General features: G+C 37.8%; 226 protein-coding genes, 2 other RNA genes, 2 pseudogenes, 1 riboswitch and 1 other annotated feature (1 of these 232 running past the window's edge). Of the genes and pseudogenes, 186 read left to right on the forward strand and 44 right to left on the reverse strand.

What is annotated here, in order from left to right; all coding sequences use genetic code 11:
* Positions 1 to 554: the end of a hypothetical protein gene (locus tag SFC47_RS05625; protein WP_411253258.1), read on the forward strand. The gene continues 895 nt to the left of window position 1, outside the view; 554 of the gene's 1,449 nt are visible here — the last part of the coding sequence; the start codon falls outside the window, past its left edge; it ends in the stop codon at positions 552 to 554.
* A 100-nt stretch (positions 555 to 654) separates the two neighbouring features.
* Positions 655 to 1,341 (forward strand): Rossmann-fold NAD(P)-binding domain-containing protein, encoded by a 687-nt coding sequence (locus SFC47_RS05630; protein WP_411253259.1) that lies wholly within the window; start codon positions 655 to 657, stop codon positions 1,339 to 1,341.
* Positions 1,342 to 1,393: 52 nt separating this feature from the next.
* Here SFC47_RS05630 and SFC47_RS05635 read toward each other — a convergent pair whose 3' ends face one another.
* Both SFC47_RS05635 and SFC47_RS05640 read right to left on the reverse strand, forming a co-directional pair.
* Entirely contained in the window at positions 1,394 to 2,776 is a 1,383-nt protein-coding gene (locus tag SFC47_RS05635) for a hypothetical protein (RefSeq protein WP_411253260.1), read from the reverse strand.
* 436 nt (positions 2,777 to 3,212) lie between these two features.
* Positions 3,213 to 3,554, reverse strand: coding sequence for a hypothetical protein (locus SFC47_RS05640; protein WP_411253261.1), 342 nt, complete (start codon positions 3,552 to 3,554; stop codon positions 3,213 to 3,215).
* 262 nt (positions 3,555 to 3,816) lie between these two features.
* Between SFC47_RS05640 and SFC47_RS05645 the strand changes: the two genes are divergently transcribed.
* The 10 genes from SFC47_RS05645 (at position 3,817) to SFC47_RS05690 (ending at position 11,268) form a co-directional block, all read left to right on the forward strand.
* On the forward strand, positions 3,817 to 4,146 hold the full coding sequence (locus SFC47_RS05645; RefSeq protein WP_411253262.1) for a 2Fe-2S iron-sulfur cluster-binding protein: 330 nt from the start codon (positions 3,817 to 3,819) through the stop codon (positions 4,144 to 4,146).
* A gap of 94 nt (positions 4,147 to 4,240) precedes the next feature.
* The gene (locus SFC47_RS05650; RefSeq protein ID WP_411253263.1) at positions 4,241 to 4,987 is read left to right on the forward strand and encodes a creatininase family protein; all 747 of its coding nucleotides are present in this window, start codon (positions 4,241 to 4,243) and stop codon (positions 4,985 to 4,987) included.
* Between the two features lie 228 nt (positions 4,988 to 5,215).
* The gene (locus SFC47_RS05655) at positions 5,216 to 5,947 is read left to right on the forward strand and encodes an iron-containing redox enzyme family protein (RefSeq protein WP_402620757.1); all 732 of its coding nucleotides are present in this window, start codon (positions 5,216 to 5,218) and stop codon (positions 5,945 to 5,947) included.
* Positions 5,948 to 6,109: 162 nt separating this feature from the next.
* Complete coding sequence (locus SFC47_RS05660) at positions 6,110 to 7,558, forward strand: aldehyde dehydrogenase family protein (RefSeq protein WP_411253264.1); 1,449 nt, start codon at positions 6,110 to 6,112, stop codon at positions 7,556 to 7,558.
* A 25-nt stretch (positions 7,559 to 7,583) separates the two neighbouring features.
* Positions 7,584 to 8,063, forward strand: coding sequence for a GlcG/HbpS family heme-binding protein (locus SFC47_RS05665; RefSeq protein WP_411253265.1), 480 nt, complete (start codon positions 7,584 to 7,586; stop codon positions 8,061 to 8,063).
* A gap of 90 nt (positions 8,064 to 8,153) precedes the next feature.
* Positions 8,154 to 8,756: a chromate transporter gene (locus tag SFC47_RS05670; protein WP_411253629.1), complete on the forward strand. Its 603-nt coding sequence runs from the start codon at positions 8,154 to 8,156 to the stop codon at positions 8,754 to 8,756.
* Positions 8,753 to 9,283 (forward strand): chromate transporter, encoded by a 531-nt coding sequence (locus SFC47_RS05675; RefSeq protein WP_411253266.1) that lies wholly within the window; start codon positions 8,753 to 8,755, stop codon positions 9,281 to 9,283. Before SFC47_RS05670 ends, SFC47_RS05675 begins: the two co-directional genes overlap by 4 nt.
* Before the next feature lie 39 nt (positions 9,284 to 9,322).
* On the forward strand, positions 9,323 to 10,012 hold the full coding sequence (locus tag SFC47_RS05680; protein ID WP_411253267.1) for a GntR family transcriptional regulator: 690 nt from the start codon (positions 9,323 to 9,325) through the stop codon (positions 10,010 to 10,012).
* 159 nt (positions 10,013 to 10,171) lie between these two features.
* The gene (locus SFC47_RS05685) at positions 10,172 to 10,522 is read left to right on the forward strand and encodes a 2Fe-2S iron-sulfur cluster-binding protein (protein ID WP_411253268.1); all 351 of its coding nucleotides are present in this window, start codon (positions 10,172 to 10,174) and stop codon (positions 10,520 to 10,522) included.
* A gap of 461 nt (positions 10,523 to 10,983) precedes the next feature.
* Complete coding sequence (locus tag SFC47_RS05690; RefSeq protein ID WP_411253269.1) at positions 10,984 to 11,268, forward strand: putative quinol monooxygenase; 285 nt, start codon at positions 10,984 to 10,986, stop codon at positions 11,266 to 11,268.
* Between the two features lie 54 nt (positions 11,269 to 11,322).
* Here the strand turns inward: SFC47_RS05690 and SFC47_RS05695 are convergent, their stop codons facing one another.
* Positions 11,323 to 11,985 (reverse strand): sulfite exporter TauE/SafE family protein, encoded by a 663-nt coding sequence (locus SFC47_RS05695; RefSeq protein WP_411253270.1) that lies wholly within the window; start codon positions 11,983 to 11,985, stop codon positions 11,323 to 11,325.
* Here SFC47_RS05695 and SFC47_RS05700 point away from each other — a divergent pair.
* From SFC47_RS05700 to SFC47_RS05710, 3 genes are all read left to right on the forward strand, one after another.
* The gene (locus SFC47_RS05700) at positions 11,930 to 12,055 is read left to right on the forward strand and encodes a hypothetical protein (protein ID WP_411253640.1); all 126 of its coding nucleotides are present in this window, start codon (positions 11,930 to 11,932) and stop codon (positions 12,053 to 12,055) included. The two genes, SFC47_RS05695 and SFC47_RS05700, sit on opposite strands and share 56 nt — an antisense overlap.
* 207 nt (positions 12,056 to 12,262) lie before the next feature.
* Positions 12,263 to 12,817 carry a GNAT family N-acetyltransferase gene (locus SFC47_RS05705; protein WP_411253271.1) on the forward strand — a complete coding sequence of 185 codons (555 nt, stop codon included), beginning with the start codon at positions 12,263 to 12,265 and terminating at the stop codon, positions 12,815 to 12,817.
* A 10-nt stretch (positions 12,818 to 12,827) separates the two neighbouring features.
* Positions 12,828 to 13,037: a hypothetical protein gene (locus tag SFC47_RS05710; RefSeq protein ID WP_411253272.1), complete on the forward strand. Its 210-nt coding sequence runs from the start codon at positions 12,828 to 12,830 to the stop codon at positions 13,035 to 13,037.
* A gap of 70 nt (positions 13,038 to 13,107) precedes the next feature.
* Here the strand turns inward: SFC47_RS05710 and acpP are convergent, their stop codons facing one another.
* Positions 13,108 to 13,338 (reverse strand): acyl carrier protein, encoded by a 231-nt coding sequence (gene acpP / locus SFC47_RS05715; RefSeq protein ID WP_411253273.1) that lies wholly within the window; start codon positions 13,336 to 13,338, stop codon positions 13,108 to 13,110.
* Between the two features lie 190 nt (positions 13,339 to 13,528).
* On the opposite strand from acpP, the gene SFC47_RS05720 reads away from it, so the two are divergent.
* Both SFC47_RS05720 and SFC47_RS05725 read left to right on the forward strand, forming a co-directional pair.
* The gene (locus tag SFC47_RS05720) at positions 13,529 to 13,828 is read left to right on the forward strand and encodes a hypothetical protein (RefSeq protein WP_411253274.1); all 300 of its coding nucleotides are present in this window, start codon (positions 13,529 to 13,531) and stop codon (positions 13,826 to 13,828) included.
* A gap of 216 nt (positions 13,829 to 14,044) precedes the next feature.
* Positions 14,045 to 14,581 (forward strand): hypothetical protein, encoded by a 537-nt coding sequence (locus SFC47_RS05725; RefSeq protein WP_411253275.1) that lies wholly within the window; start codon positions 14,045 to 14,047, stop codon positions 14,579 to 14,581.
* 83 nt (positions 14,582 to 14,664) lie between these two features.
* On the opposite strand, the gene SFC47_RS05730 is transcribed toward SFC47_RS05725, so the two are convergent.
* Positions 14,665 to 15,492, reverse strand: coding sequence for an EcsC family protein (locus tag SFC47_RS05730; protein WP_411253630.1), 828 nt, complete (start codon positions 15,490 to 15,492; stop codon positions 14,665 to 14,667).
* A gap of 208 nt (positions 15,493 to 15,700) precedes the next feature.
* On the opposite strand from SFC47_RS05730, the gene SFC47_RS05735 reads away from it, so the two are divergent.
* From SFC47_RS05735 to helD, 8 genes are all read left to right on the forward strand, one after another.
* Complete coding sequence (locus SFC47_RS05735) at positions 15,701 to 16,357, forward strand: GAF domain-containing protein (RefSeq protein WP_411253276.1); 657 nt, start codon at positions 15,701 to 15,703, stop codon at positions 16,355 to 16,357.
* Between the two features lie 18 nt (positions 16,358 to 16,375).
* Positions 16,376 to 16,726, forward strand: coding sequence for a helix-turn-helix domain-containing protein (locus tag SFC47_RS05740; protein WP_411253277.1), 351 nt, complete (start codon positions 16,376 to 16,378; stop codon positions 16,724 to 16,726).
* 113 nt (positions 16,727 to 16,839) lie between these two features.
* Complete coding sequence (locus tag SFC47_RS05745) at positions 16,840 to 18,456, forward strand: spore germination protein (RefSeq protein ID WP_411253278.1); 1,617 nt, start codon at positions 16,840 to 16,842, stop codon at positions 18,454 to 18,456.
* Positions 18,453 to 19,574 (forward strand): GerAB/ArcD/ProY family transporter, encoded by a 1,122-nt coding sequence (locus SFC47_RS05750; RefSeq protein WP_411253279.1) that lies wholly within the window; start codon positions 18,453 to 18,455, stop codon positions 19,572 to 19,574. Before SFC47_RS05745 ends, SFC47_RS05750 begins: the two co-directional genes overlap by 4 nt.
* Entirely contained in the window at positions 19,561 to 20,772 is a 1,212-nt protein-coding gene (locus SFC47_RS05755) for a Ger(x)C family spore germination protein (RefSeq protein WP_411253280.1), read from the forward strand. The genes SFC47_RS05750 and SFC47_RS05755 overlap by 14 nt, the downstream gene beginning before the upstream one ends.
* A 79-nt stretch (positions 20,773 to 20,851) precedes the next feature.
* Positions 20,852 to 21,787, forward strand: coding sequence for an HD-GYP domain-containing protein (locus SFC47_RS05760; RefSeq protein WP_411253281.1), 936 nt, complete (start codon positions 20,852 to 20,854; stop codon positions 21,785 to 21,787).
* A 116-nt stretch (positions 21,788 to 21,903) separates the two neighbouring features.
* Positions 21,904 to 22,089 (forward strand): hypothetical protein, encoded by a 186-nt coding sequence (locus SFC47_RS05765; protein ID WP_411253282.1) that lies wholly within the window; start codon positions 21,904 to 21,906, stop codon positions 22,087 to 22,089.
* A gap of 174 nt (positions 22,090 to 22,263) precedes the next feature.
* Complete coding sequence (gene helD, locus SFC47_RS05770; RefSeq protein WP_411253283.1) at positions 22,264 to 24,573, forward strand: RNA polymerase recycling motor HelD; 2,310 nt, start codon at positions 22,264 to 22,266, stop codon at positions 24,571 to 24,573.
* A 106-nt stretch (positions 24,574 to 24,679) separates the two neighbouring features.
* On the opposite strand, the gene ffs is transcribed toward helD, so the two are convergent.
* Positions 24,680 to 24,945: signal recognition particle sRNA large type (gene ffs, locus SFC47_RS05775), an RNA gene on the reverse strand.
* Between the two features lie 57 nt (positions 24,946 to 25,002).
* An RNA gene (gene rnpB, locus SFC47_RS05780) (RNase P RNA component class B) lies at positions 25,003 to 25,383 on the reverse strand.
* Between the two features lie 189 nt (positions 25,384 to 25,572).
* Between rnpB and SFC47_RS05785 the strand changes: the two genes are divergently transcribed.
* The 3 genes from SFC47_RS05785 to SFC47_RS05795 all read left to right on the forward strand — a co-directional run bounded on the left by SFC47_RS05785 (position 25,573) and on the right by SFC47_RS05795 (position 27,728).
* Positions 25,573 to 25,947 (forward strand): DoxX family protein, encoded by a 375-nt coding sequence (locus SFC47_RS05785; RefSeq protein ID WP_411253284.1) that lies wholly within the window; start codon positions 25,573 to 25,575, stop codon positions 25,945 to 25,947.
* A gap of 272 nt (positions 25,948 to 26,219) precedes the next feature.
* Positions 26,220 to 26,924 (forward strand): YwaF family protein, encoded by a 705-nt coding sequence (locus SFC47_RS05790; protein WP_411253285.1) that lies wholly within the window; start codon positions 26,220 to 26,222, stop codon positions 26,922 to 26,924.
* A 141-nt stretch (positions 26,925 to 27,065) separates the two neighbouring features.
* Complete coding sequence (locus SFC47_RS05795; RefSeq protein WP_411253286.1) at positions 27,066 to 27,728, forward strand: HAD family hydrolase; 663 nt, start codon at positions 27,066 to 27,068, stop codon at positions 27,726 to 27,728.
* A 348-nt stretch (positions 27,729 to 28,076) separates the two neighbouring features.
* Here the strand turns inward: SFC47_RS05795 and SFC47_RS05800 are convergent, their stop codons facing one another.
* Together SFC47_RS05800 and SFC47_RS05805 are read right to left on the reverse strand one after the other, a co-directional pair.
* The gene (locus SFC47_RS05800) at positions 28,077 to 29,168 is read right to left on the reverse strand and encodes a DUF1648 domain-containing protein (RefSeq protein WP_411253287.1); all 1,092 of its coding nucleotides are present in this window, start codon (positions 29,166 to 29,168) and stop codon (positions 28,077 to 28,079) included.
* Between the two features lie 13 nt (positions 29,169 to 29,181).
* On the reverse strand, positions 29,182 to 29,565 hold the full coding sequence (locus SFC47_RS05805; RefSeq protein WP_411253288.1) for a GntR family transcriptional regulator: 384 nt from the start codon (positions 29,563 to 29,565) through the stop codon (positions 29,182 to 29,184).
* 340 nt (positions 29,566 to 29,905) lie between these two features.
* Between SFC47_RS05805 and SFC47_RS05810 the strand changes: the two genes are divergently transcribed.
* The 7 genes from SFC47_RS05810 to SFC47_RS05840 all read left to right on the forward strand — a co-directional run bounded on the left by SFC47_RS05810 (position 29,906) and on the right by SFC47_RS05840 (position 38,867).
* Positions 29,906 to 30,619, forward strand: a complete 714-nt coding sequence (locus tag SFC47_RS05810) for a FadR/GntR family transcriptional regulator (RefSeq protein WP_411253289.1) — start codon at positions 29,906 to 29,908, stop codon at positions 30,617 to 30,619.
* A gap of 48 nt (positions 30,620 to 30,667) precedes the next feature.
* Positions 30,668 to 31,645, forward strand: a complete 978-nt coding sequence (locus tag SFC47_RS05815; protein WP_411253290.1) for a fumarylacetoacetate hydrolase family protein — start codon at positions 30,668 to 30,670, stop codon at positions 31,643 to 31,645.
* A 172-nt stretch (positions 31,646 to 31,817) separates the two neighbouring features.
* Entirely contained in the window at positions 31,818 to 33,410 is a 1,593-nt protein-coding gene (gene mhpA / locus SFC47_RS05820) for a bifunctional 3-(3-hydroxy-phenyl)propionate/3-hydroxycinnamic acid hydroxylase MhpA (protein WP_411253291.1), read from the forward strand.
* 50 nt (positions 33,411 to 33,460) lie between these two features.
* Complete coding sequence (locus SFC47_RS05825) at positions 33,461 to 34,345, forward strand: VOC family protein (RefSeq protein ID WP_411253292.1); 885 nt, start codon at positions 33,461 to 33,463, stop codon at positions 34,343 to 34,345.
* A gap of 209 nt (positions 34,346 to 34,554) precedes the next feature.
* Positions 34,555 to 35,733, forward strand: a complete 1,179-nt coding sequence (locus tag SFC47_RS05830) for an acetyl-CoA C-acetyltransferase (RefSeq protein ID WP_411253293.1) — start codon at positions 34,555 to 34,557, stop codon at positions 35,731 to 35,733.
* Between the two features lie 302 nt (positions 35,734 to 36,035).
* Positions 36,036 to 36,839 carry an enoyl-CoA hydratase/isomerase family protein gene (locus SFC47_RS05835; RefSeq protein ID WP_411253294.1) on the forward strand — a complete coding sequence of 268 codons (804 nt, stop codon included), beginning with the start codon at positions 36,036 to 36,038 and terminating at the stop codon, positions 36,837 to 36,839.
* A gap of 30 nt (positions 36,840 to 36,869) precedes the next feature.
* Entirely contained in the window at positions 36,870 to 38,867 is a 1,998-nt protein-coding gene (locus tag SFC47_RS05840) for an acetoacetate--CoA ligase (protein WP_411253295.1), read from the forward strand.
* Between the two features lie 107 nt (positions 38,868 to 38,974).
* Here SFC47_RS05840 and SFC47_RS05845 read toward each other — a convergent pair whose 3' ends face one another.
* Positions 38,975 to 39,079: a YjcZ family sporulation protein gene (locus SFC47_RS05845; protein WP_411253296.1), complete on the reverse strand. Its 105-nt coding sequence runs from the start codon at positions 39,077 to 39,079 to the stop codon at positions 38,975 to 38,977.
* Positions 39,080 to 39,296: 217 nt separating this feature from the next.
* On the opposite strand from SFC47_RS05845, the gene SFC47_RS05850 reads away from it, so the two are divergent.
* The 7 genes from SFC47_RS05850 to SFC47_RS05880 all read left to right on the forward strand — a co-directional run bounded on the left by SFC47_RS05850 (position 39,297) and on the right by SFC47_RS05880 (position 45,257).
* A complete protein-coding gene (locus tag SFC47_RS05850; RefSeq protein WP_411253297.1) occupies positions 39,297 to 39,797 on the forward strand; it encodes an adenylyltransferase/cytidyltransferase family protein in 501 nt (166 codons plus the stop codon).
* Between the two features lie 209 nt (positions 39,798 to 40,006).
* Positions 40,007 to 40,981 carry an NAD(P)H-dependent flavin oxidoreductase gene (locus SFC47_RS05855; RefSeq protein ID WP_411253298.1) on the forward strand — a complete coding sequence of 325 codons (975 nt, stop codon included), beginning with the start codon at positions 40,007 to 40,009 and terminating at the stop codon, positions 40,979 to 40,981.
* Positions 40,982 to 41,055: 74 nt separating this feature from the next.
* The gene (locus tag SFC47_RS05860; RefSeq protein WP_411253299.1) at positions 41,056 to 41,394 is read left to right on the forward strand and encodes a hypothetical protein; all 339 of its coding nucleotides are present in this window, start codon (positions 41,056 to 41,058) and stop codon (positions 41,392 to 41,394) included.
* 34 nt (positions 41,395 to 41,428) lie between these two features.
* Positions 41,429 to 42,463 carry an ABC transporter permease gene (locus SFC47_RS05865; RefSeq protein WP_411253300.1) on the forward strand — a complete coding sequence of 345 codons (1,035 nt, stop codon included), beginning with the start codon at positions 41,429 to 41,431 and terminating at the stop codon, positions 42,461 to 42,463.
* A 1-nt stretch (position 42,464) separates the two neighbouring features.
* Positions 42,465 to 43,157 carry an ABC transporter ATP-binding protein gene (locus SFC47_RS05870; RefSeq protein WP_411253301.1) on the forward strand — a complete coding sequence of 231 codons (693 nt, stop codon included), beginning with the start codon at positions 42,465 to 42,467 and terminating at the stop codon, positions 43,155 to 43,157.
* 43 nt (positions 43,158 to 43,200) lie between these two features.
* A complete protein-coding gene (locus SFC47_RS05875; RefSeq protein WP_411253302.1) occupies positions 43,201 to 43,881 on the forward strand; it encodes a response regulator transcription factor in 681 nt (226 codons plus the stop codon).
* Positions 43,878 to 45,257 (forward strand): sensor histidine kinase, encoded by a 1,380-nt coding sequence (locus SFC47_RS05880; RefSeq protein ID WP_411253303.1) that lies wholly within the window; start codon positions 43,878 to 43,880, stop codon positions 45,255 to 45,257. Before SFC47_RS05875 ends, SFC47_RS05880 begins: the two co-directional genes overlap by 4 nt.
* Positions 45,258 to 45,314: 57 nt before the next feature.
* Here SFC47_RS05880 and SFC47_RS05885 read toward each other — a convergent pair whose 3' ends face one another.
* Positions 45,315 to 46,532: an amidohydrolase family protein gene (locus SFC47_RS05885; RefSeq protein ID WP_411253304.1), complete on the reverse strand. Its 1,218-nt coding sequence runs from the start codon at positions 46,530 to 46,532 to the stop codon at positions 45,315 to 45,317.
* A 3-nt stretch (positions 46,533 to 46,535) separates the two neighbouring features.
* The gene (locus SFC47_RS05890; protein WP_411253305.1) at positions 46,536 to 47,624 is read right to left on the reverse strand and encodes a hypothetical protein; all 1,089 of its coding nucleotides are present in this window, start codon (positions 47,622 to 47,624) and stop codon (positions 46,536 to 46,538) included.
* 118 nt (positions 47,625 to 47,742) lie between these two features.
* Here SFC47_RS05890 and SFC47_RS05895 point away from each other — a divergent pair, with 118 nt between their 5' ends.
* The 3 genes from SFC47_RS05895 (at position 47,743) to SFC47_RS05905 (ending at position 51,087) form a co-directional block, all read left to right on the forward strand.
* Entirely contained in the window at positions 47,743 to 48,564 is an 822-nt protein-coding gene (locus SFC47_RS05895; RefSeq protein ID WP_411253306.1) for an MBL fold metallo-hydrolase, read from the forward strand.
* Positions 48,565 to 48,653: 89 nt separating this feature from the next.
* Positions 48,654 to 49,955, forward strand: a complete 1,302-nt coding sequence (gene melA / locus SFC47_RS05900; RefSeq protein WP_411253307.1) for an alpha-glucosidase/alpha-galactosidase — start codon at positions 48,654 to 48,656, stop codon at positions 49,953 to 49,955.
* A gap of 166 nt (positions 49,956 to 50,121) precedes the next feature.
* Positions 50,122 to 51,087: an SGNH/GDSL hydrolase family protein gene (locus SFC47_RS05905; protein ID WP_411253308.1), complete on the forward strand. Its 966-nt coding sequence runs from the start codon at positions 50,122 to 50,124 to the stop codon at positions 51,085 to 51,087.
* Between the two features lie 90 nt (positions 51,088 to 51,177).
* Here SFC47_RS05905 and SFC47_RS05910 read toward each other — a convergent pair whose 3' ends face one another.
* Positions 51,178 to 52,197 carry a phosphotransferase gene (locus tag SFC47_RS05910; RefSeq protein ID WP_411253309.1) on the reverse strand — a complete coding sequence of 340 codons (1,020 nt, stop codon included), beginning with the start codon at positions 52,195 to 52,197 and terminating at the stop codon, positions 51,178 to 51,180.
* Between the two features lie 156 nt (positions 52,198 to 52,353).
* On the opposite strand from SFC47_RS05910, the gene SFC47_RS05915 reads away from it, so the two are divergent.
* The 11 genes from SFC47_RS05915 to SFC47_RS05965 all read left to right on the forward strand — a co-directional run bounded on the left by SFC47_RS05915 (position 52,354) and on the right by SFC47_RS05965 (position 67,469).
* The gene (locus SFC47_RS05915) at positions 52,354 to 53,568 is read left to right on the forward strand and encodes a YecA family protein (RefSeq protein WP_411253310.1); all 1,215 of its coding nucleotides are present in this window, start codon (positions 52,354 to 52,356) and stop codon (positions 53,566 to 53,568) included.
* 346 nt (positions 53,569 to 53,914) lie between these two features.
* Entirely contained in the window at positions 53,915 to 54,451 is a 537-nt protein-coding gene (locus tag SFC47_RS05920; protein WP_411253311.1) for a TetR/AcrR family transcriptional regulator, read from the forward strand.
* A gap of 335 nt (positions 54,452 to 54,786) precedes the next feature.
* Positions 54,787 to 56,007 (forward strand): epoxide hydrolase family protein, encoded by a 1,221-nt coding sequence (locus tag SFC47_RS05925; protein WP_411253312.1) that lies wholly within the window; start codon positions 54,787 to 54,789, stop codon positions 56,005 to 56,007.
* Between the two features lie 195 nt (positions 56,008 to 56,202).
* On the forward strand, positions 56,203 to 56,751 hold the full coding sequence (locus tag SFC47_RS05930; RefSeq protein ID WP_411253313.1) for a pyridoxamine 5'-phosphate oxidase family protein: 549 nt from the start codon (positions 56,203 to 56,205) through the stop codon (positions 56,749 to 56,751).
* Between the two features lie 170 nt (positions 56,752 to 56,921).
* Positions 56,922 to 57,200 carry a hypothetical protein gene (locus SFC47_RS05935; protein ID WP_411253314.1) on the forward strand — a complete coding sequence of 93 codons (279 nt, stop codon included), beginning with the start codon at positions 56,922 to 56,924 and terminating at the stop codon, positions 57,198 to 57,200.
* Between the two features lie 176 nt (positions 57,201 to 57,376).
* Entirely contained in the window at positions 57,377 to 58,894 is a 1,518-nt protein-coding gene (locus SFC47_RS05940; protein WP_411253315.1) for a spore germination protein, read from the forward strand.
* Positions 58,895 to 58,904: 10 nt separating this feature from the next.
* Positions 58,905 to 59,987 (forward strand): GerAB/ArcD/ProY family transporter, encoded by a 1,083-nt coding sequence (locus tag SFC47_RS05945; protein ID WP_411253316.1) that lies wholly within the window; start codon positions 58,905 to 58,907, stop codon positions 59,985 to 59,987.
* Entirely contained in the window at positions 59,977 to 61,083 is a 1,107-nt protein-coding gene (locus tag SFC47_RS05950) for a Ger(x)C family spore germination protein (protein ID WP_411253317.1), read from the forward strand. The genes SFC47_RS05945 and SFC47_RS05950 overlap by 11 nt, the downstream gene beginning before the upstream one ends.
* A gap of 228 nt (positions 61,084 to 61,311) precedes the next feature.
* The gene (locus SFC47_RS05955) at positions 61,312 to 62,496 is read left to right on the forward strand and encodes an MFS transporter (protein ID WP_411253318.1); all 1,185 of its coding nucleotides are present in this window, start codon (positions 61,312 to 61,314) and stop codon (positions 62,494 to 62,496) included.
* A gap of 256 nt (positions 62,497 to 62,752) precedes the next feature.
* Positions 62,753 to 66,262: a S8 family serine peptidase gene (locus SFC47_RS05960; protein WP_411253319.1), complete on the forward strand. Its 3,510-nt coding sequence runs from the start codon at positions 62,753 to 62,755 to the stop codon at positions 66,260 to 66,262.
* Positions 66,263 to 66,542: 280 nt separating this feature from the next.
* Positions 66,543 to 67,469: a LysR family transcriptional regulator gene (locus SFC47_RS05965; protein ID WP_411253320.1), complete on the forward strand. Its 927-nt coding sequence runs from the start codon at positions 66,543 to 66,545 to the stop codon at positions 67,467 to 67,469.
* A 135-nt stretch (positions 67,470 to 67,604) separates the two neighbouring features.
* Here the strand turns inward: SFC47_RS05965 and SFC47_RS05970 are convergent, their stop codons facing one another.
* From SFC47_RS05970 to SFC47_RS05985, 4 genes are all read right to left on the reverse strand, one after another.
* Complete coding sequence (locus SFC47_RS05970; RefSeq protein WP_411253321.1) at positions 67,605 to 68,708, reverse strand: GerAB/ArcD/ProY family transporter; 1,104 nt, start codon at positions 68,706 to 68,708, stop codon at positions 67,605 to 67,607.
* Positions 68,708 to 69,787 carry a Ger(x)C family spore germination protein gene (locus SFC47_RS05975; protein WP_411253322.1) on the reverse strand — a complete coding sequence of 360 codons (1,080 nt, stop codon included), beginning with the start codon at positions 69,785 to 69,787 and terminating at the stop codon, positions 68,708 to 68,710. The genes SFC47_RS05970 and SFC47_RS05975 overlap by 1 nt, the downstream gene beginning before the upstream one ends.
* Entirely contained in the window at positions 69,777 to 71,285 is a 1,509-nt protein-coding gene (locus SFC47_RS05980) for a spore germination protein (RefSeq protein ID WP_411253323.1), read from the reverse strand. Before SFC47_RS05980 ends, SFC47_RS05975 begins: the two co-directional genes overlap by 11 nt.
* A gap of 142 nt (positions 71,286 to 71,427) precedes the next feature.
* Positions 71,428 to 71,919 (reverse strand): RrF2 family transcriptional regulator, encoded by a 492-nt coding sequence (locus SFC47_RS05985; protein WP_411253324.1) that lies wholly within the window; start codon positions 71,917 to 71,919, stop codon positions 71,428 to 71,430.
* Positions 71,920 to 72,113: 194 nt separating this feature from the next.
* Between SFC47_RS05985 and SFC47_RS05990 the strand changes: the two genes are divergently transcribed.
* The 3 genes from SFC47_RS05990 (at position 72,114) to SFC47_RS06000 (ending at position 73,581) form a co-directional block, all read left to right on the forward strand.
* A complete protein-coding gene (locus tag SFC47_RS05990; RefSeq protein WP_411253325.1) occupies positions 72,114 to 72,551 on the forward strand; it encodes a carboxymuconolactone decarboxylase family protein in 438 nt (145 codons plus the stop codon).
* Positions 72,552 to 72,602: 51 nt separating this feature from the next.
* On the forward strand, positions 72,603 to 73,079 hold the full coding sequence (locus SFC47_RS05995) for a DinB family protein (RefSeq protein WP_411253326.1): 477 nt from the start codon (positions 72,603 to 72,605) through the stop codon (positions 73,077 to 73,079).
* Positions 73,080 to 73,380: 301 nt separating this feature from the next.
* Positions 73,381 to 73,581 carry a hypothetical protein gene (locus tag SFC47_RS06000; RefSeq protein ID WP_411253327.1) on the forward strand — a complete coding sequence of 67 codons (201 nt, stop codon included), beginning with the start codon at positions 73,381 to 73,383 and terminating at the stop codon, positions 73,579 to 73,581.
* 293 nt (positions 73,582 to 73,874) lie between these two features.
* Here the strand turns inward: SFC47_RS06000 and SFC47_RS06005 are convergent, their stop codons facing one another.
* Entirely contained in the window at positions 73,875 to 74,894 is a 1,020-nt protein-coding gene (locus tag SFC47_RS06005; RefSeq protein WP_411253328.1) for a phosphotransferase, read from the reverse strand.
* Positions 74,895 to 75,050: 156 nt separating this feature from the next.
* Between SFC47_RS06005 and SFC47_RS06010 the strand changes: the two genes are divergently transcribed.
* A complete protein-coding gene (locus SFC47_RS06010; RefSeq protein WP_411253329.1) occupies positions 75,051 to 76,265 on the forward strand; it encodes an SEC-C metal-binding domain-containing protein in 1,215 nt (404 codons plus the stop codon).
* A gap of 75 nt (positions 76,266 to 76,340) precedes the next feature.
* Here the strand turns inward: SFC47_RS06010 and SFC47_RS06015 are convergent, their stop codons facing one another.
* The gene (locus SFC47_RS06015) at positions 76,341 to 77,111 is read right to left on the reverse strand and encodes an arylamine N-acetyltransferase family protein (protein WP_411253330.1); all 771 of its coding nucleotides are present in this window, start codon (positions 77,109 to 77,111) and stop codon (positions 76,341 to 76,343) included.
* Positions 77,112 to 77,358: 247 nt separating this feature from the next.
* Between SFC47_RS06015 and SFC47_RS06020 the strand changes: the two genes are divergently transcribed.
* Together SFC47_RS06020 and SFC47_RS06025 are read left to right on the forward strand one after the other, a co-directional pair.
* The gene (locus tag SFC47_RS06020; RefSeq protein WP_411253331.1) at positions 77,359 to 78,288 is read left to right on the forward strand and encodes a hypothetical protein; all 930 of its coding nucleotides are present in this window, start codon (positions 77,359 to 77,361) and stop codon (positions 78,286 to 78,288) included.
* A 171-nt stretch (positions 78,289 to 78,459) separates the two neighbouring features.
* On the forward strand, positions 78,460 to 79,101 hold the full coding sequence (locus tag SFC47_RS06025) for a nucleotidyltransferase family protein (protein WP_411253332.1): 642 nt from the start codon (positions 78,460 to 78,462) through the stop codon (positions 79,099 to 79,101).
* A gap of 42 nt (positions 79,102 to 79,143) precedes the next feature.
* Here SFC47_RS06025 and SFC47_RS06030 read toward each other — a convergent pair whose 3' ends face one another.
* On the reverse strand, positions 79,144 to 79,650 hold the full coding sequence (locus SFC47_RS06030; protein WP_411253333.1) for an SdpI family protein: 507 nt from the start codon (positions 79,648 to 79,650) through the stop codon (positions 79,144 to 79,146).
* 241 nt (positions 79,651 to 79,891) lie between these two features.
* Between SFC47_RS06030 and SFC47_RS06035 the strand changes: the two genes are divergently transcribed.
* The 13 genes from SFC47_RS06035 to SFC47_RS06095 all read left to right on the forward strand — a co-directional run bounded on the left by SFC47_RS06035 (position 79,892) and on the right by SFC47_RS06095 (position 94,574).
* Entirely contained in the window at positions 79,892 to 82,054 is a 2,163-nt protein-coding gene (locus SFC47_RS06035; protein WP_411253334.1) for a xanthine dehydrogenase family protein molybdopterin-binding subunit, read from the forward strand.
* Positions 82,051 to 82,527: a (2Fe-2S)-binding protein gene (locus SFC47_RS06040; RefSeq protein WP_411253335.1), complete on the forward strand. Its 477-nt coding sequence runs from the start codon at positions 82,051 to 82,053 to the stop codon at positions 82,525 to 82,527. The genes SFC47_RS06035 and SFC47_RS06040 overlap by 4 nt, the downstream gene beginning before the upstream one ends.
* Positions 82,512 to 83,381: an FAD binding domain-containing protein gene (locus tag SFC47_RS06045; protein ID WP_411253336.1), complete on the forward strand. Its 870-nt coding sequence runs from the start codon at positions 82,512 to 82,514 to the stop codon at positions 83,379 to 83,381. Before SFC47_RS06040 ends, SFC47_RS06045 begins: the two co-directional genes overlap by 16 nt.
* A gap of 24 nt (positions 83,382 to 83,405) precedes the next feature.
* Positions 83,406 to 84,203, forward strand: a complete 798-nt coding sequence (locus SFC47_RS06050) for an XdhC family protein (protein ID WP_411253337.1) — start codon at positions 83,406 to 83,408, stop codon at positions 84,201 to 84,203.
* 147 nt (positions 84,204 to 84,350) lie between these two features.
* A riboswitch (cyclic di-AMP (ydaO/yuaA leader) is annotated at positions 84,351 to 84,505 on the forward strand.
* Positions 84,506 to 84,620: 115 nt separating this feature from the next.
* Positions 84,621 to 85,883 carry a cation:dicarboxylate symporter family transporter gene (locus SFC47_RS06055; RefSeq protein ID WP_411253338.1) on the forward strand — a complete coding sequence of 421 codons (1,263 nt, stop codon included), beginning with the start codon at positions 84,621 to 84,623 and terminating at the stop codon, positions 85,881 to 85,883.
* 185 nt (positions 85,884 to 86,068) lie between these two features.
* On the forward strand, positions 86,069 to 87,049 hold the full coding sequence (locus tag SFC47_RS06060; protein ID WP_411253339.1) for an alpha/beta hydrolase family protein: 981 nt from the start codon (positions 86,069 to 86,071) through the stop codon (positions 87,047 to 87,049).
* Between the two features lie 94 nt (positions 87,050 to 87,143).
* Entirely contained in the window at positions 87,144 to 87,512 is a 369-nt protein-coding gene (locus tag SFC47_RS06065) for a hypothetical protein (protein WP_411253340.1), read from the forward strand.
* Positions 87,513 to 87,634: 122 nt separating this feature from the next.
* Entirely contained in the window at positions 87,635 to 88,354 is a 720-nt protein-coding gene (locus SFC47_RS06070) for a DUF6241 domain-containing protein (protein ID WP_411253341.1), read from the forward strand.
* 153 nt (positions 88,355 to 88,507) lie between these two features.
* The gene (locus tag SFC47_RS06075) at positions 88,508 to 90,388 is read left to right on the forward strand and encodes a XylR N-terminal domain-containing protein (protein ID WP_411253342.1); all 1,881 of its coding nucleotides are present in this window, start codon (positions 88,508 to 88,510) and stop codon (positions 90,386 to 90,388) included.
* Between the two features lie 256 nt (positions 90,389 to 90,644).
* Positions 90,645 to 92,156 carry a 4-hydroxyphenylacetate 3-hydroxylase family protein gene (locus tag SFC47_RS06080; RefSeq protein WP_411253631.1) on the forward strand — a complete coding sequence of 504 codons (1,512 nt, stop codon included), beginning with the start codon at positions 90,645 to 90,647 and terminating at the stop codon, positions 92,154 to 92,156.
* A 19-nt stretch (positions 92,157 to 92,175) separates the two neighbouring features.
* Positions 92,176 to 92,658: a flavin reductase family protein gene (locus SFC47_RS06085; protein ID WP_411253343.1), complete on the forward strand. Its 483-nt coding sequence runs from the start codon at positions 92,176 to 92,178 to the stop codon at positions 92,656 to 92,658.
* A gap of 36 nt (positions 92,659 to 92,694) precedes the next feature.
* Positions 92,695 to 93,681 carry a catechol 2,3-dioxygenase gene (locus SFC47_RS06090; protein WP_411253344.1) on the forward strand — a complete coding sequence of 329 codons (987 nt, stop codon included), beginning with the start codon at positions 92,695 to 92,697 and terminating at the stop codon, positions 93,679 to 93,681.
* Between the two features lie 29 nt (positions 93,682 to 93,710).
* On the forward strand, positions 93,711 to 94,574 hold the full coding sequence (locus SFC47_RS06095) for an adenylyltransferase/cytidyltransferase family protein (RefSeq protein ID WP_411253345.1): 864 nt from the start codon (positions 93,711 to 93,713) through the stop codon (positions 94,572 to 94,574).
* 5 nt (positions 94,575 to 94,579) lie between these two features.
* Here SFC47_RS06095 and SFC47_RS06100 read toward each other — a convergent pair whose 3' ends face one another.
* Entirely contained in the window at positions 94,580 to 95,353 is a 774-nt protein-coding gene (locus SFC47_RS06100; RefSeq protein WP_411253346.1) for an IclR family transcriptional regulator, read from the reverse strand.
* Between the two features lie 246 nt (positions 95,354 to 95,599).
* Here SFC47_RS06100 and SFC47_RS06105 point away from each other — a divergent pair, with 246 nt between their 5' ends.
* The 9 genes from SFC47_RS06105 to SFC47_RS06145 all read left to right on the forward strand — a co-directional run bounded on the left by SFC47_RS06105 (position 95,600) and on the right by SFC47_RS06145 (position 105,633).
* The gene (locus SFC47_RS06105) at positions 95,600 to 96,595 is read left to right on the forward strand and encodes a catechol 2,3-dioxygenase (RefSeq protein WP_411253347.1); all 996 of its coding nucleotides are present in this window, start codon (positions 95,600 to 95,602) and stop codon (positions 96,593 to 96,595) included.
* Between the two features lie 33 nt (positions 96,596 to 96,628).
* Positions 96,629 to 97,540, forward strand: a complete 912-nt coding sequence (locus SFC47_RS06110; RefSeq protein ID WP_411253348.1) for an acetaldehyde dehydrogenase (acetylating) — start codon at positions 96,629 to 96,631, stop codon at positions 97,538 to 97,540.
* Positions 97,537 to 98,550 carry a 4-hydroxy-2-oxovalerate aldolase gene (dmpG, locus tag SFC47_RS06115; protein ID WP_411253349.1) on the forward strand — a complete coding sequence of 338 codons (1,014 nt, stop codon included), beginning with the start codon at positions 97,537 to 97,539 and terminating at the stop codon, positions 98,548 to 98,550. The genes SFC47_RS06110 and dmpG overlap by 4 nt, the downstream gene beginning before the upstream one ends.
* Positions 98,551 to 98,574: 24 nt before the next feature.
* Positions 98,575 to 99,354 (forward strand): 2-keto-4-pentenoate hydratase, encoded by a 780-nt coding sequence (locus tag SFC47_RS06120; RefSeq protein ID WP_411253350.1) that lies wholly within the window; start codon positions 98,575 to 98,577, stop codon positions 99,352 to 99,354.
* Between the two features lie 73 nt (positions 99,355 to 99,427).
* Complete coding sequence (locus SFC47_RS06125; protein WP_411253351.1) at positions 99,428 to 100,219, forward strand: 2-keto-4-pentenoate hydratase; 792 nt, start codon at positions 99,428 to 99,430, stop codon at positions 100,217 to 100,219.
* Positions 100,220 to 100,244: 25 nt separating this feature from the next.
* On the forward strand, positions 100,245 to 100,445 hold the full coding sequence (locus SFC47_RS06130) for a 2-hydroxymuconate tautomerase (protein ID WP_411253352.1): 201 nt from the start codon (positions 100,245 to 100,247) through the stop codon (positions 100,443 to 100,445).
* Positions 100,442 to 101,914: an aldehyde dehydrogenase gene (locus tag SFC47_RS06135; RefSeq protein ID WP_411253353.1), complete on the forward strand. Its 1,473-nt coding sequence runs from the start codon at positions 100,442 to 100,444 to the stop codon at positions 101,912 to 101,914. The genes SFC47_RS06130 and SFC47_RS06135 overlap by 4 nt, the downstream gene beginning before the upstream one ends.
* 61 nt (positions 101,915 to 101,975) lie before the next feature.
* A complete protein-coding gene (locus SFC47_RS06140) occupies positions 101,976 to 104,297 on the forward strand; it encodes an arylsulfatase (protein WP_411253354.1) in 2,322 nt (773 codons plus the stop codon).
* Between the two features lie 79 nt (positions 104,298 to 104,376).
* On the forward strand, positions 104,377 to 105,633 hold the full coding sequence (locus SFC47_RS06145) for an anaerobic sulfatase maturase (RefSeq protein WP_411253355.1): 1,257 nt from the start codon (positions 104,377 to 104,379) through the stop codon (positions 105,631 to 105,633).
* Positions 105,634 to 105,699: 66 nt separating this feature from the next.
* Here the strand turns inward: SFC47_RS06145 and SFC47_RS06150 are convergent, their stop codons facing one another.
* Positions 105,700 to 108,732: an efflux RND transporter permease subunit gene (locus SFC47_RS06150; protein ID WP_411253356.1), complete on the reverse strand. Its 3,033-nt coding sequence runs from the start codon at positions 108,730 to 108,732 to the stop codon at positions 105,700 to 105,702.
* Between the two features lie 301 nt (positions 108,733 to 109,033).
* Here SFC47_RS06150 and SFC47_RS06155 point away from each other — a divergent pair.
* A pseudogene (locus SFC47_RS06155) lies at positions 109,034 to 109,162 on the forward strand (NAD(P)/FAD-dependent oxidoreductase); the annotation flags it as partial.
* Positions 109,163 to 109,239: 77 nt separating this feature from the next.
* Here SFC47_RS06155 and SFC47_RS06160 read toward each other — a convergent pair.
* The 5 genes from SFC47_RS06160 to SFC47_RS06180 all read right to left on the reverse strand — a co-directional run bounded on the left by SFC47_RS06160 (position 109,240) and on the right by SFC47_RS06180 (position 115,217).
* The gene (locus SFC47_RS06160; RefSeq protein WP_411253357.1) at positions 109,240 to 110,007 is read right to left on the reverse strand and encodes a nucleotidyltransferase domain-containing protein; all 768 of its coding nucleotides are present in this window, start codon (positions 110,005 to 110,007) and stop codon (positions 109,240 to 109,242) included.
* 136 nt (positions 110,008 to 110,143) lie between these two features.
* On the reverse strand, positions 110,144 to 112,720 hold the full coding sequence (locus tag SFC47_RS06165) for an FtsX-like permease family protein (protein ID WP_411253358.1): 2,577 nt from the start codon (positions 112,718 to 112,720) through the stop codon (positions 110,144 to 110,146).
* Positions 112,717 to 113,400, reverse strand: a complete 684-nt coding sequence (locus SFC47_RS06170; RefSeq protein ID WP_411253359.1) for an ABC transporter ATP-binding protein — start codon at positions 113,398 to 113,400, stop codon at positions 112,717 to 112,719. Before SFC47_RS06170 ends, SFC47_RS06165 begins: the two co-directional genes overlap by 4 nt.
* 127 nt (positions 113,401 to 113,527) lie before the next feature.
* A complete protein-coding gene (locus SFC47_RS06175) occupies positions 113,528 to 114,532 on the reverse strand; it encodes a sensor histidine kinase (protein WP_411253360.1) in 1,005 nt (334 codons plus the stop codon).
* 1 nt (position 114,533) lies between these two features.
* Positions 114,534 to 115,217, reverse strand: coding sequence for a response regulator transcription factor (locus SFC47_RS06180; protein WP_411253361.1), 684 nt, complete (start codon positions 115,215 to 115,217; stop codon positions 114,534 to 114,536).
* Positions 115,218 to 115,519: 302 nt separating this feature from the next.
* On the opposite strand from SFC47_RS06180, the gene SFC47_RS06185 reads away from it, so the two are divergent.
* The 9 genes from SFC47_RS06185 to SFC47_RS06225 all read left to right on the forward strand — a co-directional run bounded on the left by SFC47_RS06185 (position 115,520) and on the right by SFC47_RS06225 (position 123,878).
* The gene (locus tag SFC47_RS06185) at positions 115,520 to 116,110 is read left to right on the forward strand and encodes a hypothetical protein (RefSeq protein ID WP_411253362.1); all 591 of its coding nucleotides are present in this window, start codon (positions 115,520 to 115,522) and stop codon (positions 116,108 to 116,110) included.
* 35 nt (positions 116,111 to 116,145) lie between these two features.
* Positions 116,146 to 116,310 carry a hypothetical protein gene (locus SFC47_RS06190; RefSeq protein WP_411253363.1) on the forward strand — a complete coding sequence of 55 codons (165 nt, stop codon included), beginning with the start codon at positions 116,146 to 116,148 and terminating at the stop codon, positions 116,308 to 116,310.
* Between the two features lie 111 nt (positions 116,311 to 116,421).
* A complete protein-coding gene (locus SFC47_RS06195; RefSeq protein WP_411253364.1) occupies positions 116,422 to 117,039 on the forward strand; it encodes a class I SAM-dependent methyltransferase in 618 nt (205 codons plus the stop codon).
* 93 nt (positions 117,040 to 117,132) lie between these two features.
* Positions 117,133 to 118,026, forward strand: a complete 894-nt coding sequence (locus SFC47_RS06200) for a glycine-rich domain-containing protein (protein WP_411253365.1) — start codon at positions 117,133 to 117,135, stop codon at positions 118,024 to 118,026.
* 247 nt (positions 118,027 to 118,273) lie between these two features.
* Entirely contained in the window at positions 118,274 to 119,821 is a 1,548-nt protein-coding gene (locus SFC47_RS06205) for a spore germination protein (RefSeq protein WP_411253632.1), read from the forward strand.
* Positions 119,814 to 120,935 (forward strand): GerAB/ArcD/ProY family transporter, encoded by a 1,122-nt coding sequence (locus SFC47_RS06210; protein WP_411253366.1) that lies wholly within the window; start codon positions 119,814 to 119,816, stop codon positions 120,933 to 120,935. Before SFC47_RS06205 ends, SFC47_RS06210 begins: the two co-directional genes overlap by 8 nt.
* Positions 120,932 to 122,107 carry a Ger(x)C family spore germination protein gene (locus tag SFC47_RS06215; protein ID WP_411253367.1) on the forward strand — a complete coding sequence of 392 codons (1,176 nt, stop codon included), beginning with the start codon at positions 120,932 to 120,934 and terminating at the stop codon, positions 122,105 to 122,107. Before SFC47_RS06210 ends, SFC47_RS06215 begins: the two co-directional genes overlap by 4 nt.
* A 321-nt stretch (positions 122,108 to 122,428) precedes the next feature.
* Positions 122,429 to 122,587, forward strand: a complete 159-nt coding sequence (locus SFC47_RS06220) for a hypothetical protein (RefSeq protein ID WP_411253368.1) — start codon at positions 122,429 to 122,431, stop codon at positions 122,585 to 122,587.
* A 583-nt stretch (positions 122,588 to 123,170) separates the two neighbouring features.
* Positions 123,171 to 123,878, forward strand: coding sequence for an MOSC domain-containing protein (locus SFC47_RS06225; protein WP_411253369.1), 708 nt, complete (start codon positions 123,171 to 123,173; stop codon positions 123,876 to 123,878).
* A 133-nt stretch (positions 123,879 to 124,011) separates the two neighbouring features.
* Here SFC47_RS06225 and SFC47_RS06230 read toward each other — a convergent pair whose 3' ends face one another.
* Entirely contained in the window at positions 124,012 to 124,884 is an 873-nt protein-coding gene (locus tag SFC47_RS06230) for a YitT family protein (protein ID WP_411253370.1), read from the reverse strand.
* A gap of 126 nt (positions 124,885 to 125,010) precedes the next feature.
* Entirely contained in the window at positions 125,011 to 125,199 is a 189-nt protein-coding gene (locus tag SFC47_RS06235; protein WP_411253371.1) for a hypothetical protein, read from the reverse strand.
* 184 nt (positions 125,200 to 125,383) lie between these two features.
* Here SFC47_RS06235 and SFC47_RS06240 point away from each other — a divergent pair, with 184 nt between their 5' ends.
* The 4 genes from SFC47_RS06240 (at position 125,384) to SFC47_RS06255 (ending at position 128,992) form a co-directional block, all read left to right on the forward strand.
* Positions 125,384 to 125,863, forward strand: coding sequence for a GNAT family N-acetyltransferase (locus SFC47_RS06240; RefSeq protein WP_411253372.1), 480 nt, complete (start codon positions 125,384 to 125,386; stop codon positions 125,861 to 125,863).
* Positions 125,864 to 125,948: 85 nt separating this feature from the next.
* Positions 125,949 to 126,731 (forward strand): class I SAM-dependent methyltransferase, encoded by a 783-nt coding sequence (locus SFC47_RS06245; protein ID WP_411253373.1) that lies wholly within the window; start codon positions 125,949 to 125,951, stop codon positions 126,729 to 126,731.
* A gap of 243 nt (positions 126,732 to 126,974) precedes the next feature.
* Positions 126,975 to 128,459, forward strand: a complete 1,485-nt coding sequence (locus SFC47_RS06250) for an FAD-binding oxidoreductase (RefSeq protein ID WP_411253374.1) — start codon at positions 126,975 to 126,977, stop codon at positions 128,457 to 128,459.
* Positions 128,460 to 128,470: 11 nt separating this feature from the next.
* Positions 128,471 to 128,992 carry a hypothetical protein gene (locus SFC47_RS06255; RefSeq protein ID WP_411253375.1) on the forward strand — a complete coding sequence of 174 codons (522 nt, stop codon included), beginning with the start codon at positions 128,471 to 128,473 and terminating at the stop codon, positions 128,990 to 128,992.
* Positions 128,993 to 129,140: 148 nt separating this feature from the next.
* Here the strand turns inward: SFC47_RS06255 and SFC47_RS06260 are convergent, their stop codons facing one another.
* Complete coding sequence (locus SFC47_RS06260) at positions 129,141 to 129,275, reverse strand: hypothetical protein (protein ID WP_411253376.1); 135 nt, start codon at positions 129,273 to 129,275, stop codon at positions 129,141 to 129,143.
* A 265-nt stretch (positions 129,276 to 129,540) separates the two neighbouring features.
* Here SFC47_RS06260 and SFC47_RS06265 point away from each other — a divergent pair, with 265 nt between their 5' ends.
* From SFC47_RS06265 to SFC47_RS06275, 3 genes are all read left to right on the forward strand, one after another.
* Positions 129,541 to 131,775 carry a metallophosphoesterase gene (locus SFC47_RS06265; RefSeq protein WP_411253377.1) on the forward strand — a complete coding sequence of 745 codons (2,235 nt, stop codon included), beginning with the start codon at positions 129,541 to 129,543 and terminating at the stop codon, positions 131,773 to 131,775.
* A 654-nt stretch (positions 131,776 to 132,429) separates the two neighbouring features.
* Positions 132,430 to 132,837 carry a GNAT family N-acetyltransferase gene (locus SFC47_RS06270; protein WP_411253378.1) on the forward strand — a complete coding sequence of 136 codons (408 nt, stop codon included), beginning with the start codon at positions 132,430 to 132,432 and terminating at the stop codon, positions 132,835 to 132,837.
* 86 nt (positions 132,838 to 132,923) lie between these two features.
* Positions 132,924 to 133,361, forward strand: a complete 438-nt coding sequence (locus SFC47_RS06275; protein WP_411253379.1) for a hypothetical protein — start codon at positions 132,924 to 132,926, stop codon at positions 133,359 to 133,361.
* A gap of 128 nt (positions 133,362 to 133,489) precedes the next feature.
* On the opposite strand, the gene SFC47_RS06280 is transcribed toward SFC47_RS06275, so the two are convergent.
* Entirely contained in the window at positions 133,490 to 134,536 is a 1,047-nt protein-coding gene (locus SFC47_RS06280; RefSeq protein WP_411253380.1) for a two-component system sensor histidine kinase NtrB, read from the reverse strand.
* A gap of 310 nt (positions 134,537 to 134,846) precedes the next feature.
* On the opposite strand from SFC47_RS06280, the gene SFC47_RS06285 reads away from it, so the two are divergent.
* The 7 genes from SFC47_RS06285 (at position 134,847) to SFC47_RS06315 (ending at position 138,628) form a co-directional block, all read left to right on the forward strand.
* Complete coding sequence (locus SFC47_RS06285) at positions 134,847 to 135,218, forward strand: DUF2089 domain-containing protein (RefSeq protein WP_411253381.1); 372 nt, start codon at positions 134,847 to 134,849, stop codon at positions 135,216 to 135,218.
* On the forward strand, positions 135,218 to 135,607 hold the full coding sequence (locus SFC47_RS06290; RefSeq protein ID WP_411253633.1) for an SHOCT-like domain-containing protein: 390 nt from the start codon (positions 135,218 to 135,220) through the stop codon (positions 135,605 to 135,607). The genes SFC47_RS06285 and SFC47_RS06290 overlap by 1 nt, the downstream gene beginning before the upstream one ends.
* A gap of 3 nt (positions 135,608 to 135,610) precedes the next feature.
* Entirely contained in the window at positions 135,611 to 135,880 is a 270-nt protein-coding gene (locus SFC47_RS06295; protein ID WP_411253382.1) for a hypothetical protein, read from the forward strand.
* A 181-nt stretch (positions 135,881 to 136,061) separates the two neighbouring features.
* Positions 136,062 to 136,532, forward strand: a complete 471-nt coding sequence (locus SFC47_RS06300; protein WP_411253383.1) for a hypothetical protein — start codon at positions 136,062 to 136,064, stop codon at positions 136,530 to 136,532.
* Between the two features lie 181 nt (positions 136,533 to 136,713).
* Positions 136,714 to 137,475, forward strand: a complete 762-nt coding sequence (locus tag SFC47_RS06305) for a GNAT family N-acetyltransferase (protein ID WP_411253384.1) — start codon at positions 136,714 to 136,716, stop codon at positions 137,473 to 137,475.
* Between the two features lie 48 nt (positions 137,476 to 137,523).
* On the forward strand, positions 137,524 to 138,072 hold the full coding sequence (locus SFC47_RS06310) for a hypothetical protein (protein ID WP_411253385.1): 549 nt from the start codon (positions 137,524 to 137,526) through the stop codon (positions 138,070 to 138,072).
* A 67-nt stretch (positions 138,073 to 138,139) separates the two neighbouring features.
* On the forward strand, positions 138,140 to 138,628 hold the full coding sequence (locus SFC47_RS06315) for a GNAT family N-acetyltransferase (RefSeq protein ID WP_411253386.1): 489 nt from the start codon (positions 138,140 to 138,142) through the stop codon (positions 138,626 to 138,628).
* Between the two features lie 36 nt (positions 138,629 to 138,664).
* Here the strand turns inward: SFC47_RS06315 and SFC47_RS06320 are convergent, their stop codons facing one another.
* Together SFC47_RS06320 and SFC47_RS06325 are read right to left on the reverse strand one after the other, a co-directional pair.
* Positions 138,665 to 140,068, reverse strand: coding sequence for a purine-cytosine permease family protein (locus SFC47_RS06320; RefSeq protein ID WP_411253387.1), 1,404 nt, complete (start codon positions 140,066 to 140,068; stop codon positions 138,665 to 138,667).
* A 357-nt stretch (positions 140,069 to 140,425) separates the two neighbouring features.
* Positions 140,426 to 141,442 carry a DUF3231 family protein gene (locus SFC47_RS06325; RefSeq protein ID WP_411253388.1) on the reverse strand — a complete coding sequence of 339 codons (1,017 nt, stop codon included), beginning with the start codon at positions 141,440 to 141,442 and terminating at the stop codon, positions 140,426 to 140,428.
* Positions 141,443 to 141,608: 166 nt separating this feature from the next.
* Between SFC47_RS06325 and SFC47_RS06330 the strand changes: the two genes are divergently transcribed.
* Positions 141,609 to 142,544 carry a 50S ribosomal protein L11 methyltransferase gene (locus SFC47_RS06330; protein ID WP_411253389.1) on the forward strand — a complete coding sequence of 312 codons (936 nt, stop codon included), beginning with the start codon at positions 141,609 to 141,611 and terminating at the stop codon, positions 142,542 to 142,544.
* Positions 142,545 to 142,769: 225 nt separating this feature from the next.
* Here the strand turns inward: SFC47_RS06330 and SFC47_RS06335 are convergent.
* Positions 142,770 to 143,997 (reverse strand): annotated as a pseudogene (locus SFC47_RS06335) (IS110 family RNA-guided transposase).
* A gap of 481 nt (positions 143,998 to 144,478) precedes the next feature.
* On the opposite strand from SFC47_RS06335, the gene SFC47_RS06340 reads away from it, so the two are divergent.
* Positions 144,479 to 145,417, forward strand: a complete 939-nt coding sequence (locus SFC47_RS06340) for a DMT family transporter (RefSeq protein WP_411253390.1) — start codon at positions 144,479 to 144,481, stop codon at positions 145,415 to 145,417.
* Between the two features lie 448 nt (positions 145,418 to 145,865).
* Positions 145,866 to 146,333, forward strand: a complete 468-nt coding sequence (locus SFC47_RS06345) for a DUF3291 domain-containing protein (protein ID WP_411253391.1) — start codon at positions 145,866 to 145,868, stop codon at positions 146,331 to 146,333.
* Between the two features lie 180 nt (positions 146,334 to 146,513).
* Here SFC47_RS06345 and SFC47_RS06350 read toward each other — a convergent pair whose 3' ends face one another.
* Positions 146,514 to 147,386, reverse strand: coding sequence for a LysM peptidoglycan-binding domain-containing protein (locus SFC47_RS06350; RefSeq protein ID WP_411253392.1), 873 nt, complete (start codon positions 147,384 to 147,386; stop codon positions 146,514 to 146,516).
* A 228-nt stretch (positions 147,387 to 147,614) separates the two neighbouring features.
* Here SFC47_RS06350 and SFC47_RS06355 point away from each other — a divergent pair, with 228 nt between their 5' ends.
* The 11 genes from SFC47_RS06355 to SFC47_RS06405 all read left to right on the forward strand — a co-directional run bounded on the left by SFC47_RS06355 (position 147,615) and on the right by SFC47_RS06405 (position 169,665).
* A complete protein-coding gene (locus SFC47_RS06355) occupies positions 147,615 to 150,071 on the forward strand; it encodes a family 43 glycosylhydrolase (protein WP_411253393.1) in 2,457 nt (818 codons plus the stop codon).
* Positions 150,072 to 150,248: 177 nt separating this feature from the next.
* Positions 150,249 to 151,259 carry an ABC transporter substrate-binding protein gene (locus SFC47_RS06360; protein ID WP_411253394.1) on the forward strand — a complete coding sequence of 337 codons (1,011 nt, stop codon included), beginning with the start codon at positions 150,249 to 150,251 and terminating at the stop codon, positions 151,257 to 151,259.
* Positions 151,260 to 151,404: 145 nt separating this feature from the next.
* Complete coding sequence (locus SFC47_RS06365; protein WP_411253395.1) at positions 151,405 to 153,153, forward strand: sensor histidine kinase; 1,749 nt, start codon at positions 151,405 to 151,407, stop codon at positions 153,151 to 153,153.
* Positions 153,154 to 153,195: 42 nt separating this feature from the next.
* Complete coding sequence (locus SFC47_RS06370; RefSeq protein ID WP_411253396.1) at positions 153,196 to 154,395, forward strand: response regulator transcription factor; 1,200 nt, start codon at positions 153,196 to 153,198, stop codon at positions 154,393 to 154,395.
* Positions 154,388 to 156,268, forward strand: coding sequence for a substrate-binding domain-containing protein (locus SFC47_RS06375; protein WP_411253397.1), 1,881 nt, complete (start codon positions 154,388 to 154,390; stop codon positions 156,266 to 156,268). The genes SFC47_RS06370 and SFC47_RS06375 overlap by 8 nt, the downstream gene beginning before the upstream one ends.
* A 241-nt stretch (positions 156,269 to 156,509) precedes the next feature.
* Complete coding sequence (locus SFC47_RS06380) at positions 156,510 to 157,967, forward strand: sugar ABC transporter ATP-binding protein (protein ID WP_411253398.1); 1,458 nt, start codon at positions 156,510 to 156,512, stop codon at positions 157,965 to 157,967.
* Positions 157,957 to 158,961 (forward strand): ABC transporter permease, encoded by a 1,005-nt coding sequence (locus tag SFC47_RS06385; RefSeq protein ID WP_411253399.1) that lies wholly within the window; start codon positions 157,957 to 157,959, stop codon positions 158,959 to 158,961. The genes SFC47_RS06380 and SFC47_RS06385 overlap by 11 nt, the downstream gene beginning before the upstream one ends.
* Positions 158,958 to 160,004 (forward strand): galactofuranose ABC transporter, permease protein YjfF, encoded by a 1,047-nt coding sequence (gene yjfF / locus SFC47_RS06390; RefSeq protein WP_411253400.1) that lies wholly within the window; start codon positions 158,958 to 158,960, stop codon positions 160,002 to 160,004. Before SFC47_RS06385 ends, yjfF begins: the two co-directional genes overlap by 4 nt.
* A gap of 69 nt (positions 160,005 to 160,073) precedes the next feature.
* Positions 160,074 to 164,708: a family 43 glycosylhydrolase gene (locus SFC47_RS06395; RefSeq protein ID WP_411253401.1), complete on the forward strand. Its 4,635-nt coding sequence runs from the start codon at positions 160,074 to 160,076 to the stop codon at positions 164,706 to 164,708.
* Positions 164,709 to 164,778: 70 nt separating this feature from the next.
* Complete coding sequence (locus tag SFC47_RS06400; protein ID WP_411253402.1) at positions 164,779 to 166,068, forward strand: AGE family epimerase/isomerase; 1,290 nt, start codon at positions 164,779 to 164,781, stop codon at positions 166,066 to 166,068.
* A 204-nt stretch (positions 166,069 to 166,272) separates the two neighbouring features.
* Positions 166,273 to 169,665, forward strand: a complete 3,393-nt coding sequence (locus tag SFC47_RS06405) for a PA14 domain-containing protein (protein WP_411253403.1) — start codon at positions 166,273 to 166,275, stop codon at positions 169,663 to 169,665.
* Between the two features lie 90 nt (positions 169,666 to 169,755).
* On the opposite strand, the gene SFC47_RS06410 is transcribed toward SFC47_RS06405, so the two are convergent.
* On the reverse strand, positions 169,756 to 170,247 hold the full coding sequence (locus SFC47_RS06410) for a hypothetical protein (RefSeq protein WP_411253404.1): 492 nt from the start codon (positions 170,245 to 170,247) through the stop codon (positions 169,756 to 169,758).
* A 174-nt stretch (positions 170,248 to 170,421) separates the two neighbouring features.
* Between SFC47_RS06410 and SFC47_RS06415 the strand changes: the two genes are divergently transcribed.
* The 11 genes from SFC47_RS06415 to SFC47_RS06465 all read left to right on the forward strand — a co-directional run bounded on the left by SFC47_RS06415 (position 170,422) and on the right by SFC47_RS06465 (position 182,643).
* On the forward strand, positions 170,422 to 171,132 hold the full coding sequence (locus SFC47_RS06415; RefSeq protein WP_411253405.1) for a VCBS repeat-containing protein: 711 nt from the start codon (positions 170,422 to 170,424) through the stop codon (positions 171,130 to 171,132).
* A gap of 1,022 nt (positions 171,133 to 172,154) precedes the next feature.
* On the forward strand, positions 172,155 to 172,592 hold the full coding sequence (locus tag SFC47_RS06420) for a GyrI-like domain-containing protein (RefSeq protein WP_411253406.1): 438 nt from the start codon (positions 172,155 to 172,157) through the stop codon (positions 172,590 to 172,592).
* Positions 172,593 to 172,623: 31 nt separating this feature from the next.
* Positions 172,624 to 173,133 (forward strand): GNAT family N-acetyltransferase, encoded by a 510-nt coding sequence (locus SFC47_RS06425; RefSeq protein WP_411253407.1) that lies wholly within the window; start codon positions 172,624 to 172,626, stop codon positions 173,131 to 173,133.
* A gap of 28 nt (positions 173,134 to 173,161) precedes the next feature.
* Positions 173,162 to 173,584 (forward strand): VOC family protein, encoded by a 423-nt coding sequence (locus SFC47_RS06430; RefSeq protein WP_411253408.1) that lies wholly within the window; start codon positions 173,162 to 173,164, stop codon positions 173,582 to 173,584.
* A 60-nt stretch (positions 173,585 to 173,644) separates the two neighbouring features.
* Entirely contained in the window at positions 173,645 to 174,100 is a 456-nt protein-coding gene (locus SFC47_RS06435; RefSeq protein WP_411253409.1) for a GNAT family N-acetyltransferase, read from the forward strand.
* 79 nt (positions 174,101 to 174,179) lie between these two features.
* Complete coding sequence (locus SFC47_RS06440) at positions 174,180 to 174,713, forward strand: AAA family ATPase (RefSeq protein ID WP_411253410.1); 534 nt, start codon at positions 174,180 to 174,182, stop codon at positions 174,711 to 174,713.
* 307 nt (positions 174,714 to 175,020) lie between these two features.
* Positions 175,021 to 177,774 (forward strand): response regulator, encoded by a 2,754-nt coding sequence (locus SFC47_RS06445; RefSeq protein ID WP_411253411.1) that lies wholly within the window; start codon positions 175,021 to 175,023, stop codon positions 177,772 to 177,774.
* Positions 177,775 to 177,777: 3 nt separating this feature from the next.
* Positions 177,778 to 178,638 (forward strand): CheR family methyltransferase, encoded by an 861-nt coding sequence (locus SFC47_RS06450; protein ID WP_411253634.1) that lies wholly within the window; start codon positions 177,778 to 177,780, stop codon positions 178,636 to 178,638.
* Positions 178,580 to 180,646 (forward strand): PAS domain S-box protein, encoded by a 2,067-nt coding sequence (locus SFC47_RS06455; protein ID WP_411253412.1) that lies wholly within the window; start codon positions 178,580 to 178,582, stop codon positions 180,644 to 180,646. Before SFC47_RS06450 ends, SFC47_RS06455 begins: the two co-directional genes overlap by 59 nt.
* A 37-nt stretch (positions 180,647 to 180,683) precedes the next feature.
* Entirely contained in the window at positions 180,684 to 181,625 is a 942-nt protein-coding gene (locus tag SFC47_RS06460; RefSeq protein WP_411253413.1) for a sugar ABC transporter substrate-binding protein, read from the forward strand.
* A gap of 586 nt (positions 181,626 to 182,211) precedes the next feature.
* Entirely contained in the window at positions 182,212 to 182,643 is a 432-nt protein-coding gene (locus tag SFC47_RS06465) for a YhfM domain-containing protein (RefSeq protein WP_411253414.1), read from the forward strand.
* 187 nt (positions 182,644 to 182,830) lie between these two features.
* Here SFC47_RS06465 and SFC47_RS06470 read toward each other — a convergent pair whose 3' ends face one another.
* Positions 182,831 to 183,103 (reverse strand): hypothetical protein, encoded by a 273-nt coding sequence (locus SFC47_RS06470; protein ID WP_411253415.1) that lies wholly within the window; start codon positions 183,101 to 183,103, stop codon positions 182,831 to 182,833.
* A gap of 163 nt (positions 183,104 to 183,266) precedes the next feature.
* Here SFC47_RS06470 and SFC47_RS06475 point away from each other — a divergent pair, with 163 nt between their 5' ends.
* Both SFC47_RS06475 and SFC47_RS06480 read left to right on the forward strand, forming a co-directional pair.
* Complete coding sequence (locus tag SFC47_RS06475) at positions 183,267 to 183,389, forward strand: hypothetical protein (RefSeq protein WP_411253416.1); 123 nt, start codon at positions 183,267 to 183,269, stop codon at positions 183,387 to 183,389.
* 135 nt (positions 183,390 to 183,524) lie between these two features.
* Positions 183,525 to 184,841 (forward strand): MDR family MFS transporter, encoded by a 1,317-nt coding sequence (locus SFC47_RS06480; RefSeq protein WP_411253417.1) that lies wholly within the window; start codon positions 183,525 to 183,527, stop codon positions 184,839 to 184,841.
* Between the two features lie 104 nt (positions 184,842 to 184,945).
* Here the strand turns inward: SFC47_RS06480 and SFC47_RS06485 are convergent, their stop codons facing one another.
* Positions 184,946 to 185,224 (reverse strand): hypothetical protein, encoded by a 279-nt coding sequence (locus SFC47_RS06485; RefSeq protein WP_411253418.1) that lies wholly within the window; start codon positions 185,222 to 185,224, stop codon positions 184,946 to 184,948.
* A 159-nt stretch (positions 185,225 to 185,383) separates the two neighbouring features.
* Between SFC47_RS06485 and SFC47_RS06490 the strand changes: the two genes are divergently transcribed.
* From SFC47_RS06490 to SFC47_RS06505, 4 genes are all read left to right on the forward strand, one after another.
* A complete protein-coding gene (locus tag SFC47_RS06490) occupies positions 185,384 to 186,001 on the forward strand; it encodes a class I SAM-dependent methyltransferase (protein WP_411253419.1) in 618 nt (205 codons plus the stop codon).
* Between the two features lie 24 nt (positions 186,002 to 186,025).
* Entirely contained in the window at positions 186,026 to 186,523 is a 498-nt protein-coding gene (locus SFC47_RS06495; protein ID WP_411253420.1) for a GNAT family N-acetyltransferase, read from the forward strand.
* 103 nt (positions 186,524 to 186,626) lie between these two features.
* Positions 186,627 to 187,124, forward strand: coding sequence for a DUF402 domain-containing protein (locus SFC47_RS06500; protein WP_486348372.1), 498 nt, complete (start codon positions 186,627 to 186,629; stop codon positions 187,122 to 187,124).
* Between the two features lie 156 nt (positions 187,125 to 187,280).
* Positions 187,281 to 187,478 carry a hypothetical protein gene (locus SFC47_RS06505; protein ID WP_411253422.1) on the forward strand — a complete coding sequence of 66 codons (198 nt, stop codon included), beginning with the start codon at positions 187,281 to 187,283 and terminating at the stop codon, positions 187,476 to 187,478.
* A gap of 54 nt (positions 187,479 to 187,532) precedes the next feature.
* Here the strand turns inward: SFC47_RS06505 and SFC47_RS06510 are convergent, their stop codons facing one another.
* On the reverse strand, positions 187,533 to 189,224 hold the full coding sequence (locus SFC47_RS06510) for a putative bifunctional diguanylate cyclase/phosphodiesterase (RefSeq protein WP_411253423.1): 1,692 nt from the start codon (positions 189,222 to 189,224) through the stop codon (positions 187,533 to 187,535).
* Positions 189,225 to 189,440: 216 nt separating this feature from the next.
* Here SFC47_RS06510 and SFC47_RS06515 point away from each other — a divergent pair, with 216 nt between their 5' ends.
* From SFC47_RS06515 to SFC47_RS06555, 9 genes are all read left to right on the forward strand, one after another.
* The gene (locus SFC47_RS06515; protein WP_411253424.1) at positions 189,441 to 190,286 is read left to right on the forward strand and encodes a DUF1835 domain-containing protein; all 846 of its coding nucleotides are present in this window, start codon (positions 189,441 to 189,443) and stop codon (positions 190,284 to 190,286) included.
* Between the two features lie 110 nt (positions 190,287 to 190,396).
* Positions 190,397 to 190,588 (forward strand): hypothetical protein, encoded by a 192-nt coding sequence (locus SFC47_RS06520; RefSeq protein ID WP_411253425.1) that lies wholly within the window; start codon positions 190,397 to 190,399, stop codon positions 190,586 to 190,588.
* Between the two features lie 63 nt (positions 190,589 to 190,651).
* On the forward strand, positions 190,652 to 190,987 hold the full coding sequence (locus SFC47_RS06525; RefSeq protein ID WP_411253426.1) for a YrdB family protein: 336 nt from the start codon (positions 190,652 to 190,654) through the stop codon (positions 190,985 to 190,987).
* A gap of 242 nt (positions 190,988 to 191,229) precedes the next feature.
* Positions 191,230 to 191,712, forward strand: a complete 483-nt coding sequence (locus tag SFC47_RS06530) for an SRPBCC family protein (RefSeq protein ID WP_411253427.1) — start codon at positions 191,230 to 191,232, stop codon at positions 191,710 to 191,712.
* A 147-nt stretch (positions 191,713 to 191,859) separates the two neighbouring features.
* Positions 191,860 to 192,156: a DUF2087 domain-containing protein gene (locus SFC47_RS06535; RefSeq protein WP_411253428.1), complete on the forward strand. Its 297-nt coding sequence runs from the start codon at positions 191,860 to 191,862 to the stop codon at positions 192,154 to 192,156.
* Positions 192,157 to 192,440: 284 nt separating this feature from the next.
* Complete coding sequence (locus tag SFC47_RS06540) at positions 192,441 to 192,995, forward strand: hypothetical protein (RefSeq protein ID WP_411253429.1); 555 nt, start codon at positions 192,441 to 192,443, stop codon at positions 192,993 to 192,995.
* A gap of 440 nt (positions 192,996 to 193,435) precedes the next feature.
* The gene (locus SFC47_RS06545; protein ID WP_411253430.1) at positions 193,436 to 193,990 is read left to right on the forward strand and encodes a hypothetical protein; all 555 of its coding nucleotides are present in this window, start codon (positions 193,436 to 193,438) and stop codon (positions 193,988 to 193,990) included.
* A gap of 175 nt (positions 193,991 to 194,165) precedes the next feature.
* Positions 194,166 to 194,504, forward strand: a complete 339-nt coding sequence (locus SFC47_RS06550; protein ID WP_411253431.1) for a YolD-like family protein — start codon at positions 194,166 to 194,168, stop codon at positions 194,502 to 194,504.
* 80 nt (positions 194,505 to 194,584) lie between these two features.
* Positions 194,585 to 194,917, forward strand: a complete 333-nt coding sequence (locus SFC47_RS06555; RefSeq protein ID WP_411253432.1) for a nuclear transport factor 2 family protein — start codon at positions 194,585 to 194,587, stop codon at positions 194,915 to 194,917.
* A 104-nt stretch (positions 194,918 to 195,021) separates the two neighbouring features.
* Here SFC47_RS06555 and SFC47_RS06560 read toward each other — a convergent pair whose 3' ends face one another.
* The gene (locus SFC47_RS06560; protein ID WP_411253433.1) at positions 195,022 to 195,585 is read right to left on the reverse strand and encodes a GNAT family N-acetyltransferase; all 564 of its coding nucleotides are present in this window, start codon (positions 195,583 to 195,585) and stop codon (positions 195,022 to 195,024) included.
* 319 nt (positions 195,586 to 195,904) lie between these two features.
* On the opposite strand from SFC47_RS06560, the gene SFC47_RS06565 reads away from it, so the two are divergent.
* From SFC47_RS06565 to SFC47_RS06585, 5 genes are all read left to right on the forward strand, one after another.
* The gene (locus SFC47_RS06565) at positions 195,905 to 196,327 is read left to right on the forward strand and encodes a hypothetical protein (protein WP_411253434.1); all 423 of its coding nucleotides are present in this window, start codon (positions 195,905 to 195,907) and stop codon (positions 196,325 to 196,327) included.
* 21 nt (positions 196,328 to 196,348) lie between these two features.
* On the forward strand, positions 196,349 to 196,912 hold the full coding sequence (locus tag SFC47_RS06570) for a thermonuclease family protein (protein ID WP_411253435.1): 564 nt from the start codon (positions 196,349 to 196,351) through the stop codon (positions 196,910 to 196,912).
* Positions 196,913 to 197,151: 239 nt separating this feature from the next.
* The gene (locus tag SFC47_RS06575) at positions 197,152 to 197,595 is read left to right on the forward strand and encodes an endonuclease/exonuclease/phosphatase family protein (protein ID WP_411253436.1); all 444 of its coding nucleotides are present in this window, start codon (positions 197,152 to 197,154) and stop codon (positions 197,593 to 197,595) included.
* Positions 197,596 to 197,616: 21 nt separating this feature from the next.
* Entirely contained in the window at positions 197,617 to 197,799 is a 183-nt protein-coding gene (locus SFC47_RS06580; protein WP_411253437.1) for a hypothetical protein, read from the forward strand.
* Positions 197,800 to 197,823: 24 nt separating this feature from the next.
* Positions 197,824 to 197,967 carry an endonuclease/exonuclease/phosphatase family protein gene (locus tag SFC47_RS06585; RefSeq protein ID WP_411253438.1) on the forward strand — a complete coding sequence of 48 codons (144 nt, stop codon included), beginning with the start codon at positions 197,824 to 197,826 and terminating at the stop codon, positions 197,965 to 197,967.
* A 218-nt stretch (positions 197,968 to 198,185) separates the two neighbouring features.
* On the opposite strand, the gene SFC47_RS06590 is transcribed toward SFC47_RS06585, so the two are convergent.
* Entirely contained in the window at positions 198,186 to 198,755 is a 570-nt protein-coding gene (locus SFC47_RS06590; RefSeq protein WP_411253439.1) for a nucleotidyltransferase family protein, read from the reverse strand.
* Between the two features lie 461 nt (positions 198,756 to 199,216).
* Between SFC47_RS06590 and SFC47_RS06595 the strand changes: the two genes are divergently transcribed.
* Complete coding sequence (locus SFC47_RS06595; protein ID WP_411253440.1) at positions 199,217 to 200,578, forward strand: dipeptidase; 1,362 nt, start codon at positions 199,217 to 199,219, stop codon at positions 200,576 to 200,578.
* A 281-nt stretch (positions 200,579 to 200,859) separates the two neighbouring features.
* Positions 200,860 to 201,312: a DUF6843 domain-containing protein gene (locus tag SFC47_RS06600; RefSeq protein ID WP_411253441.1), complete on the forward strand. Its 453-nt coding sequence runs from the start codon at positions 200,860 to 200,862 to the stop codon at positions 201,310 to 201,312.
* A 211-nt stretch (positions 201,313 to 201,523) separates the two neighbouring features.
* Here the strand turns inward: SFC47_RS06600 and SFC47_RS06605 are convergent, their stop codons facing one another.
* Entirely contained in the window at positions 201,524 to 201,652 is a 129-nt protein-coding gene (locus SFC47_RS06605) for a hypothetical protein (RefSeq protein WP_411253442.1), read from the reverse strand.
* Between the two features lie 1,115 nt (positions 201,653 to 202,767).
* Between SFC47_RS06605 and SFC47_RS06610 the strand changes: the two genes are divergently transcribed.
* From SFC47_RS06610 to SFC47_RS06665, 12 genes are all read left to right on the forward strand, one after another.
* Entirely contained in the window at positions 202,768 to 202,980 is a 213-nt protein-coding gene (locus tag SFC47_RS06610; protein ID WP_411253443.1) for a hypothetical protein, read from the forward strand.
* Between the two features lie 236 nt (positions 202,981 to 203,216).
* On the forward strand, positions 203,217 to 203,714 hold the full coding sequence (locus tag SFC47_RS06615; protein WP_411253444.1) for a DinB family protein: 498 nt from the start codon (positions 203,217 to 203,219) through the stop codon (positions 203,712 to 203,714).
* A 237-nt stretch (positions 203,715 to 203,951) separates the two neighbouring features.
* Positions 203,952 to 204,278, forward strand: coding sequence for an antibiotic biosynthesis monooxygenase family protein (locus tag SFC47_RS06620; RefSeq protein ID WP_411253445.1), 327 nt, complete (start codon positions 203,952 to 203,954; stop codon positions 204,276 to 204,278).
* Between the two features lie 250 nt (positions 204,279 to 204,528).
* Positions 204,529 to 204,915: a group-specific protein gene (locus SFC47_RS06625; RefSeq protein ID WP_411253446.1), complete on the forward strand. Its 387-nt coding sequence runs from the start codon at positions 204,529 to 204,531 to the stop codon at positions 204,913 to 204,915.
* A gap of 88 nt (positions 204,916 to 205,003) precedes the next feature.
* Positions 205,004 to 205,912 (forward strand): PhzF family phenazine biosynthesis isomerase, encoded by a 909-nt coding sequence (locus SFC47_RS06630; protein WP_411253447.1) that lies wholly within the window; start codon positions 205,004 to 205,006, stop codon positions 205,910 to 205,912.
* Between the two features lie 63 nt (positions 205,913 to 205,975).
* Positions 205,976 to 206,806 carry an alpha/beta hydrolase gene (locus tag SFC47_RS06635; protein WP_411253448.1) on the forward strand — a complete coding sequence of 277 codons (831 nt, stop codon included), beginning with the start codon at positions 205,976 to 205,978 and terminating at the stop codon, positions 206,804 to 206,806.
* A gap of 107 nt (positions 206,807 to 206,913) precedes the next feature.
* Positions 206,914 to 208,098: an ATP-grasp domain-containing protein gene (locus SFC47_RS06640; RefSeq protein ID WP_411253449.1), complete on the forward strand. Its 1,185-nt coding sequence runs from the start codon at positions 206,914 to 206,916 to the stop codon at positions 208,096 to 208,098.
* Positions 208,089 to 208,826, forward strand: a complete 738-nt coding sequence (locus SFC47_RS06645) for an esterase family protein (RefSeq protein ID WP_411253450.1) — start codon at positions 208,089 to 208,091, stop codon at positions 208,824 to 208,826. Before SFC47_RS06640 ends, SFC47_RS06645 begins: the two co-directional genes overlap by 10 nt.
* Positions 208,827 to 209,238: 412 nt before the next feature.
* On the forward strand, positions 209,239 to 209,901 hold the full coding sequence (locus SFC47_RS06650; protein ID WP_411253451.1) for a nitroreductase family protein: 663 nt from the start codon (positions 209,239 to 209,241) through the stop codon (positions 209,899 to 209,901).
* A gap of 224 nt (positions 209,902 to 210,125) precedes the next feature.
* Positions 210,126 to 210,317, forward strand: a complete 192-nt coding sequence (locus tag SFC47_RS06655; protein WP_411253452.1) for a hypothetical protein — start codon at positions 210,126 to 210,128, stop codon at positions 210,315 to 210,317.
* A gap of 78 nt (positions 210,318 to 210,395) precedes the next feature.
* Positions 210,396 to 211,061 carry an AraC family transcriptional regulator gene (locus tag SFC47_RS06660; protein WP_411253453.1) on the forward strand — a complete coding sequence of 222 codons (666 nt, stop codon included), beginning with the start codon at positions 210,396 to 210,398 and terminating at the stop codon, positions 211,059 to 211,061.
* A gap of 142 nt (positions 211,062 to 211,203) precedes the next feature.
* A complete protein-coding gene (locus tag SFC47_RS06665) occupies positions 211,204 to 211,872 on the forward strand; it encodes a Type 1 glutamine amidotransferase-like domain-containing protein (RefSeq protein WP_411253454.1) in 669 nt (222 codons plus the stop codon).
* 145 nt (positions 211,873 to 212,017) lie between these two features.
* Here SFC47_RS06665 and SFC47_RS06670 read toward each other — a convergent pair whose 3' ends face one another.
* On the reverse strand, positions 212,018 to 212,248 hold the full coding sequence (locus tag SFC47_RS06670; RefSeq protein ID WP_411253455.1) for a hypothetical protein: 231 nt from the start codon (positions 212,246 to 212,248) through the stop codon (positions 212,018 to 212,020).
* Between the two features lie 249 nt (positions 212,249 to 212,497).
* On the opposite strand from SFC47_RS06670, the gene SFC47_RS06675 reads away from it, so the two are divergent.
* From SFC47_RS06675 to SFC47_RS06700, 6 genes are all read left to right on the forward strand, one after another.
* Positions 212,498 to 212,965: a GNAT family N-acetyltransferase gene (locus tag SFC47_RS06675; protein WP_411253456.1), complete on the forward strand. Its 468-nt coding sequence runs from the start codon at positions 212,498 to 212,500 to the stop codon at positions 212,963 to 212,965.
* A gap of 336 nt (positions 212,966 to 213,301) precedes the next feature.
* Positions 213,302 to 213,553 (forward strand) — a binding site (T-box leader).
* Between the two features lie 84 nt (positions 213,554 to 213,637).
* On the forward strand, positions 213,638 to 215,032 hold the full coding sequence (locus SFC47_RS06680; RefSeq protein WP_411253457.1) for an amino acid permease: 1,395 nt from the start codon (positions 213,638 to 213,640) through the stop codon (positions 215,030 to 215,032).
* Positions 215,033 to 215,211: 179 nt separating this feature from the next.
* Positions 215,212 to 215,700 carry a DinB family protein gene (locus SFC47_RS06685; protein ID WP_411253458.1) on the forward strand — a complete coding sequence of 163 codons (489 nt, stop codon included), beginning with the start codon at positions 215,212 to 215,214 and terminating at the stop codon, positions 215,698 to 215,700.
* Positions 215,701 to 215,968: 268 nt separating this feature from the next.
* Complete coding sequence (locus SFC47_RS06690) at positions 215,969 to 216,124, forward strand: hypothetical protein (protein WP_411253459.1); 156 nt, start codon at positions 215,969 to 215,971, stop codon at positions 216,122 to 216,124.
* A gap of 76 nt (positions 216,125 to 216,200) precedes the next feature.
* Positions 216,201 to 216,635 (forward strand): GNAT family N-acetyltransferase, encoded by a 435-nt coding sequence (locus tag SFC47_RS06695; RefSeq protein ID WP_411253460.1) that lies wholly within the window; start codon positions 216,201 to 216,203, stop codon positions 216,633 to 216,635.
* A 248-nt stretch (positions 216,636 to 216,883) separates the two neighbouring features.
* The gene (locus SFC47_RS06700; RefSeq protein ID WP_411253461.1) at positions 216,884 to 217,237 is read left to right on the forward strand and encodes a DUF5412 family protein; all 354 of its coding nucleotides are present in this window, start codon (positions 216,884 to 216,886) and stop codon (positions 217,235 to 217,237) included.
* Positions 217,238 to 217,449: 212 nt separating this feature from the next.
* Here SFC47_RS06700 and SFC47_RS06705 read toward each other — a convergent pair whose 3' ends face one another.
* Positions 217,450 to 217,953 carry a DUF2798 domain-containing protein gene (locus SFC47_RS06705; protein WP_411253462.1) on the reverse strand — a complete coding sequence of 168 codons (504 nt, stop codon included), beginning with the start codon at positions 217,951 to 217,953 and terminating at the stop codon, positions 217,450 to 217,452.
* 351 nt (positions 217,954 to 218,304) lie between these two features.
* On the opposite strand from SFC47_RS06705, the gene SFC47_RS06710 reads away from it, so the two are divergent.
* The 13 genes from SFC47_RS06710 to SFC47_RS06770 all read left to right on the forward strand — a co-directional run bounded on the left by SFC47_RS06710 (position 218,305) and on the right by SFC47_RS06770 (position 230,647).
* Positions 218,305 to 218,823, forward strand: coding sequence for a YfiT family bacillithiol transferase (locus tag SFC47_RS06710; RefSeq protein WP_411253463.1), 519 nt, complete (start codon positions 218,305 to 218,307; stop codon positions 218,821 to 218,823).
* A gap of 23 nt (positions 218,824 to 218,846) precedes the next feature.
* Positions 218,847 to 219,230 (forward strand): VOC family protein, encoded by a 384-nt coding sequence (locus SFC47_RS06715; protein WP_411253464.1) that lies wholly within the window; start codon positions 218,847 to 218,849, stop codon positions 219,228 to 219,230.
* Between the two features lie 195 nt (positions 219,231 to 219,425).
* Positions 219,426 to 220,985, forward strand: a complete 1,560-nt coding sequence (gene istA, locus SFC47_RS06720) for an IS21 family transposase (RefSeq protein WP_411253465.1) — start codon at positions 219,426 to 219,428, stop codon at positions 220,983 to 220,985.
* The gene (gene istB / locus SFC47_RS06725) at positions 220,982 to 221,746 is read left to right on the forward strand and encodes an IS21-like element helper ATPase IstB (protein ID WP_411253466.1); all 765 of its coding nucleotides are present in this window, start codon (positions 220,982 to 220,984) and stop codon (positions 221,744 to 221,746) included. The genes istA and istB overlap by 4 nt, the downstream gene beginning before the upstream one ends.
* 71 nt (positions 221,747 to 221,817) lie before the next feature.
* Positions 221,818 to 222,483 (forward strand): HAD family hydrolase, encoded by a 666-nt coding sequence (locus tag SFC47_RS06730; RefSeq protein ID WP_411253467.1) that lies wholly within the window; start codon positions 221,818 to 221,820, stop codon positions 222,481 to 222,483.
* A 133-nt stretch (positions 222,484 to 222,616) separates the two neighbouring features.
* On the forward strand, positions 222,617 to 223,528 hold the full coding sequence (locus SFC47_RS06735; protein ID WP_411253468.1) for an MBL fold metallo-hydrolase: 912 nt from the start codon (positions 222,617 to 222,619) through the stop codon (positions 223,526 to 223,528).
* Between the two features lie 397 nt (positions 223,529 to 223,925).
* Positions 223,926 to 224,546 carry an NUDIX hydrolase gene (locus SFC47_RS06740; protein ID WP_411253469.1) on the forward strand — a complete coding sequence of 207 codons (621 nt, stop codon included), beginning with the start codon at positions 223,926 to 223,928 and terminating at the stop codon, positions 224,544 to 224,546.
* A gap of 136 nt (positions 224,547 to 224,682) precedes the next feature.
* Complete coding sequence (locus SFC47_RS06745) at positions 224,683 to 225,789, forward strand: glycosyl hydrolase family 18 protein (RefSeq protein WP_411253470.1); 1,107 nt, start codon at positions 224,683 to 224,685, stop codon at positions 225,787 to 225,789.
* A gap of 60 nt (positions 225,790 to 225,849) precedes the next feature.
* Positions 225,850 to 226,908 (forward strand): DUF4037 domain-containing protein, encoded by a 1,059-nt coding sequence (locus SFC47_RS06750; protein WP_411253471.1) that lies wholly within the window; start codon positions 225,850 to 225,852, stop codon positions 226,906 to 226,908.
* Between the two features lie 339 nt (positions 226,909 to 227,247).
* On the forward strand, positions 227,248 to 227,439 hold the full coding sequence (locus SFC47_RS06755; RefSeq protein WP_411253472.1) for a hypothetical protein: 192 nt from the start codon (positions 227,248 to 227,250) through the stop codon (positions 227,437 to 227,439).
* Between the two features lie 210 nt (positions 227,440 to 227,649).
* Positions 227,650 to 228,237: a hypothetical protein gene (locus SFC47_RS06760; RefSeq protein WP_411253473.1), complete on the forward strand. Its 588-nt coding sequence runs from the start codon at positions 227,650 to 227,652 to the stop codon at positions 228,235 to 228,237.
* A gap of 594 nt (positions 228,238 to 228,831) precedes the next feature.
* Entirely contained in the window at positions 228,832 to 230,160 is a 1,329-nt protein-coding gene (gene ltrA, locus SFC47_RS06765) for a group II intron reverse transcriptase/maturase (protein ID WP_411253474.1), read from the forward strand.
* A 175-nt stretch (positions 230,161 to 230,335) separates the two neighbouring features.
* Complete coding sequence (locus SFC47_RS06770; protein ID WP_411253475.1) at positions 230,336 to 230,647, forward strand: hypothetical protein; 312 nt, start codon at positions 230,336 to 230,338, stop codon at positions 230,645 to 230,647.
* Positions 230,648 to 230,686 lie beyond the last annotated feature (39 nt).

Here is a 230,686-nt window from a genome sequence, read left to right on the forward strand (position 1 = left end):
TAATCCTTGCAACCATTGCCTTTAACCGCATCCATGCACTTGATAAAATTAGTGATCATATTACAGAAGGTTTTGTATTTGCATTCAGAGCGATGGCTCCAGTTATTCCAATTGCAGGTTTCTTCTTCATGGGCAGTGGTGATTTCACTCCAAGTATTCTTTCCCTTGACGCAGAAGCTGCGACTCCTGCATTTTTATTTGATATGATTCAGGCAGGACAAACCTTCATTCCTCAGAACTCGTTTATTGCTGGTTTTGGGATTTTGATTGTTGGATTAATAACTGGGTTAGACGGCTCAGGGTTCTCAGGCCTTCCATTGACAGGTGCTCTGTCTGGCGCTTTAGCGAACGGAAGCAGCATTGATCCGTCCACTATGGCAGCGATTGGACAAATGGGTGCGATTTGGGGTGGAGGAACCATTGTAGCTTGGTCATCACTAGTTGCTGTGGCAGGTTTCTTGCAAATATCCCCAATTGAACTTGCTAGAAAGAACTTTATCCCAGTTATAACAGGTCTTGCCATTGCAACATTAATAGCTTTAATTATTTGGTAACAAGATCAAACAATGAAAAAAGGGGGTTATTGGCAAAGTCAATCAGACTAAGCTAATAGCCCTGTTTTTATGTTTTATATAATATGAAGAGGTGAAAAGCTTGCATAAAATAAGAGTCGGTTTAGTAGGTATTGGAAAGTTGGGAAAGGCCTTGATGGAACACTGGAAAAGAACGGACGTGTCGATAGGTGTTTATCATCCTTCAATAGCGAAAACGGAGGACTTTGTAGGGAACTATCAGAATAGTTATCTATTAACTCCCAGTAAATTTGACGAAATAGATGTATTCGTATTAGCGCTTCCAGCAAAGGAGATAATCCCATTTATTTCAGATAGGTTAATGAAATTGGCTCGTGTTTCTTCTATTAATATTGTTAATATGGCTACGGCAATAAATACAAATGATCTTAAAAATAGCTTTCCATCCTTAAATCTCATAGGTGTGAAATATATGGGTCAGTGGAGAGATTTGCTTGAGAATGGCAATGGTTTATTTATTACAGAGGCAGCATTACCGATGCCAATAGACGAATTATTTGGAACCTTAGGTCAAGTGCAAATAGACAGGGAGGATAACTTGATTAAGGTAAATCAGCTGGCTACTTACTATGCATTGAAAACAGCTGTAACGATTGAGAAGGAAATGACAAAAAATCAATACTCACCTGAGTATATGAAAAGGGCACTAACATCCCTTGCACCCGAAGTAATCCGTTCTTATAGTAACGGAACTCTCGGTCACTTTGCTAAGGAAATACTAAAAGGAATAGAGTCGGAAATAGAATAAGATGAAAAAAACCAGGAGCGAATTTAAGCGCTTCTGGTTTTTCATTGTTTATTCAGCCTGTAAATACTTGTAAAAGAATTAAGTAAATCATAACGATAATAATATAACAGCTAGTAAAGGCAATGTTCCAATTTGATACCTTATAAGAGGTATCTTTTATTAGATTTGACATAAGACCTAATGTCGCATTATAAGGACCTACTAAGAATGAAGATACCGCACCGGCTAACATCGCTACTGTTAGGATGTGGGGGTTAAGACCAAGTGCAGAGATGTCTAAGCCTCCCGTCATCAGTGCCAGTGAGACGGCAGGATGAAGTCCTAAGAAGGCAAGGGCTAAAGGCACCAAGGGAAGTAAAATGATAAAAATCTCCACACCAGCACCCTCAATAAAAGTTAAGATCCAGTCATTCAGCCATTCATTGGTACGAGAGATGGTTATGGTTGAGATAAAAAAGCCAGCGGATAAAAAAATAAAAAATTGATCTTTCATGCTGATTGAAAAGGATTTGAAGTGCTGTAACAATTGACTGCCAAATTCTGTTCCTTTTTTTAGAAAAAGAGACCAAACCAGTGCAAAAGGTATAACCAAGAAAGAGACTAGAATTAAAAAGGAAGAATGAAACAGTGATTCAGCGATAGATATGGCAATAACAAAAATAAGAATAGCCAAGAAGATTTGCAATATCCTAATGGGAGAACTCAATTGACCTTGTTCAATACTTGCTGCTGTTTCATGAGCTGACACATTTTGTACAGAAGTAAGCATCTTTTTAGCTCTTCGTGCACCAATAAACCAATCCATCCCCAAACCTAAAATGCTAAGTGGAATCACATAAGGTAATATTGATATCCAGCGAACATCTGTGACAGAAATAACGATACCTACAATAGGGGTAACCGGAGCCCACAGGAGGGGCATAGCAAAGCCTCTTGTTATAGCCCTAGTCATGAACCGTTCTTTATTTTCAACTGAAAACATATTCAATGATGGACGTATCGAATAATATGTCATGGGCAAAGTTGCGAGATTCATAAAAATACTAAAGAAATAGGAAATCCCAGAGGTTATGATATATAACTGACCAGAATTGTTTACCTTTTTTTGTATGATCGTTTGGATACCGCCGCTATATCCACCTAATTTAATTGGGATTCCTAATATGGGGACTAAGGTGAATAATGTAATCAAGTCAAGCATGGGGCCAAAGGATAATATGTACTGATGCCATTGTACACCGCTTTTCCATAAAAGCGTGATCCCTAAAAGCAGGAATGCGCCCCCTAGCAGTTGAACCGAGCGTTTGGCTAGAAAAAATGTAGACAATACAATAATCAAACAAAGAATCGATAACAGGACGCTAAAGTCTAGCTGTGGCAGCAAAGTAGATAATAAATACATAGAAATAACAAATAAAAATAAGAATCTTAACATAGCAACACCCTGCTTTTTTAGTATTTAGTCTCTGTCCTAAATCCATAAATTAAATTATTTTGGTATACCAAACGGTATATTTGTTCACTATTTATACATATTATACCTTATGTTTTTGGTATTTGGTATACAATTTAGTTGTATTTTCTTAAATACCATTATACAATAAGGGTAAGCAATAACAGTATTAAATTAAGGGGGAATAGGGATGTTTAATTTTCTTTTTGGATCAAAGAAGGCTATGGAAAAAGCTGAAAAGAAGTTAGCTCGTTTAAGAAAAACGTTAAATTTTTAAACTTCCTATCAATAATAATAGAAATGCCGTCGCATAAGGGTTTGTCAAATGCCCGTCTAGCGGCGGTTTTTTGTCATTTCTAAAACTAAAAAAACCGGAGATGAGGCAGGTCAGCTCCGGTTTTTATCTAATAATAGAATGTTAATTTTCTAAAGCTACTTCCGATACCTTTACCAGCTTAGAATGTATTGAATCTTCACTATTCCCTGATGCTTTTACAATTTCATTTAATTCTTCACGTGCAGCTTCAATTGTTTCAAACCTTTCGAAAAATTTGACAGCAATGTGGTTCACATATTCCTTACCTTCAAATTCTTCAAATAGTTGGATCTTAATACTTTCATCAATTACTTTAGCAATCGTATATTTCGCCTTAAGTTTATCAAAAAAATAAAAATTATAGGTCTCAACTGTTTCTAGCCCCGCATTGTCAAGAACGGTTTGAAAAGTATCTTTATTTGTAAGTACAATATAGTTCCCCATTATAAACACTCCCTATAAATAATTTTTTCTTCTAAATCAAAATACTCTTATAAAAGGTAAGTATGTAATGACCACTCCTTACTTTGATATTTTGTATACCAAATACCTTATCAGTAGTTTATCTTATGTTATCAAATTGTTCAATGGTATATTCTAATTTTTTAAAAAATTATAAAAATTGCTTTTCTTCTCAGGTGAATTGGTTGTATAATTCTTAAAAAGCATTAAATTCTTTGGTTTATATACTGAAAGGGGATATTTTATGCCAAAAGTAATTCTTCATGTTAATGGAACGGTAGTCGAACAACAAGTAAAGGATAAAGCGAATCTAGTAGTTTTAGCCGGCATTAGGCAATTTCCAGAATTAAAGTATGGTTGTGGAATGGGCAGATGTACAAAGTGCACATGCCGTGTGATCAGCGGCGGGGAAGCAATTGCACCGCCAAACTGGAAAGAAGTAAAAATGTTAGGTGATAAGGTGGAGGAAGGATATCGTTTAACCTGCCAATTAACAATTGAACAAGATATTGAAATTTCTCAAGAAAATATCTCTATTCAACCGCCAAAGAAGCAATCTGCTACACTTCGATAGTAGATTATTTTTTAAAGTACTGTTGGTATACAAAAGACCGAAATGAATATGATTAGTGAGGGGATTTATATTGGACTGCTATAATCTAACGAAAATGACGTGGCAAGAAGTAGAAGAATCATTAAAGACCGTCACGTTCGCCATTATTCCAATTGGAGCCCATGAGCAGCATGGTCCACATATGGCAGAAAGCTGTGACGCTGTATTGGCTGAAAAGATGGCAAACAAACTAGGACAGAAAATGTTTCCGCATGCATGGGTGACGCCTACTGTTAATATGGGGGTCTCACCACACCATATGAACTTTCCTGGAACGATTTCACTGCAGCCAGATACACTGATTGCAATCTTAAGGGATATGATATCGTCATTAAGTCACCATGGAATCAAACAATTTTTATTGTTAAATTCACATGGCGGCAACCAATCAACCTTGAGTGTTGCATCCATGACATTAAAGAAAGAATTGAATGTTGACATTTATTATGCGAAAACCACAGCTTCAGCTAAAAATACAATTGGAAATAATATCACATCACCATTGTTTGGACACAGCTGTGAGAGAGAGGTATCTGAAGCATTATATCTAGCTCCAGAACTTGTACGGCTTAATCAACTTGAGAAGGGCGATATACAAGAACATGGAAGATGGAAGCAGCTTCGACCAGGAAAAGCAATTCAAGGTTTTTATTTCTATGAAGAAATGACTCAAAATGGCTGTATAGGTGATGCGACCCAAGCAAGCTTTGAATTGGGGCAGCAGATTGTTGAAGAAGCACTGGAAAATCTCTCACAAGATCTCCACAAGTTATTAAAAATAAATGAAGATGTTTATCTTTAAACACAGGCATTCAAAAAATATTTAATTGATAGTTTAAAAAATTCTAAAAATTGTGTTTACAAATAAATAATAATAGGTTAATATTTTCATTAAGGTATACCAAATACAAAAAATAAAAATAAACAGAGAGTAAGCACTTACATTCTCTTATTTTTTACTAGTATTATGGTATACAAAATATCAAATACAAAAATGGCAACAAATGCCCAGGAAACAGGAGGAGTAAAAATGACAGAATTATTATCAAAAGACGAATTCCGCAAAGAACTAGAAGAAGCAATCAAAGGTAATCATAGCCAGAAGGCTCCATTTACAGTCGCTTGGGCTGAAGGGAAATTAGAAAGAAAACACTTTGCAAGATGGGCTGAAAATCACTATCACTATGTAGGACCTTTCGCGGACTACCTATCTTATATCTATCACAATACTCCAAGCGATCCAAAATTTGCAGCTGCGAAGGACTTCACATTACAAAATATGTATGAAGAGGAAATTGCAGCAGATCGTCATACAGATTTATTGATTCGTTTCGCAGAAGCTTGCGGCACGACTGCTGAACGAGTTATTAACCCAGATAATATGGCACCGACAACTTTAGGTTTACAAAGCTGGTGCTTTGCAGTAGCTGCACGTGAACACTTTGTTGTTGCTACCGCTGCTCTAGTAGTTGGTTTAGAATCTCAGGTACCTGATATTTATCGAAAGCAAACTCCAGCGTTACGTGCTCAATATGGATTCACAGATGAGGAAATTGAATTCTTCGATCTGCACATTGTTTCAGATGAAATTCATGGTGAACGTGGTTATAAGATTGTTCTTGACCACGCTGATACTCCAGAATTACAACAACGCTGCCTTGAAATTGTTAGAGTGGGTGCTAAGATGCGCCGTATGTACATGGATGGTTTATGGAGAGAGTATCTTGAGCAAGACTTAGGGTCTTTAGTTCAAACCAACTAAAATACTTAGTTTCATACAAATAGATGGGATTCATTAGGGACAACAACCCTAACCAGAATCTATCTTTCCTGGCCGTCATATTAATCTTGAAAAACTCGAGGTTCTAAATGACGGCCATTTTATATTAAAAATGAAAAAGGTGATACTTTGTTAACAACAAAAGTGGAAACGTTCAATAACTATATCAATGGTGAGTGGCAGGAATCTGTCAGCCAAAAACAGTTTGTTAGTGTGAATCCAGCAAACACAGAAGATATTGTCGGTGCTTTCCAAGCTTCCAATGAACAAGATGTTCTCGCCGCCATTGAGGCAGCTCAAAATGCTTTTCCTATTTGGGCAAAGACATCCCCGTCAAAACGGGCAGCGATCTTGAACAAAGCAGCAAGCATTCTGGAAGAAAATGCTGATCAATATGCAGAAGAGCTGACTAGAGAAGAAGGAAAGCATGTTACTGATGCCAAGAATGAAGTGATTCGGTCCGCACAGACTCTTCGCTTTTATGCTGTTGAAGGCCAGACAATAACAGGAGAAACGTATCCAAATGATGATCCAGATATGAAAGTAATATCTGAAAGAGAGCCACTTGGGGTAATCAGTGTTATTACACCATGGAATTTTCCGCTTTCCATTCCTGCAAGAAAAATTGCACCGGCATTAATTACAGGCAATACTGTGGTATTTAAACCATCTTCCGACACACCATTAATTGCTTTGCGTCTGGTTGAAGCATTACATCAAGCTGGCATACCAAAAGGTGTTATTAATTTTGTGACAGGAAAGGCTTCAGAAGTTGGTGATGCTTTGGTCACCCATCCTGCCATTAAGGCGATTACCTTTACAGGTTCAACTGCGGCGGGAGAAGATATTCACAAAAAATCTTCCTTTACCACTCGAACACAAATGGAGCTTGGCGGAAAAAATCCATTAATCGTCATGGATGATGCAGATATTGAGCTAGCGGCTACTTTAACGGTTAACGGTGGTTTCTCCTTAACAGGTCAGGCTTGTACAGGAACTAGCAGGGTAATTGTTTTAAAAAGTGTGAAAGAACAATTTGTCCAGAAGTTAATTGAAAAAACCAGTGCGTTAAAAATTGGCAATGGCTTTAGTGAGGGTGTGAAAATCGGACCTCTGGCGAATGAAAAGCAATTAAAAAATGTTCTGAAATACATCGAGTATGGGAAAGAAGATGGAGCATCCTTAGTGTTTGGCGGTGAACAGCTGACTGATGGTCAATATCAGCAGGGTTATTATGTGCAGCCAGCAATCTTTATTAATGTTAAACCAGACCATCGAATTGCAAAGGAAGAAATCTTCGGTCCTGTAGTGGCAGTCATTGAGGTCAATACATATGAAGAGGCCATTCAGGTTGCAAACGATGTGGAATATGGTTTATCAGCTGCGATTGTTACAGATAGTCTGAAAATCGCTTCTAGATTTACAAAAGATATTCATGCCGGAACCGTAAAGGTCAATCGAACCACCACGGGGAATTTAATGAATGCTCCTTTTGGCGGGCTAAAAAAATCAAGTACATCAACATTCCGCGAATCCGGAAGAGTTGGATTGGAATTTTTTACGCAAATAAAGACCGTGTATATCGGATATTAAATTAGAAAGATTGAGGAGAATAAAAATGAAAACCATTTTAAAATTGGAACTAGAAGAAGCAAAATTAATGATTGAAGCAGCAAAGAAGAAATCAGAAGAAATCAATGTATTTGAAACGATTGCCATTGTGGATGATGGAGGAAATTTAATCGCGCTTGAAAGAATGAATGGAGCTAGAATCACTGGTCCTGAAATTGCGATCGCAAAAGCGTACACAGCTTCTGGACATAAACGTTCTACTCATTTATTTAATAAAGAACCAAACGGTCCAGCATTACCTGGCAACGAAGCATTTGGTATCCAGCAAATGCTTCCAGGAAAATTCGCAATTTTTGTAGGCGGATTTCCAATTGTTGTGAATGGTGAAGTGGTTGGCGGAGTAGGTGTAAGCGGAGGGAACGGCGAGCAGGATATCGCTGTTGGAACAGCAGCCCTTGAAGCCTTGCAGAAGCACGTAGAAGTCCAAGGCTTAGAAGTAGTAACACAGGCGGATATTAAAATATAGGAAAATGAGGACCTCATGATCAGGAACAATTATGAGGTCCTTAAATAGTCATAACACCAAGAAAGGCTAGCTACAAAGGAAGGATGGAGAATCAAATTGAATAAATATTTGGAATTAGCCATTGGATTTGCACGCACCGGAGTGACTGGCTATGGAGGAGGACCTTCTACCATCCCTTTGATCGAATTCGAGGCTGTGAAAAAATACAAATGGATGTCAGAGGATGAATTTGGCGAGGTATTAGCACTGGCAAATACACTTCCTGGGCCGATTGCCACCAAAATGGCCGCCTATATCGGTTATAAAGTGAAAGGGAACCTAGGAGCTGTTGTAGCCATACTTACTCACGTACTGCCTTCCGTCATTGCCATGCTGGGCTTATTAGGTGTCCTTTATTCATTTAGTCATTCTCCAATCGTAGGCGGAATGGTTCAAGGCGTTACGCCGGTGATCGGGTATATGCTGGCGGAAATGGCTTATCGTTTTTTCCAAAATGGCAAAAAAGGTTTGGGTTTATCAAAGATGGTATTATTCTCAAGCATATCATTCATCCTCATCCAATTGGTCGGTCTTCATCCTGGTATCCTAATTGCCACTTTTTTAATCTCTGCCTTCTTCATTGCAAGCCGTAAAGAAAAGGCTGAAAACAATCCTTCAAAAGATGTGGTTGAACTAAAGGAGAAAAGCTCATGATCTATTTGGAAATATTTTGGTCGTTTTTTATTGCGAATCTCTTGGGATATGGAGGCGGACCCGCTACCATTCCATTAATACAAATTGAAGTTGTCAACGAACAAGACTGGATGACATTATCTGAGTTCGGCGACCTGTTAGCCATCGCCAATGCCTTACCTGGCCCAATCGCGACAAAGATGGCAGGATTTATTGGGTATGAAGTAGGTGGAGTTCTAGGTTCAATTGTGGCACTTGCTGCGACGATTCTACCATCTGCCATTGCTGTTATTTTGTTGTTTAAGTTTGTGAATTTGTTTAAGGATTCACCAAAAGTAAAGCTAATGACAAAGTCTGTACAGCCAATTATTGCAATTTTACTTGCCGTTATGGCTTATCAATTCTTTTTAACAGCCTTTGAAAATAGCGGTTTATTTCACCTACTACTTCTAGCTGTTTTAAGCTTTTTCACATTAAGCAAATTTAAGGTTCATCCTTCATTTGTAATTATAGGAGCACTTCTTTATGGAGGAATCTTTCTATCTTAAACAGAGAATTGGTACAAATCTAAACAGGGGGGTGCAGGGATGGAAGTAAAATGGGAGGAAAATAATCTATTATCAATTCGCGAACATGCCTATCTTTATATAAAAAAGTTGATTCTTGATGGCGAGTTTAAGGCTGGTGACCGGCTCATTGAGAGAGAGCTTGCAGCAAAAATGAAAATAAGCCGGACGCCAATTAGGGAGGCATTATTCAGGCTGGAGTCACAGGGATTTGTAAAAACTGTTCCAAGAAAAGGCGTCGTCCTGACTAATATTTCAGTTAATGAGGTTATTGAGGTTTTTACGATTCTTGCTTCTTTAGAGGTTCTTGCCGTTAAATTAGCATCGCAGAGAATGGATCAAGAGACAAAAAATGAATTAGATTTAAAGATCAAGGAATTAATGGAAATTGAAGAGAAGGAAGAAGAAAACTTTAATCTTGAACATATTAAAATGAACCATTTAATTAACAAGGCTTCGAAAAGTCCGAAATTACTAGAAATACTTTCTGGATTAATAGATTATATCCATATGGCAGCCAATATGGGGTATGAGACACCTGGCAGAAGAAAGGTATCTTTAAGGGAACATATTGACATTATGAAGGCATTACGTAATCAAGAAACGGAAATGGCTGAATACTTAATGAGGATCCATATTGAGAACTCTAAAAAAGCATATATTACTTATATGGAAAATCTACAAGAGAAGCTTCTAAGAAATAAAAGTTGAGGCAGGCAGCTATATTCCAAGCAGCCTGTTTTATTTTTATCAAAGATTAATAGGATTTTTTTAAAAAATAATTTGAATATTTTAAATTTACGCATTGTCTGAAAATTAAATATATGGTATATTGTATACCAAGAACAACTTTCGAGGAGGAATTCATAGATGCCAACTATTCGATTTATTAATAGTAATAAACAGTTAGAAGTTCCAGAGGATTCCAATATTTTAAGAATGTCACTTCGCTACGATGGAGAGCTTCCGAATCGATGTGGAGGAGGAATTTGCGGCACTTGCGTTTTTAAGGCGGAAGATGGAGCAGAGTTCCTGGACAATGTTAAAATTCAAGAAAGAAGAAAATTGGGAGAGGAATGGCTGGAGAAAGGGTATCGCTTAGGCTGCCAGACATTTGTTACCAACGGGGATATTGAAATATCTTGGGATGAAGAAATTACAAAACAAGTAAAAATGAGAAAACCTGATAAACTAAAGCAAGAAGTATCTGTGAACAAATAAATGGTATACAATCAACCATCAGACCTATTCAATTAAAACATTTGAGGTGATAATAATGTGGGTTTGTCACACGCATATGAAAGAAGCATTGTCAGTATTAGAAATACCCCATATACGTAAAGCTCCTTATAAAATAAAGTGTATGCTGTGTGATAACACCGCATCTGCAAAAGTTTATTATACGCATCAATCCTACAAAGCAACAAAATATCAATACATGAAGACCCGTAAAAAATCAGGCTGAAAGAAATAGTGAAGTTAAAAAGTAGACCGGCAAAAACTCAGAATCAGTGAGTTTAACCGGTCTTTCTACAGTTATTTTGGGTTCAGGTGCAGTTGAGCAGGGGGCGATATAGGACTATAATGAGTGTTAGTGAAAAAAGGCTATACATGACCATGAAGTGTGAAAAATGATGTAAGCGGTAACGAATAGCCATACTTAAAAAAGAGGTGCAAATAAAATGATTAAAGTTGTGGCAAAAGCTAAATTGAAACCAGATGTAAACGCCGAAGACTACATAGCTCAGGCTAAAGAATTAGTTGCAGAAACTAGAAAAGAACAAGGATGTATTACATATGCACTTCATCAGGATATCAATGATCCATCTATAATCACTATGCTAGAAGAATGGCTGGATGAAGAGTCATTGAATCGGCATGGTCTAACGGAGCATGTGAAAAGAATTGTACCAGGGCTAAAGGAAATGCGAGAAAGCTCCGAAATTAACATTTATAAAGAGGTATAATAAACCACCAAAAAAAGTAACCATTCTAAACGAAATGGTTACTTTTTTTAACTCCTAAACTAATATAAGCCTCAATGCACCTATGAGGGCAAATCCAAGAATAAGAGTTTGAAAGGCTTTTTGCGGAATGAGGGGCACCACTTTAATCCCGATAACTGCCCCTATAATAATAGTAGGAATCAACCAAGCATTAAATGTGATAGAATCCATTGTAATTAAGCCTAAACTGATATAGAACGGTATTTTAATCAAATTCACGAACATGAAAAACCATGCCCCTGTCCCAACAAACTCCTTCTTTGGCAAACCTTTCATTAACAAATAAATGGCCATGACGCCCCCTGCGGCATTTCCAATCATGGTTGTAAATCCTGCTAAAATCCCCATAGAGAGGGTAAACCAAATGGACTTTGGCAGTGCTTTGGTAAACTTTTCTCCTAATCTCTCACGACTGATATGCAGGATAATTAGAGATAAGACGATGACGCCAATCAATGGTTTTAATTGATCGCTATTGATTTGATTAAGAACAAAATAGCCAATAATGATTCCAATCAAGACCCAAGGAATCAGTGAAATAAGGTATTTCCACACCACACTTCTACGATAAAAAATAACCGCGAAAAGATCACCAACTACCAGCATGGGCAGGAGGATTCCTATGGATTCTTTTGCTGGGAATACGTACATTAATATTGTGGCAACCAATATACCCATACTAGATACACCGGTTTTTGTAAAACCTATAAAAACCGTACTTAATATGACGATAACCCATTCGATGTAGGATAATTCAAATATGATGTCTCACCTCAATTATGTAAATTCATTATTTTATTTTAAAGCAGAAATGGTTTTTTTTCTATGATTAGTTTTTGGAATAGTTGAATTCTCGAATTAGTATGCCGATAATGAAGAAGTCCTTTTTAAGCCAAGAAAATCAAATAAATGGTAACATTAAATAAGAAGCGTAATTTGAAAGAAGGCGAAATTAATGGTAAAAACATTTCCAATCATAGAAACCAAAAGATTAATTTTAAGAAAAGCAACAAGAGTGGATGCAAATCACATGTTTACCTATTTATCTGATAAAGATGTGATGAAACATATGGGTTTAGAACCTTTCCAAACAATAAATGATGTATTTGATGAAATTGATTGGTATCAATCAATTTATGATGAAGGTTCAGGGATTAGATGGGGAATTACCCTAAAGGATTCAGACAGGGTGATTGGCAGCTGTGGTTTTCTTAATATGAAACCCAAACACCATCGTGCTGAAGTTGGTTTTGAATTGAGCAAAGACTATTGGGGATCAGGGATTGCGAGTGAAGCGTTGGAAGCAGTTGTGAGGTATGGTTATCAGCATTTTCAGTTAGAAAGAATTGAGGCATTAATTGAACCTGAGAATATGCCTTCACAAAAACTTGTAGAAAGACAAGGGTTTATTAGGGAAGGTTTGCTCAGACATTACGAATTTACTTGTGGAAAATTCGAAGATTTATACATGTACTCTCTTCTTAAAGATGATGTAATGAATAAAGGCTAGGTAGATCATTATGAAGGTACTTATACAAATCAGTTATATTTCAAGAGATAACAATGTGATGCGGCGGGGTTCCTTTCAATTGAACGGCAGAACAAAGGAAAAAGCTGCTTTTGATTGGTGGAAGGAAATAAGAAGAGAAATGCCTTTTGGAGCGGATTTGGATCAAGTTCTGGTTGATGGCGAGGATATTACTGACTTAGTGAAGGAATTAGATCTATAAATTATAGGGAGCCCCTCTCTTAAAGAGAAGGGCTCCTATACAATCCTACGAAGAAGGCAACGTAATAATATTAACGATGCTTTTCAATATAGTTAACTACATCACCAACCGTTTGAAGTGTAGCGGCAACTTTGTCATTTATTTCAATCGCAAATTCATCTTCAATTTCCATCGTCAGGTCAACCATATCAAGGGAATCTGCATCTAAGTCATCTTTGAAGGAGCTTTGCAGGGTAATGATCTCCATTTTGACACCAAGCTGGTCTGAGATTATTGGTTTTAATTTTTCAAATATTGTCATATTGTTACCCTCCTAAGTTGTACACTACTATCATTATAACAACCAAATTGGGAACGTAAAACATAAATAATGACTATTATTTATGATGGTAACTTTGTACTAGAGGTTTTTCTAACTAATTTAGAAGTTAATGAAAGGGTTTACCGAGTAAGAATAAAGAATATTAACATTAGGTTGAAAGGAGTTCAATATGAAATTAATAGATGAGTATTTTGAAACCGCGATGGAGGACTGGAGTATGATGCAGAAGACCTCAGGAGATGAAGGGGCAGAATGGGCTGAGCGATTTGAACGCTACTTTTATGAATTTATCAATGAAATGAAGAAATGGTGGACTACACTTGACCCAAAGCCAAACAATTTAAATGAAGCCGAGGAGCTGCCAGAAATAAAAAAGTGGATGGAGCAAATTCCGGCACCAGTACAGATTAATTTCCTTACAGAGTTAGAGGACATTTTGGATGGAATAGAGACAGAGCGTTTTGATTAATGATTTAAGCTTGAAAAAAAGAGTGCTGACTTTAGTCAACACTCTCTTCCTTTCGATATTAATCGCTGTGTTATCATTTTTTTTGAATTTGTAAAGTTTTAACTTCCTTGTTGAAAATAAACAATATTTGCATTATATTTAAGTTAAGTTAAATATTAAATTAATTAAAATGTTGGTTAAATTTATTTTAACTAAATGGGAGAAGGGGTGGCTGTCATGGAAAAAGCAGCAGAATGGAAAGATTATGAAGGTAAAGAGGGAAATCTTTTCACCTATCACAAACAGTCTGGTTATGTAGGCTTCATCTGGGCGATGGTAGGTGTTATGGTGTTAGAAACAGCGGGGGTATCGTACTTATTATACAACTGGAGTCCAATACTGCACTGGATTCATTTGGTTCTATCACTTTCGGTTGTCGTCTTCATGCTCGTCGATTTAAGAGCAGTCACCAGGCATCCCATCTTAATAAAAAATAATGAACTCACTTTAAAAATCGGTATTCGGCCAGGAGTTACAATATCCTTAGAGAACATTAAGGAATTAAAGAATGGAAGTGAATATCAGGAATCTAGAAAAAATAAGGAAGTTCTTGATTTGTCATTATTCAGCTTCGATGATCCAACTTTTGAGATCGTGTTAGAACAGCAAATGGTTGATAAAGCAATGTTCGGGAAAACCAAACCTATTACTAGAATTTTCTTCAGTGTCGATGACAAAGCGGCTTTTTCAACTATGATTAAAGAGATGAGATAAGGTGGAGAAGGAACAGCTTTCCCAATAGTTAACATAAAAAAACCGGACTCGGGTGCGTTCATTTTCCCAGGTCCGGTTTTTTTTTATTTGGAAACAGATTCAGATTGTTGTAATCGCTCCAGTATTCTGCGTTTTCGGTATAACATTTTACCTGCTTCGGCAACATCTCCGATTGAAGAGCGGTTAATGAATGCTCCAAAAATCATTCCAGCTATCGGTATCATTTGGAATAGCTTTTTCCATCCAAAAGAGTCGCGATAGGTAGTAACCACCTCACGCCATCCTTGGAGCTGCGAAATCATTTGATTGTTCTGATTGCCTTGATGCAGGGAAGTAAGCTCTTCTAGTATTGCTTTTTTACCGACAATATCGGAAGAGGAAAATTGCAAACATTTAACGATAAAAATTCTTTCAGACTTTTCTTTAGGATCGTATCCATAGCATATCGCAATCTCTTGTAATACCTTAAGCGATAATCCTAAGAGAACAGGAATGTCAATGGCCAGTGTAAACAGACCGCCTATTCCTGTTGTTGCCCCTTGAACGGTCGCTATTTTTGTTCTAGAAGTGCGTATTTCTTCAGCAATTTCATCCATTTTGTTTACCGGAATTTGTTCGAGCATATCTAAACGAAGCTCGTCTTGTGATAAGGCATTAGGGGCAAACTTTTTTAAGACAGTTTCTTCTTTTACTAAATATTGTCCGCCCGTTTGAATATAATTTCCTAATTCATCAATCGCCAAACCAATCTTATCTTGGATCACTTTTGGTGTCAGCTTATCTAAAAGCATAAAAGGCAAACGGCCAATTTTTTCCCAAAACCACAAATCCTTCTGTTCTTTTTCCCAATCTTCTATTTTTTTCAGTTCTTCTGTTAGGTAATCTGCTGTTTCTATCGTCGTCAAACCCATCCACTCCACTAAAAATAATTGTTGAATGTATATACGTAAAAAGTAAAAACAAGTTTCAAATTTTCGATTATAATAATGAAACCCAGTTTCATTAGGCTCTGCAATGGCAATATAAATATTCGAATGCTCCATGTAAAATTGCTCCTCGATTTAGTCTACCGATAGTGTACTTTGGTCATACTAATTGAAAACCACTGGAGGTCTACTATTGATTTACGATAAAGATATTCCGAATTCACAAGGAATCGTAGAATATATTAAACGTTACTCATTGAATAAAAATGTGAAAGATATGTTAAGAAAAATAAATCCTCTTTTAGTGAAAAAAGAAAATAATATTCGAATACACTTAGACGCTATGGTCAATCACTTGATTACCAAAGATGAATATAAAGCGATAGAAACCAAGATTAAGCTCGGGAAACTATGTTTAGAGATTGAACAAGTGATACCAGATAGTTATGTTACTATGTTGTTTTATAGCCAAGAGGAGAACAAAATCTACCACGGTGCAGCCCCTAGTTTTCCAATCGAGTTTTTTGATTTTTTCCATGAAATCAACAATCAAAATGCATTTAATGCACAGTGTGGCTCCTGTGGATGCGCCGTGTATCAAAAAAAAGTAGTAGTTACGGATATTCGAACGAGTCCGTTATGGACACAGCTTCGGAGTGATATGGCGCGGTGGGGGTTTCAAACCTGCTGGTCGATCCCCTTTTTTAAAGAAGAAGATGTTATTGGAACATTTGCGATATACCATAAACAGCGAAAACAGGTAATTCCAAAGGAAATAGAAATGGTTCAACAAAAAATAGTGGAGTACCAAGAATCAATCTATCACCACTATTTAGCGCTTGATGCATAATGAAAGAAGTGAAAAGCAATGATTGGTAAACGGCTTAAAGAATTAAGAAAAGAAAAAGGATGGACCCTTGAACAGGCAGGGGCAAGGATTGGACTTCGAAAATCAAGTTACGCCTCCTATGAAACCAAATATCGGAGGCCGACGATGGAACGATTAAATCAGCTATCGAATTTATATGGAGTCAGCGTGGATTACCTGCTCGGATTATCTGATGAACGTATTGGCCATTCCGACCGCAATATCAGGACTGTATTTGAAAAAAAAGGACTTCACTGGGACGGTATACCTTTGGAGGAAGATGTATTAGTCAAAATATTAGACGTTTTAAAAGAAGCAAGTGTGATAGCGAAATTAGATAAAGAAGGCTAAGATACCCATTCTCGAGCAGAAAGGGTATCTTTTTTCGTATGTTTCAATTCTCAAACGGCATACTAAACCGTAAAAGTACGCTATCAGTGTACTATGGAGAGGTGGTAATAGTTGTGCCTGTAATAAAAAACTGGAGCAGCAAAAAGAGGCCAAACAAAATACCTATCCCTGAAAGTCAATTGATTGAATCCCTAAAATATGAAGAAACCAACAGCGATTTATCCACGGTCCAGAGAATAAAAGACATATTCGAAGAGGACCATGATTTTTCTATAAGGGAATTAGAGGTATGCGAAAACATAGAAGCAAGTATCGTTTATCTAAATAGTTTAATTGACAAAAATTCCATAAGTGAAGAAGTCATAAAGCCACTAACTGATTTTAATTGTGATGGAATGGAAAAGCATGTGAATTCGGAGGGATTTACACGCTTCATTTTAACAAAAGTCTTAACTCATGCTGATGTCAAAACAGAGACACGCCTGGATAAAATCATACAAGCGCTGTTACACGGATGTACCCTTTTAATAATGGAGAAGGTAGAATCAGTTGTTATCATTAATACCTTTCAATTGGAGAAGAGAGCAATTGCTCAGCCTGAAACGGAACAGGTTATAAGAGGACCGCGAGATGGTTTTATTGAAAACCTCTCTAGTAACACGGCTTTGATCCGCTCAAGACTTCCCGTTCCTGAATTTCGTGTGAAGGCGATGCAAATAGGGACTCTTACTAAATCGAGTGTTGCTTATTGTTATATAGAAGGGATTGTCAATCAGGCATTGGTGGAGGATGTGAAAAAACGCTTAGATTCCATTGATGTGGATCGAATCCTTGATGCTGGTTATATCGAACAGTTTATACAAGATAATCCGCGGTCACCTTTTCCACAAATAAAAAGTACGGAGAGACCGGATGTTGTGGTAGGGAATTTGGTGGAAGGGAGAGTCGCCATCCTTGTGGACGGTTCCCCATTTGTTCTCATTGTCCCAGCGACATTTACTCAGTTTTATCAAACAAGTGAGGATTACAACGAACGTTTTATTATGGCCAGTATGATTCGAATGATTCGATTAATTGCACTGCTTTTTTCCTTAATCATGCCTTCTTTATACGTGGCCGTTTTATCCTATCATCCAGAGCTCATTCCAACAGCCTTCGCTGTTGCGATTACAAGCGGGAGAGCAGGTGTGCCGTTTCCAGCACTTGTAGAAGTCATTCTCATGGAACTTGCAATGGAAATACTCAGGGAGGCAACTGTCCGTATGCCCAAACAGGTAGGCGGGGCATTGTCGATTGTAGGAGTGCTTGTAATTGGTCAAGCTGCAGTTTCTGCAGGATTTGTGTCACCTATAACGGTCGTCGTACTTGCTCTCACTACAGTTGGTTCGTTTGCTACACCTGCTTATAATATGGCCATTGGATTTCGGATGATGAGGTTTCCACTGCTATTTATGACGGGTATTTTTGGCTTTTACGGATTAATCCTAGGATTATTATTCTTAAACAATCATGTGTTATCTTTAAAATCTTTTGGCGTTCCTTATTTGAGTCCGATTGCTCCAATAAATTTAAACGGGTTAAAGGATACTGCCATTCGGGCACCTTTAAATTGGCTTTTAGACCGGCCTGATCATCTTTTCTCACCTAACAAAAGAAGAATTCGTCCCGATGATTCAGAGACAACCAATCCGCTGGCAATGGAAAATATGGAGAGAGGGGATCAACCATGAAAGAACCTAAGGAAATAACAGCCTTTCAAACGGCTGTCTTTATAATAAATAGCACCATTGGAATCAGCGTTTTAGCATTACCTAGAATCGCAAGCGAGAAGGCGGGCACGGGAGCATTGGTCATGACGCTCATTGCAATACTCTTATTTATGGTCATCGTTTGGGTAATAGCACAATTATCCAAGCGTTTTCCGGCAGAGTCGATTGTGGAATATAGTCAAAGGGTAATAGGAAGACCTATAGGAAAACTAGTGGGTTTTCTCCTTATTTGCTATTTTATTGTCATTACATCCCTTGTACTGAGGGAGTTTGGTGATGTCATGAGCACCACATTACTTCAGGAGACACCCATTACGGCAACCTTATTTGGCATGCTTCTGCTCGTTGCTGTCTCAACCAGGAATACGATATCTGTCATCTCGTATATGCACACCTACTATTTTCCTTTTATTGTCATTCCGATTATTCTAATGGCCATCTTCGCTCTTCAAGATGTTGAAATAAGACATATAAAACCTTTTTTCGGAAACGAGGCAACCTTCGCTAACATATTTACAGGTGGATTTTCATTAATGGGTCTGCCTTTTTTTCAAATTGGTTTTTTTGTAATAGGTGTACTTACTCCTTATATGAAAGAGCCTCAAAAAATTGGAAAGGCAAGTTTATGGGGAAGTATTCTTTCGGGAGTGATGATTTTACTTGGTGTTGGTATTACAGTAGCAGTATTTGGAGCTGAGGAAGTGAAAACTTCACTATGGCCAATGCTGGTCTTAACTCGAATGACAGAGCTGCCTGCTGCTATTTTAGAACGTATAGATGTCCTCTTCTTAGTGGTGTGGATTATTTCAGCCTTTACTACGATCCTATCCGGCTACTTAATCAGTTTAGAGCTCTCAAGTAAATTATTCTCCCTAAGGAGTCATCGGGTATTGTCGTACTTGCTTATTCCAGTTGTTCTAGGGATCTCCATATATCCGAACAATGTTTTACAGGTGTATCAGTTGATTGATGTGATTGGAAAATGGGGATTAATCATCACAGCAGGGTTTCCTTTGGCGGTGTTATTATTTTCTGTTGCCAGAGGAAAGCGGGGAATGGTGAGTAATGGTACATCGTGACATTCGTGTTTGTTTGATGCTGATTACGATTGTACTTATTCTTACAGGCTGTTGGGATCAAAAAGAGATTGAAGAACGAGCAACCATCTTAGGACTTGCTATTGATATAGCGGGTGACAAGAAACACCCGATACCGCTTACCCATCCAGAGGGTTCGGAGGTTCCAACATCTGAAATTGGTAAAGTGGAGGTAACAGCTCAATTAGCGGTTCCCGGGCAGATTCCTTTAGGTCCATCTCAAGGTTCTCAAGGTACCTCACAAGACCGAGTCTGGGTGGTAAAAGCCGTTGGTCAAACCATCGACGATGCCATTCAAGGACTCCAGCAGCAATTGGCACACAAAGTGTTTTTTGGTCAATTGCAAATCATCATCCTTTCGGAAGATGTGGCCGCCAAAGGGATTGGACATATTAATGAATTTTTGAGAAGAAGACCTGAAATCCGCCGAACGGCTTGGATGGCAGTGAATGAAAAAGACGCAGCACATACAATGCAGATTGCGCCGAAGTTAGAAAGAATTCCAGCAATCTATTTATCGACGATGTTTGAAGAAGCTGTTAAGCTGGGGAAGTTTCCTGACAATGATTTAGGGAAGTTCTGGGTACAGACCTCTAATAAAGGGTGGGATGGCTATTTACCCTATATCACTACCAAAGAAATGGAAAATATTGAAATCAGCGGCATTGCCTATTTTAGCGGCAATAAGATGGCTGGTAAGACTAAACCTTATCAAATTGCTCTTTTCAATGGTTTAACGGGACAAAACCCGGGTGGAGCATCTCTGGTTGTTAAGCTGTCCAAAGACGAATCGGTAATGGTTCAATCCACCAAAAGGAAAGTAAACTATAACGCATCACTGAAAAATGGGAAGCCGCATTTCGATATAAATGTAGAGATATGGGGAGTTATCCGTGAGAAAAACAGGCAGGAATTAAAGCTGGATAATCAGAAAATGGTAAGGAAAATCGAACAGGTGTCAGGTAAGATGCTTGAAAAAGAAATGTTGAAACTAATCAAGGAAACCCAGGTTAAGAAGGCTGACATTTTTGGATTTGGAGAGTATGTACGAGGGGACTTAGCCTCTTATTGGGACCAGGAAGTAAAGACAAGTGAAAAGTGGAAAGAAATTTATCAAAATATAGATGTCAATATCAGAGCAAAGGTTCATATTCAACGTGTAGGGATGAAAGCATCATAGTGGCACTTGTTTTTTTTCGGCAGCCCATGGACCCCCCGAGTTGATATGGTAATTATTACTTGCAGATGGAGTGTTTAATTTGGACATTGAGAGTGATATCTTACATTCCTTAGACCCAAGAGCAAAAAGGTCTAAATTTATGTTACTGGCATTCCTTGCAATTGTTTTTGGGGTACTAAATGATTTTTATTTCTTTCCGGATGAGACCATTACCATCTCCTATATTCCGATTCTCCTGATTGCGGGTTATTTTTGCCGATGGCTATTTAGCTGTATTTTTTTATCTGGTTTAATGGAAACCTTGCTTGAGGCTGCCTCTTTAGTCGAGTTTGAAGCAGAGATTTTTCTTTTGAGATGGGTAGGGTACTTTGCCATTGCCTTTGTGGTTAGAACTTTAGTAAATAACAGCTTTAAAGAAAAGTTGGATTTATTCCATTTCACTCTTACATTGGCTGAATCCATCGATGTGAGAGATAATTATACCGCTTTTCATTCAAAAAACGTTGCTTATTACTCCTATGAAATAGGGAAAGCACTAAAATTGTCTACAAAGGAATGTACACATCTCTATATTGGAGGGCTTTTACATGATATTGGCAAGATTGGTGTACCGGAAAATGTTCTCAATAAACCTTCTAGGCTGACAGGTGAGGAGTTTCAAGTAATTAAGAAGCACCCAGACTTGGGCTATAAAATGCTAAAACATGTTCCTTCATTTAGGAAGAATTCCATCTTGGATATGGTATTGTATCACCATGAAAACTATGATGGAACAGGGTATCCAATGGGATTAAAGGGAAAGGATATTCCGTTAGTGGCGAGAATTATGGCTGTTGCGGATGCTTTTGAAGCGATGACTTCCAAAAGGGTTTATCGGGAAACAAAAGATATCCAATATGCTTTAGATGAATTACTAAACGGGAAACATTCTCAATTTGATCCGGAAATAGCGGCTGTATTCTATGAATTAGTGAGGAACGAGAAAGTATTTGTTCGCGGAATAGACTCCTTATGAGTGACGAATAGGGATAGTACAAGAAGGAATATTTTCTGTGCTAAAAAAATACTTATATAAAAAGATAAGCTGGTACATTCTGTGCCCCTATAGAGCTCTAGAAGGGAGCAATTTCATTGAATCGAAATCGTAATCGAAATGTACACATGGCCATTTTAGTACTGATCGGTATTCTAGTCATCCTCATTATCCATGCCATTCTTCACATTAAAATATACATTGTTTACAGTACAGGGATGGGCTCGATTCTATTAATAGGACTGATTATTTTCCTCATCGCTTTGCTCTACTTCCAAGGATAATTAATAGGAGGGGAATTTTTCAATAATTCCAAGAGGATGATTGTATTATCTCACTGTAAATGGTAAAATATAGCTCCGTTGTTTAGGAAAGCATCTGCAAAAGGTTTGTAGATGTTTCTTTTTGTGCATGTTGGATTGAACGAAAACTAGTGAAAGAGGTGACGGTTTAAGAGAATGAGTTCAAAAAAACAAAAATCGGTAATTGAGCATAAAGATTATCAATCAGAAATTGAACGTCTCGAGTTTACAAAGGAATACATAAAGAGTGTGCTGGAACAATCAAAGGGAAATAAAGAACATTTCGTTGAGAATTTGAAAGAAGCTTTTCGTGACCTTGATACTTCTGACAGCAGTTTAAGCTATATGACTCTCTTGACGAATGCTCAGTATTTAGAATTGGCACAAAGTGAACTGGAAAGGCTAGCGAGTATTATTGGCAAACCATACTTTTCGCGAATAAATTTTACCTCGAGCGGTGACACCAAGGAGGAGATTTTGTATATTGGGAAAGCTTCTCTGTTTGACTCGGTGAATCAGATTCCGATCATCGTTGATTGGCGATCTCCGATCGCAAATGTTTACTATGACGGCCGCCTAGGCGAGGTGACCTATGATGCATATGGTGAAACACAGAGTGGTTATCTCTCTCTGAAAAGACAATATGAAATTGAAGAAGGATTATTAAAAGAAATTCGAGATATTGATCTAACCACGCATGATGAACTTCTGCAAAAATCCTTATCTGGTAAAGCGGACAATCGCTTAACCGAAATTGTCGCGACCATTCAAAATGAGCAAAATGAAGTAATTCGAGCTTCTCTTAAACACCCCATCATCGTTCAAGGAGCTGCAGGCAGTGGAAAGACCACGATCGCACTCCATCGAATATCCTACTTTCTATACTCTTCTGGATATCGTTTTCCTCCAGAGAAATTAATGATTCTTGCACCAAATCGATTGTTTATTGATTATATTTCCGCCGTTCTGCCTGAGTTAGGGGTGAACAAAATCAATCAAACCACCTATGTGGATTTCATGAAGAATTGTCTGGGGAAGAAAATCAAAATAATGGCTCCGAACTCCAAGTTAATGAAACTCCTTAAAAAGGAAGGAAAATCAAAATGGTTACAATGGGTATCGGGGTTTAAAGGTTCACTAGATTTTAAGGAATGTATTGATTCCTATTTGAAAGATATTGAATACAATCTAGCGCCATCAAAGGACTTTATCATTGAAAAATCGCTTCTCATGAGAGGGCAGAAAATTAATCGGTTATTTTTAACGGAATTTCAATATTTGCCGATTTATAGCAGGCTCGAAAAAATTAAAAATCTTTTGGCGAATGATTTACGCATAAAAAAATCAATCATTTTATCTAAAATTAATAGTAAATATGATGACGCATTAGATAAGGCACTTTATACCAGAAAGCTGAATTCAGATAAACGAAGAGAAAAAGTAGTCTCCATCATGGATATAAAAGAAAAAAGGTTAAATACCGTGGAGCAGGAATCGAAGACTGCTGTGAAAAATTATATGGCTCCCTTTGTTAAAAAAGATCCTTTTATATTATATAAGGAACTGATGACATCTCCTGAACTTTTAAAAAAGTATTCAAGTACTCTTTCTGAGATAGAATGTAAGAAATTAAGTCAATATTGTCAAAGAATTTTTGACAAAAAAGCTGTTGAGCTTGAAGATTTGGCACCGATCTTTTACATGAAAGCTAAACTTGAGGGAATCGATGAAAAATATAAAATGAAAAGTGTTTTCATAGATGAGGCACAGGATTATAGCTATTTTCAGTTTACAGCCATGAAAGAAGGCTTTGAAACAGACTTATTTACCATTGTTGGCGACCTGGCACAAGGGATTCATTCCTATCGAGGATTAGACAGCTGGGAGCCATTGGTTACCGATATCTTCCCAAGTGCGAACTATCATGCTCTTCAAAAAAGCTACCGGACAACAGTCGAGATAATGCACCTGGCCAATGACATTCTATCGATCATGGACAAAGACCTGCCAATCGTACAACCTGTTATCAGGCACGGGGACAAACCTCGTTTTACAAAAATCGACACTGCCAATCTGCAGCAGGTAAGGGAAACAATTGAACAAGATATTCAGATACTAAAAGAGGAAGAACTCAACTCAATTGCTATCATTGGAAGAAGTGACGGGGAGTGCTTACGAATATATAAGCTGCTAGAAAATAGTAATTTTCCTATTCAGCTATTAGAAGAAAAGCAGGATATGAAAAAGGGAAGCGTCGTCATTTTGCCAACGTACCTTTCAAAAGGATTAGAATTTGATGCTGTCTTGATTCTTAGCCTAGAGGAAGCATACTGTGAAGAGGAACTAGATATCAAATTGTTGTATGTAGCGATGACCAGACCGATGCATAGGTTGTATTTGTATGGGAGTGAGCAGTCGGATTTTTTGTTAAATAAAGCAGGTAGTGATCATTTTGAAACTGAATGAAAAAAAAGTGCCAGGCACCTCTCTTATTGAGAGAGTGGTGCCAGGCACTTTTAGTTTATTTTGAGATGATGACCAGGAGAACCGTCCCCATGGTCACTATGTAAAACCGTGCACCTGCCGTTGATTGGACCATTCAAGCGTTACTTGTGAAAGCTAGCTCAAACTAGGCGCTCCTCCGGCACATAGAAAGGACTACTTATGGCTGCTTCCTTCCGGACCTGACCAGATTCGTAGGTTTCCATTGCGTAGGACCCAGTTATCAACACTATTTTCACAAGGCAGACCTTACTTAATTCAACCGAAGGCAGGAATTCAACCCCGCTATGGCGAATTGCGGGTTACAGGGCACCGCCAACTCCCCGTCTAGCACGGTATGTATAGGCTAGACGCTTGCTTATGTGTATTGTTTAGAAATCCGGCGCATGAAATGGCTGTAAGCCAGGTTCTGTTCCTGCGTGCTCAAACGATGCCAATCTCGCACAACAGGTGTAATCATATGACTATCAGTCACTTCTGACCGATCCATCCGTTTGGTTCATTTCCCTCAGGATGGTGCCCCTACCATAGTTTGGGTTGCTCGCTCGCGGGGTTTACCCGTTCCATTTCTCCTGTTTCCAGAAGAACTCGTCTCTGTGGCACTTTCAGGGTACTCAGAGCATATCCATCAAGGACTTAGCATAATTTCCCCGCCGTCAGCAGAAGTCTGCTGCCCATCTTTGCAGATGGCACGAACACTCCGGGCATCTCAGCACCGGGCGAGCCTGGACTTTCCTCAACTCATGTAAACATGAGCCGCGATTACTCACCATTTCATGTTGGTGTTTCTTGACTACGAGAATAAATATAGCATGGAATGGGTCTATGGTCATTAGGAGGATAGTCCCATAGGTGGTTGATTTAGGAAATCTCGAATTAAAACTAAATAGTCGGAATATTTTAGAGTTAAAAGTATATATGTATAGAGAAAGTTACTAACCTAATGAAGGGATGATGTCTCGAATGGATTGGCTATGGCTGATTGGTCGGGCAGTATTTGGTCTTTATTTTGCATATTCTGGTCTAAATCATTTCATCCAATTTCAAGGTTTAAAGCAGTATTCTTCCTATAAGGGAGTCCCAGCACCAGGGCTTGCTGTAGTGGTAACTGGATTGATGCTGCTAGCGGGAGGATTGAGTATTCTTACAGGCTATTGGATTGAGTGGGGCTTGTATTTATTAGTACTATTCCTTGTTCTTTCAGCCTTTATTATGCATAATTTCTGGAAGGAAACCGATCAAAATACAAAAGTGGGCGAGATGAACCAGTTTCTAAAGAATATTGCTCTAGCCGCCGCTGCTTTAATGTTACTTTCAATCACCAATTGGACTTGGTAATGTGAATGATATTTTAATTTGTTAATCATAAATAGTAAGCCGACTCACCTTCTTGATTGAGGGGGAGTCGGTTTTTTTGTGTGTGAATATTCAATTACAAGAACTGCTCTAAATTAGTGATAATTTTCGGCACTGAGACAACCCCAATATTTTAGGTGTTTTGACTAAGGTAAATATAGACTAATACGACCTCTATTTGACATATATTCTTAATAGCTTGAAGTTCTAAGTTTGTAAGAAATGAATACATGCAGAAAAGGGGTGTTGTCATTATGTTTTCTGTTACAGGAATGCAGACTTTTACCTTTTTTTCTACGACCCATGTTGTAACCTTACTTCTATTTTTTCTTGCTTGCTTCCTTTTTGTGTATTTCAGAACAAAGCTTAAACTATACCAGCAATTTTTGAAATGGTCTTTATTTACCGCTTTGATACTTTGCGAGGTTTCCATGCATTTGTGGCTAATCCTTACCAAACAATGGGAGGTAGGGGATCTCCCATTACAGCTTTGTTCACTTAGTACCTTTTTATCGCTGTACTTGTTTTTGAAAAAGAATCAAAAAGTGTTTAACTTGCTCTTTTTTATTGGACTCATTCCTCCCATCCTAAGTATGGTTACTCCTGATATCGTATATCAATTTCCTCATTTTCGATTCTTAAAATATTTCCTGCATCATTCAGCGATTCCATTAGCCGTTTTGTACTTTATCCTTTTTGAGGGATACAGAGTTCCTCGAAAAGCAATATTTACGGGCTTTATTACCTTGAATATCATTGCCATACCGATATTCTTCTTAAATATTTGGTTAGACACTAATTTTTTCTTTTTAGCCAGTCCATCAGAAACAGAAACACTGCTATCATTTTTCGGAAGTGGGATTATGTATTATATAAACCTTGAAATCGTAGGACTATTAGTATTTATTATTACGTATGTACCAATGGGGATTTTGCAGAAAAGGGAAAGTAAACCTTGATCAAGGCTGCAGAAAAAATTACCTAATAAAATTGCCACACAGCATTTACATAGTGTCTGTGTGGTTTTTTTGTGTGGAATTGGTGCACTTTATATGTTATAAAATGGTAGACATGTTTTATAAAGAAAGGCTGCTGATAAAATGAAGGTTGCAATATTTGATTTCGACGGAACGTTATTTCCTAAGGAGACTTTTCCACTGCTGATGGGGCATTTAAAAAATCATCCTCTGCATTTCCAGAAGTATCGGAATTTTTTTCTTCGAATTTTACCTGTCTATCTTGCTTACAAATGTAAGCTATATCCCGAACAAAAAATGAAAGAATATTCCATGTGGTCTTATATAGCGGCTTTTGGAACTTCTCCAAAATCAGAGATTGACTCATTTTTTTCGCAAATTGGCGAGAGCATGAGTGAAAACCTAAGCGAACCGGTCTTAGATAGACTAGAGCAGCATCGAAAGGAAGGCTACTATACTATGCTTGTGTCGGGAGCCTATGAACCGCTCCTTTACTCCGTTACGAAAAATGTGAATTTTGATTGTGTCATTGGAAGCAGCATTCCTTATCAAAATGATAAATTGTCAAAGAAAGCTCCCATCCAATATATTTACGGAGAACGTAAGAGTGATTTCATCAATGCCCACCTGTCTCATACAGAAGTAGATTGGCAAAATAGCTTTGCCTACGGCGATAGTTACACCGACTTAAATGTTCTAGAATTAGTGGGGAATCCAGTTGCTGTGAACCCAGAACCGCGGCTTTTAGAGGTAGCTCATCATAAGAAATGGGAAATTATTTCGTAATACTGTACTGATTATGTGGTTTATGTGGGCAGATAAGTGTACAGGGTTTGTTCTACATTGAAGTGTACAGTTTCTACAAAAAAGCGTACAGGTTCTACAAAGAAGTGTACAGTTTCTACATAAAAGCGTACAGCTTCTACAAGAAACCGTACAGTTTCTACAAAAAAGCGTACAGGTTCTACATAGAAGCGTCGGCTTCTACAAAAAAGCGTACAGCTTCTACAAGAAACCGTACAGTTTCTACAAAAAACCATACAGCTTCTACAAATCAATCCCAAAACGACTTGCTGATAACAAAACGAGAGCGAATCCCAACTAAAGGATCCGCTCTCGTTTTATTTATCAAACCTATAAAAAGGATAAAACTAAGACCACTACTAGCGGCAGGATAAAAATAATGTATCCTAATGGGTTAGCAAAATTAAGAGTCCAGCCTACACCGAAGCGTTTTTCAACAAAAATAGAGGGATCATTTTTGTTGAAATAAAAGAGACCGCCTTTCCAGTAAGAGTCTTCATCGTAATCAGTTATCTCTTCCTCTGACACATCGACGGAGTGTTTATCTGAACGTCCGACTTTTACAGCAAATACAATGGTTGCGGCTAAGATAATCACAAGAAAAATCATAGGTGCTGCGACCATAGCAGTGCCAGCAAACAAATCTGGGTGAATCGTAGTTAATTGAAAGTAACTAAACAAAATGGTCAGCAGGAGATTCACTAAAAGCATCAGCCAGCTGGAAGATTTCCGTAAGGTTAACTGACGTTTTCTTGAAGCATTTGTACCTGTAGCACTCAATTTAATACCAGATTTAATTTTTCCAATATGGATTCCTAAAACCATCACCTGCATCGCTAATAGCGTTAGAGGCATTAAGACTGCTGACATTGGTGTTTTCTCCGTAAAGGCATCAGCTTCCCCATTTATTCCCCAATGTGTAGGAATCTGCTCAGGCAGCAGGTCATATTGGAAAATACTATATCCGATGACGCCGACGGTAACGATCATAGGAAGTAAGAACATATACCAGGGAATCATTTCATCCTGAGAACGAGCGGATAAATCGGCCACCTTAACTTGCGATAGATTTTCCATCCACTTATTTTTCCTTTTTAATTGCAGCGTTTTTCCATGAAAGAAAAAATAGAGGGAAAGACTGAAAAGAATAATGCCAAATTGGATAATTGTCCCGACAAGGACGGTTGGTTCTTCACCTGGATTCGTACTCAGTACCCAAAATACATAACCAGCTAATACCACCAGGGAAACAAGGGAAACCATTAAGGTATATCTTTTTTTGTAAGATAGAAGTTGTTCGTTTTTAAGGTGTTTTTCTGGGACGGTGATTCCAAAGATAATGGTTCGTTTTACTAAGTAAGGTATAGCCGTTTGGATTCCAAGCAGGATAATCGAGATAAATAGAAAAATGGCTAAAGTCATAGGGATTCCTCCTTCATTTATGGCTTTTGTTAAAATCTTCAATAATTAAAGAAATCAGCTCGTGAATTTGTTCAACAGACATTCCAACCACTAGGGATTCTGCAATAAGTGGTTGATAGACGGCTTTTAGGCGTTCTATGGAGTGTTCATTGAAATCTTGGGGAGAAGAGATAATCGCCCCTGACTTAGGAACAATTCGAATGATTCCTTTTTTTTCTAATTGATGGTAGCTTTTATTGACCGTATGCATGTTAATCCCGAGGTCAGAGGCGAACGCTCTCACGGAAGGGAGCGAATCTCCTGGCTGAAGGTGGCCTCTAGCAATTCCTTCAATCATTTGATTGGATATTTGCTCATAAATGGGAATGTCTGAATCGGGTTCAATTTTAATGATCATTTCCGTTTTCCTCCAATCTGTTCTATATATATTATAACAAAACTGTTCTATTTAATCTAGAACAATACTACATGTAAATAATTTGTTAGAAAATTTTAAAAAGAAGGTTGACGAAATAATAAATATTATTTATTATAATTATCAGATAAATAATATTTATTACAACAAGAGGTACCCTTCAGCTTCATAATCAAGAGGGGGTGTTTTAGACATATGACTTAAAATGGATACGCTTTCAAATTTAGTGGAATCCATTTTTAAACTTCTATCCCAAAAAGTCGGAATACCATTGGTGTTGTGGTAATGTAAGTACATAGTAAGGATAGGAGTGTCAGTACTTATGAAAAATAGAAGCGAACAATTAGTCAGCGAGCTTGGACGAAAAATAGTAACCGGTGAGTTAAAACAAGGGGAAATCCTGCCAAAGGTAGAGGATTTAGGTGAAATATATAATGTCAGTCGAACGGTAGTCCGTGAATGCCTTAAAACGTTATCCACTTTGGGGCTTGTGAGATCGAATCAAAGAGCTGGTACCATTGTACTTCCTCGGTCTGAATGGCAATGGTGGAATTTAGAACTCATCAACTGGGTACTAGAAGATGAGAATAATCGAGATTTTCTGCTGCATTTAACCGAAGTTAGAATGGGGCTGGAACCCATGGCAGCGGCTTTAGCAGCAGAAAGGGCAACACAAGAAGATCTGGAGAGCATTACAGATGCTTTCAACCGGCTTGAGCAATCCATCGGAGATGAAAAGGCATGGGCGATTGCGGACTATGATTTTCATGAAAGAATTTTATGTGCTTCTTACAATGATTTAATCATCAATACCGTTCGAACGCTCCGGAAAGCGCTTGTCTTTAGCCGGGAAAAAACACTGCATGCAGCGAAGAATTATCCAGAATCTCCATTCGATACTCCGACCACCGAAGTATTAGAAAGACACCGTTCGATCTATGAAGCCATCATGTTGCGTGATGAAAAATTGGCACATGATAAAATGATTGAATTAATCCTGAGGGTTAAAAGGATTTTGGAAAAAATATATTCTTAGTTTCTCTAAGAACTTCAAAAAATTCACAAAAATTAGGGGGAGTTATTGTTGGGTATCCAAATAGTAAGATTTGAAAAGGACCAGAAAGAACAGTGGGGAGTAGTTTCAAATAATCGTATTTTGGCATTAAAGGATAACTATTCTTCTCTAGCTCAATTTTTAGAAGAGGGTGTTGAAGAAGCTAGAACATTAAAGGAACAAGGACAAGGTGAATCTTTATCCTTAAATGAAGTGACCATCTTAAGCCCAGTTACCAAACCAGCAAGAATTGTGTGCCAAGGTGCCAATTATTCCTCTCATCGCGCAGAATCTGGAATGGAAGCAGCACGGCCGCCTTATAATATGTTTTTCAGTAAAGCAGATAGCACACTTTGTGGTCCAAATACAGAAATTATTCGACCGTCACATGTGAAGCTATTAGACTATGAAATTGAGCTCGGGCTTGTCATTGGAACAGAGATTTCTTCATCCGTTGAAGTGACAGACGAAAACCTTCATCAATATATTGCAGGGATTGTGATTATGGATGATGTTTCTGCAAGAGATGTACAACTCTCTGAGGGGCAATGGTTAAAAGGAAAGAGCTACCGTACGTTTGGACCTACTGGACCGTATTTATACTTACTTGATAAAGAAGAGGTTCCGCTTATACATGACCTCGAATTAAATCTGTGGGTGAATGGTGAATTACGTCAATCCGCAAATACGAATCAATTATTATACAAACCTGCTGAAACTCTGACAGAGCTATCAGAAATAATGGACCTTTCAAAAGGTGATTTGGTTATTACCGGTACAACTGGCGGAGTAGCCCTCACTCTTACTCCAGAAATACTAGGACAAATATCAAGTCATTTGGTTCCTTACCAGGAAAAAATAGATTTGCTTGTTGAAAGTCAATTGAAGACCGGTAAATATCTGAATGATGGCGATGTTATTCGCTGCCAGATTAAGAGTAAAGACGGAAGAATTGATCTAGGTGAGCAAGTAAATAAAGTAGTTTCTAGTAAAGTAGCAATTTCCTAAAATTAAAAATTTTTATAAATGCTGGGATTAACGTCCCAGCAGCCTCTAGTTCTTACATAAATAAATTTAACGTCCATGTAAATGAAAAATCAGTTTTTATTTTCTAAGATAATGTATGCGTTTACAAAGTGGAAATTTGATTAAATTTGAGAAAACTTGTATAGGGGTGTGGATGATGAAACAAGAAATGGTTGACGTGGCAATTGTTGGTTATGGGCCAGTAGCGAAGCTTTTGGCTGCAGTACTTGGTCAAAAGGGATGGAATGTTGGGGTATATGAAAGATTTTCTGAAGCCTATCCACTTCCCCGTGCCGTTCATTTGGATGATGAGGTTGCTAGAATGCTACAATCGATTCTTCCAAAAAGTGAAATAGAAAGAATCCTGCAGCCAGTTCCTGATTTATATGAATGGCGAAATGCAGAAAGGGAATTATTATTGGCCCTCGATTTTTCTCAAGAAGGCATTTCTGGGTGGCCGGGACATTTATTTTTCAATCAGCCAGAGCTTGAAAAAGTAATGGATGCTGCTTGCCGTAATCTGCCAGCAGTAAATGTAAATATGGGTAATGAAGCCATTGAGCTAAAGGAATATGAAGATCATGTAGAACTTACGGTAAAGGACCTTGAGGGGCAAGTTCGTACTATTCATGCAAAGTACGTTGTTGGATGTGACGGTGCGAACAGTTTTGTTCGTAAAAATATGGATACTACAATTACGGACCTTGGATTTGCTGCAGATTGGCTTGTCGTGGATATTGTTACGAAAGAAGAAAGAGAATGGAACCCGATGAATTTGCAGCTTTGTGATCCAGCACGTCCTACCACAGTTGTTTCAGGCGGTCCTGGGAAAAGACGCTGGGAATTCATGGCTCTTCCAGGGGAGACAAAAGAGGATTTGAACAATGAAGATGTCGCCTGGCGATTACTTGAACCTTGGAATATCAATCCTAGTAATGCTGTGTTAGAACGGCATGCCGTTTATACATTTAAGGCATTATGGGCGGATGAATGGCAAAAAGGACGGCTTATATTAGCAGGAGATTCAGCGCACTTAACGCCGCCGTTTATGGGGCAGGGTATGTGCTCTGGTCTCCGGGATTCTATGAATCTTGCATGGAAGCTAGATCTTATTCTAAGTGGAAAAGCTGCAGATTCTATTCTAGAAACATATACACAAGAGCGTAAACCTCATAATCGTGAAGTGGTTGAAGCAGCCTTGTTTCTAGGAACTGTCATTTGTGTAACAGATCCACAAGAAGCTAAAAAAAGGGACGAGGTATTCTTTACAGGCGGTGTCCCTGAATTTCCGGAATTCCCATTTCTTACAAGCGGCTTCCTCTATCAATCTAAGGATGGGAAAAATAATAAATACACGGGAAAACTTTCGTTTCAAGGTCAGGTAGAGTACAGAGGAAAAACAGGATTGTTTGATGATGTAGTAGGAAGAGGATGGAGCATTTTGAGTCCTGTAAATGATGCTAAGAAGGTATTAAGTCAGGAGCAGATGGAGTTTTTAGAGGTTATCGGTGCTAAATTTATTGAAATTTCAGAACCTGCAGATGGCGGCAAAGAGGGATTATCTGATATAGCAGTCGATGTGGATGGAAAATACAAACAGTATTTTAATGAAACAGGTCTTCAAGCAGTTGTGGTGCGTCCAGATTTCTATATCTTTGGAGGGGCAGAGAGCTTAACAGACTTGCCTTTACTCATTGAGGATTTATCAAACCAGTTCGAACCTTTTAAGATTCCATCATTGAGCTAATCAGATTCTATTGAAGGTTACCAAATTAAAACCAATTGGAGGAATGGGAAATGTCTACTGTAAGTGTATTCAGATTAGTGTATGTTGATTTTTATTCGAAAAATGGTGAAGCAATGGTGGATTATTATACAAATACAATGGGTTATCGTATTTCAGAAGAAGTGGACGGCGTTACGTACTTGAGTAACGCGCTAGATCATCATAATATCGTCATTACGCCTTCTGAAAAAACAGGTATCCGCAGCTATGGATATCAATTAAATGGTAATCTCAGCTTAGAAGAAGTACAGGAGAAGCTGCACAAACAAGGAATAGCTTCTACAATAAAAGTGGATGCAAAACCTGGTATTTCACGGTTGATAGAGTTACAGGATCCGGCAGGAAATAGTATTGAATTATTTACAGAGATGAAACAAACAACAGTTGGTTTTGGTTCTTCTGGGATTGTACCTCATAAATTAGGACATGTTGCGTTTTATGCGAACAATTTTAAAGAAACAATTGAATTTTACAAAGATGCTTTAGGTTTTGCGTTCACCGATAAAATTGGTGAAGGCTTTGCAAATTTCTTAACTTGTAACAATGATCACCATGTTCTCAATATTATTGCATCAGACGAGACACGCTTACATCATATCGCTTTCCAATTAAAAGATGCCAGCCATCAATATGCCAGCTCAGATTTCTTAGCGAAGCAGGGTTATCCAATTCTTTGGGGTCCTTCCCGCCATACTGCAGGACATAATATTGCAACCTATCATCATGACCCGGAGAAAAATGTGGTTGAGTTGTATACAGATATGGACCAATATATTCCGGAACTTGGTATTTTCGAACCGCGCCCATGGCATAAGGAACTGCCTATGAAGCCAAAGGTTTGGGAAGCATTAAGTTCTTGGGGAACAGAATTTGAAATGGACTTGGCTAAGATTTAAGAAAGTAAAATGTTGAGAAATAAAGAATACCATTGATAAGCTTTTGTTCATATTGGATCTGACGAATATCCTATAAAGGATAGAAATCAGGTCCTTATTATTTATTTATGTGCAAATTCTTTGTGAGATTGGACAGGGAATAGGGATGATTCATAGTTTTAGAGTCATTCATCCGTAAATCAAAATGTAATGAGTAGGGGGAAGAATAGATGGAAACGTATATCGTAGATGGAGCAAGAACGGCTTTTGGTTACTTCGGCGGGTCTTTAAAGGATGTCAGCGATATTGATCTTGGGGTCGCAGCAACTAAGGGAGCCATTAAAAGAAGTGGGATTTCAGCATCAGATATTGATGAAATTGTGTTCGGTAATGTGATTCAAACGGGAGAGGCTGCTGCTTATCTGGCAAGACATATTGGTTTGAAAAGCGGAATGCTAGAGTCATCTTCTGCATTAACCTTAAATCGTTTATGCGGTTCTGGACTTCAGTCAATCGTAACTGGTGCACAGACAATTGCATTAGGAGAAGCAAGAGTTGTTGCTGCGGGCGGAACGGAAAATATGAGCTTAGCTCCTCAACTATTAAAAGGTACCCGTTTTGGATCGCCAAATAAAGCACCTGTGGTCATTGATATGCTGTGGGAGTCACTTATTGATCAATATGTTGGCTGCGGAATGGGAATGACGGCAGAAAATCTTGCGGTGAAATATGAGATTTCTCGAGGTGAACAGGATCAATTTGCGTCTGATTCGCAGGGAAAGGCAATCAGAGCTAGGGATACTGGACGTTTTGCAGAAGAGATCGTGCCTATTGTGAAGAAAGATAGAAAAGGCAAAGAGTTAGTCATTGAGGTGGATGAATATATTCGAGACGGTGTAACACTTGAAGGCTTATCCAAGCTAAAGCCAGCTTTTAAGAAGGACGGCAGTGTCACGCCTGGAAATGCTAGTGGTATAAACGATGGCGCGGCAGCCGTTATTTTAGCATCCAAAGAGTATGTCTTTGAACATGATTTAAAGCCGCTGGCAAAAATAGTTTCCTGGGGAGTAGCAGGTGTTGACCCGAAAATAATGGGAATTGGACCAGTTCCGGCAACTTTAAAAGCACTGAAAAATGCGGGATTATCCTTAGGCGATATTGATTTGTTTGAGTTCAACGAGGCATTTGCTGCACAATCTATAGCTGTTCTGAAAGAGTTAGGCGTAGATAGGGAGAAAGTCAATGTCAATGGCGGAGCGATAGCTTTGGGACATCCGCTTGGTGCAAGCGGAACAAGAATTACATATTCATTAGCACTTGAAATGAAAAGAAGAAATGTAAAGTATGGATTAGCCTCACTTTGTATTGGCGGCGGCCAGGGTATTGCGATGATTTTGGAAAGGGTATAAAGAATTTATTAAAAACCTTTGTTAAATTTTATTGGTGATTATCGTAAGGTCGATGAAAGACAAATCAGGAGAATTCTCAGTGAGATTAGTCCTTCATAAGCATGATGAAAGACAAATCAGGAGAATTCCCATTGAGATTGGTCCTTCATAAGCGTGATGAAAGACAAATCGGGAGAATTTCCATTGAGATTAGTCCTTCATAAGCATGATGAAGGACACTTCAGGAGAATCCTCAGTGAGATTAGTCCTTCATCGGATCTTCGTGAGAAAAATCAAGCATTGAAAGGAAAGAAGGCTTAAATATGGAAAATCAATTTGTTCAGCTAACGATCCAAAATCATGTGGGAATTGTCACATTAAACCGTCCGGAAGCTGGAAATGCCCTTCATATAGAAATGGCAAAGGAACTGATGGATGTTGCAATATTTTGTTCTGAGAGCGAAGAAATTAGGGCAGTAGTGATTACAGGAGCTGGAAATAAGTTTTCAGTCGGCGGGGATTTAAGAAGCTTTGCAGAAAAAGGGGAACAAATCAGTTCTCATCTAAAAAGTGTTACCGCCTATCTGCATCAAGCAATTTCCTATTTTACTAGAATGAATAAACCTTTTATTGGAGCGGTGAATGGAGTGGCAGCAGGTGCCGGAATGAGTCTCGTTTGTGCCTGTGACCTGGCGTATGCTGCTGAACATGCTAAATTTGTCATGGCGTATAACAAGATTGGATTAACACCTGATGGTTCAGGAAGTTATTTCTTACCGCGTCTTGTCGGGATGAGGCGGGCAATTGAGTTAATGTATACAAATCGGGCATTGAATGCAAAAGAGGCAAGTGAGTGGGGTATTATCAACCATGTTATTGCCGGTGAGCAATTATTAGAGGTGGTCTTAGAGTTAGCTGAGAATCTTGCAAAAGGACCAATGAATGCATATGGAGAAACAAAAAAGCTGTTTTATCACTCGCTGCAAGAAACATTGGAGTCGCAAATGAGTAAGGAGTCTTTAGTGCTTGCTGAGAGAGCAAGCAGTATGGAGGGAAAAGAAGGGATTGCCGCTTTTTTAGAAAAACGTGAGGCTGACTTCTTAAAAGAAAAAATTACATCTAAATAAGTTAGATTGATTTTGATTGGGGGAGAAAAAATGAAGACCGCCAATGTTAGTGGAAATTTACTCTGGGAACCTTCACGTGAAATTCAAGAAAAGTCAAACGTAAAACAGTTTATGACTTGGCTGAATGAAACGCGTGGACTAAAGGTTGAACAGTACAATCAATTATGGGAATGGTCTGTTACTGACGTAAATGGATTTTGGGCTGCCATTTGGGATTATTATCAGATTATGGCCAAAAGTGATTATGATGAGGTATTGTCTGGAGGTAAAATGCCAGATGTCGAATGGTTTTCAGGGGCAACACTAAACTATGCAGAACATATATTTAGGAATGAAACGAAAGATAAAGCTGCGATTATTTATGAATCGGAAACACGTCACCAGCAGGAACTTTCATGGGCAGAACTAAAACGGAATACAGCTGCCGTTGCAGGCTATTTGAGGTCAAAAGGGGTAAAGCCGGGTGACCGGGTTGTGTCGTATGCACCGAATATTCATGAAACGGTGACAGCCTTTTTGGCATGTGCCAGTATCGGAGCGGTATGGTCAAGCTGTGCACCGGAGTTTGGCATCCAGAGTGTGATTGATCGGTTTAAACAAATAGGACCAAAAGTAATGTTTGCGTCTGATGGCTATCAATACGGAGGAAAGAAATACGACCGCCTTGAATTAATTGGTAGAATTCAAAGTGCACTCCCTACTTTGGAAGAAACTATAATAATCCCTAATCTGCAAGAGCAGCCTGATTTATCAGGTTTAAACAATTCTGTTCTTTGGTATCAGGTTATCAAAGAAAACAGCAATGTTCCATTAACCTTTGAAGCTGTTCCTTTTAATCATCCCCTATGGATATTATATTCATCCGGAACTACTGGAAAACCAAAAGGCATTGTTCAAAGTCAAGGGGGAATCCTGCTTGAACACTTAAAATTCCTCGGACTTCAAATGGATTTAAAAAGAGAAGATCGATTCTTTTGGTACACAACAACAGGCTGGATGATGTGGAACATTGGTGTTGGAAGTATGCTTACAGGTGCGACGGTCTTATTATTTGATGGAAATCCAAACTATCCGGATGATGAAACACTGTGGAGGTTTGCGGAATCTACCCAAATGACCATGATGGGCACAAGCGCAAGCTTTATCGTGGCCAACATGAAATCAAAGGTGAACCCAAAGAAGTTTAATCTTTCACATTTACGGGGCATTGGCTCAACAGGTTCACCATTGCCTGAAAGCGGGTTTGATTGGGTTTATCAAGAAGTGAAGAAAGATATTTGGCTTTATTCAACTACCGGAGGAACTGATATTTGTTCAGGTTTTCTAGGGGGAAGTTTGTTACTGCCCGTATACTCTGGAGAACTACAAGCTCGTTCCTTAGGGGTAGCGGTTACTTCCTTTAATGATCGCGGGGAAGAGGTAGTAGATGAAATTGGGGAACTTGTGGTGACAAAACCGATGCCATCAATGCCGATATATTTCTGGAATGATGAGAATGGGGCTCGTTACAAAGATAGTTATTTTGATGTTTTCCCTGATGTTTGGAGGCATGGTGATTTTATTAAAATTACTTCTAGAGGATCGGGAATCATGTACGGCCGTTCAGATGCAACGATTAATCGGGGCGGAATTCGGATGGGGACAAGTGAAATTTATAGTGCCTTAGAAAGTATTCCGGAAGTGCTCGATAGTATAATAGTGGACATACCAATTACGAGTGAGCAATCCTACATGCCATTATTTATCGTTCTACGAGAGGGTACTCCTTTTTCAGAGAAATTGAAATCACATATTAACAAAACGATAAGAAGTAACTGTTCTCCTAGGCATGTACCGAATGAAATTTTTAGTGTAAAAGAACTGCCTAAAACATTAAACGGGAAAAAAATTGAGGTGCCGATTAAGAAAATTTTAATGGGAATTCCCATCGATAAGGCTGTTAACGCTGATTCGTTACTAAATCCAGATTCATTACAATATTTCGTTGAGTTTCAGAGATATATAGAATCAGGGGACATTGTATTATAGTTATCAAATTGAACAGGAAAGCCTAGAGGATATCGCCTCTAGGCTATATTTATGTGTGTTCTATCTATTGTGCTGCCTTAATGTCTTCAGCAGCAAAGTGTGCCACGCTAGCAGCAGTCGTCATACCAAAACACTGCACCTATAATAATTAACAGGATAAACAGGATGATGATTAAAGGTAAACTTAAACCTATTCCATATTCTGAACTCATTTGTGAGAACCTCCTTTTTCTGGGAAGAATACATTCTATGACAAATGCCTATAGTTTGATACTAAAGTTTCGAGGACCGGTGGCTTTTGGGCTTTTTTTTTCAGAATTTTCTTGAGTAAAAACAAATACTGGAATATATTTTAATTAACCAGTAGCAATTTGTTCCAATATTGAGTGAATGAACTGGAATCATACATATTAATAAGAGGTGTTTTAGATGAGTGTTGGATTTATTGGAGGCAAGTTTTTGCCGCTCCATCTTGGTCATGTGCATGCCATTGTCCAGGCTGCTTCCAATGTAGATGAGCTTTATGTGATTTTGTCGCATAGTGAGAAGCGTGATAGAGAATTGTGTGTAGACACCAAAATGGAGTACGTTCCAGCATCCATCCGTATAGGCTGGCTGGCTGAGCTAACGAAGGATATGCCGCATGTACAAGTATTATCGGTTGAAGATGATCAAGGGAATGACGATTACGACTGGAAAGAAGGAGCTCGGTTAATTAAGGAAGCAATCGGAAAACCGATCGATTATGTATTTAGTTCAGAGACTGATTATAGCGCAATCTTTGAGGAGAATTATCCGGGTGCCAAGCATTACCTCATTGATCCCAGCCGCTCACATGTAACAATCTCAGCAACGGCTATTCGAACAGAAGGGGTTCATCACCATTGGTCTTACCTGCCTGATGTCGTAAAACCTTATTTTGAAGAATAACTGAATGTTGGTGGTTGATTGTCAGCCTTAGTACATGGAGAGAGGACAGATTCTATCTGATTTTTTGGTCGGAATAACGACGAAAAACAATCTATTTCTAAAAATTATATAACCATAATATTACAGTTTTTCTGTATAATAGAAATATTAATAGTTTTCTATTAATTATTAAACTGATAAAACTAGAGTCGAATGGAGGAAGGTAGTCCATGTCAAACATTCCATCAATCCTAAAATCATTGAGATTTCCCGTAATTGGTTCACCACTTTTTATTATTAGTAATCCGAAACTCGTTATTGAGCAATGTAAGGCAGGAATTGTTGGTTCTATGCCAGCATTAAATGCAAGGCCGGCCGCACAGCTTGATGAATGGCTCGCAGAAATCACAGAAGAGTTAGCCTCTTACAATGCAAAAAATCCAGAGCGACCGGCAGCGCCATTTGCTATTAATCAAATTGTCCATAAGACCAATAACCGGCTTGAACATGATATGGAATTATGTGTGAAATATAAAGTTCCTATCATTATCACTTCACTTGGAGCCCGTGAAGAAATCAATGTCGCCGCACACAGCTATGGAGGAATTGTGTTCCACGATGTAATTAATAACAAATTTGCTCACAAAGCGATTGAGAAAGGCGCAGATGGATTGATTGCAGTTGCTGCTGGTGCTGGCGGACATGCTGGCGATAAGAGTCCGTTTGCATTGATTCAGGAAATCCGCCAGTGGTTTGATGGACCGTTAGCTTTATCGGGATCGATTGCTAATGGAAATGCCATACTCGCAGCGCAGGCAATGGGAGCAGATTTCGCCTATATTGGTTCACCATTCATTGCTACTCACGAAGCAAGAGCTGCGGAAGAATATAAGCAAGCGATTGTAGAATGCACCTCCGATGATATTGTAAATAGCTCACTTTTCACAGGTATCCATGGCAATTATCTCGCACCGTCCATCCGTGCTGCGGGGTTGGATCCACATGCGCTTCCAGAAAGCGATCCATCGAAAATGAATTTTGGCGGCAGCGGACAGGCAAAGGCCTGGAAGGATATTTGGGGAAGCGGCCAGGGGATTGGCGTAATTAATGAGGTAAGGACAACGGCTGAGTATGTCGAAAAGCTTCATAAAGAGTATATTGCAGCAAGAGAGAGGGTTATCCGAACGAGCCAAGCTTTCGTATGAAAAAAAGTGCCAGGCACCACCAATTTGATTGGTGCCTGGCACTTTTTATTTTGATGATGTTTACAGTTTGGTAGGTGGAACCGTACAGGTTCTATAGGGATGTGTACAGTTTCTACGTGAAAGTGTACAGGTTCTACGTGAAAGTGTACAGGTTCTACACAAAAGGGTACAGGTTCAACGGAATAGTGTACAGATTCTACACAAAAGTGTACAGGTTCTACAGAGAAGCGTACAGGTTCTACACAAAAGTGTACAGGTTCTACAGAGAAGCGTACAGGTTCTACACAAAAGTGTACAGGTTCTACACAAAAGCCTACAGGTTCTACAAAAAACCATACAGGTTCTACAAAATAAAGGTACAACCTCCAAAAATGTATTCCATTGTTCATCAACCGTTCACAATCCAGTTATAAAATAATGCTGTAAATAGAGATTGGAGGAAGTAAGATGAACATGGCTTGGAAAGAAATGAAGAGAAATAAAGGTAGATTTTTGATTTTAGGTTCCATTGTTTTTCTCGTGAGTTTATTAACGTTTATCATATCTGGTTTGGCCAATGGATTGTCAGAGGACAATGCCGCATTAATAAAAGATTTACCGAATGGACTTTTTTTTATGGCAAAAGACAGTGATCAAACGATGAATCTTTCAAGAATCAATAATAGTGTTCAGGACCACTTATTAAAGAAGCAAAATAATGCTGTTGCATTCTCCATTCAAATGGGTTTTCTAAGAGACCATGAAGCTAAGCAGAGAAGTGTCGCATTTGTTACGTCGACTGAATCAAAATGGTTTGTAAATGTCAAAAAGGGAGAAATTGTATTAGACCGGTCTATGTCAGAAAAGGGGATAAAGATAGGAGATACCCTAACCAACAACCAGTATAGCGGTAAGTTTATTGTAAAAGGTTTTGTGGACAAAAAGAAATTCAGCCATGCTCCGGTTGCCTATATCAATCTCGAAGACTACAAAGAAATGTACCGTGTCAATGAAATGCAATTGATTTTTACACCAGGAGAAACTACATCTGAATCATCCGGAGAATTGGAATGGTTTACTAAGAAACAATTCCTTAATACAATATCCAGCTACAAAGCTGAGCAGACCTCTTTAAATATGATTATCTGGTTCTTAGTTGTAATTAGCGGAATGTTATTCGGGATCTTTTTCTATATGATGAATGTTCAAAAAATCGGACTATACGGTATTTTAAAGGCAATCGGGGTAAAAACAAGGACATTGTTTTCGATAATGTGGACCCAAATGATCATGATTACTATCATGGCATTAACTATATCGATTACACTTAGTCAGGTTTTTAACATGCTTGCACCAAAAGAGATGCCATTTAGTTTGACCATTGAAACATCCGTACAATTATCACTCATCTTCTTATTGATTGGATTTATTGGAGCAACTATTTCTGGTATACAGATTAAAAAAATCGAACCATTACAAGCTATTCAACAAGGAGAGGTTTAATATGCAACGATTTACCATCGAGAATGTTAGAAAAACTTTTCAAAATGGGGAAGTAAAGGAAGAAATACTTAGAGGTATTAATCTTTCTCTTAGAGAAGGTGAAATAACAGCCTTAGTAGGGGCTTCGGGTTCTGGTAAGAGTACACTGCTAACCATCGCAGCAGGACTACAGCCTGCTTCAGAGGGTCAGGTACTTTTCGAGGGGAAAAATATGACCACTATGAATGTAGAAGAAGTTAGGGAAATTCGGGCACGTAATTTTGGATTTATCTTTCAATCATCTCATTTGGTACCTTTCCTCACCGTAGAAGAGCAGCTTATGCTAATGCTTAAGGTATCAGAAACTAAAATAAGCATGCGAGATCAAAAGAAGGAAATGGACAACATCCTTTCTTTAGTTGGAATGAAACATCGAAAATATGCCTATCCATCAACATTATCTGGTGGAGAAAAACAGCGGGTTGCCATTGCTCGTGCGATTATCCATAAACCCAGGATTCTGTTCGCAGATGAGCCAACTGCGAGTTTGGATTCAAATAGGTCAAGAGAGGTAATGAACCTCATTCGTGATTTAACCAAAACTCTGAACCTTACGACTTTAATGGTTACACATGACGAGGAAATGCTCACCTTTGCTGATTGTATCATGAGGATGATTGATGGGCAGGTTTGTAAGAGTAACAATAGAATGTAAGATAGGATTATTTAGCAGGACTTTAGATTATGGGAGAACGTATATGACAACTATTTTATTAGTCGATGATGACATTCATATAGTAAATCTGGTCACTATTCAACTAACCAATCAAGGCTATCGTGCAGTACAAGCAAGGAATGGAGTTGAAGCGTTGGAAATACTTAAGAAGGAAGCATGTGACCTTGCAATAGTCGATGTGATGATGCCATTCATGGATGGCTTTGAACTAACACGGGAAATTCGAAAACAGTATGATATTCCTGTCCTTCTTTTAACTGCAAGGAACCAAATTGAGGATAAGGAGCAAGGATTTCTGGCGGGAACAGATGATTATTTGGTTAAGCCCTTTGAACCAATGGAATTACTTTTTCGAATAAAAGCATTGTTACGCCGGTATGATCAACGTGCAGAACAATCGGTTATACGGTTTGGAGGTACAACTCTAAATAAAAAGAACTACGAGGTACAGATTGAAAATCAAACCCTTTTATTACCCTTAAAGGAATTTGAACTTTTATCGTATCTATTTTCTAATCCAAAGCAGGTATTTTCTAGGGAACACTTAATTGAACAAATTTGGGGAATGGATTTTGAAGGGGATGAGCGAACCATAGATGTTCATATAAAAAGACTAAGGGAACGCTTTTCCAAATGCAGTGATGATTTTCAGATAAAAACAGTGCGCGGGGTTGGATATCTTTTGGAGGTCCAACGGATATGAAAACACTATATGTGAAGTTTATTGTCATAACTACAAGTATGATGCTGATCAGTTTTATCCTTGCTTTTTTAGTTTCCAATTCCTATTACCACCAAAAAGTAAAACCAGTTAATGATCAAAAAAACACAAAAATTGCTTTAAACATTGCCGCCTTTGCAAAAGAACATCCAATGACAAACTTAGGAAACTATTTAGAGAATATATCTGCAGTGGGATATCAATTATATTTAGTCGACACCCGTGGAAATGGACACTTTTTTGGAGAACGATTCAGAGATCAAATCCTTCCCCGTTCAACAATTCAGCGTGTAATAAATGGGGACATTTATCATGGTATCCTTGATTTTCCGCGGAAAACCTTTGTCACAGGATTTTTTGCCAATGAACTCCAGAACACGATAGGTGTTCCATTAGAACATAATGGGAAGAGCTATGCTCTATTTATCCGGCCGGATATCAAATTTCTATTCAAAGAAATGCATGTTTTATTTGGATGGATCCTGCTATTAGCCATTTCCTTGACCATCTTGATGGTACTGATTCTCACAAAATTTCTCATTAAACCTATCTCTACACTAACAACAGCAACCAAGTCTTTAGCAAATGGAAATTATCATGTGAATTTGGATGTTAAACGTGGCGATGAGTTAGGTCAGCTTTCTCGTAGTTTTTTGCAAATGGCCAGAAGGTTAGAGCAAATGGATGATGTAAGAAAGGAATTTATCTCAAATATCTCCCATGATATCCAATCGCCTCTTTCTAATATAAAAGGATATAGTAATCTATTGAATAATGATTCAATAAGCAAAGCCCTAAGAACTCAATACGTTTCTATAATTAATGGAGAAATTAAAAGGCTGTCCTCCCTAACCAAACAATTATTGCTGCTTGCATCATTAGATCGAAATGAGGAGGCAGTGAAGAAGAGATTGTTTAATGTTGGTGAGCAAATCAGAGGATTAATTCGAAATTACCAATGGGCAATTAGCGAAAAGGAGCTAATGCTTAGTTTCTCCATACCTGATATCGAAATCCTGGGAGACCCTGACTTATTGGAAACAGTTTGGGATAACCTTTTATCCAATGCAATCAAATATAATGTAACTAATGGAAGTATAGAGATATCGATGGAAGAAAGAGGAAAGTCAGTCATTGTGACGTTTGTTGATACAGGGATTGGAATGAACGATAGGGAAGCAGAAAGGATTTTTGAACGCTTTTACCGGGCAGATACATCCCGGACAAGAAGTGTCGAGGGGACAGGTTTGGGACTCTCGATTGTATCTAGCATTGTCAAACTGCATAACGGGACTATTACGGTAAAGAGTAAAGAAAAAGCAGGGTCTACTTTTATAATAAAACTGCCTGTATTGTAAAGTGAAAAAAGTGCCAGGCACCATCAAATTTTGTTGATAGGGTACTGGCACTTTTAATTATTTCCGATCGATCACTTTAACACCTTTATAAAAAACGTTTTTTATCTGATCAATCTCTGTAATTTCTAGTCCTGGAATTCCTTCGGCTGCTAAGAAGTTTGCATCTAATCCTGGCTCCAGCCTGCCGAAGGTATTCCCTTTTCCTAATAGCTTAGCAGGATTGTCTGTTAGTAGTGCTAGAATTTCATTTTCATCGTAGTGATGCTTTTTTAATAGCTGCATAGCTGGCTCGGCAATCAGCATTAAGACGTCTGGACCTTTTAATGCTTGGTCTTGAAAGGGAAGCCATGAAGTTTTAAGGTATGGCGGGAGATAGGAGTCTGTTGAGATGGATACAGGAATGTTTTTTTGAACGAATTTGAGAATTTCTTCAGGAGAGTTTGGCTGTAAATGTGTACCGCCCATAGGGGTTGCAACGATTGCGACTCCCTGTTTTGCTGCGATGTCTATTTGTTCATCTGTAATTCCATGTGCATGGTGCAGGACATCTATTCCCGCCTCTAAGGCGAGGTTGATCCCTTCTTCACCAGCAACATGAGCGCCTATTTGTTTTCCTGCCTGATGATAAATTTTTACAATCTTTTTTAATTCCTTAAGATTGTAGATGATTTCTCCTGCCCGCGGGACTTCTTTTACGGTAAAGTTTGCTGGTGTTGCATTGATAAAGATATTTTCTCCGGGATAGTCACTCTCATGAGCAATCATTTGAACTAAGACGGGGTCGGATAGATCGTATTGAGTAACACCGCGGGATTGTGTAATGGCAGTAAAATGGGCCAAGTTTTCGAAACCAATCGAAATACTAGTGGTGGCAAAGGAAACATCGAGAGGAAGATCGAGTACGGCTTTTTGATAATCTTCCTTTGAAAAATCACAAAGCGGGTGGCCGCAAATTTGTTCGCCCAGTGCCGTAATACCTGCTGCTAATGCTTGGAAGAGAATCGCTTTTCCTGCAGCAAAATGAGTTTCTGGCGTCACCGGATATAGTGAAGTTGGTGCAAATTCCAGTAAATGAGTGTGACAATCTACCAATGAAGGTGTAATCACATATTCAGAACAATCGATTACATCGAGATCAGGAAATTTTTCCTTTAAACTTTCAAAGCGGCCAATCTCTGCGATTTTTCCATTCTCAATCACCATAGCTCCATGTATTAAAGTCCCTAAATGACTGACTGTTACTAATTTTTTACTGCGAATTAAGTAATTCATCATTCATCACACCAAATATGGAGTTAAAAAATACCCCAATACACAAGCCGTAATAAATCTTAGAACCATGCCAATAATCGCAGCCTCTATGGTTTCTCTCTCATTTAGACTCGATGTTTCTGCCCAGGTGACAGGCACCTGGCCAAAGATAACAGATAATGGGAGCCCGGAATTGGCTAACACAAAGGAACCGACAATTAACCGCGGGTCGATGGTGCTGGAGAGTTCCGCAAGCTGAGCAACTGCCAGTGTCGGAGCAGCGAGTATGGACACAATACCGGTAGCAGGTTCAATACTTAAGAACGTAAGAATAGAGGATAAACTGGATTCTATGAAACTCCAGACACCGATAAATTTTAAGGCTCCGATAAAGAAAAAGACGGCTGCCACGGCTGGGATGATGATTAAGAAAAGCAGTTCAACACCTTCTTTGGCGGATGAGAAGATTGTTTGCAAAAATTTTGTAGTCGGTGTAAATCGCGGCAATTCTTCAAGTTCCACCTTTTTGGTATCACGATAAATGGTTCTTGATAGGAGGACCGGTACAACAATAATGGGTACAAAAATAGATAAGATGACGAGTGGAAAGGCATTAATGCTAAATGCGGATAGTGCGATGAGCCCTAGAACAAAGGTAGCAAAGGATTGCGGCGATTGAATCATCGTCGCGACTGCTATTTTTTGCTCGGCTTTGGTTGCGTTGGCTTTGACAAGGATTGGACCAGAGATCTTGCCGGCAGCATTAATGTCACCAAGGATATTGTATACGCTTGGGATGATGACCGACGGATTGATTTTGAACCACTTCATAATCGGAACAAACAATCGAATTAACCCGTCTGTAAACCCCAATCGCTCCAAAAGACGTCCAACGATAACGCTTACAATAATCGCAATTCCGACTTCACTTGTTAGAAATATATCTACCACAATCGGTTTTACTTCTTTAATAATGGTATCAAAAAGGCTGGACAAGGAATTAGGTGCAAATAAGAGCAGGAGCAAGGAACCAAAGACTAACAATATACCAATACCTTCAAAGGTCTGCCATTTCGCTCTTTGGGACTTGGTAAGCGGAGCTTGTTTATCTTCCATAGAAATGACCTCCCGACATTTTTATTTAAAGTATGTATGGGCGAAATATTTGTGCCTGTCATTCGATTTAAGGGAAAAATATGGTATATTTTGGTTTAGTAGAAAGGGGCGGAGAGTAATGTTTTTAAAGAAAAAAGCAACCTTGGGTGAAAAGAATGGAGTTTCGTATTTAAATGGGGAAGTAAAGATCCAAAATTTTTCTTTAAATGTTTACAGTTATGTTGTGGATGGTGTTTTAATTGATACGGGTTCACAGTCTTTACATAAATATTTTGAACCATTTATAGATGGTGCTGACTTTGACCAGGTCATGATGACTCATTTTCATGAGGATCATACAGGCTGTGGTGCTTATGTTGAAAAAACAAGGCAGATTCCCTTGTATCTCAATGAAAAGAGTATTGAATATTGCACACAACGGGCAGATTATCCTTTTTATCGCCAATTCTTTTGGGGGAGAAGAAAGCCCTTCCATGCTAAAGCCATTCAAGAAACTTTCACCTCAAGAAATGCTGTATGGGATGTAATCGATACCCCTGGACATGCGTTTGATCATAAAGCCTTTTTGAACCGAAAAACTGGTCAGTTATTTACAGGGGATTTGTTTGTAAATGAAATGACAAAAGTTATCTTAGCAGAAGAGAATATCCTTACTATTATCCAATCTTTAAAGAGAGTATTAACCTATGATTTTCAAGAAGTTTTCTGCAGTCACGCAGGGTTTGTAGAGGATGGACGCCGAGCCCTTGAACGAAAACGAAATTACTTAGTTTCCTTGACAGAAGAAGTTTTAATGCTCCATGAAAAAGGGGATTCACCAGAAATGATCCGTAATAGACTATTTCCTAAAAAGTACCCGATTATTAAATTTTCGGGGAGAGAATGGGATTCACTTCATATTGTAACATCCATCATAAACGAACAGCATGACGCACCCTAATTCTTCTAATAATCTTCATACAGAAGAAATAGACTAGTAGAGAGATCGAATAGAGAAGGATACGTTTTTGCCGGAAAGGATGTTACGGGATGTCAAAAATTACGTTTATGGGTGCGGGAAGTACGGTTTTTGCGAAAAATGTACTGGGTGATTGTATGTTCGTTCCAGCATTAGAAGGATTTGAATTTGCCCTTTATGATATCGACAAACAGCGGTTACAAGATTCAGAGAATATGTTGACAAATTTAAAAAATCATTACCAAAAAAACATTAAAATCAAATCGTATGATAATAGAAAGGATGCCTTAAGAGGGGCGAAGTATGTTATTAATGCGATTCAAGTCGGCGGTTACGAGCCTAGTACGGTAATTGATTTTGAAATTCCAAAGAAATATGGTCTTCGCCAGACAATTGCAGATACTGTTGGGATTGGCGGTATATTTCGTTCTCTTAGAACCATTCCTGTTATGCTCGATTTTGCCAGGGATATCGAAGAGGTTTGTCCAGATGCGCTGTTTTTGAATTATACCAATCCCATGGCTGTGCTGACTGGAGTGATGCTTCGTTATACCAATGTAAAAACCGTGGGGCTGTGTCATAGTGTTCAAATATGTACAAAGCGCTTGTTTAGGGATTTGGGCATCGATCATGAAGGAATTGAAGAGAAAATTGCGGGAATAAACCATATGGCATGGCTGTTAGAGGTGAGACGGGATGGCCAGGATTTATACCCGGAAATTAAGAGACGCGCTCGTGTTAAGCAAAAATCAAAACACCATGATATGGTTCGTTACGAATTAATGGATAAGTTTGGATACTATGTAACAGAATCCTCGGAACATAATGCAGAATATCATCCTTATTTTATTAAGAGTAGGTACCCAGAACTTATTGAAAGATATAATATTCCGCTCGATGAGTATCCCCGCCGCTGTGTGAAACAAATTGAAGGCTGGAAGTCGATGCGGCAGGAGATGGTGAATAATACTAAACTCACTCATACTCGGTCCAGGGAATATGGCTCTAGAATAATAGAAGCTATGGAAACAAATATCCCTTTTAAATTTGGCGGAAATGTACTAAACACCGGGCGGTTAATCAGTAATCTGCCAGAAAGAGCCTGTGTTGAAGTACCTTGTGTGGTGGATAGAAGCGGAATCATGCCTGTGTTTATAGGAGATATACCAGAACAGCTCGCTGCACTTAATAGGACTAATATCAATTCACAGCTTCTAACCATTGAAGCTGCCATCACCGGAAAAAGGGATGCTGTTTATCAAGCAGCGATGCTCGATCCACATACAAGTGCAGAATTGTCCATCGATGATATGATTTCATTGTGTGATGACCTTATTGAGGCACACGGAAGCTGGCTGCCTCCATTATCATAAAAATAATTGTCGGGACGGTTTACAGGGTCTTCGTTTAATAGACGGAGGCAGTCTGAAGAGCCGTCCCTTTTGATTTCTAATATTTGTTGTCTTTCGGAATGTTGCCTGTCATGATAAAATGAATAAACTATATTATAAGATTACAATTTTAATAGGTGTGGTGAATTTGCAGAGAAAAAAACGAACAGCGATGATAAGTTTGATTATGGGTATTTTATTATTAGTCAGTGTTTTTATATATATTTTCCTTCCAGAGCATGAGCAAGCAAAGGTGGAAACTGTAAAGGCCATTGCTTCGGTTAATCAAGAACAATCAGAAGATACTGTTGAAATACCCGTTGAAAAAACTCCAGAAGCAGAAGAGGTACAAACTGTACCGGAGGAAGATGAGGAAAAACCCATTACTGAAGAAATAAAGAAAAGAGTTCGGGAAGTAGTGGAAATTGCCTTAGATTTCTTCAAAAAAGATCAAAAGATTGTAGCAATCGGTGACTCTTTGACGGAAGGAATTGGGGATGAAACAGAGAATGGCGGTTACGTCGGCATCCTTAATCATACGTTTGAAGACCATAACCTAAATGTCACCGTAGAAAACTTTGGGAAAAAGGGTAACCGATCCGACCAATTACTGAAGCGGCTAAAAGAAGAAGACATTGAGAACGCCATCAAGGACGCTGATATTGTACTCATTACCATTGGTGCGAATGACATTATGAAGGTATTAAAATCCAATTTTATGAATGTAACGATGGAACCCTTCCAACAGGAAAGGTTGAAATATACTGAGCGTTTAGAAGCCATTTTTAACAAGATCAATGAGCTGAATCCAAACACTCAAATCTATTTAATCGGTTTTTATAATCCCTTCGAAAGGCATTTTGGTGAAATCAAAGAGCTCGAAATAATAATAGACAATTGGAATAGTGCCGGCGAAGCCCTTACAGGAGAATTCGAGAATGCAGCGTATATTCCAACAAAAGACCTTTTTAGTAACTCAGTAATAGACTTATTGGCAGAAGATGAATTCCACCCAAACTCAAGCGGATATAAACTCATGGCCGAGCGAGTATTAGAATATCTGAAGGAATCCAATAAAGAAACGGAAATCGACTCAGTTGAGGTGGCACAATAGGAACGCGGGGATGGTTCTATTGTCTCGCCCGTGTAACAAGAGGACGGTTTATTGGTTTAATGCAAACCAATAAACCGTCCTCTTGTTTTTTTACAAATGAGCATGACATAAAGAGAGCAATTTATCTTTATGTTCCACAATCCATTTGCATCGTATTGCAGATTTTTGGATGTATTCTTTAACAATTTCTTTAGAGCTTACCTGATCCCAATATCGACCTAAAAAATGAATAAAAACATCGAGGCTTCTGAGTTGGATGTGAACAGGAACTGCTTCAATTTCAGCTTCTGTCAATCCTAGTGATTTCCCATAACCGGTAAGAAATGCATTGATTTTTGCCCATGTAATATCTGAAACTTTGCTAGGCTGGATAAAGTCTGATAAGCAGACGGCCAGCTCCATTACCCGTAAATCATTCGTAACAAACTCAAAATCGAGGAGTGCAAAGACTTCTCCCTTTTTATTGGCCAGAATATTAGATGCGTTTAAGTCTCCATGTACAAGCTGATGCGGCAATTGCCTTAGAGAAGGAATCATTTCCATGAAAGAAGTGAGCTGCGCGTAAATTAACTGTAAGTCAGTTGTCAGTTCCGAAAATTCCTTTGGAGGATTTATGCAAAAGCTTAAAACATCCTGTAAAGAACAACGAGGATGAGTGTTGTCAATCTCATAATATGGCCTGTAGGCAGGCTCCTGATTGATTTGTACTTGGGCTAGCGAAGCCGACAAAAGTCCAGCTGTTCTTCCATAAGAGTGAATCTCGGCCATTTCATCTAGTGCAGGGTTTACTCCATCCAAATACCGAAATAAACCAGCAATCTTCCCATCCTTAGTTTTAACGATTGATTTGCCGTCACTCGTGTGCACAGGCATTGGAATAGAAAAAGGCAGGGGCAATTCCGCTAGAGCATCCAGGATTGTATGCTCATACATTACCTTCTCTATATCCTGATGGGTTTCGTAAATGCGGAGTACGTATTCCTCATCATTCATCGTGACAAATCGTGTTGTATTGTTTGCACCACTTTGCCCAACCCGTATTACCCAGCTGCCTGCTGGGAAGTATTGGGAAAGTATTTCATCTATGTATAAGTTCTTTTGTTCCATCATCTTTTAAAATCCTTTATTTTTTGTATGTCTCTGTTGAAAGTATATCATAGTGACTCACCCATGAAAGTTAGTTATAGCAAAATACTATCATGTTGTGGAGTTAAAGTATTTGGTGTATCCTCACTATATACTAGGTAAATAGAGTAGGTGTATAGTATGAGCAATAAAGTTGATAAACAATTAGAAAAAAACATGCTGATAATCTTCAATGGACTTAAAAAAATGCAAAGTGATATGGAGGAAAAGAAATACCAAAAACACTGGGACGTAAGGGTGTTTCCTTTTACACTTCTTGAAGGATTAAGTTCTTTTACAAAAGCAGACCTGGATGATATAAGAAAAAAGTTAGATATTAAAAAGGCAAGTAGTTTGAAGAAATCTGAATTGATTGCTTTGTTGGCAGAGAGGATTCCATCGAATCTAGAGAATATTGTCTCTTTATGGGATTTTGAACGATTTAATATTCTTACTACTATTGCACGTAATCGCGGTCAAATCATTGCACCGGACATAGAACCGAATGAAATTGAGTACTTTCGCGATACCGGTTTGATTTTTACGGGTAGTTTTGAAGGAAAGAAATTATTGGCTGTTCCGAATGATCTTATCGAATCCATTATAGCCTTAGATCACAATATGAATATCAAGGCGATGGTTTCTCGAAATACTGAGTGGATCAAACTTACAAACGGTCTTTTATATTATTATGGAACACTGAGTTTATCAAACCTGCTAAAGATGCTGGAAAGTCATACAAAAACAAAGATAAACGTAAGAGAATATCTTGAAGTAATATATGATGCCAATACTTATCGTAAGGAAAACTATAGTAACGAGGCTGGTTATTCTACACTAGTAGTGACAGAACCGAAGGAAGTTTTACAGGAACATCAAGCGAGACAAACAGTTTCTTACTATCCTTTTACAAAACAGCAGCTGGTAACAGCAGGTGAACCGTTTTTTGTTGAGAGGAATATAAACTATACACAATTAGTGAACTTTCTAATCCAGAAATTTGAAATAAATAAAGTGGAAGCTGACCAGATTGTACAAGAGTGTGTATATGCAACAAGAATTGGTCATGGTCCTAATGAAATTCTAAAATATCTAAGTAATCAATTTGAATTTGATAGTTTAGAAACCGTTCAAGCTTTAATGGATAAAGTTGTTCAATTAATGAATAACACGAGACAATGGTTTCTTAAAGGATACACACCAGCAGAATTGAGTGCACAAGAGAAAAAACAATTAATGCCTCTGCCAACCGCTAAACCAAACAATAGTAATAGCGATAAAGTTGTTAAAATAGGCAGGAATGTGCCATGCCCTTGCGGCAGCGGGGAGAAATATAAAAAATGCTGTGGTAGATGAACGGGTGTCCACGGGGACGGTTCTCTTGGTCCAAATGAGGTGAAACAAGACCAAAGAATGGATTGCACCCCGAAAGTTAGAGTGAAAATCTGACTTTTGGGTTCATATCGGAATCGTCCCCATGTATTCCTAAATAATTTTTTTATGTTATGATATTTAATATAGCTGATTGTAAAAGAATGGCAAAAATCAAAAGGATAATCTTTATTAGAATGCAGGTTCGAGGAACCAGATTTCCTCGTAAATAGATTGGTGTGCCAGAATCGTTGGTATCACATATTAAGGAGGTAGAAGTAAAATAGCACGGAAAAAGGAATTCGATGAAGATGCTGCTCTGCTTAAAGCCATGCGCTTATTCTGGGAGCAAGGTTATGAGAAGACATCTATGCAGGAACTAGTTTCACATATGGGGATTCATAAAGGGAGCATGTATGATACTTTTGGCGATAAACAATCCTTGTATCACAAATCATTGAAACGCTATAGTGAAATGTTGGATCAATCGGTAATGCAACTTATGGCTGATACACGTTCTGCCAAGGAGGCAATCACAGTGTTGTTTGAAACAACTATCCATCAAAAAGAAGAATTACCTAATGGGTGCTTCATAGTAAATACTGCTGTTGAGTTGGCAAAACATGATGCTGAGGCCATAGAGATGGTTCATTTGAGATGGTCCCATACTGAAAAGTTAATACATGATCTTATTGTTCGAGGCCAACAATCTGGAGAATTTTCTATGTCTCTTAATGCGGAAGGATTGTCTTATTATTTGCTTAATGCATTAATAGGACTTCGTGTTATGGTTAAGACGATATCGGACAAGGAAAAATTAAAACAAATTGTTGAAATGAACTTGTCGGTATTAGAACGTTCGGATTAATATGGAACAATATGAATACCCATATTGCATCAAAAGCGAAATCAACAATTGAATCACATTTTGCTAGTAATATAGACATTAATAAAAATCGTGAGGCGGACAGGCCTTACGATTTTTTTTTTACGATAATAAGTCAATCGGGTAATAAACATTCAAGAAAGGACGTTCAAAAATTATTCTTGACCGTTCGTTCTTGAATGTGCTAAATTTGTTTCAGAAGGAGGAATCATGGAAATATCTTGGACAGGCCGATTACTCGAAATCAATAACGAGGTACTCGGTACCCGTAACCACACATCTTAGAAATCAAATATTAGTCAAAGGGAGATAAACATATGACAACAAGGACAAAACAACAAAGTATTAAACACCCTGCAGAAAAGAACGAAATTCGTCCGTTTCATGTAAATGTACCGGAGGAAGAAATTATTGAACTAAAAAGACGCATTAACGCAACAAGGTGGCCAGAGAAGGAAACGGTCTCTGATCAATCGCAAGGTACGAAACTTGAAACGATTCAAGAACTCGCTCGTTACTGGGCGAATGAATACGACTGGCGTAAGGTCGAGTCAAGAATTAACTCCTTCCCTCAATTCCTAACCGAGATTGACGGTCTGGATATCCATTTCATTCATGTTCGTTCGAAGCATGAAAATGCAATGCCAATCCTTATTGCACACGGCTGGCCGGGTTCAATCATCGAGCAAATGAAGCTTATTGAACCGCTTACGAACCCAACTGCTTATGGCGGAAGTACTTCTGATGCATTTCATGTTGTCATTCCATCGATGCCTGGCTATGGGTTTTCGGACAAGCCGACGGCAACAGGGTGGAACCCTAAACGCATCGCACGTGCTTATGGAGAGCTGATGACTCGCCTTGGATATACGAAGTATGTGGCACAGGGCGGTGACTGGGGGTCAATCATTGTTAACTTCATGGGCGTCAAGGAACCTAAAGGATTAATCGGAATCCACACCAACATGCCTGAAGTGATTCCGCCTGAAGTTGATGCTGCGATCTGGTCCGGCAACCCGCTGCCTTCAGGGCTCACAGACGAAGAGAAAAAGGCGTGCGAGCAGATTCGCGAGAATAAATTTGCCTACGCCTTTCAAATGGGAACACGTCCGCAAACTCTGACAGGGCTCGTGGATTCACCTATCGGTTTGGCAGCTTTTATGATTGACCACGACTGGAAAAGCCATGCCTTGATCGCTAGATCTTTTGCAGGAGTCACAGAAGGCCTAACGCGTGATGACGTTCTCGATAATATTACGCTCTTCTGGTTTACGAACACAGCAATTTCTGCGTCTCGTCTTTACTGGGAGAACACCGTTGCCGGAATCTCCTTCTTCGCAGTCAAAGGCGTCAAGCTCCCGGTTGCTGTCAGCGTATTCCCAGACGAAATGTATGTAGCACCGAAGAGCTGGACAGAAAAAGCCTACCCGAATCTTATTCATTTCAACACGCTTCCTAAGGGAGGACACTTCGCAGCTTGGGAGCAGCCAGAACATATGACTTCAGAACTTCGAACGGCATTCAAGTCGCTGCGATAGTAACCCTAAGGTTTCTCAAAAGTTAATCAATATCTAAATAATAGTAAGCAATTCTTTATCTTTTATATCGCTGTATTATATGAACAAATAAGCAATGCAGCCCTTAACAAAGTTTAGGGCTGCATTTTTAATATAAAAATTAGTCCATCGTTATTCAAAGGATTACCACAAACAGGCTAAAAGGAGATGACTACGATGTTTCCAATCCGCAATCAGATACGCGAATGTACTGACACTCACAAAATTCATCACTTTCTAGAAAATGCCCAAATTGGATATCTCGGATTATCTTCAGGAGATGTTCCCTATGTCGTTCCACTCAATTTTGTTTGGCTGAATAACTCTATCTATTTTCATGGATCAGGATCAGGAAGAAAAGGAGATTACATCGAGAATAACTCTCTTGCCTGTTTCACCGTAAGCGCAAGCTATGGGACCATTACCAACCCGATACCTGCCCTAACAGATACAGCTTATATGAGTGTAATCATTGAAGGATCCTTGCTTAGTGTAACCAATATCAACGAAGCAACAGAAGCTATGCAGGCCATGCTGAACAAATATGTACCAGGGTATTATGATCGACCGCTGGGAAAGAGTCATTTGGAACGATATGTTTCCCCCTTAGGAAGTAAAACATTTATTTATAAATTACCCGCAGCATACGTTTCTGCTAAAGAGAAAGAAGTTGACCTCAATCGTATGTTCTATGAAGGCAGGACTATTCATACTGATCGCGCGTAATGGAACAAGCTCCATATTTAATAATAAAAAAACCACACGAATTTTTCTGGGGGTATTTGATATTTAATTGGGAATAAGAAATGCAAAACGGAAGGAATCTAATGGAAGAGTATCCCGAAATCTTACTTGAATGATTTTCCGAAATAGCCTGCCTTCTAAGGAGGGATATCGTGAAATATTTACCGTATGTTGTTAGATATTTGTTTATATTGTCACTAGGATTTTCATTCTTTTTAATGGGAGTAGGCTTCCTATTTAATGATACCGGAGCTAGTGCAGTTACTATATTAAAAGTATTTTGGTGGATTATTCCCATTATTTTATTCTTTGGAATAAATGAGTATTTAATGAAAAGAGGGGTACTTCGATCATTAAATAATTTACGTATATACGGAATAAGTTTATTAGGAATTGGAATTTTGATTATTACATGTTTTCTATACAATTGATATATGTCTTGCCGGGAATAAACGATTTTTTATACTAGAAAGGAGTGCCTATATAGAGATAATCTAGGCACTCTTTCTTTTTGCTGTGTTGTATTTTGAAAAGAATGTCTAAATACATATAAGTAACATTAATGGTAAACAATAGAAATGAAACTGGTTAAAAGGATGGAGCATGAATGGGTCGATTTCGAACAATAGTCAAAGAGATTTTCATACAAAAAGAAGCGGAGACTGTTAATCTACAGGATGAAAATCATTCAAATTTAAAAGTTTCTGCTGAAAATAAACTTACAGAAGCATCTTTAGAAAAGACACTCAAAGAATTAGGAAATAGTTTTGACCTTGTCCATCGTTCATTTAATCAGGATGAAATTCACATCATTTATTTAGACTCATTAGTAGATTCCAAAACATTAGAATGGGAAATACTTTCACCCATAAGAGAAATATCATTCAATAATGTTGAAAAAGCGTTTCAGCAATCGCTGTTTAAACAGGAAAGCAATCAAGAAAAAGTCATAAATGGAATTTTAGAGGGTAATGTTTCGATGTTCACTGGTGAGCATATCTATTTAATAAATGTAGCTGGATTTGAGAAGCGATCCATTTCACAATCAGAAACAGAAACTGTCATAAATGGGCCTCATGATTCCTTTAATGAGACATTAAAAACAAACGTTTCTTTGATTAGAAGAAGAGTAAGAAGTCCTCGCTTAAAAATGATTAAGTTATCTGTTGGGGAAATTTCAAAAACAAAAGTTCTTCTAATCTATATCGAGGGAATTGCAAAAATGGATGTAGTGAATCATCTAAAAGTGAGGATTCAATCAGTTAAAGTAGATTCCATATCAGATTCTAATGTTTTGATTCAAATCATTGATGATCATCAACATTCACCATTCCCCCAATTTTATACCACTGAAAGACCAGATATAGCTGTAGCAAAACTATATTCTGGAAAGGTAATCGGACTTGTCGATGAAAGTCCAAATATTTTTTGTACTCCTTCTAGTTTCTTTGATTTTTTTGAGTCACCCGATGACTATAATCAGCGTTGGATTATAGGAACAGGAGTGAGGATTCTCCGATACATGGCTTTATTTATTACATTAATACTCACAGCTTTTTATGTCTCTATATGTACATATCATTTCGAAATGATTCCACAATCCCTGCTTCAAAGTATTATGCTGTCTAGGAGTAGAGTACCTTTTCCACCAATCGTTGAAGCTATATTTTTAGAAATAGTAATTGAATTGCTTAGGGAGGCAGGTGCGAGACTGCCTACCAAAATTGGTCAAACAATTGGAATTGTTGGAGGTATTGTGATTGGCCAAGCAGCTGTTGAAGCAGGAATTACAAGTAATATCTTAATAATAGTTGTTGCTGTATCGGCCATTGCTTCATTTATAGTCCCTAGTTATATTATGTGTGCTTCCATTAGAATCGTTCGGTTTCTATTTATTTTAGTGGCAGGTTTTTTGGGGAATATTGGGATTTTTTTTGTTTTTGGAATGTTAATCATCCACTTAACAGGGTTAACAAATTTATCTTCACCTTATTTTATGCCGATTTCTCCTACCTTTTTCAAAGATTGGATGGATAGTATTGTGAGAGGGCCTTTTTCTAAAATAAAGAATGGACAACCAGTACAATCTTTGATGCAAAACAATGGTGAAAAAGAGAGGAATTAAAGGTGATAATATGAAGGAACGACTCCATCCTTTTCAGCTGTCTATACTAATCATGATGATGCAAAATGGTCTAGTCTTATATAGTTTACCTCGACTAACTGCCGAATATTTCGGGAAAAATGGCTGGTTAAGTATCATTTTCATTTTCGTTCTTGTAAATATTAATATTATGATGATTGCGATCATTTATAAGCTGGGTAAGGGCAGGTCAATTTTTGAAATCATTGAGGAATCTGTTCCCAAATGGGTAATGCTGCCTATCTATTTGTTTATCATTGGTATTTGGATTGGAATAGCAAGCATGATTACGAGTGAATATATCTTCATATATAAATTAATGTTTTTTCCAGCTTTACCATACATACTTTTTATCATATTATTTACTCTTGCTAGTTTTCAATTACTAAGAGGTGGAATCTACCAGTTCGCTAAAGCAAGTGTGGTTTTATTCTTCTTCGTTGAGCTGATGATTTTTTTAGTGTTTTACCTATTTCCAGAATTTAACTTTTCGCGTTTTACTACTTTCTTTTTTAAAGGAGAAACGGATTACTTGAAGGGGACACTTCATGTTTATTCAGCTTTTTTGGGTATTGAAGTATCCATTCTTTTTTATCCTATGGTAGAAAAAAAATGGACGAAGGCTCTTTTTATTGGAAATTTTATATCCATGATTATCTATTTAAGTATCCTCTTTTTAAGTTTTGGATTTTTTAGCTTCGACCAGATATTACATGATAAATACCCAGTGATGACATTGTTTGAATATACAGAAGTTCCTTTCCTTACACGAGCCGAAAATCTCTGCTTTTCCGTTTTTGCTTTCAAAGTACTATCAACAATTGTAATTTACTACTGGGGAGCTCAGCAAATACTTGGAAATATTAATAAAAGTGTTAAGCCTAATTTTTGGATTTTCATAATACTAGCTTGTGGTTGTATCCTTGCATTGCTCCCAGATTCCATAGTGGATGTCGAAAAGTGGGTGGAAAGGCTGAGTACTTGTGCAATTGGTATTGCCTGGGCTTTACCCATCTTTGTACTAAGCATCCTTTTTATTCAAAGTCTAAAAAGGGAGATTAATCATGCAAAATAATATTACTGTATGGATCGCGATATGTTGCTTGTTTTTAACAGGGTGTGGAACAAGTAATATTATTGAAGATTTAGGGATTATTCAATCTGTTGCTTTCGATATGTCGGAAAGTAAAGAGAATCCATTAAAAACTACTGTTCTATTTCCCACTGTTTCTAAAAAAGGAACGTTTGACAGCCATACTCTATCTGCTAATGGAAAATCAACTCATGAAACCTTCATCAAACTTCAAAATTTAACAAATTTAAAGCTAGTAAGTGGGCAGAATACGATTCTCTTCGGGGAGGAACTTTCAAAAAAAGGACTTATGAATGTGGTTGAGACGTTTACAAGAGATCCCGAACTTGGAGCTCGAGTTAAATTTGCTATCGTGGAGGGTAAAGGAGAAGAACTACTTAAAAAAAAGATACCCGCAATTGAAGATAATGCTGAGTACCTTTTTACGTTCATGGAGAAATTAGGCACTCAAAATAAAGTTTTAAATACTGATAAATATCATTTTTTAAGAGATTATTACGACGATGGTATTGATCCGGTTTTACCCGTATTATCATTTAAAGGAAAGAACGTTGAATTAAAAGGATTGGGTTCTTTCAAAGGAGATCAATATGTTGCACGTCTAACTTTAAGTGAAACACAGATTCTTAATTTTCTAAGTGGAGATATTAATAATGGCAATTTAATGATTAGTATTCATGATGAAAAGTCAGGCAAAAATGAGAATCTATTCTTAAGAAATATTAACTCTAATATTGATAAAAAAGTGAACACTGGTATAACAAAGAATATGACGGTCGAAGTAATTATAGATCTAAAAGGAAGCGTACTTGAATACACAGGTAAAATAGATTTAAGTGAAGTAAAGTATCAAAAACAATTGGAAAAACAGGTTGAAAATTATTTAATATCCCATTCCAAAAAGCTGTTAAACAGGCTGCAAAAATATAAGACAGATCCTATCGGAATAGGCACGTTGGTACGTAATCGTGTACCTTATGAAAGCTGGAACGAAATGAAATGGGACGACATCTATCCGAACATAAATTTTGACGTAAGAGTAAAAGTAAATCTGATTAATACAGGAAAATCAACTTGAACTTAGCGTTCAATAGATGATCAATATTTTCAGTATAAATGTGATAGTAAGGTTAACCAAAGAGCTGTTTTACAGCTCTTATTTTTTTGGATTTTGAGGCTATAAATGGACTTACAAAAATATTTAAGAATGATCGTTCAAGATAATTCTTGACCGAACGGTCTTAAATGTGCTAAATTTGTTTTGTTGTAAAGAATCATATCAAATTTGCGAAAGTAGGAAACCGTAATGAAAAGAATGCTGTGGGTTATTCTTATGATGTCATGCTGTGCAACGTTTATTTCATCATTATTTCCTTTATATAGTGAGTATTACCAGCTAAATAGTCTCCAAATAACCATCCTATTTGCCATCTATGCTGTTTTCTTGCTGCCTACATTGCTAATAGTAGGCGCCAAAGGGAGTGAATGGGGATTAAAAAGAGTCATTCGTTTCAGTATATGGATTTCAATAGTATCGACATTGATTTTTCTTGTGAGTTTTGATGTCTGGATGCTCTATGTGGCAAGGATTTTAGAAGGCATCGCATATGGTGCTTTTACAGGAACAGCTAGCATTTTCTTATTAAAACAAACCTCTGATGATAAAGTGAATAAAGCCATAAAGTTGTCAGGAGTAACAATAAATATTGGTTTTGGTCTCGGCCCTGCTATTTCAGGTTTGATTGTGCAATATGTGCACTTTCAGCCGCTTCATTTGCCGTATTGGTTCCTTCTCGTCATGTTATTGAGTTCATTGGTATTTCTTGAATTGTTACCGAAGGACGAGGATTCCCAAGTGCAAAAACCGGCTAAAACAAAAATTTCGCTCGATATTCCCGACGATATTAGGGCACATTTTTGGTCTTTTATCGGACTTCCAATCTTTACAGTTTTTACACTAGTCGGGATTGTGTTTTCTCTTATTCCTTCTTTCACCAAGAACGTTATTTACACTGACAATCTATCTATTTCCGGATTGTTAATATTGTTGCTATTAGGCGGGGGAGCCCTGGTGCAGTTCTTTCCTTGGCCATACAATCCCGTTATTAGGATGCGTATAGGGATTCTATTCCTTGCCATTGGGTCATGGGTGATTGTTTTTTCTGGACAGACAGCGAATTTAATTTTGCTCTGGGCCGGCATATTCATTCAAGCAATTGGCGCCGGATGGACGTTTCAAGTCACCTTAAGATTAGCTGGTGAATTACCAAAACCAAATGAGCGCCCGCGAGTGATCTCTGCCTTTTATATATGTGCCTACTCTGGTTTTATAGTCCCGATTGTTGGGGTGGGAGTTTTGACTCAATTTTTTAATTTGAACCTTTCGCTAATCGTGCTAAATTTATTTGCTGCACTTATTGTTGTCTATGTTTTAATTTATTCTATGAAATTTAAACATTCCTATTCTAAAGAAACAGCAAGTAACCATTGAATTCATGTGAATGCTTTATTCAAAGTAAGTACCAGTCAATTGTTGTGTTTGTTTACTATGTTTTATATAGACAGTTTTTTCATCTAATTTATTAATCAGTTCAATCTAAAATCTTGTATTGTTAATATTTCTGAATACTTTTACTATTATGAAGTCTTTACTAAATACAAAGGAGGTCTAATTGCGTAGTTTGATAACCATGCAATTTATAGGTTATCGGTTATACAAATAAAAAGTTGAGAGGAGTTTCACCCATTTGAAAAATAGTATTAGCAGGTTGCATTTTTCTTTAAGTCAAAGGAAAGGGTTAAAAAGGAGAAAACCAAATTTAGCAGCTTATTTGATGATTATTCTTTTACTAGTAACAATCTTCCCTGTAAGAGGCGGTGCGGTTCAAAACGAAGTATCAAATCCAAACCCAATGGAAGGAAAGGTGGATCAGGAGGTAATACAGGCATTTGAAAAAAACAAGTACAGAGATGTAATTGTTGAGTTAAAAAACCAAGCGGATGTTGGACAAATTGCTAATCAAGCTCGAGAAGAGGCTAAGAAAATGAAGGCTACAAGCTTTCAAGAGAAGCTCCGAGTGCGATCAGCAGTCCTGTCAGGACTACAAACGAATGCTGAACAATCACAGTATCATATCAAAAATTTTATCCAGCAAAAGAAAGCGGAAGGCAAACTGAAGGACGACCAATCTTATTACATCGTAAATGCGGTTTCCTTTACATCCACGAAAGAGGTTATCGAGGAAATTGCAGCTTTTCCGGAGGTAAACCATATTTACCTAAATGAAAGGCATGTTTTGCCGAAACCAAAGACATCAGAAGTCCAAAAATTAACAAATGAGCTCCCTTGGAACCTAGAAAAAATTCAAGCAAAAAAAGCATGGGAAAAAGGGTTGGATGGATCAGGTGTTGTAATTGCCACGTTTGATACAGGGGTGGACGTCAATCATCCGTCGCTGAAGAACCAATACCGAGGACTCAATGCGGATGGCACCATGACACACACATACAATTGGCTGGACTTGGTGGGAGATAGTCCTGCTCCAATCGATACGTTTGGACACGGCACACATGTGACAGGGACTATGGTCGGCTATGATCCGGAAACAGGCATGCGTACCGGAGTGGCTCCAGGGGCACGCTGGATTGCAGTAAGGGCATTATCAGAAAATGGAGCAATGGATACGGACTTGATCAAAGCAGGAGAATGGCTTCTCGCCCCATGGGATGAATCGGGAACTCCTCATCCAGAGATGGCACCGGACATTATTAATAATTCATGGGGCAGCAGTTCAACCTTGAATGAATGGTTCAGATCGGTTGTGAAGGCATGGGTGGCAGCCGACATTACACCGGTTTTTGCCGCAGGAAATCACGACGGTATGACTACACCCGTCGGACCAGGTTCTATCGTCAATCCAGCAAATTACCCGGAAACCATAGCAGTGGGCTCAACGGATTCCGTCAATCGAATCTCATCTTTTTCCTTAAGGGGACCTTCTCCATATGGCGGCCATGAGATAAAGCCGGATTTGGTCGCACCTGGGGAAGCGATTCTTTCAACTCTCCCAAATAACGAATACGGGTTGTTAAATGGGACTTCCATGGCAACACCGCATGTATCCGGCGCCATAGCTATTTTAAAGCAAATGCAGCCCAACATGCAGATAGACAAGCTGAAAGAAACGTTGTATGCCGAATTGATTCCGTTATCCGATTCAGATTATCCAACTTCTCCGAATGATGCCTATGGTAGAGGGCTGCTTGATCTAATAGGGTTGGTTAAGAGCGCTTCAAACGGGGTTGGAAATCTGGCGGGTAAAGTAGGATATAAAGCTGTCGATAAAAAGAAACCAGAAGCCATGCATGAGCCTTTACCTTATGCATATGCGAATGCTCCTTTAAAACTATCTGTACAAGCCTCTGACGATTTTGCTGTTTCTAAAGTGGAACTTCACTATCAAGTTGGAAGAGAACAAGAGCAAACAACAACTGGCACACTATATAAAGGCAACTTTAATAATGGTTCTTATGCTAGTGAACTTCCAATGGAAAAAATAAAAGGGGAAGAAATTACGTATTACTGGAAAATTACGGACTATGCTGGAAACAGTACGAAGACCGCCCCTGTTCGCCTGCCTCTGAAGGAAGGAATATCGGTCGGGTATGCAACAGATTTTGAAACAATACCTGTCGGGTGGTCCAGTACAGGTAGAAATAGCTCGTGGAATTGGGGGAAGGTCATGCCGACACATGTCGTGAAGGCGGCTTCTGGGACTAATGCGTACGCGACCTCGATCCCTGATTGGAGAGATAGCATCGAACATAACTGGAGTTATAACAATAACGAGGAATCCATGTTAACAATGCCTCCGGTCCAAGTCAAGAAAGGAGAATCGGTGTTCCTTAACTTTAAACAGACCTTTGGATTCCCGTTTTTGATTGGGGCGAATGATTACGGGCAAGTGCTCGTTTCTGAAGACATGAAGAACTGGCATGTGGCAAAAACAAACGAAGGACATTTATTCACAAAATGGGAATCTATTTCTATCGATTTGTCTTCCTTTTCAGGAAAAACGGTATATGTAGGTTACCGTTTTCATTCTGACAGTGACAAAACTAATTTAGGATGGTACCTGGATGATGTAGCCATAGAAGCCAAGCCTTCAGGAGATGTCTATCAACCCTCAGCTTCAACGACTGTATTAGAACCAATATTGGGGGCTCCAAGGCTGCAAGGCACTGATGAAAAACAAGTTCTCGTCCCAGTTAGCGCCCACATTCAAATTGTTGAAAATGGAAGGCTATTGACGAGTGATCCAACAGATGGAAGCTTCCGCGTAAATCTGCCAGCTGATGAATACCATCTACAAGCCGATGCATATGGCTTTAAGCAAAAGATTCAAACGGTAAGCGTTACGAAAGATGCCTTGACCAATGTAGCTATACAATTGTCCCCAATGGATAAAGGCATCGTCAATGGAACCGTCAAGAGCAGCGAAACAAAAAAGACAATCAAAGGAGCAACAGTGAAACTTATTGAAGATGCTGCTGTGCTCCCAGTAAGAACAAAAGCAAGCGGTAAATACTCACTGACACCTTTTGAAGGAAGCTATACCCTTGAAGTGAGTGCCCCTTATTTTCATACCTACCAGGAACGTATTGAAATTAAGGGCAATTCCAAACATTCAATCGATATACAATTAAAGCCTTTTATCGGTACAGAAGGTGAAATCAGCTATGATGATGGCTCGGCTGAAAATGTCTTTTTGGTAACTGGAGTAGACGAGGCCGCATTAAAAATGTCATTAAAGGAAGGCCAGGAACAAGCATTGCTGACTGCCGGAAAGTTTTATATCGACCCACGCAGGTTTAGTCCCGGCGGGGAGGATTTTCAGGTTGATGTATATGATGCCACTGGACCTGATGGCGGGCCGGGAAAGAAGCTAACGGAATCTATTCCTGCAAAATCGGGTGTTGTTCCAGGCTGGGTCACAGTTGATCTTAGCTCGTACTCCATTTACGTACCGAAGGAATATTTTCTTGTATTCAGCACCCAATCACCATATCCATTTGCCCCGACTCTTGGTATGGACAGCAGCAGCACATTCTCCGAGCGCTTATGGTGGAAAACATATAAACTTCCATGGCGTAAGGAATCTGGTCTATCTGGTCCTATGGATGAAGGTGGTCCTAAAGCAGCAGAAGGTGCAGGTAATCCAATGATTCGCTCCGTCGTTTCATATGAAAACAAATAAAAATCTATTAAGCTAGAAAATATCAGCTTCTATATGACTGCATTGGAATAGAATTTGAACCACTCGAACAAATCCAGGTTCGTGGATGAATTCTCGGAACCTGTCATTGAAACACCTCTGGATAATAATAGTTAAATAGATTGTAAGGTTAGTAGATAGTAGGAGTGACAGTTCACCATCCACTCAACTGTGTGAGCTGTCACTGCTCTAGCTGTTTCTTTTAATGAATAGAGAGCGATTACCGATATAAAAATTGAAATGTTCAAAGGGGTAAAAAATCTTGGAATTAAGACAATTAGAATACTTCATGGCCCTTTGTGATGAACTGCATTTTACAAAGACTGCAGAAAAACTAAGAATTGGGCAGCCTACCTTAAGCTATCAAATGAAAGCGTTAGAGGATGAAATGGGTGTTCGTTTATTTGATCGTTTAGGTAAAAAAATAGCAATCACGGAAGCGGGTGAAATCCTCCTTGAACATTGCAAAAAAGTGTTCGAAAATTTAAGAATTGCATCGGAACAAATAGAGGAGCTGCACAAGGTGAAAAGAGGTAAATTGGTGATAGGGGCACTTTCTGGTGACTTGAGTCTTATAGCCTCCAAGGTTTTATTAGAGTTTCATGCTGAATATCCTCACGTTCAGATTCAGTTCTATTCTATAGATGACCCGGTAGAAAAGGTCAAACAAAACGAAATTGATATGGCTCTTACTTTCATGCCAAGAACAGATGAAAGTTTAATCCAAATTCCATTATACGAGGATGAGTTCTATTTAGTCGTGAGAATGGATCATGCTTGGGCTGTGAGAGACGAAATTGAGTTTCATGAGATTCTAAACATTCCGTTAATACTAAATCCAATTGGTCATTGTTTTAGGAAATTATTTGAGGAGGCGTGTCTATCTGCGGGGATTGTCCTTAAGCCTATCATTGAATCAACCGATTCAAAAACGATATTGAATTTAGTCGAAGAGGGGATAGGGGCATCTATAATTACGAGTACACTCTTTTCAATGGAAAATACAGGGGCTTTAAAGGCTATCAAACTAACAAATCCAGCTTTCATCAAAGAAGTGTCTATTGTCTACCATAAACAAAAATATATAGGAGCTGCTGCAAAAGGTTTCATCGAAATATTAATGAACTTTATAAATAAGAATAAGGCATTAAAGGAGAGGCATAAAGAAACACAGTTATTCAATACTTGAAAAGGAAAGGAGGCCGAGTCCCGAGAAATTTAGCACCTTATGGTCTATACGGTCGGCCCTCTCCTTGATAAGTAAGTGAATGAAACTTCTTCAATGCTTTGCAACAGGTTTTCTATTGATACATCATAAAAAGGACTAAACACTTGTTATCTTATTCTTTAGGTAGTGATCCTTTATTTTTTTTGTAATAAAAAGTAAAGGAATGTAAATATAAATAAATACAAATCCGACGTTAGAAGCAGTATTACTTATCTTATCTACGCTTTCAATATCTTTCAAACTTATTGAAGCAATTATTGCTAAAAGAATAAGTAGGATTAAGGAAACCTTGGGGGGAACTGATAGCGTTCTCTTGACTATTCTAGTACATGCCCACATAGATATACACATTGGAGGAATGATGACTAGTAACCAAATAAAAATAAATACATATTCAAACCTTTCCAAAAAACTAAACTGTACGATTTTCAGCATCATTAGAGTTGGCCAAGGTAGTTGTTGTAATACATCTTGATCAAAATAGAGGAATGATATCAATGTTATGATTAAGTAGACAATAATCGTATATAGATTTCCATAATGGGCCCATTTAGGGATTTTGGATGAGTCTTTAATAAAAGGATAGTACAATAATATCCACTCAAAGCCAAGAAAAAGCAAAGTTGATGCTTTTGCTGACAAAAGTAAATCACTAATTGGGTGACTAAAAGCAGGTAATAAAAAGATGTAATTTGTATATTTCATGGGGAAGTAGATGAGTAAGAATAAAAAAGATGGTAAAATGACTCCCCAAAAACTGAAACCAGTTAATATACGGAACCCACTTGATACGATATAAAATAATAGAGCCCCGATTAAGATGCTAAGCTGCCAGGTCTTGATTGTAGGATAAACCCAAATTTGAATGACTTCAATATAAGTTCGAAAAACAGTAAAAGACGCAAGCCAGAAGTAAGCTAAAACAAATATGGAGAGTGCGTTTCCTATTACTTTTCCAAAACAGTGTTCATGTACAGCTACTAAATCATTATTATTTGAATCTAACATTTTAAATATAATGAATAGGATTAAATGGATGGTTATTCCGGAAATGATTAAAGAAATCCAGGCATCTTGTTTTGCATATTTCGCAATATGGGGTTGGTAATTTAAAATGCCTATACCTGTTTGTGAACCATGAATTAAAAAGAAAGTAAAAAAAGTAGAAACCTGAAATTGCTCTTTTACTCTAACGCCCACTATTTTCCAACTCCAGCTTGTCTGATGATAATCTTAGAAGTTACATTAAACCTCATTCCAGGGTAGATATTTTTATAAAAATTATCCTCAGACCAATTCGTATCGTTAGTTTTGTGGAGCCTCCCAAATCCAATAGGATCCACGTTTTGGGCTTGAAGATTTTTAAGAAGTTTTTCAGCATCTCTGGAAATTGATTTCTGTAATTCATGTTTAATGGTCTTAAAATCCTTTTCATTTTTAACTGTCATCCAGTCAGGTAAACCAGAAAGCTCTACATTCAATTCAAGATTAATTTTTGCCTCATCCTGGTTGTTTACGTTAATGATTTTAATTTTATCCTTTCCATAAAGAAATCTTACCCCTATTTCACTGCTGTGACCTTTCTTGGAAAGTTTTAAATTATATACCCCAACTTTATTTCGATCAGTCATTAATTTTAATATTAATGCTTCTTTCGTTGAAATCTTATATTTTAATTTATCCTCTTTGAATATTCCCATTCCATCTATTTTTATTTTTCCGCTGGAGTCCACTTTTAAAATTGGAAAGGACATATCAATTCCTGTTCCAAAATATTGATCATAGATGATATGTTTGTTAGATTCAGGAATGCCTCCGTTTTTCATGCTTTGGTCAATTAAATTCATCAAGTAAAGTGGACGCTCATTTAGTGTTTTTTTAAGTATTTTGCTCGGGGAATCATTTGATATCACAATCCTGACTAGGCCAACTTGAGGATCTTTGACAATGGTATCCAGGATTTGTGCTAAACCGTATTTACTTATTTTGTTTCCAAAAATGATGACCCGTAATTGTCCCATTTCTACTTTATATTGAGACTTAAAACCAAGCTCTTCACGTAAGTTGGAAGGATTTGTTGCAAGAGCCGAAATCAAAGATGATTCATTCCCTTGTTGATAATCAGGATAGACAACAAACCCTTTTAACAAGTTCTTCTCTCGATCAAACCCAATATTATGCATTAGAGAAACCTCATCAATAATATTCTGAGGAACACATCCGGATAGGAGTAAGGATAGAACGACAAATCCTATTTTTACTAATGCTTTATTCGTCATTAATATCCTCCTTTTGCTGGTATTTCTTTACATGTGAATATTTGATGGTTTCTTTCGGTTTCAAAAAACCCGGCCTTTTGCTAATTTCACTATATGGTGATCGGATAAAACTATCTTTGAAATTATTGCGCCGGAATGGATACAAAGGAACCATGTAGGGGGTCCCAAACGATTTTAGTTTAAACAAATGACATAGTAAAACAGCAAAGCCTACCATAATACCTAACCCGCCTAGCCATGAGGACATGAGGATAAAGGGAAATCTTAATAATCGAATCGTGTTGGACATCGCCATGGTTGGTGTAGTGAATGAGGCTAGAGCTGATAAAGCGACGATAATCAATAAAACATTACTTGTCAGTGCTGCAGCAACCGCTGCCTGACCGATGACAATACCTCCAACAATACCCAATGTTTGCCCTACTTTTGTAGGCAATCGAGCTCCTGCCTCTCGTAATAATTCAATGGTCATCTCTAAAAATAGTACCTCTATTAACGGTGGAAAAGGAACGTTCGCTCTGGATTTTATAAGCGGACCAAGTAAGTCCGCAGGAATAACCTCAAAGTGAAACGTCACAACCGCAACATAAATAGATGAAGAAAAGATGGAGAAGATGATTCCAAAGATTCGAATTAAACGAAAGAATGATCCAATCACCCAGTTATAATAATAATCTTCTGACGCGATAAAAAAATCGAGTATGGTAGAAGGGCCAGATATGGCTTGTGGTGAACCATCACAAAAAATTACTACCTGGCCAATTGAAAGTGTGAAAGAAATTCTATCCAGCCTCTCAGAAGACACGTAGAGTGGAAAGGGAGTGTGAGAATTATCTCGAATGATTTGATCAATTACAGAAGTATCCCAGATGATATCAAAATCGATTTCAGAGAGTCTCTTTTTTACGGTTTCTATATGTTTTTCATTTGTTATTCCATCTAAATAAACAATGGTAACCCTTGTTTTTGATAAGGTGCCTAGAACAAACTCTTCTGTCGTTAACAATGGTGATTTTAATTTACTTCGAAGTAGAAGAATATTCGTATCAAGACTCTCAACAAACCCTAACTTTGGGCCTGTGACACTAAACTCATTTTCCGTTTCATTTGTTTTTCTAACCCCTTCAGATAAATTGCTTACATTTACTAAAAGGCATTCTTCAGAGGTAGTTTCAATTGTTATCAGTACAAAGCCTTGATGAATTTTATCTTCGATTTCTTTTGCATCTTGTGTACGAATGACATCTTCAAGTGGAAAGTTATCTTTAAATTGATTCAAATCGAAAGAGTGGTCTTTCTGTTTTTCACATTCATTTATATATGGAAGAAATACTTGTTCCATCGTCTTGTGTTCGATGAGGGTAGTGAAATATAGGATATGAATTTGGACTCCTAAAACAAGTTTTATGATCTCTTTAAAATCCGAGGATTTCTTTGCTCTTTTTACTACATCAGCAGGGGTTTGATTTTTAGCAGAGTTCTGAACATTTTTTAACATAAAGAAATGGACCCCCATAATATGTTGTCACTATTATTATTTTTACTAATGTATGATTGTATTCACTTTCGCCTTTTTATCATGGGTAATTAAAAAACCTCTCGTAGGATTCTCTTTCTGTAGGAATCTCACGAGAGGTTTTTTACATATTGTTTTTTGAAAAAAACTTTCGTGTATCTTCACGTACTTGAGCAGGCAGCACACGATTTAGTTCTTCATTTAGCCAGGCAAGTGTTTTATTTTTCAAAAAATCACGCATTTTTTCTTCTGCAGAGAGCATCACTAAATTGATGGTACAAAAGGAGGGAGCGGAGCAACAGTTTTCTCTATACAGGTAACCATTGTCTTTTACATTTTTACATTGAAAAATCGGCTTAGGACCTTCAACGGCTTCTACTACATCCCAAAAAGAAATTTCTTCCGGAGATTTAGCGAGTCTATATCCACCCTTAACCCCTGGAACTGAATCGACAATGCCAGCCTTTGATAATTTAGTAAAAATCTTTGAAAGATATGTATCTGAAATTCCTTGAAAAAAGGAAAGCTCCTTTATTCCAATAGATGAATCCTCAGGAATATCAATTAAATATACTAGGCAATGAAGTGCATATTCAACGCCAACACTATACTGCATACCAACACCTTCTTCATAAAGTAATTCCTTCCATTTATCTTAGGAATGTTTTATTTCTTTGTCAAACATAGTTTTCTTTCATATATCGGTCTTTTTCGGAGGGTTGACATAATTTCAAAACCATCATATTATAGACTTAGTTAATCGCCGATTAACATTGTCGCTAATTAAAACATCAACAGGAGGTAATGACTGTGGAACAGCGTATCAATTATTATAATGCAGTACCTGAAGCATTAAAAATCATGATGGAAATGGAAAAATATACAAAAACAACCGGTTTAGACCGTAAACTACGTGAGTTGGTAAAAATTCGTGCTTCCCAAATAAATGGGTGTGCATATTGCATCAACATGCACACGGCTGATGCTAGAAAAATGGGAGAAAGTGAACAACGGTTATATTGTTTAAGTGCCTTTAGAGAGTGTACATTTTACACAGATGCAGAAAAAGCAGCCCTTGAGTTGACAGAGCATGTGACATTAATCGCGACAAAACGTGTTCCGGATGAGCTATACCAGAGAGTGCGTGAACATTATAACGAGAAACAGTATGTGGACCTTATTTTATTAATTAATCAAATTAACAGTTGGAATAGAATCTCAATTTCAATGGGAAATATAGCTGAATAGTAAAAGAGTGTAGAGCAATAAAAAAACTGATTGAAAAAGGGGACTCGCTACATGAATGAGAAAATGATTTTTGATCTATTTGAATTTGCTCGTAACAATACATTAAAGGTGGCACAAGGGATAACAGAAGAAAATGCAGACATCATTCCAAATGGATATCCCAATTCACTACGCTGGCAGTTAGGTCATATTTATGTTGCTGTTGAGGGAATTGTCTTTCATTTTTCAAACGAAATTCCCAACCTCCCTGAGGGATATATGGACTTATTCAAAACGGGTACAAAAACAACTGACTGGAACGCCACTCCACCTTCAATAGATGAGCTTATTACATTACTATCTGAACAAGTGAATCGTGTTAAAGAAACGTTTGCAGGAAGACTCGAGGAAAAAATTGCAAACCCATTTACAATGGGTACATTAAAATTAGAAACCTGTGGTGAACTTCTTTCTTACACTTCATTCCATGAAAGTGAACATATAGGCATAATTAAAAGCTTAAAAAATGCGCTTAAAGTAGAAAAATAGATAAATATATCTTCACAATTGCTTTTTTTTTTCAACCATAAAAGAACAATCGGTCTTTTATGGTTGAAATTTTTTTTGCAAGGTTTGTGAATCAGTAAACAAAATCCTCTTTCTCGTTTCCCGCCATATACTTCTCGACACAAATCCTCATACAGATAGAATTCATCTTTAAGATCTATAGAATTTAGATAACCTTTAATCATTCTTTAGAAAATCTTTAAAAATTGATTCTATAATAAAATCAACGCTTAAGTGATTGATACAGCGTTATAAAATAAGTGGAATATAGGAGGAAACAAAGATGGATATTTTGACAATAGAATCATGGTATATCTTACTTCCAGCATTCATTCTGTTTTTACTAGCGCTTTTCGTTGGAACTAGAAAAAAGAACTATCACGCGATACAATATTTTACAGTAATAACCTTAGCGATATATCTTCTAGCAGTGATTCATTTAGTATTTTTCCCGATAGAAGTTTATCCGGGTGGTCATGAATAATAAAGGTAGAAAGCTCAGCTGGGAAAACCACTTTTATTGTAACCTTCCTAAAAAAGAAGGGAGATAATAGACTGTAAAATTTTGAGTATAGATGCTGGAAACCAACCGTTAGCTACCTTTGTGGTTCCTATCACCTTTTCATCAATCAATTACTTATTCAATTCAATGCCAACTCGTTCGATAAATGAAGTGTCAGGGACGTGGGGACGGTTCTCATGGTCATTCTGTGTATATAACAAGGGGCTGGTATTATTGGTTAGACTCTGAACCAATAATACCAGCCCCTTGTTTTTTTACAAAAGATCATGACATAAAGTAAGCAATTTGATTTTATGATCCACAATCCAATTGCACCGTACCGCTGATTTTTGAATGTATTCTTTAACAATTTCTATAGAGCTTACCTGGTCCCAATATCGGCCTAAAAAATGAATAAAAACGTCGAGGCTTCTGAGTTGGATGAGAACAGGAACTGCTTCAATTTCAGCTTCTGTCAATTTTAGAGATTTCCCATAACCGGTAAGAAATGCATTGATTTTTGCCCATGTAATACCTGAAACTTTGCTAGGCTGGATGAAGTCCGATAAGCAGACGGCCAGCTCCATTACCCGCAAATCCTTCGTAACAAACTCAAAATCGAGAATTGCTGAAACTTCTTCCTTTTCATTGACCAGAATATTAGATGCGTTTAAGTCCCCGTGCACCAGTTGATGCGGCAATTGCCTCAAGTGTGGAACTTGTTCCATGAATGAAGCGAGCTGCTCGTAAATCACCTGTAGTTCAGTTGTCAGTTCCGAAAATTCTCTCGGAGGGTTTTTGCTAAAGCTCAAAACATCCTGTATAGAACAACGAGGGTGAGTGCTGTCAATCTCATAATAGGGTCTATAGGCAGGCTGCTGATTGACTTGTACATATGCAAGCGTATCAGACAAAATTCCAGCTGTTCTTCCGTAACAGTGAATTTCGGCCAACGAGTCTAAAACAGGATTTACTCCCTCCATGTAACGAAATAAACTAGCAATCTTCCCATCCTTCGTTCTTAACATTGTTTTGCCATCACGCGTCTGTACAGGCATTGGAATAGAAAAAGGCAGGGGCAATTCCGCTAGTGCAGTCAGGATCGTATGCTCATACTGTACCTTCTCTACATCTTGATGGGTTTCGTAAATGCGGAGTACAAATTTCTCAGCATCCACCGTGACAAATCGTGTCGTATTGTTTGCACCGCTTTCCCCGGCCCGTGTTACCCAGCTGCCTGCCAGGAAGTATTGGGAAAGTATTTCATCTATGTATAAGTTCGTTTGTTCCATCATCTTTTAAAATCCTTTATTTTTTGTATGTCTCTGTTGAAAGTATATCATAGTGGTTCACCCATGAAAGTTAGTTATAGCAAAATACTATCATGTTGTGGAGTTAAAGTATTTGGTGTATCCTCACTATATACTAGGTAAATAGAGTAGGTGTATAGTATGAGCAATAAAGTTGATAAACAATTAGAAAAAAGCATGCTGAAAGTTTTACATGGACTTAAAAAAATGCAAAGTGATATGGAGGAAAAGCAATACCAAAAACACTGGGGCGTAAGGGTGTTTCCTTTTACACTTCTTGAAGGATTAAGTTCTTTTACAAAAGCAGACCTGGATGATATAAGAAAAAAGTTAGATATTAAAAAGGCAAGTAGTTTGAAGAAATCTGAATTGATTGCTTTGTTGGCAGAGAGGATTCCATTGAATCTAGAGAATATTGTCTCTTTATGGGATCTTGAACGATTTAATATACTTACTACTATTGCAAGTAATCGCGGTCAGATCATTGCACCGAACATAGAACCGAATGAAATTGAGTACTTTCGCGATACCGGTTTGATTTTTACGGGCAGTTTTGAAGGAAAAAAATTATTGGTTGTTCCGAGTGATCTTATCGATTCCATTATCGCCTTAGATCAAAATATGAATATTAAGGCAACGGTTTCTCGAAATACTGAGTGGATCAAACTTACAAACGGACTTTTATATTATTATGGAACACTGAGTTTATCAAACCTGCTAAAGATGCTAGAAAGTCATACAAAAACTAAGATAAACGTAAGAGAATATCTTGAAGTAATATATGATGCCAATACGTACCGTAAGGAAAACTATAGTAACGAGGCTGGTTATTCTACACTAAGAGTGACAGAACCGAGGGAAGTTTTACAGGAACATCAAGCGAGACAAACAGTTCCTTACTTTCCTTTTACAAGACAGCAGCTGGTAACAGCAGGTGAACCGTTTTTTGTTGAGAGGAATATAAACTATACACAATTAGTGAACTTTCTAATCCAAAACTTTGAAATACAAAAAGTGGAAGCAAACCATATTGTAGAAGAGTGTGTATATGCAACTAGAAATGGTCATGGTCCTAATGAAATTTTAAAATATCTAAGTAATCAATTTGAATTTGATAGTTTAGAAACCGTTCAAGCTTTAATGGATAAAGTTGTTCATCTGATGAATAACACGAGACAATGGTTTCTTAAAGGATACACACCAGCTGAATTGAGTGCACAAGAGAAAAAACATTTAATGCCTCTGCCAACTGCTAAATCAAACAATCGTGATAGCGATAAAGTTGTTAAAATAGGCAGGAATGAGCCATGCCCATGTGGCAGCGGGGAGAAATATAAAAAATGCTGTGGTAGATGAACGGGTGTCCATTGGGATGGTTCTCTTGGTCCAAATAAGGCGAAAAAAGACCAAGAGAACCGTCCCCGCGGTCTTTTAAAAAAGTTCTTTTCTTATTTCGTTGTAGCGTTTTTCGTCTATGTTTTCCTTTTTTAATACTCCATCTACCCATTCTGTAAAGGAAGTATCCGATAAGGTAATGTTCCCTTTATCTGTTAATTTGGTGAGTAACGGTTTCTTATTAAAAGCAGATTCAGGATGCTCAACGATGGTTCTTTGAACTTCATTTAATTCAGTTATATTTTGAACCTCTACTTTAGAATTAAAAGCATACCCTTTCTTCCAGTCTTCATCTTGACGATTCAATTTCATGTACAAAATATAATCCCCGTGTGCACTGTCTACACGTTCGACTCTAAATTCTCCGTTACTAGAAGTAACAATCTCACCGCTTAACGGTACAGGCTTCAATGGTAAGAAACCCCCAAAACCAGTATCAACGATATATACCTGCCCATTATGGGGAATAAGGTTGAGCACATGGGTATTCCCAGTCGCACTCCATTGTTGATTCATTTGATTGTAAGTTACTCCCCGGACAAGGCTAGGGTTAAATCCATTCGCCTCTAAAAAAAGGTATAGGATTGTATTTAGTTCATAACAAAGGCCGCCTTCATTTTGTTCTAGTATTTTACTGGTTACATTCTCTTTTGTGATTTCCTTCGTTCTATTTTCAATGATACATAAATTCTCAAACGGAATAGTCTTTGCCGTCTTTTCCAGGACTATAGCTAATTTTTGGAATGTAATTACCTCATCTTGCGGGATCCCAATTCTCTTACGAAATAGTAAGTTTACGTCACTCATTTATATATCAATCCTCCTAAAACCTTTACTGTAAATGATATCAAAAAGTACAAGGTAACCCAAATACATAAGGCACAGTAAAAATATTTGTTTTTAAACTATAAAAGATTCTAGTTCTATGATTTTTATGACGCTATTTCTAGTAAAAATGATGAAAATAACCTGATTCAAACGTACAAGCCACTTTTGGTAGACTTGCATCTACTATTATGTAAGTAAATCTTTCATGAAAGGCAGGTGTTAATAGATGCCAACCGTTTCTATTGTCAGTATTTTTACTAGGGGATCTAGATCAAGTGATACTCCAGAACTAAGAAATGCAAGGGTGCAAGCTGATATTCGAAGAGCAAATGAAGTTTGGGGAACTGGAAACCCGCCAGGAGTGTCTTGTGGTATTAATTTTGTTTCACACAGTCTTATTTATCGTCCAGAGGTGACGATCGACGCGTCAACTGTTACAAGTTCAGCGGACCCAAGAATTATGCAGGTAATCAATGAGGCAAGAGTCACAACAAATTTCGCTACGGCAATATATGTTGTTTATTTAAGTGGTGAAACTTTTAACGGCGGACATGTTGGAAATGCAGGCCCAGTGGTCGATAGCGTTACGAACACAAATCTTTATAGTATATATGGTCGTTGCTCATTAAGTGATGGAGCCTTTGAAACATATTTGCTCGCTCATGAAGTAGGTCATATTTTATTTTATCGCATTCTGAGCTTAAATCCCGTGGTCTCTACAATTAATGACCCTTCTAACCCTGGTGACGACCATAACAATGATCCTCAAAATATCATGTTCCCGTTTGTACCTGCAATGAATCCTTATATTAATGGTGCACAATGTGCTGTGGCTAGTCAAAACAGAATCATTTTGGAAAATGCACAATTTACAGGTAATGCTGCGCAAGGTACTATACAAGGCGCTGTATTAACGGGCAGCGGCAGCGGCTTTGCAGCTCAAAATCAGTTCAATACTATGGATGAAAATGAATCATTTGATCATTTCAAGCCAGGGAAACAATGCAATTGTGATAACCCTCATCATCATCACAACAAACCAAGAATCGTCAGAAAACTAAATGAAATATTAGATTGTTGGATTGAAGATATGGGTCCTGAAAGACCTCAAATCTACCCAAGACCACCAAAAAAGAAAAAAAAGGACTATAAATGAATCACTGATAATCAAATGAATCCCTCATAAAGATGAGGCAAAAGGAGCCTGTCACTTGTTTTGTGACAGGCTTCTTATTTGCGTTCAGAATGGACGAACTCAAACATATAATGACCATAGGGGCGGTTCTTGTGGACATAGTTAAACAAAAATGGACCAATAAACGTCCCAATGGACTTAATGCTTGAGGTGATAATTATGGAAGCAATCGTCTTAGCTGCCGGCTATTCGAGCCGGGCAAATGCATTTAAAATGACTTTGCCATTGGGGCAAATGTCTGTTCTGGAGCATACGATTTCTAAATTTGAAGAAATTTGCAGCAAAATCATTGTCGTAGCGGGGTATCAAGCAGAAACTATCCAAGAGGAGATTAATAAAATCAATGATAAAAAAGCATATACATTCCAGATAAAGTTGGTTTATAACGAAGATTTTAACTTAGGAATGTTTAGTTCCATTCAAAAGGGGTGTACAGAACTAGAGGCTCCTGCCTTTTTTATTACACCTGGAGATTGTCCGCTTGTAAATAAAAAGACACTGCAGCTGCTTGCCGACCAAGATGGGAATGTAGTGATACCAAGTTTTAAATTTAAAGGGGGTCACCCCATCAAACTATCTAAACAAGTCAGTCATAAGATCCTTGCGACCAATCATGAAAGTAATTTACGTGATGTCCTCAATGGTTACGATAAATCATATTTTACTGTAGATGACCCGGGTATTTTAATGGATGTTGATACGCCGGAGGATTATCAAAAAGCCTTTTCCTACTACATCCAATATTATGGGGACAGTTCTCATGGTCCAATCTAGACGAAAAAAGACCAGGAGAACCGTCCCCACGGTCACCCGCGGTCATTCAATTTTTCTTTGCTTAATGATTTGAACGATGATTGGAAGTAACACCAATACAAACGCTAGTGGTAAGAACCAAACCCCTAATCCATTTAACCTGCCTAATGCGACCATAATGGATTCCAAGTGAATGGTTTGCAATACCAGTATGCAAATGTTCTTTTCGATATTTAACATTTTTCTGCTCAAAAGGTAAAACGCTTTTGCATTAGATTCATTAAATCGGGATGGATAATTGTGCCACTCAGGATGCCTTTCAAGAAATTGCAGCATGAGAAGCAGGAATAAACTTATTATAGGAAGCATGATTAGCTCCCATTTTGAACCCCACCTATCCACCTCGCCCAAACCATTGTAATGTCCAGGGACTTGGTCTGGCAGTATAGACCAAACAGAAATAAAAAAGATAATTGTCCCGATAAAGTAACAATATCCAATTATATCCCAGATTTTTTCACTCGCAGTTTTTGGAATATTGATTTTTGGCCGTTTCCAAGATTGATCCATAAGTCACCTCTCACTGTAATTCTCCACTATTCCTTCTATACGAATAAGGATAAAAAAGGTTCCATTTCCGAGGAAAAACACCAAAGGAAACACCACAGGGACGGTTCTCATGGTCTTTTCTAGAAAAAAAGACCATGAGAACCGTCCCCACGGTCACTCATGGTCATAAATCATCATGTTGATTTATAAGATTGTAGGAAGAGGTTTGTTATAAAAATGAGTTGAAGGGTGTTGTTGGAATGTGAAGCTGAAGGATATAAGTACCTCAGTGCCCAAAAAGGATCATAAAGGGAAGGTATCGGGCCAGCTGCCCTATATTAGTGATGTGAAAGTAGAAAATATGGTTTATGGTGTGTTGTACCGTTCGCCGATTGCTTATGGAAAAATCAAATCCATTCAATTACCAGATTTTCCAGAAGGTTATGAAGCAGTCGGAGCAGAGGATATCCCTGGACCAAATTATGTCAAAATCATTAAAGAAGACCAGCCAATTTTTGCTAATGACTGGGTCAATTATATTGGTGAGCCGATTCTCATGCTTGTGGGAAAGGAGCTAGAGACCCTCTATCATTTATTAGATGAAGTGAAGATTGAATTTGAAGAACATCAGGCTATTTATACGTTAGACGAAGCGATCAAGCAGAAATCAGCACCAGGAGTTAATATGGCGAGCTATGAATTTGGCGAAAGTTTGGAGACCATTACATCGATTGAGTTAAAGGCTCATCAAATCATCGAAGAAGATTATGCTACAGGTTACCAGGAACATGTCTATCTTGAGCCTCAAGGAATGCTAGCCATTTATAAGAATGATGAAATTGTCGTCCAGGGGTCGATGCAATGTCTATATTATATAAAAAATGCATTGGTAAACGCTTTAGCCTGTGGGGAAGATGACGTCAGAGTGGTACAAAGCCCTACTGGCGGAGGGTTTGGCGGCAAAGAAGAATTTCCTTCGATGATGGCTTGTCACGTAGCCATAGCTGCAAAAGCAGTTAAAAAATCAGTGATGCTCGTGTTTGACCGTTCTGAGGATATGGTAGTGACGACGAAAAGGCACCCAGCTAAGCTCAAATATCGAACGGCTATTGATAAGAGTGGAAATATATTGAGCATGTGTGTAGAGGTTTTTTTAGATGGCGGGGCGAATGTGGGCTTAAGCTCTGTTGTGCTGCAGCGCGCCTTACTTAACAGTGCTGGTGTATATAAAATCCCGCATTTCCATGCAAAAGGATATGTCTTAAAGACGAACACCGTTCCAAATGGTGCCTTCAGAGGCTTTGGTGCACCTCAAAGCTTTGCAGGTATTGAAAGTCATATTGGTCATCTGAGTAAGCTGGCAAACAAAGATCCATTGGATTATAAACGAAACTACCTTGTCAAACAAGGAGACCCTACGATAACCAAAGGGAATTTTCGTGATCCAATCCTAATGGAAGAAATGATTGAAGATTTGCTAAAAAGCTCCAATTACAAAAAGAAAAAACAGGAGTTTCAACAGTTTAATCAACAAAACCAGCGCTATAAGAAAGGCATTGGTACATCCTTGTTCCTCCATGGCTGTGGATTTACAGGCAGCGGAGAAAGAGATCATATTAAAGCAAAGGTGAAGCTGGTGAAATCAAAAGACGACCAGGTGTCACTTAAAATCTCAAATTCTGATATGGGACAAGGCATTTATACAACTCTTAGTAAAATTGTCGCTAAGGAACTGGACCTCCCTTTTGAAGATGTTTTGTATCCAGACCCTGATACAAAAGAAGTGCCAGACTCGGGACCGACCGTAGCATCTAGGACGACCATGATTGTCGGAAAATTACTTGAAAGGGCGGCAAAAAAACTAAAAGATAAGTGGCAATCAGGGGTGGAGCAGGAAGTAGTGGAAGACTACGTCCACCGTGAAATGATTCCTTGGAACGAAAAAACCTTTACAGGGGATGCCTACCCAGCATATTCATGGGGCGTTAACATCGTTGAAGTTGAAGTGGATACATTAACAGGAAATATAAAACTCGAAAAAGTATATGCCAATTATGAAGTCGGAAAGGTCATTGACGACCGTGTTATGAAAGGCCAGATTGACGGTGGTTTAGCCCAAGGCTTAGCGTACGGATATTTAGAAAAAATGACGTCAAAAGAGGGGAGAATTCAACAAAAAAGTATAACTGATTATGGCCCTCCGACTTCATTAGACGTTGTTTCAATCCAAAGCAAGGTGTTTGATAATCCCTATGCTGATGGTCCATATGGGGCGAAGGGTGCAGGTGAATTAACCTTAATTGGCGGCGCACCAGCAGTCCAGGCCGCGATTGAGGATGCATTACAGATTCCTTTTCAGCAAATACCGATTACACCGGAAGTCATTATAGAAAGTCTTTATGTGAAAGAAGGTGAAGAGGGTTGATTAAATTTACCCTGAATGGAAAACCAGTTGAGACAGAAGCACCTGCTACAGTAAGATTACTGGATTTTATCAGAGAGGATCATCAATTAATCGGAACAAAGGAAGGTTGCGGAGAAGGAGAATGCGGTGCCTGCAGCGTGTTTGTAAATAACCTCCTGCAAAACAGCTGTCTAATTCCAATTGGTTCCATTGAGGGAGCCGATATTGTCACGATAGAAGGAATCATGGAAAGTGAACAATTTAAAATTTTAGATGAAAGCTACAGCCAGGCTGGAGGAGTACAATGCGGTTACTGCATTCCTGGGATGGTCATGGCAAGTGCAGCGTTATTGACCCAAAACCCGAATCCGTCAGAGGATGAAATTCGTGAAGGGATATCCGGAAATCTGTGCCGGTGTACGGGCTACAATATGATTGTAGAAGCGATTAACTTCGCAGCGAAAAAAGGGGACGGCTTATGGCAGAAAAAATAAAATCGTATCGGTTCAATGTGTTAGAAGAAACCTTAAGCCAATTGAATAAAGAAGACTGTACGATTATTGCCGGTGGCACCGATGTGATGGTCATGTACAAAAGCCGAAGGGGAGTACCCCCGAAAATTTCAAAACCAATTGTGTTTATTGATCATCTTTCTGAACTCAAGCAGGTTTATCAAAATAAGAATGACCTCCACATCGGTGCCTGCTGTACCTATAGTGAATTACTTGGAAATCCGCTTATTCCCAAAGAACTTAAGAAGGCAATCAAAACAATTGCGGCACCCGCCATACGTAACAGAGGGACACTGGGAGGAAATGTTTGCAACGCTTCGCCCGCAGGCGACACACTGCCCCTTTTATATGTATACAACGCCAAACTCTTACTCCGCTCTGTAAAGGGTGAGCGCATTGTAGCCATTAGCGATTTTATTCAAGGTGTAAGGAAAGTTCAGCGGGAGCCCAATGAAATCTTAGCTGAAGTTATCTTGCCGTCCGTTCTTGAAGAAGGTGCTCATGTTGTTTTTGAAAAAGTTGGGAACCGAAACGCAGATGCGATTGCCAAAGTGGGGTTTGCTGGCTATATCAGGTTAAATGGCGATGTAATCAAGGATGTTCGCTTTGCCTTCGGGGCGGTAGGACCTACAATGGTTCGTTCCGTGGATATTGAAAAGATTCTGATAGGAAAAACCATCCCATTATCAGATGCAGACATCACTCAAGTGGTGGCGGCCTTCGAAAAAATCATCAAACCTATAGACGATCAACGCTCAACTGCTTTATACAGAAAAACCGTTGCCTTAAATCTCTTACGTTATTTTCTAAGTATGAAACAGTATCAAATAAAATAATGTTAAAAAAGGGAGGAGCTAGATATGCTGCTGATGGAAAAAGTTGCCTTGCTGAATCGTCAAAACGAAACCTTTGCACTAGCCATGATTATCGAATCAAGAGGCTCGACTCCCAGTCATGTAGGAAAAATGATTGTCTACCGGGATGGTACGATTGAAGGTACAGTCGGAGGGGGATTGGCTGAATATTATATCATCGAAGAAAGTGTAAAGGCGCTCCAAAACGGTAAATCGAAAATTGTTGAATACAAGTTGAATAAACACGCAAAAGACGGTATACAAATGAATTGCGGCGGTACTTTAAAGGTGTTCATCGAAGTCTACAAAAGCAGACCAGAGCTTGTTCTTGCAGGTGCAGGGCACCTAGCACTTGCATTATCAAAGCTTGCAGATACTCTTGAGTATCCATATTGCATTGTTGATGATCGTATCGGTTATGCCACCAAGGAGCGCTTCCCTAATGCGACTAAACTTTTTGTCAACGAGGATATTGGAGAGGCAATGCTTGCTGCCAAGTTAAATGAAAAGTCGTATGTCATCATTGTGACCAAAGACCGCGATGATATTGTCTTAAAAACAGCACTGCAATTTCCGATTGCTTATATTGGGATGGTTGCCAGCAAGAGAAAAACCATAACTATATTTGAAAAATTAAAGAGTGAGGGAATATCAGCGGAACAGCTGGAGCAAGTGCATTCCCCGATCGGTTTGGAGATAAGTGCGGAAACCACACAAGAAATTGCTATCAGTATATTAGGGGAAATCATTAAAATAAGTAAGGAACGAAAGCCTTCAAAAGTGAAACAATTAATAAATCAATAAATAGAATGATAACACCACAAATGGTTAAGTACTACACATTTGTGGTGATTTTTGTGTGTGGGTACCTATAAAGACTTATTTTTTTGACTATTTACAAAGTAATCTGGAAATATTAATTTGTTTACTAAAATAGTATTTTGATATAAAATTATTTTTGCGCTTAATCTTTATATTAAGAGCGGGGGACCCAAATTTTTATGCGGATATTTCCGCTATTGGTGAATTCTTTAAAGAGAAGGGGCTTATTGTTTCCCATAGTCCTAACCTGAAAGCTAACCTCGTCAGCGATTGAGAGGAAACAGTATGATAGACTAGTGATTAACCACTAGCCGTTTTTTTTGTGCTAAATATCATACCCATTGTTTCCCTTACCTGTGTAATTCGTTTATATATTTCAACCAGGAGGTAGGGTAATTAATGAAAAAAATTAAATCAAGTTTAGCAACTCAAATTTTCATTGGTCTTGTTTTAGGGATCATCGTCGGTGGAATCTTCTACGGAAGTGAAAGTGCACAGAGTATTTTACAGCCATTTGGTGATCTCTTTATCCGATTAATTAAAATGATTGTCGTGCCAATTGTACTTTCTAGTATTATTGTTGCAATAGCTGGCGTTGGTGATTTGAAATCTGTTGGTAAGTTAGGAGCCAAATCACTTACCTATTTTATTGGAATGACATTGGTTGCGATAGCTGTTGGACTCATATCAGCGAACATCTTCCAGCCTGGTGCGGGATTAAATATGGACAAGCTGGAGCAAAGTGATATTTCTGGCTATGTACACACATCTGAAGAACAAGAAGGAAAATCAATTACCGATACACTTCTTCATATTGTTCCTACAAATCCGATCAATGCAATGGTTGAAGGAGATATGTTAGCGATTATTTTCTTCGCAGTTGTATTTGGTCTTGGAATTGCAGCTATTGGAGAAAAAGGAAAACCGGTTTTACGTGTATTTGAAGGTGTAGCAAGTGCCATGTTTTATGTGACGAACTTATTTATGAAATATGCTCCAATCGGTGTTTTTGCCTTAATCGGTGTAACAATCTCAAAATATGGATTTGCATCGCTTCTTCCTTTAGGCAAGTTAGCATTAACTGTTTATGGAACCATGATTTTCTTTGTTGTTGTTGTGTTAGGATTAATGGGGAAAATCGTTGGGTTCAGTGTCTTTAAATTATTAAAAATGATTAAAGAAGAATTAATCTTGGCTTTTTCAACAGCAAGTTCAGAGACAGTACTTCCGAAAATTATGGACAAAATGGAACAAGCAGGAAGTCCAAAACACATTGCGACTTTCGTAATTCCAACAGGTTACTCCTTTAATTTGGATGGTTCGGTACTATATCAAGCTATTGCATCATTATTTATTGCCCAAATGTACGGGATAGAATTGAGCATTGTACAACAAATTACACTAATGCTAGTCTTGATGGTAACATCAAAAGGAATGGCAGGAGTACCTGGAGTATCTTTTGTGGTTCTATTAGCTACATTTAGTACAATCGGGTTACCTGCTGAAGGATTAGCATTTATCGCTGGTATTGACCGTATCTTAGATATGGGTCGTACGGCTGTTAACGTTGTCGGTAATTCATTAGCGGCGATTGTTGTTGCAAAATGGGAAGGCCAATTTAAGCCTGCCAAAGACGTCGAAGTTATTAAAAAAGCTTCATAAAAATCCAATGTCTCGCTAATAAAAGACTTTCAACATCCAATGTTGAAGGTCTTTTTTCTTTTATAAGATGATGCCTAAAAAATAGAAAAATAATTGAACGATGTTGCTAGGTAATACGTACTATCTAAAATGAATAAAATTAATTAGATAAGTAAGGTAAATATACAAAAAAGGTGTTGAATGTGATGAGTAACGAGGTTGAAGTGACGATACCAGGGGAATTTCCATTAGCTGCAACACTAATCATTCCAGAAGGCAGAAACGTAAAATATCCTTTAATTGTGATGGTTCATGGAAGTGGTCCAACTGATCGGGATTCCAATGCGAAAGGAATGCCGATGAATATTTTTAAAGAATTAAGTGAAGTTGCGGCGAAAGAAGGCTTTGCGAGCATTCGTTATGATAAACGAGGAGTAGGAGCGAGTAAAGGAGACTTTTATGAAACAGGTGTGCAGGATTTAATAGACGATGCAGAGGCTGCTTTAGAATTTGCGAAAAGGCATCCAAAAATAGACAAAGAGAATGTTATATTACTAGGACATAGTGAAGGCAGTATTTTAGCACCATTTGTGAATGAAAAGGTTCCAGTTGATGGGATGATTCTTCTGGCAGGAACGGCAGAACCTCTAGCAGAAACTTTGACCTGGCAGCGTGAGGCAATCATGAATGACCTTAGAGCGGTTAAAGGGTTCCAAGGCTGGCTGCTTCGTTTATTAAAAGTAGATAAAAAAATTACAAAAATAAATGATGAATTAACAAAAGCATTGCTTGCATCTGACGATCCAGTTATTAAATATAAAGGGAAAAAGATTAACGCAAAATGGAATAGAGAGCATATACACTTTGATGTTTCACAACCATTACAAAAGGTCACTTGTCCCGTATTGGCGATTACAGGTACAAAGGATGTCAACGTAAAGGTCAGTGACCTAGCAAAGATAAAAACACTTGTACAAGGTGAATGTGAAACACATATCATTCAAGATATGACCCATATGCTTCGTAAAATAGATAGTGAATATAGTATAAGCAAAATCTTAAATCATAATAAAAAGTCGCTGAAGCAACCCGTTGATGATGAACTAAAAGATAAGATTAGTAATTGGTTAAGAACCTGGAAGTGTAGAACCGTTTCTATTGATAAATCTGAAATATTGGTAAAATAAAGCCCCATCGTTCATTCGATGGGTTTTCTTCTGTATTACAGCTTTCATGTTAAAATAAATTGTATGGATGGAACTTGATAATTAGGAGATTACGATGAACATTATTATGAAACAAGAAATTGAACATCTGTTTGAAACTTTAAAGCCTGTTCTAGAAGAGTTAAATTTTATTGCGCTTGAAGAAAGAGAGTTATCCCAAGTATTTACCTATTATTTGTTTTTACAGCAATGTGGCGAAGATATTATGACCAATTCCTCCTATACATCCGAAGAGATTCTATACAGTCAATACTATTGGTTTGTTCAATTTAGAAACCTATATTTTTCTAAAATCGGATATGATAGCGGGATTGACCAACAGGCAATTCTACTCATTGAAAAAATAAGTAATGAACTGGAAGGGAATGTTGATTGGGGTTTAGTGGAAGAATTTGAACCAATTCAACTATGCAATAATAAATAATTATATTATGTAAACATAAGTAAGGGATAATGAGATTATATGCCTAACGGAAGTCATAGTTTAAAATATCAGGTATACTGGTAAAAGTATTGAATTTTTTACATAACATCGGAGGAAGCATCATGGATTTACGCAAAAAGAAGTTTGTTGTCATTTTTCTTTCAGGTTTAGTGTTTGCAGGCGGCGGAATGCTAGGTTACCAGTTTTATCAAGAAGAAAAAAAGGAAGCTGCAATTGAAACCCAGCAAAAGGCAGAAAGAGAGGAGGCCCAAGAGAAGAGTGGATTAGCTGAAACGAAGGTAATCAGTGCGGAGATGAATCCGACACAAGAGAACATATACGCAGCTGAAGAAGCGGTCATACAATTGCCTAATAGTGAAGAAAAGTTAATGCTAAAGGAAAGGGTAGCACTTGTAAACGCAGAATTTGTCAAAAGCATGAAGGCGAAGGAAGAAGCACGTTTGGCAGAATTAGCCGACGATATCCAGCAAGCAAAACTTGCATTAGGCATTGATAAATCACCAACCGAAAAAGATATAGCAGAGATTCTCCATAATATGACGCACCAAAAAGTACGTTCTGAGGAAAAATGGGGATTTGTTCAAATTACGGAGGTTAACCTTTTAGCAGTGAAAGAAGTCCTTCAGAAAAATTCAGATTTCAATAAAAATATAGATTTTCTATCTATTGTCAATGATTGGCTAAGTGCCGATTTTAGTAATATCGTAAGAGACCATAACGTAATATGGGAAAATAAAAATGGAAACGTTGGTAAGGCCTATGGGATCCTAAGTCCAAGTGAAGAGCAGGCACTGATAAGGGAACACTTTGACGAAAGCTAATAGAACTCTCTCGTAAGAGCCTTTTCATCATATATCTCCTTCAGTATAATAGAAACTATTAAACTGGAAGAAAAGCATAAGTCAATATTCATCATTCATTCACTCGCATGTAAGATTTACTCTTAATTAGCTTAGAAATAAGGGAGCAATGGAATGAAAACACTAGAACTAAATGACTTATTACATATTCGTCAGGAGAATGAATTATGGTTTGCAAACAATGAAAGAGCTGTATTTGTTTCAACCAATGCATTCGGAACTATGCAGCGGGATTTAATTGAGAATATTGGGCTTAACCGGATGAAAACCTTTTTCTTTAAGTATGGCTATCAATTGGGAATTGAAGACGCACAAGAGGTGGCAAAGAAAGACTCCTTAAGTTTACTCGAAAAAATAGAACATGGTCCGATCATCCATGCCTTAAAAGGACATGCGAAATCCCATATCACAGAAAAAGAGTTTGAAGTGGAAGGAGACAAAATTAAATCGTTTCGCTTTAAAGGAGTTTGGGCAAATTCATATGAGGCAGAACAACACCTTAAAAATTTTGGGATTAGCCAAGGGCCTGTTTGTTATACGTTAACTGGATATGCCACAGGATATGTTACGGGTGTGGTCGGAGTGGATGTATTCTTCAAAGAATTGCAATGTCAGGGAAAAGGGGACCCTTGTTGTGTTTGGGAAGGTCGTCTTGTTTCAGAATGGAAGGATGAGGCGGAGGAATTCTTTTCATATAGTACAGAACTGCCGATACTGAAAGAACTGGAGCATACAAATGAAAAGCTCATGCTGGAAAGAAATAATCTGGCACATGTATCCAAAACCTATAATGAGCTGACAAATGAACTGATCAAAGGCAATAACCTAGATTCAATTCTCGGAATTTTACATAAACAAAATCATTTGCCGATTGTCGTGGAGGATAGTCGTAAACATGTCTTAGCCTGTAAAGGCATTACTTTAAAAGACGTAGAATCTCTTACAGAGACAGTTTCTGAGATTCCAGAAAAAAAGCAATGTCATTCCAACGTGGGGATATTCTCGTTTGAATATGGAATTAGTTTAAAAACGCCTATCTACCTTTTAGGGAAGATAGTTGGGTATTGTTCTTTTATATATGAACAAGATAGAACCCCTAATTATGAGATTGACTCGATGATCCTAGATCGTTTAGCTTCCATTTGCTCGCTCCTGTTTTTAAAGGAAAAAACAGAAGTTGAATCAATGGAACAAGTGAAAGGTCATTTTCTTGAAGAAATTATTAGCGGCAAATATACCCAACAAGAAATCATGAGGAAGGCGGACTTTATCCAATTAGATCTAAATTACCACTATCATATGGCGGCTTTGACATACAAATTTATGAATACATGTGATGAAAAGGCATTTACGCTTCATAAAAAAATATTTGAAATGGTGGGTGCTTACTTTCGAGAAGAAGATCTAAATGTGCTAATCGGCCAGCAGCCTGAAAGCATCATTCTTTTGATTACCGAGAAACAAGTCCCACAGCAACAAATAGAGAAAACCATTAGGTCATTAGTAGCCTTTTTAAAGAAAGAAATAAGAAATGTTCTTTTCCTAGGAGGAATAAGTGCACAAAACAGCAATATTCTTGAAGCAGTGGTTGCAATGGAAGAAGCACGTTCAGCACTCCGGCTCTCTTCAAGAGAGGAACCGATTACGCTGTTTAGTGATTTGGGCATTCTGGGTATCTTAATCAATAATCAAAACGAACAAGCAATCAAGAAAATGATCCGAGATCAAATCGGGGTACTCTATGAAAATCTTGATAATAATAAACTAGAATTGATTGAAACACTCTATCATTTTCTTGAGCAAGGCGGCAACTTAGATCAAACCGCGGAATCCCTCTCCCTTTCTAAAAGCGGCCTTCGTTATCGGCTCAATAAACTTACCGATCTTCTTAATCGTGATTTACGAGATCCACAAATACAATTTCAGTTGATGATGGCTTTAAAAGCATTGAAAATTGTGGAGCATGAAAGAATCAATAAAATTCTAGCAGAGTAATGGGATTGATTTTATTAATACGAAAATCAAAAAGATAAAACATAAGCATATATTTATTAAAATTTGCCAGACTTCCCTCAGAATTCAATGCGGGGTGTCTGGCATTTTTTTGTGACTGACACAAAGTGGCAGTATTAACTGGTTTTTCGGTCATCTTGTGTTATTGTTACGAATTTTCAGATAAATTATGATAGTACTAGTGATGGAAAGAAAATCACACGTAAAATTGCAGGAATATAAGAATGGAGTTGAAGAAATGTTCACAGGTAAAGAATATTTGGAAAGTCTCAATGACGGCAGGGCAGTTTATTTAAACGGTGAAAAAATAAAAGATGTTACCACACATCCCGCTTATCGGAATGCTGCTCGTTCATATGCAAGAATGTACGACGCTCTCCATGATCCGGCTACACGTGATATCTTAACAACTACAAGCGAATTTGGCGACAGAACACATAAATATTTCAAAACTCCTACCAGTGCACAGGATTTATTAGAGGCTAGAGATGCTATTGCTCATTGGGCAAAGCTAAGCTATGGATTTATGGGCCGTACCCCGGATTATAAAGCTTCCTTCACTGGACACTTAAATGCGTTTGGTCATTTTTATAAAGGTTTCGAAGACAATGCGTTGGCATGGTACAAAAAATCAACAAAAGAGGTACCATTCATTAATCATACGATTATTAATCCTCAGGTAGATCGTTCAAAACCATTACATGAGAATAAAGATGTATTTGTACGTGCGGTTGCAGAGCGTGATGACGGTATTATTGTAAGCGGTGCCAAAATGGTAGGAACGGCTTCAGCCTTAACACATTATAATTTTGTTGCGAACTATGGTCCAAAAGATTTAGGCGGCGGTGATGATAGTCATGCACTGATTTTCTTCGTGCCGATGAATGCTGAAGGACTGAGTATGATTAGCCGCCAATCCTACGAATTACATGCTGCCAAAAACGGAACTCCATTTGATTATCCGTTATCGAGCCGCTTTGATGAAAATGATGCTGTGATAGTGCTCGATAACGTATTCATTCCTTGGGAAAATGTCCTGGCATATCGAAATATTGAAGTTTCAAATAACTTCGCAAAAGTAAGCGGTTTCATACCGCGCTATACATTCCATGGCTGCACACGTCTCGCTGTAAAATTAGATTTTATGACCGGTTTGTTACTGAAAGCAACGGAAGGAGCCGGAACAAAAGATTTCCGTGGGGTTCAGGCAAAGATTGGCGAAGTGGTCGCATTACGTAATATGTTCTGGGGTCTTTCTACTGCAATGGCATCAGATCCTGAAAAAGGGCCAAATGGTTTGGTGATTCCTAACTCTTATTCAAGTTCTGCTTATCGTGCTCTAGCTCCGCTGGCATGGGTGAAAGTGAAAAATATCTTTGAGCAAGTTGTAGCTGGAGGGTTAATTCAATTGCCTTCAAGTTCAAAGGATTTCCTCAATGAAGATCTAAAACCATATTTAGACACGTATTACCGCGGAACAGGCATTAGCGCGGAAGAACGAGTGAAATTATTGAAAATGGTTTGGGATACAATCGGCACGGAGTTTGGCGGGCGTCATGAACTATATGAAGTCAACTACGGCGGAAACCATGAAAATATTAATATGGAAGCATTATTCCATTTTGAGGCAACAGGTGCTGCCGATGTGCAAAAAGCATTCGTAGACTCTGCATTAAGTGATTATGACCTAAAGGGCTGGACAAATAAAACATGGGCAGAGGCAGCAGAAAAAGAAGTGGTTATCAAGTAACTTTATAGGAGGAATCAAAATGGATGATCGTCAATTTCGCCAGGCTATGGGGAAATTTGCTACGGGTGTCACGGTCATTACGACTGAAGTGGAAGGAGAGGTGCACGGCATGACGGCTAATGCCTTCATGTCGGTTTCTCTTGATCCAAAACTAGTAGTGATTTCCATCGGAGAAAGAGCGCAAATGCTCGAAAAAATCAAGAATAGTAAAAAGTTTGCTGTCAATATTTTGGCGGGAGAGCAACAAGAATACTCAATGCTCTTTGCTGGTCAGATAAAAGAAAAAAGAAACATCAACTTCGATCAACTAGAAGGACTCCCTGTATTAACAGGAGCGATTGCTCAGGTAGCCTGCGAAGTGGTAAATGAACATATTGAAGGAGATCATACCTTATTCATCGGAAAGGTCCTCGATATTAATCTTGAAGACGGAGAGCCGCTCATGTTCTTTAATGGCCAATATCGCTCTATATCACCTGAAGTGAGTCTCGCAAATAAGTAGTCTAATTCAACCAATATATCTAATAGGAGGATTACCATGACTTCTTACCAGGAACCAATTTTTGATGTAGCACAGCTTGCTCACGTAGAGCTATTATCTCCAAAGCTTGAGGAATCAGTTGAATTTTTTAAAAGATTTCTAGGAATGGAAGTAACCGCTCGCACTGAGAAATCCGTCTATCTTCGCGCTTATGAGGATTTCTATCACAATACATTAATCATTACAGAATCAATTCAAGCGGGAGTCGGGCATGTTGCTTGGCGCGCCACTTCTCCGCAGGCACTAGAACGTCGTGTAGCGAAAATTGAAAAAACAGGATTAGGCAAAGGCTGGATTGATGGAGATATCGGACATGGAAGGGCTTATCAGTTTACAAATCCAGACGGCCACTTAATGGAAATTCTTTGGGATGTTGAGTATTACCAAGTGGAAGAAGGCCAAAGATCGAAACTATTAAATCGACCGTCCAAACGTCCAGACCGTGGTGTGCCGGTTCGCCGCTTAGATCATATTAATCTTATGACTTCCAATCCAGGAGCTGATACGGATTTTATGCTCGATACACTAGGATTTCGTTTAAGAGAGCAAATCCAGAATAATGGTCAAGTGCTGGGCAGCTGGATTAGCGTTTCCAATCTGGTTCATGAAATTGCCTATATGCAAGAACCTAACGGGGTAAAAGGAAAGCTGCATCATCTTTGCTACTGGTATGGAATACCTCAAAACCTTTATGACGTGGCAGATTTACTAAAAGATCATGGTATTAAAATTGAAGTTCCACCCAATAAGCATGGAGTCAGCCAAGCGTTCTGTATGTATGTAATTGAACCAGGCGGAAACCGGATTGAATTGTTCGGCGATGCAGGGTATATCATCACGGACCCAGCATGGAAGCCGGTAGTTTGGGATATGAAGGACGTTCCTGGCAATGGCGACACTTGGATTGGAACCGAATTCCCACAAACATGGTGGACACAGGGAACACCGCTTACACCTGTTAAATCAGAGGAAGTCGTGAGATAAGTAAATTATGAACAATGGAGGGAGCTAGCTTGGAATTCATTCATGTGACAAGCAACAACCGCGAACAAACTCTTTTACAAACCAAACCTGGTGTAGTGGCTTTAGGATTTTTTGATGGAGTGCACTTAGGGCATAAACAGGTGATAAAAGAGGCAAAAAGGGCTGCGGAAGAACAAGGGCTCCCTTTGATTATCATGAGTTTTTTTCCCCATCCAAAAGAGGTTCTAACAAATGGAAAAAGTATCATCCCTTATCTTATGCCAGTAAATGAAAAACGAAGAATTTTTGAAGAACTGGGTGCCGATTATTTTTACTTAATAGAGTTTACGAAGGAATTTGCAGCGTTACCACCAAGAGAATTTGTCCGAACCTACCTTCTTGATTTTGGAGTAAAAAAGGTGGCGGCAGGATTTGATTTTACATACGGTCACCGGGGAGCAGGCAATATGGATACCATTGAATGCGATTCTAATGGGAAAATTGAGGGAATGAAAGTTGATAAAATAGAGTGGGAAGGGGAAAAAGTCAGCAGCACGCTCATTCGTAATTTGGTCTTAAGTGGTGAAATGGAAAAAATAGCTCCATACCTAGGGAATGATTATCAAATAGAAGGGAGAATTTTTTTTCGAAATAAGCAGCTTGAAATAAAGCTTGATCCTTATTATTTAATGCCAGCTTCAGGCTGCTATGAAGTCATCGTAAGCCTTCACCAGGAGACGGCCACGGATATTGCAGTCGTTTCTGATGGAAGGCTTACTTTACTTCATGGGCAAGGGTGCCCTTTTTATGAAGGAGAAAGAGTTCGACTTTCATGGAAGAGAGTGCTCCCTTATGAGTTTGTTCACGATAAAGTTTTAAGACAAGTTTTAGGCGTCTCTATACTAAGTCAATAAGGAACTTACCTTTTCCAATATCCAAGTCTCTCGGAGATTAAATTACCGGAATGGATTAATTCACTCGCAAAATATTGAATCCGTTGTTTTGATATTCTTGACCCTGGTCCAACTAGATTAATGGCTGCAATAACTTTTCCGGTATGGTCTCTAACAGGTGCCGACACAGAGGTCCGTCCGACTGTATATTCATCGACACTAACCGAATAGCCTTGCTTTAAGATTGTTTTCAACTCATCTCGGAACCGAACTGTGTCTGTAATGGTAAACGGCGTAATCGGATTAAGACCGTTTTGAATGACTAGATCGACCAAGTGGGTTCCGCTATGGGCAAGAAGAAGTTTTCCTGAACTCGTGCAGTGAGCAAAATTATGTAATCCTAAATGTGATGGTACTTTATTCGAGGTTTTACTCTCGATTTTGTCTAAATACACAACATGATTTCCATCTAAGATTGCAAGGTGGGCAGTTTCCCCGCATTTATTAGCAAGGTCGGTTAGAATCGGACGTGATTCTGTGTGCAGATCGATGTTGCCAAGGACAATGGAGCTTAATTCAACAACGGAGAGACCTAACTCAAATTTATTGGTCTCTTTATTTTTTTGTACTAAACCTTCTGATGCGAGTGTTGTAAGAATTCTTTGGACACTGCTTTTTCCTAATCCAAGTTCTTTAGCAAGCTCTCGTACCCCTTTTTGGGGTTGGTCCATTTTAAAAGCACGCAGGATTCGAATCGCATTTTTTACAGAAGAGAGCAGCTTTTCTTGTTCTTGTATCATATTTTCCTCCGAATTATAAAAATTATATAAAAATTCAGAAAGTGTCCCGTATAAAGGGACAATAACGTTGTGAGCGTCTTACCTAGCCTTTAAGATTAAATCATACATCAGGTTTTCGACAAATAAAGAACAATTTGATACCAGATATAATGAAAACGGTATCACTATTCAGTATATTTCGTCAATATAGTTGGTTCATGTTACAAAACTAAAAAAATTAAAAAGAATTATTTAGGAGGAACGGACATGACTATTTTTAAAGAACCGATTTTTGATGTTGCTCAACTTGCACACGTGGAGATTTTTTCTCCCAAACTGGAACAATCCGTTGAATTTTTTACTAGATTTCTAGGAATGGAGGTAACGGCTCGTTCTTGTGGTTCCGTGTACCTTCGTGCTTATGAAGATTTTTACCATAATACATTGAAAATCACGGAATCAACACAAGCAGGAGTTGGTCATGTTGCCTGGCGTGCAACTTCCCCGCAAGCACTTGAGCGCCGTGTAGAGGAAATTGAAAAGACGGGTTTAGGGAAAGGCTGGATTGATGGAGATATAGGTCATGGAAAAGCTTATCAATTTAAGACTCCAGATGGCCATTTAATGGAAATCCTTTGGGACGTAGAATATTACAATGTCTCAGAGGAGCAGCGCTCAAAACTATTAAACCGGCCATCCAAACGGCCAGAACGAGGTGTCCCGGTCCGCCGCTTAGATCATATTAATCTTATGACTTCCAATCCTGGTGCTGATACGAACTTTTTAATTGACCATCTTGGCTTCCGTTTAAGAGAACAAATTCAAGATAACGGGCATGTTCTTGGAAGCTGGATCAGCGTTTCCAATCTTGTTCATGAAATTGCGTATATGCAAGAGCCTAACGGTGTAAAAGGAAAGCTTCATCATCTGTGCTATTGGTACGGCATTCCGCAAAACCTTTATGATGTGGCTGATCTCCTTAAAGATCATGATTATAAAATTGAAGTTCCACCAAATAAACATGGAGTTTCCCAAGCATTCTGTATGTATGTAATTGAACCAGGAGGCAACCGCATCGAATTATTTGGAGATGCAGGCTATATCATCAGTGATCCAGCTTGGAAACCAGTGATTTGGGAAATGAAGGATGTTCCGGGCAACGGCGATACTTGGATTGGAACTGAATTCCCAGTATCCTGGTGGACGCAAGGAACACCACTTACATCTAATGAAGCTGTTGAAAAGGAAGTTGTAAAACCATAATTCATTGATTACTAGAAAGCGGGGTGCATGGTCTTGACGAAAATAAAAGCAGCAATCTTAGGTTCTGGCAATATTGGAACAGACTTGATGTATAAAATTTTGAAAAATGATGGAAACATGGAGTTAGCTTTAGTGTCTGGGATAGACCCAAATTCTGAAGGACTAGCGAGAGCGAAGGAAAAGGGAATTGCCATAAGTCATTATGGAATCCAGGCTATTCTAGAAGACCCAGAGATTAAAATTGTGTTTGATGCAACCAGTGCGAAAGCTCATAAGTTGAATGCTTCTGCCTTACGAGAACTAGGGAAATTGGCCATTGATATGACTCCAGCAGCAGTTGGACCGTTTGTTGTGCCAACCGTTAATTTGCATGATCATCTTGAAGCAATGAACGTTAATCTGATTTCATGTGGAGGACAGGCGACGACACCACTTGTTAACGCCGTTAATCGTGTGGTACCTGTTCATTATGCAGAAGTCATCGCGACAGCAGCCAGTCTATCGATAGGACCGGGAACTAGACAAAATGTTGATGAGTTTGTCCGCACAACGGCAAATGCAGTTCAACAAATTGGCGGAGCGAAGATTGCGAGGGCCATTCCTGTATTTAATCCAGCAGAACCGCCAATTAATATGACGAATTCCGTCTATGCAGTGATAAAAGAGGAATTCGATGAGGCAGCGGTTATTGAATCGGTACAATCGATTGCTGCTGAGATTTCAAGCTACGTACCAGGCTATCGATTAAAAGGTACCCCATTTATTGATTATCGTGAAACACCATGGGGCCGTTTGCCAACAGTGGTTATCATGAATGAAGTAATAGGAGCGGGAGATTTCTTCCCTACCTATGCAGGGAACTTAGATATCATGACCGCCTCAGCGTACAAAGTCGGCGATGTCTATGCAAAACATTATCTTTCTGCTAAGGAGGTAACACGATGAAGATTCCTAGACTGACAGATACTACACTACGAGATGGCGATCATGCCGTTAGCCATAGTTACACGCCTGAACAAGTCCGTGCCATCGTAAAAGATTTAGATGAAGCCGGTGTACCGGTAATTGAAGTGAGCCATGGTTCGGGTCTAAACGGCTCGACGATTCAGCAAGGGTTTTCTACTCATAATGAATATGACTTGATTAAAGCGGCAGTTGAAACAGCGAAACGAGCCAAAATTGCTTCTTTATTTGTTCCGGGAATTGGGACAAGCAAGGAGTTAAGAGAAGCGGCAGAACTTGGCATTTCTGTTATCCGGATTGCGGTTCATTGTACGGAAGCAGATGTTACCGAGCAGTACTTCCGATTAGCGAAAGAATTAGGACTAGAAACGGTTGGTTTCCTCATGATGTCTCATACTCAGCCTGCAAGTGTGCTTCGTGAGCAGGCGAAGTTAATGGAATCCTATGGTGCCGACTGTGTTTATGTTGTAGATTCTGCAGGTGCGCTAGTTCAAAGCGGCGTTCGTGAAAGAGTGTCCGCTTTAAAAGAAGCCTTGTCTATTCAAGTCGGTTTTCACGCTCATAATAACCTTGGATTGGCAATTGGTAACACTATAACAGCTTTAGAAGCGGGTGCAGACCAAATTGATGGAACATTAAGAGGATTAGGAGCGGGAGCTGGGAATGCACCAACAGAAGTTCTCGTTGCGGTCCTCAATAAAATGAATATTGAAACCGAAATCAGTTTAGCAATATTAATGGATTCGGCAGAGGAAAAGATTGCGCCGCTTATGCAATCTCCAATCGTAATTGATCGCGGTAACTTATCAAGTGGCTATGCCGGGGTTTACAACAGCTTTTTATTACATGTAAAACATGCCGCAGAAAAGTTTGGTGTTGGTGTTTCCGAAATCATGGAAGAGCTGGGGAAAAGACAGGCTGTTGCTGGCCAAGAAGACTGGATTATAGATGTTGCGGTTGAACTGGCGGAGAAAAAAGGGTTAACAGTATAGCCCAAAGGATTGGAGGGATCAGGTGTGTCAATCATTCAAGAAGCTGCCTCACGTCTTTTGGCAGCAGAGGAAACAAAGCAGGTTATCGAGCCATTAACGGTTTCTTATCCAGGAATTACTGTTGATGAAGCATACCATACACAGTTAGAGATTATCCGTAGAAAAGTTGCAAATGGAGCGATCATCGTTGGGAAAAAAATCGGCGCCACAAGTAAAGCTATTCAAAACATGTTTGGTGTCAATCAGCCTGATTACGGACATTTATTAGCAGATATGATGGTTGTTGAAGGCGAAGAAATTTCACTAGAACACTATATTCAACCGAAAGTAGAATTTGAGATTGCCTTTGTTTTAAAAAAGGATTTAAAAGGACCAAATGTTTCTATCCTTGATGTCATCGAAGCTACAGATTATATTGTTCCGGCCATTGAAGTAATTGACAGCCGGATTGACGATTGGAAAATCAAGTTTGAAGACACTGTTGCAGACAATGGTTCTTCTGCTTGTGCAATTATTGGAGGGAAACCGACAAAGCTGGATGGCTTAGATCTCACACATATCGGTATGGTCGCTTATCGTAACGGGCAAATGATAGATTCAGGAGCAGGGGCAGCTGTCCTTGGCAATCCACTTCGTTCGGTTGCATGGCTGGCGAATTCGCTAGGGAAGTATGATGTATCGTTAAAAGCAGGGGAAATCATTCTTTCAGGTGCGTTAACGAGTGCGGTTGAAATAAAGGAAAATGACACTTTTACCGCAGAATTCGCTCATATAGGTTCAGTCACGGTGTCTTTTAAAAAATAACGAATGTCTTGGTTGGTGCGGGAGGTGATCCCACACTGATTGATGGGATATCAAAAAGAAACTAGGTGAGAACATGATTAAGACAGATATAATCGATCAAATTGCTTTTGAACTCTTAAAGGCAGAAAAACAAAAAACAGCTGTAAGTAAGTTTGTTGACGCCTATCCTGAATTGGATGAAGCGTTAGCCTATCAAATACAAGAACGCTTAATCGAAATGAAATCAAAAGACGAGAGCACAAAAAGAATCGGCTGGAAACTCGGGTTAACAAGTAAAGCCAAACAAGAAATGATGGGAGTTCATGAGCCTTCTTACGGTGTCTTACTTGAAAGCATGCAGCTGTTTGAAGGGGAAAAAATTTCACTTGCACCTTTCATCCACGCTAAGCTGGAGCCAGAAATTGCATTTATTTTTAACAGAGAATTGAAGGGGCCGCATGTAACCGTCGGAGATGTACTTCATGCAACTCAGTATATTGCACCAGCTGTTGAAATCATTGACAGCCGTTTTCATGGGTTCAGCTTTACCTTAGCTGATGCGGTTGCTGATAATTCATCTTCTTCCCGCTTTTTAATCGGAGAAAGATTCTATTCACCGAAAGACTTTGATTTGAAATTAATGGGAATGGTGTTTAGACAAAATGGAGAAGTTGTTGCGACAGGTGCGGGTGCGGCGGTAATGGGGCATCCTGCGAGAGCAATTGCTTGGTTAGCCAATCGGTTGTATAAAGTCGGTCAGAGTATTCAACCAGGAGAAGTTGTATTAAGCGGCTCCTTATCCGCGGCAATAAAGATTGAACCAGGTGACCATTTCAGTGCTGGCTTTGATGGTCTTGGTTCTGTTGAGGCAGTATTCACAGAATAAATCTTGTGTGAAAGGAGAGGTACTTATGCCATTTATTCAGGTAAATATTCTTAAAGGGCGATCACCTGAAAAGAAGGAACTGTTGATTCGCGAAGTAACAAATGTCGTTTCGGAAGTACTGGAAGCTCCTGTTCAAAGTATCCGCATCATGATTAACGAATTAGAACCGGAACATTGGGGCATCGCTGGAGAATCAGTTAAAAAGAGAAATGAGGTCTCAAAATGACAAACGTTCAGACCGGAGTTAGAGAAGTAGGTCTTTATATAAACGGGGAATACGTGAAAGCAAGCGATGGTGCTACTTTTGAAGTGAAAAATCCTGCGACACAGGAGATCATTGCGAAGGTCAGTGAAGCATCGCAGGAAGATGTGGATCGAGCTTGCCGTGTAGCACGGGATGCTTTTGAAAATGGACCGTGGAGAACGATGACAGTCGCCGAACGTTGTGCGAAGCTTCGTCGGATGGCTGAAATCATTCTAGAGCGAAGAGAGGAAATTGCCCGCTTAGATGCAACCGATGTAGGAAAACCCTATCATTCTACGGTCCACCATGAAGTTCCACGTGCTGCTAACAATATCAAATTCTTTGCTGACTTCATGGAGCAGCAAGGCGGAGAAGTGTATCCAATGGGCGAAGAGTATTTAAACTATACCCGCTACGAACCTGTTGGGGTTGCTGCACTGATTACTCCTTGGAATGTTCCTTTCATGTTGACTACCTGGAAACTGGGTCCTTGTCTTGCAGCAGGAAACACAGCTGTTATTAAACCTGCTGAAATGACCCCGCTTTCTGTTTCACTTCTAGGAGAGATTGCGAAAGAAGCTGGAATTCCAGATGGCGTGGTCAATGTGGTTCATGGCTTAGGAGGAGTGGTTGGAACGGCTTTGACCACCCACCCCGAAGTTGATCTCGTTTCCTTTACAGGCTCAACGGCCACGGGGAAGCGAATCATGAAAAGCGGTGCTGACACGTTAAAGAAGGTTTCTTTTGAATTAGGCGGAAAAGCTGCAAATATTGTGTTCGAAGATGCCAACCTTGATAAAGCGATTCCTGTATCAATTCATGCAGCGTTCATGAATTCTGGTCAAGTCTGTCTTGCAGGGTCAAGAATCTTGGTACAACGCACGATTTTAAATGAGTTTCTTGAAAAATTTAAGAAAGCCGCAACGGAACTAAAGGTTGGCGACCCGCAAAATTTCGAAACTAAAATGGGACCAGTGGTGAGTGCAGAGCATTATAAGAAGGTAACCAGTTATCTTGAGATTGCCAAAGAAGAAAATGCTACGTTAATTTATGGAGGGAAACGCCCGGATTTACCGGAGTATCTCCAAGATGGCTACTATTTAGAGCCAACCGTTTATCTCCAGGAAAATTCAAAGTCTCGTATTTGCCAAGAGGAAATTTTTGGCCCAATCGTGACAATCATCCCATTTGATACCGAAGAAGAAGCCCTTCGCATTGCCAATGATACAGAATATGGATTGAATGGTGTAGTTTGGACAGAAAATCTAAAGCGGGCTCACCGGATTTCCCATTCCGTCCGTGCCGGTACGATCTGGGTAAATTGCTGGTTTGTTCGTGATCTCAGAGCTCCGTTCGGCGGCTTTAAAAAGAGCGGTGTCGGTCGTGAAGGCGGCCATCACAGCATGGAGTTTTTCACAGAAGCGAAAAATATTTGTATCGCGTTAAATTAAATTTAGATCTCTTTATAAATAAAAAAAGATAGTTGGAGTTATGGGGAGGGAGTATGGTTTTATGATGGATGGTTTCAAGTCAAAATTTCCACATCTCTTTAAAGCAACACTTTTTGGATCTGCTTTATCGATGATGGCTGGCTGCTCGGCGAACTTTGCCGGAGAAAAAGTGGTAAAGGCAGATTCGAATTCAGATAAATCTGCCAATAATAAGAAGCATGTGAAGGAAGAGGCACAAGGGGAAAATCCAAATGTCATCTACATTGTTTTGGATGACTCGGGATATTCAGATTTAGGTGCTTACGGTTCTGAAATTAAGACTCCGAACATTGACCGATTAGCTGAAAATGGACTTCGGTACAATAACTTTCATGTGACACCAGTTTGTTCGCCAACCAGGGCTTCGCTGTTAACTGGAAGAAATAGTCATGCTGTCGGAATGGGGCATGTTTCTAACTTTGACTTTGGTCCAAGTTTTCCAAATCGAAGAGGTGAATTAGTCCCTGAAGCGGGAACCGTTGCAGAAGTACTCTCTGAAAATAATTTTACGAACTACGCACTTGGGAAGTGGCATATTCTACCGACTGCAGAAGTTACGCCAGCGGGGCCGTATCATAATTGGCCTTTGGGAAAGGGGTTCCAACGCTATTTTGGGAATCTTGAAGATTCCTCGGACCAATACCGTCCAGAGTTAGTAGAGGATAATACCCATATTGAAACACCTATCAATGAAGACTTTCATTATTCAAAAGCGATAGTCGAAAAGGGCAATCAGTATATTATCGACCATGTATCTACTCAACCAGATAAGCCATTTTTTATGTATCTAGGTTTTGGGGCACAACATATGCCGCACCAGGTGCCACAAGAATACATAGACCAGTACGATGGGGTTTATGATGCAGGCTGGGAAGAAATACGGAAAGAACGCTTTGAAAAACAAAAGGAAATCGGTCTTATTCCTAAGGATGCTGAAATAGCTCCGCCAAATCCAGGTGTCCAACCTTGGGAAGAACTATCTGAGGAACAGAAGGAAGTCTATACGCGTTTCATGGAAACCTATGCTGGGTTTTTAACGCATACGGATGAACAAGTTGGAAAAATGGTGGATGTTCTAGAGAAAACTGGGGAACTAGACGATACGATGATTGTGTTAATATCAGATAACGGTGCCAGCTCAATTGGCGGTTCAAATGGTGCTACCAACCAAGCGATTGCCTACAATGCGATGCAGGAGGATTTCGAGACGGTGCAAGGTAATCTCGATGAAATCGGAGGGGAATCAACGAATGCAGATTATCCTGCAGGATGGGCTCAAGTGAGCAATACTCCATTTAAAATGGTGAAAAGTACAACCTATGCAGGTGGGATCAGGACACCGATGATTGTACATTGGCCTGCAGGGATCGAGGATGAAGAGAAAGGAAAAGTAAGATCTCAGTTTACTCATGTCAGTGATATTACGCCAACGGTTTATGATGTCCTTGGAATCAAGTCTCCTAAAACCATAAAAGGAGTCGACCAAATGCCGGTCACTGGGACAAGCTTTGCTTATACTTTCAAAGACGGCAATGCCAAATCTAAAAAGAAGACACAGTATTTTGAAATTACCGGAAATCGAACAATCTATCATGAGGGCTGGAAAGCCATTGCCTTCCATAAAAAAGGTCAGCCGTTTGAAGATGATGTCTGGGAGCTCTACCATGTGGATGAGGATTTCTCGGAATTGAACAATCTTGCAGACAAAGAACCAAAACGATTAGAAAAGCTAATAAAAATATGGGAGAAGGAAGCAAAGGCAAATAAAGTCCTGCCGCTTACCGAACATTTTCTAAATTCATTAGCCAATCTGCCGGCAGATTCACCGCGAGCAAGAAAAACATTCACGTTATATCCAGAAATGACACACTTAAGTGAATCGGCAGCACCTTTCACAATCAATCGTTCATACGAAATTACGATCCCATTTGAATATAAGCAAGGGGACCAAGGAGTTCTGTTAGCCCTTGGTAATGATAAGAGTGGATATACGTTCTATGTGAAGGACAATCATTTAATCTATGAACATAATTCTGGATTTGCCCGTTATAAAATGGTTTCTAGTAAAGAGCTAAGTGAAGGAAAGATGACACTGCGTTTCCAATTTGATAAAACAGCTGCGAATGAGGGAACCGGCACCCTGTATGTTAATGAAGAAAATGTTGGGCAGATACAAATAAAAATGCTGCCTTTCAAAGTATCCTTTGAAGGCTTAGACATTGGTGAAGACTTGCTGTACCCAGTTAGCCCAGAGTATAAAAACCAAGGGGCATTCCCTTATACAGGAAAAATCCAGAAAGCGGTTTATACATTTGAAGAAGCAGCTGTTGTAACAATTCCATAATTTATAAAGGATAATAAGGTACAAAGGCAGTGTCTTTGTACCTTATCCATTAGGGGTAAGATGAAACGGGGGAGACAAAATGAATCTATTAAAACTACGAGAAGATAATTTTCATATAATTGCAAAACCAAGTGGCCCGCTTTGTAATTTGGATTGCCATTATTGCTTTTATACAGAGAAGGAAGCCCTGTTTCCAGGACAACCTAGCTATAAGATGTCTGATACGACATTAGAAAATTTTGTCCAAAATTACATAAAATCACAAAAAGCCCCGGAAATACCTTTTGTTTGGCAAGGGGGAGAACCGACCTTAATGGGGCTTGATTTTTTTAAAAAAGTTGTTCAGTTCCAGAAAAAGTATGGTGGTAACAAAAAAATAACTAATTCCTTACAAACAAATGGTACGCTGCTAAATGATGAATGGTGTAAATTTCTAGCAGAAAATGACTTTCTTGTTGGTTTGAGCATCGATGGCCCTCCAGAGATTCATGATTATTACAGAGTGAATCGTGGGGGAAAACCGACTTCAGAACAAGTGCTGCGTGGTCTATCACTCTTGCAAACTTACAACGTAAGTTACAATGTTCTCACCTGTGTGACAAAAGAATCTGCACCACGGGCACTCGAAATCTATCGATATTTTAAAGAGTTAGGCGTTCAATATATGCAATTTATCCCTATCGTGGAACGATTGCCTGATACAAAAGCGTTGAAATTAGGGCTCCGGCATGCAACGCCGCCGTCATTAACTCAAGTTGAGGCACAGAAGGCAGTTTCTCCGTGGACGGTTGGCTCTCTGCAATATGGGGATTTTCTAATTGAGGTATTTGATGAATGGGTGACCAATGATGTTGGGAAAGTTCACGTAATGAATTTTGAATGGGCACTTGCTTCTTGGCTGGGTCTTCCTTCACCTATTTGTTTATTTTCAGGAACATGCGGAAATGCAGGAATGATCGAACACACAGGAGACGTATACTCATGTGATCATTTTATGTACCCAGAATATAAACTAGGAAATATCTCCGAAGATTCGTTAAAGAAAATGATGAGTTCACCACAGCAAAAGGACTTTGGAAACGTGAAAAGAGATTCCTTGCCAAAGCAATGTCAAAGCTGTGAAGTACGTTTTGCATGCCATGGAGAATGTCCGAAACACCGTTTCCTTCTCACAGAGGAAGGAGAGCCTGGTTTAAATTATTTATGTGCAGGCTACAAAAAATATTTCTCTCATATCCACCGCTACATGAAAGTCATTGTTCAACTACTCGAACATAATCTGCCAGCTTCTGACATCATGCAGGTAATCAAAGGGCCATTGATCGTGAAAAATTAATATTTGTAAAACCAAAACCCTGCAAGAATCATTCATTGTTGCAGGGTTTCGGCTTTTTATTGAAGATTATATTTGAATAGATTGATCAGCAGATTTTGACAATCTCTGTTTCTTTGACTTTTTAAAATACAATAATTCATATACGCATGGGATGACAATTAACGTCAAGAGTGTTGCGAGTGCCAGCCCGCCAATTACGACTACCGCTAAGCTTTGTGAAACCAAGCTTCCTGTCTGAGATTCTTTGAACAAGAGCGGTATCATTGCACATATGGTTGCGACTGCTGTCATCATGATCGGTCTCATTCTAGTAGCAGCCGCTTCAATAATTGCTTCACGAATACTCATATTCTCCTCGTTTTGTCTAACACGGTCAATTAGAACAATTGCATTTGTTACGACAATTCCAATAAGCATTAGTGCGCCAAGCAGGGCGGTAATATCGACTGAAATCCGGCTGATTAAGATTCCTAAAATCGCTCCGATAGCAGCAAGCGGAAGGGAGGTTAAGATCGCAATCGGTGCTTTAATTGACTTAAATGTGATTACCATTATCAAGAACACAATGCCGATGGAAACCAGCATCGTTAAGAACAGATCGGTGAAATCCTCCATTTGCTGGGCACTTGCTCCACCAATCAAAATTTCAACATCTTTAGGAATCTCGATTCCTTTATTTCCCTTTTGATCACCAAGCACTTCTAGGTTAATCTTTGTTGAAATCTCAGAGAGCTTGGCAGGGTCGACGGTTGCTATGACGCGGAGGTAGGTTTCTCCATCTTTATGGAATTGGCTGGTTGAGGATTCATCCACCTTTAATGTTGCAACTTCCGAAACAGGTACCATTCCACTTTGTGTCATGATCGAAATATTTTTCAAATCGTTTTCTGTTTTGATGTTTAGCAGTGGTTCGAGTACAACGGTCGTTTCCTTTTCATTAACCATGATCGATCCAAATGGCGTCTGATTTAACATGACACCAAGCTGCTGGGCAATCTCCTGTGTATTTCCTTTTGCAGGGTCCACAACTAGAGAGTAGACGGTTTTCTTTTCATCTTGATTGGTTGTTACTTTTTCAACACCGTCAATTTCCGAAACTTTTGCTTTAATATTGTTTGCTGTTGTTTCTAGTTGATTGATATCCTCACCAATCACATCAATGGTAATAGAGGTGCCAGCTCCACCCATCATAAACGAAGCTGTAGCGACTTCTAATACAGCATCCTTATAGTCGTCCTTTTTTGTTTCAATTTCTTTCAGAACCTTATCGGTATCGTCTTTATCCTTTAACATGATACTGATAACGGCTTCGGTTGGAGAGCCAATTTGGCCAAATTGAGCGGAATCAGCTGAAGAACCTACTTGGTTAAAAATATAGTCAACCTCATCCATTTCAGATATTGTATTTTCAAGCTGTATTGCCTTTTCCTTTACCTTTTCAAATGGTGTTTCATTTGGATATTTCAAGGTAGCTGTAATAAAATCTGCTGAAGAATGATCAACCGCACCCTTCGGTATAGCGAAGTACGTACCGATTGAACCGACAAACAGCAGGAAGCTAACCGTAAATACAACCCATTTATGATTCAATGACCATTTGACCATTTTCGGAAAACGTACTGCTGGTTTATGTTCTGGAAGTTTAGTGTTTTTCAACAAACCAGCACTCATTAGAGGTACCAATGTTAATGCAACCAAAAGGGAAGCAAGCAGGGAATAGGTAACTGTTAAGGCAAAGGGTAAAAGGAATTCCTGAAGGCCGCCGTTTAGTAAACTCATTGGCAGGAATACCGCAACCGTTGTTAACGTAGATGCGGTAATTGCTACTCCGACTTGTTTTGTTGCATCAATCACCATTTGAACCGAGAATTTCTCTGTTTGCATTTTGCGGTAAATATTTTCAATGACCACGATACTGTCGTCCACAAGCCGCCCAACGGCAACCGCAACACCGCCTAGTGTTAAAATGTTTAATGTTACGCCGGAACGTGACAGTAGGAACAAAGTAAAACAAAGCGATAGCGGAATGGATACAATCGTAATAAACGTTGTTCGGATATTACGTAAAAAGATCATGATCACAATCGTAGCAAATAAAGCACCCAGAAGAACTTCTTTCATCATCGTTTGAACCGATGTTTCAACCATATCCGCTGAGGCCACATAGATGGTAGACTCTTGGGAAGCGAATTTTTTGTTAATTTCTTTTGTTACTTTTTCAATTTCTTTACTGATGGTTACGGCGTTTGAATGACTGTCCTTTGTAATACTGATACTTAAAGCTTCTTTTCCGTCGAAGCGGTTAAGAAAATTGGATTGTTTTGTTTCCTCTATAGAGGAGATATCCTCAAGCGTAACATTCGCTGCGACTGGCAGTTTTTTTAGTTTTTCGAGACTTGATAAGTCGCCAATCACTTTAATATTACTTGTTTTTCCGTCAATATTCTTTTCGCCAATGGCAAGAGCGGTGTTTTGACCTTGAAGAATTCCCAGTATACTTTGGAGAGAGATTTGATTTTGTGCTAACTTTTGATTGTCAATCTTTACAGAGATAACAGGGTCAACCAGTCCATAGGTTTGAACTTGGGCAACACCGTCAATATCTTTGTACATGGGTTCAATCTTTTCTTTTACTAAATCCAGGTTTTCGGTGGTGAGGCCATCTTTAAAGGTTACAGCGATGTTGGAGATCGGAATCATAGAGGTATTTAGCTGCGAAATGATTGGCTTTGATATGTATGCTGGAAGTGCCACATGGGTTAATGCCTCTTGTACATCTAATTTTGCCTGTTTCATGTCAGAACCAGCTTCAAAGAATAAATCGACCTTTGAAAAGCCGTCTCCTGTTGAGCTGTAAACCGAATTCTTCCCCTTAATTCCGGTAACAGCCCGCTCTATGGGAGTAGTAACATCATTTTCCATTGTTTTGGAATCGGTACCCTGACCCATTGTAATAATGGTGATTTGCGGATTGTCTGCTGATGGCAGGAACTCCATCGGTAACCTAAAATAGCTGATAACTCCAATGATTAATACTAAAATCGTGATCAAAGAGACAGCGGCTTTGTTCTGAAAAGCCCATTTTGTGAAAACTGACATAGGTAATTCACCCCTTCGTTATAGATAAAAAGTCCCAGTATGATAGTAACATAGTTTTTCAGTTTCTGCCTTTATTTACCATAAATTTTCAAATAATTTACAGAACTTTCATAACATTCGAGGATAACTTTGAATAACACCTCCATTTTTGCAAAAAAAAAGAGAAATAGTTGTTTTTGGTTAAATTTTATCTCTCGCTCCTGCTACCTAAATATCCCATATTTTTCTTGCTTTGAGGAGACTGAATTTTCTCTACGACTTTAGTCTTACGGATAGAACACTCAGTTTATCGAACTTTATTGATGCTGTTAACAAGCTAATCAGCACGAACCCTGCAGTTATCGAGAAGTTTTTTGGAATCTATAACTATGCCAATGAACACAGTGATTTTGAGAGAGAGTTATTTAAGGTTATGGGTCCTGTATCATAGCGATTGGGAACAAAAAACAAAGAACAACCCATAAATTTATGGATTGTTCTTTGTTTTTTCATTCACTGCCGTTATGTTTAAAAATGAAATGAAGTAATCATTCGATCCCACAACGGTTTAATCTTTCCTGGGTTTGCTGCCTCTGTGAAGATCCAGGGAGTTTCTTTAGATAATATTTCACATATAAGGTTAACGGCTTGTTTGTGCTTTTGCGGTGTAATATTCTCATAGATTTGTTTTGTTTGTTTGACTGTCACATCGGGAAGAGAAGCTTCAATGGTTTTCAAACCCAATTGTGCCCGGTTTGGATTGTATTTATGCAGTAACACTCTTGAAAGATGGTTCATGACTTGGTGGAGCAAATTAACAGACCATATATCATTACCTCTTGCAGATGATATTTTATATTGGAACAAAAACCACGCAATATCGTCCACGGCGTCTTGAAACTCAGTTTTTGATAGTTTTAGGTTCTGATTTTGTTTGAATTTATCTAATCTATTATTTGGGTCATAAAGGACTTTTATAAAATCCTTTTCAATATATGTATGTTCTGTAACGGTAAACAAGTCAACATGCACAAAATTTTCATAGACTGCTAGGATTTGGGGTGCCACAATAAATATATCGTCATGAAATAGCAGTTTGTTATAGGACTCTAAATGTTGGACCCTGCTTTGATTGAATTCTTCTACATCTTCTTCATTTACGAGGCAATACATATCTATATCTGAATACTCATCCTGTTCACCACGTCCGATCGAACCTTTTAAAAAAATCGACTGGACCCTTTTATCCTGTTGCAGGCTATTTGAAATTGCTGCTATGGCATCCTCTAAAATCATAATCGTTCACCCTCAATAGAAATGTTTATTACGACATTTTATTATACAGACTTACATGTTGCAACAATTTTTCAAAAAATTTCAAATAAATACAACAAAACTAAACGCGATCAGCCTTGGGCTAACCGCGTTGTCATTAAATATTTTCCTGCTTTAAGCTCTCGATGATATTTTCATTTTTTATTTTTGATATGGAATAGAGCATGGCGGATCCGACGATCAGGAAAATTACGATGATGACGAAAACTATGCTCAGCCAGGGCAGCTGGAATCCATATTCAAAGGTGAAGCCAGTGGAGCGATGAATGCCAAACATGACAAGGAGACTGATGGGCAGTCCGTAGGTAAGGGCCTTCACTCCGTAAAAAATACTTTCATATTGAATCATTTTGTTAAATCCTTTAGGTGTCATGCCGACCGATCGCAGCATCGCAAACTCCCGTTTTCTTAGCGAAATACTGGTGGAAATGGTATTAAAGATATTGGCAATCGAAATAAGAGAAATCAGTGTGATGAACCCATACGAAAAGACAGACATGATCAAAATCATCTGTTCCTCTTGCTGGCGCTGCTGGTAGACATTAAAAACATGAATGTTTGTATCTTTACGGTCTTCAATGGCGGTTTGGGTTGCCATTGGGTCTGAACTATTGAGATATACATATGGAGTCACCTCAATGTCCGTTTTAGCTAACAACGAATCCATGGTCTTTTGTGAGACGATAAGGTTAACACCCCCGAGAAAAGCGGTCGTTACGCCCATCGGTACATGGTGTGTAAGGGCAGCAATTTCCACGCTGCCTGCTACTTTTCGATCTGGCTGCTCATTCTCCATATCTCCTGCAGGCATTGTCAATAAATCGATTTTCTCCCCAACCTCAGTCTGAACCGATGTTGTTTCGACTATTTTTTTCGTGCTGGCATCTTCATAGGATATTTGCTCAATTACAATAGCTTTTGGTGAGTCTGGGTTTGAGAATTCTTTTGCATCCACCCCGACTTCTTTGGCATACTCTTCAAAACTTTTTTGATCCAAACCGCTCAGAACTACGTAATATGGATACATACCATCCTCGGGGACGGCTTCTGTTTTTAGCTGCTCTGAAACGTCTTCCCACGGAATGAGCGTCTCTAAGTTTACTTCCGTAATCATGGTCGATTTGGTCACATGTTCAAGCTTTGTGTAGTCTGTTAAGTCTACCTTTTCGTCTTCAGAGCTGAAAATTTGAATATCAAACGACCAATCATCTTGTGACATTTCTAGTGACTTTTTCAGACTACCTGTAAAAAAGGTCACCGACAAGAACAAGACAATGCTTATAACCAGGGAAAACACAGTGGCCAAGTACTTTTTCTTATTCCTTTTGACATTCTTCAGCCCAATTTCGGCTTCAAGTCCAAATATTTTCCGGACAAGCTTTGACGTTTTTACGGTTTTCCCTGTCAATTTAATATCATGGGTTTGCCGGATCGCATCAATCGCGGAAACCTTAGATGCTCTTTGCGCCGGGACAAAGGTAGAGATGAAGATCGTCAAAATGGATATCCCGCAGGCAATGAGAATCGATGATGGAGTGACCACCAACTCTAGTTTTTCGGAAATCCCCAGAGCGTTTTCTAAAATAGTGTTGATAAAAGTAAAGGTGATGCCAATTCCAGCTAAGCCGGCAAGAAGTCCAATTGGAATACTGATAGCTCCAATGACAGATCCTTCAAAAAAGACAGAGTTTCGCTTTTGCTTTTTGGTGGCGCCAACGCTTGAAAGCATTCCTAAATGTCTGGTCCGCTCCGATACACTAATCGAGAAGGCATTATAAATCAAAGCCACGGAGCCGATGATGATCACGCTCATAATGATGGCCACTAAGGAATATAGAGTCTTGTGTAAAGAATCATTATTCGTAACTCCATAGTAACGAAGCAATTCACCATTATATTGAACATTATCAATTCCCTGTTCGGCAGCAAGGCTTTTTGAGTGTTTATAGAGAGAGCGGTTTATATCTGTTAGTACTACAAGTGCGTCCACTTTATCTGTTTTACTTAATATTGTTTCGTCCGTATAGCCAATCACAGTATAACCAGGTGACCATGTTGGTTCCCAGGAAGGGCGTTCGATGGTCCCAACAATGGTCACGGTTTTCGTTTCGTTAATTTTTAACTCCTCAATTATGGAATCCTCGTCTCGTTGGAGATTGTCATTCTGAGTCAACTCTTTTTCGGTGACAGTACTAACACGCTGACCGAGGTTAACGGTAAGTTGATCCCCAATTTTGTAATCGACCTTTGCATTCTTGATAATTGCTTCAGAGATGGCAACTTCGTTTTCATTGCGAGGAAGTCGACCATCAATCACATCAATGGGGAACTGTTTCATGCCAATGGTATTATAATGTTTAAAAAATAAATAAGGTTTGCTTTTATTTTCAGATTCTTCTAAAGCGGCATAGCCTTCTCTTGTGAGAATCAGGCTTTTCGTCTTACTGTCCTGTTTGATAGCCTTGATTTGGTCTGTAGTGACATCTTTGTACCGAACATGCCATTCTCCGTGGGAGGAGATATTCTGTCGTGTCAAAAGGTCTAAAAAGGAGTAACCCAGGGTGGTCACAGCTGTTATCATTGCCACCGAAATGATGACACCGATCATCGTTACAAGAGAGCGGCGTTTGTTCTCTTTTAAATGCCTGATGGTGACTTTTTGGATAATGTTCATGGACGAAGCACCTCATCCCTGGCAGCCTTCCCGTCTTCGATGGCGATGATCCGGTCAGCTTGAAGGGCGATACGTTCATCATGGGTAATCACAATCAGTGTCTGATTATATGTTTTGTTAAACATTTTAAGCAGTTCCATAATCTCCTTACTATTTTTACTATCTAGGTTTCCTGTCGGCTCATCGGCGAGCATAAGCGCGGGATTGCTGATTAATGCACGTCCAATTGAGACGCGCTGCTGCTGGCCGCCGGAAAGCTGGTTGGGCAGGTGGGAAAGCCGCTTGTCGAGACCTAAAATATTTGTCACTTTGTTAAAATGGCTGGGATCGACCTTTTGTTCATCTAAAAGCATGGGCAGTGTGATATTTTCTTCCACTGTTAGGATAGGGATTAAATTATAAAATTGATAAATCAAGCCGATTTGCCTGCGTCTAAAAATCGCAAGCTGTGTTTCATTTAAGTTATATATATCGGTTTGATCAATGAGTACCTTGCCACTTGTGGGCCGGTCGACACCGCCCAGTAAATGAAGCAATGTAGACTTTCCCGAACCGGATGGGCCGATAATACAGACGAATTCGCCTTTTTTTACCGAAAAGGATACATTATCCAGTGCCGTAACGGCTGTTTCACCTTTGCCGTACACCTTTGATAGATCTTTAACTTCTAATATATTCATACAGAAAACCTCCATCATTTCATTATCTTGAGGTTAGTATATCGAGCCAGTATGACTTTAACGTGACTCTTAAGTGACAATTTATTCACTTAGGAAGAGGAGCAGGCACTTAAAAAAAGCAGGTAATCTAAATTACCTGCTTGTAGAACTTTATTTGGAAACTAGTGCCGGCACCGGGTTGACTTTTCACTTCAATATCCCCATGCTGACTGGTGATGATGCTATACGCCATCGCGAGCCCAATACCCACGCTTTCGTCACCTGCATTTTTCCCTTTATAAAACCGCCTGAAAATATAAGGAAGATCCTCTTTTGAGATTCCTTTTCCGTTATCCGAGATGGTGATTTCTGTGAATAAGGGATTTTCGGAAAAGTGGATGGAGATTTCGCCGCCTTCTTCGGTGTGCTCTACTGCGTTTTTGATGATATTGATGAGTGCTTCTGTGGTCCATTTAAAGTCACCGATAAAGGAAGCCTGTTGATCTCCTTCAATTTTTACTGTTTGCATTTTAATATCCATCGGAACTAATAGCGGACCTGTGGCTGCTTGAATGAGGGGAGCGGCCAGTACTTGTTCTTTTTTAAAGGAAATCGTACCGGCATCGATTTTCGAAAGCTTTAATAAAGAAGAAACCAGCCATTCCATCCGTTCGAGCTGTATTTGAAGATTACGCGTGAATTCTACTCGCTTATGATCCTCTAATCGTTTGTCACGTAACAAATCGGCCATGACGATCATCGAGGTAAGAGGGGTTTTTAATTGGTGAGAGATATCAGAAATCGCATTTGTCAGTTTTACTTTATCTTCATGTAAAACAGTTCCCTGCTCAGAAAGCATTCTTGTCACTTTATAAATATCACTTTTTAACAGGCTCAATTCTCCTTCTGAATTATCGCGCACGTCCAATTGATAGTCACCGCTCGTAATTTGCTTTAAATAGACTGAGAGTTTTTGGATTTCACGGTACCGCCATTTCGTGAAAACCAGCGTGGTACTAATGAGTAAAGTGGATATTCCCAGTACCAAACCAGCAGCCGGCAACGATAAGCATAGGGCAGCCGCAGCAGATCCGATGACACTGATCGAAAGAAGGACAGTGATAAGGATTTGAATTTCTGTATTACGAAGCAAGTCAATCACCAACCTTATAGCCCATACCCCGGACAGTTTTCAATATTGTAGGTTTCCCGGGATCATCCTCAAGTTTTTCCCTCAATCGTTTAATATAGACTGTCAAAGTATTATCATTTACAAAATCACCAGCGACATCCCATATTCGGTCAAGCAGCTGTGCCCTTGTGAGTACTTGTCCAATGTGAGTGGCAAATAAAAGGAAGAGCCGATATTCTAAGGCAGTTAACAGTATTTCTTGGCCATTTTTATAGACCTTTCCTTCTAATGTATTAATCTGAATATTTTCAAGATCAATGGTGTTTTTTTGATGAGAATGGCGATGATAGCGGCGGTGGACTGTTTTAATCCTTGAGATCAACTCACGGATCCGAAAAGGCTTTGTAATATAATCATCCGCTCCCATATCAAGCCCCATCACGACATTCACTTCATCATCAAACGCGGTTAAGAAAATGACTGGGATATCACGAAGTTCTTTCGCAAGCTTACACAAGTCATAACCGCTGCCATCAGGTAAGGACAAATCTAGTAAGCATAAATCGATTTCTTCAATCCGATGCTTGATTACCTCTGTGGCCGAGGCTGCAGTATGGCAAAGCAGGATTTCATAGTTTTCTTGCTTCAAGGAATACTCCAACCCAGAAGCGATCGTCCGATCATCTTCAACCACTAAAATTTTCATTTACGTTCATCCTCACAAACCCTTTTTCTTTTATCTTATTGAAATAGAAAGCAATCGTCAAAAGATTTGAGTGCCTTAGGGACAAAGGGAGATGACCGTGGTGACCGTGGGGACGGTTCTAGTGTTCTTTTTTATAAACGCAAAACTTGTAAAATAATGTAAAAATTTATAAACTTTTATGAAACCTTTCACCCTAATAACCGTATAGTAGTTTAAATGGGAGTCTATGGAAATGTTTTTTAGAATTTATCCGCATCAAATGCTTTATAATGAAGTCTTAACCTGATAAGGAAGTGTCGATATTGAAGAAAGTATCTATTGTAGTTTCCACCACTATTTTTATGTTGTTTTTTGCCGGATGTTCCAATTCCCCTAAGACCACAACTAGTTCTCAGGACACAAATAATGAGGAGGTTTCTTCTGCTGATAACCTTGTAACGGAAGAATCCCCAGTTAATCAACCGGATGTTATTTCACCTGAAAATAGCGGAAACGAGGAAGGAAAAGAAATTCTATCTTCATACTCTAGTGAACAGATTGAATACGCTCGAATTTGGCTGCAGCTTGGACCCAATCAAGAAATTGATGAACTAAATGTTCTGCATATTCCAGCTGGTACACCTCTCAATCCCAACGATGACACCAGTGCGCTCTATCCTAAAGATGTTATCCAGTTAGCGGGTTCCCGGTTAGTAGATGGATCTGTAACGTATAGCGGTAATGGAGATGGAAGTATTCATGTATATAACGTTCCATTGCGCTGGGATGGCCAATATCCTGCTGGGGAAGAATTCTACAAAGATATAATTGAAAATACCGAATTAGTGTCTGTTCAACAAGGTGATAATAATAGAATCATTGAATTAATTAAATTAATCCATGTTCAGCCATAGATAACGATAATTTGAAATAAATGGGTGTGAAAGATATGGAAAATGATTATAAGGTGGTTCCTGAAGAATTAGCAGGGAAAATCGTGGAAGAAGTGGCAATTGCAAGTCATGCTGTTGTAATTAAATTTACAGACGGTACCTTCCTAGATATATACGCTCAAGGTCCAATAAAAACATCTACCAACAAGCTGGAAAAGTAGTAGTAGTAAACGCTCTTTTTTGTGATTATGGCCATATATTCATAACATTGTTCGAAAACCCTTAGTATGGAATATAATGTAAATGATGTAGTCTGCTAAGGAGTGATGAATTTGAATAATGTTTGGAATAAATTTATATATAAAGTTGGTTCGCCGCTGTATGATTATTTTTTTAACTCGGGTATGTTTTTAGCTGCGAGAAAACGCGTTTTTCAGGATATTGCATTTAATAAGAAACAAAAAATTCTATTCGTAGGTGTAGGAACGGGTGCTGATTTAGAGTTGATTGATTATTCCGGCCTAGATATTACGGCGGTTGATTATTCATCGGATATGCTAAGGAAAGCAAGGGCTAAGTTTCGAAATTCTACTATCACATTTTTAGAAATGGACGCTCAAAAGCTGGCGTTTAAAGATGAGTCGTTCGACTATGTAGTAGCAAGCCTGATTCTATCGGTTGTGCCTGACGAAAATGCATGTTTTAAAGAAATGGTGCGAGTCCTGCACAGGAATGGGAAAATAATCATTTTTGATAAATTTATCCCTGACAATAGGAAACTATCATTTCTGAAAAAGATGTTAAGACCCATTATTTCGGTGTTTGGAACGGATATTGGCAGAAGTTTTGAAAAAATGATTTATCACACTTCTGAAAAGATAAGGGTTGAGGAAGATATCCCGATTATGCTTAATGGGATGTACAGGAAAATCATGATTGGAAAAGCCTAATAATGTTAGTCGAAATAATTACTTAACGGTCTTAAGATTGAATTTCATTTAGGAACTTTTTTAAGCTGAAGTTTAATAGGAAGGGGAGATTTGATGGCATGGTTAATCCTGCTTGCCGTTGTAATTTGGTTTATTTTCTTTATATACAAAAAACTCTCATTTAAATATAGTCTATCTCCCGATTCCGTCGAGATAAAACCAATTAAAGGGTTGAAAAAGCTTAGTGATCACCTCGAGCAATCTTTAAGTGAAGCTTATATGAAAAACGTAGAAGAGAGGGTTAAGAGAGAAGTCAAGTTAGAAGAAAATGAGTATAACTGGCGGCTGCTAGATTTAAAACGCTACTTTATCTTGACTGCTCTGTTAAAAGAGACACCAATGTTTAGCGAAAAAGTCGATGAACTTTGGCATCAGATGCTCATGTTTACTCGTGAGTATGATGATTTTTCAAAAAAATATCTAGGGCGAATTCTTCATCACTCTCCAAATGTAAAAGAGTACCCTGATCCTGATTTACGTGGTTTTTTTGATTGGGTATATGGTGAGCTTTTTTTCATAAAAAAAGAGAATATCCATCTTTATAAGGGATTTTTCAGGCACCCTGTACATCCAATGGTCATTGATGAATTTAGAACTTTATCTGAAAACGAATTGATCGAAAAATATTTTAATCATGATACTAAATATATGGCTGCTGTATTTTCACTTATCTCCTCCATGAAAGAAACAGCCAATAGTGTAAAGGATTATGAAAAAGCCGTCATACAAGAGAAAATGAAAAAAAGTAAAACTCAAAAAAATTACAATGCAATTCTCGTTCCTTTCTTATCTGTTTCATATTTTCATTATCATGATTTTTCAAGTTACCTAAATACCAGCAGCAATTCTTCATCAAGTTGTACAAGCTGCGGGTCGGCTGACTCCTGTAATAGCTCCTCCTCGTCTTGTAGTAGTTCCTGTTCTAGCTGTGGCGGTGGTGGAGATTAAATTTTGGGGACAATTATAAAAAAAAGACGAAACACTGAACTCATTTTATTAAATAAAAGAGTCAGTGTTTTTTTTATTTGAACAAGTGTCCAGGGTGTCCAGAGGGACGGTTCTCATGCCCCTATTTTTGAAAATATGACCAGAAGAACCGTCCCAGCGTCCTCTCCCGCGTCCTCTTGCATACTTTTGAGAAAATAAGGAAATTTAATATATAGATGATGCTTTAGGAGGAAGTTGTGTGATTCGAATGAGAAGGAGTCCTATAAAGATAAGGAAAAAGGAGCAAAATGTACCACAATCATTAGCACTGGACATCCCATTATCGAAAAATCTTGAAGAAAATATACACTTTTTCTCCTCTCTATACAAGGGAAGTTCAGATGTGATTTTTCGTTCTTTCGTTGTTGGTCAGAAAGACACCAGCATTATTTATATAGAAGGTTTGAGTGATTCACAAAAGCTAGACGAACAAGTGCTGGAAACATTAATAGACCAAAATGAGTTTGATGAAAATGACTTCCTTACTTCTGTAAAAAACCGTTTACCAATTTCTAATATAAATAAGATTTCTACGTACTCTGCCTGTATTGATGCAATAGCTGAGGGGAAACCCATTTTACTATTTGATGGATTTGATAATGCTTTCTCCCTGGGTTTAGTTAAGTTTGAAAAGCGCAGCATAGAAGAGCCTCAGGCTGAGACTTCGATTCGGGGGTCGAGAGAGGGTTTCACTGAATCCCTAGGTGTTAATATATCTTTATTGCGTCGAATTATAAAGGATCCGGCATTGAAAATGAAGACCGTCCATGTGGGAAAATATACGAAAACCAAGGTTTTGATTTCTTATATTGAGGGATTAGTAGACAAATCATTAATTGAGGAAATCGAAAACCGGCTTAATCAAATCGAGATTGACGGGGTTTTAGAAAGTGGTTATATTGAACAATTTATTGAAGACAATCCATATTCTCCCTTTCCGCAATTATTATATACGGAACGCCCTGACGTTGTTTCCGCTAACTTGCTAGAGGGCAGGGCGATTCTGATGATTGAGGGGACTCCCTTTTCCTTAATAGCTCCAGTGAGTTTTTTTAGTTTGTTTCAATCACAAGAGGACTATTATGAACGTTTTTGGATAGGGACCTCTATACGGGCCCTCCGGTTTGTCTTCTTAGTTGTATCCTTATTCCTACCTTCTATCTATGTAGCGATCACCACGTTTCATCAGGAAATGGTTCCAACTGATCTGTTAGTAAGTATTGCTTCCTCTAGAGAAGGGATCCCATTCCCTGGTATTATTGAAGCGCTGCTGATGGAAATTGCCTTTGAAGCATTAAGGGAAGCTGGAATCCGTCTCCCTAAGCAGGTAGGGTCCGCTGTTAGTATTGTAGGAGCACTTGTTATTGGTCAGGCTGCTGTTCAAGCAGGGATTGTGGCGGCACCGATGATTATTGTAGTGAGTATTACAGGAATTGCTTCTTTTATGGTGCCTCGTTATTCAATTGGTCTTGCTATCCGATTGTTGCGATTTCCAATTATTATCTTAGGAGGCGCATTAGGATTAATTGGTGTCATGCTTGCGTTAATTATCCTTATTATTCACTTATCATCACTTAAATCATTTGGGCTCCCGTATTTGAGTCCAATCGCTACTGCACAGAAATATTCGTTTAAGGATACGCTCGTTCGATCTCCATTATGGAAGATGAACAATCGTCCTCGGTTGACAGGAGGAACAAATGAGATAAGACAAGGAATAAATTTAAAGCCTGGGCCAAATAAAGGCGGTGAATAACGAACTGGGTGGTGAACGTGAAATGCTGGAAAAAGGGAAGATATCTCCATTACAATTAGAATTTATGATGGTCCCAACGATTATTGCTACCGGTGTCCTTTCTATTCCCTCGATTGCTGGTAAATTTGCTCGGCATGATATGTGGATGACCCCGATAGTAGGTTCAATCATTGGGTTTATCACGGTTTTCATTGTTTGGAAGCTCCATCAATTGTTTCCGAACATGACCCCTATTGAATATAGTGAAAAAATCCTTGGAAAAGCTGTTGGCAAAATCCTTGGTCTTTTTCTTGTCTTATTTTATTTTCATGGCACTGGGTTAGTTGTTAAACAGTATGCTAATTTCATTTCCGGTAATGTAATGTTTCATACTCCCTCTGTTGTATTTACCATCGGAATCATATTTGTTAGTGCATTAGCGGTCCGAGGCGGGTTAGAAGTGATTGCTAGATCTGCGATAATTTGTACCACCATATACATAAGTACAGCGCTTACTCTCCTTCTATTACTTAGAGACGTTGAAATCGGTTTTATGCTTCCTATACTAGAAAATGGGGTGCTTCCTGTTATGAAAGGGGGATTGGTTTACAACGCATGGTTTAGTGAATTTTTTCTGCTATCATTCCTTTTTCCCTTTATTAAAGATCCAAAAAGAAGCCTAAAGACTGGAATGAAAGCATCATTTTATGTGATGCTTATTCTCACGTATGTTAACTTTTTTGTCCTTACCATTTTGGGAATCTCGTCCGTCAATCAATTTTACCCTGTATACTCCATTATCCGGGGGATTTCAGTAATGGGATTTTTTCAAAACTTTGAAGTTCTCATTACTGCTTCCTGGGTTCTTGGGAATTTTGTAAAAGTTTCTGTTTTTCTATATGTGGCAAGTTTGGGGCTGGCACAGGTATTTAAGCTTTCCAACTATCGGATTATCGTGTTTCCATTAAGTCTTCTTTTGGTCTTAATCAGCTATTGGGATATCCCTAATATTACAGTGCTCGTAGACTACTTAACAAGAATTCAGCCTTTCTACTTCATCCTTGTGCAGACGGTTTTACCGCTATTATTACTAATCATTGCACTAGCACGCCGGTTAAGAGGTGGGAGCACTTGAGAAAGTACCTTCTTATTATGGTGTGTCTTTGTTTGTTCGCGCTTTCCGGCTGCTCAGATCGGGTAGAAATGCAGGATTTATCCATTATTACAGCAGCGGCAATTGACAGATTAGAAGATGGAAAAACAAGAATCTCCGTCCAGATTTTTATTCCTCGCGCCATTACAAGTGGTGAATCGGGGGAGGATCCAAGCTTAGGTTCTACTTTTGTCCGCGAAGGAATAGGAGATAATCTTGCCAATGCTATATCAATGCTGCAAGTCAATATACCGAGAAGACTATTTTGGGGCCAATGCAAAATCTATATTTTTGGAAACGAAGTGGCTAAAAGCGGGATTCGAGATGCAGTTGATTATTTGGCACGTCATCCAAGTCCGCGGGGGAATTCCTATTTATATGTAAGTGAGGGTGAAGCAAAAGAAATTTTGACGTTAGTTCCACCTTTAGAAAGGTATTCAGGTGAAGCATTGAGAAAATTATCTGATAGTGAACAGGGAACCATCACTACATTAAGAGATGTTGATATGGGCTTGATGGGGGAAGGTGAAAGTGTACCTATACCATTAATAAAAGTACTAAAATCAAAGGAAAAAGCAAGAAAGCTACATGAGACGATCCCTGTTATTGACGGGACAGCAATCTTTAAAAAAGACCAAATGGTTGGAACATTAAACCTTAAAGAATCTCGCGGCTTTTTATGGTTAAAGGATGAGGTGAAAAAAAGCACTATATCCATTAAGCCATATGGTGAGGATGGAGAAATTACCATGACTCCGACGTTAGGTGAAATGAAATTCAGCCCCCAAATCAAAGATGGCCGATGGATCATGAATTTAAATATTGCCCTTGAAGGCGATATTGTACAAAACGAAACGCATTTAAATCTAATGAATGTAGATGTCATAGAACGAATGAATAAAGAATACGAAAAAGCCCTAAAGGAAAGAGTTATGAAAACCGTAGAAAAGCTCCAGCAGGAATTAAAAGTTGATGTCATCGATTTCGGCAGGAGATTTCATCAAAAATATCCAAAGGAATGGAAGAAGATTAAAGAACAGTGGGTTGAGAAGTTCCCAGAGGTAGAGGTGAAAATAAAGGTTAAAGCGAAGATAAGAAGGCCGGGTTATGTTGGACCGCCAGCTGCACTTCCTAGAGATGAGGTGAAGGATTAATGCGATGGGATTGGACAACCGTATTTTGGGTGCAAGTCCTAATTTGGTGCATTTACCTTTTAGAGCGGAAACAGTTGAAAAAGGCCTCAAAGGCTGACAAATTTATATTTACATCCATCCTATTATTGTCAGCCATTGCATCCTTTATGAACCTAGAATACTTACAAGGCCCCATCACATTTCTCAAATACATCTTTGGACCTTTGGGGAGATTTATGGAATAAATGTCCATAGGGACGGTTCTCATGTCCTGGTTTTTGTAATGTGACCACTAGAACCGTCCCCATGGTCCCCCCTGGAACACATGGGAGGGGATTGATTATGCAGGTAATCAAAGGAGATTCGCAGGTAAGATGGTGTTCTATGCAGGAAAGCATACAAAATCCGCAGGTAACGAACATAGATTGGCAGGTAATTAATTTTTCACTCGAAAACCTCCGAAATTTGGATATGCAAATTAGGATTCCTTTTAATTTTTAACCTAAATAATCAATAAATAGGAAATATAATGACCAAAGCCAGGCCGCAGCCTGGCTATTTTCAGCTTCGGGTGTGGGAAGGGATTGAATAGGCAGGTAAACAAAAGGGATTCGCAGGTAAGATGGTGTTCTATGCAGGAAAGCGCACAAAATCCGCAGGTAAAGAACATAGATTGGCAGGTAAGGAATTTTTCACTCGAAAACCTTCCAAAATTAGGTAATGCAAATTAAGATTCCTTCCAATTTTCAACCTAAATAATCAATAAATATGAAATATAATGACCAAAGCCAGGCCGCAGCCTGGCTATTTTCAGCTTCGGGTGTGGGAAGGGATTGAATAGGCAGGTAAACAAAGGGGATTCGCAGGTAAGATGGCTTCTATGCAGGTAAGTCAACAAAATCCGCAGGTGAAGAGCATAGATTGGCAGGTAAGAGTAATTAATTAAAATATATCTGGATTCTCCTTTAAGAATCGTGTCCTGACAGGATTTAAACCTTTTCCTGTTGAATTCTAATTATGATAATGGGAGGTTATTTTAGAAGAATGTAATAAATTCAATACAGGAAATATAGGAGGAAATACGTTGAATATAAAGGTAGGGACAGTAAAGGAAATTCGCCGGTTTCCAGGTAAATCAATATTAGGAGAATCTTTATCATCAAGTTCCATTGATGATCGAGGTCTCATAGGTGACCGCCTGTGGGCGATAAGAAACACTAATGGAAAGTTTGGCAGTGGCAAGACCACCCGACGATTTCAGCAAATGGACGGATTATTTCATTTGAAAGCAAGGTATGAGGGTCTAATTCCAATTATAACTATGCCTGATGGGAAGGAATATCGGGGTGACGGTGATACTATAAATGAGGTATTGACACAGCAACTTGGGTTAGAGGTAACCCTAGCAAAAGAAGAGTCTATCTCTCATTTTGACGAAGGTCCAGTCAGTATCATTACAACCTCTGCGTTACGGGTGTTGAGCCACGAAATAGGGGAGCCGGTAGACCTACGTCGTTTTCGGGCCAATCTTTTAATTGATACAGAAACAACGGGATACCTGGAAAATGATTGGGTGAACCGACTAATCAAGGTCGGACCAACTGTTGCTCTAAGGGTTGTGGCTCCACTCGAAAGGTGTGTAATGGTGAACAATGAACAAGAAGAGTTAAAACAGGATGCTAGGATTCTTCGAAACTTGGTTAATCAACATAATTCAATTTTTGGTGTTTGGGCCAAAGTTGAACGAAAGGGTGAGATGAATCTAGGGGATGAGGTCACCCTATTAGATTAAAGGTTTTCTTGACTTAGATAAGCTAATCGATGAGTTTGCAAATAGAAAAACAATGAAGAAAATTTTATGGACAAATAAACAAACACTGATCTCATTTAAATAATATAAAAGAGTCAGTGTTTTTAGTTTTTCCTTAATTAATATTATGTTTAATAAAATTACCGCCCTTAACTTCTGCTACGTCATAAACAGTAACAAAGGCTTTTTCATCAACTTCATGAATAATTTCCTTCAATTTGGTTTCTTCTAAACGATTGATCACACAAGTAATTTCTTTGAATTTCTCATGAGAAAATCCACCGTAAGCTTCTTTATACGTTGCACTTCGACCCAGCCGTTCCCGTATGGTCTCAACCATTAATTCAGGCTTGGTTGTAATAATTTGAAAGGTTTTAGATCCACTTAAGCCTTCCTCAACAATATGGATAACTTTTGACGCAATATAGTAAGCAATGGCTGAAAGAAAAGCCCCTTGTAAACCAAACACTGTTGAAACAAAAATAAAAACAAAAATATTTAAGAAAAGAATGAGGTCGCTTGTTCCAAATGGTAATTTCCGAGAAAGCAGTACAGCAAGCATATCAATTCCATCTAATGCACCACCATTACGCAGTGCTAATCCCATCCCAAGACCAAGTATAATTCCTCCAACCACGGTAACCAACAAAGTATCTCCTTCTATAATTGCGGGGATGTGGTGCATATTAACGGTCCCAATGGCAAGGGATGCGATTCCGATTACAGATAGTAAAGCAAAGCCCTTTCCAATTTGTTTATATCCTAACCAGATGAATGGGATGTTAAGAACTGCGATAAGAACTCCTAATGGTAAACCAAAAAGTTGTGAACCTACAATACTAATTCCAGTTACTCCTCCATCAGATACCCGGTTTGGTATCAAAACGGTTTCTAAACCATATGCTGCAATAATCCCTCCGATAATAACCATTAATGCCTGTAATACATGTTTAAATGTTAATCGTTTATGTCTTTCAGTTGAATTCATATGATCCCTCGCATAAGTATGTTGTTTATTATTAAATAAATTTTTTATTTATTATTAGATAAAAAGAACCTAGATAGGCTCTTTTAAAAACTTGTTTAATTTTACTATCTCTCTAAATTAATAAAATTATTTTATTAATTTTTCCGGGTTTTTTACTTTTATGGAAACAACTTCTCCGCACTTTAAACAAACCGTAAAGATTCTCTCAGACCCTAGCGTCATTTTCTTATCCACAGGGCGAAGATTGATAAAATCCATTGCTTGTACAAAAGAATTTCCCCCACAACTTTTACATTTCATTTCTTTGGAATTCATAATACGATTCCTCCTTCATAAACTATTGAATTTATACGTTGTAAATGAGAGAAAAGATTCATTTTTAGGAAAAAAACGTTGCAAATTAGATGGGGGAAATTGAATTTAAAGTACAAAGAGCTTGCTTTGTATTAGTAGAACAATAATATTAGTATATAGGAACTTAAATATGGGGGTAGTCACAATGAGGATACGTGAAATTGAAGAAAGAGACAACCAAGCAATCGAGAAAATTATTAAACGTTCATTGGAATCATTTGATTTAAATCTTCCAGGAACAGCCTATTTTGATCCGCAGTTGAGTGCTCTGGCACAATACTACAAAGGACAACCAAATGCAAAGTACTGGGTTGCTGTGAATGAACAAAATGAAGTTGCAGGCGGTGTGGGAATTGCACCATTTGGAGAGAAGACCGGGATTTGCGAGCTGCAAAAACTATACATTAAACCTGAAGCCCAAGGGATGGGCCTTTCAAAGGATTTAATGAAAGTAGCATTGGACTTTGCCAGCGACCATTATTCACATTGTTATTTAGAAACATTAAAGAAACTTCACATTGCAAACCTCCTATACATAAAATTAGGCTTCCAACAACTTGATAGAGCACTAGAGGGTTCAGAGCATAGTGCTATGGACGCTTGGTATATAAAAAAATTATCGTAAATATTTTTGTGCATTTTTATGAGTATTGCACTAAATAGAAAGTTAAGGAGTTTTTCGTCAAATAAATAAAGATTCATATTCAAGGATGAGTGATAAATTGAAAACGAAAAAAGCGAAATATAATACTTGGATTCGAATATACAAACTTCTTATTTTTTTGATTATTTCACTTGTTTTACTATTCGTAACGGTGTTACCAGTGCATTTATTTCTTCGAATCTTGTCAGGAATTTTAGCTGTCCCATTTATTTATATAACATTTATTCTTTCTTATTCTGTTTATCAATTTGGAGCATTTGGAGGGAACTATCAGTCCAAAATACATGATTTACTTGTTGCCAAGGTAAATGGAGATGGCAAACTGAGAATACTCGATATAGGAACCGGAAGCGGCTCACTCATTATTAAATTGGCAAAGACCTTCCCAGAGGCGAGGTTAACTGGGATTGATTATTGGGGTGAGAATTGGCAATATTCAAAAGCTCAATGTCAACAAAATGCAAAAATAGAGGGGGTCTCAGACCGGATTGATTTTCTGAAGGCACATGCTGGAGAACTCCCATTTAAAAATGAAGAATTTGATATCATATTAAGTTGTCTAACATATCATGAAGTGAAAGATAGACAGAATAAAACTGAGGTAATGAAAGAGGCATTAAGGGTGCTAAAACCTGGTGGGGAATTTGTTTTCCTAGATTTGTTTATGGATAGAAAAATATTTGGAAATGAAGAAGAGCTTTTAAGTGAGTTAAAGAAACATGTTACGGCGGTAAAAATTGATAAACTTTCAGAGGAAATGAATTTACCCAGGCTCCTATTGAATAAAAAAGTTTTAGGAAATGGATCAATTTTGAGTGGAAAGAAATGATTAATAATGTCCCTGTAAATGCAAATGGCTTAGTATAATACTAAGCCATTTACTATTGTCCATTAAGTTTTTTTGTTTTTAATAACATTTTTTTACATAATGCAGTGGTCAACATGACAATGCCCAAGATTACAATGACTAGAATACTAACCTGGATTTTACGAAAGTAATAATATAGTATTGCAGATAATTTACATTACCTGTTAGAATTAGTGTAATATTACACTAATTGGGGTTGATTGGGTGGAGACGTCTCCTAGAAGGATTAAACAGTCTATTCATAAAAGTCCATGGTTTCTTGGAACGATAGTATGTATTTTTGTTGTCATGGTGTTTGTAAACATTCCGATTGAACAAAGAAAATATGGACTTTCACAAAGCAATATGACGACAGATTATACTGGACTGCTTCCTGAAAAGATCGAAAGAATCGTTAAGGTAAGAGACCGAACACAATTACAAAAAATAGTGAAAGAAGCAAATGAAAAGCGTCAGCATATTTCCATCGCTGGTTTGCAGCATTCACAAGGCGGCCATACGTATTACAAGGATAGCATTGTATTGGATATGAAGACATTCAATAAAATAATGAAAATAGATAAACAAAATAAATTAATTAAGGTAGAAGCTGGAGCGACCTGGGAAGATGTTCAGGAAGCGATTCAACCCTATGGGCTCGCGTTAAAGGTCACACAATCACAGTCGATTTTTACCATAGGCGGATCGCTCTCCGTTAATGCTCATGGGCGGGATATTCGCTTTGGCCCAATGGCTGGAACCGTCCGGGAAATGACCATTCTGACGCCAACAGGAGATATGAAAACCGTAACTCGAAATGACTCAGAGGAATGGATGAAATATGTCTTTGGCGGCTTTGGATTATTCGGTGTCATTTTAGATGTTACGTTAGAATTAACGGAAAATGATGTTTACACCATTTATACAGAAGAACTTAAAACAAATGAGTATGAAGACTACTTTTCAAAACTAATAAGAAACGATGATACCTCCATGCATTATGCAAGGGTAAGTGTTGCACCAGATTCTTTTTTAAACGAAATGTATGTAATAGATTATAAGAATACTGGTAAAAAGGATCATGAAACGCCGCTGAAAAAAGAGCGCGGTGCACGTATTGGTAAACTGGCACTGGATATTGGCCGGTATGGCGGGGGCTTAGAGGACCTTTTCTGGGAAAATCAAAAGCTGCTAATTAAGTCACTCGATGGAGACGAGGTAACTCGAAACAATGCGATGCGCGGGAATTCTGCATTTATGGAATTTACCAAACCTGGAAGGGTAGAAGTACTTCAAGAGTTCTTCGTTCCAGTGGAGCAATATGAAGAATATATTACCGATTTAAAAAGATATCTCCCAGCAAATGATAAAAATGATGATTTTAAAATCCATAACATTACGGTTCGTTATGCTGCAAAGGATGACTACACCTATTTGAATTATGCAAAAGAAGATATGTTTGGACTCGTTATTTTAATCCAACATGGTTTAAAAGAAAATGAGATTAATAATGCGAAAGCAATCATTCAAGGTTGGACGGATTTGACACTCAAACACGGAGGGGGATATTACCTCCCATATTATCAGTATCAAACAAAAGAACAATTTAAACAGACTTATCCATCTTGGGAGATGTTTCAAGAAGAAAAATTAAAAAGAGATCCAAATGATGTTTTCCAAAACATCTTTTATGACCATTACTTTAAATGAAGGAGCCTCTGATGAAGATTTTAAGTGAACGCTCTGTCCCTTTGGTTGTATCTGTCGGCCAGGTTGTCATTTTTCCATATTATATCCTTTGGTTAAAAGAGGCCTCTCTGACATTTACCTTGTTTACCTGGCTTTTTGCCGCTTTTTCTTTTAGTGCTGCACTAGGATATCGTCTTTTCCAAAATGGAAAAAAACCTGTCAACAAGTATATACCTTATCTCTACATGGGGATGGGGTGTGTTTATTTATTCGTTGGCAATATAAGAAGTTCGTTTGAAGCGCTTCCATTTCTCGCTCTCCTATTTCAGGTGATTTTGGGTTTCTTACAAGGTTATCATCACGCTTGGCATGTGAAGCAGAAAACCTTTCGTTTACACGCCATCAATCACTATCTCCTGGTTGGGACGATTATGGTTGTACTTTCCTTTGTAAAAATTATCTCCCCGGCCATATTCATTAATGTCTTTGGAGTTATATTATTCATTTGCGGACTTGTATTTATATTCATCAAAAATATGGACAGCACAATATGAGGTTGTTTATGGTTACGCAACATGATTTCTCAAATAGAAATGTAGGATGAGTGCTAAATTGAATACAAATATAAACGCTTGGATTTTAAATCCAAGCGTTTATATTTGAGATTTAATATGCTACTCCAAATCTCAAATAAACCTACAGTTAAAGATTATCAGTATTAATTCTTGGGGTATTTGTTTGGGGAGCCGCTGCCGCCCTGGCATTTTCATTATGTCTCTCGTTTTCATATCTATCTAAATCACTGACTTGTTTGGAAGATTCCTTTTTATCAGCCACTTTACCACCTCCTAAGAATAATATGTCCAACTTTTAACTGGAAAATAATAATGTATACAACGTGTCTATACACAAAGAATTTACTCAATATTTACAAAAATCAGCCTAATTCTTAACCTTCAAATGCTATAACCATAATGAATGGAGGTGGAAGATTGAGTGATTTTTTTGCAATTAGTAACCCCGTAGTTTAATGGATATTTTTCTAATGGAAAGATAATCTCGTAATTCTAATTCCAAAATTTAATAGGAAAGGATGTAAAAAATGAAAGTAACTAAATCTTTTTTGGTTTTGATTATGATTTTCAGTTTATTCGTTACTCCTTTTTTCCAAGAATCCAACAAAGCAGAGGCTAGCTCGTCAGCTTTTAAAATTGCTGTCCTGCCTGATACCCAAAACCTAGCAAGTAACCACCCAGAAATTTTTCGGGCCCAAACACAGTGGATTGCTGACAACGCAGAGAAACAGAATATCAAGTTTGTCGTTCACGAAGGAGACATCACTAACAATAACAATACACCCCAGTGGGAGGTTGCTAATGATGCAATGCGTATATTAGATGGGGTTGTTCCTTATACGGTTTTACCGGGAAACCACGATATGGGTACGGGTGGTTCGGCAAATACACGAGATACCACTTTATATAATACCTATTTTCCGATAAGCAATTTCTCTGGAACTGAGACCTTCGGGGGTGTTTATCCAGCAGAACCTGATAAGTATGATAACAATTTTCATACCTTTAACGCTGCAGGAACGGACTGGTTAATCCTTTCGCTGGAATTTGGACCAAGAGATCCTGTATTGGATTGGGCGAACGAGGTGGTCGCTTCTCATCCCAATCACCGTGTCATTGTCGCAACACATGCCTATATGTTTTCTGATGAAACTCGACATAATGAGGGCCATGCCTGGAATCCGCATAATTATGGTGTAGCTTCAGGAACAGGCGGGGTGAATGACGGAGAAGAAATGTGGCAGAAATTCGTCAAGAAGCACCCGAATATCTCAATGGTACTTAGCGGACACGTATTGAACGATGGCCAAGGTCGTCGTGTATCGGCAGGAGAATATGGAAATAAAGTCTACCAAATGCTATCGAATTACCAGATGCAAGCAAATGGAGGAAATGGATTTATCCGACTTCTAGAAATCGACCCTCTAGCAGGGACTATTAAAGCAACCAGTTACTCTCCTTATCTAAATGAATACAAAACGGACTGGCAAAATGAATTTGTATATACAAACGTTGAGCTTGGTACACCAAATTCAGATGGAAAAAAACCTAAATATCTCTTCCGTGATGACTTTAGTGAGGAGAAGGAACGTGATGATGACGGGCTATTGAAAGACTGGACCATCGTTGATGAGGGAACAATTGACGGACCTTCCAAATGGTCGGTTATTGGAGGGGAAGTCGTACAATCTTCCAATATCTATGGTCCGAATGTTCCTGCTGTTGACAATCGTAAGGGGACCTTTGCTTATTATGACAAAGGTAATGCCTTCAAATGGGAGGATTACAGCTTTTCCGCTAAATTACGCGCAACAGATGATGATGGAATCGGTCTGATGTTCCGCTATCAGGATCCAAAAAACTACTATAAACTAGAATTGGACAACCAACGTAAATTCTCCAAGCTCTTTAAAGTGGTTGATGGAGTAGAAACGACAATGGCTCATGTGGCTGAAGCAGGGTATATCTCAGACACCCAATTTGAATTAGAAATTAAGGTAGTTGGAAATCAGGTCCAGGTTTATCGGGATGGAATCGATATATTTGATGGGCCTATTATCGATGATTCTCATTCAGCAGGTACGGTAGCTTTTTATTCTTGGGGAAATCAGAGTAACTACTTTGATGATGTGCTAGTTAAAGGTGTTAAACAATCTAGCGATCTCTTAAAGGATGATTTTAATGGTGGAAAAAAACGTAATGATGAAGGTCCTATAAAAAACTGGACGATTGTAGATGAGGGAACCATTAATGGACCTTCCAAATGGTCTGTAGTGAGAGGAGAACTCCTGCAATCTTCCAGCATCTATGGTCCGGATATTACGGCCGTTGATAAACGTGAGGGGACCTTTGCTTATTACAACAAGGGTGGTTCGTATTCTTGGAAGGATTACTCGGTATCGGCCATATTACGCCATACTGAGAATGACGGAATTGGCCTTATGTTCCGCTATAAGGATCCAGATAACTACTATAAACTAGAATTGGATAATGAGCGTAAATTCTACAAGCTCTTCAAAGTCGAAAATGGGGTAGAAACGACACTTGCCCATGTGGTTAAACCAGGATATACATCAGGTGCCAATTTTGAATTGGGAGTCAAGGTTATTGGCAGCGAGATCCAGGCATTCCAGGATGGAATCAACATATTTGGAGAATCTATCATCGATGATTCCCATTCAAAAGGTACGATTGCTTTATATGCTTGGGGAAATCCGAATAGCTACTTTGATGATGTATTAGTGAAAAGGGAACATAGATAAGTTGGGAAAACGTGGAATCTAACTACGTTATGGGTTGCTGCGGCAGTTTTTTCTAATTGTACTATTGGCAGGCCCGTTGAAGAAGGAATTTGAACATTCTTCGAGAATAAACTTTAATAGGTATATGGGGGAATCAAATTCTTGTTCTTTTTCCCCTGATTCCTTTAGAGCTAGCATATTACATTATAACGAGAATTTAGGTATGAACAGAAAAGTTCTAATAAAGGGGATTTCGAATTGTCTATTAACTAATAAAGAAGAAACATTATGGTAAAGGTTTATTATATTTGGTTTCAAGAAATACTTGTATATTTTTAATCCTTATAGGTATTGCTAGATTGTAGAGATTTTTATTTGCTTTTTATTCAATGGGGTGCGATTGTTCATAGAACAGTCGCTTTTTGTGTGTTAACTGGGTAGGATAATTGAATAAGAGTTCATCTTACAGTCCAGTGAAAGATTAAGCAATCGTCAACTAACTGAGGGTTTTCCTTTAAGTACAGGCTGTAATTACCGTAGTCTTTAATTATTGAACACAATGTTTAGTTCAATAATTAAAGAGTTAAACAGTTGTATAAAAATAATAAAAGTGGTATAAATATACATATTTGTAAATTGGATATATTAAATGAAGGACAACAAGGGGAGAATAATATGGAGATTGAATTTAATGAATTGAATCCTTCCAAGGATGACTTTATTCGATTACATCAAACAACTGGATGGAATGGTAAAGGAATATATACATATGACCAACTATATTCTGCAATTTGTAACAATTGGTATTCCATTTCTATTTATCATAATAAAAAATTAGTAGGATTTGGTCGGATAATATCAGATGGGATTTATCAAACTCTAATTTGTGATGTAATGGTTCACCCTGAATATCAAAAACAAGGTATTGGAAAAAAAGTAATGGAATCATTACTAAAAAAATGTGATGAAGCAGGAATTAAGTGGGTTCAATTATTTTGTGCAAAAGGAAAACAAGAATTTTATAAGAAACTAGGCTTTATAAGCCGAGATTCTGAAGCCCCAGGTATGTCCTTATTTTTATAAAAATTAATATTATCATACTCATTTATTACGAGACTGTTGGATAATATGATTCCTAAATGCAAAATCTATCTGTAAAAATGATAGGAGTGAGCAACCTGAAGAAACTGTTTGCTCTCATTACAATTTTATTTTTATTCTCAATAAATCACTCGGTAAATGCTAAAAAGCCTCCAGAACCAAAGGAGATTAAACCGTTTGCAGCGGACTGGTATGTGACACCGGAGGATATTATTAGAGATATTGTATTTCCAGCTATTGATAAAAGGGTGATGCAAGAGTATCCAGGCAATGATCCAGCTACTTTTGGCTGGCAGTCACAAAGGATTGTAGGTATTGTATATAACAACAATCATTCCTATGATATATCCATCAGTCTTCAAATTCCTGACGAAAGGAATGTACCTGGTAACTATGCACATGACGTGGTTAAAGTTAGAGTATCACCATCCTGCGACAGTCCCAAAATTGGATGCAGCCATGGGTTTAAAGTAGAAGTGTTAGATTATGAACATATGAATAAATAGACAGATGCGAATTTAATCGTTGAATTAGAAGGAAAATTCTTGAAATACATTGCAATAATTGAATGGTAAAACTAAAAATAGCTTGGCGCCTTGGCACCAAGCTATTCTTCTCAAAATGATCACAGTGTCTATCGGTTTTCATCAACTGGAAGTTGAATATGGAAAGTTGTCCCTTTTCCAATTTCACTTTGTACCGATATGGTTCCTCCGTGCTCATGGATGGTTGTATACACTTGGGTCAATCCTAGTCCAGTTCCGTCAGGTTTACTGGAATAAAAGGGTGTACCTAAAAGCATCAACTTATCTTCTGGTATTCCATGTCCATTGTCACTGACCATGATATGAATCCATCCACTATGATAATAGTGTTCAATTTTAAGTTTCCCACTGTAGGTAATCGCTTCAATCGCATTCTTAATCAAATTGAAAAAAGATTTTAGAAGCAAATTCTTTTTTCCGTAAAATCTCACATTGGAATCTCTAAGATCCATGGTAACTTCAATGGAATAAAGTCGTTCTTGAAATAATAGTAAAATAGAATTCAATTCTTTACATAAATCTATCAAAATAGGAGTTTCACTTTGTAAGTCTGGTTTGGAAACCTGTAATAAATTTTGCAGTGTTTCAAAGGCTTTATCTAATTCGCTTTCCATGGTAACTAAATACGGATGATCCTGTGATTCTTTTAGTAATTGTAAAAAGCCCTTTACGGATGTTAATGGGTTCTTAACTTCATGAACAATACCAGCGGCGAGTTGTCCGAGAGAAATCAATTTTTCTCTTTCTTTTAACCGTTTTTCTGTAATCCTTTTCTCGGTTATGTCTTGAATATTGACTTGAACCAATACAGTATCCTCAAAATAGCAGGGAATGGCTGTAAGTTCAACATCTGCAATTTCCCCATGATTCTTTATGATTTTTATTTCCATTCTTTCAAAAACTTTTTGATTTTCTATAACATCCATTATTCCTTGGTTACAAAAGTCATGAATATCGGGGGGGAGAAAAAGGTTGATATTTTTATTTAGAATATCATCAATAGATGGATGATTAAGTAATTGTTGGCCAGCCTTATTGCAGTACAAAATCCTTCTATCTTTCCCCACTAACCAAACTGAGTTTAGAGAATTCTCGACCAATTGATGAAAGTCAATTCTTTTTCCATTTATCTTCAAGTAAATCCCCACTTTTAATCTCTACTTTTTCCAACTAAGTTTATCAAGAAAAAAGAAAAACATAAATACCAATAATTGTATAGAAAAGTGTTTAAAACGCATTCATGAATGATGTTCACATAAATGACATCATTCAGTTGGGAATAGTCTGTTTTTTATTTATTATGGAATGACATGTGAATTGATTAATTTAACTTCAGAATTAATTTTTTTAATAAAAGTAATATCATTTATCAATATTTTTAATAATTAATTTGAAATTTTAAATAAATGATGTATGATATTAATAAATAAAAGAAAGGAGAACGGTATGGCATATCCTTTACTTACAAATTGTCCGGTATGCAGCAAGGCACTTAAGATCACGAAGCTGCAGTGTAACCATTGCCAGACAACGGTTGAAAATGAATTTGAAGTATCCAGACTGGGCGGCCTTGGACAGGAACAGCTTCATTTTATTGAGATTTTTCTTAAATGCCGAGGAAATATCAAAGAGGTTGAAAAGGAGCTCGGTATTTCCTATCCGACGGTCCGAGGAAAATTAGATGAAATTATCTCTGCTCTGGGATATTCCTCGCAAAAGAAACCGGAAGTGGATAAGAAAAAAATCGTGTCCCTACTGGAAAAAGGTGAAATTACGGCTGAGAAAGCCATTCAGTTATTAAAAGAGGAGGAAGAATGATGAAGGACGAAATTTCAAGAGTCTTAACGCTGGTTGAAGAAGGTAAGATTGATAAGGAGAAAGCAAGTGAATTAATTAATCTTTTACAAGGTAAAGTTCAGCCAGAGCTAGTGACTAGTAAAAAAGAAGTCCCATATGGAAACAAGATGTTAAAAATTCGTGTGACCTCTGCGGATGGTGATAACGTCAATGTGAATTTACCGATTAATTTGGTAAAGGCGGTATTGAAAGTAGGCAGCAATATTGCTGAAAAAATTCCTGAGGCAGAAAAATATGTAAAGGATATCAATGTTGACCTCCTTATCGAAGCAATTGAAAACGAATTGGACGGAGAGATTGTGAACATCACTTCGGCCAATGGAGATAAAGTTTATGTGGTGATTGAATAGAGTATGTTAAAGGTCAAGGTGAAGCTTAAAGATAAACGATTCTCTGTACCAGTTCCCTATGGTGTTTTAAATTTGGTTAGTTTAATTATTACATCAAAAAAAATTAATCGCATAATCAATCAAGCAATGGAAAAGAATGGCGGTAAATTCACCTTTCCGGAACTTGAAAGAAAAGACTTGAAGCCGTTGCTGCAGGGCCTTGCTGAGCACCGTGGTTTAATCCTATTCGAAACGAAGCTGAAGGATGGAACTGAAGTAGAACTGAAGCTTTAAATAAACTAACTTAATGTGCCTTAGCAATAATATTAGACGACTTATTGATTTTCTGTTCACCTATTTTTATTATTGGCGCTTTCTTAAATAAGATGCGCCTTTTCCAAATGAATTTGATTCTGGAGTAATATTATTTAATATTATTTTTGCACATCCTAAAGGATATAGGAGGTGCAATTTGGTGAGGCATTCAAGATTTTTATTAATTCTTTTGATGATTCTTCCGTGGTTTTCAGTACCGCTTTTGGGTCGCAAGGCAATAAGACGTTTTCTTCCAGCCGCTATTGTAATGAGTGTTATCGTAAAAATAAATAACATCACCGCAAAGAAACGAAATTGGTGGAGGTTTTATACGAATCTCAGTCCGCAGATTTCAGGGGATATTCCATTTATTGTGGGCCCTTACCTTTTAGCATCTTTATGGATCTTAAAATTTACTTATGGCAAATTTAAATTATTTATTTTTATCAATGCAATTGGACATATCCTGTTTGCTTTTCCTGGAATGAAATTATTAAAACGTCTAGGAATCGTTTCTTTGGAGAATATGAAGCCTATTCAATTGACCATATTACTAACGATAAGAGGATTCCTCCTTTATGGGTTCCAATATGCCATCGAGAATGTTAAACATAAATTCAGGTGGTATTAATAACTATTTTCCTCAACTGGATTAAAGTATTAGTCATTTTAAAATCGTCCCCCAAAAGAGACGGTTTTTTATTTTTGGGAAATGTACCTCACTGTGAAATTCTTACTCCAATGCAGGAAGTAAGAAGTTTATGTTGAATAAAAGCAATACGGTATTTTGGAAAGAAGGGGTGAGGGGTTTTTTGACAGATTTACAAATTGTTGAGCTGGATCCTAATATGCTCGAAGGAACGGGGAGTTATTGTCTCAGAAGTAAGAAAAAATCGCTTGGGTATATAAACAAAAATAAGTGGCTTAATGAAAGGTTTGAGGAAGGATTAAAGTATGTTCAATTAATGGAAGATAATAAGCAAGTAGGTTTCATTGAATATACTGACGCTGAGTTTTCCTCTAGGGTAGTCCACGCTAATCATTACTTGGTCATTCATTGTTTATGGGTAAGTGAAACAGGAAAAGGATACGGGACCAAACTGATAAATAAATGTCTTCGAGATGCAAAAAGACAATCCAAGCAAGGTGTAGTAGTCGTGACAAACACTCAAACCTCTTGGACACCAAGTAAGGAAATATTTATCAAGAATGGATTTAAAATGGTGGATACAGCACCATATCATTTTGAGTTACTAGTTTATCCATTTGAAAATAGCATCTCGCTGCCTTTCTTTCCTATAAATTGGGAAGAAAGAATAAATAAATTTGATGACCTTACCATTCTGCGCTCTTTTCAATGTCCATATGTAGAAATAGCAACAGAAAATATAATGGAAGGTGCGACCGCATTAGGTGTTAATGTCAACATCATTGATTATAAAACCAGAGTAGAATTATTGGAGCTATCTCCAACTCCCTATGGGATATTTTCAGTTGTTTATAAGGGAAAACTTATTTCATTTCATAGATTGACGATTCATTCTGTTATGAAACGGTTAAAGGAACTTATGTAACAATGAGATCATGAAGGATGAAACTAAAAGTTTTGACAGGGGGAGAAGATGAAAAAGGTTTACATACTAATGATCTCTTTTGTTTTGATTATAGGCGCAGTACTTGTATATTTCTTTTTGCCTCTATCGAATGAACAGGTTTTTCCAGAAATAAAAAATATACAAACAATCTACTTAGGACCTTCTAGGAATACAGATGGTGAAATTGATAATGCGAATATTTCATTAGTAGATTCTAAAACACTCAGTGGTTTTTCCCGCGTTTTTGAGGATGTGGAATATTCAAGGATCCTTAAACAAGACATAAATAATTTTTATCGTTTTTATACTTTTACGATTATTTATATGAATCAATCTGGAGAAGTAAATAATTTTGAGATTCAAATTAATGAAAATGGATACATAACAGTCCTTGACCAGGGAAGGAAACATTATAAAATTACGAAAAGTAATGGAGAGAAGGTTTTTAGAGAAATAGAACATTTGCTGATGGATTCAAACGTTGAAATTTCGAATATTTTCTCAAATGAGGCAGACGAACCAATTCCAAAAAACCTTGTAAGATTTTCTCACGTAATCAACCAATCTATTTTATAGTGTGGTAACTTAACTATAAATACTATATTAATGTGGTTTTCTTGGGAAACTAGTGGAGGGGAAGAATATGAATACTGATATTAGATTAGTAAATAGAAATGAAGCTCCAATAGTCCATAAGCTTATGTTAGAGGCGTTTGAAGAATACCGAAACCTTGAAGTGCCTTCGAGTGCATTAAATGAATCTGTAGAAACTTTACTAAATGTGTTTATAAACGGTTCAGAAGAAGCTTTACTGTGCTTTATAGATGGAGAACCATTAGGCTCTTTAAGATTTACAATCAGAGATGATTCGGTATATTTTTCAAGATTATCGGTGCCGCCGCATGCAAGAGGAAAAGGGATTGCAAAGGCTCTATTATTGTGGCTGGAGAAATATGCTATTAAAAATGGAAAAATGAAAATGGAATGTCGAGTTAGAACGTTATTATCTAAAAATATAAGTTTATACGAAGGAATGGGCTATATCATTTCTAAAGAAGAAGTTGTAACCAATCCTAACGGTCAGTCTGTCAAAACAGTGGTAATGGAAAAGCATTTGGATTTTTCACGGTAAAACCCTCTACAATCACTCAGTAGAGGGTTAATAATATTAAGCAATATACTCTTCTCTAGCAATATCCTTAGCTTCTTCTTTAATATAATATCTTCCTTTTGTAAAGATAGCCAAAATAATTGTTAAAAGCGCTGCAAGGATCGCTGCAAAAAATGCCGCCGTACTTTGCAGAAATGTTCCCATAAATCCAAGTGCAGCAACAGTACCAAGAGTGCTTGAGATTAAAAGGGAGCCAACACCGACAGGATTCCATTTATGCAAATTCTCTTGGCGGGCTTCATAATACATAGGACCGATCTTTAAGAATTTCTTTACGAAAACTGCATCGGTCACAAGAATAGCTGCCCAGGATAATAGGAAAACCCCCTGGAAAGTCAAAACGATTTCAAGGTGATTCACAATGTCACCCAGCATTAAGACGATAGCCGATACTCCCGTAACCACAACCCAAAAGCGTCTGCCTGGTTTAAATTTAAATACATTTTCGAAAAAATTGGATAGTGACAGGGAACCACTATAGATATTGGTAACATTAATTCTAATTTGAGTAATCATGGTAAATAAAGCTCCCCAACCGCCTAGGAGCAGGACGATGTAAACCCCGGGATTGGGTTCCCCTAGCCGAACTCCGAACCAAATTCCAAGACCTCCCATTACTCCAAAACAAAAGAATTGCGGGATAAAGCCGATGGCAAATATACCAATTTTCAAATCCTTCGGTTTCAGGAAACGTGCATAATCTGAAGCGAGTAGTGGTGTTAACCCCATAATTCCGTGCTGCATGCCAATACAAAGTAATAGGGCAGTTCCTCCAACCTGAACATTTTCTGGCATATACGACCAAAAGCTTCCATCATATACGGATGGATTGATGGCAGCAACAACGATGGCAGCGATTAGAAAAATGCCAAACAGCGGCAGTGACCATTTTTGTAGTTTATCTAATTGCTTAATTCCAAACCAATTTAACGGAATGACGATGATTCCAAAGAAAAGAATTAATGCCCATTTGGGGATAAGAGGGAAAAATTCGTGTACCGCCGCAACTAAGATCAAACCTTCTAGTGCACAGTACATAATAAAATTAGTGGCATAAATAACGGAGGTCAAGGAGGCGCCAATATAGCCAAACCCGCCGCCCCTTGAAAATAAATTAACGTTCATTCCTGATTTTGCCGATAAATAGGCAATAAAGGTTCCAAGGATACCTGCAACAATGATCGCATACACAGCGGAAATAATCGCATTGATGGCGCCAAATTGAAGGGCCATCACACTTCCCATTTGAAAATAAAAGATAGCCGTCGCAATTCCAAATGTAATATTGGTAATGCTTAACCAGCCCATGTTCCTTTTGTTAAGAGGTACTCGGTCCAATGAGTAATCATCACTCAACTCCTTGTTGCGATTCTGATTTGTAAGGTTATCAGATCTCAACATGATCAACTCCTTTTGTGATAGATTTCACAAGGATATTCCTTGCAAATGTAAATTGTTTATTGGGTGAACTAATGTCCTAAGCATAACAATAATCATAGGCTGTACTCAAACATGATTATTGGACATAATCTGTGATATAACACTCTTAGCGTAGGTTATCACCCAAATACTGCTTCTATCTTAGAAATTGTGCCGGATACTCCGAATAATCCAGGAGTGAACGTGTCGAATATTCGTTTTAATTTGATACGGCACTGTACTTTTTGTCATGATCAACCCAAATTTTCAGTTCTTGGCGAATGCAGCAGTGAACACATGGTGACCATGAGAACCGTCCCCATGGTCCTCCCATGGTCCTCAAGATTTTCTGTCAATGGCTTCTGGTTGTTTTTCTAACCAGCCATGTTTCACCATAATATTGTAAGACAGTACACCTGCCTCCATTGCATGGGAAAATACTCTTGAATAGTTGAGGATGATGTCTGATCTTAAACTGGAGCCTATCGAAGCACCATAATAAGTAAGAGCTGCATTTACTAAAAATCCTGCGTGAAACATGATCAATTTGTCAGAGAACGGGCTTTCAGTTGAATTGGTAATCTCTGCATCCCATTTTTCAGGAAGGGGCAAATGATCCTGTTTTAGTATAGCGTCAAAACTATCAGCATCTTTACCTGCTAATTTAACGTTTTTTAACATGAAATTTCGAACGTCTTCCAGGTCTGCCACCTGACTAAAAGCCAAACTTAAAGCCTTAATAAATCCCGTTTTTGTTGAGTTAAAAAATAGGGTGCTTATTTCCGAGCTATTTAGGGGTCTTTTGTCTCCTATTAAATTATCTATGAATCCTGGTGATTCTACCACCTTCGCCACACGTGGTGAAGGGATTGATGGGACACTTGCATATTTTGGTCGTTTTTTAGCTAATTCAATTACTTTTTGGAATAATTGCTTGGAGCTTACCGTACATTCAAAAAAATAATTTTGAAGGTCTTCACGTTCCGAATTTGTAAGGGCTAAGCTGTATGCTGTGATCCCATGTATGGTCATGATGTATGAGTAAAAAAGTAAAAATTCATCAGAAAAAAGACGAGGGGCATTAACATTCACGTCACTCTCAGTAAATCCAATTGGGATTTGGAAATTGGCATTTTTTAAGAATTGAGTGATTTTCGTAACATGGCTCTCTGCTAACTGTAGGGCGAATTCTAATATGGATTTTATCTCTTTGTCTTCAACTATGTTAAGAAAATATTTATAAATACAAATTGCCATACTATCACCCAAATATTGAAGCCAAAGTGCAGAGACTTCGGAAGCGGTCAAAGTGGTTGTTTTTTCTTTCCTAAAAATACCCAAAGGAAGTACCTCCAAATTTCGATTGTTATTCTAAGATATTTTATGGAAAAGGGTATGAAGTATACAAAAATTGGAGGAGTTTTTATATGCCCAGTCATTAGTACACATTCAATCTTTATAGACATTGAAACTTAATACTTTTTGTCATGGAGTCGTTTTCTTTCTCGTTCGGCTGGAGATAATGGTAAAAAAGTCGATGTCGGCATATGCGCATGCCGGAAGAGACCTAAAGCTAGGAGAAAAAACGATGTATGAAATAACCGTAAAACTTCCAACTAAAAAGATTGAGAGACTCATTCCCCATCTTTATCAAAAAGGGTACTATCAAACCTTTTATGAGGTTCCTTTAGATGTGGTAACAGATGCCAATGGCTATGCCTTTGTTGAAAGAAAGAATGAAAGTACAGACCTGAATATTTATATCAATGATTTTGTTGAAGCCACAGAACGGCGTAAGCTAGTAGAATTATTAGATATAGACGAGTCAAGTTTGGTTGTGAAAGAAATAAATGAGCTGAACTACCAGCAATCATTTGATGATATTATTCTTGAGAATGGCTGGGTCATCACGACACCAGATAGAATGGATACCTATGATAAAGAAAAACGGATTGTCTTGGATTCTCAAGGGAATTTCGGAACAGGCTATCATGAAACTACTAGGGATTGTTTGTACTACATATTAAATCATGATTTCAAAGGGTTAAGTGCAGCTGACATTGGAGCAGGTTCAGGGGTATTGAGTGTGGCTGCTGCACTTAAAGGAGCGAGCTTGATTGATACGTTCGATATTCAGCCTGTTGAACGGGAAGTTCTTTATCAGTGTGAATTAAATGGTGTAAAAAACGTCAAAGTGTTTCAAAGTGATTTAATCAAAAATAAGAACGTAATCCAAAAAGAATATGATTGGGTCTTTCTTAATATTGGAACTCAGGAAAATAGGGATGTCCTTACCTCCCAAAGACTTTTAGATTGCAAAAACACTACATTTATTTTGTCGGGCATGCTTGAATGGAATTTCCAACTTGTACAGTCCATGTTTAGAGAAGCAGGATTTAGGCTGGAGGATAAGAAACAAAGTAATGAATGGGTGACATGCCTATTTAAAGCGGTCTAACATTGATAAAAGTCTAGCATGAACCACCATTAGTAAAATAAGCGGAAAAATTCCTGTTAGTTGCAGAATGGAGCTCTTACCGGGGGATATAAACCAGCTAATAGTTGTCAACATTTTTCATTTAAATACCTTTTTACTTTGTGGTATTCTAAAAATAAGCATGCCAAATAACCTTCTGTTAGAATAAATTTGGAAGGTTTTAGTTTATTTAGCTATCTTTGGATTTCAAGTTATATCTTGGAAAGTTGAATTGCTTTTTAAGAGTGCAAAAATCCAATGTAAAAGCTTATTTGCACACGCAATTATGGCTATGGCTTTCCTTCCTCACGTTTCTTATCATAGAACGCCCGCATTTTCCTATTACATGGGATGGTTTCCGGTGTTGTTTTCTTTTTCCTAGAATCACGGATGGCACATTGAACAGCCATATATAAAGCGTGTCTTAGCCTGCATGAACCTCTTTTTGTAATTCGGTTCACTGTCCCTTTGAATCTTCCAGACTCAAAGATACTCGGGTCAATGCCTGCAAATGCAACAAGTTTTTTAGGGTGGTAAAACCGTTCAATCTCTCCAATTTCCGAAATGATCGTTGCAGCGATCTTTTGACCTATACCAGGGATTGATTGGATGATTTTATATTCTTCTATTTCTTTAGCCAAAGCATCTATCTCTGCTTCTAGTGTGGATAGGTGCTTTTGGTATTTCAGAAGCATTTCTATATGCATTTTCAGACTTACAATATGGCTCTGATATAAAACTTCCTTGAAGGGATTCCTACAAGCTGCCTCGATAAGCTTCCTTGCCTGTATGAGTGCCCATTGACTTGAACGGCTTTTACAAAGTTCCTTAATCCGGTTGGCTAAGGTATCTTCCTCAACTTCCAATACCTCTTTGGATGTTGGATATTCCAATAAAGTTAATAGGGAGACAGCCGAATACAAGTTGCCAAAAACATTTTCGTATTCCGGAAATACCTGATCAAGCACAGCCCGAAATTGGAGCTTTGTTTGCACATACATACCCGTCATGCTGTCGTGCTGCCGTGTAATGTTGCGAAGGTCAAAAATCCGAATTCCACGTTTTTTATAAGGTTCCAAATCCTCTTTGTAATAAAGCTCGCAAAGATGCCTGGCATCGATTATGTCCGTCTTTACCTTCCGTAAGGAAGAGCTTTTTGCCCGATAAGAAATGAGTGGGTTTACAATAATAAGCAGGTAGCCTCTTTCCTCAAAATACTGGACGACAGGTGTATGGTAATGCCCTGTAGACTCTAGAACAATGGGTGGTTTTATATCCGTAAGATCTTCAATTTCTCTAAGAAACTTATCTAACATTCCCAACCTTCTAGAGTATGAGGCACTTTAAAGCTTGTTTTATAAGGTTTTTTCTTATCTAGGAAAGCCTGTACCTGACTTTCACCTTTGGCCACATCCAGTCCAACAACAGGATTCATTTTTATATCTCCTCCAATAAAAATCTAAATTTGCCGGCAGCCCCTAGTCATTCTTGCAGTTTCATAGCTTCGCTTGTTATACGGGATCGATGTCCCAACCAGCCAAATCATGTTTAAGCAAGTAGAGGGTGAACAGTTTATATCACGGGATCTTCCTCCCAAGCGGAGAGACGTTCTACCCCGGCTACCGTAATAATAAAACCATATAAAAAAAGGTCAACCAGAAATATCTGGCTAACCTTATAATACGAAGCGGAGAATTTCCGGTTATTCTAAAAAAACCATATCTTTTACACGTTTTTGAGTCAATAGGCGGATTACCTACGCCTATTTTTGCTATTTCTGATGTTATTTTCGAAATAAGCGAAAATTTTCCGTCTATTTATCATAACTAGTGCTTAAAATGTCCATAGGGACGGTTCTCATGCCCCCAATATAAGTAGAAATAAAAGAGAGTCCACTTAGTCTGGAAGGAGAAAACATGGCATCAAAAACCTATTATTATTTTGGCTTGATTTTTGTATCCATAGTTTGGGGAAGCAATTTCGGGATATCACGTTGGGCAATGGAAGTTTTCCACGCAGAGGTATTTGTATTTCTTAGATTTGGACTGGCATTGCCGATACTATTCCTTATGTTAAAGGTGACAGAAGGCAGCGTAAAAGTGGAGAAGCGGGATTTACTAAAGCTAGCCTTTATTGGGTTAATTGGTATCACGTTGATGGAAATTATGGTCATGTATTCCATTAAGTATACAACACTTGCGAATGCATCTCTATTGAACGTCGCTCCATGGCCCATTTTTGCTGCTCTATTTGCACCGTTATTTACACGTGAGAAAATTACATCCAGAGTAGCAGTAGGGGGATTAATCGCATTAGTGGGGGTAACGATGATCATCCTTGGCGGGAAGGATGGCTTTGATTTAGGTTCTGAGTACATGATCGGGAACTACATTGCTCTAGCTATAAGTTTAATTGGTGCATTATTTAATTTAGCCACCATGCCGTTGATGGAAAAATACTCTCCACTTCGGGTGACCACTTGGTTTATTTTCTTTGGTTCTCTCTTTATATTTCCAATCTCTCTTGATAAATGGAGTGTGATCCAGTGGGAAAATCTATCGATCGCCACATGGGGAGCTGTGGCTTATAACGTCTTAATGTGTACCGTTATTGCCATTGTTGTTTGGAATGTATCAATGAAACATGTGGGTGCAGCGAAGGCGAACTTCTTCCGTTATTTTGTTCCTGCGGCAGCTACAGTGGCGGGTGCGTTTTTCTTTAATGAACCGATTTGGGCAGCTCAAATTGTAGGTGGAGTCGTCATTGTATTTGGATTAATCTGGATTGGAACAGAAAGAAAACAGCAAATTCCACCGATATACTCAAACTCCAATCGGATAGCTAAACGAAACTAATCGAGAAATTGTCGATTAGTTTTTTTTTATTTGGCTCGGTTAAAACTGAATATTGATTTCACAGTGCTTGGAAAATAAGTGGAGGTTTTCCGTTTATTTTGAAAAATACCCATATTTCCTTAATAATAAACGGAGCTTTTCCGCTTATTGTATCTAAATCATTGAATTTTGTCTTATATTAAGTAATTAACCGGAATTTCTCCGCTTATATCTGCTTCATAAGCTTTCTCTAGATACAATAGACGGAAAATCTCCGCCTAAGTATTCTTAATCCTATACCAAGATTAACAACGAATAACAACAAGCCATCTATTGATGTCTGTCACCTATGTTTCCTTTGTAATTGCCTAAAATGGGTGACAGGCACCATAAAACTGCTGTATAGAAGTTATAAGTCCAATACGCATTTGAATATATCTAGGTATAGAAAATAAATGGAGGGTTACATATGGCATTCGTTTCGATTTATACAGTGGGTAGGCTGAACCTACCATATGATCACCCCGCCTCTCGTGAGTTTTTTGATGTCGGGTACGAAGTAATGCGGCAAGCTGAGAGAACAGGCCAATTAGTAAAGGAATTTTCCCCTTTTGGAGTTCCAATCCCTGAGGAGGCAACAAGTGGAGATGGTTTTCCTGTACTAACATTAACCATATGGAAAAGCCTTCAAGGCTTATACCGTTTTACCTATTCTGGTCAGCATAAACAAGCGTTGAGAGACCGTACCAAATGGATGGAGCCTTATCCAGAAAAACACCTATCATATGTAGTGTGGTGGACAGAGAAGGTGAAGGACGTCTCGTGGCAGGAGGCTTTCGATAGATATAACTATTATCTTCAGCATGGACCTACATCGTTTGCTTTTGATTTTAAGCATGCATTTGATGAAAAAGGAGAAAAATGTGAGGTTAAGTAGTCAAAGGCATCTGCTTTAATCTTCGAATAAAACCAAATAACGATTGGGTTGACTTGATTTTCAAGGCAATATAATAAGAAAAGGACTCAGTTCGTATTACTGAATCCTTTTATAGTCTTTGATAATAGGAGAATCGAAGTATCCCAATCTGGCAAAAAGTGAACCATACAACTCGAAGTATTATTTTGCTTTCCGTAAATCTAAATACTGAACGGTTTTGCCATCTCGGTCAATCTGAATAATTAATTGGGATTTATTAAATTGGTAAATGATTTGTTCACAATTTGCGCTTTCATAGCAGCTTACGATGTTTATTTCGTTCGGGTTTCCATAAGCTTTTAAAATTTTATCTTTCTCAGTTGGAATGGAAGCTGCTTTCAGAAATTCGGGGTACACTTGCAGCTGTTCAATGGCATTATTTGCTGGATTGATGGTTACACGAACCCCAACACCTTCATCCTTATAATAAAGAGACCTGTTATTTTTATCATTTTCTGTTTTAGTTGGCTGCCCAAATTTATCAAATAATAGATTGTAATGAGTCCCTACTGTGACTCCGTTAATTTGCAGCGGCTTCTCCGTTAGGAAGAAAGCATCTTTTATTCCGTTTTTCTTTAACTTTGTGATCATTTTCTCCGCTTTCGATTTACTTGCAAAGGCCCCAGCCTGAACACGATAATAATTCTTACCATCTATCACTTTTTTCACGACAATTGCTTCAATGTCTTTCTTTTTCAAAAAAGCAACTCGTTTGTCTGCATTACTTTTTTTGCTAAAAGAACCAGCGACGGCCACATACAATGGTTTGGTTTGTTCCAGATCTGGAATGATTAATGTTTTGCCAAGCATAATCTTGTTGCTTGTTAAGTGGTTGTATTCCTTTAAAACATCAATAGGAATATTGTATTTCTTAGATATGCTATATAATGTATCACCTTTCTTTATCGTAATAGATTGATCCTCGGCAAAGGCCTTCCCATTACCGAAATAAAATAATGAACCCATCAAAACAGTGCAGAGAACAACTTGCATGAAACGCTTAATTTTTTTCATGTTATTTAATCACCTCGTTTAATTTGACGAGGTTAATTTAGTTTTGATTCGAATAAATAAGCCCATTTATTGTTGAATACAAAAAAGGGCTGTAATACAGAAGTAAAAATAAAGTTACACATACATTAGGAATCTGAAAATTACAAAATATTCTGTTTTATTATAAATACAAGCAAAATCTATCCCTGTAAACTTAAGATAGTCAAATATTTTAAGGAGGAACTAAAGATGAATAGAGTGTTAGGAATCTTTATGACCATTCTGCTTTTAGCAGGTATGATCAGCCAGCCCATCAATAGCCATGCAGCAGACCCAACAATGGATGGCCATGGCTTGATGGGTGAATTTTTTAAAGTGGAAAGCAATCCTGATAATCGTGAAGATATCAACGTATTTAATTTTGATGATTTTCGCGGAGAAAGAGCGATTGCGAATTTGAATGGTGATTCGTTTACCAGCATTTTCAATGAATTTTCTGGTACACCGGATTATAATACAGCACGTTTTACGGGGACAATTGTTCCGAAATATTCCGAAGATTATACCTTCCACATGATAGGGGATGACGGTTTTAGACTTTGGATTAATGACGAGCTCATCATTGATTTTTGGCAGCAAAAATGGGAAATACAACAAACAAGTCAGCCGATTAAGTTGGAAGCTGGAAAACATTATGATATTAAAGTGGAATATCTGCAAGGCTGGGGCGGAGCTTGGCTTAAAATGGAATGGGAAAGTGCAAGCCAACAAAGAGAAATTGTTCCAGAGTCCGCGCTATATTTTCCAATTAAACGCGTGATTGAAACGAAAAAGGCTGATTTATCTGCAGAAATTCAAAAGGCAGAATACTTGACAACGAACTTTTCTGACAAAGTAAATGGAAAAACGCTAGAAACATTAAAGGCAGCAAAATCAACTGCCGAAGAATTGCTTCGCAGTATTGATGGAAATGAAATGGAGGATCGAGACAAGGCAGAATTATTAATAAAAGAAGCGGAAAGTGTTTCTATCGCACGTTCAGAATTTATGAAAGTGATGGGAGTAACAAGTTCGTCTGTTTTTGATAAATTCAACAATCCATTATATCAAGGACAGGATCCGTTTGTGACTTATAAAGACGGCTTTTATTATTTCGTCTCATCAAGTAACTTAGATTCGAACAATAAAGTTTATGTATCAAAATCCAGGACCCTGACCGATCAAGGGGAAAAGGTAATGGTTTTTGATTCAAAAGGAACACAGACTCGTATTTTTGCTCCGGAAATCTTTTTCTTTGATGGCAAATGGTATATTTATTACTGTGCTGATCTAAAAGAGTATGGCTACAAACATATGGCAACGGTGTTGGAATCCGTAACAGATGATCCACAAGGTGAGTATGTTGATAAAGGTGCACTGTATACAGGTGAAAATGGCGAATATAAACAAGCAAACGATATTACCGTATTTGAACAGGACGGACAATTATATGCTGTATGGGGAACATTAGGTTCCGGCGAACCAGAAGGTCCGGCCATCGCTCCGATGGATAACCCTTATACCATTACGGCCGATCGTTCATTCTTACCTGGCGGCGGCGGAGAAGGTCCTCGTGTTCTGCAAAGAGATGGAAAGACCTTTATTACTGTGTCTGAAGGGGACTACCAATCTGATGCTTATCGCTTATCGTATTTTATGAACACAGACGGGGATATTTTAAATCCAAATTCATGGAGTCGTACAGAGGATGTTTTTGTAGCTACTAGCGATGTATCTGGACCTGCAAGAGCAGGTTTTGTGAAATCGGCTGATGGAACAGAAGACTGGATGATTTATCATTCGCGCGTTTACAAAGATGTTGAGCGTAATTGGTGGCGCCAGGTAAATATTAAAAAATTCACTTGGAATGAGGACGGAACTCCTAATTTCGGTGAACCGGTTTCTCCTTATGAGTGGCAAGAACTGCCTTCTGGTGATTTAGGGCAGGGAGACATGTATCAAGCAGAGGATGCCATTCTCTATGGTGAAATCACAAAAAATACTACTTTTGGAAACTATCAAGGAACTGGTTATATCAACCTGCCAAGAACAGCAGGTGCAGAAGCTAGTTTTACCGTAAATGCTGAAGAAGCGGGAGATTATATCGTGGGAGTAAGGTATGCCTATGGTGAAAAAGTGAATGGCGAATATAATCATAATCCTTCTACTCAATTGCCGGCAAGGGCAAAAGTGGAAGTCTATGTAAACGGCATTCACGCAAAAACGATTGCACCTGATAAAACAGCCATCAGTTGGGAAGAATGGTTTACGGCTTCCGAGCGATTATCCTTAAAAGCAGGGAAAAATGTAATTAGTTATCGGATTGACAAAGGTTCGATTGGGAATGTGAATTTAGACTATATCACGATGTATAAAGCAGATGTTCCAAATCCGGTTACGCCAAAAATAGACCTGGATACAATCCATCAATTGGTAAATGAGTATGAAAAGAATGGAAGTATCAAACATCCATTAGCGAGTCAATTAAACAATCTATTAGACCAAGCTAAACATCACTTAGATAAAGGCCATAAGGAACAAGCTATCAAAAAAATAAATGATAGTATAAAAGCAATAAATAATAAGGGTATGGAAAAATATATTGAAGCAGGCGTAAAAGAAAAACTAAATACCGATCTGTCAGCTTTACTAGATTCATTAAAATAGAATCATAATATAGATTCATGATGAAGGATGTTCCAAAGTAACTTTGGAGCATCTTTTTTCTTACAAAAAATTATCTCATTAAAACTGAAAATTGCAAATATTACCGTTTTATTATAAATACAATTATTCCTTTTCTTTGTATTCTAAAGAAGACAAAAACCATTGGGGGGAAAAGAAATGCGGAAAACAAAAACGCTTCTTACGTACTTATTTTCATCATTAGTATTAATTCTACTACTAGCAGCATGCAGCAGCGATTCAACAAGTACAGGCGATAAAAATGAAAGCGGTGGCAAAAAAGACGAAAAAATTGTAGTTGGCTTCTCACAAATAGGCGCAGAAAGCGGCTGGAGAACAGCAGAAACAGAATCAATCAAAGAAACATTAGGAAACGATTCAAGATTTGAATTAAAATTCTCAGATGCTCAGCAAAAACAAGAAAATCAAATTAAAGCACTTAGAAGCTTCATTGCTCAAAAGGTAGATATCATTGCGTTAGCTCCAGTTGTTGAGTCTGGCTGGGAAACAGTACTTCAAGAAGCAAAGGATGCAAAAATCCCGGTTATCTTATTAGACCGCGGCATTGATGTAAAAGATGAATCATTATATACAAGCTTTATCGGTTCAGATTTTATCCTCGAAGGTGAAAACGCTGCCAAGGAATTGATTAATCTTATGGGTAAAGATTCAAAGGTTAACATTGTAGAATTACAGGGAACAGTTGGAGCAAGTGCTGCAAATGACCGTATGGAAGGTTTTGCGAATGTCATTAAAGAAAACCCAAACTATAACATTATTAAATCTCAAAGTGGAGACTTTACCCGGGCAAAAGGGAAAGAAGTCATGGAAGCATTTTTGAAATCCGATGGAGAGAACATCGATGCGGTTTACGCACATAATGATGACATGGCATTAGGTGCCATTCAAGCCATTGAAGAATATGGATTAAAACCAGGGGAAGATATTAAAGTGGTATCAGTCGATGGAATCAAAGCAATTTTTGAAGCGGTAGCAGCAGGAAAAGCAAATATCATTGTCGAATGTAATCCACTTCTAGGACCACAGCTTGCACAAGCAGCCTTAGACTTACAAGCTGGAAAAGAAATCGAAAGATGGATTAAAACAGAAGAAACCGTTTTTGTCGGTAAAGAAGCGGCAGAAAGCGCTTTACCATCACGTAAATATTAATAGATAAGGAGAAATCGAAATTGTGGTACAGCAATTTCGATTTTCCTATTTATCCAAATATTAATAATATTTGAAATTTATTACGTTTTTGTTAATAATAAAGAAATAAGCTCCGAAAGAGAGGGTGGACCCTATTGTTTCAAAAATGATGTCGCGGTTAAGAAACGTAAGTATTCGAGTTAAGCTATTATTTTATTTTATCGTCATCATCATCTTATGTATTTCAACATTAAGTATTTTAGGCGGAAACATATACAAGAAATCGATGGAGGAAGAAGCAAACGCCTATACTGATCAGATGCTAAAGCAAGTGTGGAATACCATTGAAAGTACAATCCAAGAGAATGATAATGTTATGTACTATCTAGCAAATGAATCATCTGTAAAAGAGTTTATGGAACAGCAAACCACAACGGAAGAAATGACGAATACTGTGAAGGAACAAATTCAAGTCTATCAACAGCGTCACCCTGAGATAGCAGGTTTGGTAATCGTCAATCAACATGACCAATTTATAAGCAACGAGATGATTCGTGTTTCCAGAGATTCTCTCATTGAAGAGACCTGGTACAAAAAAGCGGTAGAATCTCCAGAAAAAATCCAATTAATAAGCAATCCAATTGGGAGAAATCTAAAAAATCAATTCAGCTATCAAGTAAATAATGTCTTATCCCTTGTAAAAGCAGTCGAAAACCCTTTAACAAAAGAAGTATCCGGAGTCATTTTAATTGATTTAAAGCTGGATTTTATCAAAAATGTGATTGAATCAATCAAGATTGGGAAAAGTGGTTTTATTTTTATAACGGACACAGATGGAAACGTTGTCTATTCTCCGGTTAACTCAACAGTGTATCATATTCATCCTTCTTGGATGGCAGAAAATACGTCACCGCCAATAGAAAGAGAGATTGATAACCATAAGTTTCAAATCATTTATAATACCATTCCCGATATCAATTGGAAAATTGCTGGTGTTTTTTCATTAGATGAAACGACGAAGGTGGTTTCGAAGGTTCAAGGCTATACCTTAATCATCGCCATTGTAACATTATTGATCGGTTCCATGATGTCTTTGTTTTTTGCGAGTACCATTACCAATCCAGTGAAGAAGTTAATGGATTTAATGGGAAAGGTGGAAGAAGGAAGATTTGACCTAAGATTTAAAGCAAAATACGAGGATGAAATTGGGCAATTGGGCAACAGCTACAATAAGATGATTCAGCAAGTAGAAAAGCTGATCGAATTGGTTTATCAAGAACAAAAAAGCAAAAGGGAAGCAGAGCTTAAGATCTTACAAGCCCAAATTAAACCTCACTTTTTGTACAATACCTTAGATACAATCCAGTGGATGGCACAGGAATATAAGGCATCGAAAATTGTAGAAATCGTGAATGCACTGACAACACTATTTCGCATTGGCTTAAATAAAGGAAATGAATTTATCACTGTAGAAGAAGAAATCGAACATGTCAAAAGTTACTTAATCATTCAAATGACACGCTATGAATCGAAGATTGAATATGAAATCGAAATGGATGAAGAAGTGAAAAAGTATCAAGTCCTAAAGCTGACCTTGCAGCCACTAGTTGAGAATGCCATTTATCATGGAATTAGAAACAGGCGTGGAAAAGGAAAAATTACCATTCGTATTACAAAGAAGAATGATGTACTTGAATTAACCGTTCATGATACGGGGATTGGCATCGAAGAAGAACATCTGAACGAATTAAATCACGCCTTAGAAACGATGAGTGATGAACGTAAAAAAGGATATGGTTTATTTAATGTAAATGAACGAATTAAGCTGACACATGGTTCACAATTTGGCATAGGTATTGAAAGTGAATATCAAAAAGGGACAACGATCATCGCATCGCTTCCTATTCAATTTTGATAGAGTATTTCAAATTGGTTGATGGGCGAGGGGGGATACTTATTGTGGAAGTTATTAATTGCCGAAGATGAAACGACGATAAGAAAAGGACTTAGGTATGCTGCCGATTGGGAGGATTATTCCGTTACAATTGTCGGGGAAGCGGAAGATGGGGAAATCGCTTTAGAAATGGCGATGGAACGGCAGCCAGACATCTTATTTGTCGATATTAATATGCCATTTTTGAATGGGTTAGAATTGATGAGAGCGTTAAGGGAGCATCTTCCAGAAGCTATTTTTATTGTAATCAGCGGATATGATGAATTTAGTTATGCACAACAAGCTCTTAAAATGGATGCATTCGACTATTTATTAAAACCAGTCAATAAAGAAGACTTGATCAAGACGGTAAAAAATGCAGTAAAGCTTCTTGAAAAGAATAATAGAAGAAGACAACTAGATTTACAGCTAGAAGATAATAAAGCATTACTTAAGGAAAAATTCTTGCAAGAATGGGCAGCGGGAATGATTGCTCAGGATGAAGTGAAAGAACAATCGCAGCTATTAAGTTTGCATTTAGAGGGACCAGTCGGAATCTCTATGTTCAAAGTTGTCAAAGAAATTGAAGAAAATGTCACCCAAGAACAATGGAATGATGGGCTGATTTCTTTTTCATTGAAAAATATTATTAAAGATTATTTGAAAGCGTATTCATCCTCTGAGGTATTCGAAGATTCATTGGGACATATCATCCTTCTTTTGCCCAATGCTGAAGGCGAAGTATTGATGCGTTTGAATAAGGAAATTAAAGAATACGCAGAAGGCTTTTTAGGAAAAGTGATCATCTGTATGGAGAAATTAATGATGACACATTTAGAGCTTCCTGACCATTACAGGATGTTAAAAGAGGAGATTGCAGCTTACCACAGTCTTTCTCCGATGGTGATTCTTGCTAAGGACTATATCGATCATCACTATTTTGAACCTAGCATCTCTTTAAATGAAGTGGCGGAAATGGTTCAAGTCAGTCCGACCTATTTAAGTAAAAGGATTAAAACAGAGCTAGGTGCTTCTTTTATTACCTATCTTACAAAAGTCCGTATAAAAAAAGCCCTTTTGTTAATGAAAGATCCTCATTTAAAGATTTATGAAATTGCTGATATGGTTGGGTATAGCACGCAGCATTATTTTTGTAATGCTTTTAAAAAGGTAACAGGCATTTCTCCAACTGTGTATAGGGGCGGCGCTAAAAGCTATGAATAAAAAAATAATCTTTGGAAGTATGCTGCTTGGGACGAGTGTGTGTCTTTTCCTCCTATATCTGTTTGGACAGACAGAAGCAAATGGCAGTACCTCGGAGTTTCAAGAAGTGGATTATGTAATTGGAGTATCACAGCCTAATTTACTAGAACCATGGCAGGTTCTCATGAATGAGGAATTAAAGAATGAAGTGGCTAAGCATGATAATATTCGGGTGATTTATACGGATGCAGCTCAAAGTACAGAACAGCAAATCAGAGATATTCAAACATTAAAAGATTATGGCATTGATTTATTAATTGTTTCTATTGATAATTCTTCTGATTTAACGCCTGTTATTTCGGAGATGTATAAGGAAATACCCGTTATTGTTCTTGGAAGAGGAGTGACAGGCTACAACTATACACTCTACATAGGATCTGATTATTATTTTATTGGAGAAACGGCAGCTAAAGCAGCAATGAACCTGTTAGGCAATAAGGGAGGCTCTATTGTTGAAATACAAGGGATCACGAGTGCCCTCCAAGCAGAGGAGCGAACGAAAGGCTTCCAAGAGACATTACATAAAAATCCAGCGTATAAAATAAGTGATGTCCTTGTGGCAAATTGGCAAAAAGATTATGCAGAGGACCAATTAAAGTTACTTCTAGAGCATCGAGAGAACCCTCCTGATTTGATTTATGCCCATAATGATGCGATGGCATTAGGTGCTTATCGAGCAATACAATCATTGGGATTGAAGGATATTATCATCATTGGCAGTGACGGTGTGAATAAGCAAAATGGCGGTTTGCAATTAGTGAATGAAAAGAAAATAAATACAACCTTCATAACTCCTACGGGCGGGAAGGAAGCCATTCAGTATGCCATTGAAATTCTGGAAGAAAAAGAAGTTATTCCTAAAAAAATTATTTTAAGAAATCATGAAATTAATGAAAAGAATATAAAGAATTACCTGAATGAAAAAGAGGTGGCAGCAAGTTCTCAGGAAGGAGGGGACCGTTCAATAACCCTTGGATTTGCCCAAGTGGGGAATGAAAGCGAATTCCGTGCTGCTAACACTCAATCTATTATAGAGGCTGCAAAAGAAGCGGATGTCGAACTTATTTTAAAAAATGCAGATAACGACCAAGTAAAACAAATCGAAATTATCCGAGACTTTATAAAACAGAAGGTAGATGTGATTGCTTTTTCTCCAAAAGTAGAACATGGCTGGGAAGAAGTACTTAGGGAAGCAAAAGAAGCAGGGATCCCTGTCATTCTTTCTGACCGGGAAATTAATGTTAAAGATTCATCTCTATGGACATCCTTTATTGGTTCAGATTTTGTGGAGGAAGGAAGAAGAGCAGCTCGTTGGCTTGTAACTGAAGAGGACAGTGAAAATGTTCAAATTATTGAACTTGAAGGAACGAGGAATTCTGCACCTGCAGAGGGAAGAAAACAAGGGTTCGAGGAGGTTTTGGCTGAAAATCCAAATTTTAAAATCCTTGAATCGTACCAAGGTGATTTTACTCATGCTATAGGAAAAAAAATGATGAAAAAAGCACTTGTACAATATGGCAAGGAAATCGATGTCGTGTACGCTCATAATGACGATATGGCGATAGGGGCAATTGAAGCGATTGAAGAATTTGGTTTGCAGCCAGGCGCCGATATTAAAATCATCAGTATTGATGCAACCAAAAAGGCATTTCGTGCATTAAGCACGGGGAAATTAAATTTTTCTGTAGAATGTAACCCACTGTTAGGACCACAGATTATGAAATCTGCACAAGACTTAGTGCGGGGAAAAGAAATCCCGATGAAAATTATTACGGCAGAACGAACATTTACTCAAGAGGAAGCGGGTAAAGAAATCAAAAAACGCAATTATTAATTAGTTGGGAAGAGTCGAGTATGAATCAATACTTGACTCTTTTTTTTTAGTGTTAACTGAAAATTATAAAAAATAACTCTTTATTTTAAATACTTTATTTGCGGGCTTCTTTAAACTAAACGTAAGAATGATAGCTCTTGGAGTTATTCTATTAAATTGAATAAAGTAGGTGATGCATTTGAGTTCTGCTATTTTACTAAGAGCCGAAGGGATATCAAAGTCGTTCCCAGGGGTAAAAGCATTGTCAAACGTCAATTTCAGCTTGCGAAGAGGTGAAATTCACTCCCTAATGGGTGAGAACGGTGCTGGGAAATCGACGTTAATAAAAGTGTTAACAGGTGTACATGAAAAAGACGAGGGATCGTTTTATTTAGAAGGGAAGCCAATCAGCCCCGTTTCACCCCAAGATGCACAACAGTTAGGAATTAGTACCGTCTATCAGGAAATCAACTTATGTGAAAATCTTTCAGTTGCCGAAAATATCTTTATCGGAAGAGAACCAAAGAAACGAGGGAGAATTGATTGGAAAGAAATGAATCGACGTGCGGAGAAAATACTTTCCGAGCGGCTAAAAATCAATATTGATGTAACGAAAATTTTATCCTCTTATTCTACTGCTATACAGCAAATGGTGGCGATTGCCAGGGCTGTCGATATTTCAAGCGGTGTCCTGATTCTTGATGAGCCAACCTCCAGTTTGGATAAAAACGAAGTAAAACAGCTGTTTGAGGTGATGACAAAATTAAAGAGTGAGGGCATGGGAATTGTTTTCATCAGCCATTTTCTGGACCAAATCTATGAAATTACCGATCGAATTACAATATTACGAAATGGAGAACAAATCGGCGAATATGAAACGAAAGAAATTTCAAGATCCCAGCTGGTGTCGAAAATGATTGGCAGAGAATGGGGAGAAGATTCGAACCAGGAGAACAAAAATACAAGAAAAGAGATGCAGCAGGTTTTTATAAGTGCACAAAATTTAGGAAGACGAGGGATGATTAGCCCGCTCGATTTTACCTTGCAGAAAGGAGAAATATTGGGGTTGGCAGGTTTGTTAGGGTCGGGGAGAACAGAGTTTGCCAAAGTCCTGTTTGGAATTGAAAAGGCAGACCAAGGTGTGATGACCATTGATCAGCAGCAAATTCGAAATATGACACCAAAAGCAGCCGTAGACATGGGATTCAGCTTTTGCCCTGAGGATCGTAAAGTCGAGGGAATTGTGAATGACCTTTCGATTCGCGAGAATATCATACTAGGTCTGCAAACAAAGAGAGGCTTGTTCAAGTACATCCCAATGAAGGAGCAAAGGGAGATTGCTCAAAAATACATTGAGCTGTTAAGCATTAAAACACCAAATATGGAAGAAAGAATTGATAATTTGAGCGGAGGCAACCAGCAAAAGGTGATCCTTGCCAGATGGCTGGCAACAGATCCTAAGCTCTTAATCTTAGATGAGCCAACTAGAGGAATTGATGTAGGTTCGAAGGCCGAAATACGAAAGTTAATCCTAGATTTAGCATCCCAGGGAATATCCATTTTATTTATTTCTGCAGAATTAGAGGAAGTGGTTGCTTGCTGTGACCGGGTTATCGTTCTTCGCGACCGAAAAAAAATAGGAGAATTAGACCGGACAGAGATGAGCGAATCGAGAATCATGGATATGATTGCGGAAGGAGTACCTGTACATGAAACATAATTTTTACAAGATCACACAGATGAAGATATTTTGGCCGCTTGTGGCTTTAGCTGTCCTCCTCCTTTTAAATCTACTTTTACTGCCTGGCTTCTTTTCCATCCAAATAAAAGACGGGCATTTGTTCGGAAGTGTCATCGACATATTAAATCGTGTTATGCCATTATTAATTATTTCCCTTGGGATGACTATGGTCATTGCCAAAGAGGGTATTGACATCTCAGTCGGTTCTGTCCTCGCGATTTCAGGTGCATTGGCTGCGGCGATGATGGAACATACATCTGTTTGGGTGGCACTTCTTGCTGCAGTTGGGGTTGGAATCATTTGCGGCCTTTGGAATGGAGTCTTAGTCTCTGTCTTTGAAATACAGCCAATGGTCGCGACCTTGATTTTATTAACAGTGGGAAGAGGTATTGCCCAATTGATTACTGGGGGGCAGATTTTATCCATTGACAATAGTGTTTATCAATACCTCGGCTCTGGTTTTCTTCTGGGACTGCCATTTCCTATTTTCATTGGAGCAGCGATTTTTCTCATTATGATGTATTTAAAGAAGAGAACAGCGATGGGGTTATTTCTTGAATCGATTGGGAATAACATGACAGCCAGTAAATTTGCAGGAATCCAGCCCAAAAAAATGATCATCTTGGTCTATACAATCTGCGGAGTATGTGCTGCCATTGCCGGCATTATCGTTAGTGCAAATGTAAGCAGTGCAGATGCGAATAATGCAGGTTTGTGGATCGAATTAGATGCCATCTTAGCTGTCGTAATTGGAGGAACCTCGATGCGGGGAGGCAGATATTTCCTTGGCGGCACAATCGTAGGAGCATTTTTCATTCAAACGTTATCAACAACCATCTATTCTGTGGGGATTAATCCGCAAATTGTAATGGTTGTAAAAGCAATCGTTGTCATTCTCGTCTGCTTATTTCAATCTCAAGAATTTAGAAAGCTATTTTTAAAGTTTACGAAAAAGAAGGTGAGCTTCTCATGAAATCACTTCCGTTTAGTATAAAGGAGAATCATATCTTTATTGTTGCCACCTCTGTCCTTATTCTTCTGTTATATGGATATGGTTCCTTTTCTTTTACAGGATTTTTCAGTACACAGGTATTTCTTAATCTTTTCATTGATAATGCCTATTTAATCATCGTAGCCACTGGCTTAGCGTTTGTGATTATTACAGGGGGAATTGATTTATCTGTTGGTGCTTTAGTGGCCTTTGTCAGCATGGTATCTGCATCTTTATTGGAGCATGGCGTGAATGCGTATATCGTCATCCTGCTGACATTGCTAATTGGAATCATTTTTGGAGCTTTTCAAGGATATATGATTGACCGTTTTGATTTACATCCTTGGATTGTCACGCTAGCAGGTATGTTTTTGGCAAGAGGTGCAAGCTTTCTCATCAGTACCGATAGTATCGTCATTACCAATGAAACCTATAGCAGCATTTCACGGGCGAAGGTATATATTCTGGGAGACAGTTATGTATCAATCGGCGCAATTGTTGCCATCATTGTCGTCATCATTGCGATTTACATGGCTAAGTTTTCGAAATTTGGGCGAAATGTATATGCGATTGGCGGAAATGTAAAGTCTGCAAAATTGATGGGATTGCCTGTGAAACGCACAATCATTTTGGTTTACACATTATCAGGATTTTGTGCAGCCTTAGGTGGATTGGTCTTTACCTTCTATATGCTGTCAGGATATGGATTGCATTTATTGGGGATGGAAATGGATGCGATCGCAGCATGTGTTATTGGCGGGATCTTGTTGACAGGCGGATTCGGCTATTTAATAGGACCGCTTCTCGGCGTATTAAGTATGGGGATCATTCAGACGTTAATTATGTTTCAAGGTACGCTAAGCTCATGGTGGACGAAGATTGCTGTCGGATTCCTGCTCTTTTTGTTCATCCTTCTTCAACGTTTGATTGTCATGAGAAGAGGAAGAAGGAAAGTCATTCGCTTAGAAAAGCAGCATCCATCACTGCCCGTTCATTCGCAGCCTGTTTCTGGTGATTTTAAGTAGGAAAATTTTGTCCTTTATCGAATTTAATAGATTAGGAGATTGATCAGCATAGGATAGGAGTGTTTACATTTGAAAAGAAACCGGTCAAAAAGGAAGACCCTGCTTCACAAGGTATTGGTGTTTACGCTTGTCCTTGTCACGTTTTTACCATCTCTTTCAAGAGAACAAGCAGCAGCAGCGGAGAATACCATACCAAATACCTTTAAAAATCCGATTGTCCCTGTTTCAGGTCACGCCGGTTCTGCTGACCCCAGCGTAGTCTATAAAGATGGATATTATTATTATGTAAAATCCGATAAAGATACCTCCATCATTGTCGCTAAAGCCAAAAGACTGCAAGATATCGGAACGGCACCGCGTGTAACTGTGTACACACCTCAAAGCGGGACCATGTATTCAAAAGAAATATGGGCACCTGAATTACAGTACTTGAATGGAAAATGGTATATCTATTTCGCTGCAGATGATGGGCGAAATGAGAATCATCGAATGTATGTCCTTGAAGGAAATTCCCAAGATCCACAAGGTACATACACATTTAAAGGAAAAATAAGTGATCCATCCGATGAGTGGGCGATTGATGGAATGGCCTTTCAAAAGGAAGATGGGTCCATGTACTTTGTTTGGTCCGGCTGGCGCAATGGTAACGATGGTATGCCGCAGCGAACGTATATTGCCCCAATGAGTAATCCTTGGACGATTAGCGGACCACGCGTAGAAATCTCATCACCAACTCTGCCATGGGAAGGTACAATTCAGGAAGGTCAGGAAGTTATCATCAAGGATGGAACGATATCGATAATATATTCTGCTAATGGCAGCTGGATGGACGACTATGTGCTAGGACAATTAACCAATACGGATGGAGATGTTTTAAATCCTTCTTCTTGGACGAAGAAAAGTACACCTGTATTTGGAAAAAATCCAGAAGGTCAAGCATTTGGAACAGGACATCATGGCTTTACCAAATCACCGGATGGAAAAGAGGACTGGATGGTTTATCATGCCTTTAGAAATTCAAATGGCGGGTGGGCTAATCGCAGCGTGAGAGCTCAGAAGTTTACGTGGAACGAAGATGGAACCCCTAATTTTGGGACAGCTGTTTCATATGGTGCAGAGCTCAATGAACCTTCAGGAACACCAGACATACCTAGATATGAGTACGAAGCAGAGAATGCTGCAGTAGGGGGAATTGCCTTTGTTCGGAATTCTGCCAATGCTTCAGGAGAGAAAGTGGTAGGCCGACTCGATAATGAAGTCAGTGATTATGTTGAATTTGATGTCGAGGTAGAAGAACCAGGATTATATACCCTTGTCGTGGTGGCAGCGAACGGAACGTCAGCGGGTGCAGCTGCACAGCACAATGTAACCGTAAATGATGGCCCTAATCAAGTGATTGAGTATAAGAATTATGGCTGGGAAAATTACAACCCTTCATCCATGGATGTTACATTAAAGACGGGAAGAAATAGTATTAAACTTTCAAAGAAAACCAATTTCGCTGAAATTGATAAAATTGTACTTCAGCCAGTGGAGACAACGGATCAAGAAGTAAAGATTGAAAGCATTAGCACTGAGAACAAAGAGAAGGCAATCAGTCAGGGTGATACGCTGACTGTGAAAGCGAGTATCCGGCCAATTGTCGGTACGGATAAGAATCTAAAGCTTTCATCATCGAATTCAAAGATTGTAACGGTATCCGAATTTGGAAGGGATTCAGCTACCGGAACAGTGACATTAGCTGTAAATGGAGTAGAGCCAGGCACATCCATAATTAAAGTTGAAAGTGTGGATGGAAAAGTCGCTGCTGAATTCGCCGTTACCGTCCGCGGTGAACCAGGTGAACCAGATCTTTCTGCCTTTACGGTGGATCATTTTGATCAAACAACATTAGATCGTGACTGGTCCATTTTTCAAGAAAGCAAGGAAAATTGGAGTTTAACAAAGAATCCAGGTTCAATGACGATTCATACAACACCTACAGACATTTATCAAAATAATAATAGCCAGAACAATGTATTTTTAAAGAAGATTGAAAAAGGTAAAGATTTTGAAATGATCACAAAAGTGAATGCACCAATTTCGAAAAACCATCAGCAAGCAGGCTTGTTCGTTTGGCAGGATGCAGATAATTTAGTGAAGCTGGCACATGTTTGGGTTGACGGTCCAACCATTGAAACAGCTTATGAATTAAAACAGGTATACCAGAAGCCAGGCAACTTTGCGAAACACCCTGGCGGCAATACGATGACATTAAAAATAAAGAAGATAGGGAATCTTTATACCACCTACTATTGGGATGGCTATGAATGGATTCAAGCTGCTGATTCTCTGACAGCGGACCTTAAGGATATTAAAGTCGGGTTCTTTGCGAATAATATCGTAGCCTCGAACGACAGAATACATGCCGTTTTTGAATATTTTGCTGTTCGAGAAATATCCGGTGGAGTGGAGCTTGACGCAGATAATATTTCATTAAAAGTATCGGAAACGAGTCAATTACAAAATTCAGGTCCAAGTGAAAATGTTAAATGGAGCTCTAAAAATCCTTTGATTGCGACGGTATCTGATAATGGATTAGTTGAAGCCAAAGGTGTTGGCAGAACCATTATTAAAGCAGAAGATGAATCCGGCACCTATAGCGATGAAGTCGTTGTCACAGTTGAAGGTGAAGAGAGTCAGCCAGAATTCCAAGATGACTTTAATGATCACGAATCAGATGGCTGGACAACGTACGGCGGCAATTGGAAGGTAAATGCCGGAAAATACACGGTAAACAGCGGCCCAGGATATAAAACGGTCTTGGAGAATTCTCAATTCACCGACTATATTTTAGAAGCAGACGTTCAAATTACAAGTGGTACCGAGGCAGGACTGATTTTCAGAGCATCGGATCTCGCTGTAGGAGCCGATTCGCTCGAAGGTTATTTTCTTGGAATAAATGCCCAAGACCAATATGCCGTTCTTGGACAATTCTCAGAGGGCAAATGGACCGAAATCGCTTCTAGAAATATCCCAATTAAGTACAATGAAAACTATCAATTAAAAGTCGTAGTATCGGAGGGACACATCCAGGCATATATCAACGACAACCCATTAAATAGTAATCCTTATCCGAAATTCGACTTGGTCAGCAATACACATTTATCGACTGGAAAAATAGGCTTTAGAACGTGGCATGCAGATGCATCATTCGATAACGTGAAAGTTACTCCTTATAAGGAGGAAATTACAGGCCCGACCTATTCAAACTCTGTCATGCCAGGAATAGCGGATCCTTATGTACTTTACCATGAAGGGACCTATTATTTATATGGTACGCATACAGAGGATTGGCCGATGATGCAAAATGGAATAAAGGTTTACACCTCTACTGATCTTGTAAACTGGAAAGAACATGATGAATGGGCTCTGCATCGAGACAATTCTTGGGGAGAAAACCGGTTCTGGGCACCAGAAGTCATTGAAAAAGACGGTAAATTCTACATGTATTATGCAGTGGAAGAGAGATTAGCGGTTGCGACAAGCGACTCTCCATTAGGACCATTTGTTCAGGAAGAGATGGAACCGATTCATCCCAATACGCCAGAAATTGATGCGCATATCTTTACCGATGATGATGGCAAACAATACATGTATTTTGTCCGCTTTGAGGGAGGAAATGTCATTTATGTTGCCGAGTTAAACGATGACATGAAATCTATTAAAGAAGATACCGTAACCTTTGTAATGAGAGCTTCACAGGATTGGGAAAAGAGTACAAAACAGCCATCCTATCCTGTAAATGAAGGTGCGTTTGTCATTAAGCATAAAGATACCTATTATTTAACGTATTCTGCTAATCATTTTGAAAGTCCTGATTATGGTGTTGGCTATGCAACGGCTCCGACTCCAATGGGGCCTTGGACAAAGTACGAACAAAACCCGATTATGAAATCTAATATTGTTGTCCCGGGGGCAGGACATCACTCTCTCATTCATTCGCCAGACGGAACGGAATTGTTTATGGTTTACCATACTCATAATAGTACGAAGGCAACTGAACCTAGAAAACTAGGTATTGACAGAGTCCAATTTGTGCCACAAGAAAATGGACCGGACATAATGGAAGTGTGGGGGCCAACTGTCACCCCGCAGCCAATGCCGTCGAACAAAATGATTCTTAAAAATGTTAACCTTGAAGCGGAGCATACGACCTTGCAAAGAAACCAAACATCGCGACTCAATATAAGTGGCGGACTTACGAATGGGAAAGAAGCAGACTTGACGAAAGCCGACATTGTCTATGAAACTAGCGATGAAAATGTGATAAGCGTGGTGGACGGGAAGTTAGTTGCTCACCAAGCAGGGACTGCAGAGGTTTTTGTAACAGTGACATTGAATGGCTTTACAGTGGAATCAAATAGACTCCGTATTGAAGTGACCACCAGTATCGATTCTATTAAACAACTCATCCAAGGCTATGAAGATACTAACAGCATAAAGCAGCCCTTGTCCAGCCAATTAAAGAATAGTCTAGACCAAGCTGCCCACCAACTTAAAATAGGAAATAAACATCAAGCAATGAAAAAAATGAATGATTTCTTAAAACACCTAAATAACGCAGCAATGAGCAAATTTATTTCTGCAGAAGGAAAACAAGTACTCAATGAAGATGCAAATGCGCTATTAAAATTATGGGACCAGGATAGACAGGAAGATTGATTGATACAAGTACCAGGATAGCAGCATTCTAATGCTGCTATCCCTTTTTTAGAATAAGGAGATGAAAGCATTGGAGACTTCAGTAATTGACATTCAACAAATACTACAGGAAGTAGAAGACCACTTAAAAAATGGGATTATTCCATTTTGGTTAAATAAAGGGTATGACAATCAAAATGGAGGATATTTAACATGCTTTGACTCCGAAGGCTCGTTAGGTGAGGATACAGACAAATACATAGTAACCCAATGCAGGATGATTTGGGGGTTTTCAGCATTTTATCAATTATATCCTGAAAACAAAGAGCTTCTATTTATGGCTGAACAAGGAGTTAACTTTCTCTTAGATCATTTTTGGGATCATGAACACGGAGGTTGGTATTGGAAGGTAAAAAGAGATGGTACACTCATTGATCCTGGAAAAGTCGTCTACGGTCAAAGCTTTGCAATTTATGCATTATCACAATACTACCAAGTGACAAAGGATCCACTTGCTTTAGAGTATGCGGAGGAAACGTACAATCTTTTGCAAATCCATTGTTCGGATACTTTGCACGGCGGGTATTATGAAAACCTTGAACATGATTGGCAAGTATCAGCTGATGGGTTTTGTGGAGGTGACCGAAAATCTCTTGATGTTCATATGCACCTCCTTGAGGCATTTACGGTTCTCGTGCAATGCAGCCAAAAAGAACATCACAAGAGGAAATTACAAGAAATCATCGATCTTATCCTAAAACATATGATCAATCACGAAGACGGCTGTGGACGCAATCAGTTTAACCGAGAGTTTATGCCAATACCTGCAATATCCATTCGCAGGACTTGGAATGCTGAAAGACAAGGCTCTCAAATAATCGAGAAACCAAGAGATACAACTTCATACGGACATAATCTTGAATTAGTATGGCTATTAAACAGAGCGGTTGAAGTACTGGGCCTTCCGAAACATTCTTTCTATGATCTAACGAAAAAAATAGCATACCACACGTTAAAATTTGGGTTAGATAGCGAATTAGGCGGCGTGTACAGAGACGGTCCACATCAGGGGCCTGCATATATAACAGATAAAGAATTCTGGCAAAACCAGGAAGTTTTAGTAGGTTTTTTGGATGCCTATGAAATACTGCGCGATGACAAATTGCTCACTGCCTTTTTGAAAACATGGGAATTCTCAAAGAAATATCTCATTAACTGGGAACTAGGCGAGTGGCGGCAATTAGTGGACAAGGAGGGGAATATTTTAATAGGAAACTTAGGGAACCCGTGGAAGGCTTGTTACCATTCAGGACGTTCCATGTTAGAGGTAATACAGCGATTAGAACAAATGCTTGAGTTAATGAGTAAAGTAGAAGGTTAATCTTCTACTTTTTTTTGTTCAATTTAAGCAGGGATAATAAACGATATCAGAAAATTGCAAATCTTAACGTCTTATTGTAAATATTTCTAACACATTTCTTGGTAAAGTTGTAATTGAAAACAAGAATATGGAGGAGGTCGCAACGGGCAGGATGTAAGCGTTATTAAATCTAATAGTGATAGTAATGGAGGCAGGGAGTAGAGAATGAAGAAAAAATTATTAGTCTATTCATCGATCATGACCATGGTTCTTTCACAGGCAGTCGGACTTAGTGCTGTAACACCCTCATCAGTTAAAGCAGCCGAAACGGAGAAAGTGCATGGATTAAAAGGAGAGTATTATACGTCATCGGGTCCAGGAAAATTTGATTTCAATCAATTGAAAACGACGATTGTCGACTATAATATTAATTTTCCTGATTTGGAACCAACTATAAATCTATTCACTGGTCAACAGGATGATGTCAACGTCAGATGGACAGGTAAAATTGTCCCAGAGCATACCGAGGATTATACGTTTTATATGATTGGTGATAATGGATTCAGGGTTTGGATTGACGGAAAGTTGGCAATCGATTTTTGGGAGGATAAATGGGATATTGAGCAAAAAAGTGCTCCCATTACATTAGAAGCCGGAAAAGAATATGATATCAAAATTGAGTACTTTGAAAATTATGGTGGCTCTAATCTAAGACTCTATTGGTCTAGTCCTAGTACGGAAAAACAAATTGTGCCAAGCAGTGCCTTTTTCTTACCAGATGGATACAGTACAAGCAATGATATTAAAACGATAAAAGTTCTAGAAGATGGGAAGCATGTTGAATTAGGATTTAACCATGAGCTTCATGATCTACCGGACGGACTCGAGAAGAATTTCAAAGTCAACTTAAGCGGGCGTCAATGGGATCTTGTAAATCTTTCATTAAAGAAAGATGACCCGTCAACCATTGTACTTGAGACCAGTGCGCCAATCTATGAAAGATCGGCAAATAATGTTTTAGTCAGTTATGACGGAAAAGGTAATATCGTAACCAAAGAAGGGAAAGTGGTTGCGGAATTTTTAAACAGAGCAGAAAACCTTTCACAATACAACATCGAATCGCCATGGGCTGATAAAGTTGACCCTAAAAATGTATTGCCAGAATATCCGCGTCCTCAAATGGTACGGGAGAATTGGCAGAACCTGAATGGGGAGTGGGAGTTTCAGCGGGCAGCGGAAGGTGAAGCTGTTCCTACAGGTAAAAAGCTAGAAGAATCGATATTAGTTCCATTTGCAGTCGAATCCGATCTATCCGGAATTGATAGACAGGAAAAACATATGTGGTATAAGCGAAGCTTTACCGTACCATCCAAATGGAATGGTGACAGAGTTAAATTGAATTTTGATGCCGTTGATTATAAAACGGTCGTCTATGTGAACGGAGCTAAAGTGGGTGAGCATATAGGTGGTTATGATGCCTTCAGCTTTGATATTACCGACCATTTAGTAAAAGGTGACAATGAATTGATTGTGGAAGTCTATGACGAGACATCAGGCGGCCAGGCAAGAGGCAAGCAAACTACGAACCCAGAAGGTATTTGGTATGAGTCTACTTCTGGAATCTGGCAGTCCGTTTGGTTAGAACCAGTTAAAGAGGCTCATATTGAATCAATCAAAACGGCAGCAGATATTCATGAAGATAAAGTGAATGTCACCGTTAATGGTCAGAATCTGGAAAATAAAACGATTGAAGCGATTGTGTATCAAAAAGGAAAAAAAGTAGGAGTGGCTACTGGTAAAGCAGGGGAAACATTTGCAGTCTCTGTACCTAACCCGCACTTATGGACGACAAAAGATCCATATTTATATGATTTACAAGTCAATGTAAAGGATACTAAAGGTGTTGTAGATACCGTTAAGAGTTATTTTGGAATGAGGGAAATTACTCTTGGAAAAGTAAATGGCCAGCTTCGTCCATTGTTAAACGGAGAATTTATTTTCCAAATGGGGCCATTAGATCAAGGATACTGGCCGGAGAGCGGCTTAACTGCACCAACAGAGGAAGCATTAAAATTTGATATCGAAAAAACAAAAGATCTTGGATTCAATATGATTCGAAAGCATATCAAAGTTGAGCCTGAACGCTGGTACTATTGGGCAGATAAATTGGGAATGATTGTCTGGCAGGATATGCCGAGCATGGAAGGTTCAGGTGCCGGAGCTAGAGCGACAGATGCTGATCGTAAACAATACGAAGTTGAATTTAACGAAATGATTCAAGAAAAATATAATCACCCATCCATCTTTCTCTGGACAGTCTTTAATGAAGGCTGGGGTCAATATGATACCGTACGGATGACAAAATGGGTAGAGAGCCTTGATCCGACACGGTTAGTCTCCAATGCAAGCGGTTGGACAGATGCAAATGTAGGGGATGTCCTAGACTGGCATACCTATACGGCTCCTAGATCACCACAAGTTGAGGAAAATCGAATTGCGGTTATTGGGGAATATGGGGGGCTTGGTTTAGCAACTCCAGGACATGAGTGGGGCACAACTGGCTGGAATTATGTAATGATGAAAGATAAAGAAGAAGTCACGAATACGTATGTCGAATATATTGAATCATTAAAACGCTATATGTATGGTAATGGTCTAAGTGCAGCCGTTTATACACAAACAACCGATGTAGAAGGTGAGCTGAATGGTCTTCTAACCTATGACCGAAAATTGGTGAAAATGGATGAAGATGCAGTACGTGAAGCTAACCAGTCATTAATCGCCTTATCCTCAGCGAAGGTGGTATTAAAAGATAAGATCGAGGATGCAAAGATCACTCAAAAGGGTGCCAAAAAAGGAGATAAGCCTGGAGAGTATTCAAAGGCAGCAATTAAATTTTTGAAGGACTCAATCAAAGCAGCAAACAAAGTGCACAATAATCCAAAAGCAACTACCGATGAACTATTTGCTGCTGTCAACACTTTAACCAAACAGCTGTCAGAATTTAAAGATATGGTGATTCCGCCAATTGAAGCGGGGGCACAAGTCGATCAATTTGATAGCGCTACATTGTCACAAGCTTGGTCGATTTTCCAGGAAGATGCTTCTAAATGGAGCTTAACAGAAAAGCCAGGATCTTTAATGATCACAGCACAACAGGGCGATACACATGAGGGCAATAATTCGATTAAGAACGTGTTCTTACAGGATGCCCCTACAGGTGACTTTGAAATTACGACGAAACTGAACGCATCTATTAAAAATAACCATGAGCAAGGTGGTTTATATCTATGGCAGGATGCAAATAATTATGTCCGTTTCGGTCACGTCTGGGATAATGGATTAAAGCTTGAAACCGCGAAGGAAGAAAACGCTAAATACAGTAAAGCACAAAACATCGCACAACATCCGGGTGATGACAGTGTTTACTTAAAAATCAAGAAAAACGGTAATACCATTTCAACCTTCTTCTGGGCCAATGGAGAATGGCAAAAAGCAGCTGATCCTATTACAGCGGATATTAACGTTAGCAAAGTAGGACTTTACGGAGCAAGTCCAGTAAGCGGTCAACTCGTTCCAATGACATTTGATTATTTCACCTTACAAAATCTTCAATAAGTATTTAGTGACCATGGGGACGGTTCTCATGGTCATTTTTATAGAGCAAAAGTACCCAAAGTTAAGGGTCATTTCGACCCTTAACTTTTTCTAACACAAAACAATAATTTTATAGGGAGTCGTTTGGGCTGGGATGCTGAATGTGGCAGGACCATATACAACAAGTAGATTTCGGTTTGCAGGACTCAATGTATAGGGTTGATCGTTTTGTAATACTATTTGAGTATAACTAGAAATATTCAAGTGTAACTGACCATCACTACTGACAAGCTGGCTGTTAAAGTAGTCCACTTTTACATGTTGATAAGGGTTTTCTTTTACGATAATAAGTGCCTGATATTGAGGCGGGTAAATAAGGATGACAGGTACATTGACATCATAATATCCCGTTACAGAATCACCAACTGAAACCATTACACGATCTAAAAAATAGGTGGTTGGATTGATCACAAAATTCACAATTGAGCCATCTGTTCCCGTTAATGACATTAATTTAAAACACCCTTTTAATTCCTCGTCTGAACCTACAAGATAATCTTGAATCCTGGTTACTACTCCTGAAAAAGAACCATATTTTTTCATTTTCTTTCCTCCAAATTAAGTACGATTTAATGAAACCAAAACCTCAGGAAACTTCGTGTACCCTAAGCGTATAATATGATAATTCAGTTTGCCTAAATAATTTTATGATGGTGATATTTAGATAATACATCATGAAGGTTTGATAAGGGCAGTTATCATGAAAAGAAGCAGGTTATGTATAACTATTTTTCTAGGAATCAGAACAGTATTGTTTCGTTTGCACGTGGTGATGTTACGGGGGACCGAGTACCTGTCAATGTCTATTTAACCGGAATAAAGACTCCAGATAGCCCATTTACTCAAAATATCACCTTACATGTACAAAATGGAAGGACAGGCGAGATGAAGAGTGTTCCACTCCGTGAAAATGCCGGCTACAATCCTGCAATTTTTTTTGGGGATTTTACTGGCAATGGAATAGATGATATTTTAATAAGTATTGCTACCGGTGGCAGCGGGGGGATCATGTACTATTATCTTTATTCCTTTGTGGAAAATATTCCGCAATTACTTTTTGATTTCAATGTATATAATCAGCAATATCAATATGAGGTCACTTATCTAGACAATTACAAAGTGGAAGTTCTCAGTAAAATCAATAATAAAAAGTATTTGATAGATATTTCATCAAGAGGTGCTGAATATATAAATGAAATCTATGATGCTAACGGGAAACTGAAAAGCCCGATTACCGGTTTTGTAAACCCTTTAAGCGGCTTATATCCTGTAGACTTTGATGTAAATGGAGTGTATGAGCTATTAGCCTATCAAAAAATTGCTGGAAGATATAATGCGGATTCTTTAGGGTATGTTTTGAACACATTAGGATGGACTGATAATAGATTTGTTTTGCAAAATCAATATGTTGCTATTTTTGGTGAGTAGGGGGACCACGGTGGGGGACCGTGGGGACGGTTCTCATGGTCCTAATCAACCAAATGGGAAAATAATATAGATCTACCTGCCAAAAAGTGCTCCTTACCTGCGAATTTTAATCGCTTACCTGCAAAGAATTCATTTTACCTGCATAAAACCTTTGTTTATCTGCCTAACAAATTCCTACCTCAAACCCCACAGTTGGAAAAGCCAGGGTGCAGCCCTACTCAGGGGATTTCACCTCCAAAATAAGGATATTCGAGTCGCGTTCTAGCGTAGATTCAAGAATAGCGGCGTGTTTTAAGATACCGTAATTATCTCTACCTGCCAAAAAGTGCTCCTTACCTGCGAATTTTATTTGCTTACCTGCATAGATTTCATTTTACCTGCAAAATACCTTTGTTTATCTGCCTAACTAATTCACACCTCAAAATCCACCGATGGAAAAGCCAGAGTGCAGCCCTACTCAGGGGATTTCACCTCCAAAATAAGATATTCGAGTCGCGTTCTAGCGTAGATTCAAGAATAGGGGCGTGTTTTAAGATACCGTAATTATCTCTACCTGCCAAAAAGTGCTCTTTACCTGCGAATTTTAATCGCTTACCTGCGTAGATTTCATTTTACCTGCATAATGCCTTTGTTTATCTGCCTAACAAATTCCTACCCCAAACCCCACCGTTAGAAAAGCCAGAGTGCAGCCCTTCTCAGGGGGATTTCACTTCCAAAATAAGGATATACGAGCGGGTTTTAGCATAGATTCCAGAGTAGTGGCGTGTTTTAAGTTACCGTAATTTCTCTACCTGCCAAAAAGCGCTCGGTACCTGCGAATTTTAATCGCTTACCTGCATCGATTTCATTTTACCTGCATAAAACCATTATTTATCTGCCTAACATATTCCCACCTCAAAATCCACCGATGACCGAGGTCACCTCTGGTCACAATCCAATGCAGGAAGTAAGGTTTTTTTATTGAATTAATAAGAAATACGATTTGATAGAATTTTTGAAACGGAGAGGTTTATATGTCATATATGATGGTGAAAAAAGAGTTTAAGCTTGTTGGATTAAAAGGCAGCGGCGAGTTTGCTAACTTTGGTTATGAAGTTCCTTTGCTGGCAAAACAGCTTTTAAGTCGGGAAAAGGAAATCTTCCATTCAACGGAGACTGAAATTTCATTATTTGAGCCAAAAAGGGATGAGGAACATTTAATAGGCCATTTTTATACAGGGGTGATTGTGAATGAGAAAATAAAGGAAGTACCATCAGGAATGTATTATATTGAGGCAAATAATAGATACGTAACTACCAGGGGGGATATATCAAAAGTGGGAGAACTTCATTTACATTTATTGAATTGGGCAAAAGAACAAGGTTACAAAAGAGATCCCGATTCTTATATTATCGAGACCTATCATCCTATCGGTAACGGTGCTGAGGAGGTACAGATTTATTTGCCAATTCAAGCTTAAAAATAAAAACGCATATCTGGAGGAGAAAAAATTGAACTTGGAAAATGTTGATGGTTATACTGTAAGAAGGGCTGTGAATGAAGATAGCTGCAAAATTATAAAACTGTTAAAACAGGCCGCACAGTGGATCAAAGGAAAAGAGATAAACCAGTGGAGGTTTTTATTAGAAGGTAACCAAGATGAAGAGATTAAGCAGGATATACTTAATGATAAAACGTATATGGTTTTAAATGGTAACGAAATAGTGGCTACCTTTACGCTTTTATCAGAACAAAGTGAATGGGATAGGGATCTTTGGGGCGACGAAAACTCCTCTAAATCGGTATATTTACATAGACTTGCTGTCAACCCTTCATATATGAAGAAAGGGATAGGGAAAAGTATTCTGGATTGGGTCCAGAATAATATAAGTGGAACAGAGTATTTAAAATTAGATTGTGTCGCCGAAAATAGCAAGCTCAATAACTTTTATAAGAATAATGGGTTTAAACTTGTTGGTTTAACAGATGGGCACAATAAATATCAGAAGTTAATTAAGTAATGTAAAGAAAATTGGTTAGGAGTAGATTATGAAATCACGAATCTCTGTTATAACATTGGGTGTAGATGACTTGGAAAGGTCTTTGAGATTTTATAAGGATGGCCTTGGACTGCCCACAGAAGGAATAGTTGGACAAGAATTTGAACATGGTGCAGTAGCATTTTTCGAGCTGCAATCTGGATTAAAACTTGCCATTTGGCAGCGTAAGGATATAGCTCATGACACAGGCTTAAAACAAACACCAATAAGTCCAACTGAATTTACGATTGGTCATAATGTTGCGCGTAAAGAAGATGTAGATAGTGTAATGGAAGAGGCAAGGAAGGCTGGGGCAATGATTATAGTTCCAGCACACGATACATTTTGGGGAGGATACTCTGGGTACTTTCAAGACCCAGACGGGCACCTGTGGGAAGTAGTCTGGAATCCGGCCTGGGAAACAACAGAATAAGAGCAGGACTTCGACTCGGAAATATCTCATAAGATGAAAGAATAAGGGGGAGGAAAGACAATGATTAAATTAGTTCTAATGAATGCCGATGAATATCAAAAATATGTTTCTTCAGCAATTAAATCATATGCGAAAGAAAAAGTTTTATCAGGAAATTGGAATCAGGATGAATCACTTAGTAAAGCGGAAGAGGTATATAAAAGGCTTTTGCCAAAAGGTGAGAAGACTGAGAATAATTATTTATATACTATTCTTAATGAAGACAACTCCATTGGAGTTATATGGCTTGCGCAGTTATCTGAAGAAAAAGGATATATTTATGATATTAAGATATTAGAAGAATATCAAGGCTTTGGATACGGCAAGGAAGCAATGAAGCAAATTGAGAAGGTTGGGCAGGAGCTCGGAATTAAAAAAATAGGTCTGCACGTATTTGGTCATAACAAAGCAGCAAGAGCATTATATGAAAAATTAGGTTATCAGACTACAAATCTTTCAATGGAAAAAGAAATTTAACTTTATCAGTTGTTCCTGGTGGATTCTTCAAAAAGGATAGCGTAATCCATCAAAGATAAGGTTTAAGGGGTATGGACAAATGATCATCATGATTAATGGAGCTTTTGGGGTTGGGAAAACGTCTGTTGCGAATGAATTACAAAAAAGTATGAACAATAGTATGATCTTTGACCCTGAAGAAATTGGCTATATGTTACGAAACATCATTACGGAAGATATTGCACATCCTTCCGAGAAAACTGACAATTTTCAAGACTACCAATTATGGAAGGTTTTTGTAGTCAATATTGCCAATCATTTAATAAACACATATGGCAAGATCTTGATTGTTCCAATGACCATTATAGATAAAAGATATTTTGAATACATATTTAATGGGTTTAAAGAAATAGATGAAAGAACTTTTCATTTTTGCTTAACTGCAAAAGAAGAAACCATCTATGAGAGGTTAAGGAAAAGGGGAGAACCTGAAGGCAACTGGTGCTTTCAGCAAACCAAGAAGTGCATGGATGGATATAATGATCGTTGCTTTGAACAGTTCATCGATACCGACAATGTAAGTGTAAACGAAATCGTAAAAATAATAGATGAAAAAGTCCGCACACTTAATTAAACCTGGAAGTCATATTTCTTTTTTTAAAAATGTGCATGACACCTAAAAAGAAATTACTGGAGAAAAATAGACTAGAAAACATCAAAGGCACACTAGCTCATCAACGCTAGTTGTGCCTTTTTACATACAAAATTTTACGATTGTCCGCGCTACGAACACCCCCATTGTCCTCCCATAGTCCTGAAAATCATATGGACGATATAAAGGAATTTAAAGTATGATTAGTAGTGAGAAAATTTTTATTTGTATATCTTTTTAAGAAATCTAACATTATGATCCATTGAATACTAGATTATTAGGAGGTTTTATGAGATTTCGAACGAAGCTCTATACGAGCATAGGATCATTACTTTTGTTCATTACGATAATCGTTGTGATATTAATGAACATGCTGGAACAATCGACCGTAAAAATGAATGTCGTGATTAATGAGTTAAATGAAAGAATTGAAATTGCTTCAAAGATCAAAGATGAAACTTCCTCAACAACAAAGATTTTATCGACCATTTTAAATGATCGTGGTGAGTCTATCAATTCAGACTTGTTAAATGCATGGGAAAGTTCAAATTCTGATTTACAAGTAACGATTGCATCATTGGAGAAAAAGGACAGCCAAGAGAAATCACAAGAACTCATTAGTAAATTTAAAATTCTCCATGAATCTTTTCGAAATATGGGAAACCAAGCGTTGATGGAAAAGAAAATCAATCCAGACGTTGAACTCTCTCCTTTATTTTGGGATAACTTTGACCTAACCAGTCAAAGAATGATTCAAATTACCGAACTCCTTCATGGCTTACAAGAACAAGGATTAAAGAATGAACTTGTACGTTCAAAAGATACCTATAATTGGGCAGTTGAAAATATTTATATATACCTTGTGATTGGATTAATCATCGGTATCGCTTTTGCGATTTGGATCATAAAAAGTACCAGCAACAATCTTAACAAGGTAACGGATGTGATGAAACAAGCAACAGCAAGTGATTTTGACTCCTTACCGCGTATTGAGATTACCTCAAAAGGGGAACTGAGTGAAATCGCCGTGGCTTTTAATAAGATGGCCAATGCACTGGAGAAACATAGTAGAATGGAGAAACAATTAAAAGAAGAAGCAGAAGAGCTAAGCTGGCTGAATACAAAAATTGCTGAAATTGCTACGCTGTATCCTGAAGTTGAAAATGTGGAGACGCTGGCCAATATGCTAATCTCGAAGCTTTTACCTATGGTGGGAGCGAGCTACGGCGTTTTCTATTTAAAGGAAGTTGACAAAAATAATCAGTATTTAACAAGAATATCATCCTTTGCAGCCTCAACAGATGTAGAAGTGAAGAAACAATTTCGTTTAGGAGAGGGATTAATAGGGCAATGTGCAGAGATAAAGCGCCCTATCCATATGGACCAAATTCCTGAAGATTATGTAAAGATCGGTTCAGGGCTGGGAGAAGCTTCACCTAAAACAATCATGATTTTACCCGTTTTGTTCGAAGACCAAGTTCTTGCTGTGATTGAAATTGCCTCCTTTGAAACGTTAACTCCTTTACAGATAAAGCTGCTTGAAGAAGTGAATAATAATCTAGGTATTAAGATTAATAGTATTCTCAACCACATGAAGGTTGAACAATTATTGCAAGAATCACAAGCCATGACAGAAGAGCTGCAAGCCCAATCAGAGGAACTCCAGATGCAGCAAGAGGAATTAAGGACAACAAACGAAAAACTAGAAGAACAGTATGAAGCGACGAAACAGCGGAACTTTGAAATACAGGAAGTCAGTGCGGCGTTAGAAGAAAAAGCACAGCAGTTGCTGCTTAGTTCTAAATATAAATCTGAATTTCTAGCAAATATGTCGCATGAACTAAGGACTCCTCTAAACAGTTTGCTCATTCTAGCACAAATTCTCTCTGAAAATGGAGAAGGGAATCTGACACCGAAGCAGCAGGAATACATTCGAACCATTCACTCATCAGGTAATGACTTATTGAATTTAATTAATGATATTTTAGATTTGGCAAAAGTAGAGTCAGGAAAACTAGATGTGATCTCAACAGAAGTAGAATTAAACGAGGTAAGAGATTTTCTTTACCAACAATTCGCACACATTGCAAATCAGAAGAAAGTTCATTTTTCCATAGAGATGGACAGCGAATTGCCAAAGACTTTCGTCACAGATGAACAACGATTACAGCAAATACTAAAAAATCTCCTTTCGAATGCGTTTAAATTCACTGAAAGTGGCAGTGTCTTATTACAAATCCGCAGTGTTATAAAAAACATCACTGGGAAAATAGGGAAAGAACAACAATTCGAACGGATGCTTGCTTTTTCGGTAGTAGATACGGGTATTGGGATTGAAAAAGATTACCAAAAGGTGATTTTTGATGCTTTCAAACAAGCAGACGGTACGACAAGCAGGAAATATGGCGGTACGGGATTAGGATTATCGATATGTCGTGAACTGGCTCATTTATTAGGCGGTATTATAGAAGTTTCAAGCGAAATGGGGAAGGGAAGTACATTTACCTTATATTTGCCAAATCATCAAATGAATACCAAGAGAGTAAACATATCTGCGGCACGAACGGAAGCAGCGGTCAGTTTAGAAGCTAACTATCTACTGGACAGTAATGATCAAGTTTTAAAGGAAGATCCAATGATCAAACATGGGAAATCCATCCTTAAAAACAAGAAAATTCTTATCGTCGATGATGATATCCGAAATGTATATGCCTTAACGATTGCGTTTGAAAATCATGATATGGAGATCTTGGTTGCCGAAAACGGCAGTGAAGCGCTGGAAGTCTTAAAGGACCATCCTAATACCGACCTGATTCTAATGGATATTATGATGCCGGAGATGGATGGATTTGAGGCAATTAAGCATATTCGCAAGATTAGTAGATTTGAAACCATACCGATTATCGCTCTTACAGCAAAGGCGATGAAACACAGTAAAGAAGAATGCCTGGAGGCAGGTGCGACAGACTATATTAGTAAGCCAATTAACTTGGACCAGCTGTTCTCATTAATGCAAGTTTGGCTGTTTACGAAGGAGGGCTAGAAAATCGCACAGGTTAAACACCATGAATCTAGTAAGCTAGTACAATCTAATGAAATCGAGAGGATTGAAATCGATTTATTGCTTGAGGCTATGTTTCAATATTATGGATATGACTTTAGAAACTATGCCTTTCCTTTTATCCAAAGGAGAATTAACCATCGCGTCCAGATTGAGAGACTATCTAGTATATCGGCCCTGCAGGAAAAAATCCTTCGGGAACCTGGTATGATGGCAAAGGTCCTTACAGACTTTTCCATCAATGTGACCGAGATGTTTCGCGATCCAACCTTTTTTAAGAGTATCAGGACAAAGGTAGTCCCTATAATAAAGAATTATCCTTCAATTAAAATTTGGCATGTTGGATGTTCTTCAGGCGAGGAAGTGTATTCCATGGCGATCCTCCTCCATGAAGAAGGAATCTATGATAAAACAAGAATCTATGCAACTGATATAAATAAGAACATTCTTGAAAAAGCAAAGCAGGGTACCTTTCCCCTAGAGGGGATGAAGCTTTATACCAAAAACTATATTGAAGCAGGAGGAAAACAGGCCTTTTCTGAATATTATAAAGCCATTGACAATAAGGTTTGTTTCCACCCATTTCTTCAGAAAAATATGGTTTTTGCACAGCATAATGTGGTTTCCGATCATTCTTTTAACGAGTTTGATATGATTATATGCCGAAATGTTCTCATCTATTTCAATAAAAGTCTTCAGAATGATGTTCATCAATTAATATATGAAAGCCTAGGTACGTCAGGTTTTCTTGGTTTAGGAAAAAGAGAGGGGGTTAAATTTACACGTTATGAAGACTGTTACGGAGAGTTTGATGGACCCGAAAGGCTCTATCGAAAAATTAAATAATACACCTGCAAAAAAGGTAAATATTCTAATGGTGGATGATCATCCTGAAAACCTGCTCGCATTAGAAGCAGTGCTCACTTCACCAAACTACAATCTTGTCAGTGCGCATTCTGGAAAAGAAGCGTTAAAATGCATGCTTCAATATGATTTTGCGGTGATTTTACTAGACGTTCAAATGCCGGGACTTAATGGCTTTGATACGGCCGCGTTAATAAAGGCGAGAGAAAAAACTAAAAATATCCCGATTATTTTTATTACAGCAATTAGTCAAGAAATGGAACATGTTCATCAGGGTTATTCAGTGGGTGCAATTGATTACATTTTTAAACCCTTTCAGCCGGAAACATTAAGAAGGAAAATTGAACAGTTTGTTAAAATTCATCAAAATCATCAAGAAAATATCATTCAAACAGATCTGGGACATTTACTTGAACTGAATAAAGTCAACAAAAGGCTGGATAGGACCACTCTAAATTTACGTCGGACAGAGGCATTATCCAAAGCCATCAGTGAAACGATAACCGATACAATTGTCACGTTTGATAATCAAGGTTCGATCCTTTCCGTGAATCCCGCTGTCACCCATATGTTTGGTTACAAGGTAAACGAATTAGTAGAAAAACACATTCTGAAACTTTTTCCAAAATGGGAGAATGAGCTATTCAATCATTCTCCACACTCATTTCTTTCTACCATTAGAGAATCGGTAGGAAATATCATTGAAGTAGTGGCAAACCGTAAAGATAATGGCAGCTTCTATGCTGATTTGTTAATCGCATCAACCATTATTGAAGATGAACAGATTTTTGTTTGTACCATACGAGATGTAACAGAAAGAAAGCAAATAGAAGAAGTGAAAAAACAGAGATTTATGAATTTGGAACATATCGTCAAAGAGCGGACGCTTGAGCTGACCAAGTCAAATGAGAAGCTCCAAAAAGAAATTGAAGAACGAAAAAAAATAGCAGAAAATATGTTTCGCACACAAGAGAGGTTTCGAAAAATCTTCGACTCCAGTCCGTGCTTAATGGCGATTTTATCACAGAAGGATTTTACGTTTATTGAAGTAAATACGAGCTGGACAAAGTATATGGAGTATAGCAGTGATGAGTTAATCAATCAAAAAATAAATAGTAAGACTTTTGTTGATGAAGCAACAGAGAATTATCTAGATCTAAATAAAAAGAGTAGAAACAGGAAAATCAGATATGAGACGAAAAACGGTGAAATTCGATCAGGATTACTATCGAATGAGCTGATTGATATCCATTCCGAACCGTGTATGCTGGTTGTATTGACTGATATTACAGAAAGGGTACACCTTGAGAATGAAATGTATCGACTAGACCGACTAAATTTAATCGGTGAGATGGCAGCAGGTATTGCCCATGAGATTCGAAACCCGATGACAACCGTTCAAGGATTTTTACAATTATCCAGAAATAAAGTCGGCAATTTAACAACTGATTTCATCGACTTAATGCTTGAGGAATTGAACAGGGCAAACTCGATTATCACAGAATTTTTGAATCTCGCTAAAAATAAAATCAGCGTCAAAAAGAAGCAAAACTTGAACGCCATTATCGAAGCTTTATCGCCTTTGATTCAAGCGGAAGCGTTCCGTTCGAATAAACAGCTTAAGCTAGAACTTGAAGTATGTCCTGACATCTATCTGGATGAAAAGGAAATTCGCCAGCTCATCTTGAATATCGCCTTAAATGGATTGGATGCCATGAATTCGAATGGTAAGTTGACGATTAAAACCTTTAACGACAATGATACGCTGGTACTGCAAATAAAAGATGAAGGAAAAGGAATCGCTCCAGAGGTTTTATCAAAATTAGGGACACCTTTCTTTACGACAAAGGAAACGGGAACTGGATTAGGGTTAGCCATATGTTACAGTGTAGCAAAACGGCATGATGCACAAATTGAAATTAAAACAGGTGATAACGGGACCACATTCTCTGTTCTTTTTCAGCTCATCCCCAACGTAAACAAAATTTAGGTTTATTCTTTAACACGAAGAGAGGGGGAAGAATGAATTGTTAAAGAATGGAAAAATGATGTTGGTGATCGGTGCTGTCATTTCCGTCATTGTGTTAAGTTTTATTTCCTTTTCCTATGCAAAAAATAAGCCGACAGTGGTTGTTGTGTTAAAAGGGACGGACTCACAATATTGGAAAATTATGAAGGCTGGGTTAGAAAAAGGATTTAAAGATTTTGGAATTGATGGAAAAATAGTGATTCCGAGTGAAGCAACGCCAAAAAAACAGGTAGAATTATTAAAGAAGACATACAGTGAAAAGCCCGACATGATCATAACGGCTCCGCACAGTAAATCTGTTTATCCGACATTAAAAACATTTACGGATATTCCGATTTTGCTAGTCGATACAGACCTACCCCTTAAAAACAAAACCGCTTATATTGGAACCGATAATACCGACTTAGGTAAAAAAGCGGGAGCCTTTTTAGCCTCACAGCTGCAGCCTGGGGATAAGGTAGCCATTATTGGTGGTGGTTTAAATTTCCCAGTGTTTATGGAGCGGGTTAAAGGAGCTGCCTTTTCTTTACAAAAAGCTGGAATTGAAATCGTTGCTACCAAAACAGGAATATCGGATGATCCAAAAGACGTTCAAAAGGCAGTCTCAATGGTTTTGCGTGACCAGCCTGATATAAAGGGTGTAGTTACCACACATGACGGTATTGCGTTACCGGTAATCAAGGAGTTCGAGAAGCAAGGGCTCTTTATACCTGTTATTGGGCCGGATGGCCTTTCCGATATGCTGCAGTTAATAGCAGACGGAACCCTCCCTGGAACCGTGGCCCAAAATCCTTATGATATGGGATACTTAAGTGTTGAAACAGCTATGAAAGTGTTGAAGGGAGAAAATGTGGAAGCATTCGTCAACAGTGGTGTAGATATTATCATACAAGAGAATGCACAACAAAGATTAGACTTTTATAAGAAAATAGTGAAGTAAGGACGTATTTGATACTTGGCTTGTTCGTTTGTTGATTTTCGTATAGGCTTGAGAATTCATAGGGGGAGATTTTCCGGCTATTGTATCTAAAGGAGGCTTAGGGAGCAGATATAAGCGGATGAATTCCGGTTAACTGCTTAAATTAAGTCAAAATCCAAGGATTTGTATACAATAAGCGGAAAAGCTCCGCTAAATTTTAAGGAAATACGGGTATTTCACAATATAAACGGAAATACTCCGCTTATTTTCCAACACAATGAAATCACCATACAGAGCCAGGATTTTAAAAGGCGTTTTCGAGAACATACGGAGAACGCCTTTTTTACGTTAATCAGTGAGCGTGGGTGGGACATGGGGACTGGGGGACCATGGGGGGGACCATGGGGACGGTTCTGGCGGTCATTTTTATAAGACGATTAATGGATGGCAGTATCAACAACGCATGCTTCTAAGCAGTGCATTACTATTTTTTTTCAGGAGGATCAGGGTCAGTTAACTGAATGGCCGTCGCAATCCCTAATCAGAAGGAATAGCTTGAAACTTTCCCTTATTCAATTCGTCCTATAATAAAAGGGGGGGAATACATATGAAAAAATCGGTAAGGGCCATTATTGGAATTCTTTTAATAATGTTTATCGCAGGTTGTTCTAATGCTATAGAAAATGAGGAACAGCGTATACAGGTTCAAAAGTATATGGGGAATGAAAATAATTATCAGGACTTTAAAGTGATTAATCAAAATGAGCGAGTTAAACAAGTGAAAGAAATTTTAGGTCATATTGTTTGGGAAAATGCCAAAGTTTCTATGGTAAGGCCTCCTGATTACAGATTTGGATTTCAATATAAAGATCCTAATATTGATGCAAAAGCAGTGTTATATGAGCTTTGGATAAGCCCAAATAAGGATAGGGTAGAACTGGTTATTGACGCTGAAAGTAAATATGCTCAATTAGACAAAGAAACATCGGCAGTCCTGTACGAAATTATTACGGAAGAAAAATTATCTGACTTAAAATAATGTTATTTACGGTATTTATGAAAAATAAAAACACTACCTTTATACATATTTGGATTTATTCGTTTTGTTATTTTAAGCTGCCTTATGAGGCGGCTTTCATTTTATAACTAACGGTAATTAGAATTGTTCTAGACCTGTGCAAAGAATTTTTGCCAAAGAAAAAGAACTCATTATGTGAGTTCCTCCGTTATATGTATTTACCTTCATCATTGGTATCATTATCGTTATCTGGTTCATCTGTATCCACAATCTGATTACCAATAACACCACCACTAACTCCGCCAATTACAGCACCAAAAAGTCCATATGGTGCACCTATCATAGCACCTGCAATCGCATCATTTATAGTCCCTGCAGTTTCTCCAGAGTCAGTGGGAGCTAGATTAGTATTACTGCCAGCTTGGCTGCCGCTGTCTTCTACATTTTCACCAAAGTTATTTGGTTCGTTACGATCTATCATTAAATCACTTCCTCCTTTATTAGTAGGATTGTAAAAAGGAACGTACATCAATCTGAAGATATTGTACCCAAAAAATTTCTTTACATACTTAATAATAATAAATTATAATTTGAATGGATAATTAAGATTATTTGAAAATTTCAGGATTAGGAGGTGTAAGGAAATGCTTATTGGTTTACGTTTTATGGTTAATTGGATAGTAGAAGTTCGTTCCATCACATATGTACATATGGCTAATGGGAGCAGTGTGCCCTTTTTTAACGATAAAACGATGGAACAGCCATAAGTTTTCCTTACCCATTTTTTAATTAAGTTAAAAGCCGTGGGCAGGTGTAACTTGCTCACGGCTTTTTGTGCTTTTTTTATGCATGGAAAAAATATGACTGACATGAAAGCTGTCAGTGAGAAATGAGGAAAAACAATGAAAATGACTTTACAGGCTTACCGAAAGATGGATCGTAATATTTGGATTCGTTTTATCGGTGAATCGATTAATGGAATTGCCATGATGATGTTAATGCCCTTTTTCGCCTTATATATGAGTGATAAGGTGGATCATTTTTGGCAAGTCGGTGTTGTGATGGCGGTGGGGCCTATTGCCGGAGTGCTGGGTTCATTATTAGGCGGAAAGCTCGCGGATCAATATGGCAGGAAGCCCATAATGATTGTTTCAATGGTTGGAAATGGGCTGGTTATGCTTGGTTTTATATTCTTTGATGGGTTTTATCCTTTCTTAGTAATATCGAGTTTTTTCGGATTTTTCAATTCTCTTTTTCACCCAGCGGCATCTGCCATGGTCGCCGATGTTACGGATGAAGAGGGTAGAACGGAGGCCTATGGTCTGCTTAGAATGGGACACAATATTGGAGCGGCAATCGGTCCATTGCTTGGAGCATCAATTGTGTTTTTATCAAAGTCAGTTATTTTTATCATTGCGGCTTCATCGGTTTTTATTTATTCTATTTTTTTAGCGCTCTTGCTTTCAGAAACACTGCCAAAAAGTGAACGAAAAAAGGATACGAAAGTTCTTGTTGAAGAAGAGAAACTGCCCTCTATTTTTACGGTGCTCATCAAAGATAAAATTCTATTTTTCTATATTATGACGGGAATTGTTATTTCAATGGGATTCTCACAAACGGAAGGGATGCTTCCACTGCATTTTGATCAACAATTACCTGCCCTTTCTGATGCCCAAAATCCATATCCATATTTAATGGCTTTTAACGGAGCACTAGTCGTGTTCTTCCAATTTGCGATATCGAGATGGGCAGGTAAGCGCAAACTTGGAAAGGTCATGCTATATGGTTCGATATTATTTGGTTTTGGTCTGTTAGCAGTAGGATGGCTGCCAATCTTTTTTACGAAGCTGCAGTTTTCCTATTGGAGCATCCTTTTAATTCTTCTAGTAATCTATGGAATATACACATTAGGAGAAATGCTCTTATCTCCAGTACAAATGACTTTTGTAGCGAATATTGCCCCTGAACATTTACGTGGTACCTATATGGGGGCGGCAAGTCTTCAGTGGATCGTGGGCAGTGCAGTCGGTCCCATTGTTGCCGGATTTTTACTTGATGACCAGCTTGGTCAGGTACTATTTACCGGACTGGGTATCGGGTGTATCGTGGCAGGGATTATCTATTTATCACTTGATAAATGGGCTTCTGAGGCGAAGGAAAAGAATCAGACCCTTCATGTTAAGAAGGAAGTTACAGCAAGTGGAACGAATTTAACTTAAATTTTTTTCTGTCCTAATAGATAAATAATAATCAGTTTGTGAAAAATATGTATTTAGAACAACGCTGCTTATTTATTAGAATGATCGCTGCTGCGGTCATTTTTTTATTGAATAACTTTAGGTTTAGTAAAAATCTTCCCATTGTTTAACTCGCACCAATTTTCTAGTTCCTCATACGTATCCTTGATTCCGTATTTTTCAAAAAAATCTTCTTTCGTTTCAAATACTTCCATTAAACCATTTTCTATTAATGTTACCATTCGAAAAGGGTTTAGTTCAAAAACCTTAGAGACAGCTATTAATTCACCAATATGAACAATATTAGCGACATTTTCCATTCCTTCATCTCCTTTTACAGTTAGAGATATGCCCTTTTGTTCCATCCTTTATTAAATAGATTAAAATAGGAACATCTCCTTACTATTATTTTCAGTTTTTACTGTATTATGTAAATTAAGAAATGAACCATGTTGACAGTTCTTTTGAAGTGGACCACGGCAGTATGACCGCGAGAACCGTCCCCATGGTCACGGAGGGATAAAATGTCGACTTCATTTGAACAAAAGATTGCTGCGTCCTATAATAATGCTGCTGAAGAAAGAGATTCTCAGAGTTTACCAGAATGGAAAGAGGAAGAAAGAAAAGTTTTTTTGGATAAACTTTTGGCTGAAGAATGCAATGAGGTATTGGAAATTGGTGCAGGGCCAGGCAAAGATAGTCTATTTTTTAAAGAACAGGGTTTTCGGACGTTTAGTACAGATATTTCACCAGAAATGATTAAATTGTGTATTGAAAAAGGATTAGATGCAAAAGTGATGAACTTTGCAAAGCTTGAGTTCCCTGAACATCACTTTGATGGAATATGGGCTATGAATTGCCTCCTGCATGTACCGAAGGAAGAAATCAGAGATGTTCTTAAGGAGCTCAAAAGAGTCTTAAAACCATCAGGATTATTTTTTATGGGTGTTTACGGTGGAGAGGATTATCAAGGAATTTGGGAAGAGGATTCGTATACACCAAAGAGGTTCTTTTCTTTTTTTGAAGATGATTCCATAAAAACATTACTATCAGAGTTTTTTACTATTGAATATTTTAATGTTGTACCAAAAGAAAGAGTGGGCGGAAAATATCATTTTCAATCAATCATTCTTAGAAGTTAAGATCTTAATGTAGGTGGGATATAAATGATAATCAGGGAAATAACACTCAATGATGCGGTAAGCTTTGTAAATTTAATCAAGCAAGTTGAAAGTCAATCCCAATATATGCTTTTTGAACCAGGTGAAAGAATTATTGAACCTGAGCAGCAAGAAAAAAGAATTGAAGCGATGAAAAAAGAGAGTAATTCGACAATTTTTGTTGCTGAAAAAAATGAAAAATTAATCGGCTACCTAATCGCTATAGGCGGCAGCGCCAAAAGAAACAAACATTCTGTCTATCTTGTTATTGGAATCTTATCGCAATATAGAGGGCTTGGAATAGGAACAAAACTATTCAACCAATTAGAAGAGTGGGCGACAGAACATCGTGTCCATCGATTAGAATTATCAGTAGTGACTCATAATGAAGCTGGATTGCGGTTATATAAGAAAATGGGATTTGAGATTGAAGGAACAAAAAGAAATTCCCTAAACATAGACGGCGAATTCGTTGACGAATACTATATGTCAAAACTTTTATAAAAAATAGGGACCGTGGGGACGGTTCTCATGGTCACAAAGCGGACCGCAAGGGTGTGTGACCGCGAGAACCGTCCCTATGGTCCCGCCTATGGTCCCGTAAAGGATGAGTAAAGTGATAAAAATTAAAGCTCTTAAATATCCAGATATTCTACACTATGAGTGGGAAGGGGAACTACTTCACCACACCCCAGACTATGTCTTGGTTTTATGTAAACCGGGTCGCAAGTTGATTCATCATACCAAAAATAAGGTTTTTACTATCAATAACATGTCATTAGAATACTTTTCACTTAAGGAATGGTTCACTGCTGCTATGGAAATAGAAGAGGGAAAGATTGTTGCTGCTTATTGTAACGTAGCGAAACCTTCTCTCTTTGATAACGGTGAAATAAGTTTTATTGACCTAGATTTAGACTACATTCAGGAAAAGTATGAAGATTGGAAAGTAGTAGACGAGGATGAATTTGAATCAAATAGTATGAAATATAACTATCCAGTAGAATTAAAGAATGAGGCTGTAGAAGCACTTGCAAAGTTAAAAGAAGCAGTAAGAATAGGCAGTTTCCCATTCAACAATCTAGTTCTGTCCCAACTCAGGTGACCGCGGGGACGGTTCTCATGGTCCCCAAGTGGACCAACCAAGTGTGACCGCGAGAACCGTCCCCATGGTCACATGTTGTAAAAATATGTATTTTACTGTATGATAAAAGTAATAATGTTTTAAATTTTGAAATAATTAATGTTGGGAGGTTGTTTTATGTCAATCATCGCTTACGTTTTTTGGGGATTTTTAGCAGCCCTTGTACTGTTGGGTGTATTCTTCGATAAACTATTCCCAAACAAAGTGAAGTTTACAGATCAAGAACATATCAAATCTACGAACCAACAATTAAATGAAAATGCGTCTTTGAATAATAAGACCACAAATGAAATAGGTTCGACTTTTATCCCTTAGAAAATTATATGGCGTATCAATTTTATTTTTTAATAGCTGAACCAATACAAGCCCTTAAACTTTAGGGCTTGTATTTTTTTTGAGAATTTCTTCTATTTTAGTAAGTGGTACTGGTGGACTAATAAGATAACCTTGAATAAAGTCGCAATGTAAATCGTAAAGGAAGTTAAACTGTTCTTCTGTTTCCACTCCCTCCGCAATAACGGGTAAATTTAAGCTATGAGCAATGGAGATGATTGATTTTACAATGGCGGCGGTTTGTGAATTAAACATCACCTCATTGATAAAAGTCCTGTCAATTTTCAAAGCATCAATGGGGAATTGTCTTAAATAATTGAGCGAAGAGTAGCCTGTTCCAAAATCATCCAATGCTACTTTCACCCCCGTTTTCCTTATCTGATTGAGTTTTGAAATCGTGTCCTCAAAGTTATCAATGGCCACACTTTCCGTAATTTCAATTTCAAGGTGTTGAGCGATAAAATGATATTCTTCTAAAATGGTCTTAATTTTGTTCAATAGCAGGGGATCCCTTAGCTGTCTTGGTGAGATATTGATACAAAGTGATTGAGGGGCAATTCCTTTTAATTCCCAATCTTTATAATCCTTACAAGCCTCCTGGAGTACCCAATCTCCTATCGGGATGATCATTCCAGTTTCTTCAGCCAGGGGAATAAACTCGGTAGGTGAAATGGGTCCAAGTATCGGATGGTTCCACCTTATTAAAGCTTCCACACCAAACACAGACTGAGACGAGGTGATGATTTTCGGTTGATAGTATAACTTAAATTCATTGTTTTCAAGCGCTTTATGCAGGCCATTGATAATAGACATTTTGCGATTATTTGCATTTTCTATGTCTACTGAATAGTATTTGGAATTATTCTTACCGTAATATTTCGCATCGTACATAGCTGCATCCGCATTTTTTATCAAGGTTTCAGAATCACTGCCGTCCAACGGGTAAATGCTTATCCCGATACTGGCACTTATGAAAATTTCATTTTCTTGTATCGTAAAAGGCGCCTCGAGTGTGGACAGTATTCTTTCTGCAATAATATCAGTCTCAGCCTTAGAGACATTTTCAATTAAAATAAGAAACTCATCCCCAGCATGGCGGGCTACCATGTCTTGAGTACGAACGCAGCTGCTGATTCGTTTACCAACCTCATTGAGTAATTGATCCCCCATATTGTGGCCAAGTGAATCATTTACGAATTTAAATTGATCTAAATCTATAAAAAGAAGAGTAAGCGTATCATTCCATTTCGCCTTCGTGATTGTCGAGTTCAAATGCTCATGGAAAAACTTGCGATTGGGTAAACCAGTCAGATCATCGTGATAGGCCATATATTTTATTTTTTCATCGGCCATTTTTCTTTCCGTAATATCTAAGATGATGCCGATATAAATATTTTGCCCATCTATATCTTGGTATGGTATGCCGCGATCCTGGACCCAGCGGACTTCTCCAGCTGGAGTAATAATCCGATATTCATCGATTGTAACCAGCCCGTTTTGTTTTTCTAACTTTCGTTTTTGGACAACGGCTACATCCTCCGGATGTACGGTCTTCCCCCAAAGACCCACATCTTGGTAAAACTCCGCTGGTGAGCGTCCAAATATTTTACGGAACCCTTCTGAGAAAAAAGCCTTGTTATTTTGCATATTAATAATCCACACAGCAACATCCATATGATTAATCAATCGGAGAAGATCCTCTGTTTGTAATGAGAGCTTTTCATGCATCGTTATCACCCCTTAGCAGCAAAAAACATACTTACTGGTTAGCTTTCCTAAAATAGGATGTGATTATTAGGGGAATAGAACTAAAAAAACTCTTATTGGATAACATTGAAAATAGGGCCAAAAGCTTAGAATTTACTAATAACCTGAAGAGAATTTCAAGTAACAAATGGTAATCTATGGTAAAATACATATAAAAACTAAAGGTAGAGATTATTAATGGATGATGAATTACAAAAAGAATATAAAGCGGTGCATATTGTATGTGGTGAATCGGCAGCAGGATCACTAAAAGTAGGTTTAGGACGTGAGAATAAAGTAATTGGCTTTCCTGATTTCTTCGCTGTTGGGCCCATTTGGGAGCTTCATAAAGAAGTTGGTCGTAACCTGAGATATGAATGGTTGAGGGATCATTTGAATGATCAAGATGATTTTTTTGAAAAAGAGTATACACATAGGTTTCTAGATACTCATTCAGAAATAGACGCAATACCAGATCATGTTCCAATTATCATTTGGACTGGTGAAAATGCAAATGAACAAACGGGACTATGCTATCTATTATACCTGCTTAAAGGGAAAACGAATTCCATTTACCTTTTCAATACAACCATTTCTTACCAGGAATTATTTAATACAAGTGAATACCGGTATTTTTATTACTATACGGGCGAGGTTAATCCTGAGAAATTAAAAGTTATTTATCAAGAGAAATTATATAAGCCATTAAGTGTTCAGGAAAGAAATCAATTTGAAAAAGACTGGATAAGTCTTTCACAGTCTAAAGGGTTAGTACGAATTTGGGAGAATAATAAACTCAAAACTGTAAATGAAGATTATTTCGATGAAATGATCGTGACCGCTGCTCATCACTTGCATTCAAAACAAAAAGAAAAGGACTTTCTGAAATCAGCAAGGATAATCGGCGAAGTGCTTGGTCAGCTGGATCATAATGTAGGAGACACCTTTTTAGAATACAGATTGAGAAGCCTGATATATCAGGGGATTTTTGAAATCAAGGGAATTCCAAAAGGTATGAGGTATTACAGCGTGAAATTAAGGTGAAAAGGACTGCAAATTGCATTGATAAGATGTTTTTTCATAGAACATTTAAATTTAATTGAGGGAGTATCTGTAGAATTATAAGTAATAATGGTGTAGGAGGAAATCAAAAAATGGGGCGTTACGTGAGTATTTTTTTCCTAACGATTTTGATTACTGTGATTTTCACTATTACATTGTCGGCATTAATTGGGGATATTTTTAGTGACATTGGGATTCTTGTAGGAACCATTTTCGTTTTACTGGGGTCATTTATTATTACTCAATTATTTTACATTATTGATCTATTAAAGAAAATGAGATAAATGAACCAGCGGGTGGATTCCTTTTTATTGAACAGGCAACATAATTTTGGTGGGGGGTTTATTGTGACAGTACTACAAAATATTAATCTAGCAATTAGATTTCTATTAGAGCTATGTGCATTAGCAGCAGTTGGATACTGGGGGTTTCATACAGGCAATGGAATAATGAAGCTGATAACAGGGGGTGGAGCGCCAATTGTCATTGCGGTTGTATGGGGTGTATTCGGGTCACCTAAAGCCATAATTAAATTGCCGATGGTATTACATCTTTTCTTCGAAATTATTATGTTCGGAATCCCAGCCATAGCACTATATGCTGCCGGTAAACAACAACTTGCATGGATTTATATAATTGCTGTTGTTATTAATCGGTTATTAATGTTTGTGTGGAAGCAGTAAATAAAGGTGTGTACCTCTTTAAAACTGAAACGGTGTGGGATTCCATCGTTGCTCATATGGTTTACAACTATCTTGTTACACTAGCCATTCAAAGGAGAATTGTCAGGATATAAAAAGTGAAGGCTCAAATTAATTAATGGGTTATTAGCATCATTGATGGCAATACAGATATGTATAGTTGATCATTTTCTGTTCTAAATTAGAGGGTAATTGCAGGCTTCAAGTATAAAAAGGAGGATGTAATGATGAAAGAATATGGCACACTACATGAGTTAAATGGTACATATGCTTTAAGATTTGAACGATTTTTTCCATATAATCCTGTAGATGTTTTCCGCGGGATTACCAATCCTGGTTCCTTTACAGAATGGTATCCTTTTGCAACTGGGGAGATGGATCTTAGACAGGGCGGCAAAATTGCCTTTAATGACGGTGAAGGAACGACATATGAGGGTACCATAACCGAGTTAGAAAAGCCTTATGTATTTGGTTTCCGGGAAGTGGATGATCTGATAAACATCTCATTGCGGGAAGAGGATAATGGTTGTCGAATGATCTTTACCCATACCTTTACCGATGATACATGGGCAGTTAATACCGCTGCAGGATGGCATAGATGTCTGGATGTATTGGGACAAATCATAAACAGAATTCCAATTAAGTGGGACGATAACTCAGCTCAGCTGCGTAAAATCTATAGTGATGCATTTAATAGAGAACGTTAAAAATATACTTACAGAAAAAGGCGTCCGACTCACACTTTACATAAAAGTGACAGGACATGTTAGGTGTTTTGTCGAAATAATTCACAACAAATAAACTAGAAGGAAAAAATGGATATTCAGTTTCAATAGTCGGTAGGGGGGAGTAACATGGAACAAGAAAATTATAGACTCGAAGTGTTAAATAATTTTTTTAATACGGAAGGACATCTAAAAACGATCCCGTCACAATTAAAGAAAAGATTGATTATATTTGAACACTTAGTTAGTAAGTTGAATAGGAAGGAAATATACACAGAAAAAGCTCTCAATGAATATATCATGAAATCTCATTCAGATTTTTGCACAATCAGAAGAGAATTTATAGTAAATGGATTTATGTCAAGAAATAACGGACTTTATAAGGTAAATCCCAAAGATACTTGGAAACGATGGGAAGATTTATAAGTGAACAAATGAAAAGTTGAAAAATTTCATCAAATTTAGGTAGAACCTGTTTAGAATGGTTTATCAAAAGGAAGAAATTGTTTATGTAAACGATCAATACGAAATTTGTAAGCAGTTGATTGGCTGGTATGGTTCTTTGTTCTTGTTACTAATAGGGTTACTCAAGTAAACGCCCCATAAAGTCATACTTTAATGATATCCTCCCTTTAAATTAGTTAATAGTACAAGCAAATACATCCTATTTCCATAGCATGTATAATACAATTGAAAGGTAGTGATTAATTATGGGGATTAAACGTTTTTGTGTAAAAACAGATCTAATTGAGAATGGTGGATTCGAAGCAGGATTAGAACCGTGGATTACTACTGGAACTGTAAGCGTACTTCCAGCAGTGGTAGATCAATTTCCTGCTGTTAGACCTCATGAGGGAGGATTTCTAGCACAATTAGAACCAGGATCTAGTATTAGTCAAACAATTGAGGATTTAGTATGCCCAAATATGGTATATAGATTAGGAATTTTCTTATCATCGCCAAATATAGATTTTAGTATTGATATATCAGATAATTCTGGAACTAATGTATCTGTACAGTTTATAGATATAATGGGTAATCCTTTAGGTACTCCAGACGAGTTTAATGTATTGGCATTTACACAAGATACTAACGGAGAAGGTGGATGGAATTATCATCAATTATTAACTTCTTTATCTCCAAACGGTACTACTGGTGCTATAGTGACTATCAGAACAAATACATTGGAAGAGGATCCAATAGCGTTTAATCAAACCCCGAATGGAATTAGGGTAGATGATGTATCTTTTATTAGAGAAAACTAAACTATAACCTAAACATAGTAATGGGTGTTTATGTTCAAGCAGAATTTAATGACGACAGGGTAACTGTCGTTTTATGGTCATTATGAAATGATTAATGAATGGAAGATTACCTTTTATTCATTTCAACTCTATATATTAAGAACAAATTAGAGCTGGCACAAGTTCCTCGTAAGAATATGGAAAAAAATGGTTCACATCCAATATCATAAATAAAATCACCTTTCAATTATGGAAGGTGATTTTATTTTTCCCCCTTGGTATATGTTGTAATTTCCTTAATTTTTAATGATTAGAGAATGGGGTCCGACATATTGGATAGGCTCTCCATTTAATTACTAAAATAACGTGATAGGTACCTATGGGTAATAGCCTAATCCTTGGACAATCGTGGAACATAGTATGAGATTGTGGTTCATTTATAGGTAGTAAGAGCCATTTCCATGATGAATGTGGATGATGAAATTATTCAATCTGGGTGGGGGATGTATAAAATGAATGGACAAAAGCAATATCGTCAAGATTTGTTGGAATGGTGTCATGAAACGGTGAAAAGTTTATCTGAACAAATGGAGCTCTTGTATAGAGAACTAAATGCTGATCAAGAAGAAATCGAAGTGTATTCTGTAAATTCTTTAGAAATGGATGAGCAATTCCAACTCGAGGCAGAGAATTGGGAAGAGGAGTTACAAGACGAGCTGATGAGTGAATCTGACCTATATATGAAAAGGGAGGAACTAAACCAATACCGTAATGATTTATTGCAATGGTGTACCATCCTTTATTCAGATTGGAATAGAACAAAACCGATGTTATCGAACTTTGTTGAAGAGGAAACCTTAGAGGGCTGGGAAGGAATGTGCACTCGTTTAATGGAGAAACTACAAGAAGATCTGTCATTAGAATATGAAGATTATGAGACAGCTAATGCCTTGTATGAACAGTGGGAAAGGCTTCTAGAAGAATCGTATTCTTATCAAGAAGAAAATGAAGTTTAAAACATATTGAAATACAGTAATGACTAATCAATTAGCTGATTAGTCATTTTTGTATTTCATATATTTTGATAGGTTGTAATACCGGGCGTCACCATGTTAATCAAATTTGCGCATATCGAACTTTTATACACATACAGAACGTATGTTTGTATATAATAGTTAGGGGGGGAATGTAATGGCAATACGGGACAGAGGGAAAAAGAAATGGCAGCCAGCGTCTTTTATTCCGTTGGGTTTTGAGATGACTGCTGCCATGTTTAAGGACCAAGAACGGATATCGAAACCATTACTTGACGAATATGAAAAGGAGGAATTTGACCGGAATATCGCCTATGCTATGGAATACAATCTCCCGGTAAAGATTAAGGTTTGGAACGAGGGGTTTACAGAAACAATTACAGGCAGGATTCATTATGTTGATCCGATTAGCTTTCAGCTTCGTATTGAGGTAGCACCCGGAGAATTTGAACGTATTGCTTTCGAGGATGTTCTTGGGGTAATAATTGAAGAGTAGTGACCGCAGGGACGGTTCTCATGGTCATGACCATGAGAACCGTCCCCATGGTCCCAAAAAAATATAAAGGAGTCAAACAAATGCCAATTGAAAAAGTAGTTCAACAGCAAATAGAATATTATAACAGTCAAGATATAGAAGGTTTTGCAAGTACATATTCTGACGATATTACCGTTTACACCTTCCCTGATAATACCATTACATTAAGTGGCAAGCAGGCACTGATTGAAAGGTATACGGAAACTTTCAAAAAGAAAATGTTTGCGGACATAAAAAATCGGTCGATTGTTGGTAATAAAGTAATCGATTGGGAAATTGCAACCAATGGAACAACCGGAGAAAGCACGAGTTTGATGGCTATATATGAAGTCAATGATAACTTAATATCGAAGGTTTGGTTTATACGAGAATAGATAGTGTGCTGGGCTTCCTCGAAGGGACTCAGGGAGGGTTCTCATGGGTCATGACCATGAGAACCCTCCCGATGGACACGATGGACACCTGGTCTCGCCCATGGTCACGAGTTCTTGTAATATACTAAATGGTCTGTCCATTCATTATTTTCGTATATAAAACCTTTACGAATACATTCAAATTCCATACCTGCACTTTCAGCTAATTTCATAGAAGGTGTATTATCGATGTTAATATGGGCTTCTATACGGTGGAATTTCAGCTGTTTGAATGCAATATTTAGAGCTCCAATCACAGCTTCCTTGCCGTAACCTTTTCTCCAATACTGATTATGGATGGTATACCCGATCCTGCCCCATTGGAACTCATCTCTTGCTAAGGTTGAAAAATCAACCATACCTAGATGTGTACCGTCTTCTTTTCTAAAAACACCAAAGACGTGAGCAATGTCGTTAACTGCTGATTCCTGATGTTTATCTACTAGATTGTGAAACCACTCAAGAGTACATTCACTCATATCAATTTTTCCTTGGTCGTGGCGATTTTGAGATGGATCACGATTTTCAAATTCATTTAACCAATTTTCATAGTCGTCTTTCTTTAAGGGTCTTATTACTAATCTTCCTGTCTCTGAATAATAATCAAATTTTTCCTCTTTTAATTTCAATGTGACATCTCCTCTTAATTTGCTCAATTGGAAAATTTCAACAATCTAAGTCTATCATAGCCCGCATCTGTTGAGAACAAGCACCAAGTGACCACAAGTGACCGCAGGGACGGTTCTCATGGTCATGACCATGAGAACCGTCCCCGCGGTCACTCTCACCCTGTCCTTTTTGTCCTATTTTCCATATATAAACTGTGAAGGCAAATTGATTAGGAGGGAGGTTTGTGATGGATCATGGCAAAGTATTGATTGGTACGGACAGCTTCTTGGAGTAATCCGGTTATTCAAGAAGAGATGACACCAGAGGAGGTGTTAATACATGTTAGTGAAGGATCTCTACCTATATAGTTTAGAGTATGAAATGTCCCAAATGGCCCATTTTATCTACTATTTACTTTCAGAAAAGAAAATATCATTAGATGACGACTCCACCCAATTAGAGAGAGCCCAAGCAGACCTTCAGAAAGTAAAGGAATTGTTTGATAAGAATGTCTTAGGTATTCGAAAAATTTGCATTTACTCACTGAAAATGAACCATAAGGATTTTGTTTATATCTTTGCAGCCACGAGGGAAGAGGCCATTCACTTCTATACAGAAACATTTCAACGAAAACCCTTGAACTGTCATGTATCTTTACTAGATTATCAGTTTTATAGAGGAAAGGATGTGATTTCGTTCCGGGACATGAGGAGGGAATTCGAGGATTTTCCAGCCATTGCGGGGTATTTTACAAGGGAGTAATGAGAGAAGGAGGGAGTGAAATTGAAAAAACGAACGGGAGCCATCGCCATGATTGCTGCAGCTGCCAGAATAGCACTCTATTCAGTACCATTAGAGAATGTAGAAAATGTCACCCTTTCGATGAGTCAATATCAAGTAAGTGAAATCCCTGCAAAGGTAGTTGAGACCATCGATGGAGACACCATTAAAGTATCTGTGAATGGGAAAATAGAAACTGTGCGCTATATATTGATAGATACACCAGAATCAAAGAGTCCAAAAACCTGTGTTCAATTTTATGCAAAGGAGGCATTCTTACGGAATAGCGAACTCGTAAAAGGCGGAAAAGTAACATTGGAGTTTGAACAGGGAAACACAAGAGATTCGTACGGACGGCTGTTAGCCTATGTGTATGTCGATGGAGTATCGATTCAAGGAACACTGCTGCAAGAAGGCTACGCACGAGTGGCTTATATCATGAATCCACCCTATAAATACCTTGAACGATTTAGGAAGGAGGAAAATCTAGCAAAAAAGGAAAAAATCAATATCTGGAGCAGATGGGGGTTTGTGTCGAACTGGGGATTTAATGGGTGTATAAAATAATTAATACGTTTCATCTTCCTTTCCCTTTTTTAAAAAGGGGAAGTTTTTTGTATTTCAGCTTCCAATCGAGGTGAACTAAGAATTTGAAATGATACCTACACACAATGTATTCAGAGTTTTTGTGTAGAGAAGCTCTAAAGAATGAGTAACTTTGGGTCCTGGGGAAAAATTAGAAACATAAATGATTATTATGGATATCATCTTAGCTAATAAGCTGGTAAATACAAGGGGATTTTGAGATGAAATTAATCACTTGGAATGTGGCTGGGAGGGTAAAAATGCTGCCAAAACAGATTGAACATTTGGCAGCCCTTCAGCCAGATATCATTACACTGCAGGAAGTAACAAAGACAACAGCACCGCTTTTCAAAGAGCTGCTGCCATCCTTAGGGTTAAAACATATTGTTTGCAGCACAGACTTTGGCAAAGGTTCTTCTCTTTTAAAAGGGCCAAGAAGATACGGTTTAATAATCGCTTCAAAATGGGATTTATCACATCCTGCAATTGGCGGAGAGCTGATACCATGGCCGGAACGTTTTTTATCTGTAATGGTACATACACCTCTTTTACCTGTGATGGTCCATACCACTCACATTCCACCAGGAAGTTCAAATGGCTGGATTAAAATTGAAATGCTGGAAGGAATTTTTCAAACCTTGGTCGAAGAAAAACACCCTTATTGAATACTGACTGGTGATTTTAATATGCCTCAGGAAGAAATGCCGACCGGTGAGGTAATCTCGTGGGCATACAACAGGAATAGTAAAGGTGAATACAAACCTGGGCGTAGAAATGAAAGATGGGACAAGGGTGAGAGGAACATTATCACAGGACTGAAAGAACATGGCTTAGAAGATGTGTACCGCAATCTGTATGGATATTCATAGGAAGGTTTCAGCTGGCTATTAAAAATGAAGGAAAAAACATGGAAGAGAAGATTCGATCATGTATTTGCTTCGAGTGAGGTACATCCAGTCCAGGCAGAGTACCTGCATGAAGCACGAATCGAAAAAGCAAGTGATCATGCCATGCTGGAAGTAATTTTTAATATTTGAAAAAAACGCAAAAGATATTCAAATAGGTTAATACAAAGGGAGTTTTAGTATGAGCATCACTATAGAGCGGTATATTCTTAAATTTCTTTTTATTAATATTCGTTATCTTAATAATGAAAAATATATCAAGGCAATTTTTTATAATTGAAAATTCCAATTTAACAACTGGTTAATATTTTATGAAGAGCATAAAAAATCCATTAAAAGGGAGAATCCGTCTAATTAATTTGATTGACCTTAATCTTATGCCATATAGATTTCCAATTCTTTTTCACTAATCGCTCCTCGTAAATGGCAGCAAGTTCTTTTGTTTCAGTAAAATATGGAGTAGGTTTCACCTCAAAATGGAGGACATCCTCTAATCCCCAAGGAGCAGTTAGAACTAAATTATTTTCTTCGTCGAGCTTTATCCCAAGAGCTGTCGCAGTTTCAGGAAACCTTGAAATGGCATCTACCGAAGAGGTATAGGGAGGAAGATTATTTATGATGTGCATTCTTGCTTGATTTTTCACGGACCAAGGTATAGAAGGCATCATGCTTACTAGCTTATTTTCTAGTTCCTTTTCAAAATTCTCATCCACGTTTTCTTGATCAAAATAGATTACATCAACATCTTGGGTCTCAGTTCTTTTATTAAATCCGTGCAGGGTGTCCCAGATTTTTGCACGCACAAATCCTGCACAGACCCACCAGTCAGGTAAATTCAGTGTGCTTGCAGCCTTTATTATCTCCATCATTTTTTCATCGCTTTGAATTAGTTTTATTACATCTACGTTAGACTTTAACATTATATTTTATCCTTCCTTCTCAGAACGTACATTCCTATCCTAACACATCATTGAGTATAAAGTGAGAATATTCCATTATAAGATCCAATCGTTTATACCCCCTTGTAGAAATGAGAAACCATAGACGGAGAATTTCCGGCTAATGTATTTTGAGCGCCCTATGAAGCAAATTTAAGCGGAGATATTCCGGTTAATGACTTTAAATAAGCTAAAATCCAATGATTTTGATAAGATAGGTGGAAAAACTCCCTTTATTTTTAAGGAAATATGGGTATTTCCCAATTTAGCCGGAATTGTTCCGTTTATTCTTCATACATTATGAATTCCCCTTTAGTTTTTCATATCGGGGTTAGCTGGGTTTTATAAGATAATAACAATTTCAATTTTAAGAGCTAATTTTCTATTTTCTTCCTAAAAATTGTGTAAAATAGAATAGAAAATAAAAAAGAATAGGTGAGAATATGAGTCAATTATCTGATTTTGTATCCAAGCAACATCAGCAAAATGTTGAGGAATTAAAAGAATTATTGCGCATTCCAAGCATCAGCTCCTTATCTGAGCATAAAGAGGACATTCAAAAAGCAGCTTCCTGGATCGCGAATAAGTTAGAAAGCATTGGAATGGAACACGTTGAAATCGTACAAACAAAAGGTCATCCGATTATTTATGCAGATTGGCTTCATCAGGAAAATGCGCCGACTGTATTAGTATACGGTCATTATGATGTACAGCCTGTTGATCCGGTTCACTTATGGGAAACTCCTCCGTTTGAACCAGAGATCCGAGATGAAAAAATCTATGCCAGAGGGGCAACAGATGATAAAGGTCAAACATTCTTACATATCAAAGCAGTTGAAACACTACTGAAACTAGAGAATAAATTACCGGTAAACCTTAAATTTTGTATCGAAGGTGAGGAAGAAATCGGTAGTCCTAATCTTCCGCAGTTTTTATCCGAAAATAAAGAAAAATTAGCTTGCGATGTGGTGATTATTTCCGATTCGGATATGTGGGATCGTGGAGTTCCTGCGATTACATATTCTTTAAGAGGTCTGGCTGCTCTCGAGTTTTCTCTTAAAACGGCTAATACCGATTTGCATTCCGGCATGTTCGGCGGCGGAGTTCAGAATGCTAACCATTTGTTAGTGCAGCTACTTTCTACTCTTCATGATGCAAACGGAAAGGTAAACGTTGAAGGGTTCTACGACGATGTTTTAGAATTGACAAATTTTGAGAAGGAACAAATTAAAGCACTGGGCTTTGATGAAGAAAAGCTAAAAAAACAGTTAGGTTTAACAGAATTAACAGGCGGGGAAACCGATTATCCTTATCCTGAGAAAATCAATTCCCGGCCAACATTAGAATTAAACGGGATATGGGGAGGATTTCAGGGGGAAGGCACAAAGACCGTCATTCCGAATGAGGCACATGCCAAAATCACCTGCCGCCTAGTCAATAATCAAAACCCAGAAAAAATCCAGGGCTTAATTAAAAAGCATTTAGAAGAAAAAGCGCCAAAAGGCTGCACGATAAAAGTGACCCTTCAAGATACAGGGAATCCATTCTTAACTCCAATCGATGATCCGATGATCCAAAAAGCGGCTGAAGCCTATGAACAGGTATATGGAAAGGCACCTGTTTATAAAAGAGAAGGTGGTTCGATTCCAATTGTATCGGATTTCAACCATACCTTAAATACGCCTGTTGTCTTAATGGGATTCGGGCTGCCGGATGAAAATCTCCATGCTCCGAATGAACATTTTAACTTAGAGAACTTTGATAAAGGGATCTTAACGATTTGTTCGTTTTTGGATTTGATCTGATTAGATATGTAAAAGAGGGACGCTATAGCATCCCTCTTTTTTGATCCATTAACTTAAATCAATGTCTTTTCGTTTTGATTAACAAGTTAATGCGAGCTTGAAGCGAAAGATATTTTCTACATGAAGCAAGTTAGTTCAATAAACAATCTCAAATATAACAAGGACATACCCTTTGAAATGTTGAATAAAGTATCATTAAGAAATTTACATTTTGGGTTTTCTTCTTTTGGTAACAATGCAGTTTAGTTGAATTTGATTATTAGATCGGGAGCTGGGGATTGTTGAAAACAAAAATTGTAATAGCAGTGTTAGTTCTAACTTTCTTAGGATTAATGTATGAGTTTTTTGTTAATCAAGAAGGAGTAGACCAAACATATATATTGCCTTCTGGTTTTGAAGGATGTGTAGTAATTAATTACAATGTGGAAGGTGCAAAACCACTAAAAATAAAAAACAATGAAATTGTCTATAAAGTTCCAAAGAGTGGAATTCTAAATACTTCTTCGCCCTTTGATTTTGGATGGGTTAATGATAAACATTCTGGAGCCTATCAATTACGTGCGTTTTATGCTGATGAAAAAGGAGAAATACTAGAAGAATTACCACAGGAAAAAATAAAATTTGGAGCGACCGGAGCTATTCAAGAGGAAGGAAAACCAGAAAAACATTATTTCTATCAGATTTTTGGTTCAGAAGAAATTGAAAACAAAGGTTGTCCAGCACTAGGTTTATAAAATAACTTTATTGCACTAACGAGTGGGATTCTTTAATAGCGTGTGATCGCTTTTTGATTCTTCAAGAACGGGCATGTTAGAAAGAAAAATAATAATGGCTATCGTACTTTGTGTTCCTAGGTTTTTAATAACCACGTAGAGATACTAAAAGACATCATATTTAAAACGCCTGGTAATCCAAGCGTTTTAATAAGTATTGCAAGAACAAGCATTACATATCTTTGGCTGTATCAAGAGTGAGCCTAATCAGATTTCCGTTTGGTTCAAAGAGTAGTGATACTAATAATGCTAACGGAAGTGCAAAGACATATAGGTTAAACTTTGCCCATTTTCGCAACAATTCCATCCCCCTCCTTTTATTGGCATACATATCCCTAAAAGATATTATAAAGTATAATTTGTTAATTTGGAATATTTTACTAATTATTTCGGATGTTTTGTGAAGATCGGGATGGCTGAGGCGATTCCTTATTTTTATATCACTAAGGTACCGTTAATGATATAAGTTTATGTCGAAACCTTGTATAATCGACCTTAGTCATTTTCAAAGGAAATTAAATTTATATTGTCTGATAATTAACATCGTTAATAGATTGTAAGGGGTGATAATAGGAATGGGAAATATAATTGGTATTTTAATTGTATTAGCTATAGTTGCAGTTTCTTTACTTTTAGCTACTTGGGGGATAAAAGAATTAGCTAAATTAATAAAAAATATAAAATAATGTTTTGCAGGAGGATGTATCAAAGTCTTTAGCTGTAGTGAAAACTTTAGATTGGAATAGCATTCTTATTGTTAACGGTTATCATTTTTATATTGAGGGATAAAAAAAATAGAAGGACAGATTAAACAACCAACCTGTCCTTTTCCGTAGAAGACACCATTACTTGATAACCAAAGTAAACCTAATCCTCCCGGATAGTTTCTAATTTTTCATGACCACATCGGTTACACAAAAACCAAGTTGCAATATATCCCCATCCATCGGATCTCTGATTTGTTTCTTCATAAACGTGACCTTTAAATTTACAAATGATTTTCGCAAAAATACCCATCATAAAATCCTCCTTCAATTAAAAGTTGATTTTCTATTTTTTATATTTATGCTCTAATGCTTGTCAACGTTGTTTTAAGTTTTCACTACAATCTTTACAAAGAATTAAATTATCTGGACTGGAACTATTTTCTTCGCATAACAGAAACTAACTGGTCCAAATAGCTCAAGAACTAGTAACCAAAAATGGCGGCTAGTTTTGTTTCACTATCATGTCAAATTAGTGGAAGAAAAAAGAACATTAATGGAAAATTAATGTAAAATATAGGAGAAGTATATAGATAAAGTGAGGTGCAAAAGCATGTATTGGGAGACACTACCAAGTTGGGTTTGGTTTTTTTATTACTTATTTTTATTTGTAACATTAGGAATTGGATTTTCTAATGTAATTCGAAAAAAAATGTTAGGCACATCAGTAATTGCAATTGTTCTAACAATTACTGTTCCAATAATTAGTATGTTTAATAGTATGGGAAGAGCAAAGGATACGAATGAATTTGAACACTTAATCGCTCAGTTACAACAAGGTTCAATCTGGTCTTTTTATGCAGTCTTAGGTTTTCTATACATAGCTGTGTTCCTCATAAAAAATAAGATGCATCAAAAAATTTGAAGGATGCCTAAAGATAGGTTTGCTGCGGCAGAATGTCCCAGATCAATAAGTGAAAGATGAACAATTCAAACCTTTTCCTTACCTATTACAATGAACGATTTTTTTTTTGTTTTCAGGTTTAAAATCAGTAAAGGTCGAGCCTATAAGGTACTCTATTTGTCATGAAGAAGGAATAAAATCTGGATGAGTCGAATAAGTCATAATGATTTACATTAAACAGTGAGGAGAATGGGTGTATGCAAGTGATAACCAATATATTTCTAGATCAACTCGATATGCATTTCCATGAGAATGATTGGTTTGCATCTATGGATCAGGCACTTCAAGGAGTCATCGCAGCTGAGGCAGCATGGACAAGTTCCGGAAATAGCAATTCGATTTGGCAGATTGTTAACCACTTAATATTTTGGAATGATGACATAATCCATCGAATTAAGGGCATAGAGAATCCACATAAGGCAGAAGACAATGAAGCAACCTTTGGAAATCCGGGGAATCCAGAAGACGAAATCGGGTGGGCCCAGACAGTAGAGCGCCTTAATGAAATCATGAATAATTTAAAAACGGTCATTGCGGAACTTGACGATAACAAGATAAAAGCCCCGTATGCACCGAACAGGGACTCGATTGAACGGTTACTGAGCCAAATCATGATGCATGATACTTATCATATCGGCCAAATTGTTTTGTTGCGAAAGTTGCAATCCTCTTGGAGCGGCGTAGATTGGTCTTAAACTGTAGAAGCATGATTGAGGGTGTGAAGGAGTTCATTCTCTATAGATTGCGTTTAATAATATTAGCATTAAGCAAATTGCTAAATAATGTACTTAAACTGAGGGCAAATTGCTTTAATAGCTTGCTGTGAAAACAGCTGGCTTTTCTTTTTGAACAAAAGGAGCAGTTTAGTAGAATAAAATTTATAATAGAAAAAGGAAGAATTTCAAAAATTGCTTACCTTGGGGGAACGAAATATGAGTGGAATTGCAAAGACTCCTGAACCACCTTATTACGCAGTGATTTTTACATCACAGCGAACGGAGGGTGACAGAGGTTACGGAAAAATGGCGGACAAAATGGTAGAATTGGCTTCTCAGCAGAAGGGATTCTTAGGAATGGAAAGTGCTCGTGATGAGGGGGTAGGAATTACAGTTTCATATTGGGAATCTATAGATTCCATAAAAGAATGGAAAGAAAATGCAGCTCATAGAGTAGCACAGGAAAATGGAAAAACAAAATGGTATAAAAGTTTTTCTCTTAGAGTTTGCAGGGTAGAAAGACAAAACTTTTTTGAAATGTAAGGTGTATTACATATCTTGTTCAACTATATGGGAGCTGGAGTTTAAGAAAGAGTTGCTGAGGCAACTCCTTTCTTTTTTCCGCTAATGGGCAGAATGGTAACGTGGCAGATTAACCGGGAGCAAGAGTTAAAGATCGGGGCTTTCATAATGGCAGCTCTTTCTTATTGAACAAATGGGTAGATTTGGTCAACAAAGATTTGAACTTAAATGGTAAAATATGTTCAGCAAAACAATGACGATGGGGGCAATTATGAAGAAATTTTATGTAGCATCCAGTTTTAATAACATAGATACAGTTCGTTATGTTTCCAATTATTTAAAAAATAGAGGTTTCATACAAACATATGATTGGACTAAAAACCAAAGGGCTTCAACATTAGATGATTTAAAGGTGATTGGCAGCCAAGAGAAAAATGCAGTAAAAGAAGCAGATTTCATCATTGTATTATTACCAGCAGGAAAAGGAAGTCATATTGAACTTGGTTTAGCACTTGGTCTAGGTAAAAAAATATATCTTTATTCACCGAATGGTGATATTGATAATTTTGAAACAACAACTACATTTTATCATTTACCTGAAGTAGAGAAATGCTTAGGTTCAATAGAGGATTTAATAGAAAAAGTCACTGCAACGTGAATTCTATTAACTTACCGTTTGTTGATCCAAGGAGAAAGGCTTCTTTTTTTGATCTTTATAGAAGTAATTATTAAAGGGGGATTTACTAGTGAAATCGGTAATGGTTTATCATTATGATGCTTTTAGTACGGAGCCTAATAAAGGGAATCCAGCAGGGGTTGTTTTAAATGGAGATGACTTAACGGTTGAGGAAATGCAAGAAATTGCTCGAAAAGTAGGTTTTAATGAAACTGCTTTTATTGTTCATTCAGACATTGCGGAAATACGAATACGGTATTTTACACCGGGACATGAAATGAATCTTTGTGGTCACGGTACAATGGCTGCCATATATGCTTTAAAAACGAGAGGCCTGCTAGAAGATAAAAAGCATTTTACAATTGAAACAAAAGCAGGTTTGTTACCAATAAAGATAAACTCGATGACAGATAATGAAACCTGCATAACGATGAAACAGTCCTCACCACAGTTCAAAGAATTTAAAGGTTCTTCAGAAGAATTAGCTAACGCAATAGGAATAACAAAAGAGGATATTGATGATGAATTACCAATTCTATATGGAAGTACAGGAATTTGGACACTTTTACTTCCAATAAAAACACTTGCTGCTTTTAAGAAAATGAAGCCCAACAATAGGTTATTTCCTTCTATCTTAAAGGAGATGCCAAAAGCATCCATTCATCCTTTTTGTTTAGAAACCTATGGAGAGAATGCTGACATGCACGGACGACACTTCTCTTCACCATTTTCAGGTACGATAGAGGATGCGGTGACGGGAACGGCTTCAGGGGTAATGGGGGCATATTATGCGAAATACATAACTGGAAATTTTGAAAATTCACTAAACCTTATTGTAGAACAGGGGCAGGAAATTGATAAAGACGGACAGGTAATGGTTCGAGTTGCTAAAAATGAGGATCATTATGATATAGAGATAACAGGAAACGCAGTCTATGTTAATGAGTTTGATGTTTTATTAGAAAATATTAGTTTGTAATATTGTGAATACTAAACTTATTCAGTATATTTAATGTATTAGCAAAAGAGCGAGGATGGTAAAATGAATCAATCCTATTTTTATTTAAAATTAGAATCACATTCATTACCTATGTCTTATAAAAATGAAAGTCGTCGTGTGCGGGTTTTATTGCCGAAAAATTATGACCAAGATGGTTCTAAATATTACCCAGTTGTCTATATGCATGATGGACAAAATGTTTTCTACAGTAGTGAATCGTATAGCGGGTATTCATGGAAAGTTATTCCGGCCATTAAACAAAACCCCGATTTACCAAAGATGATTATTGTTGGGATAGATAATGCTGGACAAGATCGAATTAATGAATATACGCCTTGGAAAATTACTGAAAGCCCGCTTCCTGAAGATTTTGATCTAGGCGGAAGAGGCGCAGAGTTTGCTGAGTTTATCATGAAAGTCGTGAAGCCTTTTATCGATACGCATTACCGAACGAAATCAGATAAATATCATACAGCGATGATCGGCAGTTCCCTTGGAGGAAATATTTCAGCTTTTATGGGAATTGAATATAAAGATCAAATTGGTGGTATAGGCATTTTTTCTTTAGCTAATTGGATTACTAGTAAAGCCTTTGATCGTTATATTGCTAGAAAAAAGTTGGATCCTGAACAACGCGTGTACATTCAAGTTGGGACACAGGAAGGCGATGATGCCGATCGACAATTGATATATGGAAATATGAAGCAGGCATATATTGATTGCACGCTTAAGTATTATAAACAACTTATTAAAGGCTCTGTTCCAATTGATAGCATTCGTTTAAATATTTTTGCGGATGAACAACACAATGAAAAAGCCTGGGCAAAACACTTGCCTGAATGTTTACGTTATTTAAGTGTGAATTGGTCTTGATGGAAGAGAATGTGAGGAAACTATTAAAATAGTTCTTCACAGTTTGGATGTAATTTAGTTGTGAAAAAATGATAAATGACTTGATTCTAAAGAAGGGGATTTTTTTGATGAATTATATTATGATTTCACCTTATTATCCAGTTAACTTTCAGCCATTTGCTCATCGTTTAAAAGACGCTGGTGTCAATGTTTTAGGTATTGGCGAAGAGCCATTTGACCAATTAGGTTCTAAATTACAAAACTCTTTAACAGAATATTATCGTGTGAATAGTTTAGAAGATGTAGACGAAGTAAAACGAGCGGTTGCGTTTTTATTTTATAAGCATGGTCCTATTGACCGGATTGAATCAAATAATGAATACTGGCTGGAACTGGATGCTCAGTTGCGGGAGCAGTTTAACGTGTACGGTAATAAACCCAATGATTTGAGAAAAGTGAAATATAAATCTGAAATGAAGAAGCTGTTTAAAGAAGCAGCAGTGCCGGTTGTGGAAGGGAGAGTCGTTCAAACGAAACAGGATTTAGCTCTAGCCATTGAGGAGTTAGGATTGCCAGTTATCGCGAAACCGGATAATGGAGTAGGATCCGCTGCCACCTTTAAGTTAAGTTCAGAAGAGGATATACGTCATTTTGAAGAAGAATGGGGAGAAGCACAAGTATACTTCTTAGAGCCATTTGTCGAAGGAGGCGTGCTTTGTACATATGATGGTTTAGTAGATCAGGAAGGAAACATAGTTTTTCAAACAAGTTTTACCTATAATGTGCCGACTCTGGAATTGGTTAAGGGTCAGTTGGATATGGCATATGTGATTCAAAAAGAAATCGATCCAAACCTCGAAACGTATGGTAAAGCGATTGTGAAAGCTTTTGGCATGAAAGAACGCTTTTTCCATATTGAGTTTTTTCAATTAGCAAATGGGGATTATATTGCACTTGAATACAATAACCGCTTGGCTGGAGGATACACGATTGATATGTACAATTTTGCGTACTCCATTGATTTATTTGCAATATATGCTTCTCTTGTGACAGGTGGAGAATGTAAGGAGTCACATGCCGAAAACCAGTACTGTGTTGGTATCACTCAGCGTGATGCGTATGAGTATAAACATGATCAAAATGCTATTTATGAAAAATTTGGTGACAGGGTGAAGTTTGCACAGCGCATGCCAGATGCATTTGCAGCTCTACAAGGAAACCAATTTTATGCGATCAATGCACAATCGCAGAAGGAAGTCGATGAGATTATTACTTTTGTCCATGAACGGAAGGAGATTTTTCAATGCATATAGAACGTTTACACCATTGGAGCGGCGAATTAGGTCGTGAAATGCACTTGAATCGATATGGACACAGTGGCATGCCAATCGTCGTTTTTCCTTCATCTGGTGGCACGCATACGGAATACGAAGATTTTGGAATGATTGGTGCATGTCATGAGTTTATTGAATCTGGAAAAGTTCAATTTTTTACATTAACTAGTATTGATAGCGAAAGTTGGCTGCACGACTCAAAACCGCCGCATGACCGGGCATTAGCGCATGAAGCCTATGACCGTTATGTGATTTCAGAAGCGATTCCTTTTATTAAACATAAAACAGGTTGGTTTGATCCCATGATGACAACGGGATGTAGTATGGGAGCATATCATGCGGTGAACTTTTTCCTGAGACACCCGGATGTCTTCCAAACCACCGTTGCACTTAGTGGTATTTACGATGTAAGATTCTTTTTTGGGGATTACAGAAACGACCCCCTTGTATACGAAAATTCACCGAGTGATTACATATGGAATCAAAATGACGGATGGTTTATTGATCGATACCGTTCAGCAAATATCATTATTTGTACCGGACGGGGAGATTGGGAACAGGATGGGCTGCCTTCCTACTTTACATTAAAAAAAGCCTTTGAAGAAAAACAAATTGAAGCATGGTTTGATGAGTGGGGCGAAGATGTTTCACATGATTGGATTTGGTGGCGACGTCAAATGCCGTTTTATTTAGGAAAATTATTTTAAAGTGACCACCGGGACGGTTCTCATGGTCCCATTTGACATCATCCGTCCCGATAGATACCATTTCATTTAGATGCAATAACATAGCCTAATTTCTCATTTTTTAAAGCCGAGAGATTGGGCTTTTTCTATTAGATTTTCTTAAATGTTTAGTTTGAATTGCCTATAATGATCCATCTTGATATAGGAGAAATCAGCATTTACCCTCCATAATTGAACGGAATGATAGGTTTAATGGTTAAAGTTACAAGTTTATTATTTTTGACATTTCGTCATAATCTGAGTAAGGTAACTTAGTAAGATGCAAAGGGATGAAGTATCTTTTAAAGAGGGTTAAGCCCCCTTACTAATATAGAAATTTTCTTAATGGTAGTGTTAAATCTAAACCATCAAGTCATGACCAGGAGGAATTATTATGTCAAACTCTCAAACTATGGAAAAACTCGAACAGCAAATGTTCCTAGATGTGATTCGGGAACGCCGATCTGTTCGTTCATATGACCCAGCTGTTCAGATCTCACGTGAAGAAATGTACGAAATACTAGAGCTGGCAACTTTGGCTCCTTCGTCTTCAAATCTGCAGCCATGGCGTTTTCTCATTATCGATAAACCGGAGCTGAAGGAAAAGTTATTGCCGATCGCTTTTAACCAGCAGCAAGTGGTTGAAGCTTCTGCCGTTATTGCGGTGCTTGGTGATGTGAAAAGTTACGAGAAAGCGGAAAAAATTTACGGCCAAGCAGCTGAAGCGGGCTTTATGCCGGTTGAAACGGCTAAATCATTTATCGAACGAACAGTTCGCACGTACTCAAACCTGAAGCCAGAAGTGGCACGCGAAATCGTTTATACAGATGGTGGTCTCATCTCTATGCAGCTTATGCTTGTCGCGCGGTCCAAAGGATACGATACTGTTCCAATGGGTGGATACGATAAAGCGAAGTTCATGGAAGCTTTTGGAATCGCTGAACAATTTGTGCCGGTAATGCTCATTGCCCTTGGAAAAGCAGCAAAACCAGGACATCCTACTACACGTCTTCCTATCGAAGATGTCGCGTTCTTTAACGAGATGCCAACAGAATAAGTATGATAGGGTAGGACGATTTCAGTAATTGAAGTCGAGTATATTAAAAAATAATAGCCTAATTTCTCGAATGTGCAGGAGAAATTAGGCTATTTTTTTATTAAGATTTTATCGAAAACTTGGATAGTATATGACTCTAATATTTAATTAATTCAGAAACAGTGTGAGATTTGAAATATAATAGGAAATAGTTTACTAGATTAAATGAAGCAGGGGTGTATAAGATGATTCGAGAAAGAACTTTACATATTCTAAATGGGCAAGCTATGTATCTTTATTTTAAAAAGACACATTTCCTTGAAAAAGAATTGATGGTCCCATTTAACGAGGATTTCTCGAATGTGCAGGAGAAATTAGGCTATTTTTTTATTAAGATTTTATCGAAAACTTGGATAGTATATGACTCTAATATTTAATTAATTCAGAAACAGTGTGAGATTTGAAATATAATAGTAAAATAGTTTACTAGATTAAATGAAGCAGGGGTGTATAAGATGATTCGAGAAAGAACTTTACATATTCTAAATGGGCAAGCTATGTATCTTTATTTTAAAAAGACACATTTCCTTGAAAAAGAATTGATGGTCCCATTTAACGAGGCTATGTGTTATGGAAAAACGTATAGTGGTCTATTTTCAAATGAGTTTATTGAAATACGTGCAAAGGTCCACCACGTAACTCCAATGCAATATAGTGAAAACGTATTGAAACCATTGGGTCCGCTTTTTAGTGAAAAATTCACTCATATCACTTTATGGTTTGACGCTGATATGTTTTGTCAAATCAATATACTAACCTTATTAGCTTGGTTAGACAAAACAGATTTTACAGGTACTATTGATCTTAGTATAGTCGGTGATCAATTCGAGCCTATGAGTCATTTTACCTTAAAAGCGAAGGGTTATAATGCAATTTATAAACAAGTGTTGATTGATAAAATGATGCCTGAAAATATCTTACCAGACCCTTTGAAGAAGGGAATTGAGTTATATTTAAACTACCTTAATAATGACAGTGATCTCATGATGAATATTCACAAGCATAAAGATCTTCCAGAAAAAGAGCTTATGGTAGCGTTACTTAAAAATTTTAAACATTATGGGTTAGGAGATACACAATATCTTGAAATTATTAGAGCTACTCGACATAACGATCAATAAGATTTATTTCCTTAATTTCAGTTGTTGATCTAGATAACAATTTTTCTGTTATCGTAATGACTTTGGTGGTTTATTATGAGTTATGGTTAAAGAAGAAAAAACTGTATCATTATAATGAAAATAAGCGATAAGGAGAAAAGTTATGAAACTTCTACTCACATCTGCAGGTATCAATAACAAAAGCATACATGCCGCGCTGGTTGATATGTTGGATAAGCCAATTGCAGACTCCAACGCTCTATGCATCCCTACAGCGATGTACGGACACCCCTGGGTCGGGCCCGGCGTCAAAACCTGGGAGTTCATCAGCGGAAAAGAAGAGAATCCCATGGTCAACTTGGGCTGGAAGTCCGTCGGCGTGCTGGAGCTCACAGCGCTGCCGAGCATCGACCAAGAACGTTGGGTGCCGCTGGTCCAGGAGACGGACGTCCTGCTGGTGTCCGGCGGCGATGCCCTTTACCTAAACTATTGGATGCGGCAATCCGGGATGGCAAACCTCTTGCCGACGCTTCGCGCAGTCTATGTGGGAATGAGTGCTGGGAGCATGGTAATGGCACCTAAAATCGGGGAAGACTTCGTTGGCTGGCAGCCACCCAATGGTGGTGATGAAACGCTGGGACTAGTTGATTTTGCAATGTTTCCCCACCTCGATAATGAGATGCTGCCAGGAAATACTATGGCCGCCGCAGAGAAATGGGCCGCCGGGATGAAGGGGCCGGCGTATGCGATTGATGATCAAACCGCCATTAAAGTGATTGACGGAGCGGTAGAAGTTATATCCGAGGGGAATTGGAAACTGTTTCTGCCCTGATAATACTCTGCAGCTAAACTATAAAAAACCTTCCAGCATACGTGCTAATGGTATGCAAAAGAAGGGGCAGTTATAATGACAAAAAAAACACCGATTGTTGGTGTTTTTTTCTATTTAAACTGATATCCAAATCGCTGGTATATTACTACTCACCACCATCTCCATCATCAATCCCGTCTCCACTGCCATCATCACTATCAGAATCGAAAAAATCATTTATTTTGGTGATAATAGTTGTTTCCTTGTGTTCAAGATTACTTTGATGTAAAAAGTCTCCTAAGGAAAAACTCTCTAGCACTTGATCCTTGTCCTTTCGAGTGAATAAAAAGATAACTAATATTAATAAGAATAATATAATCATTACTAATAACTCCATAAGATACACCCCTTATAAAAATAGTATTCCCTAGTGTACAAAAAAGAACTGTGACCACAGGGTTCGTCCTTTCCAAATTCAAAGTACCATTGTGAAGCGTGACCGGGGGATTGCTCCTGAACTACGATATAGTTTTTAAGCTAACGAGCAGGTTAGTTGAAGAAGAATAACTGCTCTTTTTTGAAAAATTTGGTATATTAATGAAGCAGGTATAGTGGAAAGTTGAGTAGATTAAATGGGGGTGTAAGTATGTCAGATATAAGTATTAGATTAATAAGTTCAGACAATTGGCGAGAAGCACTTGAATTATCTGTCTACGATGAACAACAGAAATTTGTTGCATCTATTAATCCTCCCGTCGCTATTGCTCTAGCTAAAGCATATATTAGACCAGGCGGGAAAATGGTAGAGCCATATGGAATTTACTATCAAAATAAGATGGTAGGCTTTTTCAATCTGCATTATACACCAGATAGTAGAGATGATTATTGGCTATTTCATTTTTTCATAGATAAAAGATCTCAAAGAAACGGATTTGGCTCAAAAGCATTAAATGAATTGATTAGATATATTAAGAATAGAAATCCTTCTTGTAACCGTTTGAATTTAACGGTTCATCCTGAAAATGAAACAGGGAGATTATTTTATTTGAAATATGGCTTTTCAGAAGATAATATATTGACCTTCAATGAACCCACATTTTCCATATTGATATGACAATAATTTGGATTATACATCATAGATAAGGGCTGTCTGCGTCTATCCCATTTTTTTATTGTACCAACAAGGCAGATTTTTTAAGAAGGATTTACAAAAATAGACGTCGAACCATGTTGTGGTGAATGATTTCCAACTGGAGTAAATTTATTATAAAAATTACTATCTTCAACAAACGGGCCATATTCTTGAATAACATATTTAAAGAAAATCGGATTAAACTGAGGGTGTTGAAGAAGAACATTTTATATTGACATACTTAAATTATTCTATAAAATAATATACAATTAATATTTGCATAACAAAGATTTGTTTAAAACATTTCGGGATATAAGAACAAAGGCTATGATAAGAAATAGTAGCAATCATGCAAACAGACAGAAAGTTACCGGTTGATGAGAGGTGCATGTTGAACGATTGTGAATTCATCTTGGAGCAGTGTACTGAAAAGGATTCCTTAGTAGGCTACACCGGCTTAGCACCCGTAATCATGTGCTAAAGTATCGTCAGATGACTGTACTTACAAAGGTAAGCATTGTGAGTTGCTTATGAATTAAAGGTGGTAACACGTGTTAAAACGTCCTTTTGGTTAATCCAAAAGGGCGTTTTTTTATACTTTGTTTCTTATAGACCTTGCAATATTAGAAATAAAATTTTAAGGAGGAATTATGATTGAGTAAAGATAATCAAAATCAGAGACTTCAAAGGGGTTTAGACAATAGGCATATCCAGTTAATTGCACTTGGAGGTGCAATTGGAGTTGGTTTGTTCTATGGCTCGAGTGCAACCATTCAAATGGCTGGTCCATCCATTTTGTTCTCATATTTAGTCGGAGGCTTAGTTATTTTTACCATTATGAGAGCACTTGGAGAAATGGCTGTGGATGAACCGGTTTCAGGTTCATTTAGTTCATATGCACATCGATATTTAGGGGCGTTTGCAGGATATTTAACTGGCTGGACCTATTGGTTTATGTGGGTTGTCGTTGGGATGGCAGAAATAACGGTGGCTGGTGTTTATGTAAATTACTGGTTTCCTGATATTCCACAGTGGCTGATCGCACTGGCTGTACTTATCGTAATTACAATGATAAATCTTGCTAATGTAAAAGCATATGGAGAGTTTGAATTCTGGTTTGCACTGATTAAAGTTGTAGCCATTATCGGAATGATTCTCCTTGGATTAGGAATCATCTTCCTGGGAATCGGGAACGGAGGACAGCCATTCGGTTTTGACAATCTTTGGGCTCATGGAGGATTCATGCCAAATGGAATAAACGGTATTATAATGTCCTTAGTCCTCGTGATGTTTTCATTTGGTGGGGTAGAATTAGTTGGAATTACGGCAGGGGAAGCCAATAATCCTCAAAAATCAATTCCGCAAGCCATCAACAATGTTATCTGGAGGATATTAATTTTTTATATTGGTGCATTAGGTGTCATGATGGCTTTATATCCCTGGAATGAGGTAGGCACGAATGGGAGCCCATTTGTGTTAATTTTTGACAAGGTTGGAATTCCTGGTGCTGCGCATATAATTAACTTCGTTGTCATAACAGCAGCATTATCTGCTTTTAATAGTGGGTTATTCGCTTCTGGAAGAATGCTATACAATTTATCATTACAAAATAACGGTCCGAAATATTTCGGAAAGCTTAGCAAGAATGGTAGTCCAAGACGTGGAATCCTTTTCTCTTCATTGTTTTTATTAGTCGCAGTAGTCTTGAATTATATTGTTCCTGAAAAAGTGTTTCTGTATATTTCTGCTGTTGCCACGGTTGCGGTTATTACCAGCTGGACGATTATCCTGATTGCACAATTAAAATTCAGACAATCAAAGACAAAAAAAGAAATAGAAAAACTAGCATTTAAAATGCCCTTACATCCAATTTCAAACTATTTAGCATTAACATTTTTAGCGCTTGTCATTGTTTTAATTGGATTTATTGAGGACATGCGAATAGCATTAGTTGTAGCACCTATATGGTTTTTGATTCTATATATAGGGTATAAAATCAAAAAAAGGGATTTTACAGAAGGTTCCATTGAAAAGGAGATTGTTGAATAAACCTCTTTTCTAGTATTCAAAAGCAAATAACACCCGTTTGTGAAGAAATATACTTAAACAAACGGGTGCTTGAGTTTAAGAAGAGGTTGCTGCTGCAATCCTTTTTTAGTCAATAAAGAAAGGTTTATTCTATACATGTATAGAATAAGTAGTTATATCTGTTAAAGGTGGGTGTTTGGATGCTTCAACACGAATATGGATGGGTTCGACAAACTAGAGGAACGCTGTTAGATTTTTGTGGGAAATTAGATCCTAATCATTTTACATATACAAATGGATTCGGTTGGGAAAGTGTAAGAGACACATTGGTTCATATAGCTGACTGCTATGTTGCATGGCTTGGCTCATTTGTTTTATTGAAGACGAAAAAACCACTTACTTCAAGGGAAGAATTACAAAATCTCAGTTTAGAGCAAATAATAGCACGATTTGAACAAGTGGATTCAATAGTAAATGAATTATTAGAACTACATGGACAAAATTTAAACATGCTAATTGAGAGAGAAATCCCTTGGAGAGAGGCACCTGAACTATTATCTATTACTCCTTGTAAATTGCTAATGCACACCATCACTCACGAGTTTCATCACAAGGGACAAATAGTAGCAATGCTCCGTCAGATGGGTTATGAGCCCCCAAATACAGATGTATTAGGAACAGAAGATTAATATATTATAAAAGTGTTTTGGCGATGTTTAATGGACATTGCCTTTTTCGTTGAGTAAGCTTGTAAAGTATCGTACTTAAACTATTGGGTGCTTTAACTTAACAACAAAGGTTGGGTTAAATATAAACGATACCGAAAATTTTATGGCATAAGATATATGCTTATAATCAAATAAGATACCGTTTTGTTCATTCACCAGAAGAAAAATATACGGAAAAAGAAAAGGCTACATTTGAACAAAAAGTTTGGTGCTTTCCTTCGAACAAAACTTGGAAAAACCGAATATTTTTAAGCTTAAAAGTATAGAAAAAGAAATTAATACAGATTTTTTAGAATTATTTACACAAGCATTAAAAATTGTTAGTGATGAAATAAAAAAGAAGGACGAAGAACTAGGGCAGCAATATGCCCTTTTTTTGAGCTAACGGGTAGCTTTGTTGAATAAGAAAGCAATATTTCTTATAGATTTGAAAATAATGGAAAAATCAGGGGCTGAAATGGATGGGGATTAGAAAAGCCAATGTTGAAGACTGGAAGCAAATTTCTTTGTTATTAAATCAGTTGGACTATCGAGATACGGAACAATTTATTAAAGTAAAAATTGAAACACTTCTTATGGATACGAATGAGGAGTTATTAGTTTTTGAAGAAGATAAAAAGGTGATTGCTCTGATTTCCATTCATTTTATACCACAATTAGCTGTAAAAGGAGATTTCGCAAGGATAAGTTATTTTGCAGTTGATACAAACATTAGAAATAAGGGGATAGGACGTAAGATTGAAGAATACTGTACTGATTTAGCTATAAAAAGAAATTGCGATAGAATTGAAGTGCATTGCCATTCAAAGAGAATAGACGCACATAGGTTTTATTTACGACAAGGGTTTACGGAATCCCCAAAATACTTTATTAAAATGTTACCCCCATCAAACTAATACCTTTACTTTATAAACTATCTGGGGTAAGAGTTATAGAAGAATTGATCGCTCCTGCATTCATTTTGTGTATTGTATTAAAGGGCAGGTTTGTTCAAGAAGGATTTATTATGAGTGTAAGAGAATAAAGTAAGTTAGTTAAGGAAAAATTTGGTTTAGTGGCAAAAGAAGTGGCCAAATTTAAATATACTAATTTTTAGTGCCTAATAAGGAATTGGTTAATGAGAATATATCTTTGGAGAAAAATTATGAAGAAGAAAGTATTCATTATTTCATTATTGTTACTTTGTTTAATAGGATATGGTGTATATTGGTTGTTTTTCGATATTAACCGTTTATCTCCAGAAAAATTTATTTCTAAAGCTCCCTCCCCTAATGGGGATTATACGATTAAAGCTTATGTTAATAATGGTGGGGCAACAACGGATTTTGCCGTACTAGGTGTCTTGTATTTCAATAAGGAGAGTAGAAAGCCAAAGAATATTTATTGGAACGATCATGAAGATACGGCGAAAATTAAATGGGAAAATGAAAATACTGTTGTGATTAATGGGCACAAATTAAGTATACCAAACGAAATTTATGATTTTAGAATAGAATAGGACTTAGTGATTTGGTGCTTAAGCAAACGAGAGGATCATAGCTATAACAAAGCTCCGATTTTTTTTTTGCTTTGGCTAACGGGTAAGGTTGGTGGAAGAAGTAAAAAGAGGAGTTTGTATGAAAATTTGTGTGTATTAAATCCTTTTATTTAGTAAATTAAAAGCCGATAGGCTATAAAAAAACCAATCGGCTAAGACTATGTTTCAAAATATTAAAGTTTATCAGCCATAACTTTATGTGCTTGATATGAATGCAATTTTTTCATTGCAAATCTTGCAATAGGCTGTGCAAGTAACAACTCAATCCAAAACGCAACACCAAAGTTTCTAAACCAACTATGAAAAAAGTTCTGAAAAGGTTCAAGGCTTATTTGTTTCGTACCAACCCAAGTTCCGATAATTGTAAGAAGAATGGATAAGACTGTAACATTCAATAAAATATTTAATAAAACCCTTGCATTAAATCCATCTGTTATTCCTGTGAATTTCGGCATCAATTTACCAACTAATGGTCCCGTAACAAGCCTTACTAATATTATGACGATAATCCACATAATTGGAATAACCTTTAAGGTTTCCAAGTAATTTTCCTTACTGAAACCGAATTCCAAACCCATAATAATCGGTGCAATCGTGTTGACTGAAATAATCGAAATAATCAACATAAATAGTATGCCTTCTTTTGGGCTCTGAGGCAGCCTATCATCCCTGTACATATTTTTCACCCTCCGAAAAAATAGAAATTTCAGATGGCAGACGTATCATTCGACATATATTTTTGGTTAGTAAAACTCATACCAATATCTCTACACACTGATTATTAAATTTTATACACGTTTTCAAATGAATACTAGTCTTGAAAAAACTGAATATATGTGAGCAAATATGGATTGCTTTGTTAGTAATTATCTTGTGTACTAATGAAGCAGGTTAGTGAAAGATAATTGTTGAGGTAGTTATAGCGTAATAGGTGTAAAGGGATTAAAAGAAATGATGTAGAATTAGATATTTATAGACATTTCATTAGTTACCAAAAAAATTACTAGATATTATAGGAGGGGTAGGAGATGGATTTAAAATATCCAATTGGAAAATTTCAATTTAATGGTGAGATTACTGACAGCGTTATAAAGGATTGGATAAATGAAATTGAAAACTTACCAAGATTATTACGAGATGCTGTAAAAGACTTAGATAATGAACAACTTGATACACCTTATCGTTCAGAAGGGTGGACTGTTCGACAAGTAGTACATCACCTGGCAGATAGTCATATGAATGCATACGTTCGCTTTAAATTGGCTCTTACAGAAGAAACCCCCGTAATTAAGCCATATGACGAAACTAATTGGGCGGAACTTTCTGATTATAAATTACCTACTGATATTTCTCTATCTCTGCTCGATGCATTGCATAAACGCTGGACAAACCTTTTACGTAGTCTAAGTCCAGCTGATATGGAAAAGACATTTATCCACCCAGATTCAGGGGAAGTTTCAGTAGGTAAAAATATAGGAATCTACGCTTGGCACGGGCGACATCATCTTAGCCATATAACTTCTTTAAGTAAGCGTAAAGGCTGGTAAATGGAAATTAAGGGGGAGAAGCAATGATTTACGAAATGACTTATCAAGTTCGAGTAACTAACTTTAATAAAGGTCTCATGTGGTACAAAACATTACTCAATAGAGAACCAGACTTTGTACCACATGAAGGATTTGCAGAGTGGGAACTTATTCCTGGATGTTGGCTGCAGGTAGCTGAAGGTACTCCTGCAAATGGGAGTGGTCCTATTCGATTAGGCGTTTTGTCTATTGAGGAAGAAAGAAATAGAATGGTAGAGGAATTAAATGTCGATGAATCATTTGAGATATTCTCTAGAGAAGAAGTTCCGGTAAAATGGGCTACATTTACCGATCCCTGGGGCAATCGTCTTGGTTTTTTTGAATACATAGATGAAAACGAGAAAAATAAAAGAATTCAAACCCTGTAGTTTGTTTTTAAAAACGAAATGTTGTTCACTAACGGGGAATTTTAGTGTACCTGCTATGTTTTAATGGGGTTGTGTAAGTGCTAGACTAAATTGAACAGTTTACGACGAATAATTATGAACACTTATTTACTAAAATGATTCTCCACCTTATGATAGATTTTTATACTTCTATGATTAGGCGGAGGATTGGAAAAGGTGGATAAGTTTGAAATGTATGTAGAAATTAGAGGGATGTTGAATCAAAAATATAGCATTTCTACTATTGCAAGGAAACTAAATATATCAAGAAATACTGTTTACAAATATATTCGTAAATCCCCAGAGGAAATGGCGGAGTGGACGGCATCAACTATGACTAGGAGTAAGAAGTTAGACATTCATAAAGAATTGGTCCTTTATTGGTTAAGAGAATATCCAGATTTAACTGCAGCTCAAGTGCATGACTGGATTAAAGAAAAATATCCCGACTTCGAAGTTGGGGAAAGTACAGTGAGAGATTATGTGAGGTGTCTTCGAGAAGATTACCAAATCCCAAAAGAGTCAAGCTCTAGGGACTATCAAGCAGTGCCTGACCCTCCAATGGGAGAACAAATTCAAGCTGACTTTGGTTTTAAAACAGTAAAGAATCAATATGGTAAACCTGTTAAGTTAGTTTTTATTGTATTTGTCTTAGCCCATTCAAGATACAAATACGTTGAATATCAGAATCGCCCTTTCACGACAAGGGATGTAATTTCGGCTCATAGGAATGCATTTAATGAATTCGGGGGTGTGTCAAAAGAGATATTGTATGACCAGGATCGACTAATTGTTGTATCTGAGAATGAAGGGGATATTTTACTCACTGAAGAGTTTCAACAATTTGTAAATGAAGTTAAATTTGAAGTGAAACTCTGTAGGAAAGCTGATCCAGAGAGTAAAGGAAAAGTAGAAAATGCAGTTAAGTTTATCAAAAATAACTTCATTAATAATAGAATTTTCCATAACATTGATTCTTGGAATGAGCAGTCTCATAAATGGTTAAAAAGAACAGGCAATGGCAAAATCCATAATGGAACAAAAAGAAGACCCGCCGATGTGTTTCTCCTCGAAAAGCAACACATGCGACAGGTCATCTCTCTAAATCATATTCACCAAACTAGTATAACAAGAAGTGTCCGAAAGGACAATACAATCCTTTATCTCTCGAACAGATACTCTGTTCCGTTAGGAACATTTCAAAAGTATCCAGAGGTACTTTATTATGTGACAGAGGATAACAAACTAGTAATCTATGTCCAGGAGACAGGAGAAATTCTGGCAACACATACTATTAGCCCAGATAAAGGGAAACTCATTCAAAATAGATCTCATCAACGAGATAAATCAAAGGGAATAAATGAGCTAATCGAAGTCATAAGTGAGCGTTTTACGAATAAATCCCAAGCTACTAAGTACTTAATTGAGTTAAGAAATAGGTATCCACGCTATATTCGTGATCAATTAAACTTAATAAAAAAGTGTATTGACCTAGATTCATTAGAAGTAATAAATGAGGCACTAGCACTCTGTATGGAGAGGAAACTCTTTAGTGCAAATGACTTCCAGGATGTCGTATCCCTCTTTAAGCGACAACGCCAAGTGAACACTGTAAACGCCAGCGATGAACAGATTGAAGCACATTATAACGACATCGCTGAGATAACACTTGCAGATACTGAGGCAAATCAGCGTCCATTGGAGGATTATTTCACGATTATGAGGAGTGCAAAATGAAGCAAATAAAATATCTTCAAGACTCACTTATTTCACTTAGGCTAGTAGAAACCTCAAAAAAGCTCCCTTCTCATCTTGAAGAAGCTGAAAAGGAGCAGCTTAGCTATATTGCTTTTCTAAACAATGTAGTGGAATACGAACGAAAAATGAGAGACGAGAAAAATATGGAAAAACGCTTGAAACTCGCAGCATTTCCATGCATTACTCCGTTGGAACAATTTAATCTAGAGGAACAAGAATCGTTAAGCTTAAAACAGTTTAATCAATTAAAAGAATTAGCTTGGATTGAGCAGTTATTTAATCTTATTCTATTGGGACCACCAGGTGTCGGGAAAACACACATGGCCGTTGGATTAGGTTTAGAAGCCATTAAACGAGGTTACAGAGTCTCCTTTATAACTATGGGAGACCTAGTTCATACCTTGAAAACCATGGATATAACTAGGAAGTCCCAAACCAGGATTAAGAGAATGAAAGAATCACAATTAGTCATTATCGATGATTTGATGTATGCAGCAATGGATCCAAGAGAAGCAAATTTATTTTTTCAGTTAGTTAATGACCTATATAACAATTCATCGATTATTCTTACGTCCAATCGCTCTCCAAAAGAGTGGACTGAACTATTAGGTGATATAGGGGTAGCAACAGCTATCCTTGATCGCCTCATACATCGGGCAGAAATCGTTCACTTTAACGATTCAAGTTATAGAATGAAGCATCGTGAGACAATATTTAAGGAAGAAAGTGTTCAAAATTAATAAGCAAAATTGTTCAAATGAACTTGACGCTTACAGGTTGGCTTTTTGTATCATTCAGGAGGTATTTTCATATGGATAAATATAAAATAATATTATTTGATTTAGACGGTACACTTTCGGACCCGAAAATAGGTATTACTAAATCCGTTCAATATGCTTTAGAGAAATTAGGCATTATTGAAACGAATCTTGATAAACTGGAATGCTTTATTGGACCGCCACTTCAAGTTTCATTTGCTGAATATTACCGTTTAAATGAGGAGACGGCCCTAAAAGCAATTGATTTTTATAGGGAACGATTTAAGCAAAAAGGTATGTTTGAGAATGTATTATACCACAATATTCCAACACTTTTAAAATCATTAAAAGAACAGGAATATACCTTAATCGTTGCAACTTCAAAACCTACCGTTTTTTCAGAACAAATTCTTCATTATTTTAATATTGACCAGTATTTCGATTACATTGTTGGAAGTAATCTTGATGGTACAAGATCATCTAAAACCGAAATTATTCAATACATAATTGATAAGTACAAAGAATTTAGCCTTGATAACTTTATTATGGTCGGAGACCGTAAGCACGATATTATAGGTGCAAATAATGTTGGGATTGATTCAATAGGAGTAACTTATGGATACGGTTCCTCTGAAGAATTAAGTCAATCCCATCCTACTTTTATTGTTCATCGTGTTGACGAGATAAAGGATATTGTAATGGCGAATAAAGTTAAATAACCCCTTCAATGAACGTTGTAAAAAAGACAAGATAACAAAATAATATTTAGAGGTTTCAATAAATTTGTAATAGTTTTTAGAAAGGTTTATCTTCTGAACATAAATTTGGAAGGACTGGGACAGAGGAGAAATTATGAAAACAAGGTATGTTAATTTGAATGATGTGTCGAATAAGAAAACGTTTCGGGATATGCGAAAGTGGCAGAAGGAAAGACGAAGTAAAGAGAAGGATTTAACTGAAAATATACCACAATGTTCAAAAAAAAGGATTCAAGAAATTAAGGAAAATAGAAGTATAACTTCTTATACCTGGATTGGACATTCTACCTTTTTACTTCAACTTGATGGACTTAATATACTTACTGATCCAGTATGGGCGAAGCGAATGGGTTTTCAGAAGAGATTAACTGAACCGGGAATATCGTTGGAAGATTTGCCAGATATCGATGTTGTGGTCATTTCACATGGTCATTATGACCATCTTGATTTTCCAACGTTGAAAAAACTAAAAGGAAATCCATACTATTTTGTTCCCATTGGGATGAAATCTCTTTTCATAAAAAAAGGTTATCAAAATGTAAGAGAAATGAGCTGGTGGGAATCGTTTGAATATGAAGGGATCAAAATTCACTTTGTACCAGCACAGCACTGGACAAGAAGGACGTTTAACGATATGAATACTTCCCATTGGGGTGGGTGGATATTTCAAACTACCAGTAAAACATTTTATTTTGTTGGGGATACAGGATATTTCTCAGGTTTTCAGGAAATAGCTTCACGTTTTATGATTGATATCGTATTTATGCCAATTGGTGCCTATGAACCGGAATGGTTTATGGCAGTCTCGCATATATCTCCTGAAGATAGTGTGAAGGCATTTATTGAACTAGAGGCGCAGCAATTTGTTCCTATGCATTATGGTGCTTATCGGCTGGCAGATGACACAGGTCCCGAAGCCTTAGAGCGTTTACTGCGTGAATGGAAAAGACTCCAGCTGCCAAAGGAGCAATTGAAGGTTTTATCAATAGGGGAAACCGTGATGTAATAAATTGAAAAAGGTTTCGGATTATTGAATTAGAAAAATACCAAAGCATTACTTAAAATTCTGCTGCCGAACAAGGCGGCTTTTTCTTGTTGTATCAAGGGAGCAGGTTAGATCAATATAGGGTATAATGGAAAAAAATTCATATTTGATGTAAGGAGGTAATTGAATGGTCTCAATTATTATGATTTTATTTGTTTTTTTACTTTGTATGTTTATTGGTTCGGGACTGAATATACTCCTTAGAACGACTAAAAAGAGAGATTGGCTTATAACATTCTTAATAAGTTCAGTTTTATCAATAATAATAGTTCCTATATTAAATACATTTTAAATACTTATTATTCTTCTGCTGTTACTACATTATATTTAAAGGTTAAAAACCCAGGGGGAAAATTGGATGGATAATGAACAATTAACAATTTTTGATGAAAATAGAAGTCAAATAGGCATCGCTAGTCGAAAAGATGTACATAAATTTGGATATTGGCACGAAGCTTTTCACTGTTGGTTTATTAGTGAAGAACAGGGAAGTGTTTATCTATATTTACAACTTCGCAGTAGTACAAAAAAGGACTATCCAAATCTTTTGGATATTACTGCTGCTGGCCATTTACTGGCAAATGAAAGAGTTCAAGATGGGGTAAGAGAGGTTAAGGAAGAGATTGGGATTGATATTTCCTTTCAGGAATTAATTCCATTGGGCATTATAGACTACTGTGTAAAAAGAGTAGATTTTATCGATAAGGAAATAGCAAACGTATTTTTGTATAAATGTAAAAACTCTCTTGATGACTTTACTCTGCAGGAAGAGGAAGTTGCGGGAATTGTGAAGGTTGAATTTAATCATTTTGCTGAACTTTGGTTAGGTAAAAGAGAAACAATTAGGATAAAAGGTTTTGAAATAATGCAAGATGGAACTAAAATTTTAATTGATGAACATGTAGGCAGGAATAAATTTGTACCTCATCAAATTGAATATTATAAGACTGTTATCGAAAAAATCAAAGAAAAGATTTAGTCTTGTTCTTGTTTTGAAAGATAATATATCTCGTCTATTTTATGAAGCCCTTGGTGGAGTGGAAAGTCAATTCGAGAATAAGTTACACCTTTTCCTACCAACTTAAGAAATATACTTTATTAGAAGAAGGTGTAGTATGGCGAAAAATTGTTATCGGTCATTCACCATTATCGCTTTAAGCTTGGCAATAATACTAATGTCATCCTGTAGTCGGGTACAAAGTAAAGAAAATTACACTAAGAATAAAACTCCCCGGGAAGTTTTAGGTTTCTACACAGAAAAGGAAGGAACGTTTCCAGGGTCACAACCTACAGTTGATTCGCAATACAACAATTTAACCATTATTGCGCCTTTTTGGTATAAGCTTGATGATAAGAGTCCCGGCAGTCTTATAGATTCCGTTACACCTGATCATAAAAAAACGGTTATTCAGAGTGCTCATGAAAAACACCTGAAGGTATATATGGTTGTACATAATCTCTTTTATGAAACTGTTGAGAAGGGCAAGCAGGTAGCGAGTAATGTACTCATTAACGAACGTAACCGCAATGTTTTCATTCAGAACTTAAAGAAAGAAATGGAACAGTTTAAATATGATGGTATTAATATTGACATGGAAAATTTGAATTTAGCTGACAAGGATTCTTTTAGTCTAATGATAAAAGAACTCTCTGATGCTTTGCACACTGATGGAAAAGTAGTTACGGTTTCAGTCCCAGCAAACACAGGTGATTCCCGTGCTAATCCCTGGTCACCATGGTTTGATTACAAAAAGCTTGGTCGCTATTCAGATGAGTTAATAATCATGACATACGATGAACACAATCCCAGAACAAAACCCGGGTCAACAGCATCAGTCGATTGGACAGAAGCAACGATTCATTATGCTTTGAAACAGGAGGTACCACCTTCAAAGATTTTACTTGGTATCGCAGGTTATGGATGGGATTGGGATACAACAGCAAACAAAGCTGTCTATAGCTCCTACGAACAGTTAATGGATCAAAAAAATAAATATAAAGCTAAAGTTGAATGGGACTCCCGTTCGCAAACACCTCATTTCAACTACACAGATAAAGATCAACATAACCACCAGGTATGGTTTGAGAATAGCGAAAGTCTGGAGTTTAAGCTAAACCTTGTAGAAAAATATAACTTACGGGGAATTGGTATTTGGCGGCTCGGTTTGGAAGATCCAAAGTATTGGAAGATGATACCTGAAAAAATAAAAGTAAAAAAGTGATGAGTTGTATGTATATAATGATATTTGTTTTTTATGTTTATGGATTTGGAGGAATGGCGAATGTCTTTTATTAAGGGAATAGAATTATGCCGTCGATTTCATATGGAAATCATTGAGCCAGTTATGAATGACAATTTCTCTTTCTTGTCCTATTCAGCCGCTCTAATGGGTCCCGGCAGCGAAGTGCTTGGATATGATACAGAAATGTCGACCGATCACGATTGGTTCCCCCGGGTATATCTTTTTCTAAATCAATTAGATATTGGGTATTCCGAACAAATATTATCAACTTTACAAGAAAAAGCCCCAGAAGAGTTCTATGGATTCCCCGTTGATATAGGGAAAAGCGTAATTACAACGGTTTCGAAGTTCATCGAAAGTTACATGGCTGTTAGGAAGGATGAATTAGAACCAATAGATTGGCTAACCTTTCCTTCGCAGTCACTTATCGAAATCACACGGGGGGAAGTTTTTAGGGACGATAATGGTCAACTTTCCACATTACGCAAACAATTTGAATATTACCCTCATGATATTTGGTTATACCTTATGGCATCAAGTTGGCAGCGAATTGGTCAGGAAGAGCATCTGATGCTTCGTTCAGGTTTTGTAGACGACGAATTGGGTTCAGCCATTATCGGTTCACGCCTTGTCCGGGATATTATGAATCTCTGCTTTCTCATGGAGCGTCAATATGCACCATATCCAAAATGGTTTGGCACTGCATTTAAACGTTTGAAATGTTCTGATCAATTATTTCCGTCCCTTTGGACTGCTCAAACAGCAGTTACATGGAGAGACCGAGAGCATGCACTGAATAATGCTTATAAATATCTGTCAAGCATGCACAACGAACTAAAGATTACTGAAAAGCTTCCAGATGAAGTTTCATACTTTTTTGATCGTCCTTATAAAGTAATGAATGGTGAAGAAATTGCTATGCTAATCGCACACAAAATAGAGGATTATGATATTAAACAGTTATCCAAGATACGCTTGATTGGAAATATAGACCAGTTTACAGACAACACAGATTTCCGAAAAATAACTAAATGGTCTGAGGATGAAGGAGATTACGCAAGAAAAGCTTTGAAAAAACTAATTAAGCCCAGCTTGTAAGGATCAATTGTTCAGATCCGATCCGAGGTTTCCGGGGTGGAATTAGGTAAATAAACCAAAATGGTCAAAAAGCCGGAAAAATGCAAGATATTATTAAATTCTTGTAAATTTTCGGTTTTTTTATATTCAAAAATCATATTGCCATATACACCATTTCTTAATTTGCAAATATTGTCTATTTTTTGAAATAGGAAAAATTATACAAAGTTATTTACTTAAATGTATAAATATATTATTCTATTTATATACATAGATAATCTATATATATAAAATTACTATGTATTAATAATCTCTATTGAAAAATGGATATAAAAACAAAAGTTGAAGGAAGTGCTGGTAATGGGATTTTATTATTTGCTCATTCTGCTTATAGGTATTGTTCTGCTGGCGGGAGGAAGTATTAAATGGGTTGTTTCTCGGTCTATTAAAAGTGGTTTATATCGGCTTGTTTTTGGGATGGTATTGATTGCTGCTTCGTTGTTCCTATTAACTCCTGATAGTTCCGATATTATTTATAATCTTATTCATTAAAACAATGTTTAAAATGTGATATTTCATTTGAACTGATTTATTGGATCAAACTATGTCTGATTATAAAAACCCAAACACTTTGGAGAATTATTGGGGTAGTCTTATAAAAATTCTTTATTTGTTGAAGTAACGATGCAGGTTAGCAGAAGAAGGATATTTTTTTACTAATCATGAATACATAATAAAAGTTCTGATTTTTGGGGGAATATTATGATTGATAATCGACGTTTAAAGAAGTTTGAACACGAAATAGATGATGCTTTACAAGGAATCTCTGATACATCAATCTTATTAAATTTCCAACAAGCTATTGTCAGTTTGTATCCCCACTTAATACCGATATATGCTTTCGCCTACGATGCTTGGGATGATATTGTAATGCCGTTATTTTATGAGATGGTTTACAATACTTTTTCTTTTAAATACGGGATTGATATTAATTGGAATGAAACCCATACGTATATGTTTACTTTAAGATGCTATAAAGGGATAAATCATATTGAATGCATTCCTAAACATCATACATACAAAGCTCTGGTAAACTGTGAGTGGATTGAGATGGATAAAAACGATTTGGATGAAAAAGTGTTTGTTTTTAAATCATTTGGTGATGGGGAACATTTTTTAACTGGTGGGCTGGATATTGAGGAGGCTTACAATGTTAGGTTTAACCTTGTTGAAGTCGATATTGTTTCTACATCAACGGGTTATCCTTCTAAGACAAGTGTATTTATTAATAAAGACGATTTAGACTTTGAGTTTGTCGCTGAAACATATGACAAGGATATACAATGTTAATTTCTGTTGAACTAACGGGTGCAAGAGTTAAAGAGGGGATTGCTGCGGCGATCCCTTTTCTTATTCAAGTAATGGGGCAGGTGTGCGGCCGAGCATAGGTCGTGTCATATAGCGGGTGGAATTCCCGTCGAGTAAGAACTAGCCATTCGCTCGTAGCGAGTCTTGGAGGACTATAGGTAACTCTAGTCTTTAAGCGTAGACAGTTAGGTGGCGGGCCGAAAGCCAAATGGCTGAAGGGATTGAGCTCCATAAACGTTAGTAAACCGAGAGGGCTGATGCCTTACCTGCGTGCAGAAAGCAACATTTTATCCTTCGTCAAAGGCTAGAAGGATGAAACCTCTCTGGAGTCAGAGACCTTGGCACGTTACACATTGATATGATACGGCAACTCGGGAGACCCTACCGGTCTTTTCTACTTTATAGAAGAGTATGGTCTACAAGCGATAATAAGCAAGGAAACCAAATGCCGATGCAGGGAGTCGGATAGCAGCGTAGTACCAATGAAGTTGGGTAATGCCGATGGAGGAAAGGCTAGCTACCAGTTATCACCCTTACTAGGGACACATTTACTACACACAGAGGTAGGTACAATAAATGGAAACAAAACTACTAAGGATAGCAGAATTAGCAAAATCTGATACTAAATTGAAATTCACATCACTTGCACACTTATTAAATGAGCAATCGCTAACACAGTGTCATCATGAACTACCTAATAAAAAGGCGACTGGTGTTAACGGAACTACTAAAGAACAATACAGCGAAAACATGGAAGAAAACATAAAGGATTTAGTAAGTAGGCTTAAAAGTAAAAGTTATCGACCTGTTCCAGTAAGAAGAATGTATATCCCAAAACTCAATTCAAACAAGAAAAGACCTTTGGGGATACCTGAACATGAGGATAAAATTGTACAAAAGGGTATTACCAAAATACTAAATACCATCTATGAAAATGACTTCCTAGATTGTTCATTTGGGTTCCGCCCTAATCGAAACTGCCATGATGCGCTGAAAATACTGAACCATTATATTGAAAAGAGGTCAGTAAGTTATATAGTGGATGTGGATATCAAAGGCTTTTTTGACAACGTGGACCACAAATGGATGATAGAATTCTTGAAACTCCGAATCGCTGACCCTAACCTTCTGAGAATAATCAGCAGGTTTCTCAAAGGTGGATACATGGAGGAAGGGAAGAAGTACAAGACAGATAATGGTACACCGCAAGGTGGAGTAATATCTCCGATATTAGCCAATGTCTATCTCCATTATGTTCTGGACTTATGGTTCGAGAAAGTGGTTAGGAAACAATGTAAAGGACAGGCATATATAGTAAGATACGCAGATGACTTTGTTTGTTGTTTTCAACATAAAAGTGAAGCTCAACAACTCTTCCATTCACTAAAGACCCGATTAAGGAAGTTTAATTTGGAAATAGCCGAGGATAAAACTAAAATTATTCCCTTTGGAAGGTTTGCAGAAAATAATGCAAAGCGTGATGGGAATGGTAAACCAGCTACGTTTGACTTCCTTGGTTCTACCCACTATTGCGGGAAAAGTAAACAAGGGAAATTTCGGGTAAAACGGAAATCTAGCAGGAAGAAAGTCCAAGGCAAACTAAGAGAATCTAAAGAATGGCTAAAGACTAATAGAAATAAAGATATTCATACGATTATGGATAGATTTAGACGCTCACTTATAGGCTATTACAACTATTATTGCATCACGGATAACACTCAAATTGTTAACAACTTCAAAGTGAAAATCGAATACTTACTATTTAAATGGCTAAATAGAAGAAGCCAAAGGAAGTCCTTCACATGGGATAAATTTAATCTTTTTCTGCGTAAATATCCACTTCCTTCACCAAGAATCAAAGTGAACATCTATGAACTTAGAAAAGAGATTAGCTACATTCTGTAAATGATAACTAGGAGGAGCCGTGTGCGTTAATAGCGCAAGCACGGTTCTGTGAGGGGGGAGGAGTACAATTTACCGTAAGGTAGAAAGGCTCCCTTCTACTCGACTAGTAGAAGAAGGATTTATCGGTGTACTTGAAGAAGTATCTTTCAAAATGTATTTTCTTGGAGTGAATCTGATGAACACTGAAGAATACTTTAATTATAGAAACTATACTGGTTACCACTATCACGAGGAATGCTGGGAACCTGTTTATGAATGTTATCTTGAGACCATTGTTGAAGAAAGAAAAGATGGGACTTGGGATGTGTTCTTAGATGAACCATTAGATGATTATGAAAATAATATACTTGTCTATGAAAAGGAGTACCAAGACACACCGACAGGCTTATTTCTCTTCAATGCTAGAGACAAAGATGATGTTACAACCAAATTTAGGGATTGGGTTGCCAACGTACTAAGTAAAATGAGAAACGAGAAAAAATCATAATTCTTATTCAAGTAAAAGGCATTCCTTAAAGGGCAGCCG

This window comes from Neobacillus niacini, from assembly GCF_046591715.1.
GTDB lineage: Bacteria > Bacillota > Bacilli > Bacillales > Cytobacillaceae > Neobacillus > Neobacillus niacini_L.

What these genes read in the sequence shown, in the direction of transcription:
- SFC47_RS05635 (WP_411253260.1), bottom strand. Translation starts at nt 2,776, where the DNA reads ATGTTAAGATTCTTATTTTTATTTGTTATTTCTATGTATTTATTATCT.
- SFC47_RS05640 (WP_411253261.1), bottom strand. Translation starts at nt 3,554, where the DNA reads ATGGGGAACTATATTGTACTTACAAATAAAGATACTTTTCAAACCGTT.
- SFC47_RS05645 (WP_411253262.1), top strand. Translation starts at nt 3,817, where the DNA reads ATGCCAAAAGTAATTCTTCATGTTAATGGAACGGTAGTCGAACAACAA.
- SFC47_RS05650 (WP_411253263.1), top strand. Translation starts at nt 4,241, where the DNA reads ATGACGTGGCAAGAAGTAGAAGAATCATTAAAGACCGTCACGTTCGCC.
- SFC47_RS05655 (WP_402620757.1), top strand. Translation starts at nt 5,216, where the DNA reads ATGACAGAATTATTATCAAAAGACGAATTCCGCAAAGAACTAGAAGAA.
- SFC47_RS05665 (WP_411253265.1), top strand. Translation starts at nt 7,584, where the DNA reads ATGAAAACCATTTTAAAATTGGAACTAGAAGAAGCAAAATTAATGATT.
- SFC47_RS05675 (WP_411253266.1), top strand. Translation starts at nt 8,753, where the DNA reads ATGATCTATTTGGAAATATTTTGGTCGTTTTTTATTGCGAATCTCTTG.
- SFC47_RS05680 (WP_411253267.1), top strand. Translation starts at nt 9,323, where the DNA reads ATGGAAGTAAAATGGGAGGAAAATAATCTATTATCAATTCGCGAACAT.
- SFC47_RS05685 (WP_411253268.1), top strand. Translation starts at nt 10,172, where the DNA reads ATGCCAACTATTCGATTTATTAATAGTAATAAACAGTTAGAAGTTCCA.
- SFC47_RS05690 (WP_411253269.1), top strand. Translation starts at nt 10,984, where the DNA reads ATGATTAAAGTTGTGGCAAAAGCTAAATTGAAACCAGATGTAAACGCC.
- SFC47_RS05700 (WP_411253640.1), top strand. Translation starts at nt 11,930, where the DNA reads ATGGATTCTTTTGCTGGGAATACGTACATTAATATTGTGGCAACCAAT.
- SFC47_RS05695 (WP_411253270.1), bottom strand. Translation starts at nt 11,985, where the DNA reads ATGGGTATATTGGTTGCCACAATATTAATGTACGTATTCCCAGCAAAA.
- SFC47_RS05705 (WP_411253271.1), top strand. Translation starts at nt 12,263, where the DNA reads ATGGTAAAAACATTTCCAATCATAGAAACCAAAAGATTAATTTTAAGA.
- SFC47_RS05710 (WP_411253272.1), top strand. Translation starts at nt 12,828, where the DNA reads ATGAAGGTACTTATACAAATCAGTTATATTTCAAGAGATAACAATGTG.
- acpP (WP_411253273.1), bottom strand. Translation starts at nt 13,338, where the DNA reads ATGACAATATTTGAAAAATTAAAACCAATAATCTCAGACCAGCTTGGT.
- SFC47_RS05720 (WP_411253274.1), top strand. Translation starts at nt 13,529, where the DNA reads ATGAAATTAATAGATGAGTATTTTGAAACCGCGATGGAGGACTGGAGT.
- SFC47_RS05725 (WP_411253275.1), top strand. Translation starts at nt 14,045, where the DNA reads ATGGAAAAAGCAGCAGAATGGAAAGATTATGAAGGTAAAGAGGGAAAT.
- SFC47_RS05730 (WP_411253630.1), bottom strand. Translation starts at nt 15,492, where the DNA reads ATGGGTTTGACGACGATAGAAACAGCAGATTACCTAACAGAAGAACTG.
- SFC47_RS05740 (WP_411253277.1), top strand. Translation starts at nt 16,376, where the DNA reads ATGATTGGTAAACGGCTTAAAGAATTAAGAAAAGAAAAAGGATGGACC.
- SFC47_RS05750 (WP_411253279.1), top strand. Translation starts at nt 18,453, where the DNA reads ATGAAAGAACCTAAGGAAATAACAGCCTTTCAAACGGCTGTCTTTATA.
- SFC47_RS05755 (WP_411253280.1), top strand. Translation starts at nt 19,561, where the DNA reads ATGGTACATCGTGACATTCGTGTTTGTTTGATGCTGATTACGATTGTA.
- helD (WP_411253283.1), top strand. Translation starts at nt 22,264, where the DNA reads ATGAGTTCAAAAAAACAAAAATCGGTAATTGAGCATAAAGATTATCAA.
- SFC47_RS05785 (WP_411253284.1), top strand. Translation starts at nt 25,573, where the DNA reads ATGGATTGGCTATGGCTGATTGGTCGGGCAGTATTTGGTCTTTATTTT.
- SFC47_RS05790 (WP_411253285.1), top strand. Translation starts at nt 26,220, where the DNA reads ATGTTTTCTGTTACAGGAATGCAGACTTTTACCTTTTTTTCTACGACC.
- SFC47_RS05795 (WP_411253286.1), top strand. Translation starts at nt 27,066, where the DNA reads ATGAAGGTTGCAATATTTGATTTCGACGGAACGTTATTTCCTAAGGAG.
- SFC47_RS05800 (WP_411253287.1), bottom strand. Translation starts at nt 29,168, where the DNA reads ATGACTTTAGCCATTTTTCTATTTATCTCGATTATCCTGCTTGGAATC.
- SFC47_RS05805 (WP_411253288.1), bottom strand. Translation starts at nt 29,565, where the DNA reads ATGATCATTAAAATTGAACCCGATTCAGACATTCCCATTTATGAGCAA.
- SFC47_RS05810 (WP_411253289.1), top strand. Translation starts at nt 29,906, where the DNA reads ATGAAAAATAGAAGCGAACAATTAGTCAGCGAGCTTGGACGAAAAATA.
- mhpA (WP_411253291.1), top strand. Translation starts at nt 31,818, where the DNA reads ATGATGAAACAAGAAATGGTTGACGTGGCAATTGTTGGTTATGGGCCA.
- SFC47_RS05825 (WP_411253292.1), top strand. Translation starts at nt 33,461, where the DNA reads ATGTCTACTGTAAGTGTATTCAGATTAGTGTATGTTGATTTTTATTCG.
- SFC47_RS05830 (WP_411253293.1), top strand. Translation starts at nt 34,555, where the DNA reads ATGGAAACGTATATCGTAGATGGAGCAAGAACGGCTTTTGGTTACTTC.
- SFC47_RS05835 (WP_411253294.1), top strand. Translation starts at nt 36,036, where the DNA reads ATGGAAAATCAATTTGTTCAGCTAACGATCCAAAATCATGTGGGAATT.
- SFC47_RS05840 (WP_411253295.1), top strand. Translation starts at nt 36,870, where the DNA reads ATGAAGACCGCCAATGTTAGTGGAAATTTACTCTGGGAACCTTCACGT.
- SFC47_RS05845 (WP_411253296.1), bottom strand. Translation starts at nt 39,079, where the DNA reads ATGAGTTCAGAATATGGAATAGGTTTAAGTTTACCTTTAATCATCATC.
- SFC47_RS05850 (WP_411253297.1), top strand. Translation starts at nt 39,297, where the DNA reads ATGAGTGTTGGATTTATTGGAGGCAAGTTTTTGCCGCTCCATCTTGGT.
- SFC47_RS05855 (WP_411253298.1), top strand. Translation starts at nt 40,007, where the DNA reads ATGTCAAACATTCCATCAATCCTAAAATCATTGAGATTTCCCGTAATT.
- SFC47_RS05865 (WP_411253300.1), top strand. Translation starts at nt 41,429, where the DNA reads ATGAACATGGCTTGGAAAGAAATGAAGAGAAATAAAGGTAGATTTTTG.
- SFC47_RS05870 (WP_411253301.1), top strand. Translation starts at nt 42,465, where the DNA reads ATGCAACGATTTACCATCGAGAATGTTAGAAAAACTTTTCAAAATGGG.
- SFC47_RS05875 (WP_411253302.1), top strand. Translation starts at nt 43,201, where the DNA reads ATGACAACTATTTTATTAGTCGATGATGACATTCATATAGTAAATCTG.
- SFC47_RS05880 (WP_411253303.1), top strand. Translation starts at nt 43,878, where the DNA reads ATGAAAACACTATATGTGAAGTTTATTGTCATAACTACAAGTATGATG.
- SFC47_RS05885 (WP_411253304.1), bottom strand. Translation starts at nt 46,532, where the DNA reads ATGATGAATTACTTAATTCGCAGTAAAAAATTAGTAACAGTCAGTCAT.
- SFC47_RS05890 (WP_411253305.1), bottom strand. Translation starts at nt 47,624, where the DNA reads ATGGAAGATAAACAAGCTCCGCTTACCAAGTCCCAAAGAGCGAAATGG.
- SFC47_RS05895 (WP_411253306.1), top strand. Translation starts at nt 47,743, where the DNA reads ATGTTTTTAAAGAAAAAAGCAACCTTGGGTGAAAAGAATGGAGTTTCG.
- melA (WP_411253307.1), top strand. Translation starts at nt 48,654, where the DNA reads ATGTCAAAAATTACGTTTATGGGTGCGGGAAGTACGGTTTTTGCGAAA.
- SFC47_RS05910 (WP_411253309.1), bottom strand. Translation starts at nt 52,197, where the DNA reads ATGATGGAACAAAAGAACTTATACATAGATGAAATACTTTCCCAATAC.
- SFC47_RS05915 (WP_411253310.1), top strand. Translation starts at nt 52,354, where the DNA reads ATGAGCAATAAAGTTGATAAACAATTAGAAAAAAACATGCTGATAATC.
- SFC47_RS05920 (WP_411253311.1), top strand. Translation starts at nt 53,915, where the DNA reads ATGCGCTTATTCTGGGAGCAAGGTTATGAGAAGACATCTATGCAGGAA.
- SFC47_RS05925 (WP_411253312.1), top strand. Translation starts at nt 54,787, where the DNA reads ATGACAACAAGGACAAAACAACAAAGTATTAAACACCCTGCAGAAAAG.
- SFC47_RS05930 (WP_411253313.1), top strand. Translation starts at nt 56,203, where the DNA reads ATGTTTCCAATCCGCAATCAGATACGCGAATGTACTGACACTCACAAA.
- SFC47_RS05940 (WP_411253315.1), top strand. Translation starts at nt 57,377, where the DNA reads ATGGGTCGATTTCGAACAATAGTCAAAGAGATTTTCATACAAAAAGAA.
- SFC47_RS05945 (WP_411253316.1), top strand. Translation starts at nt 58,905, where the DNA reads ATGAAGGAACGACTCCATCCTTTTCAGCTGTCTATACTAATCATGATG.
- SFC47_RS05950 (WP_411253317.1), top strand. Translation starts at nt 59,977, where the DNA reads ATGCAAAATAATATTACTGTATGGATCGCGATATGTTGCTTGTTTTTA.
- SFC47_RS05955 (WP_411253318.1), top strand. Translation starts at nt 61,312, where the DNA reads ATGAAAAGAATGCTGTGGGTTATTCTTATGATGTCATGCTGTGCAACG.
- SFC47_RS05975 (WP_411253322.1), bottom strand. Translation starts at nt 69,787, where the DNA reads ATGACGAATAAAGCATTAGTAAAAATAGGATTTGTCGTTCTATCCTTA.
- SFC47_RS05980 (WP_411253323.1), bottom strand. Translation starts at nt 71,285, where the DNA reads ATGTTAAAAAATGTTCAGAACTCTGCTAAAAATCAAACCCCTGCTGAT.
- SFC47_RS05985 (WP_411253324.1), bottom strand. Translation starts at nt 71,919, where the DNA reads ATGCAGTATAGTGTTGGCGTTGAATATGCACTTCATTGCCTAGTATAT.
- SFC47_RS05995 (WP_411253326.1), top strand. Translation starts at nt 72,603, where the DNA reads ATGAATGAGAAAATGATTTTTGATCTATTTGAATTTGCTCGTAACAAT.
- SFC47_RS06000 (WP_411253327.1), top strand. Translation starts at nt 73,381, where the DNA reads ATGGATATTTTGACAATAGAATCATGGTATATCTTACTTCCAGCATTC.
- SFC47_RS06005 (WP_411253328.1), bottom strand. Translation starts at nt 74,894, where the DNA reads ATGATGGAACAAACGAACTTATACATAGATGAAATACTTTCCCAATAC.
- SFC47_RS06010 (WP_411253329.1), top strand. Translation starts at nt 75,051, where the DNA reads ATGAGCAATAAAGTTGATAAACAATTAGAAAAAAGCATGCTGAAAGTT.
- SFC47_RS06015 (WP_411253330.1), bottom strand. Translation starts at nt 77,111, where the DNA reads ATGAGTGACGTAAACTTACTATTTCGTAAGAGAATTGGGATCCCGCAA.
- SFC47_RS06020 (WP_411253331.1), top strand. Translation starts at nt 77,359, where the DNA reads ATGCCAACCGTTTCTATTGTCAGTATTTTTACTAGGGGATCTAGATCA.
- SFC47_RS06025 (WP_411253332.1), top strand. Translation starts at nt 78,460, where the DNA reads ATGGACTTAATGCTTGAGGTGATAATTATGGAAGCAATCGTCTTAGCT.
- SFC47_RS06030 (WP_411253333.1), bottom strand. Translation starts at nt 79,650, where the DNA reads ATGGATCAATCTTGGAAACGGCCAAAAATCAATATTCCAAAAACTGCG.
- SFC47_RS06045 (WP_411253336.1), top strand. Translation starts at nt 82,512, where the DNA reads ATGGCAGAAAAAATAAAATCGTATCGGTTCAATGTGTTAGAAGAAACC.
- SFC47_RS06050 (WP_411253337.1), top strand. Translation starts at nt 83,406, where the DNA reads ATGCTGCTGATGGAAAAAGTTGCCTTGCTGAATCGTCAAAACGAAACC.
- SFC47_RS06055 (WP_411253338.1), top strand. Translation starts at nt 84,621, where the DNA reads ATGAAAAAAATTAAATCAAGTTTAGCAACTCAAATTTTCATTGGTCTT.
- SFC47_RS06060 (WP_411253339.1), top strand. Translation starts at nt 86,069, where the DNA reads ATGAGTAACGAGGTTGAAGTGACGATACCAGGGGAATTTCCATTAGCT.
- SFC47_RS06065 (WP_411253340.1), top strand. Translation starts at nt 87,144, where the DNA reads ATGAACATTATTATGAAACAAGAAATTGAACATCTGTTTGAAACTTTA.
- SFC47_RS06070 (WP_411253341.1), top strand. Translation starts at nt 87,635, where the DNA reads ATGGATTTACGCAAAAAGAAGTTTGTTGTCATTTTTCTTTCAGGTTTA.
- SFC47_RS06075 (WP_411253342.1), top strand. Translation starts at nt 88,508, where the DNA reads ATGAAAACACTAGAACTAAATGACTTATTACATATTCGTCAGGAGAAT.
- SFC47_RS06080 (WP_411253631.1), top strand. Translation starts at nt 90,645, where the DNA reads ATGTTCACAGGTAAAGAATATTTGGAAAGTCTCAATGACGGCAGGGCA.
- SFC47_RS06085 (WP_411253343.1), top strand. Translation starts at nt 92,176, where the DNA reads ATGGATGATCGTCAATTTCGCCAGGCTATGGGGAAATTTGCTACGGGT.
- SFC47_RS06090 (WP_411253344.1), top strand. Translation starts at nt 92,695, where the DNA reads ATGACTTCTTACCAGGAACCAATTTTTGATGTAGCACAGCTTGCTCAC.
- SFC47_RS06100 (WP_411253346.1), bottom strand. Translation starts at nt 95,353, where the DNA reads ATGATACAAGAACAAGAAAAGCTGCTCTCTTCTGTAAAAAATGCGATT.
- SFC47_RS06105 (WP_411253347.1), top strand. Translation starts at nt 95,600, where the DNA reads ATGACTATTTTTAAAGAACCGATTTTTGATGTTGCTCAACTTGCACAC.
- dmpG (WP_411253349.1), top strand. Translation starts at nt 97,537, where the DNA reads ATGAAGATTCCTAGACTGACAGATACTACACTACGAGATGGCGATCAT.
- SFC47_RS06125 (WP_411253351.1), top strand. Translation starts at nt 99,428, where the DNA reads ATGATTAAGACAGATATAATCGATCAAATTGCTTTTGAACTCTTAAAG.
- SFC47_RS06130 (WP_411253352.1), top strand. Translation starts at nt 100,245, where the DNA reads ATGCCATTTATTCAGGTAAATATTCTTAAAGGGCGATCACCTGAAAAG.
- SFC47_RS06135 (WP_411253353.1), top strand. Translation starts at nt 100,442, where the DNA reads ATGACAAACGTTCAGACCGGAGTTAGAGAAGTAGGTCTTTATATAAAC.
- SFC47_RS06140 (WP_411253354.1), top strand. Translation starts at nt 101,976, where the DNA reads ATGATGGATGGTTTCAAGTCAAAATTTCCACATCTCTTTAAAGCAACA.
- SFC47_RS06145 (WP_411253355.1), top strand. Translation starts at nt 104,377, where the DNA reads ATGAATCTATTAAAACTACGAGAAGATAATTTTCATATAATTGCAAAA.
- SFC47_RS06150 (WP_411253356.1), bottom strand. Translation starts at nt 108,732, where the DNA reads ATGTCAGTTTTCACAAAATGGGCTTTTCAGAACAAAGCCGCTGTCTCT.
- SFC47_RS06160 (WP_411253357.1), bottom strand. Translation starts at nt 110,007, where the DNA reads ATGATTTTAGAGGATGCCATAGCAGCAATTTCAAATAGCCTGCAACAG.
- SFC47_RS06165 (WP_411253358.1), bottom strand. Translation starts at nt 112,720, where the DNA reads ATGAACATTATCCAAAAAGTCACCATCAGGCATTTAAAAGAGAACAAA.
- SFC47_RS06170 (WP_411253359.1), bottom strand. Translation starts at nt 113,400, where the DNA reads ATGAATATATTAGAAGTTAAAGATCTATCAAAGGTGTACGGCAAAGGT.
- SFC47_RS06180 (WP_411253361.1), bottom strand. Translation starts at nt 115,217, where the DNA reads ATGAAAATTTTAGTGGTTGAAGATGATCGGACGATCGCTTCTGGGTTG.
- SFC47_RS06190 (WP_411253363.1), top strand. Translation starts at nt 116,146, where the DNA reads ATGGAAAATGATTATAAGGTGGTTCCTGAAGAATTAGCAGGGAAAATC.
- SFC47_RS06200 (WP_411253365.1), top strand. Translation starts at nt 117,133, where the DNA reads ATGGCATGGTTAATCCTGCTTGCCGTTGTAATTTGGTTTATTTTCTTT.
- SFC47_RS06205 (WP_411253632.1), top strand. Translation starts at nt 118,274, where the DNA reads ATGAGAAGGAGTCCTATAAAGATAAGGAAAAAGGAGCAAAATGTACCA.
- SFC47_RS06220 (WP_411253368.1), top strand. Translation starts at nt 122,429, where the DNA reads ATGCAGGTAATCAAAGGAGATTCGCAGGTAAGATGGTGTTCTATGCAG.
- SFC47_RS06230 (WP_411253370.1), bottom strand. Translation starts at nt 124,884, where the DNA reads ATGAATTCAACTGAAAGACATAAACGATTAACATTTAAACATGTATTA.
- SFC47_RS06235 (WP_411253371.1), bottom strand. Translation starts at nt 125,199, where the DNA reads ATGAATTCCAAAGAAATGAAATGTAAAAGTTGTGGGGGAAATTCTTTT.
- SFC47_RS06240 (WP_411253372.1), top strand. Translation starts at nt 125,384, where the DNA reads ATGAGGATACGTGAAATTGAAGAAAGAGACAACCAAGCAATCGAGAAA.
- SFC47_RS06245 (WP_411253373.1), top strand. Translation starts at nt 125,949, where the DNA reads ATGAGTGATAAATTGAAAACGAAAAAAGCGAAATATAATACTTGGATT.
- SFC47_RS06255 (WP_411253375.1), top strand. Translation starts at nt 128,471, where the DNA reads ATGAAGATTTTAAGTGAACGCTCTGTCCCTTTGGTTGTATCTGTCGGC.
- SFC47_RS06265 (WP_411253377.1), top strand. Translation starts at nt 129,541, where the DNA reads ATGAAAGTAACTAAATCTTTTTTGGTTTTGATTATGATTTTCAGTTTA.
- SFC47_RS06270 (WP_411253378.1), top strand. Translation starts at nt 132,430, where the DNA reads ATGGAGATTGAATTTAATGAATTGAATCCTTCCAAGGATGACTTTATT.
- SFC47_RS06285 (WP_411253381.1), top strand. Translation starts at nt 134,847, where the DNA reads ATGGCATATCCTTTACTTACAAATTGTCCGGTATGCAGCAAGGCACTT.
- SFC47_RS06290 (WP_411253633.1), top strand. Translation starts at nt 135,218, where the DNA reads ATGAAGGACGAAATTTCAAGAGTCTTAACGCTGGTTGAAGAAGGTAAG.
- SFC47_RS06295 (WP_411253382.1), top strand. Translation starts at nt 135,611, where the DNA reads ATGTTAAAGGTCAAGGTGAAGCTTAAAGATAAACGATTCTCTGTACCA.
- SFC47_RS06310 (WP_411253385.1), top strand. Translation starts at nt 137,524, where the DNA reads ATGAAAAAGGTTTACATACTAATGATCTCTTTTGTTTTGATTATAGGC.
- SFC47_RS06315 (WP_411253386.1), top strand. Translation starts at nt 138,140, where the DNA reads ATGAATACTGATATTAGATTAGTAAATAGAAATGAAGCTCCAATAGTC.
- SFC47_RS06320 (WP_411253387.1), bottom strand. Translation starts at nt 140,068, where the DNA reads ATGTTGAGATCTGATAACCTTACAAATCAGAATCGCAACAAGGAGTTG.
- SFC47_RS06330 (WP_411253389.1), top strand. Translation starts at nt 141,609, where the DNA reads ATGGTAAAAAAGTCGATGTCGGCATATGCGCATGCCGGAAGAGACCTA.
- SFC47_RS06340 (WP_411253390.1), top strand. Translation starts at nt 144,479, where the DNA reads ATGGCATCAAAAACCTATTATTATTTTGGCTTGATTTTTGTATCCATA.
- SFC47_RS06345 (WP_411253391.1), top strand. Translation starts at nt 145,866, where the DNA reads ATGGCATTCGTTTCGATTTATACAGTGGGTAGGCTGAACCTACCATAT.
- SFC47_RS06350 (WP_411253392.1), bottom strand. Translation starts at nt 147,386, where the DNA reads ATGAAAAAAATTAAGCGTTTCATGCAAGTTGTTCTCTGCACTGTTTTG.
- SFC47_RS06355 (WP_411253393.1), top strand. Translation starts at nt 147,615, where the DNA reads ATGAATAGAGTGTTAGGAATCTTTATGACCATTCTGCTTTTAGCAGGT.
- SFC47_RS06360 (WP_411253394.1), top strand. Translation starts at nt 150,249, where the DNA reads ATGCGGAAAACAAAAACGCTTCTTACGTACTTATTTTCATCATTAGTA.
- SFC47_RS06365 (WP_411253395.1), top strand. Translation starts at nt 151,405, where the DNA reads ATGATGTCGCGGTTAAGAAACGTAAGTATTCGAGTTAAGCTATTATTT.
- SFC47_RS06375 (WP_411253397.1), top strand. Translation starts at nt 154,388, where the DNA reads ATGAATAAAAAAATAATCTTTGGAAGTATGCTGCTTGGGACGAGTGTG.
- SFC47_RS06385 (WP_411253399.1), top strand. Translation starts at nt 157,957, where the DNA reads ATGAAACATAATTTTTACAAGATCACACAGATGAAGATATTTTGGCCG.
- yjfF (WP_411253400.1), top strand. Translation starts at nt 158,958, where the DNA reads ATGAAATCACTTCCGTTTAGTATAAAGGAGAATCATATCTTTATTGTT.
- SFC47_RS06405 (WP_411253403.1), top strand. Translation starts at nt 166,273, where the DNA reads ATGAAGAAAAAATTATTAGTCTATTCATCGATCATGACCATGGTTCTT.
- SFC47_RS06410 (WP_411253404.1), bottom strand. Translation starts at nt 170,247, where the DNA reads ATGAAAAAATATGGTTCTTTTTCAGGAGTAGTAACCAGGATTCAAGAT.
- SFC47_RS06415 (WP_411253405.1), top strand. Translation starts at nt 170,422, where the DNA reads ATGTATAACTATTTTTCTAGGAATCAGAACAGTATTGTTTCGTTTGCA.
- SFC47_RS06420 (WP_411253406.1), top strand. Translation starts at nt 172,155, where the DNA reads ATGATGGTGAAAAAAGAGTTTAAGCTTGTTGGATTAAAAGGCAGCGGC.
- SFC47_RS06430 (WP_411253408.1), top strand. Translation starts at nt 173,162, where the DNA reads ATGAAATCACGAATCTCTGTTATAACATTGGGTGTAGATGACTTGGAA.
- SFC47_RS06435 (WP_411253409.1), top strand. Translation starts at nt 173,645, where the DNA reads ATGATTAAATTAGTTCTAATGAATGCCGATGAATATCAAAAATATGTT.
- SFC47_RS06440 (WP_411253410.1), top strand. Translation starts at nt 174,180, where the DNA reads ATGATCATCATGATTAATGGAGCTTTTGGGGTTGGGAAAACGTCTGTT.
- SFC47_RS06445 (WP_411253411.1), top strand. Translation starts at nt 175,021, where the DNA reads ATGAGATTTCGAACGAAGCTCTATACGAGCATAGGATCATTACTTTTG.
- SFC47_RS06455 (WP_411253412.1), top strand. Translation starts at nt 178,580, where the DNA reads ATGAAGACTGTTACGGAGAGTTTGATGGACCCGAAAGGCTCTATCGAA.
- SFC47_RS06465 (WP_411253414.1), top strand. Translation starts at nt 182,212, where the DNA reads ATGAAAAAATCGGTAAGGGCCATTATTGGAATTCTTTTAATAATGTTT.
- SFC47_RS06470 (WP_411253415.1), bottom strand. Translation starts at nt 183,103, where the DNA reads ATGATAGATCGTAACGAACCAAATAACTTTGGTGAAAATGTAGAAGAC.
- SFC47_RS06475 (WP_411253416.1), top strand. Translation starts at nt 183,267, where the DNA reads ATGCTTATTGGTTTACGTTTTATGGTTAATTGGATAGTAGAAGTTCGT.
- SFC47_RS06480 (WP_411253417.1), top strand. Translation starts at nt 183,525, where the DNA reads ATGAAAATGACTTTACAGGCTTACCGAAAGATGGATCGTAATATTTGG.
- SFC47_RS06485 (WP_411253418.1), bottom strand. Translation starts at nt 185,224, where the DNA reads ATGGAACAAAAGGGCATATCTCTAACTGTAAAAGGAGATGAAGGAATG.
- SFC47_RS06490 (WP_411253419.1), top strand. Translation starts at nt 185,384, where the DNA reads ATGTCGACTTCATTTGAACAAAAGATTGCTGCGTCCTATAATAATGCT.
- SFC47_RS06495 (WP_411253420.1), top strand. Translation starts at nt 186,026, where the DNA reads ATGATAATCAGGGAAATAACACTCAATGATGCGGTAAGCTTTGTAAAT.
- SFC47_RS06500 (WP_486348372.1), top strand. Translation starts at nt 186,627, where the DNA reads ATGAGTAAAGTGATAAAAATTAAAGCTCTTAAATATCCAGATATTCTA.
- SFC47_RS06505 (WP_411253422.1), top strand. Translation starts at nt 187,281, where the DNA reads ATGTCAATCATCGCTTACGTTTTTTGGGGATTTTTAGCAGCCCTTGTA.
- SFC47_RS06510 (WP_411253423.1), bottom strand. Translation starts at nt 189,224, where the DNA reads ATGCATGAAAAGCTCTCATTACAAACAGAGGATCTTCTCCGATTGATT.
- SFC47_RS06515 (WP_411253424.1), top strand. Translation starts at nt 189,441, where the DNA reads ATGGATGATGAATTACAAAAAGAATATAAAGCGGTGCATATTGTATGT.
- SFC47_RS06520 (WP_411253425.1), top strand. Translation starts at nt 190,397, where the DNA reads ATGGGGCGTTACGTGAGTATTTTTTTCCTAACGATTTTGATTACTGTG.
- SFC47_RS06530 (WP_411253427.1), top strand. Translation starts at nt 191,230, where the DNA reads ATGATGAAAGAATATGGCACACTACATGAGTTAAATGGTACATATGCT.
- SFC47_RS06535 (WP_411253428.1), top strand. Translation starts at nt 191,860, where the DNA reads ATGGAACAAGAAAATTATAGACTCGAAGTGTTAAATAATTTTTTTAAT.
- SFC47_RS06540 (WP_411253429.1), top strand. Translation starts at nt 192,441, where the DNA reads ATGGGGATTAAACGTTTTTGTGTAAAAACAGATCTAATTGAGAATGGT.
- SFC47_RS06545 (WP_411253430.1), top strand. Translation starts at nt 193,436, where the DNA reads ATGATGAATGTGGATGATGAAATTATTCAATCTGGGTGGGGGATGTAT.
- SFC47_RS06550 (WP_411253431.1), top strand. Translation starts at nt 194,166, where the DNA reads ATGGCAATACGGGACAGAGGGAAAAAGAAATGGCAGCCAGCGTCTTTT.
- SFC47_RS06555 (WP_411253432.1), top strand. Translation starts at nt 194,585, where the DNA reads ATGCCAATTGAAAAAGTAGTTCAACAGCAAATAGAATATTATAACAGT.
- SFC47_RS06565 (WP_411253434.1), top strand. Translation starts at nt 195,905, where the DNA reads ATGTTAGTGAAGGATCTCTACCTATATAGTTTAGAGTATGAAATGTCC.
- SFC47_RS06575 (WP_411253436.1), top strand. Translation starts at nt 197,152, where the DNA reads ATGAAATTAATCACTTGGAATGTGGCTGGGAGGGTAAAAATGCTGCCA.
- SFC47_RS06580 (WP_411253437.1), top strand. Translation starts at nt 197,617, where the DNA reads ATGCCTCAGGAAGAAATGCCGACCGGTGAGGTAATCTCGTGGGCATAC.
- SFC47_RS06585 (WP_411253438.1), top strand. Translation starts at nt 197,824, where the DNA reads ATGAAGGAAAAAACATGGAAGAGAAGATTCGATCATGTATTTGCTTCG.
- SFC47_RS06590 (WP_411253439.1), bottom strand. Translation starts at nt 198,755, where the DNA reads ATGTTAAAGTCTAACGTAGATGTAATAAAACTAATTCAAAGCGATGAA.
- SFC47_RS06595 (WP_411253440.1), top strand. Translation starts at nt 199,217, where the DNA reads ATGAGTCAATTATCTGATTTTGTATCCAAGCAACATCAGCAAAATGTT.
- SFC47_RS06610 (WP_411253443.1), top strand. Translation starts at nt 202,768, where the DNA reads ATGTTAGGCACATCAGTAATTGCAATTGTTCTAACAATTACTGTTCCA.
- SFC47_RS06615 (WP_411253444.1), top strand. Translation starts at nt 203,217, where the DNA reads ATGCAAGTGATAACCAATATATTTCTAGATCAACTCGATATGCATTTC.
- SFC47_RS06620 (WP_411253445.1), top strand. Translation starts at nt 203,952, where the DNA reads ATGAGTGGAATTGCAAAGACTCCTGAACCACCTTATTACGCAGTGATT.
- SFC47_RS06625 (WP_411253446.1), top strand. Translation starts at nt 204,529, where the DNA reads ATGAAGAAATTTTATGTAGCATCCAGTTTTAATAACATAGATACAGTT.
- SFC47_RS06635 (WP_411253448.1), top strand. Translation starts at nt 205,976, where the DNA reads ATGAATCAATCCTATTTTTATTTAAAATTAGAATCACATTCATTACCT.
- SFC47_RS06640 (WP_411253449.1), top strand. Translation starts at nt 206,914, where the DNA reads ATGAATTATATTATGATTTCACCTTATTATCCAGTTAACTTTCAGCCA.
- SFC47_RS06645 (WP_411253450.1), top strand. Translation starts at nt 208,089, where the DNA reads ATGCATATAGAACGTTTACACCATTGGAGCGGCGAATTAGGTCGTGAA.
- SFC47_RS06650 (WP_411253451.1), top strand. Translation starts at nt 209,239, where the DNA reads ATGTCAAACTCTCAAACTATGGAAAAACTCGAACAGCAAATGTTCCTA.
- SFC47_RS06655 (WP_411253452.1), top strand. Translation starts at nt 210,126, where the DNA reads ATGATTCGAGAAAGAACTTTACATATTCTAAATGGGCAAGCTATGTAT.
- SFC47_RS06660 (WP_411253453.1), top strand. Translation starts at nt 210,396, where the DNA reads ATGATTCGAGAAAGAACTTTACATATTCTAAATGGGCAAGCTATGTAT.
- SFC47_RS06665 (WP_411253454.1), top strand. Translation starts at nt 211,204, where the DNA reads ATGAAACTTCTACTCACATCTGCAGGTATCAATAACAAAAGCATACAT.
- SFC47_RS06670 (WP_411253455.1), bottom strand. Translation starts at nt 212,248, where the DNA reads ATGGAGTTATTAGTAATGATTATATTATTCTTATTAATATTAGTTATC.
- SFC47_RS06675 (WP_411253456.1), top strand. Translation starts at nt 212,498, where the DNA reads ATGTCAGATATAAGTATTAGATTAATAAGTTCAGACAATTGGCGAGAA.
- SFC47_RS06685 (WP_411253458.1), top strand. Translation starts at nt 215,212, where the DNA reads ATGCTTCAACACGAATATGGATGGGTTCGACAAACTAGAGGAACGCTG.
- SFC47_RS06695 (WP_411253460.1), top strand. Translation starts at nt 216,201, where the DNA reads ATGGGGATTAGAAAAGCCAATGTTGAAGACTGGAAGCAAATTTCTTTG.
- SFC47_RS06700 (WP_411253461.1), top strand. Translation starts at nt 216,884, where the DNA reads ATGAAGAAGAAAGTATTCATTATTTCATTATTGTTACTTTGTTTAATA.
- SFC47_RS06705 (WP_411253462.1), bottom strand. Translation starts at nt 217,953, where the DNA reads ATGTACAGGGATGATAGGCTGCCTCAGAGCCCAAAAGAAGGCATACTA.
- SFC47_RS06710 (WP_411253463.1), top strand. Translation starts at nt 218,305, where the DNA reads ATGGATTTAAAATATCCAATTGGAAAATTTCAATTTAATGGTGAGATT.
- SFC47_RS06715 (WP_411253464.1), top strand. Translation starts at nt 218,847, where the DNA reads ATGATTTACGAAATGACTTATCAAGTTCGAGTAACTAACTTTAATAAA.
- istB (WP_411253466.1), top strand. Translation starts at nt 220,982, where the DNA reads ATGAAGCAAATAAAATATCTTCAAGACTCACTTATTTCACTTAGGCTA.
- SFC47_RS06730 (WP_411253467.1), top strand. Translation starts at nt 221,818, where the DNA reads ATGGATAAATATAAAATAATATTATTTGATTTAGACGGTACACTTTCG.
- SFC47_RS06735 (WP_411253468.1), top strand. Translation starts at nt 222,617, where the DNA reads ATGAAAACAAGGTATGTTAATTTGAATGATGTGTCGAATAAGAAAACG.
- SFC47_RS06740 (WP_411253469.1), top strand. Translation starts at nt 223,926, where the DNA reads ATGGATAATGAACAATTAACAATTTTTGATGAAAATAGAAGTCAAATA.
- SFC47_RS06745 (WP_411253470.1), top strand. Translation starts at nt 224,683, where the DNA reads ATGGCGAAAAATTGTTATCGGTCATTCACCATTATCGCTTTAAGCTTG.
- SFC47_RS06750 (WP_411253471.1), top strand. Translation starts at nt 225,850, where the DNA reads ATGTCTTTTATTAAGGGAATAGAATTATGCCGTCGATTTCATATGGAA.
- SFC47_RS06755 (WP_411253472.1), top strand. Translation starts at nt 227,248, where the DNA reads ATGGGATTTTATTATTTGCTCATTCTGCTTATAGGTATTGTTCTGCTG.
- SFC47_RS06760 (WP_411253473.1), top strand. Translation starts at nt 227,650, where the DNA reads ATGATTGATAATCGACGTTTAAAGAAGTTTGAACACGAAATAGATGAT.
- ltrA (WP_411253474.1), top strand. Translation starts at nt 228,832, where the DNA reads ATGGAAACAAAACTACTAAGGATAGCAGAATTAGCAAAATCTGATACT.
- SFC47_RS06770 (WP_411253475.1), top strand. Translation starts at nt 230,336, where the DNA reads ATGAACACTGAAGAATACTTTAATTATAGAAACTATACTGGTTACCAC.